The 197,482-nt window shown below is 34.6% G+C and carries 179 protein-coding genes, 2 tRNA genes and 1 pseudogene; 98 read left to right on the top strand and 84 right to left on the bottom strand.

What is annotated here, in order from left to right; translation table 11 throughout:
• The 26 genes and pseudogenes from ACFFGL_RS00995 to ACFFGL_RS00870 all read right to left on the bottom strand — a co-directional run.
• On the bottom strand, positions 1-623 hold a 623-nt coding region (locus tag ACFFGL_RS00995; protein ID WP_378927811.1), incomplete at its 3' end, for a hypothetical protein.
• 41 nt (positions 624-664) lie between these two features.
• Positions 665-856, bottom strand: coding sequence for a hypothetical protein (locus ACFFGL_RS00990; RefSeq protein ID WP_309729451.1), 192 nt, complete (start codon positions 854-856; stop codon positions 665-667).
• 348 nt (positions 857-1,204) lie between these two features.
• Entirely contained in the window at positions 1,205-3,412 is a 2,208-nt protein-coding gene (locus ACFFGL_RS00985; RefSeq protein ID WP_309729448.1) for a S41 family peptidase, read from the bottom strand.
• 169 nt (positions 3,413-3,581) lie between these two features.
• A pseudogene (locus tag ACFFGL_RS00980) lies at positions 3,582-4,250 on the bottom strand (alpha/beta fold hydrolase); the annotation flags it as partial.
• Positions 4,251-4,569: 319 nt separating this feature from the next.
• Complete coding sequence (locus ACFFGL_RS00975; RefSeq protein ID WP_309729446.1) at positions 4,570-6,396, bottom strand: tetratricopeptide repeat protein; 1,827 nt, start codon at positions 6,394-6,396, stop codon at positions 4,570-4,572.
• Positions 6,397-6,894: 498 nt separating this feature from the next.
• Complete coding sequence (locus ACFFGL_RS00970; RefSeq protein WP_309729443.1) at positions 6,895-7,092, bottom strand: PID-CTERM protein-sorting domain-containing protein; 198 nt, start codon at positions 7,090-7,092, stop codon at positions 6,895-6,897.
• 12 nt (positions 7,093-7,104) lie between these two features.
• Positions 7,105-11,679, bottom strand: a complete 4,575-nt coding sequence (locus ACFFGL_RS00965; RefSeq protein WP_309729440.1) for an FG-GAP-like repeat-containing protein — start codon at positions 11,677-11,679, stop codon at positions 7,105-7,107.
• 1,642 nt (positions 11,680-13,321) lie between these two features.
• Positions 13,322-13,534: a heavy-metal-associated domain-containing protein gene (locus ACFFGL_RS00960; protein ID WP_309729437.1), complete on the bottom strand. Its 213-nt coding sequence runs from the start codon at positions 13,532-13,534 to the stop codon at positions 13,322-13,324.
• Positions 13,535-13,557: 23 nt separating this feature from the next.
• Positions 13,558-15,819, bottom strand: coding sequence for a heavy metal translocating P-type ATPase (locus ACFFGL_RS00955; protein WP_309729434.1), 2,262 nt, complete (start codon positions 15,817-15,819; stop codon positions 13,558-13,560).
• A 104-nt stretch (positions 15,820-15,923) separates the two neighbouring features.
• On the bottom strand, positions 15,924-16,490 hold the full coding sequence (locus tag ACFFGL_RS00950) for a helix-turn-helix domain-containing protein (protein WP_309729431.1): 567 nt from the start codon (positions 16,488-16,490) through the stop codon (positions 15,924-15,926).
• A 37-nt stretch (positions 16,491-16,527) separates the two neighbouring features.
• Positions 16,528-16,686, bottom strand: coding sequence for a hypothetical protein (locus ACFFGL_RS00945; RefSeq protein WP_309729429.1), 159 nt, complete (start codon positions 16,684-16,686; stop codon positions 16,528-16,530).
• Between the two features lie 62 nt (positions 16,687-16,748).
• Positions 16,749-18,563: an efflux RND transporter periplasmic adaptor subunit gene (locus ACFFGL_RS00940; protein WP_309729426.1), complete on the bottom strand. Its 1,815-nt coding sequence runs from the start codon at positions 18,561-18,563 to the stop codon at positions 16,749-16,751.
• 25 nt (positions 18,564-18,588) lie between these two features.
• The gene (locus tag ACFFGL_RS00935) at positions 18,589-19,080 is read right to left on the bottom strand and encodes a DUF305 domain-containing protein (protein WP_309729425.1); all 492 of its coding nucleotides are present in this window, start codon (positions 19,078-19,080) and stop codon (positions 18,589-18,591) included.
• 116 nt (positions 19,081-19,196) lie between these two features.
• Positions 19,197-20,426, bottom strand: a complete 1,230-nt coding sequence (locus tag ACFFGL_RS00930) for a permease (RefSeq protein WP_309729423.1) — start codon at positions 20,424-20,426, stop codon at positions 19,197-19,199.
• Positions 20,427-20,433: 7 nt separating this feature from the next.
• Positions 20,434-20,991 (bottom strand): potassium channel family protein, encoded by a 558-nt coding sequence (locus ACFFGL_RS00925; protein ID WP_309729421.1) that lies wholly within the window; start codon positions 20,989-20,991, stop codon positions 20,434-20,436.
• Between the two features lie 11 nt (positions 20,992-21,002).
• Positions 21,003-21,668 (bottom strand): DUF2231 domain-containing protein, encoded by a 666-nt coding sequence (locus ACFFGL_RS00920; RefSeq protein WP_309729419.1) that lies wholly within the window; start codon positions 21,666-21,668, stop codon positions 21,003-21,005.
• 17 nt (positions 21,669-21,685) lie between these two features.
• A complete protein-coding gene (locus tag ACFFGL_RS00915) occupies positions 21,686-21,823 on the bottom strand; it encodes a hypothetical protein (protein WP_309729417.1) in 138 nt (45 codons plus the stop codon).
• Between the two features lie 193 nt (positions 21,824-22,016).
• Positions 22,017-22,469: a heme-binding domain-containing protein gene (locus tag ACFFGL_RS00910; protein ID WP_309729414.1), complete on the bottom strand. Its 453-nt coding sequence runs from the start codon at positions 22,467-22,469 to the stop codon at positions 22,017-22,019.
• A complete protein-coding gene (locus ACFFGL_RS00905) occupies positions 22,469-23,068 on the bottom strand; it encodes a DUF3347 domain-containing protein (protein ID WP_309729412.1) in 600 nt (199 codons plus the stop codon). Before ACFFGL_RS00905 ends, ACFFGL_RS00910 begins: the two co-directional genes overlap by 1 nt.
• Positions 23,069-23,194: 126 nt before the next feature.
• Entirely contained in the window at positions 23,195-23,515 is a 321-nt protein-coding gene (locus tag ACFFGL_RS00900) for a four-helix bundle copper-binding protein (protein ID WP_150543732.1), read from the bottom strand.
• 62 nt (positions 23,516-23,577) lie between these two features.
• Entirely contained in the window at positions 23,578-23,790 is a 213-nt protein-coding gene (locus tag ACFFGL_RS00895) for an SHOCT domain-containing protein (RefSeq protein WP_150543733.1), read from the bottom strand.
• Between the two features lie 12 nt (positions 23,791-23,802).
• The gene (locus ACFFGL_RS00890; RefSeq protein WP_374708759.1) at positions 23,803-26,094 is read right to left on the bottom strand and encodes a multicopper oxidase domain-containing protein; all 2,292 of its coding nucleotides are present in this window, start codon (positions 26,092-26,094) and stop codon (positions 23,803-23,805) included.
• Positions 26,095-26,161: 67 nt separating this feature from the next.
• Entirely contained in the window at positions 26,162-26,725 is a 564-nt protein-coding gene (locus tag ACFFGL_RS00885; protein WP_309729409.1) for an AraC family transcriptional regulator, read from the bottom strand.
• A gap of 2 nt (positions 26,726-26,727) precedes the next feature.
• The gene (locus ACFFGL_RS00880; protein WP_309729408.1) at positions 26,728-27,945 is read right to left on the bottom strand and encodes a TolC family protein; all 1,218 of its coding nucleotides are present in this window, start codon (positions 27,943-27,945) and stop codon (positions 26,728-26,730) included.
• Positions 27,942-31,727 (bottom strand): efflux RND transporter permease subunit, encoded by a 3,786-nt coding sequence (locus tag ACFFGL_RS00875; RefSeq protein WP_309729406.1) that lies wholly within the window; start codon positions 31,725-31,727, stop codon positions 27,942-27,944. The genes ACFFGL_RS00880 and ACFFGL_RS00875 overlap by 4 nt, the downstream gene beginning before the upstream one ends.
• 135 nt (positions 31,728-31,862) lie before the next feature.
• On the bottom strand, positions 31,863-32,279 hold the full coding sequence (locus ACFFGL_RS00870) for an HYC_CC_PP family protein (RefSeq protein ID WP_150543738.1): 417 nt from the start codon (positions 32,277-32,279) through the stop codon (positions 31,863-31,865).
• Positions 32,280-32,557: 278 nt separating this feature from the next.
• On the opposite strand from ACFFGL_RS00870, the gene ACFFGL_RS00865 reads away from it, so the two are divergent.
• The 26 genes from ACFFGL_RS00865 (at position 32,558) to ACFFGL_RS00740 (ending at position 55,576) form a co-directional block, all read left to right on the top strand.
• Entirely contained in the window at positions 32,558-32,974 is a 417-nt protein-coding gene (locus tag ACFFGL_RS00865) for an HYC_CC_PP family protein (protein ID WP_150543739.1), read from the top strand.
• A gap of 179 nt (positions 32,975-33,153) precedes the next feature.
• Positions 33,154-33,735, top strand: coding sequence for a helix-turn-helix domain-containing protein (locus ACFFGL_RS00860; protein WP_309729399.1), 582 nt, complete (start codon positions 33,154-33,156; stop codon positions 33,733-33,735).
• Between the two features lie 407 nt (positions 33,736-34,142).
• Positions 34,143-34,361, top strand: a complete 219-nt coding sequence (locus ACFFGL_RS00855; protein WP_309729397.1) for a heavy-metal-associated domain-containing protein — start codon at positions 34,143-34,145, stop codon at positions 34,359-34,361.
• 17 nt (positions 34,362-34,378) lie between these two features.
• Complete coding sequence (locus ACFFGL_RS00850; RefSeq protein WP_150543743.1) at positions 34,379-34,597, top strand: SHOCT domain-containing protein; 219 nt, start codon at positions 34,379-34,381, stop codon at positions 34,595-34,597.
• Positions 34,598-34,615: 18 nt separating this feature from the next.
• On the top strand, positions 34,616-34,891 hold the full coding sequence (locus ACFFGL_RS00845) for a DUF5676 family membrane protein (RefSeq protein ID WP_150543744.1): 276 nt from the start codon (positions 34,616-34,618) through the stop codon (positions 34,889-34,891).
• 23 nt (positions 34,892-34,914) lie between these two features.
• Positions 34,915-35,697 (top strand): AlbA family DNA-binding domain-containing protein, encoded by a 783-nt coding sequence (locus ACFFGL_RS00840; RefSeq protein WP_309729393.1) that lies wholly within the window; start codon positions 34,915-34,917, stop codon positions 35,695-35,697.
• 49 nt (positions 35,698-35,746) lie between these two features.
• Positions 35,747-36,208, top strand: a complete 462-nt coding sequence (locus ACFFGL_RS00835) for a universal stress protein (RefSeq protein ID WP_309729391.1) — start codon at positions 35,747-35,749, stop codon at positions 36,206-36,208.
• Between the two features lie 34 nt (positions 36,209-36,242).
• The gene (locus tag ACFFGL_RS00830; protein ID WP_309729389.1) at positions 36,243-37,598 is read left to right on the top strand and encodes an NAD(P)/FAD-dependent oxidoreductase; all 1,356 of its coding nucleotides are present in this window, start codon (positions 36,243-36,245) and stop codon (positions 37,596-37,598) included.
• Positions 37,599-37,605: 7 nt separating this feature from the next.
• On the top strand, positions 37,606-38,961 hold the full coding sequence (locus ACFFGL_RS00825; protein ID WP_309729387.1) for an APC family permease: 1,356 nt from the start codon (positions 37,606-37,608) through the stop codon (positions 38,959-38,961).
• Positions 38,962-38,982: 21 nt separating this feature from the next.
• The gene (locus ACFFGL_RS00820; RefSeq protein WP_150543749.1) at positions 38,983-39,996 is read left to right on the top strand and encodes a type II glyceraldehyde-3-phosphate dehydrogenase; all 1,014 of its coding nucleotides are present in this window, start codon (positions 38,983-38,985) and stop codon (positions 39,994-39,996) included.
• Positions 39,997-40,007: 11 nt separating this feature from the next.
• Positions 40,008-41,069, top strand: a complete 1,062-nt coding sequence (locus ACFFGL_RS00815) for a class I fructose-bisphosphate aldolase (RefSeq protein WP_309729385.1) — start codon at positions 40,008-40,010, stop codon at positions 41,067-41,069.
• A gap of 24 nt (positions 41,070-41,093) precedes the next feature.
• Positions 41,094-42,065, top strand: coding sequence for an ATP-dependent 6-phosphofructokinase (locus tag ACFFGL_RS00810; RefSeq protein ID WP_309729384.1), 972 nt, complete (start codon positions 41,094-41,096; stop codon positions 42,063-42,065).
• A gap of 37 nt (positions 42,066-42,102) precedes the next feature.
• Positions 42,103-42,876, top strand: coding sequence for an SDR family oxidoreductase (locus ACFFGL_RS00805; protein WP_150543752.1), 774 nt, complete (start codon positions 42,103-42,105; stop codon positions 42,874-42,876).
• 27 nt (positions 42,877-42,903) lie between these two features.
• Positions 42,904-43,734 (top strand): universal stress protein, encoded by an 831-nt coding sequence (locus ACFFGL_RS00800; RefSeq protein WP_309729379.1) that lies wholly within the window; start codon positions 42,904-42,906, stop codon positions 43,732-43,734.
• A 2-nt stretch (positions 43,735-43,736) separates the two neighbouring features.
• The gene (locus tag ACFFGL_RS00795; RefSeq protein ID WP_309729377.1) at positions 43,737-44,579 is read left to right on the top strand and encodes an ATP cone domain-containing protein; all 843 of its coding nucleotides are present in this window, start codon (positions 43,737-43,739) and stop codon (positions 44,577-44,579) included.
• Positions 44,580-44,589: 10 nt separating this feature from the next.
• Complete coding sequence (locus tag ACFFGL_RS00790; protein ID WP_309729375.1) at positions 44,590-45,966, top strand: MBL fold metallo-hydrolase; 1,377 nt, start codon at positions 44,590-44,592, stop codon at positions 45,964-45,966.
• A 26-nt stretch (positions 45,967-45,992) separates the two neighbouring features.
• Positions 45,993-47,495, top strand: coding sequence for a thymidine phosphorylase family protein (locus ACFFGL_RS00785; RefSeq protein ID WP_309729373.1), 1,503 nt, complete (start codon positions 45,993-45,995; stop codon positions 47,493-47,495).
• 6 nt (positions 47,496-47,501) lie between these two features.
• The gene (locus ACFFGL_RS00780) at positions 47,502-48,395 is read left to right on the top strand and encodes a ribose-phosphate pyrophosphokinase (RefSeq protein ID WP_309729371.1); all 894 of its coding nucleotides are present in this window, start codon (positions 47,502-47,504) and stop codon (positions 48,393-48,395) included.
• Positions 48,392-49,036 (top strand): hypothetical protein, encoded by a 645-nt coding sequence (locus ACFFGL_RS00775; RefSeq protein WP_309729369.1) that lies wholly within the window; start codon positions 48,392-48,394, stop codon positions 49,034-49,036. The genes ACFFGL_RS00780 and ACFFGL_RS00775 overlap by 4 nt, the downstream gene beginning before the upstream one ends.
• 10 nt (positions 49,037-49,046) lie before the next feature.
• The gene (locus tag ACFFGL_RS00770; RefSeq protein ID WP_150543759.1) at positions 49,047-49,340 is read left to right on the top strand and encodes a phosphoribosylpyrophosphate synthetase; all 294 of its coding nucleotides are present in this window, start codon (positions 49,047-49,049) and stop codon (positions 49,338-49,340) included.
• 18 nt (positions 49,341-49,358) lie between these two features.
• Positions 49,359-51,461, top strand: a complete 2,103-nt coding sequence (locus ACFFGL_RS00765) for a copper-translocating P-type ATPase (RefSeq protein ID WP_309729367.1) — start codon at positions 49,359-49,361, stop codon at positions 51,459-51,461.
• Positions 51,461-52,717, top strand: a complete 1,257-nt coding sequence (locus tag ACFFGL_RS00760) for an MFS transporter (protein WP_309729365.1) — start codon at positions 51,461-51,463, stop codon at positions 52,715-52,717. The genes ACFFGL_RS00765 and ACFFGL_RS00760 overlap by 1 nt, the downstream gene beginning before the upstream one ends.
• A gap of 26 nt (positions 52,718-52,743) precedes the next feature.
• Complete coding sequence (locus ACFFGL_RS00755) at positions 52,744-53,595, top strand: RteC domain-containing protein (RefSeq protein WP_309729363.1); 852 nt, start codon at positions 52,744-52,746, stop codon at positions 53,593-53,595.
• Between the two features lie 294 nt (positions 53,596-53,889).
• Positions 53,890-54,174: a helix-turn-helix domain-containing protein gene (locus ACFFGL_RS00750; RefSeq protein ID WP_031428464.1), complete on the top strand. Its 285-nt coding sequence runs from the start codon at positions 53,890-53,892 to the stop codon at positions 54,172-54,174.
• A gap of 3 nt (positions 54,175-54,177) precedes the next feature.
• Complete coding sequence (locus ACFFGL_RS00745) at positions 54,178-54,930, top strand: hypothetical protein (protein WP_309729360.1); 753 nt, start codon at positions 54,178-54,180, stop codon at positions 54,928-54,930.
• Positions 54,914-55,576, top strand: coding sequence for a P-loop NTPase family protein (locus ACFFGL_RS00740; protein ID WP_309729358.1), 663 nt, complete (start codon positions 54,914-54,916; stop codon positions 55,574-55,576). The genes ACFFGL_RS00745 and ACFFGL_RS00740 overlap by 17 nt, the downstream gene beginning before the upstream one ends.
• A gap of 96 nt (positions 55,577-55,672) precedes the next feature.
• Here ACFFGL_RS00740 and ACFFGL_RS00735 read toward each other — a convergent pair whose 3' ends face one another.
• Complete coding sequence (locus tag ACFFGL_RS00735; RefSeq protein ID WP_150543882.1) at positions 55,673-56,320, bottom strand: N-acetylmuramoyl-L-alanine amidase family protein; 648 nt, start codon at positions 56,318-56,320, stop codon at positions 55,673-55,675.
• Between the two features lie 189 nt (positions 56,321-56,509).
• Between ACFFGL_RS00735 and ACFFGL_RS00730 the strand changes: the two genes are divergently transcribed.
• Genes ACFFGL_RS00730 through ACFFGL_RS00690 form a run of 9 tightly spaced genes read left to right on the top strand, consistent with a single transcriptional unit; the run spans position 56,510 to position 63,717 of the window.
• Entirely contained in the window at positions 56,510-56,797 is a 288-nt protein-coding gene (locus ACFFGL_RS00730; RefSeq protein WP_031428457.1) for a hypothetical protein, read from the top strand.
• A gap of 36 nt (positions 56,798-56,833) precedes the next feature.
• Positions 56,834-57,118, top strand: coding sequence for a hypothetical protein (locus ACFFGL_RS00725; RefSeq protein WP_150543765.1), 285 nt, complete (start codon positions 56,834-56,836; stop codon positions 57,116-57,118).
• Entirely contained in the window at positions 57,105-59,507 is a 2,403-nt protein-coding gene (locus ACFFGL_RS00720) for a TraG family conjugative transposon ATPase (RefSeq protein WP_309729354.1), read from the top strand. Before ACFFGL_RS00725 ends, ACFFGL_RS00720 begins: the two co-directional genes overlap by 14 nt.
• A 4-nt stretch (positions 59,508-59,511) precedes the next feature.
• The gene (locus tag ACFFGL_RS00715; RefSeq protein WP_309729352.1) at positions 59,512-60,093 is read left to right on the top strand and encodes a conjugal transfer protein; all 582 of its coding nucleotides are present in this window, start codon (positions 59,512-59,514) and stop codon (positions 60,091-60,093) included.
• Between the two features lie 2 nt (positions 60,094-60,095).
• Complete coding sequence (locus tag ACFFGL_RS00710; RefSeq protein ID WP_309729350.1) at positions 60,096-60,938, top strand: hypothetical protein; 843 nt, start codon at positions 60,096-60,098, stop codon at positions 60,936-60,938.
• A 12-nt stretch (positions 60,939-60,950) separates the two neighbouring features.
• Positions 60,951-61,565, top strand: coding sequence for a conjugal transfer protein TraK (locus ACFFGL_RS00705; RefSeq protein ID WP_309729348.1), 615 nt, complete (start codon positions 60,951-60,953; stop codon positions 61,563-61,565).
• Positions 61,555-62,484 carry a conjugative transposon protein TraM gene (gene traM / locus ACFFGL_RS00700; protein WP_150543770.1) on the top strand — a complete coding sequence of 310 codons (930 nt, stop codon included), beginning with the start codon at positions 61,555-61,557 and terminating at the stop codon, positions 62,482-62,484. Before ACFFGL_RS00705 ends, traM begins: the two co-directional genes overlap by 11 nt.
• Complete coding sequence (locus tag ACFFGL_RS00695) at positions 62,481-63,338, top strand: DUF4138 domain-containing protein (RefSeq protein ID WP_150543771.1); 858 nt, start codon at positions 62,481-62,483, stop codon at positions 63,336-63,338. Before traM ends, ACFFGL_RS00695 begins: the two co-directional genes overlap by 4 nt.
• 7 nt (positions 63,339-63,345) lie before the next feature.
• Complete coding sequence (locus ACFFGL_RS00690; protein WP_309729342.1) at positions 63,346-63,717, top strand: hypothetical protein; 372 nt, start codon at positions 63,346-63,348, stop codon at positions 63,715-63,717.
• A gap of 5 nt (positions 63,718-63,722) precedes the next feature.
• Here the strand turns inward: ACFFGL_RS00690 and ACFFGL_RS00685 are convergent, their stop codons facing one another.
• Together ACFFGL_RS00685 and ACFFGL_RS00680 are read right to left on the bottom strand one after the other, a co-directional pair.
• A complete protein-coding gene (locus tag ACFFGL_RS00685; RefSeq protein ID WP_309729341.1) occupies positions 63,723-64,511 on the bottom strand; it encodes a nucleotidyl transferase AbiEii/AbiGii toxin family protein in 789 nt (262 codons plus the stop codon).
• Complete coding sequence (locus tag ACFFGL_RS00680; RefSeq protein ID WP_309729339.1) at positions 64,508-65,263, bottom strand: type IV toxin-antitoxin system AbiEi family antitoxin domain-containing protein; 756 nt, start codon at positions 65,261-65,263, stop codon at positions 64,508-64,510. Before ACFFGL_RS00680 ends, ACFFGL_RS00685 begins: the two co-directional genes overlap by 4 nt.
• A gap of 210 nt (positions 65,264-65,473) precedes the next feature.
• Between ACFFGL_RS00680 and ACFFGL_RS00675 the strand changes: the two genes are divergently transcribed.
• From ACFFGL_RS00675 to ACFFGL_RS00660, 4 genes are read left to right on the top strand one after another with little or no spacing between them, the layout of a single operon-like run.
• Positions 65,474-66,697 carry an SIR2 family protein gene (locus ACFFGL_RS00675; RefSeq protein WP_309729338.1) on the top strand — a complete coding sequence of 408 codons (1,224 nt, stop codon included), beginning with the start codon at positions 65,474-65,476 and terminating at the stop codon, positions 66,695-66,697.
• On the top strand, positions 66,687-68,552 hold the full coding sequence (locus ACFFGL_RS00670; protein WP_236979786.1) for an ATP-binding protein: 1,866 nt from the start codon (positions 66,687-66,689) through the stop codon (positions 68,550-68,552). Before ACFFGL_RS00675 ends, ACFFGL_RS00670 begins: the two co-directional genes overlap by 11 nt.
• A 6-nt stretch (positions 68,553-68,558) precedes the next feature.
• On the top strand, positions 68,559-68,768 hold the full coding sequence (locus ACFFGL_RS00665; RefSeq protein WP_309729334.1) for a KTSC domain-containing protein: 210 nt from the start codon (positions 68,559-68,561) through the stop codon (positions 68,766-68,768).
• Positions 68,769-68,773: 5 nt separating this feature from the next.
• Positions 68,774-69,811: a hypothetical protein gene (locus tag ACFFGL_RS00660; protein WP_309729332.1), complete on the top strand. Its 1,038-nt coding sequence runs from the start codon at positions 68,774-68,776 to the stop codon at positions 69,809-69,811.
• Here the strand turns inward: ACFFGL_RS00660 and ACFFGL_RS00655 are convergent, their stop codons facing one another.
• The 7 genes from ACFFGL_RS00655 to ACFFGL_RS00625 form a co-directional block, all read right to left on the bottom strand.
• Positions 69,812-71,392: a type IV secretory system conjugative DNA transfer family protein gene (locus ACFFGL_RS00655; RefSeq protein ID WP_309729330.1), complete on the bottom strand. Its 1,581-nt coding sequence runs from the start codon at positions 71,390-71,392 to the stop codon at positions 69,812-69,814.
• Positions 71,393-71,401: 9 nt separating this feature from the next.
• Positions 71,402-72,454, bottom strand: coding sequence for a MobB family relaxase (gene mobB / locus ACFFGL_RS00650; RefSeq protein ID WP_309729328.1), 1,053 nt, complete (start codon positions 72,452-72,454; stop codon positions 71,402-71,404).
• A gap of 11 nt (positions 72,455-72,465) precedes the next feature.
• The gene (locus tag ACFFGL_RS00645; RefSeq protein ID WP_309729326.1) at positions 72,466-72,846 is read right to left on the bottom strand and encodes a BfmA/BtgA family mobilization protein; all 381 of its coding nucleotides are present in this window, start codon (positions 72,844-72,846) and stop codon (positions 72,466-72,468) included.
• Positions 72,847-73,278: 432 nt separating this feature from the next.
• Positions 73,279-73,476, bottom strand: coding sequence for a hypothetical protein (locus ACFFGL_RS00640; protein WP_309729324.1), 198 nt, complete (start codon positions 73,474-73,476; stop codon positions 73,279-73,281).
• Between the two features lie 22 nt (positions 73,477-73,498).
• Positions 73,499-73,879 carry a DUF6876 family protein gene (locus ACFFGL_RS00635; protein WP_309729321.1) on the bottom strand — a complete coding sequence of 127 codons (381 nt, stop codon included), beginning with the start codon at positions 73,877-73,879 and terminating at the stop codon, positions 73,499-73,501.
• A 76-nt stretch (positions 73,880-73,955) separates the two neighbouring features.
• Positions 73,956-74,312, bottom strand: coding sequence for a single-stranded DNA-binding protein (locus tag ACFFGL_RS00630; protein WP_309729319.1), 357 nt, complete (start codon positions 74,310-74,312; stop codon positions 73,956-73,958).
• Between the two features lie 10 nt (positions 74,313-74,322).
• Positions 74,323-74,535, bottom strand: coding sequence for a hypothetical protein (locus ACFFGL_RS00625; RefSeq protein WP_309729318.1), 213 nt, complete (start codon positions 74,533-74,535; stop codon positions 74,323-74,325).
• A 690-nt stretch (positions 74,536-75,225) separates the two neighbouring features.
• Between ACFFGL_RS00625 and ACFFGL_RS00620 the strand changes: the two genes are divergently transcribed.
• On the top strand, positions 75,226-76,287 hold the full coding sequence (locus ACFFGL_RS00620; RefSeq protein ID WP_309729316.1) for a DUF4238 domain-containing protein: 1,062 nt from the start codon (positions 75,226-75,228) through the stop codon (positions 76,285-76,287).
• A 270-nt stretch (positions 76,288-76,557) separates the two neighbouring features.
• Here ACFFGL_RS00620 and ACFFGL_RS00615 read toward each other — a convergent pair whose 3' ends face one another.
• From ACFFGL_RS00615 to ACFFGL_RS00585, 7 genes are all read right to left on the bottom strand, one after another.
• Positions 76,558-79,434 (bottom strand): DNA methyltransferase, encoded by a 2,877-nt coding sequence (locus tag ACFFGL_RS00615; protein ID WP_309729313.1) that lies wholly within the window; start codon positions 79,432-79,434, stop codon positions 76,558-76,560.
• A 437-nt stretch (positions 79,435-79,871) separates the two neighbouring features.
• Positions 79,872-80,708 (bottom strand): DUF932 domain-containing protein, encoded by an 837-nt coding sequence (locus tag ACFFGL_RS00610; RefSeq protein ID WP_309729311.1) that lies wholly within the window; start codon positions 80,706-80,708, stop codon positions 79,872-79,874.
• 247 nt (positions 80,709-80,955) lie between these two features.
• The gene (locus ACFFGL_RS00605; protein ID WP_309729309.1) at positions 80,956-81,363 is read right to left on the bottom strand and encodes a hypothetical protein; all 408 of its coding nucleotides are present in this window, start codon (positions 81,361-81,363) and stop codon (positions 80,956-80,958) included.
• 351 nt (positions 81,364-81,714) lie between these two features.
• Positions 81,715-82,968: a site-specific integrase gene (locus ACFFGL_RS00600; protein ID WP_309729307.1), complete on the bottom strand. Its 1,254-nt coding sequence runs from the start codon at positions 82,966-82,968 to the stop codon at positions 81,715-81,717.
• 227 nt (positions 82,969-83,195) lie between these two features.
• Positions 83,196-83,270, bottom strand: a tRNA-Pro gene (locus ACFFGL_RS00595).
• 66 nt (positions 83,271-83,336) lie between these two features.
• A tRNA-Ser gene (locus tag ACFFGL_RS00590) sits at positions 83,337-83,422 on the bottom strand.
• A gap of 117 nt (positions 83,423-83,539) precedes the next feature.
• On the bottom strand, positions 83,540-84,784 hold the full coding sequence (locus tag ACFFGL_RS00585; RefSeq protein ID WP_309729306.1) for an NAD(P)/FAD-dependent oxidoreductase: 1,245 nt from the start codon (positions 84,782-84,784) through the stop codon (positions 83,540-83,542).
• Positions 84,785-84,856: 72 nt separating this feature from the next.
• Here ACFFGL_RS00585 and ACFFGL_RS00580 point away from each other — a divergent pair, with 72 nt between their 5' ends.
• The 17 genes from ACFFGL_RS00580 to ACFFGL_RS00500 are packed head-to-tail and all read left to right on the top strand — an operon-like array spanning position 84,857 to position 101,477.
• The gene (locus tag ACFFGL_RS00580) at positions 84,857-86,395 is read left to right on the top strand and encodes an HAL/PAL/TAL family ammonia-lyase (RefSeq protein ID WP_309729304.1); all 1,539 of its coding nucleotides are present in this window, start codon (positions 84,857-84,859) and stop codon (positions 86,393-86,395) included.
• 2 nt (positions 86,396-86,397) lie between these two features.
• The gene (fabG, locus tag ACFFGL_RS00575) at positions 86,398-87,129 is read left to right on the top strand and encodes a 3-oxoacyl-ACP reductase FabG (RefSeq protein ID WP_309729302.1); all 732 of its coding nucleotides are present in this window, start codon (positions 86,398-86,400) and stop codon (positions 87,127-87,129) included.
• Positions 87,130-87,133: 4 nt separating this feature from the next.
• Positions 87,134-88,027 carry an LpxL/LpxP family acyltransferase gene (locus tag ACFFGL_RS00570; RefSeq protein WP_309729301.1) on the top strand — a complete coding sequence of 298 codons (894 nt, stop codon included), beginning with the start codon at positions 87,134-87,136 and terminating at the stop codon, positions 88,025-88,027.
• Position 88,028: 1 nt separating this feature from the next.
• Positions 88,029-88,472 (top strand): hypothetical protein, encoded by a 444-nt coding sequence (locus tag ACFFGL_RS00565; protein WP_309729299.1) that lies wholly within the window; start codon positions 88,029-88,031, stop codon positions 88,470-88,472.
• Complete coding sequence (locus ACFFGL_RS00560; protein ID WP_309729298.1) at positions 88,462-88,890, top strand: acyl-CoA thioesterase; 429 nt, start codon at positions 88,462-88,464, stop codon at positions 88,888-88,890. The genes ACFFGL_RS00565 and ACFFGL_RS00560 overlap by 11 nt, the downstream gene beginning before the upstream one ends.
• A gap of 2 nt (positions 88,891-88,892) precedes the next feature.
• The gene (locus tag ACFFGL_RS00555; protein ID WP_309729296.1) at positions 88,893-90,035 is read left to right on the top strand and encodes a beta-ketoacyl synthase N-terminal-like domain-containing protein; all 1,143 of its coding nucleotides are present in this window, start codon (positions 88,893-88,895) and stop codon (positions 90,033-90,035) included.
• Entirely contained in the window at positions 90,032-90,640 is a 609-nt protein-coding gene (locus tag ACFFGL_RS00550) for a hypothetical protein (protein ID WP_309729294.1), read from the top strand. Before ACFFGL_RS00555 ends, ACFFGL_RS00550 begins: the two co-directional genes overlap by 4 nt.
• Positions 90,637-90,888: a phosphopantetheine-binding protein gene (locus ACFFGL_RS00545; RefSeq protein ID WP_309729292.1), complete on the top strand. Its 252-nt coding sequence runs from the start codon at positions 90,637-90,639 to the stop codon at positions 90,886-90,888. The genes ACFFGL_RS00550 and ACFFGL_RS00545 overlap by 4 nt, the downstream gene beginning before the upstream one ends.
• 2 nt (positions 90,889-90,890) lie before the next feature.
• A complete protein-coding gene (locus tag ACFFGL_RS00540; RefSeq protein WP_309729290.1) occupies positions 90,891-92,084 on the top strand; it encodes a beta-ketoacyl-[acyl-carrier-protein] synthase family protein in 1,194 nt (397 codons plus the stop codon).
• Entirely contained in the window at positions 92,081-93,160 is a 1,080-nt protein-coding gene (locus ACFFGL_RS00535; protein ID WP_309729288.1) for a beta-ketoacyl synthase chain length factor, read from the top strand. Before ACFFGL_RS00540 ends, ACFFGL_RS00535 begins: the two co-directional genes overlap by 4 nt.
• Entirely contained in the window at positions 93,154-93,927 is a 774-nt protein-coding gene (locus ACFFGL_RS00530; protein WP_309729286.1) for a polysaccharide deacetylase family protein, read from the top strand. Before ACFFGL_RS00535 ends, ACFFGL_RS00530 begins: the two co-directional genes overlap by 7 nt.
• Positions 93,920-94,543: a LolA family protein gene (locus tag ACFFGL_RS00525; RefSeq protein ID WP_309729285.1), complete on the top strand. Its 624-nt coding sequence runs from the start codon at positions 93,920-93,922 to the stop codon at positions 94,541-94,543. The genes ACFFGL_RS00530 and ACFFGL_RS00525 overlap by 8 nt, the downstream gene beginning before the upstream one ends.
• A gap of 2 nt (positions 94,544-94,545) precedes the next feature.
• Positions 94,546-94,908 carry a hypothetical protein gene (locus ACFFGL_RS00520; RefSeq protein ID WP_309729283.1) on the top strand — a complete coding sequence of 121 codons (363 nt, stop codon included), beginning with the start codon at positions 94,546-94,548 and terminating at the stop codon, positions 94,906-94,908.
• Positions 94,909-94,931: 23 nt separating this feature from the next.
• Positions 94,932-96,116: a DUF2062 domain-containing protein gene (locus tag ACFFGL_RS00515; RefSeq protein ID WP_309729281.1), complete on the top strand. Its 1,185-nt coding sequence runs from the start codon at positions 94,932-94,934 to the stop codon at positions 96,114-96,116.
• Entirely contained in the window at positions 96,116-98,539 is a 2,424-nt protein-coding gene (locus tag ACFFGL_RS00510; protein WP_309729279.1) for an MMPL family transporter, read from the top strand. The genes ACFFGL_RS00515 and ACFFGL_RS00510 overlap by 1 nt, the downstream gene beginning before the upstream one ends.
• Complete coding sequence (locus ACFFGL_RS00505) at positions 98,532-100,202, top strand: C45 family autoproteolytic acyltransferase/hydolase (RefSeq protein WP_309729277.1); 1,671 nt, start codon at positions 98,532-98,534, stop codon at positions 100,200-100,202. Before ACFFGL_RS00510 ends, ACFFGL_RS00505 begins: the two co-directional genes overlap by 8 nt.
• Positions 100,203-101,477, top strand: coding sequence for a phenylacetate--CoA ligase family protein (locus ACFFGL_RS00500; RefSeq protein ID WP_309729275.1), 1,275 nt, complete (start codon positions 100,203-100,205; stop codon positions 101,475-101,477).
• On the opposite strand, the gene ACFFGL_RS00495 is transcribed toward ACFFGL_RS00500, so the two are convergent.
• Genes ACFFGL_RS00495 through ACFFGL_RS00480 form a run of 4 tightly spaced genes read right to left on the bottom strand, consistent with a single transcriptional unit; the run spans position 101,474 to position 104,940 of the window.
• Complete coding sequence (locus ACFFGL_RS00495; RefSeq protein WP_309729273.1) at positions 101,474-102,661, bottom strand: THUMP-like domain-containing protein; 1,188 nt, start codon at positions 102,659-102,661, stop codon at positions 101,474-101,476. The genes ACFFGL_RS00500 and ACFFGL_RS00495 overlap by 4 nt on opposite strands.
• A 1-nt stretch (position 102,662) precedes the next feature.
• Positions 102,663-103,754 carry an AI-2E family transporter gene (locus ACFFGL_RS00490; protein WP_309729271.1) on the bottom strand — a complete coding sequence of 364 codons (1,092 nt, stop codon included), beginning with the start codon at positions 103,752-103,754 and terminating at the stop codon, positions 102,663-102,665.
• A 13-nt stretch (positions 103,755-103,767) separates the two neighbouring features.
• Positions 103,768-104,292 (bottom strand): TrmH family RNA methyltransferase, encoded by a 525-nt coding sequence (locus tag ACFFGL_RS00485; protein WP_309729269.1) that lies wholly within the window; start codon positions 104,290-104,292, stop codon positions 103,768-103,770.
• 3 nt (positions 104,293-104,295) lie between these two features.
• On the bottom strand, positions 104,296-104,940 hold the full coding sequence (locus ACFFGL_RS00480; RefSeq protein ID WP_309729267.1) for a DUF4159 domain-containing protein: 645 nt from the start codon (positions 104,938-104,940) through the stop codon (positions 104,296-104,298).
• 137 nt (positions 104,941-105,077) lie between these two features.
• Between ACFFGL_RS00480 and ACFFGL_RS00475 the strand changes: the two genes are divergently transcribed.
• The gene (locus tag ACFFGL_RS00475) at positions 105,078-105,305 is read left to right on the top strand and encodes a putative signal transducing protein (RefSeq protein ID WP_309729265.1); all 228 of its coding nucleotides are present in this window, start codon (positions 105,078-105,080) and stop codon (positions 105,303-105,305) included.
• A gap of 48 nt (positions 105,306-105,353) precedes the next feature.
• On the opposite strand, the gene ACFFGL_RS00470 is transcribed toward ACFFGL_RS00475, so the two are convergent.
• The 7 genes from ACFFGL_RS00470 to tsaD all read right to left on the bottom strand — a co-directional run bounded on the left by ACFFGL_RS00470 (position 105,354) and on the right by tsaD (position 111,616).
• The gene (locus ACFFGL_RS00470; protein WP_309729263.1) at positions 105,354-106,283 is read right to left on the bottom strand and encodes a hypothetical protein; all 930 of its coding nucleotides are present in this window, start codon (positions 106,281-106,283) and stop codon (positions 105,354-105,356) included.
• 11 nt (positions 106,284-106,294) lie between these two features.
• The gene (locus tag ACFFGL_RS00465) at positions 106,295-106,909 is read right to left on the bottom strand and encodes a CRISPR-associated endonuclease Cas2 (RefSeq protein WP_309729262.1); all 615 of its coding nucleotides are present in this window, start codon (positions 106,907-106,909) and stop codon (positions 106,295-106,297) included.
• Positions 106,910-106,911: 2 nt separating this feature from the next.
• Positions 106,912-107,556, bottom strand: a complete 645-nt coding sequence (locus ACFFGL_RS00460) for a hypothetical protein (protein ID WP_309729261.1) — start codon at positions 107,554-107,556, stop codon at positions 106,912-106,914.
• A gap of 41 nt (positions 107,557-107,597) precedes the next feature.
• Positions 107,598-108,761, bottom strand: a complete 1,164-nt coding sequence (locus ACFFGL_RS00455) for a hypothetical protein (protein ID WP_309729259.1) — start codon at positions 108,759-108,761, stop codon at positions 107,598-107,600.
• Positions 108,762-108,888: 127 nt separating this feature from the next.
• Positions 108,889-109,815 carry a hypothetical protein gene (locus ACFFGL_RS00450; RefSeq protein ID WP_309729257.1) on the bottom strand — a complete coding sequence of 309 codons (927 nt, stop codon included), beginning with the start codon at positions 109,813-109,815 and terminating at the stop codon, positions 108,889-108,891.
• Between the two features lie 59 nt (positions 109,816-109,874).
• Complete coding sequence (locus tag ACFFGL_RS00445; protein ID WP_309729255.1) at positions 109,875-110,582, bottom strand: 16S rRNA (uracil(1498)-N(3))-methyltransferase; 708 nt, start codon at positions 110,580-110,582, stop codon at positions 109,875-109,877.
• A gap of 11 nt (positions 110,583-110,593) precedes the next feature.
• Positions 110,594-111,616: a tRNA (adenosine(37)-N6)-threonylcarbamoyltransferase complex transferase subunit TsaD gene (gene tsaD / locus ACFFGL_RS00440; RefSeq protein ID WP_309729253.1), complete on the bottom strand. Its 1,023-nt coding sequence runs from the start codon at positions 111,614-111,616 to the stop codon at positions 110,594-110,596.
• Positions 111,617-111,786: 170 nt separating this feature from the next.
• Here tsaD and ACFFGL_RS00435 point away from each other — a divergent pair, with 170 nt between their 5' ends.
• The 3 genes from ACFFGL_RS00435 to ACFFGL_RS00425 are packed head-to-tail and all read left to right on the top strand — an operon-like array spanning position 111,787 to position 118,497.
• Positions 111,787-116,220: a translocation/assembly module TamB domain-containing protein gene (locus ACFFGL_RS00435; RefSeq protein WP_309729251.1), complete on the top strand. Its 4,434-nt coding sequence runs from the start codon at positions 111,787-111,789 to the stop codon at positions 116,218-116,220.
• Between the two features lie 20 nt (positions 116,221-116,240).
• A complete protein-coding gene (locus ACFFGL_RS00430) occupies positions 116,241-116,882 on the top strand; it encodes a hypothetical protein (protein WP_309729249.1) in 642 nt (213 codons plus the stop codon).
• A 58-nt stretch (positions 116,883-116,940) separates the two neighbouring features.
• A complete protein-coding gene (locus ACFFGL_RS00425; protein WP_309729247.1) occupies positions 116,941-118,497 on the top strand; it encodes a carboxypeptidase-like regulatory domain-containing protein in 1,557 nt (518 codons plus the stop codon).
• Here the strand turns inward: ACFFGL_RS00425 and ACFFGL_RS00420 are convergent.
• Genes ACFFGL_RS00420 through ACFFGL_RS00410 form a run of 3 tightly spaced genes read right to left on the bottom strand, consistent with a single transcriptional unit; the run spans position 118,494 to position 123,332 of the window.
• Entirely contained in the window at positions 118,494-120,221 is a 1,728-nt protein-coding gene (locus ACFFGL_RS00420) for a sodium:solute symporter family protein (protein ID WP_309729246.1), read from the bottom strand. The two genes, ACFFGL_RS00425 and ACFFGL_RS00420, sit on opposite strands and share 4 nt — an antisense overlap.
• A 14-nt stretch (positions 120,222-120,235) precedes the next feature.
• Complete coding sequence (locus ACFFGL_RS00415) at positions 120,236-120,616, bottom strand: RidA family protein (RefSeq protein ID WP_309729244.1); 381 nt, start codon at positions 120,614-120,616, stop codon at positions 120,236-120,238.
• Between the two features lie 10 nt (positions 120,617-120,626).
• The gene (locus tag ACFFGL_RS00410; RefSeq protein ID WP_309729242.1) at positions 120,627-123,332 is read right to left on the bottom strand and encodes a putative LPS assembly protein LptD; all 2,706 of its coding nucleotides are present in this window, start codon (positions 123,330-123,332) and stop codon (positions 120,627-120,629) included.
• 134 nt (positions 123,333-123,466) lie between these two features.
• Here ACFFGL_RS00410 and ACFFGL_RS00405 point away from each other — a divergent pair, with 134 nt between their 5' ends.
• The 8 genes from ACFFGL_RS00405 (at position 123,467) to bshA (ending at position 132,898) form a co-directional block, all read left to right on the top strand.
• A complete protein-coding gene (locus tag ACFFGL_RS00405; protein ID WP_309729240.1) occupies positions 123,467-124,564 on the top strand; it encodes an N-acetylmuramoyl-L-alanine amidase family protein in 1,098 nt (365 codons plus the stop codon).
• A 54-nt stretch (positions 124,565-124,618) separates the two neighbouring features.
• The gene (locus ACFFGL_RS00400) at positions 124,619-125,566 is read left to right on the top strand and encodes an MlaD family protein (protein ID WP_309729238.1); all 948 of its coding nucleotides are present in this window, start codon (positions 124,619-124,621) and stop codon (positions 125,564-125,566) included.
• A 9-nt stretch (positions 125,567-125,575) separates the two neighbouring features.
• The gene (locus ACFFGL_RS00395) at positions 125,576-126,916 is read left to right on the top strand and encodes a (Fe-S)-binding protein (protein WP_309729236.1); all 1,341 of its coding nucleotides are present in this window, start codon (positions 125,576-125,578) and stop codon (positions 126,914-126,916) included.
• Positions 126,917-126,921: 5 nt separating this feature from the next.
• Complete coding sequence (locus tag ACFFGL_RS00390; RefSeq protein WP_309729234.1) at positions 126,922-127,362, top strand: LNS2 domain-containing protein; 441 nt, start codon at positions 126,922-126,924, stop codon at positions 127,360-127,362.
• Between the two features lie 13 nt (positions 127,363-127,375).
• Complete coding sequence (locus ACFFGL_RS00385; RefSeq protein ID WP_309729232.1) at positions 127,376-128,173, top strand: (Fe-S)-binding protein; 798 nt, start codon at positions 127,376-127,378, stop codon at positions 128,171-128,173.
• Positions 128,174-128,206: 33 nt separating this feature from the next.
• Positions 128,207-128,689, top strand: coding sequence for an ABC transporter ATPase (locus ACFFGL_RS00380; RefSeq protein ID WP_309729230.1), 483 nt, complete (start codon positions 128,207-128,209; stop codon positions 128,687-128,689).
• A gap of 66 nt (positions 128,690-128,755) precedes the next feature.
• Positions 128,756-131,671 (top strand): glycoside hydrolase family 3 N-terminal domain-containing protein, encoded by a 2,916-nt coding sequence (locus ACFFGL_RS00375; RefSeq protein ID WP_309729228.1) that lies wholly within the window; start codon positions 128,756-128,758, stop codon positions 131,669-131,671.
• 99 nt (positions 131,672-131,770) lie between these two features.
• A complete protein-coding gene (gene bshA / locus ACFFGL_RS00370; RefSeq protein ID WP_309729227.1) occupies positions 131,771-132,898 on the top strand; it encodes an N-acetyl-alpha-D-glucosaminyl L-malate synthase BshA in 1,128 nt (375 codons plus the stop codon).
• 574 nt (positions 132,899-133,472) lie between these two features.
• On the opposite strand, the gene ACFFGL_RS00365 is transcribed toward bshA, so the two are convergent.
• From ACFFGL_RS00365 to ACFFGL_RS00335, 7 genes are all read right to left on the bottom strand, one after another.
• Positions 133,473-134,765 (bottom strand): hypothetical protein, encoded by a 1,293-nt coding sequence (locus ACFFGL_RS00365; protein ID WP_309729225.1) that lies wholly within the window; start codon positions 134,763-134,765, stop codon positions 133,473-133,475.
• Between the two features lie 242 nt (positions 134,766-135,007).
• A complete protein-coding gene (locus tag ACFFGL_RS00360) occupies positions 135,008-135,859 on the bottom strand; it encodes a CPBP family intramembrane glutamic endopeptidase (RefSeq protein WP_378927772.1) in 852 nt (283 codons plus the stop codon).
• 94 nt (positions 135,860-135,953) lie between these two features.
• Positions 135,954-137,654, bottom strand: coding sequence for a S41 family peptidase (locus ACFFGL_RS00355; RefSeq protein ID WP_309729220.1), 1,701 nt, complete (start codon positions 137,652-137,654; stop codon positions 135,954-135,956).
• 228 nt (positions 137,655-137,882) lie between these two features.
• Positions 137,883-138,347, bottom strand: a complete 465-nt coding sequence (locus ACFFGL_RS00350) for a DUF1572 domain-containing protein (protein ID WP_309729218.1) — start codon at positions 138,345-138,347, stop codon at positions 137,883-137,885.
• Positions 138,348-138,521: 174 nt separating this feature from the next.
• Entirely contained in the window at positions 138,522-139,793 is a 1,272-nt protein-coding gene (locus ACFFGL_RS00345) for an amidohydrolase family protein (RefSeq protein ID WP_309729216.1), read from the bottom strand.
• 163 nt (positions 139,794-139,956) lie between these two features.
• A complete protein-coding gene (locus ACFFGL_RS00340) occupies positions 139,957-140,469 on the bottom strand; it encodes a hypothetical protein (protein ID WP_309729214.1) in 513 nt (170 codons plus the stop codon).
• A 927-nt stretch (positions 140,470-141,396) separates the two neighbouring features.
• Positions 141,397-141,900, bottom strand: coding sequence for a hypothetical protein (locus tag ACFFGL_RS00335; protein WP_309729212.1), 504 nt, complete (start codon positions 141,898-141,900; stop codon positions 141,397-141,399).
• A 143-nt stretch (positions 141,901-142,043) separates the two neighbouring features.
• On the opposite strand from ACFFGL_RS00335, the gene ACFFGL_RS00330 reads away from it, so the two are divergent.
• On the top strand, positions 142,044-144,917 hold the full coding sequence (locus ACFFGL_RS00330) for an FAD-binding and (Fe-S)-binding domain-containing protein (RefSeq protein ID WP_309729210.1): 2,874 nt from the start codon (positions 142,044-142,046) through the stop codon (positions 144,915-144,917).
• A 3-nt stretch (positions 144,918-144,920) separates the two neighbouring features.
• On the opposite strand, the gene ACFFGL_RS00325 is transcribed toward ACFFGL_RS00330, so the two are convergent.
• On the bottom strand, positions 144,921-145,763 hold the full coding sequence (locus tag ACFFGL_RS00325; protein ID WP_309729208.1) for a hypothetical protein: 843 nt from the start codon (positions 145,761-145,763) through the stop codon (positions 144,921-144,923).
• Positions 145,764-145,819: 56 nt separating this feature from the next.
• Entirely contained in the window at positions 145,820-146,641 is an 822-nt protein-coding gene (locus tag ACFFGL_RS00320) for a UDP-2,3-diacylglucosamine diphosphatase (protein WP_309729206.1), read from the bottom strand.
• Between the two features lie 165 nt (positions 146,642-146,806).
• On the opposite strand from ACFFGL_RS00320, the gene aroC reads away from it, so the two are divergent.
• Together aroC and ACFFGL_RS00310 are read left to right on the top strand one after the other, a co-directional pair.
• Positions 146,807-147,877, top strand: a complete 1,071-nt coding sequence (gene aroC / locus ACFFGL_RS00315; protein ID WP_309729205.1) for a chorismate synthase — start codon at positions 146,807-146,809, stop codon at positions 147,875-147,877.
• Between the two features lie 9 nt (positions 147,878-147,886).
• Positions 147,887-149,191: a dicarboxylate/amino acid:cation symporter gene (locus tag ACFFGL_RS00310; RefSeq protein WP_309729203.1), complete on the top strand. Its 1,305-nt coding sequence runs from the start codon at positions 147,887-147,889 to the stop codon at positions 149,189-149,191.
• Between the two features lie 9 nt (positions 149,192-149,200).
• On the opposite strand, the gene ACFFGL_RS00305 is transcribed toward ACFFGL_RS00310, so the two are convergent.
• Positions 149,201-149,620, bottom strand: a complete 420-nt coding sequence (locus ACFFGL_RS00305; RefSeq protein ID WP_309729201.1) for a thiol-disulfide oxidoreductase DCC family protein — start codon at positions 149,618-149,620, stop codon at positions 149,201-149,203.
• On the bottom strand, positions 149,607-151,799 hold the full coding sequence (locus tag ACFFGL_RS00300) for an endonuclease MutS2 (RefSeq protein ID WP_309729199.1): 2,193 nt from the start codon (positions 151,797-151,799) through the stop codon (positions 149,607-149,609). The genes ACFFGL_RS00305 and ACFFGL_RS00300 overlap by 14 nt, the downstream gene beginning before the upstream one ends.
• Before the next feature lie 46 nt (positions 151,800-151,845).
• On the opposite strand from ACFFGL_RS00300, the gene ACFFGL_RS00295 reads away from it, so the two are divergent.
• Positions 151,846-152,511, top strand: a complete 666-nt coding sequence (locus ACFFGL_RS00295; RefSeq protein WP_309729197.1) for a uracil-DNA glycosylase — start codon at positions 151,846-151,848, stop codon at positions 152,509-152,511.
• Between the two features lie 293 nt (positions 152,512-152,804).
• Here the strand turns inward: ACFFGL_RS00295 and ppk1 are convergent, their stop codons facing one another.
• The 5 genes from ppk1 to ACFFGL_RS00270 all read right to left on the bottom strand — a co-directional run bounded on the left by ppk1 (position 152,805) and on the right by ACFFGL_RS00270 (position 158,013).
• On the bottom strand, positions 152,805-154,859 hold the full coding sequence (gene ppk1, locus ACFFGL_RS00290) for a polyphosphate kinase 1 (RefSeq protein ID WP_309729195.1): 2,055 nt from the start codon (positions 154,857-154,859) through the stop codon (positions 152,805-152,807).
• A gap of 71 nt (positions 154,860-154,930) precedes the next feature.
• Positions 154,931-155,797, bottom strand: coding sequence for a nucleoside phosphorylase (locus ACFFGL_RS00285; RefSeq protein ID WP_309729193.1), 867 nt, complete (start codon positions 155,795-155,797; stop codon positions 154,931-154,933).
• Between the two features lies 1 nt (position 155,798).
• Positions 155,799-156,722 (bottom strand): DUF1835 domain-containing protein, encoded by a 924-nt coding sequence (locus tag ACFFGL_RS00280; protein ID WP_309729191.1) that lies wholly within the window; start codon positions 156,720-156,722, stop codon positions 155,799-155,801.
• Positions 156,723-156,727: 5 nt separating this feature from the next.
• Positions 156,728-157,060, bottom strand: a complete 333-nt coding sequence (locus ACFFGL_RS00275; protein WP_309729190.1) for a translation initiation factor — start codon at positions 157,058-157,060, stop codon at positions 156,728-156,730.
• Between the two features lie 2 nt (positions 157,061-157,062).
• Positions 157,063-158,013 carry an isopenicillin N synthase family dioxygenase gene (locus ACFFGL_RS00270; protein ID WP_309729457.1) on the bottom strand — a complete coding sequence of 317 codons (951 nt, stop codon included), beginning with the start codon at positions 158,011-158,013 and terminating at the stop codon, positions 157,063-157,065.
• Positions 158,014-158,274: 261 nt separating this feature from the next.
• On the opposite strand from ACFFGL_RS00270, the gene ACFFGL_RS00265 reads away from it, so the two are divergent.
• The 12 genes from ACFFGL_RS00265 (at position 158,275) to ACFFGL_RS00210 (ending at position 168,123) form a co-directional block, all read left to right on the top strand.
• Complete coding sequence (locus tag ACFFGL_RS00265) at positions 158,275-160,281, top strand: alpha-ketoacid dehydrogenase subunit alpha/beta (RefSeq protein ID WP_309729188.1); 2,007 nt, start codon at positions 158,275-158,277, stop codon at positions 160,279-160,281.
• Between the two features lie 115 nt (positions 160,282-160,396).
• Positions 160,397-160,558: a DUF1328 domain-containing protein gene (locus tag ACFFGL_RS00260; RefSeq protein WP_309729186.1), complete on the top strand. Its 162-nt coding sequence runs from the start codon at positions 160,397-160,399 to the stop codon at positions 160,556-160,558.
• A 29-nt stretch (positions 160,559-160,587) separates the two neighbouring features.
• Positions 160,588-161,067 carry a lipocalin family protein gene (locus ACFFGL_RS00255; protein ID WP_309729184.1) on the top strand — a complete coding sequence of 160 codons (480 nt, stop codon included), beginning with the start codon at positions 160,588-160,590 and terminating at the stop codon, positions 161,065-161,067.
• A 25-nt stretch (positions 161,068-161,092) separates the two neighbouring features.
• Positions 161,093-161,791, top strand: coding sequence for an OmpA family protein (locus ACFFGL_RS00250; RefSeq protein ID WP_309729182.1), 699 nt, complete (start codon positions 161,093-161,095; stop codon positions 161,789-161,791).
• Between the two features lie 76 nt (positions 161,792-161,867).
• Positions 161,868-162,992, top strand: coding sequence for an NAD(P)/FAD-dependent oxidoreductase (locus ACFFGL_RS00245; protein ID WP_309729180.1), 1,125 nt, complete (start codon positions 161,868-161,870; stop codon positions 162,990-162,992).
• Positions 162,989-163,699, top strand: a complete 711-nt coding sequence (locus ACFFGL_RS00240) for a methyltransferase domain-containing protein (protein WP_309729178.1) — start codon at positions 162,989-162,991, stop codon at positions 163,697-163,699. The genes ACFFGL_RS00245 and ACFFGL_RS00240 overlap by 4 nt, the downstream gene beginning before the upstream one ends.
• Entirely contained in the window at positions 163,700-164,752 is a 1,053-nt protein-coding gene (locus tag ACFFGL_RS00235; protein ID WP_309729176.1) for a type III polyketide synthase, read from the top strand.
• The gene (locus ACFFGL_RS00230; protein WP_309729175.1) at positions 164,746-165,540 is read left to right on the top strand and encodes an enoyl-ACP reductase FabI; all 795 of its coding nucleotides are present in this window, start codon (positions 164,746-164,748) and stop codon (positions 165,538-165,540) included. The genes ACFFGL_RS00235 and ACFFGL_RS00230 overlap by 7 nt, the downstream gene beginning before the upstream one ends.
• 18 nt (positions 165,541-165,558) lie before the next feature.
• Entirely contained in the window at positions 165,559-166,011 is a 453-nt protein-coding gene (locus ACFFGL_RS00225) for a 3-hydroxyacyl-ACP dehydratase FabZ family protein (protein WP_309729173.1), read from the top strand.
• Positions 166,008-167,291 (top strand): beta-ketoacyl-[acyl-carrier-protein] synthase family protein, encoded by a 1,284-nt coding sequence (locus ACFFGL_RS00220; RefSeq protein ID WP_309729171.1) that lies wholly within the window; start codon positions 166,008-166,010, stop codon positions 167,289-167,291. The genes ACFFGL_RS00225 and ACFFGL_RS00220 overlap by 4 nt, the downstream gene beginning before the upstream one ends.
• 14 nt (positions 167,292-167,305) lie before the next feature.
• On the top strand, positions 167,306-167,560 hold the full coding sequence (locus ACFFGL_RS00215; RefSeq protein WP_309729169.1) for an acyl carrier protein: 255 nt from the start codon (positions 167,306-167,308) through the stop codon (positions 167,558-167,560).
• A complete protein-coding gene (locus ACFFGL_RS00210; protein WP_309729167.1) occupies positions 167,557-168,123 on the top strand; it encodes a 4'-phosphopantetheinyl transferase family protein in 567 nt (188 codons plus the stop codon). The genes ACFFGL_RS00215 and ACFFGL_RS00210 overlap by 4 nt, the downstream gene beginning before the upstream one ends.
• 49 nt (positions 168,124-168,172) lie before the next feature.
• On the opposite strand, the gene hpf is transcribed toward ACFFGL_RS00210, so the two are convergent.
• Positions 168,173-168,478 carry a ribosome hibernation-promoting factor, HPF/YfiA family gene (gene hpf, locus ACFFGL_RS00205; protein ID WP_309729165.1) on the bottom strand — a complete coding sequence of 102 codons (306 nt, stop codon included), beginning with the start codon at positions 168,476-168,478 and terminating at the stop codon, positions 168,173-168,175.
• Between the two features lie 181 nt (positions 168,479-168,659).
• On the opposite strand from hpf, the gene ACFFGL_RS00200 reads away from it, so the two are divergent.
• The gene (locus tag ACFFGL_RS00200) at positions 168,660-170,630 is read left to right on the top strand and encodes an aconitate hydratase (RefSeq protein ID WP_309729163.1); all 1,971 of its coding nucleotides are present in this window, start codon (positions 168,660-168,662) and stop codon (positions 170,628-170,630) included.
• 80 nt (positions 170,631-170,710) lie between these two features.
• Here the strand turns inward: ACFFGL_RS00200 and ACFFGL_RS00195 are convergent, their stop codons facing one another.
• From ACFFGL_RS00195 to pelF, 7 genes are all read right to left on the bottom strand, one after another.
• Positions 170,711-171,115 (bottom strand): thioredoxin domain-containing protein, encoded by a 405-nt coding sequence (locus ACFFGL_RS00195; RefSeq protein ID WP_309729161.1) that lies wholly within the window; start codon positions 171,113-171,115, stop codon positions 170,711-170,713.
• 87 nt (positions 171,116-171,202) lie between these two features.
• A complete protein-coding gene (locus ACFFGL_RS00190; RefSeq protein ID WP_309729160.1) occupies positions 171,203-172,393 on the bottom strand; it encodes a hypothetical protein in 1,191 nt (396 codons plus the stop codon).
• 393 nt (positions 172,394-172,786) lie between these two features.
• Positions 172,787-175,231, bottom strand: coding sequence for a DUF2194 domain-containing protein (locus ACFFGL_RS00185; protein ID WP_309729158.1), 2,445 nt, complete (start codon positions 175,229-175,231; stop codon positions 172,787-172,789).
• Positions 175,231-177,219, bottom strand: a complete 1,989-nt coding sequence (locus ACFFGL_RS00180; RefSeq protein WP_309729156.1) for a hypothetical protein — start codon at positions 177,217-177,219, stop codon at positions 175,231-175,233. The genes ACFFGL_RS00185 and ACFFGL_RS00180 overlap by 1 nt, the downstream gene beginning before the upstream one ends.
• A 3-nt stretch (positions 177,220-177,222) precedes the next feature.
• Positions 177,223-177,996: an endo alpha-1,4 polygalactosaminidase gene (locus ACFFGL_RS00175; RefSeq protein ID WP_309729154.1), complete on the bottom strand. Its 774-nt coding sequence runs from the start codon at positions 177,994-177,996 to the stop codon at positions 177,223-177,225.
• A 16-nt stretch (positions 177,997-178,012) separates the two neighbouring features.
• Positions 178,013-179,623 carry an exopolysaccharide Pel transporter PelG gene (gene pelG / locus ACFFGL_RS00170; RefSeq protein ID WP_309729152.1) on the bottom strand — a complete coding sequence of 537 codons (1,611 nt, stop codon included), beginning with the start codon at positions 179,621-179,623 and terminating at the stop codon, positions 178,013-178,015.
• Entirely contained in the window at positions 179,616-181,139 is a 1,524-nt protein-coding gene (pelF, locus tag ACFFGL_RS00165; RefSeq protein WP_309729150.1) for a GT4 family glycosyltransferase PelF, read from the bottom strand. The genes pelG and pelF overlap by 8 nt, the downstream gene beginning before the upstream one ends.
• Positions 181,140-181,273: 134 nt before the next feature.
• Between pelF and ACFFGL_RS00160 the strand changes: the two genes are divergently transcribed.
• Positions 181,274-182,389, top strand: coding sequence for a DEAD/DEAH box helicase (locus ACFFGL_RS00160; RefSeq protein ID WP_309729148.1), 1,116 nt, complete (start codon positions 181,274-181,276; stop codon positions 182,387-182,389).
• Between the two features lie 198 nt (positions 182,390-182,587).
• On the opposite strand, the gene recQ is transcribed toward ACFFGL_RS00160, so the two are convergent.
• A complete protein-coding gene (gene recQ, locus ACFFGL_RS00155) occupies positions 182,588-184,699 on the bottom strand; it encodes a DNA helicase RecQ (RefSeq protein ID WP_309729146.1) in 2,112 nt (703 codons plus the stop codon).
• Between the two features lie 104 nt (positions 184,700-184,803).
• A complete protein-coding gene (locus tag ACFFGL_RS00150) occupies positions 184,804-185,085 on the bottom strand; it encodes a hypothetical protein (protein ID WP_309729144.1) in 282 nt (93 codons plus the stop codon).
• Positions 185,086-185,246: 161 nt separating this feature from the next.
• Between ACFFGL_RS00150 and ACFFGL_RS00145 the strand changes: the two genes are divergently transcribed.
• The 11 genes from ACFFGL_RS00145 to ACFFGL_RS00095 all read left to right on the top strand — a co-directional run bounded on the left by ACFFGL_RS00145 (position 185,247) and on the right by ACFFGL_RS00095 (position 196,646).
• Positions 185,247-186,518, top strand: coding sequence for an MFS transporter (locus ACFFGL_RS00145; RefSeq protein ID WP_309729143.1), 1,272 nt, complete (start codon positions 185,247-185,249; stop codon positions 186,516-186,518).
• A 2-nt stretch (positions 186,519-186,520) separates the two neighbouring features.
• Positions 186,521-186,838, top strand: a complete 318-nt coding sequence (locus tag ACFFGL_RS00140; protein ID WP_309729141.1) for a Crp/Fnr family transcriptional regulator — start codon at positions 186,521-186,523, stop codon at positions 186,836-186,838.
• Between the two features lie 354 nt (positions 186,839-187,192).
• The gene (locus ACFFGL_RS00135) at positions 187,193-188,308 is read left to right on the top strand and encodes an alkene reductase (RefSeq protein ID WP_309729139.1); all 1,116 of its coding nucleotides are present in this window, start codon (positions 187,193-187,195) and stop codon (positions 188,306-188,308) included.
• 290 nt (positions 188,309-188,598) lie between these two features.
• Complete coding sequence (locus tag ACFFGL_RS00130) at positions 188,599-189,051, top strand: cold-shock protein (RefSeq protein WP_309729137.1); 453 nt, start codon at positions 188,599-188,601, stop codon at positions 189,049-189,051.
• A 150-nt stretch (positions 189,052-189,201) separates the two neighbouring features.
• Entirely contained in the window at positions 189,202-189,909 is a 708-nt protein-coding gene (locus tag ACFFGL_RS00125) for a sulfite exporter TauE/SafE family protein (RefSeq protein WP_309729135.1), read from the top strand.
• Positions 189,910-190,019: 110 nt separating this feature from the next.
• Positions 190,020-191,021: a 2,3-diaminopropionate biosynthesis protein SbnA gene (gene sbnA, locus ACFFGL_RS00120; RefSeq protein WP_309729133.1), complete on the top strand. Its 1,002-nt coding sequence runs from the start codon at positions 190,020-190,022 to the stop codon at positions 191,019-191,021.
• A 10-nt stretch (positions 191,022-191,031) separates the two neighbouring features.
• The gene (locus ACFFGL_RS00115) at positions 191,032-192,762 is read left to right on the top strand and encodes an FAD/NAD(P)-binding protein (protein WP_309729130.1); all 1,731 of its coding nucleotides are present in this window, start codon (positions 191,032-191,034) and stop codon (positions 192,760-192,762) included.
• Entirely contained in the window at positions 192,755-194,176 is a 1,422-nt protein-coding gene (locus ACFFGL_RS00110; protein ID WP_309729128.1) for a type III PLP-dependent enzyme domain-containing protein, read from the top strand. The genes ACFFGL_RS00115 and ACFFGL_RS00110 overlap by 8 nt, the downstream gene beginning before the upstream one ends.
• 96 nt (positions 194,177-194,272) lie before the next feature.
• A complete protein-coding gene (locus ACFFGL_RS00105; protein WP_309729125.1) occupies positions 194,273-195,322 on the top strand; it encodes an NAD(P)-dependent alcohol dehydrogenase in 1,050 nt (349 codons plus the stop codon).
• Positions 195,323-195,435: 113 nt separating this feature from the next.
• Positions 195,436-196,092, top strand: a complete 657-nt coding sequence (upp, locus tag ACFFGL_RS00100) for a uracil phosphoribosyltransferase (RefSeq protein WP_309729123.1) — start codon at positions 195,436-195,438, stop codon at positions 196,090-196,092.
• A gap of 98 nt (positions 196,093-196,190) precedes the next feature.
• On the top strand, positions 196,191-196,646 hold the full coding sequence (locus ACFFGL_RS00095) for a hypothetical protein (protein ID WP_309729122.1): 456 nt from the start codon (positions 196,191-196,193) through the stop codon (positions 196,644-196,646).
• A gap of 62 nt (positions 196,647-196,708) precedes the next feature.
• Here the strand turns inward: ACFFGL_RS00095 and ACFFGL_RS00090 are convergent, their stop codons facing one another.
• Positions 196,709-197,263, bottom strand: a complete 555-nt coding sequence (locus tag ACFFGL_RS00090) for a hypothetical protein (protein WP_309729120.1) — start codon at positions 197,261-197,263, stop codon at positions 196,709-196,711.
• Positions 197,264-197,482 lie beyond the last annotated feature (219 nt).

Raw genomic sequence — 197,482 nt, 5'->3', positions numbered from 1 at the left:
ACTGTTGAAGCATTGCAATTATTTGTGCTTCTGTAAATCTGCTTTTCTTCATAACTTAAAAATAGTTGATTTTTAAACTGTATGAAAAACAGGGAAGCCTTCAGCGTAATGTTCTCAATTTTGGTTATCCAATAGTAAAACTCATAATTTTTTTTACCATAAAACCTTATTACTGAAACATTGGAAGAGTTAGATTTTTTTATTTCTATATTTTTAAAACTTCTGTTATTTTCACGAATGGTAATTTCGATTTTATCATTTATAATTTTTTTAGATTCAATTTTATATGTTGTTTGCTCATGAACCCCATCAAATATAAGTTTTTTGTTATTCAATTGAATAATAGGATCCATCCCATCTGATCTATCGTATATTACAAATTGATTATCAGCTAATTTTCGAATAACTGTCCAGGTTTCATATTTTTGAGTTTTCCTGTTGCTTAATACCTTGTGATAGTTAGAATTTGCAGTAGTATCAATAAATAACTGATGTTTTTCTAAGTCAAGGTTAGTAGGCGAATTTTTTTCTAGTATTGTATCGACTTCAATTGTTTGATATGGTTTATTTTGTCCATTACAAATGGAGCTAACAAGCAGCGTTAATACTAAAATTAATCTCATATAATAATTTTTTAATGTGACCATTTTATGAGTTGTTGGTCTTAGTTATTTGTCCGTATTGTTTCGAGCAAAGTTCCTTTTTTCTTTTTTCCGTATTCATTTTCAACATTCATATCAATTCTAATAATATTATCTTTTTCTGTCAACCTCGTTTTGTATTTAAATCCTCCGTTACGCTGTTTTAGAGTATCTGGATTTATTTTTTTTCTGTCAACAATACTATCATACTTCACAAAATAACTCTTATTTGGATTGTATCCTACAACAAGTAACTCTACGCTAAATTCCGCATTCCGTTCGTAGGTATTCTCTTTTCCATAAATTTCTCTAAACGAGATGCTATCAAAAACATATTTAGTTTGAATATCTGTAACAATTTTACGTAAACTATCATTTTCAGCGCGTAGAATTTATAATTTGGCAATTTTATCTTCGCTTTGATTTATTTCTGAACAACTAAATTTCAGAAAGGTTAAAAAAAGAATTATTATTATCGACTTCGTCATTTTCTTAGAATTAATGGCAATAGTTACGATTACACTTTATCACTTTCGCCCAATGCATAATGCTTATACAGGTTTTTATTTATTTAATATTACTTCTATCGCTTTTTCAAGCAGTTCATCTTTTCCATTTCTTATGCTCTCAATGGTTGGTTGAACCTCTATATCGGGTATTATGCCAACTCGTTGAGTTTCGTCTCCATTCGGGTAATTTACTCCAATACCAGAAATCATGGTCCTTAGCCCACCGGGAAGTAAAATAGCTGAAACATTCCCATCTGCTCCCGCGGTTGTACTTCCGATGATGGTAGTATGATCACCTGCTCTAAATGCCATTGAAGTATATTCTGCTTGACTTTGGGATAATTCGTTGACCAGAACAATCAGTTTTCCTTTATAAGTTCTACCTCGACTTGGAATCTTTAAACTTTTGGTAAATGTAAATTCGCCTGGGTTATCAATATTTCCGTTTGTAAACTTTACAAATGGGGTGGATGAGGAAACAAAATAAGAACCTAAACTAAAAGGAACAAAAGTTGACGGATAATTACGAATGTCGATGATGATTCCCTCTGTGTCTTTAAATTCATTCTTTATTTTTGAAATATCTTCCTTTTTAATATTTTGAAGCGTAACATAGCCTATATTATCGGCTAACATTTCAAAAGATTTTTCATCACTTTTTCTGTACCAGCGATAAATGTCAAGACTATCTTTGGGGTATAGTTTTAGGGTCTTTGTTTGTGGGGTAGAATTTGCTGAAACAAACTCAATTTTAATATTATCTGAATTTGAACGTAAAATGTCTTCGGAAATATTCCGCAGTCTTGTCGGTTTATTTGAAGCCGGATAATAGCGAGAATTTTCTTTTATGATTTTATCAATAGCATTGCCGTTTATTTTAGTAATTACATCACCAATTTCTAATCCAATTTCGTTTTTTAGTTCTTGGTTATAATAATCTGTGACAACCAATTGATTTTCGATAAAACGAACGTGAATTGGTGGATAGTTTGAGCCTTTCCATTCATCAATTTTATCTGCTCCTCCCCATAGATTTGCGTGTGTGTCTTGAATATCACTAATCATTTGAATTGTTGCCAATTCGTATTCCAATTCGTTTTTTGCATTGATGAATACCGGAATGTATTCTTTTAATTTTTTATTCCAATCTTCATCCATTAAGTGTTTGTATGGGAAAAAGTAGTTTATCATATTCCAATACCGATAAAGTGATAATAGTCTAAAGCCATCATCTGGGTAAGGCATATTTGAATAGGGATTTTCATTTTTAAATTCGGGGTTGCCAACATTCGCAGTCATTTCAATATAATAGTGTTTGCCTTGTGAACGGTTATTGTAAATGTAGAGCAGTTTGGTTTTCAATTCTGCACTTTGATTGTTAATCCATTCCAAATCAGGTTTTAGAAAAGCATTTTCATCTGTTGGCTTACATTTTGTACATTTTTTTACTTCTCCTAATGTGTCAATCCATTCAACGAGTAACCTATCTCGTTCTATAGCGTTTTCTGCCTTAATGTATTTTGGTAAAAACCGAAAGAGCTCGTAATCCCAATTGTAGTTCCCTTTCGCAATTTTAGGGTGATGATATTTAAGAAAACCCCAAATTCTGCCTAATAATTCAAGTTGTTCTATTTTTTTATTGGTCAAATTTGAAAGCTCAATTAAAGATCCATTATCAAATTCTTTATCGAGATGTACTTTAGATAACTTTTTCTCTACTTCTTTTAGTGTTTGAATATTTTTACCATCAATTGATAAAGTAAAATCGTCAAACCAAGCTTCGCCTTTTCCCGATAAAATCCCCGCTATGTAAATATTCTGCGCATTTTCGGGATAGTCAAGTGTTATCGTGTATTTCTGCCAATCTTTTGTTCCTGTAATATTTCTATTTTGCATATTATCAAATACCAACGTACCTCCATTACCGTCAATTCGCAACAACAAACCTGCAAATCCATCTTCCACATTTTTAATTTTCATAAAACCCTCAAGTCTTATTTTTTTTCCTTGATAGTTTGCTGGAATTTTATATGCTATACTTCCAAAAGAACTCCCTGCTTTATCTGAAGTGATTTTGCCAGATTTTTCCCCTAAGTGAGCAACTGAATCTATTGCTAGTTTATAATTGCCCCATTTGAACCATCCATCGGAAAGTGATTCTTGGTCTGTTTGTTTTTCAAATCCGAGGTTGAATTTTTCGTTTTTTTGTCCTTGACAGCTTAAAGAAACAATTATCAGTAATGTAATTAGGGTTTTATTCATCGGTTTTGTTTTTATAAATTGAAATAATGGTTAGAAAAGTAGAGTTGAATAATGAAGGTTCAAATATAGGCTTACCGGTTAATTTATCCACTTTTTTATTAAATCTAAAAATTCATTTTGGCGATCTATAAAAGCATTATGAGAACAATTTTCTAAATATTGCACGTGCTCATAACCTAAAAATATTTTTTAAACCATCTACTTGTTCTTTTGAGTATAATCCATCTTCTTTACCGTATATCCCAAACACGGAAACCTTTTTGTTTTTTAAACTTTGCAAATCATCTTTTATGGAGATAGAAGTATAGCCCTCATTCTCCCAAAATTTTTGTGGTGCTAAGTATTCATGCTTAGAAGCATATTTTTTAAGTAACGTGTCTGTTCTAAATTTTTGATAAAGTTTTACAGCGTTTTGAGTTGGATTTTTCGTGGAATAAGACCCATTAGACATCGCGTGCATAAAACTATAGGTGGCATATTCTAAACTTGTACTATCCATATTTTCTAAGCTATTTATATAGTTTAAATTTACATTGTCCTCTTTTTTGGTATATATCTCTTTTGATGATGCAATGATGTTTTTAAATGTTTCTTGCATGGAAATAGGAGTACTCACTAAAATTAGCGTATTGATTTTATCTGAATATTTATTAGCAAACCGGGTTGCGATGATACCTCCGAAACTATGTCCTATAAACATTGCTCTTTTTAATTGATTTTTTTTGAAGATTTGATTTAAATCTTCAAATGTTTGTGTAAAAGTATATGCTGCATTTAAATTTTTATTTCTACCTTCTCCACGTCTATCGTATGAAATAACAAAATACCCTTTATTTGCTAGCGCTTCGGCCTTAAGTTTTCAGGAACAAATTGTCTATTCTCTAGGGAATTTATCGTTTAATTCATTTTTTTGAACTAATAATAATTGTTCTTTACTAATCATAACTTGTAGTTTCTTGGTTTTATAACGTGATTGCTTATAAATTAATTTATTATTTCCTGTCCTAAATTAAAATCAAAAAATTAACAAAATATAAATTTCAAGCAGACAAACTATGGAAGTAAAGAAATATGGAAAATATAAATTTAATATGCTATATAAGTAATTGATTATTTTTATTTTAAGTCAAAAAAACTGGGCAAAATAGAGTTTTTAATTATAAACTTAAAATCAATTTTTCGAACTCTTCTTCATCTTTAATCTGTATTTTTTTCTTTAATCTGTATTTTTTCTTTATAACCGCATCATGCGAAATGTTTAAAAGTGAAGCTATTTCTTTGTTGGTCAGGTGAAGTTTAAGTAATATACAAAATTCTAACTCTCCTTTTGTAAGGTTAGGAAAATGTTTTTTTAAATTTATTACAAAATTTGGATGTATGCTGTTAAAACGTTTTTCGAATTGATTCCAATAATCGTTATATTTAATGATATTTTTTAATTCCCTTTTAATGTCATTTACGGATAGCTCTTTTTTATTTTCACATTTATTTATAACGTTTGTTAATAAATTATTCCAATGAGACATTTTTACAGCCGTTGAAGTCATTTCCCTCTTTTTTTCTTCAAGTACTTTTTCTCTGGTATTTAAAATTTCTTTATTATATAAGTATTTTTGCTCTATTAAATTTTTTTCAGATTGAATTTTTAAAATTTTTTCTTTAGAAAGTTTCTTTTTTATTTTATTGTACCGAATAAAATATATAATTATAATTATAATTAAAATAGATAATACTACTATGAAAACTATTACCATAGTATTTTTTCTGCTTAACTCTTTGTTTTTATTTTCTAAGGATATATTTTCTAATCGTTGAATTTTATTTTGGTAACGTGCCTCTAATTCTAATAATTTTTCTTTTTCCTTTTCATTAAAAATTGAATCTTTTAGAGCTAGCGCTTTATGATAGTATAGCGAAGCATTTTTATATCTTTTAGCTTTGTGGTAAGTAGAAGCAGCAATTTCCAAGATATTATATTGGTTCGATTTATCTATATATGATGACTTTTGGTTAAATTCTTCTAATACTTCCAAAGATCTATCGAATAATTTGTTCTCATTCAAGCATAATACATAATTATATACTATTCTACTTAAATTAGGGGAATTGGTATTTCTTAAATAATTAAATGCATTTTCATAAGCTTTTATAGCTTTTGTATTTTTTTCTTGTTTACTATAAGTTTTCCCAAGCGTTCCATAACCTACCCCAATTGTCTGGAAATCTTTAAATTTAATTAATCCCTCTATGCCTATTTTACTTGCTTTTTCTGATTTGTCAAGTTTATCTAATGAATAATAAATTTCCCCAAGATTAATTTGTGTATAATAATAGTTTTTATCTTGTTTATATTTTTTAAATCCTGCTAGTGCTTCTTTATAAAAGGATAAAGCAAAATCGTAGTTGCCATCCATCATATACAATTTAGCTAGTTTTTGCTGGAGTATATAAATGGAAGGATTTTCTCCCAATGACTTTAAATCTTCAATCCCTTTTAAAAGATATTCTATTGCTATATTATTTTCAGAAAGATACATATAGTTTGAAGCAAGTTCTCCATATACCATCGATTTATACTGTATGGGAATGCTTTTTAATTTTAAAATATTCTTGAGTTTTTTTAAAGCTATTTTATATTGCCCGTTAATTTTATAAGATATCGCAGTATTGAGTAAAGGCTTTATTTTTTTTATTGGAAAATCTTGGGCATAGTCTAGGGATCTTTGAAAATAAAAAACTGCCGAATCGTGTTTGGATAACACTACATAATAAGTCCCGTATAAATTGTATAAGTCACTATAAATAGAATCATTAACTTTTTTAATTTTCGCTTCAGCTAAGCCTTTCTTAATGAATATAAGTGCACTATCGGGGTCTGACAATGCTAATTGTTTACCTTTAGTATTAATTTCATTAAAATTGAATTCTTGACAAAAACTAAGTTGTACAAGCAGGAAGTGAAATAATAAAAAAATCTTTTTCATTAGAAGTTTTCTAGTTTAGACATATCAATCTCGTTCGATTTAATATTGATAAATCTGAATATTTTAAATTTTTAATAAGTAAAGTAGGGAGTAGATAAAAACCTTTTTATTGTAAAAACATTGGGAGTTTATAATTATAAAGAAAAAATTAATTTGATAAAACTATTTTTATATTTAAAAATGTATTATTTAACTGTGGTTTAGTATAAAACGTAACATTATTTTTAAATCCAATGATTAATTTTTTAGAGATTTATAAGGTATGACAATAATAATTCAAATTTATAAAATATTATTTTTAAATAATAATATTTCATTGCCCCAGTTATCTCATCTAAAGTCTATGAAAATTTTATAATATTAATCTCCTAACCAAATATTTACCTGTTCTATTGTTACTAAATAATAAAATACCACAAGATTCTTTTTCCGTAAACAAGAAAAAGCCCCTCTAAAATTTAAATTTTAAAGGGGCTTTTGTGTTTCTGTGAATGCTGTTTATTTAGATTTGGAACTCCTTATTTTTTTAATTCCAAATACTGTTCCGGCTAGTAAAGCGATCCCTACAAACCCGTCAATAGGGGCTGCAGGAGTTTCATCATCTACATTATCACCTCCCGGTAACGTGATTTGGGCACTAGCGGTTAATCCAACTAAGAGGCATATTGCGATGAGATAAAACTTAATATTATGCATATTCTTTATTTTTTAATTTTTTATGATTTGATACGTTTTTTGCGTGTCTCCTTCTTGAATGGTTACCAAATAAACACCACTGGCCATAGTTGCAGGCGTTTTAACGTTTAGAACCCCACCGTTAGCGGTAAGTTTACTGGTAAAGAGTTGACGCCCCTGTAGATCTGTAATCACTACAGAAACTAACTTACCGGTAAAATGGGTACCGGTAATTGTAAAACCATTCTCACCAATCGGGTTAGGGTAGAGTTTATAGCTAACTTCTTCTTTTTGTGAAACTGAAAGTGCCTGCTGGAAATGAATACTAAAACGGTTAGTATCTATACTTTCAGCATTATTGGGATCTACTGTAAAATCTACCTCATTGTATCCATTAACGAGTTCTTTAGTATTTCCGGTAAAATCATCACGTAAATACATCTCTTTATCAATGTCCGAAATTTTAAGTATCAGGGTATAGGTTGTTGCACGGTACTGACTTGTATGAAGATTTATCGCTTCCCCTGTTTGCGGCATAGCTCTACGCTCAATACTTAATACACGATCTGCTGTTTGAATCCCTACATTCTCATCCATATTAAATGGTTTAGTAGCATCTTGAGCATCCAGTGAATTGTTAAATGTGTTAGAGAAAAGGATACCGAAACTATCGTGTTCATTTTTACCATCCATATAATTTTCAGTAGTGTATAACAATCCTAAAATCTGCGCATTTTCTACCAACGGATCATTCCCGGTGCTAAACGGTGCGTTTGTAAAATTATCCGTGGCTTTGGCGGTCTCTTTAAAAAGAAGACTTGCTGAACCATTGTTTATGGTTGCTATTTGTGCACCTGCTCCGGGTTGTAAATATTGATTGGCGGTACTGCTTCCGGTTGTTGATCCAGAAGGTAAAAGCACTGTTACGTATGCTCCGTGGTCTCCTAAGCTAGGGTCAAATACATAGTACTGGTTAGCATTAATATTAGTGGACTCACTAATTACCTCATTTAAATCTACTGTAGCCTGGTATGGGTTACCAAACATAATAAAGTCATTCGCGTTGGTGGTCGAAAAGGTTTGGGTAACATCACCTGTTAATAGTTGACCGGTAGCTCTTAAGACAGTACTTGTAGGGGTAGCCTCATTACTGGTTACATCTATGCTTCTGTCTCCTCGAGAGAACAATAAAAATGGACTTCCCGCATTAAGGGTAGTCTGGTCTGTGTTCGCTACCACGGCAAAAGATTGGTTGGCTACATCTAAGGTAAATAAAGAAGGGTTCCCTGAAGGAGTCGCATCAAACCCATCGGTTTGATCTATCGTGGTCCCCGTAATATGTGTACCATAACCGGGCACGGGGTTATCTACATTAGAATTGGCATTCTCTTGCCAGTTTTGGTGAATCGTTCCCGTGGTGTTCACCGCACTGCTCACCATTCTATAGGCTCTATGGCCTGTTAAGTAACGTTCTACCGTGAAGTCTCCAATAATACTCGCTCCCGGCTGAACAGGACCTAATTCGCCATTGCCGGTAGCTGTACTTTTAAAAGTGACATCTCCATTATTTATAAGATCCCCATTTACTTTTAACACATCTTCAATAGCGAGTGTTGCCCCGGCATTTACCTCTAAGTTTAATATCTCCAAATTAGTATCGAAAACCGTAGCACCTGATCTAACTTCTACATCATCTTCAGGGTTTGCATTACCCATAGGAGTAGCAGGAGTCCACGTATCATTATCATAAATATAAATACCATCGAATCTGTATGAGACTAAAGCTTTCTCATCTAACGTAACCACATCTATATCGCCATCCTTATCAATATCTCTTCCTAAAATAGTTTGAGGACGATCATTTGGATTAGCGATAAAATGATTTGTGAAACTACCTGAGCCATCATTCTCATACCACGCAAAAGTAGTGTCCATCTGTGAAGTTACCATCATATCGATATCACCGTCGCCATCTACATCTACCGGGAAAACCTGATAAGCTCCAACTGCCTGGTCGGTAATGATATTGGTTGTTGGGAAATTATTTTGCCCGTCATTTTTATACCATTCCACCGTATCATTATAATACGATGCGCTTACGATATCCAGATATCCATCGCCATCCATATCGATTACTTCAATATCCTGTACACCGCTAGCGGTATTGCTTATCACATTAGCTGTGCTGAACACTTGATTCCCCGTGTTTTCATACCAAGCCACAGTATCATCTGCCGCACTTACAATATCAATATCGCCATCTTCATCTAAATCTATCGCATATACATCCCAAGCTCCGGTGACGTTATTATCTATTACGTTTGGATTAGCGTTAAACGCTAGGCTTCCTGTATTTTCAAACCAAGCCACAGTATTGTCAAAGCTAAATGCCGTAAGAATATCTACATCACCATCGGCGTCCATATCGATAAGGTATACCGATCTTGGCTCTCTTAATTGATTGCTTATAAGCTGCTCGGTAAAGGTATTGGAAGATGCATCATAATCATACAAGATAACAGCATTATTATTGGCAGAAGTCGCTACAAATTCAAAGGTACCATCGCCGTTTATATCTGCCGCTTTTAGCTCATTAATTGAGGAATAGCTGGTCGAAAATACGGTTAAAGAAGTAAAATTTTGGCTCCCATCGTTTTCTAACAATTCGATTTGTGCATTTGTAGTTTCCAAAAAGTCATTTATAACTACTGCTATATCTAGGTCTCCATCACCATCAAAATCGATCATTTCCATATCCGCAAAATTATTATCACCATTTTGTATTTGGTCTATAATAGTTACGGGATAAAATGGTTTAGGTAGATTGGCATCGGTTTGCACACGATATTCTAAAAACCGCTCTGGCTTTAATGTAGAGCCCTCTGTTGGCGCTAAATCTTCCTTTAAAGTTACATAAATACTTTCTCCAGGCATAAAAGGGAGAGTAGGTACAAATGATACCGTAGTACTTCCTCCACCGGTAAAACTTCCGTTAATTATACCCGATTGCGAACCTCTTATAACAATATTGTTGGCATTTATGGTCGCACCTGCTACCGGAATATTAAAATTAAGTGCTAGCGGGCCATTTTGGGCAAGTGAGTTGCTATTTACCGCCGGGTTTGAATTTTTAAACTCCAACACCGGTATTAGCTTGTACCAAGCTACGGTATCATCAAGCTGAGAGGCATTTAATAAATCTAGGGCGCCATCACCATCCATATCTGCAGCATATACTAATCTTGCTCCGTCGGCGGTAGTAGTAATGGTATGTTTTGTGAAATTTTGGGTGCCATCGTTTTGGTACCAAGCAACAGTATCATCATAATAAGAACAATTTAGAACATCTATATCTCCGTCCCCATCCATATCTGCTGCATATATTGAGTTAGCACCGTTGGCCGTAGTGGTAATTATATTTGCTGTAAAGTTTTGGTTTCCATCGTTTTCATACCAAGCTACCGTATCGGCATTACCGGCAGCACTCACTATATCCATATCTCCATCGTTATCCATATCGATAGCAAATACTGACTCAGCACCGTCTACATTGATAATGATGTTTTTTGTGAAGTTCTGATTCCCATCATTTTCATACCAGGCTATTTGATCACCTGTAAAGGAGGCACTTAATACATCAATGTCGCCATCACCATCCATATCGGCCGCATAGACTGATCGTGCTCCATTTGCAGTAAGGTCAATGGTATTTTTTGTGAAGTTTTGATTGCCGTCATTTTCATACCAAGCCACCCCATTATCAATATAAGAGGCACTTAATACATCTAGATCACCATCACCATCCATATCTAGCGCGTATACCGCATACGCTCCATCTGCAGTAGTGCTAATGGTATATTTAGTGAAATTTTGATTTCCATCGTTTTCATACCAAGCTATGGTATCATCATTATAAGAAGCACTTAGCACATCCATGTCGCCATCGCCATCTACATCTGCGGCATATACTGAATATGCACGATCTAAGTTCGTTGTTATAATGTGCTTTACAGGGGGTTGATTCCCAATGTTTTCGTACCAAGCAATTGTATTATCATCACTAGAGGCACTTAACATATCTAAGTCTCCATCTCCATCTACGTCAGCCGCGTAAACTGATCGAGCTCCATCTACCGTTGTCACCGCATTTTCTTGGTATACAAAATCATTGCTAGGAAAGCTTACCGTAGCCGCTGAAGTGTATTGTAATGCATAACTTTGAGCTAAGGAAACACCACTAGTAGTAGTAATGCCGGTAGTAAGTGTAATTCTAATTATTTCACCCGGTTTAAAATTATTAAGTGGATTAAATATAATCATAGAGCCGGATACTGTTAATGAGCCGTTAATACTACCTGACTGGGAACCCGTGACGATTACGGTAGTATTGTTTACGGTATTTGCATCTATAATATCTGAAAATTGCATCATAATATCAGCATCTACACTTATATTATTTGCATTGGGAAAAGGAGTGGTCGTGTTTAAAGTTAACGGCAAAGGTGTGGTAGAGTTTACACTTATTATTTGCCCAAAGGAAACTTGACCCATAGCCATTAATAAAAGTATAAGTATAGGCTTATACAGATTGGTAATTGGTTTTTGCATTGACTTAAAATTTAAATTGAATTATAGTTATAAAATTGATTCTATTCCTTAATTTTTAGTTTTAAAAAGCCCATCCCATGGGGAGAAGATTTTGAGTTAGTGCTGACTTATTTGTATGTCATCTATAATTTCCAACATAGTTTGTTTGCAAGCTTTTAGTTCAAGCTGCAAATAAAGGTTCAATACCTTAAATAGCAGGTAAAATGCACCGGACAAATAATGGACGATTAAATTTTTTTATACCATTTATTAAGGACAATAAAAAAAATTTAATCTGTAAATCAAGTATTTAAACGGATATATTTATGGACAATTAGCTATTATGTTAACTATTTTAGCTATCGCTTACCTTTTAAAAGAATGAAAGGATATAAAACTGAAAATGATGGTATTTTAAGACAAGTACACAAAAGTTATAAAATGTATTTTATCTTTTTTGATTTCTCTTTTTTTAACGTGCTACAAGTTGTTCCCATTAAGTTTTTCCGTTAGTTTATAAATAATGATATTATATCCGCTATTCTTATCAATTTTATTATCCTAAACCTATTGTTTTAAGAGGTATTTAATTAGGGGATGCTTCCTAGATACTTCCTATCTAATCCAGTTAGAGTCCACACTGCGCTTAGGACGTAGCTACAGTTCACCACGATATCGTGTTTACATAGTGGACTCACTATGTGTTAGGTTTAACTTAACTGTTCTTTTAGACTATGGTTAAGGAAAATAAATGGTATTAAGTAGATACGTTTAATTGGAGAGTTGAATAAAGCTTTTGCACCCATTTTATTGCAAGTAATCTATGGATGTCTTCTGGTTTGCTTCTATTTTGGTAGTAGTAGTGCCACCTTTTTTACTTGAGGTTTAATGCTTGTTTGTAGGATTTTTATTACGCCTATACTAGTTGCCTCTGCTTTACCTAATATTTTTGTATAATGATGATAGTGATGTATCTCTTCATCAGGCACTCAGGCAATATGGTCGCAAATACCGTCGAGGGTCCTATTTAAAGCGCCCATTATTTTTCTTATCTACTTATCGTAGGAGTAGTCCCGTCTTTTCGAATAACACTTTTCTTAAGCCAAAAGTGAACATTAAAAGTTTGATGATAGGTCATTACTTTCGTTTTAATTAAAAAAATTATTTTAACGAAAGTCAAATCGTTAGGTCAGTTTAATACTGAGATGAAGCCTAAATTTAAGAATTTTTCACTTAAAAAGTAGGACACAAATTAGGACATATTTTATATGCAATTATTTAAGCATAAAAAAACCAGTAAAATATATTTTTACTGGTTTTCATTTAGTTAAGTATTATTTAATTCTCAATAATACCCTTGGTGTCGGGGTGGCAGAACTAAATTGCTACCCAACAATATTTTGATTACCAGACACTTGGTCTATTTCAATAAATCGAGGTAACCGAATAGGTAACCTTTGCTACGATTTTTTCCGTGGGCACAAAGATATAGGAATATTTGAATATAAACACGAACAAATCCTATCATATTTAATTTCAATAAGCTCTTTTTACAAAAAACTGATTTTCAATATAATAAAAAAATAGTTAATTTTGTTTCTTGATCTTCCAAGGTAAAAGAGCCTATCAAAATTTTCCAGACAGCCACAAACCCTTTGAATTTTTAAGCAATTTTCTCAGCTTTAAATCCAATCTTCTTTAAAGTGGTTTCTATATCTTCATCGGTAGCACCTTTACTTTCCACAGTTAAGATTTTATCGGGGTTACCGGTATCCACTTCCCATCTTTCAACACCGTCTTGTTTGTTTAAAAAAGGGGTTACTTTTGATACACAACCACCACAATTGATATTTGTTTTAAATTTTAAAGTTTTCATTGTTTTTGAATTTATAATTAATATTAAAGTTTTACTCGTTTCAGTCTTAAGCTATTTGCAACTACAGATACGCTGCTAAATGCCATTGCTGCACCTGCAATCATAGGGTCTAATAAAAACCCATTTACGGGATAAAGTACTCCTGCCGCTATTGGAATACCAATGATGTTGTAAATAAATGCCCAGAACAAGTTCTGACGTATGCCCAAAACGGTTCTTTTTGACAGTTCCAATGCTTTGGGTATGGATTGCAAATCTGACGTTATCAATGTCATTTTTGCCACGTCCATAGCTATATCCGAACCTTTACCCATAGCGATACTCACATTGGCCTGTGCCAAAGCGTGGGAATCATTGATACCATCGCCAACCATAGCTACTATCTTTCCGTCGGCTTGTAACTTTTCAACGAAACCTGCTTTCTCTGAGGGCATTACTTCTCCTTGATAATTTGTTATTCTTACTTCTTTTGCGACAGCTGATGCGGTTTTATTATTATCTCCAGTAAGCATATAGACCTGGATGCCTCGTTCTTGAAGCGTTGTTATGGCCTTTTTCGAAGTTTCCTTAATCTTGTCTGCAATAGCGAGTATCGCCAGAACTTGTTTTTCATTACTAAAGAAAATGACTGTTTTTGCTTGCTCTTCAAGACTTTCTGCTGTTTGCCTTAAGGAAGCGCTGATTTGAATATTTTTATCGACCATTAGCTTATGGTTGCCCACATAATATTTTGAACCATTTTCTGTTTGAGCTTTTACGCCTTTTCCTGTAATACTTTCAAAAGAAGCAATTTCAGTTTTTTCAATCTTTTCATCTTTAAAGTGGTTCACTACTGCTTCTGCCAAAGGATGTTCCGATTGTGATTCAATAGCCAAAAGAATTTCCTTGTATTCATTTTGATTTTCAAGCTTATCCTTCCAATGTACGTTTGTTACTACTGGTTTTCCTTCGGTAATCGTACCGGTTTTATCAAGAATGACGGCATTCACTTTATGACCCAGTTCTAAACTTTCAGCATCTTTTATAAGAATATTATTTTCAGCTCCTTTGCCAATACCGACCATTATAGCGGTAGGTGTTGCCAAGCCCAAGGCACAAGGACAAGCGATAACCAATACTGCTACAGAAGTTAATAAGGCTTGTGAAAATGCATTATCGCCTCCAACCGACATCCAAACAATGAATGTAATGATAGATATACCCAGCACTACAGGAACAAATATTCCAGCAATTTTATCAACCAGTTTTTGAACTGGTGCTTTGCTGCCTTGCGCTTGCTGAACCATTTTAATGATTTGTGACAGCAAGGTTTCTCCACCTACTTTTTCGGCTGTAAATTGAAAACTCCCTTTTTGGTTTACCGTGCCCGCAAATACCTTTTCATCCTTTATTTTTTCAACTGGAACAGGTTCTCCCGTAATCATACTTTCATCTACGTAAGAATTTCCTTTGGAAACTTCGCCGTCCACAGGAATCTTTTCTCCCGGACGAACCAATATCGTCTGACCGACTTGCACAGACGAAATAGGAATTTCTTTTTCTTCCCCATTCTCAATAATTTTTAGCGTTTTGGGTTGTAATCCCATAAGCTTTTTAATGGCCGAAGAGGTGTTTGATTTTGCCTTTTCCTCCAATAGTTTTCCTAAAGAAATAAAGGTAATAATTACAGTAGCAGCTTCGTAATACACGTGAGGCTCAATACCACGGCTCAACCAAAATTCAGGAAAAAAAGTATTGAATACACTAAAGAGAAAAGCGATTCCGGTACTCAAAGCTACCAAGGTGTCCATATTCGCCTTACCGTGTTTAGCCTGCTTGAAAGCATTGATGAAAAAGCTACGACCGAACCAAAAAAGAATTGGAAAGGTCAGTACCAAAGAAATCCATTTACCTGGTTCCCATTGCATATAGAACATACCCAATACAAAAATGGGTAGCGTAAGAATAGCCGACCAAATAGTACGGCTTTTTATATCTTGATAATGTTTTTGCTGTAGTTCTTGTTGAACTTCCGAAGGATTCTCCGCATCAATGATAATGTCATAACCCACTTCGCGAAGTGCGTTTTGAAGTTGATTAGGGCTCAACCCCTTTTCATATTCTACGAGAACAGAACTGCTGGCAAAATTCACACTCGCCCTGTTCACCCCTTCCGTATGTAAAAGAATAGACTCTACGCTAGAGGCACAAGCTGCACAGGTCATTCCCGTTACCGGAAAGGAGTTTTTTATGCCTGGGTTCGTTTTCTCTTTTTTTTGGTGTTCAAATACATTTACTGCTTCCATAGACTGTTTGATCTTGTTTGATACAAATTTCGAAAAATAACAGGCTTGAAGTATTATGGAATGGGCTGAATGATTTGTAATATTTTCAGATTAATGGAATAATTCTACACCTCATCCAAATTCTTTCGGTTTTTGTTAGTAGAATTTTTGAAATGTGTAGGTGTCATCCCCGTAATTTTTTTAAATTGATTGCTTAAATAAGCAACGCTGCTATAGCTCATTTGAAATGCAATTTTGCTTAAACTCAATTCATTATATACAATAAGTTCCTTTACGCGTTCGATCTTTTGGTTGATGATATACTGCTCAAACGTAATACTCTCTACAGCAGAAAATAAGGAGCTAAGATATTTATAATCCAGATACAATTTCCCACTAATATACTCTGGCCATTTTATATCGAGTGCCTCGTTAGAGTGATGGATTTTATCCACCACCAAACTTTTCATTTGTTCAATGAGTTGACTTTTTCTATCATTAACCAAACTGAACCCTTCATTTTGAAATTCCACGGACAATAAACTTTTATTTTTAGGGCTCAGTTCATTTGTCAAAGCTACTTCACCCAACTCTATAGTTTTGTATTCAATATTCAATTTGTTCAAAATACGGGATACAGAACTTATACATCTGGGGCACACCATATTTTTTATATAAAGGATATTGGGCATATTGTGGATTTCATATATTAGAATGGATTCTCACGCCTTAAAAACTCACAAAGATGGCAGCAATCAAGGCCGTTATAAAAATAATAACCATAGCAATAATACCATAAATTTTATCCTTTTCCGTAATGGTGTTATTGCTGGTTTTTATGTCTTTTCTGCTTTTATTTTTTCTTCTATTTCTCCTTTTTTCACTCATATTCTTTCTTCAATTTTCAAGTAGAAAATGGCTTTATTTTTGAAAACTTACTGTGGAGATAACTACTCAAAGGTCTCCCTAACCTCGCCACAGGTCAACATAGCTTGTCCATAATATGGATTTTGGATTTCTTTTTCTAAACTTAACCAATAAGCTCCCTTGTTACTATTGGCCATAGGACAAAATTGGCTGTAGGCTTTTTGGTTTACCCCAAAGAGTTGGACACTGCTTATCATATGGGCAGATAAATGTTTAAAGTGGTCCCTTTGTTTTTTAATATCTGAAGAAAGGGAAATAGCATTTGACGATGACTTTAATTCCTTTTGAATGGTCATCCAGTGCTTGTGCGTTTTTTCATTTTCCAATAATTTCATATCCACCTTGCTCAGACTTTTTTCTACCCGTTCAGCAGCTTGCTGTGCGTTTTTCGCATTATCATTTACTAAGGCATTTTTCAAATCAATATAGCCATCAAAAACCTGCTCTACCTGTTTTTGAAACTTGGCAGGAACATCTATTCTTTCGTTCATTTTCGTATGGTCAATGCTATTACCAATGGCTTCGGTGTTTGCTTGCTGCATCCCAGTATGTCCTTCGTGCCCTGTCATTGTCTTGCCACCTTCTTGATTCATCATTGATTTTTTACCACTTAACTGTGCAGCGGCATCCACGGTAAACGTTCCATTGGTCACGATTACATCTCCATCTTCCAATCCGCTTGTTATAGAATAGGTTTCCCCGTTTCTGTTACCTATCGTCACTTCACGCATTTCAAAGACAGGTTCGTCGGGATCTGTTTTTACATACACCAATGAACGTTCCCCTGTCCACATTACCGCGCTTGCCGGAACAAGAAGCTGTTCTTCACCAGAAGGCTCAATACCTTCAAATTTACCTGTAACGAACATTCCTGGCTTCAAGAAGTTGTTTTTATTTTGTATAGTAGCCCTTACCGTTACTATTCTGGTTTGGGTGTTTAATACCGGGTCAATAAAAGATATTTTCGCATCAAATTCTTTATTGGGATAGGCATTGGTGGTCATTTTTATTTCCTGCCCTTTTTCAAATTGTGAAATTTGATTTTCGTAGGCATCAAACTCTGCCCAGACCGTATTTAGGTTGTTCAATTTTAAAATGGGCTGCCCCTGTTTTACGTAATCGCCCTCTTCCGCCATTTTTTCGGAAACTGTTCCGGAAACCGTGGCATAAATGGGAAAATTTTCACGAACTTCTCCAGATTCTTCGATGCTGTTGATCTGGCTTTCTGAAAGTTTCCAGAGCTTCAATTTATTCCGTACGGATTTATAAAGTGCGGGCTGGCTTTCTTTAAGGGAAGCCGTGGTAATGAGTTCTTGTTGGGCAGCAACAAGATTAGGCGAGTAGATTGTTGCCAAAAGCTGCCTTTTGCGAACTTCTTGTCCTTCATAATTTACATTTAGGCGTTCAATCCTCCCATCAAAATAACTGGCCTGTACTGCACTCGCTTCTTCGTTTTCCACGATTTTACCGGATAAAGACGTAACATTTCCATTTTCGCCTACAGCATTACCAACTACATTGGTTTGAATATTGGCCAGTGCCATTGCGTTTTTGGTCATTTTAATTTCATTTGCAGATAGGCCATCAGCTCCAGATTCGGCCGGGATAAGTTCCATTCCACAAATAGGGCAATCTCCCGGTTCCGGTTGCATAATCTGTGGGTGCATTGAACACGTCCACATTTGATTGGCGGTTTCGCCAGAATGATCGTGAGTATTGGACACCTCGGATACATCCTTACTAGCCGTAGATTCATCCACCGGCTTCCCGAAAATTAGGTATCCTGCCAATAGGCCCACAATACCTGCGATACTTATGTATAAAAATTTCTTGTTCATAACATATAAAATTAAATCTGTTTATTTACTTCTTGTTTTCTAATCGTTTGATATACTGTTTCATTTCAGCAATTTCCTTTTCCTGAGCCTTAATGATTTCATCCGCCAATTTTCGTACTTCCGGATCTTTTATATCGGCTCGCTTGCTGGTCAAAATGGCTATGGAATGATGCGGGATCATTGCCTTCATATATAAAACGTCTCCAATGATGGGGGCCTGGGCTCTTACCAAGCCAAAAGCACCCGCAAACAGAATCGCGCTTCCCGCAAGTATCGCGATGTTCTTTTTCTTGTTTTGATACATTTTTCGCATAAAGAACCACATAATGACCGCCATACAGGCTATTCCCAAACAGGTCATATAAAATCTGGTAAGACTAAAATACACGTGGTCTATTTCGTATGTATTGAGATACATTGTGACGTACATAGCGATAAAGGAAAGACCAAGCATAGCTAAAAACCTGCTATAATTACTTTTTTTTATTCCATCTTGTTTTTTTTCTGTTGACTTCATTTTTTTATTTTTTTTGATTGATAATTGTTAAGTCTTTTTACTTAGGGTCTATTTAAATTGATAATCTTTTTCTTTTGACTACCATTTTGTTAATGATTACTCCTTTAATTTAAATCTTAATTCATAAAAAATTTTACAATCAGCCCGCCCACAATCCAGATATAACTGATAAAAGCGGAATATTTTAAGATGTTTTCGAGCAATTGACTTTTAGGGGCCATTTCGCCCATTTTGCTGTCCACATCCTTCTTTTTGAAAAACCCCAGATAAATTAAATACCCTGATATTGCTAAAAATGCAAGATTTAGGTAAAGGGTATAGTTGATCTTAAAATATTCGCTATCCTGAACCTGTACCTGTGATGGATCTGGTAACAGGCTCATCAGGTCAAAAGAATAGTGCAAAATGAGTGAGGCTCCAATTAACGAGGTAAATAGTAAGAAGAGAATAAATAATGACATTTTCCAACCGTAGTACTTCGCATTGATTCTTAAAATTGGAAAAACGACCAGATCACTGAAAATAAAAGCCATTACCCCCGCAAAACTGACCCCTTTTCCGAATAGCAAAGCGGCCAAGGGGATGTTGCCCATAGACCCTATAAACGTTACAAACGCTGCAACGGGGCCCACTATAATGTGTTCCAGGATTTCAAAAAAAGAAAAGTCCGTATTTCCCTGACCGCTTCCAATAAAGAGGGTCTGAAACCACGCATCAGGTACAAAGGCTGCAACAATGCCGGCAATGGTAAACCCCACGGTTACATCTTTCCAGACCATTTGCCATTCCATCTTATATTTTTTGCCCACTTTCGCCCAGCTATCTTCTTTTTGAATCTGCTTTTTCCAATTTTTGGAATCGTCCATTCCTGAACCTTCATCTTCCTTTTCAAGATTTTCCCTTGCCTTATCAATGAGCTTTTTGGGATTGATGAGCCGTATTAAAACCCAGCTGATACCTATCAATAAAATTCCTCCGGCATACTCGCCCACCACAAACTGCCATCCCAAAAATATTGAGATGATAATCCCCAGTTCGATGACGAGATTTGTCGAAGCCAACAAAAATGCGATGGATGATATAAAACTTGCTCCTTTTTTAAAAAGTGACTTTGTGCTTGCCAAGGCCGCAAAGCTGCACGAACTGCTTATAAACCCGAAAAATGTGCCCAACAAGACACCTTTAGATTCTTCACCGCCCATAGTTTTCTGCATTCGTTTTTCGGTCACGAAAATCTGGATCATACTACTGATGACATACCCCAACACGAATGCCCACAACGCCATCCAGAAAAATCCGGTGGTGGTATAAGCAGCTTCGCCCCATTGTTTTAGAAAGTCGTTCATAATTATCTTATTTATTTTCGTTTATACGTATTTGATTAATATTGGCGATCCCGAATACAAGTACAAAAAACCTCAGTCCAACCTCTAACATCACCAAAGCTTTGGAAAGAACAGAAGTAGGCACAATATCTCCATAGCCAATCGAAGAAAAAGTTATAGTGCTAAAATAGAGGTGTTCATAAAAAATTTTAAAACCACTCATTCCTTCTTCCGAACTAACTTTGAAATTTTTTGTATCAAAAAATTGAAGCGAAGTAAAATCCAGGGCGAATGAAAAGATAATAAGGGTTATAAGTAGCCCGAATAAAATAAGAATATGGCTCAATAAATGACTTTGACCGATAATTTTCATTAGTTGATCAAAGGAAAGCCTTACAATAAAATATGTCTTTATCACTGCAAATAAGAGAATTGACCACGACAGCCATAATGCATCTCTAAATCGCGGTGTAACCCAAAGGCTCAAAATCGCAAGCCCCGCAATAATTGCAATGGTTGGCAGGGCTTTTGACAAAAGCTGGATGTAAAAAGTATTTTTATATTCTATGTCTTTAGGCTCGTTCATATATTTTTAATTTAATGGGAATGACCTTCGTGACTTTCTTCGGCCTCGTCGCCTAAAAACTGCCCCTGTGGACCAACACCTTCTATATATACCAATTGAGAACCATAATGTCCAGCCCATCCCACGGAATATCCGGAAAAGGCAAGTACCGCGAATACCAAAACCTCAAACCATCTTTTTTGCTTAAACCAGAAAAGGCTTACAAGTTTGAGTACAGCGGCTGCAGCACTGGACCACATCGCCCACATTGCATACTTATCGTGCTGTTCCAATACCTTTTTTGCGGTTTGGGTAAGACCTTCGGTATGGGGGTGTACAAAGTTACCCGCCACATAAGCTCCTATAAATCCTGCTCCTACTGTTAGCAGGACGACCCAATCCATTGTCCGGTTCATTATAAAAAGTTGTATTAATTGCAATACAACGGCCAATAGCAATAATGCTATGGGAAAATGCACCACCAAGGGGTGCAGGTTTGGAAACTCATCTAAATCGGCTTTAGGATCGGTTTGTAAATTTGGTACTGAACTACTCTTTTCATAGGCTGCAACAGATTTTTCATTTGAGATTTCAGTTGTGCCACTATATATAAGTGAATTATTTGCTGCAAAGGCGGTTGAAAAATTTCCTGAAAAGGCCAACATCAATACGGTAAAAAATAGTTGTTTAATTTTCATTTCTATGGTTTCTTAAATTAGTTTCCAGTTAATTGGAGCAATAAAGCCCCGATAATTATAATGGCCATTATCCCATAAATGATATAGTTGAACCATTTTCTAAAGCCACTTTTCTTTTGTTCTTTTTCATTTCCTGTGTTGCAGCAATCTTTCATCGGCTTTCTTTTTTGTGCCTGACAAGGAAAGGGGCTTTTTAAACTAATTAAATTAAGAATACCCTTCCCTTACAGGACTTTAGGAATGAACATTAAAAAAGAAGGAATTCACTAACCAACCAATTATGAAAAAAGTTCCTCTCTTTTTTAAGCACATTCTTTACTTTTATTCTAAGAAACACGCGTAAACAATTTATAAATCGTTTTTAAGCTGGGTCATAAACGCTATGATTTCTGTTCTCCCATCTTCGGAAAGTTTTGCATCCGTATGAATCAAGGTATAAGAGTCCAGCGGCATTTCGTCATCTTCAATTTGACTAATAATTGATCGCAACTTGCTATTTTTTCTACGGTCGGAATATTCACCCCATTCATTAAAATTCAATTCGGCTTTTCCTTCTTTTATGTGATCTTCTAAAAACCAAGCGGCTGGTTGTATTTTATTGTACCAAGGATATCCTGTATTGTTGCTATGACAATCATAACAGGATATCTGTAATTTGTTTTGTATGGTAGTAGGTACTTTGTTAACCAGCATAAAATCGGTTTTAGGTACAGTGCTACTTAGATTGCGACTTGTGGATATAAATTGAATACCCACAAACGCAACTAACAAAACCAGTACAATGATTTTGATGATTTTCATTAATTAATTTCCTTTTGTACTTCCCCACAACCCATCATTTTACTTCCATAATATGGGTTTTTGATCTCTTTGGAAGCACTTAACCACTGCGCTCCTTTATTGTCATTGTACATCGGGCAAAAATCCTGATATAGTTTTTTATCGGTTCCCGTTATAGCGATCATATCAATAATATCTTTGCTCAAAATGTCAAAATGCTCCCTTTGGTGTTCCATAGGACTTTCTGAAATATGCTCCGCGTGTTCCTTTGCATCTTCAATAATATCGGTTAATTCCTGCTGTTCTTCGGAAGAATAACTGGCCTTATCAAAATCATCAAAATCAGCTACCAAATTCCCCCCGGCTTCGGCGGCTTTTTCCTGGTTATCTGCCACTAAGGCATTTTTTATTTTAAGGTAGTTATCGATGATTGCATCTGAAGCATTACTACCGGCATTAGCCATTTGTTTTGAGCCATCTTGATTATTACCATCTTCCTGGTGCATTTCGTTGGACATTGGTTCCGCAGCCCCTTCTTTTTTTCCGTCCTTGCAGGACATTGCTGTTAGGGTTACTAAGGTCATTGTTAGGATACCTATTGTCTTTTTTAGTTTTCTCATTTTGATTTTAATTTTAATTGTTGTTTAAAAATTTAATTTCTGTCATACCCATATTTTAGGGTCTATTCTATATTGGATTTTTGATTAATCCTCCCCCTTTAAATAGGGGAAGATTACTAATTATTACTAGCTTAAATAAGCTTCACAGGCCTCTGCGCATTTTTTACACGCTTCTGCACAATCCTTACAATGCTGGGCATCGTGTTTTGCACATTCCTCTGCACATTTTTTACAGGTTTTATGGCAGTATTCTACCATTCCCTTGGCATCTGAATAATTTGCGGCGAGCAACTTTGCGGTTGCGCTGCAAACTTCTGCGCAAGCTCTATCCGTCCTGATACAATCCACCATCATTTTGATGTCATCTGCATCCAGACAAGCATCTGCACAATAATTGCAATGAGCAACACAGTTGTTCAATGCTTCAATCAATTTTGAATTTTTCATAGGTTCTATATTTAAATTAATAATCGGTTACTTTGTTGAAAATCACATTCCCAAATTTGTTATTATTTCTTGGGGTTTCTATTATTGGTAGGATTAATCGTTTCTTTACGTTCGATATATTCTTCTTTTGTAATTTCGCCTTTGGCATAGCGTTCATCCAATATTTTCAGGGCATCCTTTCTTTTTTTCTTCTTTTGCTGTTTTCTGCCAGAGTAGATAACAATACATAGTATTATAACTCCCAGTAAAATCAGCCAATCCCATTCGTACATCATAACAGTTGGTTTTTAAAATCTTGCGGAAAGCCCACCACCCGCACCGAAGCGGTTGTCGTAACTTGCCATCAAGGAAAAGTTTCGTGATAAATAATATTCTACTCCAGCATTCCAGGTCACTTCTTTGGCGAAATTATCGCCTGCGGGAAGGGCGTCAACCCATCCAAAATCGGCTTGATATTCATACTCTCCAAATATTGCAGTTCTTGGAAATATGAGGATTTCCCGGCTTAAACTTATTTGGGGTCTTAATTTATTGTCAATACGCACATCTAAATTAAAGAGATAAGGTGTCAAATACCGAATCCCGGCAATTGCGGTGGTTGAAATTTCGTCTAAATTATCTTCCATTTCGTTTTCGACGTTCACCCCGCCAAAGACACGCAAATAATCGTGCAGATAACGTTCATAGGTTACTTCGGCTTCCAAGTTCTGGTTCCAGCCATATTCTGCCGAAACATTAAATTGATTACGAATATTGGAAGCGACAAAATCAAAAGAAGCCATATGTGAAGCTGCTTCTGCTAATGACCAAGTGTAAAATGGATCTGTTTCTTTGATTAATTTGGAAACAGGATATTCTTCCATCCTTGGATCGCGTGGGGTGTCGTAGCTTATTATTCTGTCCATTCCAGCATTCATATGATAGAGGATATGGCAATGTAAAAACCAGTCCCCGTACTCATCCCCATTATTCCCATAAAACTCTATGGTAACTTTCTGCATTGGGGGGACGTTTACCGTATGCTTTAAGGGGGAATATTCTCCATTTTCATTAATAACCCTAAAAAAGTGACCGTGCAAGTGCATAGGGTGGTGCATCATCGTAAGGTTATTGTAGGTAATTCTGGTTACTTCATCGCCATTTATCTTTATCTTATCGGTTTCACTCAACGGAACGCCATTCATACTCCAAATGTAACGGTTCATATTCCCTGTAAGGTTTAGCAGGATTTCCCTTACAGGAAGATTTTGATCATATGAAGTTTTTTCGGGTGCTTTAAGATAATCGTAATTATACTCTGAAAACATATCCATTCCATTCATCTCCATATCATCCATCTTACCTTGGGAATGTTTCATCTTTTCGTACTTCATTGAATCTTTCGGCATATTCATCTTGTCATCGTCCATCTTCATTTTCGACTTGTCCATATCCATTTGCATCCCATACTCTTCTTTCATTTCATACCGCTCATCTTTCTTTGGCTTGAATTTTAGGGCGTGTGCCCCCATTTTCATATCCATTTTTGCCATTTGCTGCATCATCTTGATTTTATCGGGTTTCGGGACAACTTCCGCTGGAAGTGTTTTGCCCTTACCAATATAAGCTGTGGTCGTCCCAGAACCGTCCTGTGCCATTACACGCAACTCAATTTTTCCATTTTGTGGAACGGTAACAATAAAATCATAAGTTTCAGCAGTGGCTATAAAAGTCTTATTATGGGCAATGGGAACTACATTTTGACCATCAGCCGAGACCAACATTGGCGTTTCGCCACCGAAGGTCATCCAAAACTGGGAGGAGGCGGAACCATTTATGATACGCAACCGAACCTTTTCTCCTGGTTTAAATTGCGGATACTCAACCGATTCTTCGCCATTGATCAAGAATGCAGGGTAATAGACGTCTGCAATGTCTGCACCTTCCATCCGTTGTCGCCAAAAATCGAGTTGCGCGCCAAATGCTCCCCGCCCAATAACTTGATTCAAAGGTGTGGAAGTACCTTTCTTCATTTGATACCATTCATTACCACGTTTAAGGTTACGCATCACATTTTTAGGTTTTTCATTTGTCCAATCAGATAGCATCAAGACCAAATCTTTGTCATAATCCAGTGTTTTTTCTTTTGGATTGATTAATAAAGACCCAAAAACGCCACTTTGTTCCTGAAACATTGTGTGGGAATGATACCAGTACGTTCCGGATTGTTTGATGGGGAATTCATATTTAAAGGTGGTGCCGGGCTTTATTGGTGGAGTTGTTAAATAGGGTACACCATCCATAAAATTGGGTAACAGCATTCCGTGCCAATGAATTGAGGTTTCTACGCTCATTTCGTTTTTTACATAAATAACCGCATATTCGCCTTCTGTAAATTCTAACGTTGGCCCAGGAATACTGCCATTGATGGTCATACCTTTTACCTGTTTTCCTGCTTTATTGACCATTTCTTCCTTGAGGGTCAAAGTGTATTCGTGTACCGGCAAATTATTCACATTGCCTTCTTCTGGACGAGCGGTTTGTGCCTTTACATTGAAAAGCGCAAACATTGCTAAAAATGTCAATAATACTTTATTCATCGATTTGATTTTTAACATAAAAATATTGATTTTTCTAAAAATAATGTTTAATAATTATGGTTTATACTTATATAATTCGGTCTAAAGGGTTTCTAAAGTTTTTTTCTAAAGTTTTGTATTCTGTTAGGCTCATCCCTGTTTCGGTTTTGAATTGATTGCTCAAATGTGTTAAGTTGCTATAATTTAACAATTGACTTATTTCGGTAAAATTCAACTCTTTATTATGTATCAATTCCTTGGCCTTTTCAACCTTTAGTTTTATAAAGTATTTTTCAAGTGTTACTTTCTCATTATAGGAGAATATTTTACTGATTCTGGAATATTCTTGGTTCAACTCCTTTGAGAGTATATCCGAAAGCCTTTCATTATTGAGAGGTAAGGTTTTTAACAAACTGATTAAGGTTAACTTGACTTGTTCTACCATTTTAAAGTTCTCACTATTGATGATGAAAAATCCATTGGATTCGATTATTTTCTGAAGGGCAGGGATTTCATCTTTCGAATCAATATTTACCGTAATTTCTCCCAATTTCACATTCAATACGTTGATGTCTTCATCTTTTAGCTCATTTTTTAATACTTTGATGCATCGGTCACAAACCATATTTTTTATATATAAGGTCTTTTCCATTCTTAGTTGGTTAAATAATTAATGGTTGCCGATTGCGTATAATACGCTTGAATGGCCTCTATTTGGTTAATCCCAAATTTTAACTGCAACTCTTGGATATCCAATACATCATTAAAGTTAATCGTGCCCGTTTCATAATTCCTAATTAAGATTTCTTCGGCATTTTTGGCTTGTTTTAGGTTTTTCTCCTGAATGTTATATTTTATCCTGGCCTCGTTCCGTTCTGAAATTGCCCTGGCAAACTTCGATTTTAACGTGTTTAAACGGTCATTCTTTTGCGATTGAATTTCCTGTTGTTTTAATTCATTCTGTTTGGTTATCGATTTATATTTATTGTTAAAAATGGGAATGGAAACCGAAACCATCGGCATCAAAATATCTTTACCATTATCACTAAAATTCATCTCTGGGCGTTCTTCGATAGGGATAAAATCCAATCCGACCCCTAAACTTGGTAAGCTTTCTTTTTGATTGAGTTTTTCTGATTGGACAACCGATTCATATAACTTATCGAATTTAAGCAACTCCGGATTTAAAGAAAGTGCTTCAAAACCAGGGACGGGATCATCTTCTGGAATCCCTAAATTAGTGACTACCTCTGTAGGTTCGTCATATTTACGATCTAACAAACTATTCAAGGCCGCCTGAATTCCTTTGGCTTTTTGCAACAAAACTTCTTTCTGTTGTAATATCTCGTTTTGGCGTATTTGTAACCGCAATACATCTACCGCACTGGCATTGCCAACTTCTGTGGCAGTTAAAGCCAATTGCTCGTAGGTTTTCAGCAGCTGGATATTGTCGTCCAAGACTTTTTGCTTGGCCCTAATTCCATATAATAAATAATAGAATTCTGATACCGATAATGCAAGTTTTCGTTTGGCGATACTAACCTCCACATACTCGGCTTCTGCCATAGCGGAAGCATAATTTTCCCTTGCGGTAATTGTCCCAAACCAGGGCAGCATCTGTTTGACAGAAAAACGTGCACGCTGCGCCCCAGTCCGTGTTTCGGGTTCACTAGCAAAATATCCTGCACCAAACTCGGTATCTGGCAAGGTGTTCACTTCATTTATCTTTTCCTCAGCGATATTGTACCGCAGCTCGAAAGCCTGAATCTCCGGATTGTTTGCCTCCGCTTCCTGAATATAGGATTGCAGTTGTTGCCCATTCATTTGAGTTAGGGTCGATAAAACAATTCCTATGATTAAAAAATATCTCATTTGCTCGCTCTTTTAAGTTGCAATTCCTTTTTCATACTGAACAATACCGGAACTACAAATAGCGTAATGAGGGCTATGAGCATTCCGCCAAAGCTGGGTATGGCCATCGGTATCATTATATCGCTTCCCCTGCCTGTAGAGGTCAGGATTGGCAGCAAGGCCAGGATAGTGGTAGCCGTGGTCATCAAACACGGACGGATACGTTTCTGCCCTGCCTCTACAATAGAATCCCGTATTTCTTTTTTATTTTCGGGATTATTGCGATCAAAAGTTTGGGTAAGATAGGTAGCCATTACCACGCCATCATCGGTAGCGATCCCAAACAGGGCAATAAAACCTACCCAAACAGCCACACTTAAATTGATGGTGTGCATCTGGAAAAGATCCCGTAAGTTTTCTCCAAAAAAATTGAAGTTTAAAAACCAATCCTGCCCGTAAAACCAGATCATTAGGAAACCACCGGCAAAAGCAACGGCGATACCCGTAAAGACCATTAGGGAAGTGGACACGGAGCGGAATTGAAAATAGAGTATTAAGAAAATAATTGCCAAGGCTAAGGGCACTACGACAGATAAGGTTTTTTCTGCTCTTATTTGATTTTCGTAGGTACCTGTAAATTGGTAGTTGATCCCTTTGGGAACGGTAAGCTCACCGCTATCGATTTTTTCCTGAATCAGTGCCTGGGCATTTTCCACCACATCGACTTCCGCAAAGCCGTCGAGTTTGTCAAACAGCACATATCCCACTAAAAAGGTGTCCTCACTTTTGATAACCTGTGGCCCTTGCTCGTAGCGAATTTCCACAAGTTCCCCCAATGGCACGGGGCTTCCTTTTTCTACAGGTACATAAATATCCTTAATGTCGTCTGGGTTTGCCCTTAGCTCCCGTGGATAACGTACCCGCACTCCATAACGCTCCCGACCTTCCACGGTTTGCGTCAGAGGCATACCACCTACGGCAACTTGAAGTACCTGCTGAACATCTTCAATGGTTATTCCGTAACGGGCAAGCCGTTCTCTTTTAATATCAATGAGGAGATAGGGCTTTCCAACAATACGATCGGCAAAAACAGCCTCTTTTTTTACACCTTCCGCTTGTTTTAGAATATCTTCAAGTTGTAATCCAAAAGCTTCTATTTCCCGAAGATCCTGCCCTTTCACCTTAATACCCATTGGTGCGCGCATTCCTGTTTGCAACATCACCAGACGGGTTTCAATGGGTTGTAATTTAGGGGCGGAGGTTACACCAGGTTGTTTGGTCACCCTTACAATCTCATTCCAGATATCATCGGGGGATTGTATTTCGGGACGCCAGTTCCGGTAAAACTCGCCATCTTCATCAGCAATGAGGTTTTGGTTTTCCACAAGAAAAGGATCTTCAATTTCTGAATCCTTATAATTTTCATCTTGATCCACTTCACTATTGGGGTTTACCACGAGGTTCCCGTTCTTAAGGACAAATAAACCATCCTCATTTACTTTATATCTTTGACGCTTGCCGTTTTCATTCAGCATATATTCCGATTTATACTGAATGATATTTTCATACATTGATAGGGGTGCCGGGTCAAGGGCGGATTCTGTCCGTCCGGATTTTCCAACGACCGTTTCTATCTCTGGAATACTCGCAACTGCCATATCCAATTGCTGTAGTACCCGTTTATTCTCTTCCACACCTGCGTGAGGTAAAGAGGTGGGCATTAGAAGAAAAGAACCTTCATTTAAGGAAGGCATAAATTCCTTACCCGTATTCTGCATAATTAGGACTCCAAAAATCACAATGACAGTCGGAACTGAAAGGAATAAAATTTTATTACGGAGTGCCCAACGTAGAATTCGCGTATAGTAACTTTGAAACAACCAGAATACCGCCAATAAACCGAAACAGATAAACCCTACAAATAGCAAATTCCAAAATATACTTTCATCTACGCCAAGTGGCCGCCAGTATTCTGCAAGTAGAAAGACAATCGCTAAGGCAGAAATAAAAATATTTATAGTGTTGGCCCGCTTATCTGAAAGTGTAAGTTTATCGGAAATATTAGAAGCAATATTTTCATCTTTTAAAAGTGCTGTAATTCCAAAGCCAATTAATAATAGTCCTAACCAATATCCAGAAACTATTGCCGTGATCCCTAAAAGGATCAATAACCCATTGAGGATATATCCGCTAGTTCTCCTGATGCTTTTTCTACGAAACAAAAAAGATGCGAAAGGTGGAATTAAGAATAAAGCCACGACAAGAGATGCTATTAATGCCATTGTTTTGGTAAAGGCCAAGGGTCGAAATAATTTTCCTTCTGCGCCAATCATTGTAAATACCGGTATAAAACTGATAATAGTGGTCAATACCGCGGTAAGAATGGCTCCCGACACTTCGGCAGTGGCATTATAGACCACAGTATTAATAGGCTCCCTAGTTCCGCTTTCGCGAAAGCGTTCATCTTCTTCATCCAGGTGCCTGATGATATTTTCACAGAGTATGACCCCAACATCTACCATTGTACCAATAGCAATGGCGATACCCGACAATGCTACAATATTGGCATCAACATTAAAAAACTTCATCGAAATAAAGACCATCAATACCGCAACTGGCAATAGTCCAGAGATAAGTAAGGAAGCCCGTAAGTTGAATACCATCACAACAATCACAAATATGGTAATGAGTATTTCCAGTGTTAATGCTTCATCAAGGGTACCCAGGGTTTCCTGAATAAGCTCCGTCCGATCGTAAAAGGGGACGATGGTAAGTTGCGAAGTACGACCGTCTGACAGTTCTTTGGAAGGCAGACCAGCCTTAAGTTCATCTATCTTTTCTTTTACATTATTGATCACTTCCATCGGATTGGCACCGTATCGAGCCACGACAACCCCGCCTACCACTTCAGCCCCTTCCTTGTCCAAAATTCCACGACGCGGTGCGGGCCCCAAGCTTACGTTTGCTATATCTTTAATTCTTATTGAAGTATAATCTTCAGAAGTAACAACAGCATTTTCTATATCGGCGATAGACTTTACATACCCCAGACCACGCACCAAGTATTCTGCCTGGTTGATTTCCAAAGTTTGCGCCCCGATATCCTTATTGCTTTCCTTGACTGCTGTAACAATATCTCCTAACCCGATATTATACTGGCGCATCTTTTCGGGGTCAACATCCACCTGATATTCCTGAACATAGCCTCCTATGGAAGCTACTTCCGAAACACCACTTGCCGAAGAAAGGGCATATTTCACATAATAATCCTGAATACTGCGTAGTTCGTTTAAATCCCAACCTCCGGTTACATTGCCATCTTTATCGCGCCCTTCTAAGGTGTACCAATAAATTTGCCCCAAGCCGGTTGCATCTGGGCCTAAAGAAGGGTTCACGCCATCGGGCAATAACCCGCTTGGTAAGGAATTCAATTTTTCGAGAATACGGCTTCGGCTCCAGTAGAATTCCACATCCTCTTCAAAAATGATATAGATACTTGAAAAACCGAACATAGAAGAACTTCGGATGGTTTTCACCCCGGGAATACCTAATAAAGTAGTGGTAAGGGGGTAGCTTATCTGGTCTTCTATATCTTGTGGGGATCGGCCTTCCCATTTTGTGAATACAATTTGCTGGTTCTCGCCAATATCTGGGATGGCATCTACGGCTACAGGATCGGTAGGAAGAAAACCGGTATCCCAGTTAAATGGCGCATTAACTACGCCCAAACCTACAAAGAGTGCGAGCATCAAGACCGCTACGAGTTTGTTCTCTATGAGAAATTTTATGCCTTTATTTAGCATATTTATTGATATTTAAACAGTTATACATCGAATAAAATCCTGATAGTATCAGAAAATTAAACACAACAAAATGAGCCCAAAATGGAGGTAACCATAGGGCAAATCTTTCCGATAATTATCGGAAACTGTTTAAAATCAAATTAAATACGTTTCGTGTAGCTTCTGTACGTCCCTTATGAGGTTGGGAGGTGTATAATCTCTAAATGGAACAATATTCTTATCCAGTCCATCAAAAAGATTAAAATAGGTATAAAAGAAAGTAGCAACAAAGGCTTGTTGCTCAAAAGATAATTTTGTGAAAGATGAGTTTAAATCATCTTGACCTTCAACCACTATTTGAGTATCTGAACAACAAGGTTTTTCCGAGAAACCTTCCTCACAACTTTTTTGGGATGGCTGATTCTCCATTCCGCAGGTCTGCGCATTATGAAATAAAGCAAAGTCAACCAAAGAATCTCCACAATAATGAATATCCACCGTGAACGACATAGTGGTAAAAAACACTAAGCTCGCCAAGGCAATAGATAATATTTTATGGAAAAATGATTTCATAATTCTGCAAAGATATAAAAAACAATAATATATAAAGATATTACTAATTTTTTATTTCGGTTAAAATAAACTTTTAAAGAGTTTTATTTCCTTTTTTATTTTCGACAAAAATAAAAGGATTAGACTTTTTAAATTATGACAAATATCATATTTCAGTTGTCTTTTTTCCATTACGTTTGGAAAAAATAAGGTTTAAAAAATTTTTATAATAATCTTCTACTAAGAAAAATAGACCAAAAAAATAGTTAACATTTGTTAATTTTTTTTATATTCGTATTGTGCAAAGTTTTAATAAAATAATAGCTATCTCTTTAGTATTTGCAGTAATGTTCGCTTCGTCGTCCTTTACTGTGAATATGCATTTCTGCTGTAATAAGCTTGTGGATATGGCTGTTTTTGCTAAAGCTCAGGTTTGTGATAACGCGATTAAGGGTCAAACCAATTCTTTGAAAGAATGTTCTTTTGAAAAAAAAGGTTGTTGTGATAATAAATCTTTTGTAAAAGAAGGTAGCGATAACTTTCAAAAAACTTCATTTGAAATGGAAAATCAAAATCTGGTTTTCCTGCACACATTTTTTTACGCTTACGTAAATCTATTCGAGGGACTTGAGCAAAATATCGTCCCTTTTTTAAATTATGATCCACCCCTCATACCAAAAGACTTTCAGGTACTCCACGAGGTATATTTAATTTGATTTCTTTCTAAGTGGGTTCTTTTTCAAATAACCTACATTTCCCGTATTAGCCGGTACTAAGAACAGGCTAACAATTGGTGCGCTCATTCCTGAGCACGCCACACTCTCAACTATTTGCAAAAGAGCAAATTATAAACCTTTGTTAGATAAAAATTTTCTAACAGTAAATAAATAATACTATGGATTTACAGAAAGAATTCTGGATAAAGAATATGGTATGTAGCCGCTGCCTAAAAGTTATAAAACAAGAACTTGAAGAGCTTGGGGTAATTGTGCTCTCTTTGGAATTGGGCAAATTATTAGTGGAAGCTTCCAGCAAAACGGATACGGATATTACTGATGCTGTGACTAAAGTGCTCCATTCCAATGATTTTGAAATAGTACAAAGTGAAGAGGAAATGTTGGTTGAAAAAGTAAAAATTATCCTAATCGAACTGCTTACTCAGCTACCACTTCATTTAAAAATGAATACTTCAGAACACTTGTCTTCTATTCTTCACAGGGATTATAAAATATTGAGTAAGCTATTTTCTAAAAATGAAAATACAACAATTGAAAAATACTTTATAAAACTGAAAATAGAAAAGGTAAAGGAACTCATTCAGTTAAAACGACATTCTTTTTCAGACATAGGTCACTTGTTAGATTATAGTAGTGTTAACCACTTGTCAAGACAGTTTAAAGAAGTAGTGGGTATGAGTATGACAGACTACAAAAACACGGAAAATTGGAAGCGTAATTTTTACGACGAAATTTTATAGATAACAACGAAAGTTATGCAGATGAAATACTTTAAAAGCAGGTAGATTCACATTCATTTTAAGCCTGGACATCTCCTCACGGCTTGTTGATAACCCCCCAATTATCTCATAAGCCTGTTCAGGTCTTGTAAGTAAGGGGCAATAAATATTAATTCAAAAAAAACAAAACAATGAAAAATCACTGGTTATGGATGGTCCTCGGTTGCGGACTCCCACTTTTATTCATTTTTTTAGCACCCTCTATTGGAATTGGTGGCGGCACTTGGCTATTTACATTTATCATAATAATGTTCGCCATACACTTGCTAATGCCAATGCGGCACGGGAACCATACTCACGGGTTATCCGATGAGAGATTAAAAAAGAAAAACAAAAAAGAAAATCAACATCACTAGAAACTAAACCTAATGAAACAAAAATTTCAAATAAACGGAATCAGTTGTGCTGGATGTGTGGCAAGGGTCAAAAAGACCTTGGAAGAGCATCCCGCCATCGAAAAAGCAGAGATTTTTTTGGCACCAAAAGGAGCTACACTTATAACAATGAAAGAAGCTCTTTCGGTGGATGAACTACAAAAGCAACTCAATACTATTGAGGGCTATACAATTGAGGAAATAGAAAAGTAACCTTAAAATTAAAAATTATGCACTTTTATGACGGAAGTTTCGGAGGTATGCACCTCATTTGGTGGTTTATCTGGTTGGCCTTAATCATTTGGATTTTCTTTATCCCAACCGATATTCCATACCAAAGAACAAAAGAAGAAAAGCCTTTGGACATCCTAAAGAAGAGGTTTGCCAAGGGCGAAATTTCAAAGGAAGAATTTGAAGAATCCAAGAATTTACTAAACTCAGATAACTAATCTTAAAACACACAAATTATGTATCGATTAAACGTAAAAAAATTCGGTTTTGCTCTTGGTCTAACAGGAGCCTTGATATATCTGGGCTGTATGATCGTGATGGCTACAGCGGGACAGGAAGGATCCATAACATTTTTTAATAGCCTTGCGCACGGATTGGATGTTACCACTATTATTAGGATGGACGTACCCTTATCGGAAGCACTTATTGGTATCATACAGATTTTTATTTTAGGATGGCTTATTGGCGCGTGCATCGCTGCTTTTTACAATGCTCAAATTAAAAACAAATAAAATTGTGAAAGTTGAAAAAAGTTATGGCGAAAATTAAGATCATTTTAATTCATTTTCTATTGGGTGCAGGCATTTTTTATTTCCTGGTACACCCCTTTACAATGGTGCTTTATTGGTTTGAATTTAGCGAGACAGCTTTTTCATTTTCCTTGTTCCAAGAAGTTTTAAAACAACGTTTTTTAGAGTCCTTTACTTTCGATATGCGGGGAATGGGCGGCCTATTAACTTTATTGGGAGGTTTCTTGGGAATAGTTTCTGGTTTGTTCTGGATAAACCTTAAAAAGAAAAATGAGCTTATAGGCACGCAACAGCGGCTGCTTGTTCGTGACATTGAAGAATTAATTCAAGCTGGCGAAAATGAACGGGTAGAATTTAAGTCTTCCATACGTTATGATTATTACCGCAAAACAACCAATCGCGACTTAGAAGTTATCATAGCCAAAACCATCACAGGGTTTATGAACGCAAAAGGTGGAAAATTAATAATTGGTGTTGATGACGACGGAAATGTTTTGGGGTTGGAAAAAGATTATAAAACCCTAAAGCACAAAAACAGGGATGGGTATGAACGTGAGGTGTTCAGGATTATTTCTACGCAATTGAGTCACGAGGCTTGTTTCAGCAACCATATTTCATTCTACAGTATTAATGAAAAAGATGTGTGCGTAGTGAATATCGAACCTTCCAACGAACCGGTTTATGTGAATGATGAAGGAAACACCACTTTTTATGTACGCACAGGAAATGCTACGTATCCATTATCGGTAAAGGAAACAGTGGATTATTTAAAAACTCAAAAAGCATAAGTATATGCAATAAGGCATAGGACATCTCAATTAATAACAAATTCAAATTATGAAAATTATATTGGCCATAGACGGTTCAGATTTTAGTAAAGTAGCCATTCACGAACTTATAAAAATGACCCCATCCTCAAAAAGTGAAATTCATATTATAAATGTTTATGAAGTTCCTAAAACAACCGGTCTGGGATTGCATACTATGGGCGGCAGGATAGGTAATTACATAGAAGAAATTAGAAGTAACGCTAAAAAATTGGGAAACAAAATCGTTTCAGAAGCTTTCGATAAAATCAAGACCGAAAACAAGGCACTTACTATAACCACAAGTGTTGTTAATGGCCTTCCTAAAAAAGAAATTTTAGAAAAAGCGGAATCTTTTGATACCGATTTAATTGTAGTGGGTTCGCAAGGGCAAGGAGCATTTTCACGTCTTTTATTGGGTTCTGTTTCACAATATTTAGCAACGCACGCCAAATGTTCAGTAATGATTGTAAAAGACAAAGACGCAAAATAAACTATGGCTAATTCCAATGATATAAAAATTAAATATGAATGTCAACCACTCAAATAATAAAATAACAGAAACTGCTTGCAAGGTAACAGATGAAATCTGCCTTCCAGATTCCAACTTACCTCGTGTTGTAATTATAGGTGGTGGGTTTGCAGGTTTAGCAATGGTTGAAAAACTGAAACACAAAGAGGTGCAGGTGGTACTGTTCGATAAAAACAACTTTCATCAATTTCAACCATTGTTTTATCAGGTGGCCACCAGTGCCCTGGAACCCGATAGTATTGTATTTCCCTTCAGGAAACAAATCAATGGATATAAAAATGTATTGTTTCGCTTGGCTGAAGTCGAGGAAATTCAACCCTCTTCAAATAGCCTAATAACTTCCAAAGGAAATGTTAATTATGATTACCTAATCCTGGCAACGGGCACCAATACCAATTTTTTTGGGATGGATTCAGTAGAATCCCACAGTCTTGGGATGAAAGACATTCGCGATTCCCTTAACATTCGCCATATGATGCTGCAAAATTTGGAACAGGCAGCTATTACCTGTGATAATAAAGAACGTGATGCACTCACCAACTTTGTAATTGTTGGTGGTGGTCCTGCTGGCGTAGAGATGGCAGGAGCTTTGGCTGAATTTTGTAAATTCATTCTTCCCAAGGATTATCCGGAATACCCTTCTTCCATTATGAATATTTACTTAATAGAGGCCGTTGATGAATTGTTAAGTACAATGTCTGAGAAAGCATCTTCGAAAACCCTAAAATATTTGAAGGATTTGAATGTAAAGGTACTGCTGAATGAAGCTGTAAGCAATTATGATGGGAATGAAGTCACTACCAAAAGTGGCAAGACCATTTTAGCCAAAAACCTAATCTGGACGGCGGGTGTTAAAGGACAATTTCCAAATGGTATTGATGAAGAACACATAGTCAGGGGAAATCGTATTAAAACCGATGCCAATTTAAAAGTAGAAGGTTACGAAAATATTTTTGCCATAGGCGATATCGCAGCCCTTATTTCTAAAGATACCCCAAAAGGACATCCACAAGTAGCACAAACCGCTATTCAACAAGGCAAATACCTGGGGGATTCGATATTGAATATCATAAATAACAATCCCATAAAACCCTTTGAATATAAAGACAAAGGTTCCTTGGCCACAGTAGGTAAACGTAAAGCAGTAGCCGATTTGGGCAAATTCAAATTTTCTGGCTATTTCGCCTGGTTGCTATGGTCTATCGTACACCTTATGTCCATAAGCGGTTTTAGAAATAAATTAATGGTTGGTTTTAATTGGGTGGTAAGCTACTTTTCTTATGAAAAGAGCAACCGCCTGATTATTAGAAACTTTAAACCGAAATCTTCGGTAAATAACACGAAAAAATAATTTGAAAATGGAAAATACCACAGAAAAAAAAGATAAGCTTTCCCTAATAGGTTCTATATCCCTTGGTACCGGCGTGATGATCGGTGCCGGTATATTTGTCCTTATGGGACAGATAGCCGAACTGGTAGGTGATTTATTCCCCATAGCATTTATAGCGGGAGCCATTGTGGTAGGTTTTAGTTCGTACTCTTATGTAAAGTTTTCAAACGCATTTCCTTCGTCTGGAGGAGTAGTCAAGTTTTTGGATAAGTCCTATGGCCCGGGAACCACCACCGGTGTCTTTTCTTTGCTGATGTATGTTTCTATGGTAATTTCAGAAAGCCTTGTTGCAGGTACCTTTGGAGCTTATACCCTTCGGTTGTTCCCCGAAGATTTTGCCGGTTATGCGTCAATACTGGGTATAGTATTGCTAGTAACGGCTTATATAGTGAATGTTTTGGGCAACAAAGTTATAGGTGCAACTGCAACCTTCACGGCGATAATTAAGGTTGTGGGAATTGCATTATTGGCTATTGCCGGACTTATAGTTTCAGGTTTTTCAGATATTACCGGAAACTATATCCCTCAAAATACCGAAACATTACCGCAAGGATTCGCCTTTGTGGCTGCTTTGGCCTTATCTATTCTCGCTTACAAAGGGTTTACTACTATCACCAACCAAGGTGGAGATATTAAAAACCCACATAAAAATCTAGGACGATCCATTATTATTTCTATTCTTATCTGTACCCTCATCTATGTAGCACTCGCTTTGGCAGTTGCCGGAGGTTTAAGCATTCCTGAGGTTATTGCGGCAAAAGATTATGCCCTTGCGGCCGCAGCAAGACCTGTCTTTGGCGAATGGGGATCCTGGATTACCATTGGCATTGCCATAATTGCCACAGTATCTGGGGTCATTGCTAGTGTTTTCTCATCATCACGCTTGTTAGCGATGCTCAGCAATATGAAACAGGTACCGTCTTTAAAAAGGATGGGGAACTTTAAAAATCCTGCGCTTATATTCACGGTTTCACTCGCTATTTTACTAACTGTCCTATTTGATTTAACAAGAATCGCTTCTATCGGCGCTATTTTCTACCTCATTATGGATATTGCTATTCATTGGGGGCTTGTAAGGCACCTTAAAAAAGAAGTTGATTTTAAACCAATTATCCCCTTGGTTGCCATTATACTGGATGTCGCAGTACTCACGGCCTTTCTTTATATAAAATACCTGAATGATCCATTGGTGCTTATCGTGGCAGCGATTGGGATTATTCTAATCATTGTTGCGGAACGCCTTTTTATGATTTCGCATACAGACGATGAAGGAAATATGCATATGGGAATGGAAACTACAAGTAATAAACACAATAAATCATAATTAAATAAAAAAGAAAATTATATGAAAAACATAGCAGTTATAGGATACGGAGTCATTGGAAAAAGAGTGGCCGATGCCATCAATTTACAAGAAGATTTGAATCTTGCGGGAGTATGCGATGTCATCAGCGATTGGCGTTTACAAAACGCCGTGAGAAAAGAGTATGATATCTATGCCGCAACCGCCGAAGCCGAAGATGAAATGAATGCTTCTGGCATTTCGGTAAAGGGCAACTTGCAGGATTTATTGGAAAAAGTTGACCTCGTAGTGGATTGTACCCCGAAAGCAATTTCAGCATTAAATGTGCCTCATTATAAAAAGAAGGGCGTCAAGTTTATTGTGCAAGGTGGTGACAAGCACGAAACCACAGGTCATTCCTTTAGTGCTGAAAATAATTATGAATCGGCATTAAATTTGGATGCCACACGGGTTGTTTCCTGCAACACCACTTCTATTTTAAGAACATTGACCGCTTTAAAAAGAGCCGATTTATTGGATTATGCCAGAGGAACACTTTTAAGAAGAGCTACAGATCCTTGGGAAAGTCATCTAGGTGGTATAATGAACACAATGGTTCCCGAAAGAGATATCCCAAGCCATCAAGGTCCTGACGCTAAAAGTGTCGATCCTGATTTGGATGTTATTACTTCCGCGGTAAAAGTACCGGAAACATTAAGCCATATGCATTATTGGAACGTGAAGTTAAAAAAACAAGCCTCAAAAGAAGAAGTGCTTGATGCTTTTAAAACCTCTAGTCGTATCAAGCTAATTCAATATGATCAAGGTCTGGTTTCAAACAATACCATTAAGGAAATGTTCTTGGATATGGGAAGACCTTGGGGCGATATGTACGAAGTAGCCCTTTGGGAAGATATGCTGAAGGTACAGGGCGATGAACTTTTTTATGCCTACGTGGTCGATAACCAAGCCATTGTCATCCCTGAAACGATTGATGCTATTAGAGCATTAACTGGAATTGAAACAGATGGAGCAAAATCCATCGCCAAAACAAATGAAAGTTTAGGAATTCATTAAACACTATCGAGATGAAAACAAACAAAAACATAATAGAACTTTTAGGAGAAAAAGCAGACTTCTATTTAGAACACGTTTGTGAAAAAATAACCAAGGATGAACTGCAAACCCCAAGTAGAACAAACCTAGATAAGGTATTTACCCAAAGTAATAGAAATCCACAGGTACTGCGAAGCCTTTCGCAATTGTATAATCACGGAAATCTTGGTGGCACAGGCTACCTGAGCATCCTTCCTGTAGACCAAGGCATTGAGCATAGCGCAGCCTTTTCATTCTATAAAAATCCTGATTATTTTGACCCAGAGAATATTATAAAACTTGCGATGGAAGCCGGCTGTAATGGTGTGGCTTCCACCTTTGGGGTTTTGGGATTGAATGCCCGAAAATACGCCCATAAAATCCCCTTTATCGTAAAGATCAACCACAACGAGTTGCTCACTTATCCCAATAAATATGACCAAACGTTCTTTGGTAAGGTAAAAACAGCTTGGGATATGGGAGCAATTGCCGTAGGAGCTACGATTTATTTTGGTTCAGCGGAAAGCAACCGGCAGCTTAAGGAAATAGCCGAAGCTTTTGAAGAAGCCCATAACCTGGGAATGGCCACTATCTTATGGTGCTATACACGTAACGAGGAATTTAAAACCAAAAAAGAAGATTATCACGCAGCTGCCGATGTAACTGGACAGGCCAATCACTTGGGTGTTACTATCCAGGCAGATGTCATTAAACAAAAATTGCCAACCAATAATTTCGCGTTTAAAGAAATAGGATTTGGAAAATATGATGATGAAATGTATAAAACGTTGACGACAGACCATCCCATTGACCTTTGTCGATTACAGGTAGCAAATTGTTATATGGGTAAAATAGGACTGATAAATTCTGGCGGTGGTTCTAAAGGGAAGTCAGATTTAGTTGATGCTATAACTACTGCGGTAATCAATAAAAGAGCTGGTGGCTCTGGATTGATAATGGGAAGAAAAGCATTTCAAAAGCCTTTTGGCGAAGGAGTGGAAATATTACAATCCGTTCAGAAAGTATATCTGAATGATGAAATTACAATAGCGTAAACTATTGCACATAGAAATATAAAAATGAATCAATCCATAAAACATATTGGAGTATTTACATCTGGAGGCGATAGCCCGGGAATGAATGCTGTATTATACGCAATTGCAAAAGCAGCAGAAGCAAATGGCATAAAAGCTACCGGAATTAGAAAAGGTTACGAAGGATTGATTGATGGTGATTTTATGTCCTTAGAAACACATCAATTACAGAAATTGGTACACAAAGGCGGCACCATCCTTAAAACTGCCCGGAGCAAACGTTTTATGGAACTGGAAGGCAGAAAAAAGGCACTACAAACCTTAAAAATAAATAATATAGATGCTTTGATCGCCATAGGTGGCGATGGTACTTTTAGGGGGCTATTGGCTTTTTCAGAAATATGTGACATCCCATTTATAGGTATTCCTGGAACAATAGATAACGATATTTCTGGGACTGATTATACCCTTGGTTTTGATTCCGCAGTAAATACCGCTATTGAAAATATAGATAAGATACGAGATACCGCCGAATCGCATAATCGGGTGTTCGTTATAGAATTGATGGGGAGGGATTCCGGCTACATCGCTATTCATTCAGGATTGGTCGTTGGTGCTGATGCTATTTTAATTCCCGAAAGCGGCAGGGACTTTATTTATCTTTTGGATAAGGTTAAAAGTTACGATAGCGAAGATGCTTTTCTTATCGTGGTCTCAGAAGGGGATGAAATAGGAGCTGAACTTCTCGCATCTAAAATTAATGAAGTCAATTCAAGTGTCGATTTACGCATTACTAGATTAGGACACGTTCAACGTGGTGGTAATCCGTCTGCTTTAGATAGAATGCTTGGTATTAGGTTTGGAGTAGCAGCAGTAGAGCAACTATTAAACGGAAATAAAAACAAAATGGTCGGATTGTTAAATAATGAATTATACCTAACACCTTTTGAAGAGGTAGTTAAGCAACATCAAGTAAATGATGAATTACAGAAACTTTTAGAATTATTTGGTAAGTAAAAAACAAAACTCTTATAAACACTTAAATCTTAAAATTATGGATCGAGTAAAAAATAAAATAGCCATTGTCACGGGAGGTGCCTCTGGCCTCGGAAAATCAAGTGCTATTTTGTTAGCACGTGAAGGAGCAAAAATAGTGATAACAGATTTGGACGAAGAAAACGGAAATGTAGTAGTTCAACAAATTAAAGATAATGGCGGTAAAGCCATATTCATAAAACAGGACGTGTCGGAAGAAGATCAGTGGGAAATGGTTATGGATACTACACTCAAAACATTTGGGAAACTCCATATTCTGGCAAATTCAGCCGGTATAGGAGTTGGAGGAACTGTGGAAGAGGTCACCCTTGCAGATTGGAAAAATCTTCTAAATATCAACCTAGATGGCAGTTTCCTAGGCACCCAATACGGCATTAAGGCTATGAAAGAGACCGGGGAAGGTGGTTCAATCATTAACTTTTCTTCTATTGAAGGCCTTATTGGCGACCCCAATTTAGCTGCATATAACGCAAGTAAGGGTGGTATAACTTTATTTACCAAGTCTGCTGCACTTCATTGCGCGAAACAGGGTTATGGCATCCGTGTCAATTCCATTCATCCAGCTTATATATGGACACCAATGGTAGAAAATTTCCTTAAAGCCCAAGGTAATTTAGAAGAAGGAAAAAAGCAATTGGAAAGTTTGCACCCTGTTGGACATATGGGAGAGCCAGATGATATAGGTTATGGAGTGGTGTATCTGGCTTCGGATGAATCTAAATTTATGACAGGTTCTGAATTGGTAATCGACGGCGGTTATACCGCACAATAAAATACAAACTAAAAAAATCAATAAACTATGAAAAACATACTCGTACCAACAGACTTTTCAAAAAATTGCAATAAAGCAGAAGAACTCGGAATTGAAATGGCAAAGCTTTACAATTCCGAAATCCATTTTTTTCATTTGATAAAAACTCCCGTGGAATGGGTAAAGTTAGATAAACAAAAGGAAAAGCAGTATCCGGAAACAGTAAAACAAATAGGCAGTGCAAAAGCTAACCTGAGAGAATTGGAGAAAAAAGCAGAACAACAAAACCTTGAATGCAGGACCTTTCTGGAATTTGATGGCGGTCAGGCCAACATTCTAAGACATTCCGGCCATTTCCATCACGATTTTATAGTTACTGGAAGCAGTGGTACCCGGGGCAGCGTTCGTGAATTATTGGGAAGCAACGTTGAGAAGATTGTGAGAAAAGCAGATGTACCGGTAATTGTGGTCAAGAACGAAGAAATATCCTTTCCTTTTAAAGATGTCGTTTTTGTTTCAGATTTTTCGGAAGATGTGAGTGAAGCCTTTAAGCAGGTTATTTCGATTGCTGAAAAATGCGGTGCACATATCCATTTATTGAGGATCAATACTCAGACTGATTTTAATAGTATTGAGCAGGGGTTAAATCCCATTAAGGAATTCCTGAAAAAATTCCCCCATTTAGAAAAGTATTCAATGAATGTATATAACGAACCTGACGTAGAAACAGGTATAAATAATTTTTTAAAGTATAGAGATGCAGATTTGATTGCAATGTGTACCCACGGCCGTACAGGTTTTTTAAGCCTGTTCTCTAAGAGTATCGCGGAGGGTGTAACCAATCATTCCGAATTGCCGGTAATGACTATTAAGGTATAACGATGAATAAACCACTCTTAATAAAAAAATATTCCGGTGAGTACGAAGCTTTTGATATAAACAAACTCATCAACTCCCTGCGGCGTTCACGGGCAGATGAGGATATCATTCAGGATATAGCCCGGAAGGTGCAAGAGCAGATTGAAGAAGGAATGACCACCAAAAGGATCTATCAAATGGCCTTTAAAATGCTAAAGGCTAAATCCAGGGTAAGTGCTTCAAAGTACAAGCTCAAAAAAGCTTTGATGGAACTGGGTCCAACCGGTTTTCCATTTGAAAGATTCGTAAGCAAACTATTAACGCACGAAGGGTTTTCAACACAAGTTGGTGTGATTGTGCAGGGCAATTGTGTGCAGCACGAAATAGATGTGATAGCCCAAAAAGAAAATAAGCACTATATGATTGAATGTAAATACCATAGCGACCAAGGGCGGGTTTGTAATGTAAAGATTCCGCTATATATCCAATCGAGGTTTTTGGATGTAAAGAGACAATGGGAACATCAAAAAGATCACGATACAAAATCCTATCGGGGAGGACTTTATACCAATACCCGTTTTACTACAGATGCCATTCAATATGGAAATTGCGTTGGTCTAATGCAGGTGAGTTGGGATTATCCGCAACAAAATGGTTTAAAAGACAGGATAGATAAAGCTGGTTTGCATCCTCTAACAGCCCTGACGACCTTAACCAAAGCAGAAAAGACCAAATTACTGGATAAAGGCATCGTGCTCTGCAAAGAGCTACACGAAAATCCAACCTTTTTGGAACAAATCGGTATCGATAAGCCAAGACATAAAAAAATCCTCGAAGATTCACAGGAGTTATGCAGAACGAATTAAAGCAATAAAAATGAAAAACAATAAAATAAACGTCCATTTTTTGGGAGCGGCAGGCACGGTAACCGGCTCAAAATATTTAGTGGACACAGGAGATAAAAAGATACTGATAGACTGTGGACTTTTTCAAGGATTAAAGGAATTACGCCTTAAAAACTGGGAATATCTACCTGTAAAGGTTTCAGAAATTGATATGGTATTGCTTACCCACGGCCATTTAGACCATACAGGTTATCTACCCCGATTGGTGAAGCAAGGGTTTAATGGTCCTATCTACGGTACGAATCCTACTTTGGACATTGCAAAAATCATTTTGAACGATAGTGCAAAAATTCAAGAACAGGAAGCCGAACGTGCCAATAAAGAAGGCTATTCCAAACACAATCCTGCTGAACCATTGTACGATTTAAAGGATGTAGAAAAAACCATCCCACATTTTAAGGGCGTTCCTCAAGCACAATGGATTCCCTTATTTGACGGTATCAGGGCTCGCTTCCAATACAACGGACATATTCTGGGTGCAACTTACATCGAATTGGATGTAAATGGAAAACGTTTTGTCTTTTCAGGAGACGTTGGTAGAACCAATGATTTATTACTCTATCCACCACTAAAACCAAAAAAAGCGGATGTGCTTTTTATAGAATCCACTTATGGAGGAAGGTTTCATCCAGATGAAGTGGAAGCACTTCCGCAGATTGAAAAATTGGTCAACGACACCATTAATAAAGGGGGAAGCTTATTTGTTCCTAGTTTCTCCGTAGAACGTGCCCAGTTGATGATGCTGATTTTTTGGAAATTACTCAAGGAAAAGAAAATCCCAAAAGTACAAATGATAATGGATAGCCCAATGGGTGCAAGTGTATTGGAATTGTTTCATCGCACGAGGGATTGGCACAGATTGGAAGGCAATGAATGTGACGAAATGTGCTCACACTTTACGGTCGTAAGCAGTTATCGGGAGACGATGGAATTACGAACAGATAAGAAACCAAAAATCGTGATTGCAGGAAGTGGAATGCTCACAGGTGGAAGAATGCTCAACTACCTTGAAACTCAAGCACAAAACCCCATTAACACCTTGCTTTTTGTGGGTTATCAAGCTGAAGGAACGCGAGGCAGAAAATTATTGGAAGGCGATAAAAAACTAAAAGTGTATGGGAAATGGGTGCCCTTTGATATGGAAATAGCCGAAATTCAAGGCCTCTCGGCACACGCTGACCACACAGAACTTATGGATTGGATGAGCAAAATAAAAAATAAGCCAGAGCGGATTTTCATTGTACACGGTGAAAAAGAAAGTGCAGAAGCATTACAAAAGGGTATCAAGGAAACCTATGATTGGGATGCTGAAATCCCACAGCTTTACAGCATTGAAGAAATAAAATAGGTTGTAAAAAGCACAAAAATGAAATTATGGAACAACACTCAAATATCCTAAAATATAAACATCTGGGTATTTATACCCAGAATGAAAACGTGGTCTATATGCGCGAAGATTGCCACGTCTGTATTTCTGAAGGTTTTGAAGCGCTTACCCGAATTAGGATATCCAATAAAAACACATCAATTGTAGCAAGTCTTAATGTTTTAAATTCAGATATGTTGTTACCCAATGAAATCGGACTATCAGATGCTGCCGCGAAAAAACTGAATGCTTCTCAAAATGACACGCTGTATGTTTCCCATTTGGAACCTATTGAATCCTTAAGTCACCTTAGGGCTAAAATCTACAATCAAAAACTGGATTATTCAGCCTTTAATGAAATCATTACCGATATTGTGGAAGGCGATTATTCTAATATTCACCTTTCGGCATTTATTACGGCCTGTGCAGGTGACCGATTGGATATTGATGAGATATCCGACCTTACTAAAGCTATGATAACTTCTGGAAAGCAGTTGGATTGGAACAAAGAAATCGTAGTCGATAAGCATTGCATTGGCGGATTACCTGGCAATAGAACAACACCATTAGTGGTTGCCATTGTGGCTGCTTACGGTCTTACGATGCCAAAAACATCGTCGCGATCTATCACTTCACCAGCAGGCACAGCAGATACTATGGAAGTAATGACCAATGTTACCCTTTCATTAGAAGAAATAAAAACCGTAGTTGAAAAAGAAGGAGGCTGCATTGTTTGGGGCGGTACAGCGCAATTGAGTCCTGCGGACGATGTGCTTATAAAAATTGAAAAAGCTTTGGATATTGATAGCGAAGGGCAGCTCATAGCTTCGGTACTTTCAAAAAAAGCTGCGGCAGGCTCCACGCACGTTATCATTGATATTCCCGTGGGAGAAACCGCCAAGGTTCGTAGTTCAGAAATGGCACAAAAACTAAAGAATCATATTGAAACCGTTGGAACGGCTGTTGGGTTGAATGTGAAAGTTATTATTACAGATGGCTCACAACCTGTCGGAAGAGGTATTGGTCCTGCTTTAGAAGCCATCGATATATTAAAAGTTTTAAAAAATGAAGCAGATGCACCCAAAGACCTAACAGAAAGAGCATTGCTTTTAGCCGCTGAACTAATAGAGCTTTCTGGCAAAGTAGAAAAAGGGAAGGGATTAGAAACCGCACATCAAATTCTCACATCTGGTCAGGCTCATAAAAAATTCCTTGCTATTTGTAATGCGCAAGGTCGCTTTTCAAAACCTGTTTTAGCACCCTATAAAATCGAAATTAGAGCAGAAACCTCTGGGAATCTAAAGCGAATAGATAATAGGAAGATTGCTAAACTCGCCAAGCTTTCCGGCGCACCTCAATCTAAATCGGCAGGGATTCTTCTAAATGTTCATTTGGGAGAACAAATCGAAGAGAACCAACTGCTTTATACCATATATGCTGAATCCAAAGGCGAACTCAACTATGCTCTGGAATATAAAAACAACCATAATGACATCATAACTATAATTTAAAAAACTATGAAAACAATATTATTCAGTCTTCCCGGAAATGAAGAACTAACAGAACTAATGGCCACAAAAATGAATGCTGAAGTGGGCAAAGCCACTTTGCGGGAATTCCCTGATGGAGAATCCTACACGCGCATATTGTCTGATGTTAAAGATAAATGTGTGGTACTGGTATGCACCTTGCACGAACCAGATGCAAAACTGTTGCCACTTTATTTTCTAAGCCACACAGCCAAATCATTAGGAGCTATGTGCACCTGTTTGGTAGCACCCTATTTGGCGTATATGCGACAAGACAAAGTTTTTAACGAAGGTGAAGGGGTAACTTCTGGTTTCTTCGGAAAATTGATTTCAGGTTTTGCCGATAGCATTACCACTGTTGACCCACATTTACATAGAATTAGCTCTTTGGGGGAAGTGTATCAAATTCCGAATAAAGTGATTCACGCTGCCGATGCTATTTCAGATTGGATAAAGGAAAACATCAAAAACCCAGTACTTATCGGTCCCGATTCTGAGAGTGAGCAATGGGTTTCTGAAGTTGCTAAAAATGCAGGAGCCCCATTTACGGTATTGCAAAAAGTACGTCACGGCGATCGTGATGTGGAAGTCTCTGTACCAGATGTGGATACATACAAAAATGCCACACCTATTTTAGTGGATGATATTATTTCCACCGCACGTACAATGATTGAAACCGTAGAACATTTAAAAAAAGCAGAAATGAAACCCCCGGTATGTGTTGGTATTCACGCAGTTTTTTCGGGTAAAGCCTATCAGGATTTGTTGGATTCCGGCGTGGAAAAAATAGTGACCTGTAATACCATTCCACACCCTTCAAATACTATTGATTTGAGCGATGTACTGGCAAAAGAAGTAAAGAAATTAATGCACCATATATGATAAAGCGAAGCTTCATACTCATTATTATATTATTCAGCATCTCAATGAATGGACAAACTGAAATGCTCATTGGGCAGATTTCAGGCAGGGATGTAATTCGGGAGAATTTCAATGAAGAAGGTGCTTTTTTAAACAAGCAAACTTTTGAATCTGAAAAAGTTATTCATAAAAATGGATATTATGAAATTAAGGTGGTTACGGAATTATTTGACAAGAACAAAAAATCTACTGACAAATACACCACGACCTATCGCTGTAAGCCTGATGAAGCCAGTATAATGGTAATGGCATTTCCGTTTTCCAACCCAAAATCAAAAGAAACCGAAATTAATACTACTTCTGAAAATTTTAAAGAGCTCTACGATTTACAAAACTTGAAAGATATTGAATTGAAAATGAGTTTTGACTCGGGCTTGTTGAACTTTTTTGGTTCAAAAAGCATCATAAAAATTTACGACCGAAAATTAGAAGCTGGCAAAAACAATATTAAATCAAAAATCAATATTAAGGCTTATGCCTGGGGAATTCGCATCAAGCAACTCAACTATACCGTTATCGAAAAATTAAATGAAAAAGGTTTATTGACCTTTCAGAAATTTACAGAAGAAGATAAGAGTTATTTTACAATAAACTATAAATAAATAAAGACAAATGAAAAATTACGATACACTATCAGAAGCTATAAATGATTTACAGGCTAACGATTATCCCTATGATTTCAACTTAAAGCCTGAATGCTTGGAATGTCCTTCCTTGAAAATTGAGATCCGGCCAGAAGATTTTAAAGTAGATAAAACCTTTCGCTTTGAAGGAATGAGCAGTACCGATGATAATAGTGTTTTATATGCTATATCTTCCAAAGATGGAATTAAAGGACTTCTGGTAGATGCCTACGGTGTCTATTCTGAGAATATTTCAGAAAAAATGCGAAAAAAATTAAGATAACACTTAAACAATACTATAATGGAAAATCACGAACACCACAAACACGAAGAAATGGATCATTCTAAAATGGACCATTCTAAAATGGACCACAAAAAAGAAGATCATTCAAAAATGAATCACGGCGATGGAGACCATTCCGGCCATAATCCAGGTCACGGAGAACACGGACACGACCATCATAAAATGATGATTGCCGACTTTAGAAAACGCTTTTGGGTAACCTTAATCTTGACCATTCCCATCCTTATCATCTCCCCGATGATCCAGGGGTTTATTGGCTATGAGTTCCTGCTTCCCGGAAACCAATATATTTTATTTGCCCTTTCTTCAGTAGTGTATTTCTATGGCGGCTGGCCATTTATTACCGGATTTTGGTCCGAAGTTAAAAAAGGTGCACCGGGGATGATGACTCTTATTTCTATGGCCATTACTGTGGCTTACTTTTATAGTTCGGCAACGGTGTTCGGTTTAGAAGGAGTTGATTTTTTCTGGGAACTGGCTACTCTTATCGCAATTATGTTAGTAGGACACTGGATAGAGATGAAAAGCGTCTTGGGAGCTTCAAAAGCCCTACAGCTTTTGGTAAGTATGATGCCAGCCGAAGCACATCGTGTAAAAGGTGATACCGTTGAAGATATTCAATTGGAAGATTTATTAAAAGACGATATAATTTTGGTTAAGCCTGGTGAAAAAGTTCCTGCTGATGGTATCATCACAGAAGGTTCCAGTTATCTAAATGAATCTATGCTTACCGGAGAATCTAAACCAGTAAAAAAAGAAGAAAAAGATAAAGTAATTGGAGGTTCGGTAAATGGTAATGGCAGTTTAAAGGTAAAAGTAGAGCATACAGGAAAGGACAGCTATCTCAACAAGGTCATCACAATGGTTGAAGAAGCACAAAAGTCCAAATCAAAAATGCAAAACCTCTCGGATAGGGCTGCAAAATGGCTTACCTATATCGCATTGGGAATTGGATTTGGTACATTGGCGGTTTGGCTGATTTTAGGCTTCCCTTTTGTGTATGCTTTGGAGCGTATGGTAACGGTAATGATTATCGCCTGTCCCCACGCCTTAGGCCTTGCCATCCCATTAGTAGTCGCTATTTCTACTGCTGTATCTGCACAGAACGGATTGTTGATTCGTAATAGGACAGCCTTTGAAGAATCCCGCAAAATTTCAGTTCTGCTTTTTGATAAAACGGGAACGCTTACAAAAGGGGACTTTGGGGTTACCCGCATTGAATCTGTAGATGAAAAATTTTCGAAAGAGGAAATATTACGATTTGCGAGTGCTTTGGAGCAAAGCTCGGAACACCCTATTGCCGTTGGAATAATTAAAAAAGTAAAAGAAGGCAAAGTTGCTATTCCAAATCCAGAAAACTTCAACGCAATTACCGGTAAAGGGGTTGAAGCCAACGTAGAGGGGAAACAAATAAAAGTTGTAAGTCCGGGCTATTTAAGAGATGAAAAAATAATTATTCCCGAGGATGCTTATAGCGATGCCGCAGAAACTGTTGTTTTTGTCTTGATTGATGGAGAATTGGCTGGATATATTGCGCTTGCCGATGAGATCAGACCAGAATCTGCCGAAGCTATAAAGGTCTTTAAAAAGAATAATATTAAAGTTTTAATGGCTACTGGTGATAATGAAAGAACTGCCAAAGCTGTTAGTGATAAACTCGGATTGGATGGATACTACGCCGAAGTTTTACCACATCAAAAAGTGGAAATAGTAAAAGAGTTGGAAAGTAAAGGAGAGTTTGTTGCAATGACCGGCGACGGAGTGAACGATGCCCCAGCTTTGGCCCAGGCGAATGTGGGTATTGCGGTAGGTTCTGGCACGGACGTAGCCGCCGAAACCGCCGATATTATTTTGGTAAATAGCAATCCACAAGATATTGCTAACTTGATTCTGTTTGGCAAGGCTACCTACAATAAAATGATCCAGAATCTTGTTTGGGCGACGGGGTACAACGTTATTGCCATTCCGTTAGCTGCTGGGGTGCTTTATTCTACCGGTTTTGTTTTAGGCCCAGCCGTTGGAGCCGTACTTATGAGTTTGAGTACAATTATTGTGGCCATTAATGCTCAATTATTGAAAAAGAAAATTGGAAAGAAATAATGAGCAAAAAAAGAAAGCTCGGCAGGATTATTTTGATCCTGCTGAGTTTATTTATGGTAATGCTTGGGTATGGCATTTTATTACCAATCCTTCCATACTATACCGAAAGGCTTGCTTTAGGAGATAACCTGGATACTGATTCGATTAACTTTCATATTGGTTTATTGACCAGTATTTATCCGCTCTTTCAGCTTCTTTTCGCTATACTCTGGGGTAGGTTATCCGATAAATATGGACGTAAGCCCATAATCATTGTTGGATTAATTGGATTTATAGTAATGCAACTGCTTACTGGACTGGCAACATCTCTTACAATGCTCTATATAGCGCGTATCCTTGGAGGTATATTCACATCGGCTGTTATTCCTGTCAGTAATGCATACCTTAGTGATATCACTTCTAGAAAGCATAGGACCAAGATTATGGCTTGGTCTGGTGTGGCTATAAGTTCCGGGGTTATTTTTGGACCCGTTTTAGGCAGCTTCCTATCCCAAACCAACCTACATTTTAAATATTCATTAGGGATATTACATCTGGATCGCTTTTCAATCCCATTTCTTCTGATAGCTCTTTTGGGTTTTATTGTAATGATGATACTTATTAAATGGCTTAAAAATACAGCACCAGTAATCAATTTTGCTTCAGGAAAACAAAAATTAAATTTTAGCTTTAGTAGGTTCTTTATCGTCCTTTTACTGCTTTCTTTTGTAATGCAGTTCGTAGTCACCCTCTTTGAAACGGTTTTTTCAATTTATGGAAAAGACGAGTTGTCATTTACCAGTATTCAAATAGGCATTGGTTTTATGCTTTGTGGGGTGGTAATGGCGGTATTACAACCTGTATTTGCGACCTACGGTAAAAAATTGATAACGGCAAAGCAACAAATCGGGGCCGGATTATTGATTTCGGGAATTTCAATGATCGCATTCCCTTTTTTCAACAACGAATTTTATGTCTATGTGTTAATCATCACATTTGCCACAGGAGGTGCTCTGGTAACCCCGAACCTACTTTCGGCCGTTTCCTTACTTTCAAAAGAAAATGCGGGCAGCAATATTTCTATCCAAACATCGGCAAATAGTGTGGGACAGATTTTAGGCCCGGTTATAGGGACTTGGCTTATTGCAGGTGGGTTTTATTACCCATTTATTATTGCCGGCATCATCATACTGACCGCTATTGGATTACTGTATTTTTATAGAAGCTTTTACAAACCTACCAACGAAAATACCCAAAGATCACTTACTGATAATTAACCGAATTCTAAAGCCCCATATATGTTTTGCTTAAATTAATACATAAAATATTAGATGATTACAAAGAGGATATGAAGGCGGTTGTAGAATCCAATCTTAACGATTTTAACAACGTTGAGCAAGGAATTTCCGTTTCCAGGCAGTATTTACAAAAATTAAGAATATGTGTAAGGCAAAATGAGTTCAGTAATCAACAGGACGAAATAACATTCTTTAAAGAACATAAACCTTACATATACAGTCGGTTAAAATTTTATGCTAAACTCTATAATTTCTTGATAAATAGGCCTGCGGGAACAATAAAATCCCAACAGGAATTTATAGACGCAGAAATAAAAAAACTTCAAGAAAGTAACCGGCGTAATATAGATTTCATAAAGTATTATAGGGAGCAATCTACGGTTCTCGATGAATTTTATTTTTTGCGCGGAAAGGATAAAATCAGTTTGGTTTCCAATACCTCCCATTTTTATACCGATGCCGAATTCTCTACAAGCCACGATAACGCCGTCGCTAAAATTATGGCTTATGATCTTTTAGTTAACCATTATGTTCAAGAACTGAGCTATTTAAGAGATATATCTTATGGGAAATCACGAGAATTAAATACCTTGGCCAACGGGGATCGGCTAAGCTGGACTGCTTCAAAAACAGATTTGATAGAATTGATATATGCTTTACAAGCCTCTGGGGCCATAAAAAGTGGAACGGCCGGGATTAAAGAAATGGCTTCGGCTTGCGAAAGTATTTTTGACCTAAATCTTGGTAACGTGTACAGGACTTTTTTAGAAATCAGGGAAAGGAAGATAGACCTGACCAAATTTATCGATAGGCTAAAATCTGCGCTTTTACAAAGGATGGAAGAAACCGACGGTTAATTTATTCAACCCTGAAAATGTTAAATTTTCTCCCAAGTTGGGTACGACTTGGGAAAAAATAAAATTAATTTTTTTTATGGCTGTTTAGTGTTGACCTTCCAATGAACAACAAACAAATAAAACCATTTTAACTCATTGAAAATGAGAAAATAAAAACACCCAACTTGGGTATACCTTGGGAATAAAACCCATTAAACTATCCCAAATTTGTAGAACGAAAGTCAAATCCTGCGAGGGGCTATCAAATTAGTTTAGACTGAGGCGGTAGCCCTTTTCATTTAAAACCGTTCTATTATGCCAACAAGTATCATTACCACAGACGATCTTCGGGAATTCAAAATGGAATTGCTCGATGATATTAAAAAGCTCCTATCCCGACAAGCAACCGGTAAACTCAAAAAATACCTGAAATCTTCCGAAGTAATGGAACTGCTTCAGGTCAGTCCGGGAACACTTCAAAATCTTCGCGTCAATGGCACACTGCCCTACACCAAGGTGGGAGGTATCATTTACTACGATGCCGAGGAAATCCAGAATGTAATGACCGCAAACCGTGTGCAGCACGGATTAAACTCTTAGGCGATGAATTATATAAAGCTACTCAATGCGGCTTTTGAAAAATTCTTCTTCGATGACCGCTTGAACCCAACCCATATCAGCCTGTATATGGCGTTGTTCCAAGAATGGAACAGCAGCCGTTTTGCAGATGAATTTTTTGTGAACCGTCGCGAATTGATGCGCGTGGCCAAAATAGGTTCTAAATCTACCTATCATCGCTGTGTTACCGACCTAAACTCGTGGGAATACCTATCCTATTTCCCATCGAACAATCCATACAAAGGCAGTAAAATCAAGATGGCCATTATCGGGACAAGTGATGAACCGGATACGGGACGGTACAATCCCGAATTGGAACAGCTTGCGGAACGGTACCATCCCATACGTGAACCAGTAGTGAACCAGCACCGTCCCACCAATGGACAAGCTGTGTACCAGCACCGTCCCGTGAGTGGACAAGCATTGGTATCTAATATAAACAATACCAAACAAGTAAACATTAATAAACAGCCAAAGGGCAGGCAGGCCGTTTTAGATTTTTTTATTGAAAAAGATTTTAATGCTGATGAAGGAAAAAAATTCTTCGCGCATTATGAAGCCAACAATTGGCAAACGAGCGATGGGAAGTTGATAAGGGATTGGCGGGCTCTGGCCAAAAACTGGATGGATAGAACCGAATTATTTACCGAAGAAAACAAACCAAACAAAAAGGGAGCGTCCCAAAATCGGGACAACCTCAAAACCACTAAAACCAAGGATTATGGACAACCCCTCTAAAATTACCGAAGGCGGCGTGGAATATTCGCTAGGCAAATTTGATGGGAAATGCGTGCTTTACGATTTCCCGAAAATCCTAATTTACTTGAATGCCAAGGGAAAGCTACTCTTTGGAAAGAAATTTAAAATTTATGAAGAGGACAAGGATATTTTGCTGAAACTCTGTTCCTACTTCATCAAGGACAAGGAAAACTGCCAAAAATTTGACATCGATATTGAAAAAGGCATTTTACTATCGGGCCCGGTAGGGTGCGGTAAAACCAGTTTATTGAAACTTTTACGGCATTTAGTGCCGTTGCAACGTCCGTATGAAATGATCCCCTGTCGCAATGTTGCATTCAGTTTTAACCATCTTGGTTTTAAGACCATCGAGGATTATGGAAATACGAAATTTTTCTGCTTCGATGATCTGGGCGTAGAACCTGCCGGAAGGTTTTACGGCAAGGATCTGAACGTGATGGGCGAAGTCCTGCTATCGAGATATGAACTATACCTACAGACCAAACGAAAAATCAAGACGCACGCGACTACGAACCTCAATGCCGAGGAACTGGAAGAACGCTATGGAAACCGTGTCCGTAGCCGGATGCGGGAACTGTTTAATTTGATTGCTTTTGATGAAGGGGCTGGGGATAAGAGGAAATAGATTAAGCCCGCCAAGACTTGAATATTATAAACAACTCAATAAAAAATTGCTTGCCTAATTCCCGAATGTTTTTTATCACTTCTAAAAATGCCTCTTTCATAATTTGGTTTTTAAATAGTTATCTATTCCCATCAAAATAGCCAATGCCATTGCCTTAATTTTTTCAGGTATCAAAAAATAATTTCCCTCATCTTCATTGGTAAGAAATCCAGCTTCCACAAGTATGGCCGGGCAATACCCAATCATTTCCCTCAGAACTTGAAAGTTGGCAAACTTCACACCTCTACTTTCATAACCTATTACTTCACAAAGTGCCCTTTCAATTTTATAGCCTGCAAATACCGATTCCATCGAGAATTTTTCTTGTTTTCTTAAAGCATAAACCTCAATCCCTCTCGCATCCGGATTATCAGAATGATTGCAATGCAAGGACACAAATAAATCCGCTTTTAATGCTTTGGCCAGCTTAGTTCTGTCAGATAAAGAAATTAGTGTATCACTATACCTGGTTAAATAAATATCCAAAGGCTCTTCCAATACATTATTCAGCTTCAAAATGGCATTTGCAATATCCAAAACCACATCCTTTTCTTGGATTCCATTTACACCAATTGCACCAGCATCTTTTCCTCCGTGTCCAACGTCAATTATTATTCGTTTTTGAACACTCGTTTCTTGTCCAAAAATGACACACATTTTTAGAAGCAAAATCACAAAACTGACGTTTTTGAGCACTTTTTTCATTTTCACTTTTCGGGTTATTAACAACTTACCTTCCAAAATCCATAAAATTTGATGTCAAATAATGGCAACGGAATTCAATTAATACCAAATAATATTTTATTCACAAATATTTGATTTACAAGTATTTGAATACAAATATATGTACTTTTCCCTTAACGAAAACGAATCAAAAATTTAAACTGTTCCGTTATGAAAAAATCAATCTACTTGGCAACTTTTCTTTCGTTGCTCTCAACATCACTTTTTGCACAAATCGGCGGAATCGAAGATTCAGTTGACGATGTTTCAAACACCATCAGAACCATTTTTCCGATAATCCTCGGGGTGATTTTCCTTATCGGTTTCCTGTTCAACGCAGGACATTTCTTTGGGGAAAATGCAGACCTTAAAAAAGGAATTACCCGTGTACTCGTATTTGTGCTAATAGCGGGAGCTGTGGTTGGAATCTTTACTTACCTAATAGGAATCGTAGTATAAATGAACCCTCATCGAGGGCTTTAATAGAAGAGCTTTATGAAGAAATTCGAGGTCTATAAAAACATCAGGAAGCGGGCGGTCATTTTCGGACTGCCCATATCCTTGTTTGCCATAATGATGGTTTCCATTCTCGCTTCGCTACTGGTCATCATCTTCTCGTTCAGCTTCGGAATAATCATTGGCGTATTGCTGCTCAATTCAGCCTTGTATATCGCTTTGACCCGGATAACCGGCAATCCACAGCTTTTCCAAATGGCAAAAGCCTTCCCACAAATCATCAGTAACAAAAGAAACTCCGGCATCGATTATGAACAAGATTAACCTTTCGGCATACCGACCCATAGCGGATATTCAGGACAATATCATTTTTGCCAATAATGGCAATGTGGTCTTGTGCTATGAAGGCAATTTGCCCGAAATCTATTCCTTGTCCGAAAAGGATTTTGAGGATATGCACGGGGCTTGGTTTCAGGCTTTGAAGTCGTTGCCGGTGGGAACTGTAGTTCATAAGCAGGATATTTATTTGAAAAAATCCTATTCTTCGCAACAACTGCCCAATAAAACCTTTTTGGAAAAAGCGACCCACGATCATTTTAAAGGGCGTGAATATATGGAGCACCGCTGTTTCCTGTTCTTTATCCTGACCAAGAACAAAGCACTTAACAGTCCCAAATATGTCAACCCCTTCCGAAAGGTTTCCAAGAGCATTATCCGGGAACTTGATGATACCGTGCAACGCTTTATCGGCTCGGTAAGTGATTCGGTTTCCTTTATCAACAATAGCCGTAAAATGGAATTTTTTCCGCTTGAAGCGAAAGGGATTGAGCAACTGACCAATGGGTACTTTAATGGCTTCAATGAAGGTTTTGATACGGATATTTTACTTGAGAAAAAGAACGTCAATATCGGCGAAAATTATTTTGATGCCCTGGCCATCAACAGCGAACTGTGCTTTGGCGAAAGTGTACAAAGTAGCAAGACCAATGAGAAATTCACTTCTGACGATTTTGTGTTTCATCAAGGGTTTATTGATGGTTTAGGGCTTACGCTTAACGAAAACCACATTGTCAACCAAATTCTTTATCTGGACGATAAACAGAAGTGGCGCAAGCTGCTCGATAAGAAAGTCGAGGAACTAAACAAAAGTTCCAACTTTGGTTCGCAAAACAAAGTGGTATTAGGAAAAATCCAGCACATCCTTGACCAGATCAATGCCGATGACAATGCGCGGATTATCCGTGGTCATCTGAACATCGTCTATTGGGATAAAAATGCCGCCAACCTAAGCCGCATCGGCTCTAAAATCAAGACCGAATTTAAGGAACTGGATATTATTCCTTACTATCCCCGCGGTGAGGAACGGAAGAACTATATGTTGAACAGCTACTGTTGCTTTTCCTCCAATTTCTCTAATAACGATTTGTATGTAACCGATCTAAAGCACGCCCTTTGCCTGTTCATCAATAACACCAATTACAAATCTGATGATACCGGTATTATCTTTAATGATCGGGAGCATAACATCCCAGTTCTAAAGGATGTTTGGGATGAGCGCAAAAAGCGCATTAAAGCTCGGAACTTTGCCATCTTCGCACCAACGGGCGAAGGTAAATCCTTTTTGGCAAACAACATTCTGCGACAGTATTTTGAAAGTGGTGTTCGCCTTGTCATTATCGATCTGGGTGGTTCTTATACCAAGTTTGCCAAACTCTATCCAGAGCAGTACACCGTACTTCGTTATGAAAGTGGAAAGAATCTGGGCATTAACCCATTTTACATCAGCGATACAAATGATCTGACACCAGAACGGCTCGAAGATTTATCAATCTTTCTATTTGAACTTTTTGCTTCGGATCTGAAAGTAACCAAGGCACAATCCGTCTCGGTCAAGAAAATACTGCGCCATTATTATGATAGCACTTCAGAAAATCATTCGTTGGATGGCTTCTATCATTTTATTGAGCGCAACCAAAAAGACCTTTTGGGTAAACTCAAAATCCATCCCGACTACTTCAATGTTACAAGCTTTTTGCACGTAATGTCAGAATATGTCGGCGATGGTCTATATAGTTTTCTGTTTGAAGTGAGCGAAGATCAAACCTATAAAATAGAAGATAAACGCCTAATCGTTTTTGAACTGGACGAAGTGAAGGACAATAAAGAAATCCTTTCCGTAATGCTCAAGCTCATCAAGTCCGCTATCCAAAGAACCATTTGGAAAAACAGAGCAGAAAAAGGCATCATCCTGTTCGATGAGTTTGCCAAGCAGTTGAAATTTGAAAACGTACTGGAAAGTGTGGAATTCTATTATCAGGCCATCCGGAAACAGAACGGTGCGATTGGAATTATTTTGCAATCCATCAATCAACTACCAAACAATTCAACTTCCGCCAGCATATTGGAAAACACACAGGTTATTTACAGTTTGAACAATGAAAAAGGCTATGGCGAACTAGTTAAAAGACTCAACCTTTCAACCCACGACCTGAACCAATTAAAGTCTATTAAAAACAATCTTTCTGGATCACGCAAGTACACCGAAATGTTCATCAAAATTGGTAGGGAAAGCAACATCTTCAGGCTCGAAGTTCCGAAGGAAGTATATGCAGCTTATCTAACGGATGGACAGGAAAATGAAGAAATAATGAAGCTCTACGAAGAGCATCACGATATGAAAAAAGCTATAATTCAATTTACATCTAAAACATAATATTATGAAGACAAAAATTAAAATTTTAGTAATGACAGTAGCCCTGACTTTGTTTATGTCGGGTAATGCGACTGCCCAAGGAATGCCCACTTATGATAATACCAATTTTATCAGCTTGGTAAAACAACTCATAGAATCTGGAAAGCAGACAGCCCAGATGATTAAGTCTGTAAAATTCCTGAAAGATGCAAAAGAGGCAATAGAAAAAGTATCAAGCGTTGTCCAGCAACTGAGGGCAGTTGAGGAAATTGGACAGAACAATCAACGCCTTATCAACGTAATGCAAAACGATGTACAGGATATTCTCAACTCGCCTTACATTAAGCCAGATGAAGTTTCAAAGGTTGTGGAATCTTTTGATGCCATAGTTCAAAACTCATTGGACACGGTGGATTTTATCGACGAAGTCCTATCCAACGATTACCTTAAAATGAGTGATGCCGAACGTGCTGAAATTCTAAAAACAAAAGAACTGGAATCAAAGCAAATGGTTTCCACCATCACGACCAAAACAAAACGCTATCGTGACATTATTTCCTTCAGAAAAATGCAGGATAAAGTCAATAACCGAGAAACCGAATATTAAAAATGACCGCAACCATACTTTTAGGAATCGGACTGGAATATATAGACACGGTTTTCCAGACTATACAGGCCAGCGACTTTTCGCAATACACCATTGCCGGAATGAAAACGCTTGCTGTCTTGTTCTTTCTGGTTAACATCCTTAAAAAGTATAACGAAGGCATTGCAGATAAGGATGGCTACACTTGGGGATTGAGCCCTGGCGAATTGGCCAAAAATTTTGCTATCGTCATTTTGGTCATTTTCTCAACACAGGTCTTAAGCTTTTTCGATGGCATCTTAGTCGCTATTGAAGGGCAATATCGAGGGACAGCACCAGCATTATTGCCTTTACAGATGCAAGACATTCCTTTAGAGGAAGACGTAAGTTTGTTTGATGCCGCAAGTTCGGCAATGACGCTTTTATACGAAGCATTGGTCACGCCATTGTACGGTTTTAAGATATTGTCTTTCATAATGAGCACCATACTTTGGATATTGGATTTGTTCATCTATCCGTTATTCTTGGCAGAACGCTTCTTCCTTTTAGGAATAATGCAAGCCTTCTTTCCTCTGGTCATTAGCCTGGCAGTTTTTGAAAAATTTCGTTCGCTCGCTTATACGTTCTTTAAACTATATGCAGCGGTATATATGCTCGTGCCAGCATTCTTTCTTGTCAATGTATTTATCAATGCCATTTATACTGAAATCAATACCAATTTTTGGGTCAATCTATTCGGAACCGATACAGGTCAAGGATTTTTTGCACCTGTGGTTCAATTGGGTTCAGTAGGATTTATTGTGTTCCTGAAATTCAAACTGTATAAACGTGCCACGTCCTTTACACTCAGATTATTTACTGCCTAAATCAGATTAAATATGAAAACACCATATAAGAATATTTACAACGTCCTAAAGCTGAATCGGTTTATCGTTCTGACAGTCATTGTTTGTGCCTTGCTGTCCAGCACATTTTCAGTTTGGATGGTATTCAACATCAATCAAAAAGCACTCAATAGCGCCTTTGCCATCAATACCGATGGCAGTATCATTCCGCTGAAGCTCGTGACCCAAAAAGAGAATTTCAGAGTAGAAGCTTTGGCACATTTAGATCTGTTCCACAACTATTTCTATAACATCGATGCCAGTAATTACGAGCGCAACTTGGAAAAGGCACTTTGGTTGGGTAATAGTTCCGTGGACAATCTCTACCGCCAGAAAAAAGCCGATGGTGTTTACAATAGATTACTTCAGTATTCATTGGTTCAAAAAGTGCTGAGCATCGATTCACGGATAACCGAAAATGATGGTGCGTATAGTTTTACCACGACGACCATTTTTGAAATCAATAGAGGTTCAATAATCGATACCTATGAATTGATTTCAACAGGAAACCTAATGACGGTTGACCGGAACTTTCCCAACAATCCCCACGGTTTACTGATTACAAATTACTTCGAAAACACCTTAAAAAAACTAAATAATGAAAATTGAAAAGAATAAAATAGTATTTGCTGCGGTGTTGGCCGTGATTTTCATATTCCTCATTTCATATTCCGTGATGGTAATGGGCGATGATGAAAGTGAAACTGAAAACCTTAAACAGACCTTAGTTCCTGATTTGGAAGAAGACCAAAAAGAGTATGATTCCAAACTGGATGCGATTAACGACTTGAAAAAAGTACGTGAAAACAATGCACCCAGTATCTACGATGAAAAATTGATTGATTCATTGGGATTTTACGATCCAGACCTTCCAGAACGTGAAAAAGAACGTATCGTAGATAGCATCTATGAGGCTGGTAAGATTCAATATTCAGAGAAACGATACCAAAACTTTGGACAGAAAAGAACTGTTCACAAAGTGGTGTCAAGAATTGATTCCGCTGAAGTAAAGAAGAAACAAAAAATTGAAGCAAAGGAATTGGGCTTGGAACATCAATTATTCTTCGCAGCTTCGCCAAAACCCAATGAAGTTTCAATCATAGGCAATACAGATGAAACTATTTACGTGGTGGTAGATGGCGACCAAGTCGTAAAAGCGAATACCAGATTGCGAATGCGCCTGACAAAAGCTGCTACCATCAATGGTAAGCTAATGCTAAAGAATACGCTTGTATTTGGGTTTATCAGTTTTCAACCAAACCGAGCTTTGATTGAAATTGAAAACATAAAGCACCATCCCACTAAGCTCAAAGCTTTCGATTTGTCAGATGGTAGCGAAGGTATCTATGTACAGAACAATTTTAGGGCAGAAGCCACCACCGAAGTTCTCGACGATATTATTGGCGATATCAATATACCAACAGTTCCGCAAGTAGGTGGCGTAACAAAGGTGCTAAGGCGAAGCAACCGCAATGTAAAAGTTACGGTGCTGAACAATTACAAACTCATTTTAAAACCCAAGTTATGAAAACATTTATCTCAATTTTAATACTGGTGTTGATTTCCGCTTTCGCACCTCGACTTTGCTCGGCACAGGCTACAGCACAAACAACAAAAGTCCTCGATACCATTTATGCCAATGATACCAAAAATGTTGCGCTGTTTTTTCCAGAACCCATACGGCAAGGTATAACCGGTTCAGACAATTTTGTATTTACCTACAATCGAGAAAAAGAACAATATTTCGGACTTCTTCAAGCAAAGCCCGGAAAAGAAAGTAACCTTTTAGTAGTCAATAGAAATGGTTCAATTTTTTCGTATATTGTAAGATATAAGAAACAGCTCTCTAAGCTCAATTATTTCATTCCGTTATCAAATAGTATCGGTAATGAAAAACCGATTGTAACTGATTCGGTTCTTGTTGAATCTTCTGAAGAACTTGTAGATAATAGAACCTATTATTACCAAAAATTCTGCTCGTATCTTCTCAATAGAAAACAGCGCATAGGTCGAATTAAGAAACGAAACGAAAGTATTGTTTTGAGTGTTGAGAATATTGTTTTTGATAAGGAAGAGCTCTACTTCGTTATCCAGATTGAAAATAATTCTGCTTTGGATTACGATTTGAATTTCTTGAACCTGTCGATTGAAACTCGGCAAAAAGGAAAAAGAAAATCGTTACAACGCCTCTATCAAGAACCTATTTACATAAATAATCTGCCTTCAAAAATTACAGAAAGTGAAACGGTTCGCTTCGTTTATGTGTTGCCCAAGTTTTCATTATCCAATGACCGTAGGGCAGTTTTGGAATTGAATGAAAAGGATGGCGAACGAAATATTGAAATGAAACTATCACATAGATATATTAATAACCCAAATTAATACTGTTATGAAAAAAAATGTCGTTTTTTCGCTCACATTACTGTTCCTTTCTTGTGCTGATTCTGAAACTAAAATTTCAGGACCAAGTGCTACAGCCCAAATCGTCATTGAAAGCTTTTATGAAAAAGATGAGGAAACCTTAAAAGCACATTCCACACCACAGGCGTATTCCAACTATATGAATACCATAAATATGTTCAACGCTACACCAAAGGATGATTCTAACTTTACTGTTTTGCAGGATACGATTATGGGCGATGTGGCTTGGGTAAAATATACCACAGCATACGATAAAACGCCTGGTATTTTTAAACTGATCAAGCAGGACGGCAAGTGGTTGGCTACTGCAAGAGGTTCAAAGGATAAATCGCCTTTTTAAAATAATCACATTCTTGGAATAACCGTTTCTTTCAACCAATGGAAAGCAGCTTTTTGATCGTATAGGATTTCCGGCCGTAACAAACCTTCCATATCGCCTTCAAAAGCTGCATCGTTTTTCTTGGCTTCCATATTTTGTAGGAACTCTTTTTGGGAAGGGACTTTGCCAACGGAAGATTCCATATAAACCTTAAAGCACTTGATAATCTCATCAATATCGAGTTTCATATATTGTCTGGAATAATCCAGATCAAACAAATCCCTTCCTTTACTTCGTTGATAAAGCGCCCTCAACTTCGTGCCCAAAAGTTCATTGATTTTATATGTTTTAATATCAGCTCTCCCCGAAAACCAAGGGTTCGCCATTTCAAAAGGGAAATCTACCCAATCGAGTACGTTGAAGTGTTCTTTACAATTAATCTCTAATTTTAGCCGGCGACGCTCATTTTCATATTCGGATGTAAACCTGTACAGCGCTTTTGCTCCGTGCCCTCTTACCTGTGTACGCCTGTCTTCCTCAAAAAAAGTAATGACCTCGCCAATGCGCTTCATAATGGGTTTGATAGGGCCTTCCCGAACCTGTACAAGGTCAATATCCTCGGAATATCTCGGTGCCGGGTTCAGATATAATTTATGTAGAGCGGTGCCGCCCCGGAAAGCAAGGTTTTCCCTTAGAAAATCATCGGCAAAAATTGCTACCAACGCCCGACTAATAATCAAATCCTGCTCAATTTGTGCAAATTCTTTCCACGGTGCATATTCCCGCCATTGGGCAATATAGGGTCTTGAAATCATAAGTCGCCTTCTAATTTTAGATTGATGTCCACTTTCCATTTATTATCCACCGAACCAGGTCGTTGTTGGTTGGTCGGCTTCAATAAAACCGGATGTATTTTTTGATTTTCCAAATGTTGAAAAATTAAAGTAGATAAACCATTCTTTTGATTTATTTCATCCAATAAAAACCCCAATCGTTGAAGCGTGGCTTTATTGCTGTACCAACTCAATAAATTTTCAAGGTCCTTTTGTGTGCTTTCTTCCATTAACTCTTCAATAGTCGATAGCATTCGGTTCAGCCCCCCCAATTTATTCTGATAATGCACTAAGTCGGCAAGCGTCAGGGCAGGACTCGAAATTTGATAAGTTCCGGCATCTGATTTTTTTGAAAGTATATTTTGTTCCGGCCAAGCGGAAGTGGTCAAAAAACGGATATCAATGGCCGATTTCTGAATATCCAACAGTTTCGGGGAGGATGTCATTACATAATCGCGCTGAGATTGTTGATGGCTTGCTCCATAGGCTTTTGCAGCACTATAAAAACCCAAATAATAATTACGGTCTAAATAATCAAAAAGTTTATTGATATACAGGTTTATGGGAAGTTTTCGAAAACTGGAATACCTTGGGGTCAGTATAAGGTAGAAGCCCTTTCTTAGATTGAGGACTTTGTTCTTTTCGATCAGATGAGCCAATTCCTGCCAAATTGCGTTTTTGCTCTTCTGGGTTCGGCTCATCAATTCTTCCAGGGAAAAAGAATATTCTTCCACAGACAGCAATTTGTCGATATATTCCGCCACCATAACTTTAGTAATTATTAGAGCAATATATGTATTTTAGACGTAAAACTAAAATAAATACTATAAAATTTATATTTATTTAAAATCCAAGATTGGCTTTATTTCAAACAAACTTGAAAATTTGAAAGCGAATTCTAAAAGTTTGTTAAATTTACTCCAAAACAGAAATCAATCAACAATATGGATAATTATCACGATCCTATTAAACATATTAAGTTTTTACGTCAAACTTTATCCCAAGACAAAAAACCAATAGGCTACTTTATATCTGCTGGCTGTCCCTTATCCGTAAATATGCCGAAGGAGCAATGGCCTCTGATTCCTGATGTAGCCGGATTGACCCAATTTCTAAGTTCGGAACTATCATCAAAAACAGATGTCAAAAATGATTATGATAAACTTTTAGATGAAATAAGTTTAGCTCAAAAAAGTATTAAAAACATTGAAGATATTTTGAGTTTTATAAGAGGTTTGAAAGATGTTTCGGTTGGTAACAGCGTTAGAGGCTTTAGCAATGAAGAGCTTATCAAACTGGAAAGCGAAATATGCACGAAAATCGTAAGTAAATTGGATGTGGAATTACCAAATAAAGAATCCCCATATCATAAACTTGCAAAATGGATATCAATAGATCGTGAGAAACCTGTCGAAGTATTTACAACGAATTATGATTTGCTAATGGAACAAACCTTTGAGGACTTATCCATACCCTACTTTGATGGTTTTGTCGGTTCAAGACAGTCATTTTTTGATTTGAGATCAGTTGAAGACGATTTAATACCAAATCATTGGACACGTCTTTGGAAAATCCACGGCTCTATTAATTGGTTTCAAAAGAAAAATCATCAGGTATTCAGATCAAGCAGAACTAAAGAAATAGACGCTTCACAGCTAATTTACCCATCTCATCTCAAATATGACCAAAGTAGAAAAATGCCTTTTTTGGCTTTGATGGATCAACTTTCTCGCTTTTTGAGAAAACCTAACGCATTACTTATTATCTCAGGTTATTCTTTTAACGACGAGCATATAAATGATTGCATTTTAGGTTCACTAAGAGCGAACCCAAATAGTATGGTAATTTCGATGTTATTCGGCTCTTTAACTGAGAAAAATAAAGAAAATGATTCAACGACTGAAAAGTACCCTAAAGGTGTGGATGCTGCATTAAACAGAGGCAATCTTGCTATATGGGCTAAAGACGAAGCGATAATTGGTACGGTTAGAGGCAAGTGGAAATTAGGAGCCTTATTGGAAGATGAGGATAATTTAGCTAATTGTCTGTCTAAAAGGGATGACGAAGAAGCAGCTCTTTGCGATTTAGATCTTGGTGATTTTTCAAAAATGGGGGATTTCCTTCAAGCTTTAATCGGATATAATCAAACTCTTTTGGATGAAAAATAACTCTACTTATCTTGGTTCCGTACAAGACGTTAGTGGCACTACCATTAGAATAGCAATGGTCAACGATTCACTATCTGGTTTGACATATGTAAATGGTGAAGGTTACAAAATTGGACAAATTGGAAGTTTTGTTAAAATTCCAATTGGATACAATTTTTTGTTTGGAATTATTACTCAGGTCGGCGCAAGCGCAGCACCAGAAAACGACCAACCTTATGGAAATAGATGGATAACTGTACAACTGGTTGGGGAAGGACATCGATCTGGTGAATTTCAAAGAGGGATTTCTCAATATCCAACAATTAGTGATGAAGTGCATTTAGTATCTGAAGTAGACCTAAAACGAATCTATGGACAACCAGACAAACCATACTTTGTAAATATTGGACATATTGCGGGAGCCGAATCTATTCCTGCTTTGGTGGATGTAAATAGGTTAATTACGAGACATTCAGCAGTAGTTGGAACAACTGGTTCAGGAAAGTCAACGACAGTTGCAAGTCTGTTAAATGCGCTATCCGATTCTGAGAAATATCCATCATCACGAATTTTGGTGTTTGACATACACGGAGAGTATGGACAAGCTCTAAAAGATCGAGCGAATATTTTTAAAATTAACGCTGACAAAAGCGAAGGAAGTCAAGAAAAAGAATTGGTTATTCCCTTTTGGGCCTTAAATTTTGAAGAATTATGTGATATCAGTTTTGGAAAATTTGCTGCCGAAAAAGATCAAAATGTAATTCTAGAAAGAATTCAGCAAGCTAAGTTGAAAAGTTTGGAAAAACATCCTAAAACCGGAATCGACATAGATAACCTTAGTATTGATTCTCCCATACCATTTAGCTTGAATCATCTCTGGTATGACCTTTATACCGAAACGCTAGGAAAGTTCTATCCGGACAAGGATGGGACGATTATGGAAAATCTTGCTTTTGAAACTGATGAAAATGGAGATAAGATATTAGGTGATCCAGTTCGGGGTATTCCTCCTATTTTTAAAAAAATAAATACCTCCAAAGCAAATGGTGATCGAGTTCAATACTTGCCTGAAACCCCTTTAAATAATAGCCAACAGTTACATTCATTGGGTTCAAAGTTGAGAATTCCAAGGTATGATTTTATTTTCAAACCTGGGGATTGGACTCCAAAAAAGGATGGATTTATAGAAAAAGATTTAGATTCCCTGATAAAAGGTTGGATAGGAAGCGACAAGCCAATTACTATTTTGGATTTATCAGGTGTTCCAATAACTATTTTAAATACAATTATCGGAGTTTTACTGCGTATAGTTTATGAAGGCTTATTCTGGGCAAGAAACCTCTCGCAAGGAGGCAAGGAACGTCCATTGCTTTTGGTAATGGAAGAAGCTCACAATTATTTAAACTTTGAAGGTAGCGCGTTATCGATTGTTCAAAAAATTGTGAAGGAGGGTAGGAAATATGGGATAGGCTCAATGATAGTTAGTCAAAGACCGTCAGAAATAAATTCTACAATTCTTTCACAATGTGGTACATTCTTTGCTCTCCGATTGGCGAACTCTACTGATCGCGCCCACATAACAAGTGCTGTCACAGATAATCTGGAAGGTCTTACAAGTATGCTCCCAATATTAAAAACGGGAGAGGCTATAATCTTAGGAGAATCGGTAAAGCTTCCTATGAGATCGCTTATCAAAGCTCCACCGAAGGATAAAAGACCTGATAGTCAAGATCCTATCGTATTCGATATTGTTGATACAGAAGAATCTTTAATGCCTGGGGGTTGGGGCAACAAAATGGAAGAAAGCCCTAACTACGAAGAATTTATTGAGGCCTGGAGGTCTCAAAATCCTAAAATTAGTAAAATTATCAAATAAAGTATTATGAATAGAAAACCAGTAAAATCATCGAACATAGCATCTATTGGCTATGACAACAATTCATCCACATTAGAAATAGAATTTAAAAACGGCACGGTCTATCAATATTTTGACCTTCCAGAAAGAGAATATAAAGGGCTTATTGGTGCTGAATCCCACGGAACATATTTAGCCCAAAGTATCAAAGGAAGGTACAGGTACTCTAAAGTTTAAGCAAAATGATAAGACTCAATCAACAACTGAAACGAGTTGAAGTAAAGGAGTTTGAAATTGAGAATCAAATAGTCTTTAATTATTTTGATAATCTTCCCGTGTCTGATCGTGATGAAAAATTATTAAAAGCTATTTATATTGGTGTCCTCGCACTTATGGAAGATCGACTATCCGCATTTTTATCGAAAACATCAAATGAACTGGGTACTGAACTGGAAAGTTTGAAGATAATTTTTGAAATGAAAAAGGAACTTTTCTATAAATCTGCAATAAAAGGAAACTTGGCTGAGGATGAAGTCGCGGAATTTCTAAATCAGTACTTTAAGGATAAGCGGTTAAAAGACAAAGCCTACTTAACTGGAAATGTACAAGGTAAAATTAACCGAAATAAAACTGGTGATATAGTCTGCGAAATAGAAGGGAATGAAGACTTAAAGATTGTTATTGAGTGCAAGTTTGATAAGAGTATCAAATTTGGAGATATAGAATCAAAAGAAATTTTTACTCGTAGAACCGATACAGCCTGGAGTCAATTAATAGAAGCTCAAGCAAATAGGGATTCAAAGGTTAGCCTTATCGTATTTGATATTTCTCTCGTGGATAACTCAATTCTTAAAGCATTTGAAAATGTGGGCTACATTCCTTCTATTGGTTTTATCGCTATAATCGATTCCCAGAAAGGGAATTATTCTAATTTGTCAATAGCTTATATGTTGGCAAGGGATATAGCTTTAAATGCTAAGAGTGTTAAAGTCGATAATAATATTTTGGCTATTCTGGTAAATCGTATCATTAAGGATATAAATGAAATATCCCTGATTAAAAATCTAGTTGAGAATAATATTGAGAATAATAAAACAATTTTAAAACAAATTAAGAAATCTATGTTGTTATTAGACTTCAACCAACAGTATCTGAATAAGTTTTTAGAAGATGGAACTTTGGATAAAAATGATCTGTTAGATTTTTATATGGGTGAAGATGTGAAGGATAAATATAAGATTATTGAAAAGGAAATTAATGAAAATTTTAGCATATCCTAATTATCCAAATATCGACCGCGCCTCCTCATAAACCCGTTCAAAGTTAGCCTCCAAATCTGCCTGTGAATACTGTTTAGATTCTTCGGGAAGTTCCCTGTTAATTTGCTGTAATTTAAACTGCACCTTTTTATCCTTCCCGTCCGCATAGGTAATAAACTCTCCCTGATTCAGCCGAAAGAAAACATCTGCCCTTATTTTCGGGATTTCTTTTTCCCCAGTTGTTACTCGTGTATCAAAATCCAAGTTATGGCCACGGCTCACGCTTTTGGTCGGGTCTTTAATAATTTCAAAAAAGCGTTCGTAGTATTTGGCGGTGTCCGGGTCGTTTACCTTGCCGAAAAATTGATAGGAAAGGTTACTCAAAATTGCCTTGCTCGCTTTGTCGCCGTACATCATATCATTTTGTATCTTGTCCTGCATCACATAAATTGTGGCAATATCATAACTCCGCAGCGTAGCCGGAATACGGTGCATATTCAATAGCCGAATGGTCGGGGCTTCTTCCATCAACAGGAAAGAAGGTTTGGAATTCCGCACGCTCATTTGCTTGGTAATAGTATGGATTATTGTTGCAATGACAGGGGAATAAGAAGTTTCAAATTTCGGATTATTCACAATTGAAATTACACAAGGATTTTCTGGACTATTTATATTAAGTGGCACTTCGTCTGCGGACAATGCCATAAATATTCGCTGTGTACTGATTCGTTTTAGCGCATTGGCCAAGGTGCTTTTTACACCTGCTGTCTGTCGCTCTGAATCTTTACCGCTAATAAAGGCATCTGCCATCGCTCTGGATGTTGTATTGGATTCCAAAAACTGGATAAGGCTGTCTGTATCCAGATATTGGTAAACCGCTATTAAATGGGGCAATGTGCAGAATTGGGAATAGTCGGTTTTCAGTTTCCAAATCAATCCACCAATCAAGCCTTCGGCAGCATCATTGAAAAATTTGGTAGTGCCGCTCGTACCGGATTCCCTTTGCTCCAAAAGATTTTCGATCAGCACCCTTGAAACTTCGTTTACGCTTTCCTCGTTCTCTAAATAGCGAGGTGCAATAGGATTGACCCTATGGATGATTTTATCAAAGGAAATGACCTTAAACGGGATTTGACCATCCTTGAAAAGTGGATAGGCCATTTCAGTCAGCTCAAAATCTTTGTAGTCGTGAATGATCCCGCAAAAGGCTTCTTTCTGAAAATGCCTCAAAAATCCATAAACCACGCTTTCGGTCTTGCCACTTCCGGCAGATCCTATGATGGATGCCCCTCTTTTTACGTTTTCGAGTTTGAAGTTTCCCTTGCTCGTTGCAAAGCTTACACGATACTTGCTATCGGCATTTTTCGGTTCCTCCGTTTTGTGCAAAAAAACGTACAGTCCTGTATTAATTAGCATCAACGGACAACCTAAATAAAGTAGGGTCAATATCAACCGATTCTCTTCGGAAATATAATAAAAGATAGCTGCGATTAGCAGCATATTCAGCGCGAACGCATACCGACTGATCTTGAAAAACGAATAAAATAATAAACTGGTCAAGCTAATAACCGAGAGTACCGTAAAAAGACTTTCTATTTCCATCGTCTTGAATTAAATACCGATTGAACTTGATTTGATGGCCACATCCAAACCCTTGCGCAGCTTATTGAAAACCTTTAGGGCAAGCTGTGCTTGATTGGTCGGGATACTTGGCATTATCGGGATACCCGTTTCCCGCATCAACTTAAAAGCAATCGCTTTTTCATTGGTGGGCAGTTTCATCAACGAGGCAAAATAGATTTTTGGGTTTTTAATAAAATCCTTCCTCGCCTTGTAGGTTTCTGCGAAGTTTCTTTGGTAGCCAAACGTCCTGTCAAAGGTCTTTTCGGCATTTTCAAAAAACTTGTCCCGGTCGAAACCCCGTTTGACTTTCTTACCGTTCATCTCGACATCGGAGGCTTTGTATTTGCTCCCGGGCGAAAGACTGAACGAATTGGAAGCGTCTTTCCGGCTCACGACGATGTGGATATGACTTTGGTTTCCGGCCTTGGGCATTCCCTGGACGATCCGTTTGCCATCCTGTTGGTGTGGCGCTTGGCGTTCCAGTTTTGCGATTTCTTTTTCTCGTTTCCTAACACTTCCTTCCATCGAGCCGCTTTCAATACTTCGGATCTCGTTTTTCAGCTGAAGTATTTTGGTGGCAAAGGGTTGGTTTTCCTTGATCTGTTTGTCGGTTCCCTTAAACGTTCGCTGGTGCTCTATTTTTGCATAATATTTAATATCCTCAATAGTTACCGGCCGCCCATTGATTTCCCGGTTGAACGATGCCACATAATCCTTCATCAGCTCACGGGTGTACTTTTTTAAATCTTCACTGCTATTCTGTAATTTGTTCAATTCATACTTCGAAGGACTGACCGTAATTGAATAAAATTTAGGTTCTTTCTTTTTTAATTTTGCACCATTTCCATCAATATCCTTTACCACTTCTTCCGCTGAAAACTCATCGCCATATTGATTGAAAAAGTGTTCCATTCCCGCCTGCCCGGCCGGCAGGTCTTCCTGTTCCAGACCTTGATTTTCCTTTTCCAAGTAGCCCACGAAATCGCCTGAACTTTGTGAATAATTTCCTCCTAATTTTTGGGGTGTGATCGTGATATACATCGCTCAAAAATTTACAGTTCGTTCTTTAGATTTCGCTTTTCGCGGAAGCGTACTTCCTTCTTTTCCTCCACAAATTTCTTCTCTAAGATCAAGGGTTTCTTTTTGGGTACTTCGGTCTGAAAAAGGGATTCGATCATCGCCACGGTGGGTTTGGTCTGGGTCTTTTCCATATCCCTCATTATGGCGATTACCGCATTGATCCGTTTCTTTAAATTGGCCTCGATCGTCCTTCCGGTCGGGCCCAGTTTTTCCCGTGGCGAGATTTCGTTGTAGAAGAAAAAATCGAGCATCGTGGCCATTGCCTCGGTGTGTGATTTGAAGTGTGCTCTTGAAAATTGCTGGAAACGCTTGGCGGTTTCCTTTTTAAACCTAATGCCGATAAATGAGTCCATAATTCGCCGATTTGTCGCAAATCCTTCCCTAAAAATAGGCGCTCACAGGGCATTTGTCGCAAATTGTAGAAATCTAAATAATCGGCTGATTTTTAAGTGTTTAAAAATCAGGTGATTAACAAGGAGTAGGAGTGCTTAACATCGCATCGCGTGTTACCCTCTTGCTACTCCTTTTCGTTCGCCACAGGCGGACAAAAATTTCGTACAATTTGGCTAAAAAGCCAATTGCCAATTTCAGGGAAAAGATTTCCCGTTATGTAATTTTTCGATGGGCAGGGTTATCGGCGAAAGTCAAAAATGGGATAACCCTACGTAAAATTGAATGCTGAATTTCAGCGAAATAAAGATAAGGATTTTTATTGAACTGGATATGTTTTAGCAAAAAAAGACCTCTGAAAATTCAAAGGTCTTTCCGTTCCTATTTGGACAATTTCAGATATTAAACACATAGGTATAACTGTATAAATTCCGTAGTGCTTCCTCTTCGATCATCACATCAAAATTGGTGCAATGCTTTTTTGAATACTTCCGAATATCATCGCCAAATTTTTGCTCAACGTCCTTTTTGGAACTTTCCAAAAGACGTTCTTGCGCTTCCCCGTTCAGGTCTGAAAAATTTAGATAGATCATAATTTTTAAGTTTTTGAATGGGTTAATATTCGCTCGGTAACATCAGCGTATTATTTACAAAAAATAATCGCAGTTCATCGAGTGGAAAATCAGTCGCCCGATACCCGTGTTTTTCCAAAATATTATCGTTACCATCCGTGTAGATTATCTCTGCCTCGTAGCCCGTAAAATCCTGTTTTTCCTCGGGCAATCTCTTGAAGTCGATGGTAATAAATTCGCTTCGGTTCATCAGGCTTTTGGCAATTACGGAAGTGTCCGTAATGAGCCAAAAACATTCCGCAGCTTCCGCCAAATATTTCATTCCGTTGGTGTATCGGGTTCTTAATAATGGGATTTGAAATATGGTTTCCGAACCGTGAAAATGTTGCAATCCCTCTTTGATTTCGTTAACTTGTGCTTTCATTTTGATTTCTATTTATGGAGTTAATAATGAAAAAGAGGGCGCACTTTTCGAGAGGAACGCCCTCTTTAATTTTAGATTACTCGGCTGAATTGTTGCCGTTCTTAGTTCCCAACAAAAGGATTTCGTTGGCTTCCACTTCGGTAACATATCTTTTGATACCGTCCTTGTCCTCGTAGCTTCGGGATTTCAGTTTTCCCGTTACCCCGATTTCCTTGCCCTTTCCGGCATATTTCTCGATGATCTCGGCAGTTTTGCCCCAAGCTACTACGGTGTGCCATTCGGTATTTTGAACTTTTTCGCCCTTGGCATCTTTGTAATACTCGTTTGTGGCGAGTGAAAAACGGGCTACTTTCTTACCGCTTTCAAGATTAGTAATTTGTGGCTCCCCGCCAACATTTCCGATCAACTGTACGTGATTTTTTAAAGTACTCATAATAAAATATTTAAAGATTAATTAAAATGCTACCCGAACCATTCAGGCAGTTTGCGTTTATATTTTTTTGAAGTGATTTACTTATTATATCCAGAGCGTTTTCCTTTTTTTGTTTTTTTAGTCCCGCTTCCTTTTTGATGTTTTTGTAAGATTTCATACTATTCAGTTTAGATTTACTTCCCATAGAGCCGTCCGCTGTTACCTTTTTTTGTTGCTGATACATTTTCAATATTTGGAATTAATAAGGAGTTATAAAAGGGAGGCACGACCGGTTATGCACTCCGTTTAACTTCCGAATGTTGGTATTTTGCTTACAAAAAATAGGTAGGGACAGCGGCGGTGCGGGAGTAGGTCTAAATGCCTTTTGTGAAGTATGAAAACATAGGAAGCGGGACTAAATCATAAATGGAATTCAGATGAAAAGCGGACTCCGTTCACGATTTCGTATTGGAATGGAGTGCGCTTCCCGGCAGCGCGGGAAGGGCAAACGGAATGGAAAGTAGCAATCGGGGATGGTGTCCAAGACCTATGTAGGAAAGCTCTTTGCCCGGAATGGAGCGATTCCTGTCTTTTCGGCAGGCGGGCGCGGAATGGAGCGGCAATGTGCTAATCGGCTTATGAAAACGAATTATCCTCTTGAAGTAGGATTTAAAGCGGACTTGACTTCAAAGCTGTAGATGGGAATGGAGTTTGGCCGCTTCCCGGTTTTTCTCGGGAATGGGCGGGCAAGTGGAATGGGAATCGGAAGCTTTGGAGTTGTGTCCAAGACTTTTTTAATGAAGCGCTTTTTCCGGAATGGAGCTTTTTCTGCGGAATGTAGGGGAATGTGCTGAGTGGGATGTAATCTGAAATATTCTGTTTGAGAAAATTAAAAGAATAAGAATATTTAAATTAGTAATCAATTAAGATTTTTATGGCAGAAAAGAAGAAACAACATTACGTTCCAAAATTCTATCTGAAATTTTTCAGTATTAAGCATAATAGAAAACACATAAAATTATGTTTAAAAAAATCAGGTGAAATTATTCAGCAAGCAGATTTAGCGGGCCAAGCACAAGAATCTTATTTTTATGGTAAGGATTTAGAAAGAGAGAAATGGTTTGGGAACATTGAGGATACCACTTCCATTATTCTAAAGGAAGTAGTTAAGACGAAAACTTTACCTAAAAATAGGTCTGATGACTATTATTGGATTTGGCTGTTTATTTTACTTCAAGCCTATCGTACGCGAGCAAATGCAGATGAGTTCAATGATATGATTGATAAAACAATGAAAACTGCAATGAAATTTGAATCTCAATTCAAAGATTTTGAATATGACAAATATTTTTTTGCGTATGATGACGCGATTGAAAAAACATTGGACATTTTACTTAAGAGCCTACCAATGATGATGGATATGCAAATTAAGCTACTCATTAATAAGACCTCCAAAAAAATTATAACTAGCGATAATCCGGTATCAAAATACAATCAATTTTTAGAATCACGCAAATTTCCTTACGGACACAATGGTATGGCAAGTAAAGGTTTACAGATTTTTTATCCATTAGCTCCAGATTTAATGTTATTAATGTACGACCCCAAAGTATATAAAGTAGGAAACAGAAAACAATTCAGTCAAATAGCAATAAATGAAAAAGATGTAGAAGTACTGAATGTTTTAACCTGTTTATATGCAAATAAGGCTTTTTACTCCACCAATAATGTAACCGACTTTGAATTTGAACAATTGCTGGTAAAATCCAACAAATTCAAAAACCAAAAGAAGTTGGAATTGAAGTATTTTGATCCAGTTACAAATGATGATGATACTGAATCGGTAATAGTGCAACAGCATAAAACGCCGTATATGCTCAGCCTTGACTTATCTTTTGTTAAACAAACACAACACGCCAAATCCTATAAACTATCGGGTTATTATGCTGAAATCAGAGATGAACATTATCGAAATAGAAATAATAGACCCTACTAGTTAAAAAACGAATTTATTAATTATTTGAGAACCTTAACGGTCTTGACTTCAACGGTGTAGATGGGAATGGAGTTTGGTCGCCTCCCGATTTTTTTCGGGTATAAGCAGACTAGTGCAATGGAAATTGGAAGCTTTGGAGTTATGTCCAAAACCTTTGTAATAAAGCGCTTTTCCCGGAATGAAGCTTTTTCTGCGGAATGCAGGGGAATGTGTTGAATGGATTATAACATCGGATTTTTCTATAAAAATTTTTTTATTTGAAAAACTGCTTTAGGTGTAAGCACTACTTGAAGTTGAAATTTGAATGCAGTCATTCGTTTTAAACTCATCAGAATTTGTAATAAAAGACGGTAATCCGGGCGATTCTATCGGAACGCCTTTTGTTTCATTTGAATAAATCTCAAGATTCAATTCTAAGATTTGGGTTAGAATATCCTTCCGTTTATCAAAATCATAAGCATCTAACACAGCGTCGTCTAATCTTTTATGAAGTATTTTCATAGGATTGCTTCCCGGTTCCTCTAAAATTTTATATAGGTCTCTCAATGTAAATTGATGTTTCTTCATCAATTCATTTCTTTTATTACGGAGTTCTACAGCTGCATTAGCTACCTTTTTCACTTTGTTTAGATTTGGTTTTTGTGGGAAAGGAAAAGTATCCCATATAGTATTAGGAGTATATCTTGGATCTCCCTTCATTGTGGAGCATTTTTCTTGGTACCAAAGTATGTGCGCTTTCGATTGAATAATGCCAAAGCTATAATCATCTTCAAAATTAAAAACCATTAATGCATCATTGGGGTTTATTTTACTGGAAACGAACTCAAATATCGGTCTTGATGAAACTCTTGAGCAAACAATATATCTTTCAGTATTTGAAATTGCTTTCAATAAATCTTCTCTACCATAGGATAGTAACCACCATTTGTTATAAAAATTGATATGATGTCTGTTTGTTTTTGCTTTTTTATTTTTTTCAAGAGCAGCTTGATTTTTGTCCTCTTGTTCCTTAGCTTTTTTTTCTCTTTCTGGCTGAACCTTCTGTTTTACTATTTCAAATAAATTTTTAAAAGTTGCAGCCTCAATAACATTTCTACCAGTAAAATCTATAACAAAACGGTTTGGTTGACTACCTATTGAAGCAACTAACTCGCGACCGATTAAAAATGGCTTTAGTACATTGGAGCTATTAGGATTTTCCAATAAAATTTCCATCCCTTTCTTCTTACTTAATAAAAATCCGGAGTTACCGTGAGTTTGACCTTGAAAAACCATCTTAGGATTTTTATTGCATTTTAGTGTTTTGGCCGAAGTAACATCAATCTCCAAAGAGAGGCTACTATTTATAACATCAACTATAAATTCTACCTGCTCATCTTTTTCATTCTCAACATATAGATGTTTTTTCCCAATATATTTACCTTTTTTCCAGTTCACGATTGAAACAAACACTACTGCATCCCCTGACCAGGGTTGTGATGAAATAGCATTAAATATTTGACCATCATTTTTTACGATATAATCTAAGCTGCCTTCCCTGCTATAATTTTGAGTTACGGTATTTGTGCCAACAAGACCTGCATACCCACCATAATCAAGGTTCAAATGAGCTTTGTAAAACCAGTAAACGCAATAATCCGCGTTGCCGGAAATATTTGGATAGGCATCCCAAACTTTGTTTAAATACTCAATCCCGTACTCCTTTTGCATTTTATTTTTACTTTGATAAGGTGGATTTCCAATTATTACATCAGCTCTTGGCCATTCTGTAAACAGAGCATCTGCAAAAACGATATTTGCATCCATATTATCAAGTGGCAAAGTACTTTCCATTTGAAATGGAAGTCCCGTTTGTATTGTATTAATCCATTCCTGCGTTTCCTTAATGGAAATTTCTTTAGCAAGCATTAAGGTCACTTTAGCCAATTCCACAGCGAATTCGTTAAAATCGATACCGTGAAACTGCTTTATACTGACAATACTTTGTGTGCCAATTTCGGAAGCACTTTTTGGGAATTCTATGTGGATTTTGTCCAATAATTCCAATTCAATCCTTTTGAGTTCCCGATAAGCAATATATAGGAAATTCCCACTACCGCAAGCTGGATCTAAAACTTCATAGGAAGAAAGCTCTCGTCTTAAGGCTTTCATCTCCGTAAGAGTTTTTGTTTTAGAAATCTTTTTTCTCCAAGGCTTTATAAGAGTGGGTTGTACAATTTTCAAAATGTCCAGTTCTGATGTAAAATGGGCGCCAAATGCGTGTCTGGCATCTTTCCCCATACTACTTTGAAAAATTGTTCCGAATATTGCTGGGTTTACTTTATTCCATTTGCGTGTGGCTGCTTGGTGTAGCTTATCTAATTCATCCTCCGTCAGCTCAATAGCTTCAGGTTTAGTAAACAATCCACCGTTGAAATAAGGCACCTCAATAAATCGACCGCCTCGTGCTCTTTTTCTGGTATCCATTTGTTGAAATAAACCATAAATTAAGTCATAACTGTTACCCGAACCGTTCAAGCAATCTATTAGTATTTGAGTAAAAATGTCCTTAGGCAGTAGATTATAATCTTCAGCAAACATTGTAAATATTGCTTGAAGTATAAATTTCTGTGCTCTTCCTCTATCTTCACCTCGCTCCACGAGGGAATTGAAAACTGCCGCAACAAGACTTGCCGTTTTTCTGGTAGCTTCTTCGAGATTATTCCTAAATATTGGTGTTTCCGGTTTAGGAAACATAAAATTAAAGGATGTATATCTATCGGATAGTTCTTCAATTTTAATTCTGTCCAAAGGCTCATCTTGGAGCGAAAAATCATAAATAATAAATTCCTGAAAATTACAAAGAATGGAATATTTAGGTTGGTTAGGCCTAAGCTTCCACCAATAATCAAAAATTTGGGTTCGATGACTTTGCAGTTTTGAACTCTTTTTCTTCATTTCGATTAGGACTCGATTATCCCAGAGCAAATCAGCAAAATTTGTCGATTTTTTAGATTTTACCCGAAATTCTAAGATGGCACCAGCTTCCTTATAGCCCTGATGTCCAAAAGCCTGAAAAAATCTATCACAGAATACTTGAGCTTCGCCTTTTTCGTCGCCATCCAATGTGGCAGTATAGTCTACTAATTTTTGGATATTTTCTCTCATTCAGTCACGAAAATTAAATTCTAGCACAATATAATTGAATTATAATCCTAATAAAAAGACTAACAGCAAATAGTATTTTTAAATTAATGTGCAATAGTAGTAGTCGTGGCTAAAACTAGGTGATTCTTAAAGAAGTGGTATTTCGAGGAAAGATGAGGTTAAGATTTAAGACGGGCTTAATTTAAAAAAGGTAATTGGGGAATGAAATGTTCGTACCCTTCCTCCGCAGGGTTTAACGCAATGGAAATCGGAAGCTTTGATTTTGAGTTCAAGACCTTTGATAATGAAGCGCTTTTCCCAGTGGAGCTTTTTCTGCGGAATGTAGGGGAATGTGCTGAGTGGGATAGTGTCGATTGCAAAGCTAACTTTCCAAATAAACTCTTTTGCTCAGAATAAAAAAAATCCAGTTTAAGGTACTGGATAAACCTATTAGGACATTAAGCCATTTCATAAACGGCATCGAACAGTTTTTTATCCAATCGTTCCTGTTGGGAAAAGCTTTTCTTCAATGTATTGTGAAGCATTTGATTGAAAGCATTATAGCCTATCCATAAATTAGGTTTTTCATCAAGTAACAACGCTTCGTTATCTAGAATTTCAAGGACTTCCCGGGATTTCTTTGAAGGATCATTGTTCTTATCACTACATTCATACCGGAACAAATTCGTTCTGTCCAAGATAGCCTTCACAAATTCCTTGGTGTCGATGATTTCAAATTCCCTCATTCTGTCGAACTTCTTGGTAATGCTATAAAATTCATTATCCACGAACTTATCGAACAAATTGTTCAACCTTGGCATTATCAGGTCGGTATTGTTCTTACTGTGCTTGATGGAAAACTCAATTTCAGCTTGTGAAACGTGTAAACCATTGGAACATACTTGCCGATAAAAGCCAAAATGCCCGGAAGTTTTTTCGCTCCCATCATAGGAATTCTTAAACCGCAGCATCGGCAGTATCAGGTCTTTTTCATTCTTTACCGAAAACTGGCTTTTATCGTCGATGATAAAGTCGGTAATGAAAGACCTATCATTCCTGTTGATCGTCCGTTTCTGATAATTCAGTTTTGCATCAGTCAACATTTCCTCTGCTTTCTTAAAGAATAGTTCGTTCGGTACGTGGCCGTAGCTGTTCGATACCACGTTGACAATTTTGCCATTCGAAATTATGGCATTTTCAAGTCCCCTTCGGGATTCCATCTGGGTCAGGCTTTTCAGGGATTTCATTTCTGATGGAACGAAGATTTCATCCTGCTGTAAATTTGATAAATACATAACATTTGATTTTAGTTAAACAATTAATATTTAAGCTAGAACCAAACGGAAGATAAAATCTCGGCTCAAAAGGAAACGGAATAAATAGCGAGTGCGGGAGCGGCTTTATGCCGTAAGCTTTTGATGGGAGTATTTTACGAGTTTACCTTTGCGCACATATTGATTGAATACTATACCTCACTTTTTTAAGGAAAAAAGAAAACCTACTCTTGGGAGTAGGCTTCCTGCTTTAAGGATTTGATTTACCTTAGAGTTCAAACTTTACAATCTGTTCCTCAATCTCGGACTTTCGTTCCTCCAAAGTAGATTGTAAGTGAGTTGTGACCAATTTGATAAGGTTCGTATTGGTCGTTTTAAATTCCAAATTGTGGGAATCCCGGATGTAAAATGAAGCTGAATCCCCTTGATTGTAGTTGAACTTTGTCAACTCGTTCAAGGTTTGGTTCAACCGTTCCCGTTGGGTGGCCAATCCTCTCAGTTTTTCAAAATTCTGGATCCGGTCATCCAAACTGATGGTAGCTTTTTTCGATGCTATCGCTTTTTCTGTTGAAGCAGCTTTTCCGATGGCTTCATCGGTCAGCTTTTTCTGTACTTCCTTTTTAACGGATGCATTTTCCTTTTTTGCAGTTCCGTTTTGTTTTACTGTTGTTGCCATAATTAAAATTTTTAAGTTAAACATTATTTTAAATCGTTTTGGCAGCTTGTAAGGCAACGAGCAATACCAAAACAGGGCATTAACAGCCACAAGGAGGAAGGGGCAAGGTATGAGCGGTTATTTTTCGCAGAAAAATGTTCGGCATCCCAGAGGGCTTGACCTTGACCAAGCGGTGGGATGTGGCTACATTTGCCCCCGGTTTGGTTTTGGTTGCCTCAGCTGACCGAAACAAAAAATGACTTAACGCAGAAATTTATGGCTCAATACAAAACCCAAATCTGCAAGGGAATAGACGAAAAAAAATAAGAGTGCCGACTGGATTAGAACCTAAAAGGTGTTTTCCAAATCGAATTATTGATAGTGCACCCTTGTTTCGGCCTTGTCCGTAGTGTTTAATTTATTGCGCAACGAACGCATATCCGATGACACTTTTTGTTCGATGACCCTAGCGTAGATTTGCGTTGTGGAAAGCTTCGTATGACCGAGTAATTTTGAAACGGTCTCAATGGGCACGCCATTGGAAAGCGTAACAGTAGTGGCAAACGTATGTCTTGCCGCGTGGAACGTAAGCTTCTTATTTATTTTTAGGATAGCAGCTACTTCCTTCAAATATTTATTTATTTTCTGATTGGAAAATACCGGCAGCAATTTTTCACTTTTGTTTTCAGTTCTCTGGTCATACTTTTTCAGGATGTCAAGGGCTTTATCCAAAAGCGGGATTTTTACTACTTCATCGTTCTTTTCCCTTTTTGTGAATATCCAATAATCCCCATCGATGCCACGTACAATATGGTCATCGCTGAGCAACTTTACATCGATATAGGATAATCCCGTATAACAGGCAAAAACAAAAACGTCCCTCGTTTTTTGGTGCATCCCTTTTGAAAGCTGACCGGATTCCAAAACTTCAAGTTCAGATTGCGATAGAAATGCCCGTTGGTGTTTTGTGAACTTTAGCGAGAACCTCACAAAAGGGTCTTTCTCGATCCATTCCAACCGAAGGGCAAGGTTCATCATCTTTTTCAATCTTTCCAAATGCTTCATAACCCCATTATTTTTAAGGGGCTGGAAACGGTTTATGGATTTTCCGTTACGTAGAAACTGTTCAAAGTCAATGATGAATTTGTAGGACAGTTGTTTCAGGAAAACATCATTGGTCTTTAGTTTGTGCTTCAAATACCGTTTGATATAGCGTTCCGTAGTGAAGTAATTTTTCAAGGTGCCGGGTTTGAGTACCGATACCATATTCTTGTTATGGTAAGAAACCAGTTGAAGCAGCGTTTTGTGCTGTTCATCTTCCCCGAGGTAACGGGCTTTGATCGCCTGGGCGGTAACGTACTTGGATTCGCCCAGAAGCTGTTTGTGGCAAGCCAACAAATCAGAATACACTTGGTCAAGATAAACATTGAGTGCCTTTCCGTCGGAAGTCCTTAGTGTTGACCTTTTGGAACGGGTATCCCAATAGGTAACCGATGTGGATCGTTTTAAACTGATCTCGGCACGTTTTCCATCGACCGTGATACGGGCATAAATAGGTGCAAAATCATCTTTTGCTTTGGCCATACTCAGCCAAAAATGAATGGTAAAAGTCTTTGAAGTCTGCATAAACTCTCGCTTTAAGTGAATAATCGATTTGTTTACGAAAGTCAAATCGCTGCGAAAGTCAAGTCTATTGAATTACCAATGTAGTGAAAATTCTGGTAACAATTTAGGTAACCGAATAGGTAACCTTTGAATTGATATTAAAGCCAATCTTATGATTTCAAGAAAAATGAAAACCCTTGATTTTCATAAGATTAGCTATATTTTGGTGTCTGTTGACACCGTAATTGTCGGGGTGGCAGGATTCGAACCTGCGACCTCCTGCTCCCAAAGCAGGCGCGATAACCGGGCTACGCTACACCCCGATAATGGTTATCTGTTTGCGAGTGCAAATATAAAACTAATTTTTACTTCTGCAAACTCTTTTTTAGTGGCGGAGAGACCGGGATTCGAACCCGGGCATCCAAGAAGGATGACAGCTTAGCAGGCTGCTGCATTACCACTCTGCCACCTCTCCGTTAAATTATGAACGTATGCAAATGTTTTTGCGGTTGCAAACTTAAAACATACTTAGCTTCTAACCAAAGTATTTTTAGCTTTTTTTTTAACGAAATTCTACATTTCTAACTTGCAATTACTTAGCTTCAATAGAATTTTCTGCTTCAATTATTTTTACGACTAACGGAATCATTTTTTGATGATTTCTTACAAAAGGATTGTTCTTATTCCATACATAGCCAGCTAACACAGCACAAATTTGTCTTTTTATTTCTTGGGTAGGGTTTTGATGTAGAATTAATTTTTGCAAATTACCTGTGTACCATTCTTTTACATAGGTAGAAAATACTTCTACGCCTTTTTGCATGTAATCTACATATTCTTTTTGCCAATCTACTTTTTCGCCGTTTAATTGTTTTGCACATAATTTTGCGGCTAATAAACCGGATTCAGTAGCAAAAGAAACCCCTGAAGAAAAAACAGGATCTAAAAATTCTGCACTGTTTCCGGTTAACACGAAGTTATCTCCGTAAAATTTGGTCACATTTTTAGCGATATTATTTATTTTGATCGGTTTAAAATTAAAATCGAGATTTTTAAATTGATGGTAATATTTTTTAGTTTCGGGAAGCATTTGTGTTAATGCTTCAGAAGGGTTAATAGAAAATTTTTGAAACCACTCTTTTTTTCCCACAAAGCCAATACTGGTATTTCCATTGGAAAAGGGGATGTACCAAAACCAAACTTCTTTTTCAATAATATCAAACGTGATGAGTTCTCCTTCTTTTCCTTGTGGTCGGTTAATATCGTTTACTTGGGTAAAAATGGAAGAATGTATTGCAGTTTTCGGCTCAGCTTCCAAGTTTAATTGTTTGGCTAAAACCCTTCCGGGTCCGCTGGCATCGATAATAAATCTCACTTGGTATTTTTCGATGGTGCTATTTTTTGATGTAGTGACCATCACTTTTTCAGAAGCTAAAAAATCAACATGTTCTACGTTGGTTTCAAATTCAATAGAAACACCTTTTTTTAGGCATTCTTCAGCTAAGACATTATCAAAATGATCGCGCGGTACTTGCCACGTCCAGTCCCAACCTTCGCCAAATTTTTCAGAAAAATCAAAATTTCCTTCGACTCCATTTCTAATAAATCGGGCGCCTCTTTTTACTTGGTAATGCTGTTTTTTAAGACATTCTAATAATCCGGCTTCTTCAAAATTATCCATACAACGCGGAATTAAACTTTCGCCAATGGTGTATCTTGGAAATTTCTCTTTCTCAATTATTTTTACGGAAAAGCCTTTTTTACGTAAGAAAGATGCGGCTACCGTTCCAGAAGGTCCGGCGCCAATAATAAGAACATCTACACACTCTTTTATCATCCTAGATTTTCTTTATGCGGTAAATATACTACATTTGCGCTAGCTACTAGCGCTCATAATTTATCTGATTTTATGCTAAAAGTAACTCAATCTATACAACTTCAAGATTTTTATTCGGTTTTATTTGAAAACGAAAAAGTGGAACTTTCTACGAAACAATTTACTAGAATAGAAAAAAGCTATAAATTTCTTCAAGAGTTTTCTAAAGATAAAGTTATTTACGGTGTAAACACCGGTTTTGGACCGATGGCGCAGTATAAAATAGATGAAGACGATCAGCATTCACTTCAATATAATTTAATTAGAAGTCACGCTTCAGGGACCGGTAAAATTTTAGCGCCAGTTTATGTAAAAGCTTTAATGCTAGCGCGTTTAAACACCTTAAGTTTAGGGAAGTCTGGCGTTCATAAAAGTGTTGTTGAAGTAATGACGCAACTTATTAATAAAAATATTACCCCACTTATTTTTGAACATGGCGGAGTAGGAGCGAGTGGAGATTTAGTGCAATTAGCGCATTTGGCCTTAGTCTTAATTGGTGAGGGTGAAGTGTTCTATAAAGGAAAACGCGTAGCGACAGAAATTGCGTTTAAAGCTGAAAAAATTAAACCGATTCAAATAAAATGCAGGGAAGGTTTGGCTTTAATGAACGGTACTTCGGTGATGACTGGAATTGGCATTGTAAATACCATTTACGCCGAACGCCTGTTGAATTGGGCTGTGTTTTGTAGTTCGTTAATTAATGAAGTGGTAAAAGCCTATGAAGATCATTTTTCGGCTCCTTTAAATGAAGCAAAACTTCATGAGGGGCAAAAAAATATTGCTGAAAAGATGCGTAATCATTTAGCCGATAGCAGCCGAATAAAAAAACGCGATCAGCATCTTTTCAAACCAACGAAAGAAAAAGTTTTTAAAGAAAAAGTTCAAGAATACTATAGTTTGCGTTGTGTACCGCAAATTTTAGGTCCGGTGGAAGACACCCTAAAACAAGTGAAGAAAATTTTAGTGGAAGAAGTAAATTCTGCTAACGACAATCCTATAATTGATGTTGCTTCCAAAAATGTTTATCATGGCGGAAATTTTCATGGTGATTATGTTGCTTTAGAAATGGATAAACTAAAACTAGTCATCACCAAATTATCGATGTTAGCCGAACGCCAGCTTAATTATTTATTAAATTCGAACCTCAATAACTTTTTAACGCCTTTTGTAAATTCAGGAAAATTAGGACTTAATTTTGGGATGCAAGGCACGCAATTTACCGCGGTTTCTACCACGGCAGAAAATCAGGCGCTTTCTAATTCTATGTATATTCACAGTATTCCTAATAACAACGACAATCAGGATATTGTAAGTATGGGAACTAACGCCGCGAATATGACAAAAAATGTAATTGAAAATTCTTTTGAAGTCGTTGCTATCGAATTAATCACGTTAGTTCAAGCCGTTTATCAATTAGATATTTTAGACGAATTATCGTCAACTTCTCGAAAAGAACTTCAAAAAATACAAGAATTTATTCCGAAGTTTTCCGAAGATCAAATAATGTATCCTTTTGTTCAAGAGATGAAATCTTATTTACTTGAACACGAAGTTTATTCAGAAAAAAAATAAGTATGAAATATGCTTTAATTACTGGCGGTTCAAGAGGAATTGGAAAAGCAATTGCAATTTCATTGGCTTCAGAATTAAACTATAATATTCTTCTAACTTATAAAAATAATACGGAAGCCGCAGAAAATACACAGCAAGAAATCGAACGTTTCAAGGTAAAATGTGATCTTTTAAAATTTGATGTCGCTAACGCGGAAGAAACTACAGAAGTATTAAAAAAATGGGAAGAAAAAAATCCGGATGCAAAAATAGAAGTCATTGTTAATAATGCCGGAATTACTGCCGACGGTTTATTTATGTGGAATTCTACCGAAGATTGGAACAAGGTTTTGCAAACCACGCTAAACGGTTTTTATAATGTCACGCATTATTTTATTCAACAAATGCTTAGAAATCGCTACGGAAGAATTATTAATATTTCTTCGGTTTCCGGTGTAATTGGTACAGCAGGACAAACCAATTATTCTGCGGCAAAAGCAGGTTTAATTGGTGCCACAAAAGCTTTGGCGCAAGAAGTTGCCAAACGAAAAGTTACCGTAAATGCAGTTGCCCCTGGTTTTATAAGTTCCGATATGACCAAAGATTTAGACGAAAAGGAACTGAAAAAGCAAATCCCGATAAATCGCTTTGGAAAACCGGAAGAAGTAGCCGATTTGGTTTGTTTTTTAGCTTCCAAAAAGGCAGCTTATATTACCGGAGAAGTCATTAATATTAACGGCGGAATTCCTACCTAAATCTATGGCTGAGTGGAAAGGAAAATCCAGAGGAACCGTTTCCGGACTCAAAGTTTTTGTGTTTTTTATTAAACATTTTGGCTTACGTGCCGCTTATATTTTATTGTGCTTGCCGGTTCCTTATTTTGTATTTTCTGCTCCAAAAGCTTCTAAAAGTATTTTTGTTTTTTTCCATAGACGTTTGGGCTATTCTAAAGTAAGTTCTTTTTTCCAAATTTTTAAAAGTTATTACGTTTTTGGGCAAACCTTAATCGATAGAATTGCGGTTACCGTAGGGCATCGAGATAAATTCACCTATGAATTTGATGGCGTGCATCACATCGAAAATTTATTAAAAAAAGGCGAAGGCGGAATTTTATTTACAGCGCATATCGGTAACTTTAATATTTCAAGAACATTTTTTGAAACCCTTGAAAATCCTGCGAAAATAAATATGGTGGTCACCGATTTGGAGCATGAAAATATCAAGGAATATTTAGAATCGGTTACCGGAAAAACCAATTTAAATTTAATTGTGGTTGAAGAAGATTTATCGCATATTTTTAAAATAAATGAAGCCTTAAAAAATAATGAGTTATTGGTGTTTGCAGCAGATAGAAGCGGAGAAGGAAAATCTCTAACCCAAGAATTTTTAGGAAAGAGAACAGATTTTTTTAGCGGTCCGTTTAAATTAGTAGCTAAAAAAAAGCGTCCGGTTTTATTTGTTCATATTATGCGTGAAAAAGGATTTCATTATCATTTATATGCCAGACCTTGCGAAACGGAAATAAATTCAGAGAAAGAAATTTTAAAATTGTATACTGATAATTTAACTGAAATGGTGAAAAAATATCCCAACCAGTGGTTTAATTTTTACGATTATTGGGCAGATTTTAAAAAAGAAAAACTGAAGAATTAAGATGAAACTTCCTATTCATACGCTAGAAGAAATTAAAAAATTAATTCCGCAGAAAGAACCCTTTATTATGGTGAGTTCTCTATTGTCCTGTTCTTCAGAAGAAGGGATTACCGCTTTAAAAATTGAACCAAATAATATTTTAGTAGAAGAAAATAAATTTTCGGAAGCCGGTTTGTTAGAATATATGGCGCAAAGTATAGCCTTGCAAAGTGGTTTTTTAGCGAAGCAACTTACTAACGGAAAACCACAAATCGGTTACATTGTTTCCATAAAATCTGCTGAAATAAATAAACTTCCGCGTGTAAATTCTACCATAACATCTACCATTAAAAATTTGCATGAAATTGCGGGAATAAGAGATTCGGTAGTTACGATAAAAAATGAAAAGGAAGAAATTATCGCACGCGCTGAAATAAAAACATATCTTGTTGACCATGAAGGCTAATTCTACAAACAATTTATCACATATTCATCACACAAAAGTTCGTTTTAGCGATTGCGATCCCTTTCAGATCGTGTGGCACGGAAATTACTTATTGTATTTTGAAGATGCGCGCGAAGCTTTTTGCAGTCAACATAAGTTCTCTTATCTCGATGTAAAGAAAATGGGGTTTGGCACGCCTATTGTTTCTTTTGAATGTAAACACAAACACCCTTTAAAATATGGTGATACCGCAATTATCGAAACCACTTTTGTGAACTCATTAGCGGCAAAATTAATTTTCTCTTATGTGATTAGAAATCAGGATGACCAATTAATTTGCACGGGTAAAACCACTCAGGTTTTTGTAGATGAAAACAGAGAACTCGTTTTAAACACACCAGATTTTTTTAAAAAGTGGAAAGAAAAGCATAAGTTGTAAGTATGGATCCGGTTTTTATTACAGACGATGAAATTATTAGTCCCTTAGGTTTTTCTTCGGAAGAGAATATTGAAAACCTACGGAAAGGTATTTCCGGGATTCGACCTATAAACGATGAAAATTTAGCACCTTTTCCTTTTTACGGCGCAAAAATATCTTCTGAAAAATTAGCTGAACGTTTCAGTTCTATTGCCAACATTAAGGAGTTTACCAAATTGGAACAAATGATGATTTTGGCTATCCATAAATTAGTAGCCAAGCATCCAGAAACCGATTTTTCACAAACGCTACTTGTAGTTTCCACAACCAAAGGAAATATTGATTTGTTGAAAAATGAATCTGGTTTTCCGAAAAAACGTGTAAAATTATTTGAATTAGCACGAGTAATTAAAGAGTATTTTCAGTTTAAAAATGAACCGATTGTAGTTTCAAATGCGTGTGTTTCCGGTGCGCTTTCTATTGGAGTTGCAAAAAAAATGCTACAAAGCAAAAAATATAAAAATGCTATTGTAGTTGCCGGCGATATTTTATCTGAATTTGTGTTATCGGGTTTCAATTCCTTTCAAGCTTTAGACAATAAAATTTGCGAACCCTATTCAAAAAATAGAAACGGAATCAATCTTGGGGAAGCAGCGGCAGCTGTTTTACTTGAAAAAAAAGCTACTTCTACAAACGCTATAAAAATTTTAGGAGAAGCTTCAGTAAACGATGCCAATCATATTTCGGGTCCTTCCAGAACCGGCGAAGGTTTGCAAAAAAGTGTAAAAAATGCACTTCTTGAAGCCAATATTTCAACTGAAAAAATTGATTTTATTTCAGCTCATGGAACAGCGACTTTATTTAATGATGAAATGGAAGCAATTGCTTTTCATCAGTTAAATTTAGCCGAAAAACCCTTATATAGCTTAAAAGCCTATTACGGTCATACTTTGGGTGCTTCGGCTTTAATTGAATCGATTATCGTAAAACATGCCTTACAACATAATGAACTTTATAAAAGTTTGGGGTATTACGAAAATGGCGTAACGAAACCGCTAACTATTACCGAAAAATATGAGCAAAAACCACTGAAGATTGCTTTAAAAACCGCTTCAGGATTTGGTGGTTGTAATTATGCCATTATTTTTGAAAAAAATCACGCTTGAAGGAAAACTATTACATAACCGATTTTGTAAAAATTACTGATCAACAACTTTATCATCGTGATAAAAAAGTTGTCGAAGAGGTAAACGGAACGCTTAAAAGTTTACTCAAAAAATCTTATAAAAGTCTGGAAATTAGCTATCCGAAATTTCATAAAATGGATTCCCTTTCAAAATTGGGTTTTATCGCGGTTGAATTTTTAAAGCTCGAACAAGAATTTCCATCAGATACTGCGTTGGTTTTTCAAAATAGTGAATCCAGTTTGCATACCGATTATCAACATCAGCAAACTATTCAGAATAAAGAGGCATATTTTCCATCTCCGGCTGTTTTTGTCTACACCTTGCCCAATATTGTAATGGGAGAACTCGCAATCCGGCATCAATTACAGAGTGAAAACACGTTTTTCATTCAAGAAAAATTTAATGCTGAATATTTAACCGATTATGTACAAGAACTTTTCAATTCAAAAAAAGCTTCCGCAGCCATTTCTGGTTGGATTGATTTGAATAACGAAGGATATAATGTATTTTTGGCTTTTGTTTCAAAAAATGGAACATTACCTTTTACTAAAGAAAATTTGGAAAATATATTTTATAATAAATGAGCAATTTAAGGGAAGAGCTGAAAGTAAAAATTATTGAGCAACTTAATTTAGAAGATATTTCTGCGGAAGAAATCGATAATAATGACGAACTTTTTGGAGATGAAATCGGTTTAGATTCGATAGACGCTTTAGAGTTAATTGTTCTTCTGGAAAAAGACTACGGCATAAAATTAACCGATCCTAAAAAAGGAAAAGAAGTGTTTTACAGCGTAGAAACCCTTGCTACATTTATTGAAAATAACCAGTAAAGATGCAAAACCGTGTTGCAATTACAGGAATTGGGGCAATTTCCGCGATCGGAAATTCTGCTGAAGAAAATTTCAATTCCTTGCGACAAGGAAATTCCGGTATCGGGAAATTACATCAACTTCAAACGCGACATAAAGATCATTTTCCTTGTGGAGAAATTAAAAAAAGTAATGAAACGTTGGCTGATTTACTTCATATTTCTTCCGATAAGGTTTTTACACGTGCAGCTTTATTAGCTTGTATTGCAGCAAAGGAAGCCTTGCAACAAGCCGATATAAATTTGCCCGACAACAAACTTGCCTTTGTAAACGGAACGAGCGTTGGCGGAATGGATTTTACCGAAAAATTCTATTCCAGTTTTTCTGAAAAGAAAACAGCAACAAAATATATAGAAGCGCAACATCCGGGTTTTACAACCGATTCGATTGCTGAATATTTAAAAATTCATAAACTGGCGACTACAATAAGTACGGCGTGTTCTTCGGGAGCGAATGCAATTTTAACAGGTGCAAAAATTATTCAAAATAAAACTGCAAACTATGTGTTGGTTGGCGGCACCGATTGTCTTTCAAAATTTACCTTAAACGGATTTAATAGCTTAAAAATTCTTTCTGAAGAATTATGCAAACCTTTCGATGAACACCGAAATGGTTTAAATTTAGGCGAAGCTGCAGCATATTTGGTTTTAGAATCCGAAAACCAGGCAAAAAAACAAAATAAAAAAATTTTAGCTTACGTTAGTGGTTTTGGAAATGCGAACGATGCGCACCATCAAACTGCTTCTTCAGAAACAGGCGAAGGTTCTTTTTTAGCGATGAAAAAAGCTTTGGAAAGTGCAAATTTAGCTCCTGACAAAATTGATTATATAAACGCCCACGGAACCGCTACGTTAAATAACGATTTAAGTGAAGGAATCGCCTTAAAACGAATTTTCAATAATATTCCTGCTTTAAGTTCCACGAAATCGTTTACCGGTCATACGTTAGCCGCTGCGGGAGCTCTAGAAGCGGTTTTTTCAGTTTTAGCATTGCAAAATCAGTGTGTTTTTCCGAATTTAAATTTTAAAACGCCTATTGAAAGCTTAAATTTCTCTCCGGAAAGTCAATTTTATTCCAAAGAAATTAACCACGTTTTATCGAATTCTTTTGGTTTTGGAGGAAATTGTTCGAGTTTAGTATTTTCAAAAGCGGTATGAAGACAAAATGCTATATTAACGGTATAGGAATGCTCGGAGCGCAATATTATTCTCCAAGAGAAAATTCGTTGGTTTCAACAGTAAGTGAATTTAATACGCCTGTTTTACGCTGCCAGTTTTCAGAATACGAAAAATACATTAAAAAAGGAACCATGCGACGCATGTCTTCTTCCGTAAAAATGGGAAGTGTAGCGGCAAAAAAAGCCTTAGAAGATGCAAAAATAACAGAACCTGATGCTATTATTACCGGAACGGGAATGGGTTGTAAACAGGATTCTGATATTTTTTTAGAAAATTTACTCGAGCAAAATGAAGAATTATTAACGCCTACAAAATTTATTCAATCAACTCATAATACAGTTGGCGGTCAACTTGCGTTACAATTGCAATCAAAAGTTTATAATTCTACCTTTGTACAAGGTTCCATCTCGTTTGAAAGCGCTTTATTTGACGCGCAATTATCGATGAATAGTGCTGAAGATCATCAGCATTTTTTGGTCGGAGGAATAGATGAGATTTCGCTAAATACCATTGGTTTACAGCAATTAAACGGACAAGTAAAAAAAGAGTCGGAAATTAAGAATATAAATTTACTCAATTATAAAACTACCGGAAGTATCGCTGGAGAAGGAGCCAGTTTTTTTGTGATTTCTACTGAAAAAAAGGCAGCATCTTATGCAGAATTAACCGCTTTAACTACATTTAATTTTTTAAAGTTAACTAGTCTAAAAGAGGAAATTCATTTATTTTTAAGTGAAAATAAGTTGACAGAGAATGATATTGATGCCGTAATTCTAGGAAAAAATGGCGATGTAACTGATGATGAATTTTACAAAGAAATGGAACAAAAAATTTTTCCTGAAATGCCGCAACTTTATTACAAACACTTGACAGGTGAATTTTATACAGCTTCTTCCGTGGGCTTTGGGCTTGGCGCTCATATTTTAAAACATGATTCGATTCCAGAAAATTGTAGATTAAATAAAATAGAAGCAAGGAAACCGATTCAGCACATATTATTATACAACCAATATCACGGTAGAAATCATAGTTTTATAGTACTTGAAAAATGCTAAAATTTAAAGTAGTAAATAGTTTTTTTTTACTGCTTTTGGCAGGAAATATTTATTTAATTGTCCTGTTTTCCTGGCCAATTTTTACGCCATTACTACTTTTATTATTTTGGTTTCTTATTACGTTAATCGGTGCCACAAATGTGCGATTGAATTATTTTTTTAAGGCTTTACATCTAAAAAAAAATCATCCTAAAAATGAAATAGCACTAACCTTTGATGATGGACCAGCGCCACAAACGCTAGAAATTCTAAATATTTTAAAAAAGTATAACGCAAAAGCTACTTTTTTCTGTATCGGCCATAAAATTGATGAAAATCCTGAAATTTTTAGAAGAATAATTGCTGAAGGTCACACGGTTGGAAATCATTCTTATTCACACGCAAAAAATATTGGATTTTTTAGTTCAAAATATATACAACGTGAATTAGAAAGTTGTAATCAAGCCGCCAAAAGTATTGCCAAAATTAATATGAAATTATTTCGGATGCCGTTCGGAATTTGCAATCCAAATATAAAAAAGGCTTTACGTAAAACAGAACTTCAACCGGTAGGTTGGAGTATTCGTTCGTTTGATGCGCTTTTTTCTTCCCCAGATTTTATTTTTAAAAACATTCAGAAAAAAATACGACCGGGCGATGTTATTTTATTGCACGACACACAACAACACACGCCGGAAATTTTGGAGCGATTATTGATTTTACTGCAAGAAAAATCTTTACAATCGGTAACTGTAAATCACTTATTTAAAATTTCAGCTTATGCTTAAAAAACTGTTATTACTTTCCTTTTTCTGTTCATTCTTCAGTTTCGGACAAAAATCGCTTTCTACTGAAGAAACACAGCAATTGAAGTCCAATATTCAAGCTGTAGTTCAGAAAACACATTCACTAAAGGGAAATTTCAGTCAGTTAAAATCGATGGAAGTAATGGAAGATGATGTGGAAAGTTCAGGTAATTTTTTCTACAAAAAACCTTCCCAAATTAAATGGGAGTATAAAAGTCCGTTTGAATATAGCATTCGCTTTTTAAGCGGAAAAATTTTAATTTCAGAAAACGGAAAAACAAAAGAAATCGATGCGAATTCCAATAAATTATTAAAGCAACTTAGCGAATTATTATCGAATAGTATTACCGGAAAATTATTAGAAAGCGATAGTTTTAAGGTAAATTATTATCAAAATCAACAACATTATTTTGCAATTTTAATTCCGAAAGAAAAAGAGCTGAAAGATATTTTTACCGAAATAAAAATGCATTTTGATGAGCGTTATTTAATAAGTAAAATTCAACTTACCGAATCTGGCGGAGATGAAACGATTATTAGCTTCAGTGAAGTTAAAATGAATCCTGAAATGAATTCTTCTATTTTTGAAACTCCTTAAAAATGTTAAGCGATTTATACGTAATAAAATCTCGAAATTATTCTGAAGATAGAGGAGAAGCCATTCTTAAATTAACCGCTAAACATCAAATTTTTGACGGTCATTTTCCAGAAAAACCCATTCTTCCCGGCGTTATTTTAGTACATTTTTTTAAAAAAGAAGCCGAACATTTTTTTCAAGAAAAACTTCAAATTAGTAAGCTAAGCCACGTAAAATTTTTAAAGACCATTGAGCCAACGCTTGTAAGTGAACTTCAACTTGATTCAACATTTCGAAAAATTGACCAAACTTATGAAATTACAGGAAAAGTAGTTTCCCAAAAAGAGGTTTATGCAAAAGTTAAACTTGTATGTAAAAAAGTGTAGTTTTGCCGCAACGAGCTAAAACTATGAAATTGCAAGAAAAATTTGACACGTTTAAGTGTTGTGTGTTAATCCCGACTTACAACAACGAAAAAACTTTAGCTCGTGTTATTCGTGATGTTCAGCGGTTTACTTCAAATATTATTGTAGTAAACGATGGTTCTACAGATGCTACGGTTAAAATACTTGAAGATTTTAAAGAAATTCCACAATTTCACTTTCAAGAAAATAAAGGAAAAGGTCGCGCTTTAAAATTTGGTTTTCAACAAGCCGGAAGATTAGGTTATGATTTTGCCATTACTATAGATTCTGACGGCCAACATTTTGCTGAAGATTTATCCGTTTTTTTAAATGAATTGGAGCGCCAAAACGGAAAAGAAATTTTGCTGATTGGTTCTCGAAAAATGGACGGACCGAATGTGCCAAAACAGAACAGTTTTGGGAACCGATTTTCCAGTTGGTGGGTTTATATTGAAACTGGCGTAAACTTAGAAGATTCGCAATGTGGTTACCGATTATATCCGCTTCAAGTGGTAAATAATATGCAACTTTTTACACCAAAATTCGAGTTTGAAATAGAAGTCATAGTAAAAGCTTCTTGGCGTAAAATTGAAGTGAAAAATATTCCCGTTCAGGTTTTGTATGATCCAGATGAACGCGTAAGTCATTTTCGCCCATTTATAGACATTGTAAGAATTACGTTGCTGAATATTTGGTTTGTGTTTGTTGCCTTTATTTTCATTATTCCACAGAAAAGATTTAAGGAATTAAAGCAAAAAAAGCGAAAGCAAATTTGGCGAGAAGACATTTTAAAAATAGAAGAACCGCCACATAAAAAAGCCTTGGCAATATCATTAGGAATTTTCATAGGGATTTCACCATTTTGGGGTTTACAGACGTTATTGGTTTTCTTTTTAGCACAACTTTTTAAGTTGAATAAAGTTGTGGCATTTTTATTCTCCAATGTAAGTATTCCGCCATTTATTCCGTTTATTGTGTATGCGAGTTATAAGTTGGGCGGATTTATGTTGGGAAACAATTCAGCATTTCATTTTTCGTTTACCAATATTGAAAATGCATTGGCAAGTTTACTGGAGATGAAACAATATTTGCTAGGGAGTTTTGCGCTCGCAATTATAGCCGCGTTAGTAATTGGTTTTATTTTTTACCTTGTTTTTTTAGTGAGCGATAAATCGAAAAAACCTTCTTGATGAGTCGATTTTTCATTAAGTTATATCACGTTATTCAGCAGCGAAAAATGGCAAGTTTAGTCGTTTTTCTGTTGTTAATTATTGTATTTGGTTTTTCAGCTTCTAAACTTCATTTTAAAGAAGATATTACCGCATTAATTCCTGACAATGAACAAGCTGAAGAAATGCAGGAAATCTTGAAAACCGTAAGTTTTTCAGATAAAATTATTGTAAATATTTCTTCGGAAGAAAAAAATAAAGATTCGCTGGTTTCTGTAGCGGAAGAATTTCTTACAAACCTTGCGAATGATTCGTTAATCAAGAAAATTCAAGGAAAAGTTTCTTCTACACAAATGAATGAAACGTACAATTTTGTGCAGCAAAATTTACCTTTCTTTTTAAATGAAAACGATTATAAAATAATTGAGCAGCGTTTAGCAAAAGATAGTGTAGAAAATCGTTTACAAGGAATTTATAAAAGTTTACTTTCTCCGGCCGGATCTTTTACAAAAAAATACGCGTTGAATGATCCGTTACAAATCACTTCTTTAGGATTGAATAAATTTAAACAATTGCGCGTTGGTGAAGAATACGAGCTTTATCAAAATTTTTTATTCGCCAATAATTGTAAAAATCTTTTGCTTTTTCTCACCCCAAATTTCGAAAATACGAATGCTGAAAAAGCTGAATTATTAGTAGAAAAATTAACCGAAATTTCATCGAATATAGCGAAAAAGCATACTTCGGTTAAAATTTCACTTTTCGGTTCGGTTTTTTATAGCGTAGCAAATGCCAAACAAATAAAGGCCGATATTCAGTTTACGGTTGGAATCGCTTTTTTTATTCTACTACTAATTTTAATTTTTTTCTATCGAAAAATTTATATTCCATTTGTTTTATTTCTCCCGAGTTTGTTGGGTGCTTTAACCGCGTTGGCATTTATTTATTTTTTTCAACAGGAAATTTCATTAATTTCTTTAGGAATTGGCGCGGTTTTAATAGGAATTTCTATTGATTATGGTTTGCATGTGTTAACCCATTATCGCAATCATCAAAATATAAAGAAACTTTATAAAGAAGTTAGTATTGCAATAATAATGAGTAGTTTAACTACGGCAACAGCGTTTATTTGTTTATTGTTTTTAAAAAGCAAAGCTTTAAACGACTTGGGAATTTTCGCCGCAATTAGTGTAGTTTTTGCCGCATTTTTTTCTTTGGTAATTATTCCGCAGTTGTACAAAAAATCGGCTGTAAAAAAAGTTGCTTCTAAAACGATATTCGATCGCTTGGCGAGTTATCCTTTTGAGCGTTCTAAAATCATAATCGGTTTGTTAGTTGCGGCTTTTATATTTGGTTTATTTGTATTTCAAAAAGTGAAATTCAACGAAGATCTTTCCACGTTAAATTATGAACCTGAAGAATTAGCAGCAGCTAAAAATCAACTTTCAGACATTACATTTCAAGATAAAAAAACTTTGTATGTAATTGCATATGGAAACAGTTTTAATGAAAGTTTAGAAGCAAATAAAACGCTTGCCAACCGTTTAGAAAAGTTAAAAAATAAGGAAACAATTCTTTCCTATAGTGGAATAGGAGAGGTGGTTTTGCCAGAAAACATTCAAGACAAAAAAATTAAACGTTGGAATTCTTTTTGGAATGAAAACCATACACAAAATTTAATTGAAGAAATTAATAAAACCGGTAAAAATTTAGGGTTAAACGCCAAAGCTTTTTCAGGTTTTCAAGAACTTATCGGGAAAAATTATGCACCGATTTCTTTAGAAGAATTTCGAAAGGTTGAAACACTTTCTATTGATGAATTTATTTCCACAAATAAAGCCCAAGATTTTTACACCATAATTTCTTCGGTGAAATTAGAGGAAGAAAAAATAAATGATTTTAAAGCTGAATTTAAGAACGACAAAGCACTAAAAATAATTGATCGTCAAGGTTTTAATCAAGATTTGTTAAGCGGATTAAAAGAGCATTTTAATTCCCTTTTAGGGTATTCATTTGCCGCAGTATTTTTAATTTTGTTGCTCTTCTATAGAAATTTTAAACTGAGTATTATTACCTTATTTCCTATCGGAATTACGTGGATTATCGCTTTAGGAATGATGTATTTACTGGAAATTCAATTTAATATTTTTAATATCATCATTTCAACGTTTATTTTTGGTTTAGGAGTCGATTATAGTATTTTTATGACCAATGGTTTGCGTCAACAATTAAAAAATAAAGAATGCGCGTTAACCACGCATAAAACTTCAATTATTTTATCGGTAATTACTACGTTGTTGGGAATGGGCGCGTTAATTTTTGCTAAGCATCCAGCATTACATTCCATCGCGTTAATTTCTATTATTGGTATTTTAACCGCAGTTTTGGTTTCCTTTGCATTGCAACCTTTTATTTTCAAAATTTTAATGAAAAAGCATGCGTAAATTTTTACTCCATCATAAAGTTTTTTACCTCCTTTTTTTAGGATTGCTTTTACAAGCTTGTGGTGTAAAAAAATCGCTAAACGATTTACCCCATAAAACCGAACTACAAAAACCGCTTCCTAAGAGAATTAAAATTGCTGCAAATCACTTTCAAATCGGAAATAACAGCTTAAAAAAAAATGATTCAGGTTTGTGGGAATTATATGTTGAAGGAAATCCGTTGGAACGCGGTTATGCGATTGGAAGTTTAAGCGAAGAGCTTATCCAGAAGCAGGAACGCGTGTTTATGGATAAAATTTTTGAACACGTAAATTCAGGTTCTTATCAAAAATTTTTAAGTAAAATAATCGCTTGGTATAACCGAAAATTATATTTGCACGTAAATGAAGAATTTAAAGAAGAAATCTACGGAATTTCACGTTACAATCTTCATACGTATGATGAATTTGCGAAGCCTTACGTGCGTTCTTTGTATTTACACGGCGCGCACGATATTGGTCACGCGTTACAAGATTTAATGTTAGTGGGTTGCACTTCTTTCGCCGCTTGGGATGAAAAAACGAGCGATGGACAATTATTGGTGGGAAGAAATTTCGATTTTTACGCGGGAGATCAATTTTCAGAAGAAAAAATAATCGCTTTTATCAATCCAACCGAAGGTCATAAATTTATGATGTACACGTGGCCAGGATTTATTGGCGCGGTTAGCGGAATGAACGAATACGGATTAACCGTAACCATAAATGCGGGAAAGTCTCAAATTCCGCTCTTGGCGAAAACGCCAATTTCTTTAGTAACGCGTGAGATTTTACAATACGCAAAAACAATAGATGAAGCTATTGAAATTGCAAAACGAAAAGAAGTTTTTGTTTCAGAATCGATTATGGTTTCCAGTGCGAGCGACAAAAAAGCGATTTTAATTGAAGTTTCTCCCAATAATTTCGGAATTTATGAAGTTGAAAATAGCAATCATTTAAGTTGCTCAAACCACTTTCAAAGTGAAGCATTTGCTGATGATAAACGGAATTTAAAAACCATAGCAAACAGTCATACAACGGCGCGTTTTAACCGAATGGAAAAATTAATTCGGCAAGAAAATAAATTAACACCAACAAAAGCTGTAGAAATTTTACGCGATAAAAAAGGCGTTGATGGTGAAAAATTAGGCTACGGAAATGAATTAGCGATTAACCAACTCTTAGCGCATCACAGCATCATTTTTAAACCCGAAGAAAAACAAGTTTGGGTTTCTACAAATCCGTATCAACTTGGGAAATATATTGCCTATGATTTAGACGAAGTATTTTCAGAAACTAATAATGAAAACAAAATTTGGACGATCGATTCGTTAACAATTCAAGAAGATCCGTTTTTGAATACTGAAGCTTATAAAAAGTATGAAGAATTTAGAAGCTTAAAACCTGAAATAGAGAAAGCGATTCAGCAGAAAAAAGACATTTCTACAGAAAAATTAGCGCATTTTATTCAGTTAAATCCTGAATTTTGGGAAACTCATTTTTTAGTCGGTAAATATTATTACGAACAAAAAAATTATAAAAAAGCGATCATTAATTTTAAACAAGCTTTGCGACGTGAAGTTACCACTGTTCCCGATAGAAAAATGCTAAAAAAATACGTGAAAAAAAGTTACCGAAAACTCTAAATGAATAACATAACTAAACATAACGATTGGGAGAAAAAGCAGCAAATTTTGCTAAAAAAGCAGTTGAAATATATTGCTGAAAATTCACCTTATTATCAACGCATTTTTCAAGAAAAAGGAATTGAAATAGAGAATTTCGATTTAAAAAATTTTCAGGAATTACCGGTAACTTCAAAAAATGATTTAGCGAACCATAATTCAGATTTTATATGTGTTCCCAATAGTGAAATCATCGATTATGTAACTACTTCGGGAACCTTAGGAAAACCGGTTACTTTCGCTTTAAATGAAAACGATTTACAACGTTTAGCGAAAAACGAAGAAAATTCATTTCAGCAAATAGGAATTACAAAAAATGACATCGTTCAACTCACCACAACGCTCGATCGGCAATTTATCGCGGGACTTGCGTATTTTTTAGGGCTTCGAAAAATTGGCGTGGGAATTATCCGTTTAGGTTCCGGCGTTCCTGAATTGCAGTGGAATTCTATTTTAGAATTTCAACCTACGTATTTAGTCGCGGTTCCTTCTTTTTTATTAAAATTGATTGATTTCGCCGAAAAAAATAATATCGATTGTAATAAAACTGCCATAAAAGCCGCAATTTGTATTGGTGAACCCATTCGTGATAAAAATTTTCAACTGAATACCTTAGGGAAAAAAATTACAGAAAAGTGGAATATTGAACTTTTTTCAACCTATGCTTCAACCGAAATGTGTACCGCGTTTACTGAATGTTCATTTCATCAAGGAAATCATATTCAGGAAGAATTAATTTATACTGAAATTCTCGATGAAAATGATAATCCTGTTGAGAATGAAGAAATTGGCGAACTTACCATAACCACATTAGGAATTGAAACGATGCCCTTATTGCGATACAAAACTGGCGATATGGTTCGAAAAATTACTGAAAAATGTAAATGCGGAAAAAATGGAAACCGAATTAGTACGTTGTTAGGACGAAAAAAACAATTGATAAAATTTAAAGGAACCAGTTTATATCCGCAACAGATTATTAATGCGTTAACCGATTTTGAAAAATTACAGCTATTTTTAGTGCAAGTTTCTACTAACGAATTAAATACCGATAGTTTAGAAATTATTATTCCGCAGGAAACTGCTCAAGAAATTCAAAAAGAAATACAACTACATTTACGTGCAAAATTGCGGGTTTTACCGAACATTATTTTAGAGGAAGAAGAAAAAATTCAGCAACAAATTTTTAATCCGCTTTCTAGAAAACCGATTCGATTTATCGATAAACGAAGCTAAATTTTTTCGCAAACCAGTAAGACTTTTTTATCATTTGCTAAGGTTGTAAAAAATAAATAGGTATTTCCGCCGTCTTTTATTCCGAATTTTTTTCTGATTTTTTCTACCGATAGTGGGAAATTTCGTGTGGTAATATTCGCTTTTGAAAGTTGAAGCGATTTTATATTTTTTTTATTAAAATCGACAGTTTCTAAGATTTTAAAACTTCTTCCCGGAAATTTTATTTTTTCTTCGGAAGTATATAAATGACTGTTTTTTGCAAGTTTAAAAACTTCTAATTTTTCTGAAATAGAATTGAATAAACCGCTTTTCATTATAGCGGAATTTGGTTCAAATAAATAAGTTAACGGATTGCAATATTCGATTGCTAATTTTTTTTCTTCTTGAAAAATACCTTCAAAATCTGCGGTGTTTTTCCCATCTAAATTTATAGTCTTCAGCTTAATTTCTTCAGTTGAAATATTTTCATCTAGAATCCATAAAATTTCTTTTACTTCATTTTTAACTGCGACAAGATGAATTTCTTTTACAACATTGAGTTGTTGAATTCCTAAACTAAGATCGAGTAGTGGAGAAGTTTTTACGAGAATTTGCTTCGCTTTTTTTAATAATAACGGAAGATTTTTAAGCAAATCGGGTTCGCAATCTTCTAAACGAAAAACCTTTCCTTTTACTGAAGACCTACGAGAAGGATCGATGTAAATCCAATCAAAATCAGTATCTGTTTTTTGTAAATATTCTATTCCGTTTCCCGCATAAAACGTACAATTTTTTGTAGCAGAAAGTTTATGGAAGTTGTGTTTTGCAAGTTCAGAAAGTTCTGTATTTAATTCACAATGGATAACGTGTTCTACTTTTTTTGAAAAATAAAACGAATCGATTCCGAAACCACCCGTAAGATCGATTAATGTTTTTCCTGAAACAAGTTCACTTTTATAAGCCGCTGTTTTTTCAGAAGAAGTTTGTTCTAAATTTAAAAGTTTAGGATATAAAATTTGATCGGTTTTATACCAAGTTTTAAGTTTGGTTTTAGCTTTTTTTCGAGCGCTAATTTGTTGAGCGATTAATTGGATGGAAATTTCAGGAAACGGACTTCCTTTTAAAACCAAGGTAGAAATATCTTCGTTTTCATTCTCTTTAATAAACGCTTGAACTTCTGGTTTTAATAATTCCAACGGAAGCATTTTACAAATCTTTTGTCAGTTTTTTTACGATTTTATACTCGCTAAAAGCTTCTTTTGCAATTACTTTTAAAGCGGTATAAACCGGAATTGCGACAATCATCCCGACAACGTTAAACATTAATCCAGCGATTAAAATAATTAGAAATATTTCCAGCGGATGCGATTTTACACTTTTACCAAAAATTAGCGGTTGGTTAATGAAATTGTCTATAAGTTGCGCAATAGAATATCCTGCCAAAACATATAGTAAACGCGGTAAAATTATTGTTGAAAAATCTGCGCCAAGATTACTTGAAATCACAAAAAGCATCATTAATATTCCGGCGAAAAGTGGTCCTAAATACGGAACAATATTTAAAAATGCGCAAATAAACGCAATCGCGATAGGATTATCGACTTTAAAAATGATGAGCAAAATGGTATATAACACAAAAAGCACAAAAATTTGAAGCGTTAAACCCACAAAATAACGGGAAAGTAAAATTTTAATTTTATTGAAAACTCGCTTGAAACGTTCTTCTTCTCCCACATTTGAAAAAACCAACACGCTATTCAGCATTAATTTACTGTCTTTCAGTAGAAAAAAGGAAATAAAAAGTACCGAAAAAAGGGCGATAAAAGTAGCTCCTAATCCGCCAAAAACCATATTCAGAAAATTCGGGATTAACTTTAAATCGAAGTTTTTAATGAAACTTGTACGCTGTAAACCTTCAACAATATTTATTTGTTCTTCCAAGCCAAGATATTCTCGAACTTGAACATTTAAGACATTTAAATCGTTTTTAAAAGCTTCAATATCGATCTGACTTAAATTCCTACTTTGTTCAACAATTATAGGAATGAATAAGCCTATAAGACCTACAAAAACTGCTAAAACTAAAATTAAAACAGCAATAACCGCAAGCTGATTGGGAAATCGAAGTCGATCTTTTAGAAAAATAACAACAGGTCTTCCAATTAAAGCGATTACACTAGCAATACCAATGTAAACAAGCACCGATTGAATTTCCCATAAGAAATACAACAGGAGCAAAATACCGGCTAAAATACCGATTGCTTTTAAAATTCCGGATGCTAAGGTTTTTGAATTCACGCGGATAAAGGTATTATTTCTTTTGGAAAGCGAGTAATTTTTTTGTGATTTCGTAAAGCGCAATTCCGCCGGCTTGAGCCACATTCATGCTGCTGTTTTTTCCGAACATATTTATATGAACCGTTGCGTTTGCTTGGTCTAAAATTTCTTTATTTACCCCAAAATTTTCTTCGCCTAAAACCAATATTATTTTTTCATTTTCAGCTAATTCAATAGTTTCCAGCGGAATACTTTTATCGGTAATTTCCAAGCAATACAGTTTATAATTTTGCGCTACATAATGCTGAATGGTTTGTTGAAGATTCTCTGTAATTTCATGCGGAACAAAATTTACCGTAGAACGCGCTGTTCTTCGCAATCGGTTGCTGGACAAATCGACATTATTTCCGAAGAGAATTAATTTTTCAATTTGAAAAGCGTCTGCTAAACGAAAAAGACTTCCAATATTTGCAGGACTTTGTAAATTTTCTGCGACTAAAATAATCGGAAATTTTTTTTCTGAAAACGGTGAAGAATCGTGCGTACGTTGGGTACTCATAACTTAATTTTCGAAAGCGTATTTTATAATATTCGCGCCCATTTTTAAAGCTTTTAAGCGAATTTCTTCGGGATCATGATGTACTTCTTCATTTTCCCAGCCATCGCCAAGATCACTTTCAAAAGTAAATAAAAGTACTAATCGGTTGTTATACGTTATTCCAAAGGCTTGCGGTTTTTTACCGTCGTGTTCGTGAATTTTGGGTAAACCTTTTGGAAACTCATAAGCTGTTGAAAATATAGGATGATTTGCGCCGAGTTCTTTTAAATCTAAATTCGGGAATATTTTCTCGATTTCTTTCTTTACATAATCGCTCATTCCGTAATTATCATCGATATGCAAAAAACCGCCACTTATTAAATAATTACGCAATTGTGAAGCTTCTTCTTCAGTAAAAAAAACATTTCCATGTCCAGTCATATGAATAAATGGATAGGAAAATAAATTAGTATCGTCGGGTTCTACTGTTGCCGGTTCGGTTTTTATATTGGTTTTAATGTTTTGGTTACAAAATTTAATTAAATTCGGTAAAGCGGTAGGATTGCTATACCAATCGCCGCCACCGCCATATTTTAAAACCGCAATTTCTTGTGCTTGAATACAGCAGGAAAAAATGCAGCAAAGCAAAAGAATGAAAGCTTGTTTCATAGTCAAAATTTTTTGGAAATATACGGAATTAATCGTGTTCTAAAAGCTGATAGCAAATTACTCATAATTATTATAAATTTTTTCTATATATTTAAATGTTGTTTAACGGGATGTTTTTGATTTAAAACTGAAAATATATGGAGGATTATGTGAGAATTTTGACGGATACTTCTATTATTGTGAATAGAATCGCTTCTTTTTTAGAGGAAAATAATATTTCAATACGTATTCGAGATAATGTGGAATCTGCACGTTTAGCTGGTTTTGGTGTTCCACAAAATGATGTTGAGTTATACGTTCATAAAAATTCGAGTGAAAAGGCGCACCAACTTATTGAAAGTTTTATGAAAGGTGAGGAATTGTAGAAGTTAATTTTTTTAATTCAACTCGTTAAAATTCGGTAATCGCTTTAACTAATCTTGTTGCATTTTATGGTTGTTCCAGCCTAATTCTTCTTGAATTCTTTTTTTATAGTTTTCATCTTCAATAGGAATGGAGTCTATTTTTTTATCTAGAAAATTTTCCAATTCCGGGGAAGGTTCTAGAAGTCCAAAAACCTGTGTTCCGTTTTTTACGTAATGGAATAAATCATAATTTTTAAAAATCATGTAATCCATTTCATTTTTTAGATAAGCTTTTTTATAATAGTTAAAAAAAGTGTTCCAATATTCAGTTAGTATTTCATTTGAAGATTGTAGTAAATGCAATTCTGCAGTTGCTAAACCATTTTGGACTATCGCAAAGTTTTTAGCTGTTGGGTACGTATCAATTTTTTCTGAAAGTATTTTTAAATTTTCAACATTAGAAAGAAAAAAATCACCTAAAAGTTTATCTAGTTTTGATTTTTGTAAAGAGTCGAGCGAAAGGTGTTGATCTATTTTGGCATATTGACCATTAACCAATTGATCTTTAGTGTATATTTCATTTATTTTTTTTAGATCGCGTTGTTTGTCAAAATTATTTTTCATCCAAATAAAATGGTTTTTCAGGTACATTTTTTTAAACCAAATGGATAATTCACCTTTTGTAATGGCATGAAAATAATGTTCATTTTCAGAGAAATAATTAATATTTACACCATAATTTTTCACTAAATCTGTTAGATTACTTTTGAAAAAAGGTATATCATTATTAACGTAACTCTGATTTAATAATTTATACCGAAAACTGGGTTCTTTGCCAAATTCTTTTTCTAACGATAATACTAATCGCTTTACTTCTTTATACTTATTAAAATTGTAAAGAATCGGTTGAATAGAGTCGTGAATAAGAATATCTCGTCGGTTTTGAGAACATAAGGTTGTAGTAAATAGTAGGGTAAAAAGAAAAAATAAATATCTCATAGGGTTATTTCTTATTTCCGAAAGTACTCTATGATAGCTTCATCGGTTCTAAAATTTATAGGTTCTGGAACTCTAGGTGGCATATTAACTCTTCCATTAAGATGCCAAAAAATATATTCTTTTTCGTAGTTAGAAATTCTTTTGGCTTTAAACTCTTTTTCAATCAATTTTTTAATTATAGGAAAATATTTTTGATCAGCATGAACAAATACCATATGTACGGGAAAATCGTGATTTAATCGCCACATTCCTGGAAAGCCATATTTTTTAGTAATTTTAATGAGTTCTTTAGTATTTTTTTCATCAGAAGGATTTATCACTTTTTCAAATAAAACAAATTCGGCTCTTCTCACATTTCGAGGTATATTGTATGCATATTTAGCACCTTTCTGATCATTTTTTAAATCTTCATTCTCACAACTTCTCTCGAATATTGACAGCATGCTTCTATATAATTGATCTTTAAAATAAAGTTTTTCTACTTTGGTTAATATAGCTTTTTTCTGTTTCTCTTTCAGTTCATATTTATTTGAAATAGATTGTTTACAGGAAAGTTGAACAAAGCAAAATAGCAAGATGTAACCACTATAATTGAATAATTTCTGAGGTGAAAATTCAGCTAACATGGTTATAAATATTTTGAAATTTCAGTTTCATAATCTAATCCATGGTCTTCAAGATAAGTTTCCAGACTTTCATCAAATTCCATTTTTTCTCTTCTTTTCTCTACATTTTCGGGATCATAAAGTTTATATAATTTGCCATTCTGGAGTTGAGTTCCATAAATCTGTGGTTTGTTATGAAGCAATAAAAAACGATCTTTTAGATAGGCTAAGTACTTTTTCTCAATCGCGCCCGATTGTGTCGCTTTTTTAAAATCTTTAAAATAATATGCAATCCACTCGCGTTGTGTATGTTGAAGAACCACAAAAACAGCATATTTACTTTTATAGTTCGTGAAATCTTTTTTGGTAGGAAATCCGCATTTTTCTACTAAAGAAACAAAAGTTTGTAAATTTATAAAATCTATTTGTTCTCTATCTTTTGTTCCGGTATTTCTAACATCTTGATCTTCATTAAAAATTTCGACTAATAATTCACTTGTATTTTCACAATTTACATCAATATATTTAAAATTTTTAAGCGGGATAGAAGTTTTTTCAATCAATCTTTCAATTAACTCGTCTTGATGATTATCTTCTTCTTTACAAGCTGTAATTGCAATTAAAAAGAAGAGTAGTATACAAATTTTATAATTATTTAAATAGCGCATAAGTTGAAACTTGTTTAATTTTTTTAAATTCTTCTGTTAAATTAATATTCAATTAAAAAATCCATTTTATTGGCTTCTGATATTTCACTAAACCTTTTTTTAAGTGCATCATTTAGTTCTTTTTCAGATAAATTTAGGCAGGTTTCAAAAAACTGGAAAAGCTGCTCATCTTTATTTCCAGCTTTGAGTGCTTCTTTTAAAAGTTCAATTCCGCCTTGTTGAAGAATAAGATCACACATAATTGCACCAATAAAATAGATTGGTTCCGTAACAGAATCATTACTTTTTATAGAATTAAAATCAGTAAGATTTAAATTAGAGTTCTTTTTTATGCGCTCATTTATTTTTTTAATATGGTATAAAAAAGGTTTTCCTAAAGAGCTATTTTGGCTTTTGGTATAAACGCTTAAACCACTTAATAAAAGGTAATGTGCTTCAGGAAATTTTGAGTTTATTAGGTGAATTAATTCGTGCTTATGATTTGCACCGGAATCTTCAATAGTATAAACAATATTATTTATTTTGTCGAAAAATGCACATTTATTGGGTATTGCACCGAGTGAAATTATAAATTCAAAACCTGTTGAATTAAAAAGGGTATCACAATCTTTAAAAAGATAATACGAAATTTCATCTACATTTAAATCAAATATTTCTGAAAGCTTATTTACAAAATTATTAGCTTGTCTTGCTTCAGTAATATTTAGTTTATACGATTTAGGATATTTGTAAGTAATTATGCCTACTTTTTTAGAAATCCAACTTTCTGTATAAATTGGTAACCAATTATATAATTTAAAAGTTCCTAAAGTATCTTTTTTTGCAACCACTTTTGTAATAGCGAGTGGCGTCATTTGGTTATTAGTTAACCAATAAAACATAGAATTAATAATATAATAATCCTTTTCTTTTTTAAAATATAAGACTACGTTTTCTGTATTTAGTCCATATAAAGAAGGAGTTAAAAAGCCTTGAGTTTTTAATAAATCGTAACTTTTATAATGATTTTTTTCTGAAGCATTCCAATAAGGACTGTCATATATTTTATCGGGATCATCAGCTAAATAAGATTTCCATAGCTCGAAAATCTCCATAAATTCTTCATTATTTTCATCTATCCCGGGAGCCAATTTTGTATTTATTTGTGCTGAAAGTTGAATAGAATTTATCAATATGAAGGTGAAGCTAATTAGAAAGATTTTCATTTTACTCATATTACTTAGGCTATATTATAAATCTAATTCATTTTTTTAGATAATTTTTATCCTGATAGTTGAAAACGTTTTCTTCGAGAAAAACTGCATGTTTTCTATGTATTTCTTGATTTAAAGATCACTTAAACCGCTTGTACCAAAATTCTTCTTGTTTTAACGTTGGTAAACCCGCATTTTTTCGGAGGCTATCAATTTTTTTTGCCTTGGAAGGATTATTTTCAAAATAAGTATTAAAAAATAAATAATAAACCGGATCTTTTCCTAGAATTTGATTTCTTCTGTCAATCATATGGCCAAGTAAGACAGGATCACATTTTCCTTCTTTAACATACTTAGTTAACTTTTCTCGATGATATTTGTAATCTCCGTGATAACTCATATGATTATAAATAAGTAATAGATCTATTTTATCGTATGTTTTACAATCGATAGAAGCAGCTCCAATAAGTTCCTTAGTAGGAAAACCATAATTTTTATAAATTTTCTTTAGTAAAGAATCATTTTTTTTATCGACTTTCGCTACCTGCTTTTCTTTATTCTCAATATTTGAAAGTCTAACCGCTTGGTCTCGCTCATTCATTTCAATAATAATCTTTCGCAAATCTTTATTTAATGAATTTAAATACTCCTTTCTTAACTTTTTAAAATCAGAACTATCAATTTTAGCTATTTTTAAACCTCTCAAAAAAATTGAATCACTTACTAAATCGTTATAGCAATAACCATAACGTGAAATTAAATTTTTCATCAATTTTTTATAATTTTTGCTAGCATTTACTTTTATAGCAGAATAAACAAAGAGTTTATAAGGTTTGTATCTTATAAGTTCTACCGGTTCATACTCTTTAAATAAACTATTAAGAATCTTGTAAGAAGAATTAAAATTTCCAGTATAGAATAAACTATCTGCTTTATATACTTGCAAATAATAATTGGTATAATCTTTATTTTTAGAAGATTTTTCTTGTGCTAAAGCACAAGAAAAAAAGCTAACAACAAATATAAAAGAAAGTAAAATTCTCAAAAATAATTTAAATATATTCATTTTTAAAGTTACAATTCACGTGTAACTTTATCAAATATAAAATAATTGTTTTTTACAAGCTATTCGTGCGCCAAATTTATGGTATGACAAGCAACAATAGCAGCAGTTTCTGTACGCAAACGGTTTTTTCCTAAACTTACCGGTTTATAATTTTTATGGATTGCGGTTTTTATTTCTTCGGAAGAAAAATCGCCCTCAGGACCAATTAAGATCGTGTAATTTTGATGAAGTTCAATATTATTTTTTAACGGGTTTTTCTCTTCATCTTCTTCACAATGTGCTATAAAACAAGAATCGGTAGTTTTTTTATTTATAAATTCCTGAAAACTTAGGGGTTCTTCAATTGTAGGAATAGTATATTGAAGCGATTGTTTTAACGCACTTTGCAAAACACGCTCAAATCGATCGAGTTTTACAACTTTTCGTTCGCTGTGATCGCAAATGATTGGCGTAATTTTATCGATACCAATTTCAGTAGCTTTTTCTAAAAACCATTCAAAGCGGTCATTTTTTTTGGTAGGCGCAATGGCAATATGAATTGAAAAAGATTTTTTTTCATCCGTTTTAACTGAATTAACTTTCGCAATACATTTACTATTACTAATCTCGGTAATGGTAGCCGAAAATAAATTTCCTTTTCCGTTTGTAACCAATAGTTCATCGCCGGTTTTTTTGCGAAGAACTTTTAAAATATGCCTGCTTTCAGCTTTTGGAAAGCTAATAAACGCATCATTTTCATCAACAGAAGGATTATAAAATAATTGCATGTTTTTAAAAATTAAAAACGATAACGCGATTTCGCACTTACCGAGGTATCTGTAAAATCCTGATTTAAATATTTGTAATGGCCAACAATTGCGATCATTGCAGCATTGTCGGTTGTATATTCAAATTTAGGAATGTAGGTTTTCCATCCCAAATTCTTTTCGGTTTTTTGTAAGGCTTCTCGAATTCCAGAATTTGCTGAAACGCCACCACCAATTGCTACGCGGTTAATGTGCGTTTGTTTTACAGCTTTTTTCAGCTTGCTTAAAATGATATTTACAATGGTATATTGAAATGAAGCACAAATATCAATAAGATTTTCTTCAATAAAATTGGGGTTTTTTTCGGTTTCGCGTTGTAAGAAATACAACATTGAAGTTTTTAATCCACTAAAACTAAAATCGAGATCTTTTACATTCGGTTTCGGAAATTGAAAAGCTTTCGGGTTTCCTTCTTTCGCATATTTATCGATTATCGGTCCGGCAGGATAGGGGAGTTCTAGCATTTTTCCACACTTGTCAAAGGCTTCGCCAACCGCATCGTCTAAAGTTTCACCGATAACTTCCATTTTAAAATAATCGTTAACTTTTACAATTTGCGTATGTCCGCCACTAATGGTCATTCCTAAAAAAGGAAAAGTAGGTTTTTCAAATCCGTCTTCTTCAATAAAATGCGCTAATAAATGCGCTTGCATATGATTGACTTCAATTAGCGGAATTTCCAGCGCCATTGCCATTGATTTTGCAAACGAAGTTCCTACAAGCAAAGAGCCCATTAAACCCGGACCGCGAGTAAAAGCTATTGCACTTAAATCTTCTTTTTTAATTCCTGCTTTTTCAATCGCTTGGTGAATTACTGGCACAATATTTTGTTGGTGCGCTCTGGAAGCGAGTTCCGGTACAACGCCGCCATATTCTTCATGAATTTTTTGGGTAGCAATTTCATTGCTAAGAATTTTTCCGTTATGTAAAACTGACGCGGCGGTATCGTCGCAAGAAGATTCAATTCCTAAAATGTAAATATTTTGTGAACTCATTAAGATTTTTTGGGCATAGAAATTGTTAATATTGATATAATCCTACTTAAATTTGCAATTTAATGGAAAGTTGAGTTTTTGCTGCTTTTCTAAGACAAAATTAATATTATTCTTTGCAATTAGAAATGTATTGTAGAAGATAATTTAAAGTTAATTACATCAAAAAATTTTTGAAAATACTCGGTAGAATAGTGATAGCAATTTTGCTGTTGTTTCTCATTTTAATTTTAGTGTTTTCAATTCCTTCGGTACAAACTTCTGTAGCTGAAAAAATTACCACGCGACTTAACAAAGATTATAATGTTGATATTAATGTAAAAAATGTAAGCATTTCCTATAACGGAAAAATTGTGTTAGATGAAGTTTACATTGCAGATCACCATCAAGATACGTTAATTTCAGCCGAAAATTTAAAAACTTCAATTATGAATATTCCCGGTTTACTATCGGGAACACGCTTAGATTTTAGTAACGTAACCGCCGATAAATTAAAAGTTCGCGTACATCGTTATAAAGGTGAAGAGCAAGATAACCTCTCCATTTTTGGCGATAAATTTGATGATGGAACAACTTCTCAAAACAAGTTTGTGCTTACCATCGACCATATTATTGCTACCGATAGTGAGTTTAGTTATGTTGATGAAAATAACGAATTCTCGAACATCATCGGACTCAAAAACTTAAACATCGACGCTTCTAATCTACTGGTCGAAGGGAAAGATTTTTCGATTGATGTAGAAAGTTTAAACGCGATAGAGCAAAAAGGTTTAAAAATTGAAAATCTGCAAACCAATTTTTCGTATACCACTCAACAAATGGCGCTGGAAGATTTGCGTCTGGAAACCTCAAATTCAACTTTAAAAGGCGATTTAATTTTTTCTTATGAAAGCCCAGAATCAATGTCAGATTTTGAAAATCAGGTTCAATTAAGCGGAAATATTGAAGAAGCCACTATTTCAGCAAAAGATTTAAATTATTATTACGATGAATTCGGTGAAAACGAAAATCTTAATTTTAATACTTCAATTGCCGGAACGCTCAATAACTTATCGCTAAATGAACTCTCGCTTCGTGGAATGGATAGAACTGTGATTGATGGCGATTTAAATTTAAAGAACCTCTTTAATTCTAATTCTTCAGAAAATAATGGATTTGTAGTAAGCGGAAATTTTAAAGAATTATCTAGCAATTATTACGATCTCACCAATTTATTACCCAATGTTTTAGGAGAAAATCTGCCCACTGAATTAAAAGAAATCGGCAGTATTTCACTCAACGGTTATTTAGAAGCAACACCAACGCGTGTGGTTACAAAGTCTACTACTAAAACTCAATTAGGAAACGCTAATTTAGATATTGTTTTAGGCGATTTAAACGATCCTGATTTTGCAACTTACGAAGGAAATATAACCTTAGAGCAATTTAATTTAGGAAGATTATTTGGCATTCCATCGTTAGGAAAAGCAACTTTTAATATAAACGTAGACGGAAGCGGTTTTACTGAAAAAACTTTAAATACGCAATTAGACGGAACAATAGAACGCTTCCGATTTAATGGATACACTTACAAAAATACAAGTGTTTTGGGTGTGTTCGACAATCGAATTTTTAATGGAAAATTAGAAATTAACGACCCGAATTTAAAATTCGTTTTTAATGGTGTTGCCGATGCTTCTAAAAAAGAAAATATATATGATTTTGAAGCCCAAATTGAATATGCCGATTTATACGCGCTAAATTTTATTGAACGCGATTCTACCGCAATTTTTAAAGGCGATTTAAAAATGAACATGCGCGGAACTAATCTCGATAACGCCAAAGGAAGTATTTATTTAGAAAACGCTTCGTATAAAAATCAGAAAAGTACTTACACTTTCGAAGAACTTACGGTAACTTCCACCTTTACCGGAAATGAGCGTAAAATCACCGTAAATTCGCCGGATATTATTGATGGTGAAATTGTTGGGGAATTTAACCTGAAAGATATTCCTTCACTTTTTAAAAATGCAATCGGAAGTTTATACGCTAATTATAAACCCATTCCTATAGAATCGTATCAATATCTAGATTTTAATTTCAACATTTATAACAAAATTGTAGAAGTAGTTTTACCTCAAGTTCAACTCGCTCCAGATACGTTTATAAAAGGAAGTGTAGAATCGCAAGAATCAGATTTTAAACTCACTTTTCGCTCTCCTAAAATCACCGCTTTCGAAAATGTTTTAAGTAATGTAAACCTTCAAGTAGATAATGATAACCCGTTATTTAACACCTATTTAGAAATTGACAGTGTGAATACCGGTGTTTATAATTTTTCAAAATTTAATTTGATAAATGTTACCTTAAACGATACGCTTTTTATGCGATCAGAATTAGTAGGCGGCGCTTCGAATAACGATGAATTTAACCTGAGTTTTTACCATACGATAAATGAAGAAAACAAATCGGTTTTCGGAATTAGAAAATCTGACATAAAGTTTAAAGAGAGCAAATGGTATTTAAACGAACAAAATAAAAACGACAGCAAAATTGTTTTCGATAATGATTTGCGTGATTTTAAATTAGATACACTTATTTTAAGCCATAAAGATGAAGCAATTCGCTTTAGTGGAGAAATGCGAGACAGTACGTATAAAAATTTCAATTTAGATTTTCTGAAAGTAGATTTAGCTAAAATTACGCCTTCTATTGACAGTTTAAATTTAGAAGGAACCGTAAACGGAAAACTCAATTTCCTGCAAGAAAAAGGCGTCTATAGACCAACTTCTTCCTTAAAAATTGAAGATATCGCTATAAATGATGTGGCTTACGGCGATTTAAATTTAAATATTAAAGGAAATGAATCGCTCACTAAATATAAAGTAAAAGCTTTATTAGGGAATAAAATCTATGATTTTCTAGAAGCAAACGGAGAAATTGACTTTAATGATTCCGGTTCCACAATTGATCTCGATGTTAGTTTAGAAAATTTTAAACTCGATGCGTTCAGTGCATTAGGAGCCGAAGTAATTACAAATATTCGCGGTAAAGCTTCGGGCAAAGCAAAAGTCCGCGGAAATTACCAAAACCCCGAAATTTCAGGTCAATTAAAACTAGAAAACGCGGGTCTTAAAGTACCATATCTAAATGTTGATTTAGATTTTGAAAATAACGCGATTGTAGATCTTACTAAACAGAAATTTGTTTTTAATGAAATTGATATTGTAGATACCAAATACAAAACCGAAGGAATTTTAAACGGAACAATTTCCCATAATAATTTTTCAGAATGGCGCTTAGATTTAAATCTCGAAGCACCAGATCGATTACTGGTTTTAGATACCAAAGCCGAAGAAAACTCATTGTATTACGGAACTGCATTTATTAGCGGTGACGCAGAAATTACCGGACCTACCGATGAATTGGTAATTAACGTAAACGCAACTACAGAAGAAGGAACTATTTTTAAAATTCCGTTAAGCGATACCGAAACCATTGGTGATAATTCTTTTATTTATTTTATAACTCCAGAGGAAAAGAAAGCTTTACAAGCCGGGAAGAAAATTAAAATCAAGGAAGTAAAAGGGCTCGAATTATTTTTCGAATTAGACGTGACCAGCGATGCTGAAGTAGAAGTGGTAGTCGATCAAAATAGTGGAAGTACGCTACGCGGAAGTGGAGCGGGAACTTTGTTAATTGAAATAAACACCAACGGAAAATTCAATATGTGGGGAGATTTCGTGGTTTATGAAGGAATTTACAACTTTAAATATGCAGGTTTGGTTCAAAAAGAATTTGAAGTAATTTCTGGAGGAAACATCACTTGGGATGGAAGCCCAACACGCGCAAATTTAAACGTTAGCGCACTTTATAGAACTGAAGCTAATCCCGCTATTTTACTGGAAAACCCAACAATTAATAGAAATATTCCGGTAGAAGTTTATATAGATTTAACAGGCGAATTAACCTCGACCGACTTAGAGTTTGATATTGAATATCCAAACTTAAGTTCTGTGGTAAAATCAGAATTAGAATACCGAATATCCGATCGTCAAAATACAGAATTACAAGCGTTATCATTAATTACCCAAGGAAGTTTTTACAGCCAATATACAGTTGGGCAAAACGCGGGAAGTTTACTTTTTGAAAGAGCTTCAGGATTATTCGATGATATTTTTTCAGATGAAGACGGAAAATTTAAAGTCGGCATAAATTACGTGCAAGGCGATCGAACGCCCGATCAAGATACCGCCGATAGATTTGGTGTCACGCTTTCAACGCAAATAAGCAATAGAATTCTTATAAACGGTCGAGTAGGGGTTCCTATGGGAGGTGTTACAGAATCGGTTGTGGTAGGAAATGTGGAAGTAGAATTATTGCTGAATAAAGAAGGAACCTTGCGTGCGAAACTTTTTAACCGTGAAAATAACATTCAGTATATAGGGGAAGAATTGGGTTACACGCAAGGTGTTGGTTTATCCTATTCAGTAGATTTTGATACGTTTAGAGAATTGATTCGAAAAATTTTAAATCAAGAAATGAAAGTAGAAGACGTTCCGAAAAAGGTTGAAGAATCAGATGAAAAATCATTAGCTCCAGATTATATCACTTTTCCGGGAAAATAATATTTTTATACATTTGAAATATGCAACAAGATTTCTGTGAAAAATATAAAGTTTATACGTGGAAAAACGGGATGTATCTTCATTGGATCCTTAATCCGGGTTTAGTTATTAATGAATTAATTTTAGGGCAACGCGTTCCCAAAATTACTTTACAAGACAAAACTTCAGATTTACCAAGATTTGAACGAAATTTTATTCCGTGTCCACATTGTGAGAAAATTCACGATAGCAGAACGTGGTCACCTCAATTAGGAACCGGGTTTAAAAACTGGTTTGGTTTATATTGTCCTAATTGTGGTGAGGTAATTCCTTGCTTATTGAATATTTTTTCTTTTATACTCCTTGCTATAACTTTTCCGATTTGGGGCTGGTTTAAGAAAAACTTAAAAAGTGCTTGGTTAAAAAAGCAACCGCAACGATTTGAAAATTCAGATTTCAAAACTATTAAAAATCCTTTTAGAAATAAAGGCTGGATTAAGTTAGGCTTAGGTTGGGGATCATTTATGTTTATTTTCATGACTTTTATATTTCCTTTAATTTCCGGCTCTAAAATAACAATGCTAAGTGTTATTGTCGCAATTCCTATTTGGATTATCGCAGGACTTCTATTTGGTTATGCGATGAAAAAAATTCTGAATAAAAAGTTGAGCAAAAGTTCATAGCTAGCCTCATTTTCTATCTGTAAATTTTCTATATTTAGCATCTAATCCAGTTGTTATTATGAGAAAAAATACTTTTTCATCAGTTCTTGCTATACTATTTATTCTTTTTTCTTCAATTTCACTTTTTGCTCAAACTGTTTCAGGTAGGGTAATCGACAAAAAAACAAATGAAACTATTCCTTTTGTAAATGTTCAAATAGGGGAGAATTACGGTGTAATTACCAACCAAGAAGGAAAATTCAGTATTAATGTTAGCCAATTTGCAGAAACCGATTCGTTAACCTTTTCAATGGTGGGTTATCAGAAAAAAAGTATTGCTTTAAAAGATTACCAAGAAGAAAAAGTTTTATTACAAGAAGCCGTTGATGAGCTTGATGAAGTTTTGTTGATGGATAGAAAACTTACTGCGGAAGAAGTTATGCAACGCGTGAATGAAAACATTAAAGAAAACTACAATAATTCATCCATGAAGTTCAGTATTTTTCATCGTGCGAAAAATAGTACAACACCGGGAAGATTAAAATTCGATATAAAAAAGGCAGATTTTATTCCGAAGAAAACCTTACGCGAGTTTAATGAAAATATGGAAAAGTTTGCCGCAAAAGCAAAAGGTACTACCACAAGTTTTTTTGATGCAGACTTAACGGAAGTTGCCATAAACGAAAAAGATTCGCTAAAAATAGCTGTTAAAAAAGCCACTACGCTCGTAAACGAAAAAAAGAATAACTCGATGAGTTCGCTCTTAGGTGATGTGGTAGAGCAAATAGGAAAAAAAATAAAAAGTTCGAACACTTTTAAAGTAAGAACAGGAATTATTCCAATTGGTGATTCTGTAGATCTTTCAAGCAGTTTTATGAATGCAGAAAAAGACAGTATTGATTCTCTCTCAACAAATTCGTTGCGTTATAAATACGATAATCTTCTAGCAAACGATATTTTCCATAATGCTGACGAAGGAGTTCAACTCGCCATTGGCGGAACCGGAAATGGCGGCGGTCCCATTTTTAATTATATTACTGAAATTGATGATTATGAATATACTATCGATAATGTTTCTACCTATAACGGCGAATTTATTTATGTAATTTCTTTTAAACCCGATAGCGGCTTTTTTGGCGGCGGCGGAAAATACATCGGTAAAATTTATGTTTCAACCGAAACTTTTGCCGTAGTAAAAGCCGATTATCAATTAGATGAAGGGGAACACGGCAAAAAATTTAATTGGAAACTTTTATTGGGAATTAAATTTGTAGAACGAGAAAAAGGAGGAACGGTAATATTTCAGAAAAACGAGAACGAAAAATATTCTCCTAAATACATTCGAACTACTGGAAAAATGTACGCTTATGCAGATCGGTCATTTGTTTTCAAAGAAAATGATGATAACAAAGACGACAGAATTAAGTTGAAATTTAAATTCACTATGGAATTTGATAACGCTTATACAAATGAATATTTAGTTATTGATTCTAAAACAATTACTACAAGTGAATTTGCGTCATTTAAAGAAAATTTAGGCATTCCTGTTGAAAAAACATCAACTTATAACCCTGAAACTTGGAAAGATTATAACATCATCGCACCAACTGAAGATATCGAAGAATACGAATATTAAATAATTTTCTTCCAGTTTTTAAGCAATAAAACCCAGCAAATTAAACTGGTTAAAAACGCGATTCCGGCAAACAGAAAATCGTTATAAATTACATAACCGGTACCAAATAAAATACTGTAAACAGCAATTGTACCTAAGAAAAAAGCAGCGATTTTAAATTTAAAATTATTGAATCTTCCTTCTTTATCGAAAACTTGGTTTTCAAAAGAACGAATTTTTTCTGCGGAAGTAGGCCGGGTTAAAAAACTCACGCTTACCCAAGCCAGGGTAGTTATACAAACCCCAAAAACCAATTGCCAATGCGAAGCGATTTCAATAAAAGGATTTTCCATTTTATCATTTATAAAAAAGAATACCGCAACTAAAAATGAAACACCCATCGCCGTAATTTCACTAAACGGATTAATTCTATACCAAAACCAACGTAAAATAAATAACAAACCGGTTCCCGCCCCAATTTGAAGTAATAAATTAAAGGCTTCTTGCGCTTCTTCTAAAAATAAAGAAAGTAAACCCGCCAAAATCATCATCACGAAAGTTGAAATTCTTCCGACTAAAACCTTTTCTTTTTCTGAAGATTTTGGTTTTACAAATCGCGCGTAAAAATCATTTACCACATAACTGCTTCCCCAATTTAAATGTGTAGAAATTGTACTCATAAAAGCCGCGATAAGCGAAGTAATTACAATTCCTAATAATCCGGCAGGAAGAAAAGCCAACATTGCCGAATACGAAAGATCATCTTTAATAAAGGTCGCGCTTAAATCTGGAAATGCTTTTTGTAAACTCGCTAAATCAGGATAAATTATAACCGAAGCTAAACCAATAAGAATCCACGGCCAAGGACGTAAAGCGTAATGTGCGATATTAAAAAACAAGGTGGCTAAAATAGCATGTTTTTCATTTTTTGCGGCCAACATTCGTTGGGCAATATAACCGCCTCCGCCAGGTTCAGACCCGGGATACCAAACGCTCCACCATTGTACCGCAAGCGGAATTATTAACAACGGAATAAATATTTCAGGTTTGGTAAAATCAGGAAAAAATTGAGTTTTTTCAGCAATAGCAGGATTTGCTAACAATTTTTCAACGCCGCCAATTTCAGGAAGATCTAAAATGTAAACCGTCGCCCAAACGCTTCCGACCATCGCGATAATAAATTGAATAAAATCAGTAATTAAAACCCCTTGTAAACCCCCAAGCATCGAATAAATTACCGTTACCAATGAGGCGATTACAAGCGTTTGAACTTCAGAAAAACCGAACATTACGTGACCGATTTTTATGGCTGCCAAACAAACACCCGCCATAATCACAATGTTGAAAAATACCCCTAAGTATATTGCTCGGAAACCTCGCAAAATCGCGGCGCTTTTTCCGCTATAGCGAAGCTCATAAAATTCTAAATCTGTGGTAATGTTACTTTTTCGCCATAATTTTGCGTAAAAGAAAACTGTGAGCATTCCAGTGAGTAAAAAACTCCACCAAATCCAATTTCCGTAAACTCCATTTTTTCTTACAATTCCGGCGACTAACCCTGGTGTATCTGCTGCAAACGTAGTTGCAACCATAGAAACGCCTAAAAGCCACCACGGCATATTTCTATTCGAAAGGAAAAAGCTATTAACGTCTTTTCCACTTTTTCTGGCTATTACAACTCCAATAAGTAAACTTATGGCAAAAAAGGAAATAATAAGAATCCAATCTATACGAGCTAATTCCATGGAGTTGAATGAATTTATTTTACAGCAATAGCGCTAATCTCAACATTTACAAATTTTGGTAAGTTAGCCACTTCTACAGTTTCTCTTGCAGGAGCGGTTTCTTCATTAAAATAAGTAGCGTAAATTTTATTTATTTTAGCGAAATTATTCATATCACTAATAAAAATAGAGGTCTTTACTACATTTTCTAAAGTCATTTCAGCTTCAGCTAAAATCGCTTTTAAATTTTCCATAACCAAACGCGTTTCCTTTTCTAAAGAATCGGTTACCAATTCATTTGTTTTTGGATCAATTGCAATTTGCCCAGAAGTGTATAGAAAACCATTCACTAAAATTGCTTGATTATAAGGCCCAATTGGAGCCGGAGCGTTTTGGGTAGTAATTATTTTTTTCATAGTTATAAGTTTATAAGCTTCGGTCGCGTTCTCTGTTTTTATCGTATTTTATGTCGCTTAATACGCTTGCTTTAATTCCGATGAAGAAATACCACGAAGCCCGATTTCCGAAGGGAGTCCAGTTAAAAGTCATTCGCCAGCTTTCTAAATCACGGGCAAATCGTAATTGAGTATAGGTAAAACCTTTATTTTTTAAATCGTAGCCTGAAGAAGCACCGACAGACCAACGTGGTGAAAGTTCTACATTTCCTGAAAACATGATGGAATGAGAAGAAATTTCACTATTTCGGGTTGCGTTATCATAAGTCATCGTGTAAGACAGACGTAAATCCCACGGAATTTTATAATTATAGCGTTCGGTATCGTTTTCTACAATTTCTTCTTCCTCTTCTTCTTCGTATTCGTCGTAAAATTGGCCATCTTGGTCCATTGATTTTCCGAATAAATCATCAGGTCTTCCACCATTTCTAAACGTTTCATTTTCTAATTCATCGGGGTTTTTCTCACCTCCGGTAAAATCTGAACTTGAAAAAGAATAGCCAAAACTAACATTCGCACGCGTTAACCTGAATAAACTTCCGCCATTATTAATGTTGAGTTTATCAATTCGTTGATTTTTATTATTTAGCGCATACGGGTCGAGCGCACCATTAAAATTAATATCGAATTTATCTTGAACTACCGGAAGCGTTCCGCGAATAGTCACCGGTGTTAGTTTTAACGAATCGGCAGCAAGATCATAAGAGGTTGAAAATTGCAAGTTTTTCAGCAGACTTATTTTTCTCGGTTCTTCCGCTAACGAATCTTTGGCTTCTATTTTTGCTTCAAAATCATTTGTGACCGAAAGTCCGACAGAACTGGAATACCTTCTACTAGGAGCTCCAAAAAGTGTATTTTCAAAACGAGAGTATTTAACTGTTTTTTCATCTAATCCTGAGGTTGCGGGAATTAAATATGAATCGTAAAATTGGTCGAATTTCGGATTAATATTATAACTCAACGAAGGTCGAATTACATGGCGAATCGCTTTTATTTTACTATCGGGATTAAATTTGAATAATCCGTAAATTGTAGTACCAATACTCGAATTGAAATTATAAGTTCGGTAAGCATCGAAACCATTTACCGTGTCGATTACTTCTTCTTGCCGTTGCGCATCGTACGATTTTTCATAGGTTTTAAAAACCCAATTTTCTTGCAAATTCGTTCCGGCACTTACACTAAAATAATTGAGTACTTTAAAGTTTGTATTTATAGGAATGGTATGTTGCACACCGGAAATCATATTTTCAAACATTTCAGGTTTAAAAAATAAAGAATCGGTGGTTCTAAATCTGTTTTCACCTCTAATGTTGTATTGAAGGTTGATGTTTTCAATAATTCCTTTTTTAGTTCCTGAACCGGAAGCAAACGGATAAATTCTAGAAACGCTACCTTGTAAAGTAGGCAAGGTCATATTAATTTCTTGTGTTCGTGTATTTTGATTATGCGTAGCATTTAAACTAACGTTTACCTGCGGATCACCTTCAAAAGTTTTAGAATAACTTACGGAAGAATTCATACTATTGTTCAAGAAATTCCCCGTATTGGTTTGGTTAATGGTTTGTTGGTAATAGGTACTACTTCCTAAGTTAACCGAAGCTTGAAAACGGGAAGAAGGATTCGCTTTTTGATCTTGCGTATGCGTCCACCGGAGGTTATAAATAGATTGTTCAGAAAAATTTGGAAAACCACGTTCTTCATTTAGTAATTTCTCATATCGAAAACTTGCATTTCCGCGATACTGATAACGATTAGCGTAATTCGATTCGAACCGCAAACCGTAACTTCCATTGGTGTAATAATCGCCTAAAACCGTTAAATCTACAAAATCGCTAAGCGCAAAATAATAGCCTCCATTTTGTAAGAAATAACCACGATTTTGGTTATCTCCAAACGATGGAATGATAAAACCTGAAGCGCGTTCATCAGTTAACGGAAAATAACCAAATGGTAAACCAAGTGGCGTGGGTACATCTGCAATCCATAAATTTACCAAGCCTGTTACAATTTTTTTATCGGGTACCATTTTTATTTTTCTAGCGAAAAAATAATAATCAGGATTTTCGATATCTGGAGCGGTCGTGAATTTTACATTTTTCATGTAATAGACCGAATCGTTTTCGCGCTTGGTCACTTCACCTTTTACTTTGAATTCTCCTTGTTCGGTTCTAGAATTATAAACCAGCGCTTTTTCAGTATCGAAATTAAAACGAATGCTATCAGGTTCAACGGTATTTTGCAATTGTGTAAAAACCGGACGTTGCGTGTACGCGTCAGCAGAATCTTTTATTCCGAAGGCGTAAACTTCATTTTTAGTGTTATCGAGAATAATTATTCCGGCTTTAATAGTCATATCGCCGTAAACAATTTCAGCTTCATTATATAAATATACACGATTGTTTTTTCGGTCGAAACGAATATAATCTTTCGCGGAATAGTTAACATCGCTTGATAAAAAACTTTGTTTTGGCTTAACCGAATCTAGTTGCATGCTATCTGTTTCGCGGAGATTATCTTTTTCAGTAAGCTGAATAGAGTCGATAGGTTGTGGTTCGTTTTCTTCTACAGCCGGAATTCTTGGTCGCGTAATGGTGTCAATTTCTTGAGCATGAGCGCTATTACCAAAAAATATTACTAATAATATAAAAAGTATGTAAGGTAAGTTTGTCCGCAATGCTTATAGTACTATTTTTGTAATGTTTGGCTTGCTTTTTGAATGCCCAAAATTACATATATTTTTGAAAGCTCGCCTGAGAAATTTACAAAATAAAATCTATAGTGATCAACAAGCTTAATCTATCGTCTTTTATGAAAACGAATATATTTCAAATTTTCGTATTAATTATCTGTTTTACTCAATTCAATTTTACGGGTTTTGCAGCAGAAAAACCCAATAGAGAATTTGTTGTGGTACTCGACGCAGGGCACGGTGGAAAAGATCCCGGAAAGTCTACAAATGGCTATTTAGAAAAAGATATTGCCCTAAGTATTATTTTAAAAGTAGGTAAACAACTGGAAAATATGGAAGGGATAAAAGTTATCTATACAAGAAAAACAGATGTTTTTATTCCACTTCATAAACGAGCAGATATTGCAAATAATGAAAATGCAGATTTATTTGTTTCTGTTCATTGCAATGCTGCAAGTTCTTCACAAGCCTATGGTAGTGAAACTTTTGTGTTAGGGCTACATAGAAGTAAAGATAATTTAGAAATAGCAATGAAAGAGAACTCCGTAATTTATTTAGAGGAAGATTATGAAGTTAAATATAATGGTTTTGACCCTAAAGATCCTTCATCATATATAGGAATGACGTTAATGCAAGAAGAGTTTTTAGACCAAAGTATTTTATTGGCAGATTTTGTACAAAAACAATTTACGAATGTTTTAAAACGAAGAGATAGAGGTGTAAAGCAAGCAGGTTTTTTAGTATTACGAGAAACCTATATGCCAAGTGTATTGATAGAGACAGGATTCTTAACTAATAATTCCGAAGGAAAATATTTGAATTCCCAAAGTGGCCAGGATAAAATGGCTGAAGCTATTTTAGAAGGCATAATAAATTATAAAAAAAGTTTAAATCTGAATGCATTTGAAAATATATCATCAGAACCAACTTCTAAAAAAACGGAAGTTTATGAGAATATTATCTTTAAAGTTCAAATTGCTGCTGGCTCTACAGCATTAGAAACCGCGCCCTATAATTTTAAAGGACTAGAAAATGTAGAGCGCGAAAAAGAAGGGAAGTTGTATAAATATTACTATGGAAATACCTCCGATTATCTTTTAATTCAAGAAAAACAAAATAAAGCGAAAACTGCCGGCTATAAAGGAAGTTATATTGTCGCTTTTAGAAATGGAAAGAAGATCAGCGTTAATGAGGCGTTAAAAACTAAAGCTAAATAGTTCAACTTTTCTATATTTAATCCTTAAATTTGTCATTAACTAAATTCTATTCATTTGAAACTAACCAGAGAAGTTAAAACTGCTTTACTCGTAATTGTCGCAATTATTTTATTGGTGTTCGGGTACAGTTTTCTTAAAGGGAATAACCTGCTTGAGTCTAACAGAACCTTTTATGCCGTTTACGATAATGTTGAAGGCTTAGCAAAATCATCGAAAGTAACCATTAACGGGTTACAAGTAGGTACTGTAACCGATATTAAATTTTTAAATGAAAAAGGAAAATTATTAGTCAGTATGACGGTACAAAATGATTTTGCTTTTTCAGAAAATAGCATAGCTCAAGTTTACGGCGGTGGAATTATCGGCGGAAAATCTATGGCGATTATTCCTAAGTATGGCGGAGAACTCGCTAAAAGCGGCGATACTTTACAAGGCGAAATAGATGAAGGTTTACTAGAATTGGTAAATAATCGGTTAACGCCGCTTCAGAAAAAACTAGAAAACACAGTAACCAGTGCAGATTCGTTACTTACCGGCTTTAATCAAGTTTTAGATAAAGATACGCGAGAAAATTTAAAAGGTTCCATTAAACAATTAAATGAAACGATGACTTCTTTTAAAGGAGTCGCCGCTTCAATGGATAATCTTTTAGCCGAAAATAGTAATAAATTAGACCGAACGTTTACAAATCTTGATAAAACCTCTCAAAATTTCAGTAAATTTTCAGATACATTGGCGCAAGTCAATATGAATAAACTTGTAAAAGATTTTGAACATGTAATTGCAGATTTTCAGCAAATTTCCACTGATTTAAATAATGGGAAAGGAACGGCAGGAAAACTGTTAAATGATGAAAGTGTATATAATAATTTAGATAACGCAACCCGACAATTAGAAGAATTGTTACAAGACATAAAGTTAAATCCAAAACGCTATGTACATTTTTCAGTTTTCGGAAAAAACAACACCAAATATAAAAAGCCAAAAGATTCATTAAAGTAAGAAAACCCTATGCAGTTTATTTCCCAACTTATTTTCGTTATCGCCTTTGTTTTTGGAATAGGATTTTTTATTAGAAACGTTCGTAAACTAATAAGAAATATAAAATTAGGAAAAGACATCGACAGAACCGATAACCCAAAAGAGCGCTTCGGAAATATGGCGAGAGTGGCCTTAGGTCAATCTAAAATGGTTAGAAGACCAATCGCAGGCATCATGCATATTTTCGTCTATGTTGGTTTTGTTATTATAAATATTGAAGTTTTAGAAATTATTATCGATGGTATTTTCGGAACACATCGAATTTTTTCATTTTTAGGTACTTTTTACGATGTCTTAATCGCTTCTTTTGAAGTATTGGCTTTACTTGTATTAATTGGCGTAATTGTATTTTGGTTAAGAAGAAATGTTCAAAAAATAAGACGTTTTTGGGCAAATGAAATGAAAGGTTGGCCAAAAGATGATGCCAATTATATCCTTTATTTTGAAATGGTTTTAATGGCCCTTTTTTTAATTATGAATGCTACCGATTACCAACTTCAACTTAATGGCGCCGAACATTATGCAAACCAAGCAGGTATTATGGGTTCATTTCCCATAAGCCAATATTTACTACCTTTATTTGATGGGTTCAGCAATGCTACACTAATTATTGTTGAACGTGCGGCCTGGTGGCTTCATATTCTAGGAATATTATTTTTCTTAAACTATCTCTACTATTCTAAACATTTACACATTTTACTTGCCTTTCCTAATACGTATTATGCGAATTTAAAACCAAAAGGTAAATTCGATAATTTAGAATCGGTTACCCAAGAAGTAAAATTAATGATGGATCCGTCAGCAGATCCTTTTGCAGCGCCCGATCCTGAAGAAGAGGAACAAGTACCAGAAAAATTTGGTGCAAGTGATGCAACCGATTTAAATTGGGTTCAGCTTTTAAACGCCTATACATGTACCGAATGCGGAAGATGTACTTCTGAATGTCCTGCAAACCAAACCGGTAAAAAATTATCTCCACGAAAAATAATGATGGATACGCGCGATAGAGTAGAAGAAATCGGCGCTAACATTAGTAAAAACGGAGAGTTTAAAGAAGATGGTAAACAACTTCTTGATGATTATATTACTAAAGAAGAATTATGGGCGTGTACCACGTGTAACGCTTGTGTAGAAGCTTGTCCTATTGGTATCGATCCATTATCTATAATTATGGATATGCGACGTTACTTAGTTATGGAACAAAGTGCCGCGCCAAACGAACTAAATATTGCGATGAGCAATATTGAAAATAATGGAGCACCTTGGCCTTACAATCAAATGGATAGGTTAAATTGGGCAAAAGAAGATTAATTTAAATGGAAAAAAGGGCTTGTAAACTTAATTTAACAAAGAAGAAATCGAAAGATGGCTCTCACGTTAGTCCTATACTTTCCGCTGAAATAAAAAATTTTTTAATTGATATTGATGGTACAATAACCGATGATATTCCTAATGAAGAACCCGAACGAATGGAAACCTGCGAACCTTATCTGGATGCTTTGCAAACCGTAAACAAATGGTATGAAGAAGGTCACCAAATTTGTTTTTTTACTTCAAGAACAGAAGAACATCGGGACGTAACCGAAAATTGGTTAGAAAAGCATAACTTTAAGTACCACACCTTATTAATGGGAAAACCCAGAGGTGGAAATTATCATTGGATAGATAATCATATGGTAAAAGCAACCCGCTATAAAGGGAAATTTACCGATTTAATTGAAAAAGAATATAAAATACAAGTCTTTAAAGACGAATAAAGCATAAAAATATATGGCTGAAGCAGAAGCAATAAAAGTTCCAACAATGGCAGAATACATGGCAGAAGGCAAAAAACCCGAAGTGTTGTTTTGGGTAGGTTGCGCCGGAAGTTTTGATGATAGAGCCAAAAAAATTACCAAAGCTTTTGTAAAATTACTTACGAAAGCCGGAGTAGATTTCGCCGTTTTAGGAACCGAAGAAAGTTGTACGGGAGATCCGGCAAAACGTTCTGGAAACGAATTTTTATTTCAAATGCAAGCCGTGACCAATATTGAAGTTTTAAACGGTTATGAAATTGAAAAAATAGTAACCGCGTGTCCGCATTGTTTCAACACCATAAAAAACGAATATCCAGAATTAGGTGGGAATTATGAAGTTCTTCACCATACACAATTTTTGAAATCCCTTTTAGAAGAAGGAAAACTAAAAGTTGAGGGTGGAAAATTTAAAGGAAAACGAATTACATTCCACGATCCTTGTTATTTGGGAAGAGCCAATAACGAATATGAAGCTCCGCGTGATTTATTGCGAAAATTAGAAGTGGAACTTGTTGAAATGCGCAAGTGCAAAAAAAACGGCCTTTGTTGTGGTGCCGGTGGCGGACAAATGTTTAAAGAGCCCGAACCGGGAAATAAAGACGTAAATATAGAACGTACCGAGCAAGCTATCGAAACCAATCCAGAAGTTATTGCCGCAGGTTGTCCTTTTTGCAATACCATGATGACCGACGGTGTGAAAGGAAAAGATAAAGAAGGAAAAATTGAGGTGAAAGATGTAGCCGAAATGATTGCCGAAGCAGATGAACTTTAATTAATTTTCTAACTCCAGAAGCCCTAAATTTATATGCTCGTTCCTTTTGACAGTTTACCCGATGAAGCCAGAATATGGATTTATCAATCCAATCGCCCTTTTACCGAAGAAGAATTAACTAAGCTAAAACCGGAAGTTGACCAATTTCTCGAAAAATGGACAGCACACGGCGCCAATTTAAAAGCCGGGGTAACTTTTCCTTATAATCGATTTATTATTATTGGTTTAGATCAAGAAGTAAATGCTGCAAGCGGTTGTTCAATCGATGCGTCCGTTCATTTTATTCAATCCTTAGAGAAAGAATATAATATAGATTTACTCGATAAAATGAATGTTACTTTTAAGCAAGGTGAATTTATTGCTTATAAACCTTTAATCGACTTCAAAAAATTAGTGAAAAATCGCTCGGTTTCTCCTAAAACTATTGTTTTCAATAATTTAGTAAACACAAAAGAGGAATTCGAATCAGATTGGGAAATTCCTTTAGCAGAAAGTTGGCATAATCGCTTCCTATAAAATTCCTTTAACTTAATAATTGGTGCTATTCTTGATTCGTTATCATATCGATAAAGCGGTTAGTTTATGAATAAAAAAATCAGTTTACTTTTTTTCCTTTTAAGTTATTTTTTTGTCAGTAGTCAAGAAAAAAATCCCTTAGCAACCGAAGATTTCTTAATGCAAGAAATTTGGGTGGATAGTTTGTATAATTCTCTTTCTACGGAAGAAAAAATCGGTCAACTTTTTATGGTCGATATCTTTTCAAATAAAAGTAAAGCTGAAACCGATAAAATTAAAGCCTTAGTTGAAGAATATCATATCGGCGGAATTATTTTTTCAAAAGGCGGACCAATTCAGCAGGCAAAACTTACCAACGAATACCAAGAAGCCGCGAAAATTCCTTTATTAATAGGAATGGATGCCGAATGGGGTTTAGCCATGCGGTTAGATTCTACCTACGCTTTTCCTTGGAATATGACCTTAGGCGCTGTGGAAGATAATTTGTTAATAGAACAAGTAGGCGCTCAAATCGCCAAACACTGCAAACGCTTAGGCGTTCATATTAATTTTGCTCCCGTTGCCGATATTAACGTAAACCCAGAAAACCCTATTATTGGTAATCGCTCTTTTGGGGAGAATAGAGAAGAAGTCACCGAAAAAGCTATTGCTTTTATGCAAGGAATGCATAGCGAAGGAGTTTTATCGAGTGCGAAACATTTTCCCGGTCACGGCGATACCGATACCGATTCGCATAAAGCTTTACCGACCTTAGATTTTAGCATCCATCGTTTACGAAAAACAGAACTTTATCCGTTTAGAGAACTTATAGATGCAGGGGTTTCCAGTATTATGGTAGGTCATTTAAATGTCCCTGCCTTAGATAATCGCTTAAATTATCCTTCTTCCATTTCAAAACCCATAATTACCGATTTATTAAAAGAAAAATATAATTACAAAGGCTTAATTTTTACGGATGCTTTAAATATGAAAGGCATCGCCAATTATGATGAACCCGGGCGTGTAGATTTAGAAGCATTTCTGGCGGGAAATGATATTCTTTTAATTCCTGAAGATGTTCCTAAAGCCACAGATATTCTCATAAAAGCCTATCAAGATAGCGTCATTACAGAAAATAGATTGCAACATTCAGTTAAAAAAATTCTTGCCGCGAAATATAAAGTTGGCTTGAACAATTACAAAGCAATAGATACAACCTATTTAATAAACGATTTAAATTCTATCAGAAATGATTTAATTTATAGTGAAGTCATGGAAAAAGCCGTGACGGTTATAAAAAACAATCGTGGTATTTTACCGATAGAAGACCTTCAAAATTCAAAAATCGCTTATGTTTCAATGGGCGATGATAACGGAGATGCTTTTTTAAAGCAACTAAAAGCCTATACCAAAATCGATAAAATAGAAGCAGCTCATCTCGATGAATTGCTAACAAAGTTAAATGAATACGATATTGTAATTGCGGGTTTCCATAAATCTAATGAAAGCCCTTGGAAAGATTATAAGTTCACCGATCAAGAATTGGTTTGGCTTCACGAAATCGCGCGTAAAAACAAACTGATTTTAAGTGTTTTCGCTAGACCTTACGCTTTACTCGACATCAATAGTTTTACCAATATCGACGGGATAATTTTAGGCTATCAAAATAGTGAAATCGCGCAACAAAAAACCGCACAAGCAATTTTTGGAGCAATCGAAGCAAAAGGGAAATTACCGGTAAGTATCCACAAAAATTTTCCTGCGGGAACCCAATTTAAAACCGCTGCGTTAAAACGCTTGTCTTATGGAATTCCTGAAAGTGTCGGAATGAATTCAGCTAAACTTTCTAAAATTGATTCTATTGCACAATTAGCGGTTGATAAAGAAATGACACCGGGTTTACAAATGCTAATCGCGAGAAAAGGAAAAGTAATTTATCGTAAAAATTTCGGTTACCATACCTATGATAAAGAAATTCCCGTAAATCATGACGATGTGTATGATTTAGCTTCGCTGACAAAAATTTTAGCTACGCTTCCTTTATTAATGGAATTACAAGAAGAAGGAGAAATAGATGTTGATACGAAACTGAAAGAAATTTTACCCGAAACAAAAAATTCAAATAAGGCGAATATTACGCTTAAAGAAATGCTAAGTCATTATGCACGCTTAAAACCATGGATTCCCTTTTATATAGGAACGCTAGACAAGAAAACAAATAAAGCTTCCTCTATTTATTTCAGAAATCAAGAAAATTTAATTTTCAACACTAAAGTTGCTGAAGATTTTTATATGCGTGGCGATTTAAAAGATTCGGTTTATCAAGAAATTATAGAAAGTGATTTGCTTCGAAAAAAAGAATACAAATACAGCGATTTGCCGTATTATTTAATGAAAAAATATTTAGAACATCATTATACTTCTTCTTTAGCAGCACTTACCGAAGAGCATTTTTATGAAGCGTTGGGTGCAAATAGAACCGGTTATTTGCCGCTAAATAGATTTGAAAAAGATGAAATAATCCCTACGGAAGAAGATGATTATTGGCGTGAACAGCGAATTCAAGGGTATGTTCATGATCAAGGCGCTGCAATGTTTGGTGGAGTAGGAGGTCACGCGGGACTATTTAGCAATGCAAACGATGTCGCTAAAATTATGCAGATGTATTTAAACGGTGGTTTTTACGGCGGAAAGCGTTTCTTTAAACAAGAAACCATCGATGCTTTTAATACGTGTTACTATTGCGATGAAGATGTTCGCCGCGGAATAGGTTTCGATAAACCACAATTACATCAAGTTGGTCCAACTTGTGGTTGCGTATCCATGACAAGTTTTGGGCATACCGGTTTTACAGGAACGTACGCTTGGGCAGATCCTGAAGAAGAAATTGTCTATATTTTCCTCTCTAATAGAACTTTCCCCGATGCTTCCAATAGAAAACTCATTTCTGAAGATATTAGAACAAAAATTCAGCGTTTAATTTACGAAGCCATTTCATTTTAATTAACGTTAAACTTCGTTTATTTCTTCTTTCACTTCCTCGGAAAGGCTTATTTTTGAGCTATATTAAAAATTTCTATTGGTAATAAAATTAACTAACGAATGAAAATAGGTATTGTTTGCTATCCTACTTTTGGTGGAAGCGGAGTTGTGGCTACAGAATTAGGAATGGCACTTTCAAAAAGAGGACACGAAATACATTTTATTACCTATAAACAACCGGTTCGTTTAGAATACCTTTCTAATCACATTCATTATCATCAAGTAAACGTTCCCGAATATCCACTTTTTCATTATCAACCTTATGAACTCGCTTTATCAAGTAAATTAGTAGATATGGTTAAGCTTCATCAATTAGATGTTTTGCACGTACATTATGCAATTCCGCACGCGTACGCAGGTTATATGGCAAAGAAAATGCTAAAGGAAGAAGGAATTCATATTCCTATGGTAACAACGTTACACGGGACTGATATTACCTTGGTTGGGAATCATCCTTTTTATAAACCCGCCGTAACCTTTAGTATAAATAAAAGTGATGTGGTCACTTCAGTTTCGCAAAGCTTAAAAGACGATACCTTAAAATATTTTGATGTTAAAACTGAAATTCAAGTAGTCCATAATTTTATCGATTCATCGAAAAGAAAAACAACTTTTGAAGATTGTCAACGCGGAATTATGGCTGAAGAAGATGAAAGAATAATTACGCATGTTAGTAATTTTCGGAAAGTAAAACGAGTTGACGATGTAATTCGGATTTTTCAAAAAGTAACTGAAAAATTGAAAGCCAAACTTATTATGGTTGGTGAAGGACCCGAAATTGAAAACGCGAAAAATTTAGCAAGAGAATTAGGCGTTTTCGAAAAAGTTATTTTTATGGGAGAAAGCAATGAAGTCAATAAAATTTTATGTTTTTCAGATTTATTTCTACTCCCATCTGAAAACGAAAGTTTCGGTTTGGCCGCTTTGGAAGCAATGGTGAATGGAGTTCCTGTAATTTCTACAAATACTGGAGGTTTACCGGAAGTAAATAAGCACGGTTTTTCAGGATTTTTAGCAGACGTAGGAGATACTGAAAAAATGGCGCATTACGCCTTAGAAATTCTAACTGAAGATGTTGAATTGAAAAAGTTTAAGGAAAACGCAAAAAAAATGGCTTCAAAATTTGATATTGAGACGATTGTACCCCTTTATGAAGAAGTGTATGCAAAAGCACTACAAAAATCTTGAAGACAGGTTTAATTTAAAAGGGACGTTTTCCTAATTTTTAGAGTAATGAATACAAAGGTGAGTATTAACGGTGCCCATTTTCTCTAGTACGCTTATTTTTTTGAGTTCCTAATTAATGAGCCCTTTTTCGGTTATTACTTTCGGTTTTATAAACCGGTATTTCGTACTTTCAGAGATATTTACCTATGGGGACGCTTCCTAGAACTTCCTATTTAGTCCACACTGCTCATAGGGCGTCACTACGATTATATGGAAATTTTTATTGTAAACCTGATTGAATAAGTTAATCCAAAAACTACCCATTGGTAGAATCCTTTTAAATGGATTTACACGAATTTTTTCATATAAATCAGATTCTTTTTCAAAATGAAATCTTCAATTATTTTATTCAGAATTTGGTTCATTAAATTTAAAATTGGAGTATCTGTATTGGCTACAACGTGATTGTATATGATTATTGGCGTATTTAAGTACCTAATTTAGCAAACAAAAGCGGAATAGAAAATCCGCGAGGATTTTCAGAAGTAGGCGAGAATAAGCAATTACTTGTAGTCATTGTTGTGCGTTCGTTTTTTTAGTGTCTGTTATCACAAAGTATTTGTATTTCTGGTTCTGTTTCATCTAAAATTGTGATTGATGGGCATCCAAAACTATGACCTACGAATCCAAATACAACGGTAGCTTTATTTTTTATTATTTCTCCAGTCCATTGAGATTGGCGTATGTCTCTTTCATTTTCACTTTCCGCAATTTTTAGTCGTGTTAGGTATGTCGATTCCCCATCGTAATAGTTTGTATTTAATATTTCGGATTTAGTAATTTTATCTAAAATTACTAAATGGTAACTGCTTATATTTTCTGTGGGCTTTTGTAAATAATAATCATATTTTTCTGTCGCAAAAAAATAGGTGCTCAAGTCAATTTTGTTCTTTAAATCTTTAGCGATTGGAAATTGATTATCTTCAATTTTTGTCCAAATTATCGGTTTTATTTTTCCTGTTTGAAAAGGATTTTCTTTACCTACATATACTAAATTCTCATCCCAGTTTGAAATGCTTTTCCCCAAATCAAATCCGAGCATATAATCCAATTCATCATTTCTATAATCGTTTGAAGGTCCATAAGGGTTCATACAAGCTATTACAGGCAAGTCATTGACATTGTAAGTTTGTATTTGATCACTTGATATTAAATAGACAAATACTTTATCTGATTCTGATATATCTGAATACTTAAGAAATTTATCCCTTTGACTTTTATTAAGTCTTATTGTGTCTTTTTCTAAATCACTTTCGGTAAAAATTGAATTTCTATTTTTATTACCGGTTTCGTTATAAGCATCTTCAAAGTAAGTTTGAGATAGGTTTAAAAACGCAGTTCTCGTTTTTCCGTCTTTTTCTTTATAGAAGGAAGAAGCGTAATATAATTTAATATCTGATTGAACAAAGGAATTTGATAAAAAGCCATTAAATACATATACTGTATCCATTTTTTTGTCAGGAAGCATCCAGTTTTGAACTCCAACCCATTTATCAACAATTAATTTACCAGCGTCATTTATTGTGTCAGAGATTTTTGTGTACTCTACTAATCTTAAAGATGTGTTTAATGGAAATTTACCCAGAACTTTTCCATCTGGGGAATCTCTATAATTTAAACCTGACCTTGCAATTACGTATTTATGTTCATAGTGCGTTGGTTGTACTTTCTTCTTTTTTTCTTCTATCGCATCTTTTTGTTGTTCAAACGATTTTTGTTGTTCAATTTGTTTCTCGCTTTCCTTCTTTTTTTGTCCGCTTGTTTTTTCTTTACAACCAAAAGTCAAAAGTAAAATTGATAGAAAAATTAGTTGTAAATAAGTTTTCATACTTGTTTCGTTCGGTTTTTAAAATAATGCATAACGGTTTTGTATATAGCAATTAGCGTGCAGATATGATTTAATTTTCAATCTCCCCACAAGCCAAAACTTTTGTATTTTGTTTTATCTTTTCTGTTTAAAATGTCTACCGAAGGACTACAACCAACAACTATAAAATAAAAAAGAGTTGTAAATCAAAAGATTTTGCGGCTATCAAATATACCAATTTTTCTGATTTATAAAAGACGCAACTATTTGTGATATGCATTGTTGGCTGTAGTTATTTTATATATTCCAAATGAACCTAAAATTATTCCAACTAAAGGCAAAGACCAATAAATAAAATTAAAATTTAATTGGTAAATCCAATTAAAATAATTTTCTCCATAGAGTAATAAAGCTAACCAAAAACTGTTCATGAAAAAATGTAATAAAATACTATAGATTATTTTCTTTGTTTCAATAAATATGAAACCGCTAATAATTCCGAATATAAAAGTTGGCAATAGATTATTTGGAGTTTCTATATGAATTAATGAAAAGCATAAAGAAGAAGTTATCAATGCTATTATTTTGCTATTTCTTAATAATAGTTTTCCAAGAATATACTTTCTAAAAAAGAGCTCTTCAAATATTGGAGCTATTAAAATAGCAGAAACTGCTTGATAAATATTTGAAATATTAATTGCATAATAGTCTGGAAAATCAATCAGACTTTCTTCATTAAAGTAGAAATCTTTAAGCTTATCTAAATCAAATAATACTCTGTCAAAAAGTTCCAATCCGAATGCAATAAAGAATAAATAAATGAAATTAATAGGCTTTAAATATTTTAAAGTTTCTTCTTTAAAATCAAATAGTTTTGGCTTCCAAAAAAAATAAAAAATTATAGAATAACTTATTAGAAATCCCAAGATAGTAATGATCCCAAATAAGTGTTCAGCTAAGTCGGGATTTGAAGAGAGAAAATCTTTAAATGGTAATAAAGTTATTATTTGAAAGGTAGAAAATATTAGAATAAATAGGAAAGTTAATAATATTGCTTTAAATATGCTCATTTTTTTAATTATTTCTAGCGGTAACGTAAAAATATCAGCATGCAAAAAAGCGCCAATTTTTCTGCTAAAATTACTGTTTTTAAAATATAAAAAACTTTGCTGTTTGACAATATTGAAGAGTTGTTAGCTGTAGTGATTTTTATTCATCTGTTTCTGCAAATTTTATAGCTCTTTCTAAAATAGGGTCTTTTTTATTTACAAAATCTTCAATTTCATAGTTAACTTTAATATCAATTGGAATCCCAACTCGTTGAGTTTCGCTTCCATCAGCTTCATATATTCCCATTCCTGAGAATGATATGTTATGACCACCCAAAAAAGTCATTCTTGTTACATTTCCGTCAGCACCTGCAGTTTGAGTTCCAATAATAGTTGTATTGTTGTAAGTTTTTAGGATTAAGCAATCAAATTCAGGTAAACTTTGTGTTCTATAATCTACAAGTAAAATTAGTTTTCCTGAATACGGATTGGGATTCTTCTTTCCAACAGTTCTAGCAGAAGGATATTGGGAATTGAGGTCTCGATAATAGAGAAGTCCAGGATAATTAAAATTAATCATTGTTTCTTTTCCATATGTTGTAGGTTCTTTCAAAAAATAATTTGCAATTTTATAGGAAGGCATTGAGCTAGGATAGTTTCTTAAATCCAATATGATTGCTTTGGTATCCATTAAAGGTAGTATAATACTATCCATATTTTTCGAAGTAATATTGGCCGCATAAACGTAAGCAATATCATTGGTAATCTTTTTTGAGGTTATAGGACTTTTCATTTCAAAAAATTCTAAATATTCTTTCAGAAAATTACGTTCAGAAAGTACTATTTTAGAATTGAAGGTTGAACCATCTGGATTATATCCTGAATAAATTGACGAAGGTTTTTTACTATTTAAGATAAGCCGATGCAATCCCTTGTATTTTCCTCCCACATTCGAAGCTGGAACATAATCCCATAATTTTTTAATTCTCGATGTAAGGGAAGTTCCATCTATTTTCTCAATTACACTTCCTTGCTGCACATTTGCTTTTTTCGCTTTTTCTTGATCAAGAATTTTAGTGATTACCGCTTTATTGTCTACCAATCGAAAAAAGAAAAGTGGACTGTATTTTCCAGCGACACTTTGATACAAAAATGGATATATACCTCCGTGTCCGTCATCAATAGAAGCAGCCATTTTTAATACAGCTTTATGATACGAAATAGTATCATTGGCATTTATAAATTCAGGAATCAAATTAATGAGTACTTTATCCCAATTTTTTTCTGTAGCATATTTATATGGGTAATAGTAGTTAATCACATTCCAAAAACGAAATAATCCTAGTAATCTATAGTTACGATTGGGCATTTTCATTTTAGAATATGGTTTTTCATTGGGTGTTATGATATTGCCATCATCGTCGGGATTATTTTGAGCATAATAATTACCTCCTTGATTTGGATGAGAATAATTATACTTTAAAATATTCTTCTGACTTTCAGTGAGGTTTTTGCTTTTATTCACCCAAGAATGATTGATATTCCGGTAAGTATAAGGATGTGCTGACTTGTCGATTATAAATAAAGGGGCATCATTCTTACCTGCAATTTGAAACATTTTATCCAATTCCTTTTGAAAAGTGATTTTTTTATTTGAATCCAGAATTCTATCCAAGGAAGCCACCAAAACACTATCCCAATCGTGATTTCCCGATGCAATTTCAGGATGAAAATATTTCAATGTACCCCAAACCTTACATAAATCGGACAATTCTGAAATTTGTTTTTTTGATTGAGCATTCGCAGTATTTAACGTAACTGCACTAAAAAGCAAGATTAGTAGTTTAATTGAAACTTTCATTTTTTATTTTTATAATTTATAATAAAAAACTTAAAAAGATTACTATTATTATAGATGAAATTTTAAATTCGGATAAGTTTTCCATCATTACAGCTAACGTCTCGGCTATGAGTAGTTTCGTGGGTTAGCACTTAACTTTGCAAGTACACACCAAGTTGGAAATTCCTGCGGAATTTCAGAAGTAGGCACGAACAAGCAATTACTCATAGCCATTGTTGTAAGCAGTTTTTATTTAATTCGTTTTTTAATGAGTATTATTTGTCCGAGATGATAATATGAGTGTTCAATCATGGCGTCAATATTCCGGCAATAAGTCCCATATTGTTTATCTACAAAGTCGGACAATATTTTTTCTTCTGACATATTTTCAACGAGTTCGATAAATTCATCTGCGTCAAGACAAAACTTACTCACTAAATTTTGCCAATCTTGTTCAGATTTTATGGGTGGATAATCAAAACTATATTTGTCTCGTATATCGAGTGTTCCGCCTTTTAGAACTTTTTTTACGCCTGCTATGTAGTAATCAATGTGAAAAATCAAATCAGCAATAGTGTTAAAGTCATCTATTTTTTGAGTTGCTTGTTTCCAATCAAGGTCAATTATTTGTTCTTTGAAATTTGTACCTAAAACCCATTTTCCTTCAGTAAAAATTTCCTTTAGTCGGTTAGCTAAGTATTCGTTTAATTTCATTTTATTTCAACATCTTTAAATTTTTGGCGGTTTTCTCAAATTCCTTGCAACGGTCTCGTATAACCGAAGTTACGGGTTAATATGCGTTAATTTTCGGTTTAGCACAGACCTTAGTAATTCCGCGTGGATTCGGACGTAGTCGAATCCGCCGTAATTGCGGTTATACATTGTTAGCTATCGTTTTTTTGCGTTCAGTTTATCCTCTAATTCACTTTTTAGGTAAAACTTACCTTTGAATATAATTCCGTTTATAGTTTCCGTATTTTCAATATTTTCTAACGGATTTTCATTTAATAACACCATATCTGACTTAGCACCGACTTTAATAGTTCCCCATTCATTTTGTGAGGATAGCATTTTTGATAAGTTGTAGGATGTAGCTTTTAGAATTTCAAAATTTGAAATCCCTGCATTTTTATAGTGTTTCATTTCGCTATGAATTCCATAACCAGGAATACTGTAAATTCCCGAAGCGTCTGGACTTAGCAATAACATTCCGCCTTGTCTATAAATATATTTCAGGTAATTTAATCTTGCTTGAAATTTATCTTTGCTTTCTTTTCGCTCAACTTCTCTTTCGCTTTCGGTCGTTTTCTGATAATGTGCGGAAATTTTACTTTCCCAACTTTCTACCAATTCCGTTGGCAAAAATTCTACTCCATTTCGTTTTCTAAGCTCGTCTTCTGGAATTTGTCCAGTAAAATACCAATCTAAAGTTGGGCAATGATAAATGTTGTTTGTAATTGAAAGGTTTATTGCTGAATTTATATCATCTAAGCTTCTAAGACGAAAAAAACCTCCCAAGTGTTCGATGCTCTGAAAAACACTGCTTTGACAGACTTCTAAAAGACCTACGTTTGAAGGACAATGGCCAGCTAAATGAAAATCCTCAGATTTGGCGGATGCTACTAAATAATCAAATGTTTGTTCATCTTTTATTGACAAAACTTTTGCAAAATCGAACCCAGACTTTTTATAATTTGAAATCATTTTATTCGCTTCTGTTTCAGATATGGTGTCTCTTCTTGAAATTGGCGGTGAAGAAAGAATTAATTTAGGTGTAAACTCGTCCTTTTTGTCGATTTCCAAGTGCCACATTTCTCCTCGCATAGAACGTAAAGTTGTCACACCATTAATTAAATTCATTAGGAAATAACTCTTTAGATTTTCCTTTTTTGGAAGATGAGAGTGTGCATCCGAAAATGCTGGGATAAGATATTTACCACTACCATCTATTACACCTAGATCGTATTTGATTGTGTCATTTTCAATCTGTTCTCTTATTTCACGAATTATACCGTCTTCAATTATGACATCTTTGTTATTCAATTCTTGGTTAATATGAAGTGGAATGACGTTTACATTTTTAATCAGTAATTTTTTATTCTGACTAAAAACTTGAAAAACTGCTAAAAGTAGAATTGTAATGCTAAGTGTTTTTTTCATAGTTGAATTTTTTTTTAAATGATAGCTAACGGTCTCGGCTACGAGTAGTTGCGTGGGTTAGCACTTAACTTTGCAAGTATACACCAAACTGAAAATCCGCTAAGGATTTTCAGAAGTAGGCGAGAACAAGCAATTACTTATAGCCATTGTTGTAAAACGTTTTTTATTCAATTCCAATTACTATCGGAATTTGTAATTTAACTTCTTTTTCATTTACACAAGCTGGATACCAATCAGTAAATTCAATTAGCAATTCCTTAACTTGTTTTTGTGTTTCTTCATTCAAATTTCCGTAATCTCCAAAAAATCTAAATGGTTTATTTTCGATTTTCCCTTTTTCATTTATGATTACGAAAGCTCTTATTTTATTAGGCTTATAACCGTTAATCTTTTTTATTTTTTCAGTCAAAACTTTATGGTCAGATTTTAGTGAAGGCATTTTATCAGTTCGCAAGTAAACTCCGTTTTCATTAGTTATTCCATAAAAGATTTTATTCTGCTCTAATGCCCATAGATATTCAGCAGATGATTTTTCAATTCCTTTGAATGATTTGAATTTTCCTTTAAATGTTATCTTCTTTAATGATTCTCCATTTTCATTAACCTTTTCAACTTTCATTTCATATTGTCCACGTAATCCATCTGTTTTTTTAAATGGATTTTGATTTAATTTCAAGTCAATGTCAAGTACTTTGTATTTAGTTCCGATTTCGGGAACGTCTGTCCAATACTCATAGTTTGATTATATGATGTTGAGATTGTTGTCAATTTCAAAGGATATAGTGTGTCCAGTAAATACAGTACTGTATTGATTTAGAATCTTAATATTTGAATTTTCTTTGACTTCTAAATTGAAGTTTTTGTATTTTTTTAATTCATTCGCTATGTTGTCAAATCGGTTGAATTCGTCTTTCATCTCATACTTCACAACGTTTTGGTCAATCGTAACCTTTTCTTGTCCGAAAGCAAATTTTGTAATTAAAATCAGTATGATAATTAGAATTCTCAATGTTCGTCTTAAATGTTTTACAACTGGTTATATACTTACAAATATATGTATTAACAATAAACTGTTACGGGATAACATAAGTAAATATTTATATAGCTGCTAATTTTGCCAAAAATAGGTGGTACTAGTAATTGTAACACTTCAGTTCGTCAATCATTTATCTGTCATTCCTAAACTATTTTTTGAATTATGTAAGAATATGATTAGGAGGGAAACGTCCTATCGAGAAAATTATTAAAAATCAAGGTGGCAGCGAAGTGAAAAAGATAAAAAGCTATTTGACTGTAGGGAATTTTTTTATCTGTGGTGGAGGTCACCGTAGTATTTTCTTATATTTTACTCGTCAGCCTAGACTTTTTCTTCTTTTCGGATGGAAAAGAAGGGGTAATCCTAATTAAAATCTTTTGGATTCGAACTGCTAACTAAAAGATGGAGTACTGGAAATATTACCTATAAAATGGTCAATAAATATGTGGAACATAAAGGTCGAGATTCGGGTGACAATTCCGATTTCATATTAAAATAGTAAAGGGGGACTTTAAGTCCCCCAGTATTAATAAACCGTTGCCCTTTCAGTGCAGAATTGTTTAATTTTTAGAATTGGTAACGTACACCTAAAGCGATATCCGGTACAAATTCATTTAAAACATCATAATCGCTAAAACCAAATTCTGGTCTAAAATCTAATGAAAGCATTAATGGAATATCAAAATTATATTCAATTCCAATATTTCCGGCTATAAAAACAAACGCTCCATCATCACCATCTCTATCAAATCTGTCATCAAAGCGTTTATCATCAACACTTCCAATTCCTCCACCAATACCGGCATACCAGTTAAATCCGCCTTCAATATTCCAAACCCACTGGTAAAGCGCGGCTAATTTAAAAGCGTCAAAATCATTGTCATTTCGCCAACCTAAATCTAGTTCTAAACGGTTATTGTTACTTCCAATTGCTCGTTGATAAGAAACTTCTGCTCCAAAGCCATCGCCTCCACCTAAACGAAGACCTATTGCGTTGTCAGAAATTTCTTGTGCTTGTGAAGTCATGATACTTCCCAATGCTACTGCTACGATTAAAAATATTTTTTTCATATCTAAATTTATTTTGGGTCAAAGATATTTTTAAAAACAATTTTTAATTCGTGTTCATTTCTAATTTTTTGTTAATCTTGTTTAAAGTCTGTTAAACAATATGCAATTTCAAAACTAACTTGCAGCTAAAACCTTTAAAGAGAATGCTCGAACCTTTAGAAAAGTTAAAATTGAACTTAACGGGAGAATTTTTTACCGACGAGTTGGTAAAAGCCATTTATGCTACTGATGCTTCAGTTTACCGTAAATTACCACTAGCTGTTTCCTATCCGGCAAACATTCAAGACATTCAAAAAATAATTCAGTTCTGTATTCAGCATAAATTATCTATTATTCCACGTGCTGCCGGAACTTCGTTAGCAGGACAATGTGTTGGCGAAGGAATTGTGGTAGATATTTCTAAAAACTTCACTAAAATTTTAGACTTTAATAAAGAAGCAAAAACTGTAACCGTTGAACCGGGAATTATACGAGATGATCTCAATCGTTTTTTAGAACCGTATGGTCTATTTTTCGGTCCGAATACTTCAACATCTAATAGATGTACCATTGGCGGAATGGTCGGTAATAATTCTAGCGGAACAACTTCCATAAAATATGGTGTCACGCGTGATAAAGTTTTAGGCTTAGAATGCATTTTATCAGATGCTTCTCAAGTTCATTTTTCAGCTGAAAAAAATCAGGATAAAAATTCAATCGGTAAAAAAATTGAACAGGAAATTCGAGGACTTCTCGGGAATTCAAATTTACAAACTGCAATTCAAGAAAATTTTCCGAAACCTGAAATACATCGAAGAAATACAGGCTACGCGTTAGATCAATTGTTGAATAGAACTGAATTTAATATCGCGAAACTTCTCTGCGGAAGCGAAGGAACGCTGGCCTTTACTACTGCAATTACACTTCAGTTAGACAATTTGCCACCGGAGAATTCTGCGATGGTAGCTGCGCATTTCTCATCGATTTCAGATTGTTTAAATGCGGTAAAAATAGCGATGAGTCAAGATTTATTTTCTTGTGAAATGATGGATAAAACCATTCTCGATTGCACCAAAGAAAACTTAAAATATAAGGAAAACCGATTTTTTATTGAAGATGATCCCGAAGCTATTTTAATGCTTGAAATTAGAGCCGATGTTCAAGCCGATTTAAGCATTCAGTTGGAAGAACTTTTAGCAAAATTAAAACAAACAAAAGCTTATGCCACACCAATTTTATATGGCGAGAACATCAATTTTGCGGTAGAATTACGAAAAGCCGGTTTAGGTTTATTGGCAAATTTAAAAGGCGATAAAAAAGCTGTGGCTTGTATTGAAGATACAGCGGTTGCGCTAGATGATTTATCGAATTATATAGCTGAATTTACCCAGCTGATGAAAAATTACAACCAAAAAGCGGTTTATTATGCGCACGCCGGGGCCGGAGAATTACATTTAAGACCAATTTTAAATTTAAAAAAATCGGGGGATGTTCAACTTTTTAAACAAATTACCGCTGATGTCGCGAAGCTTGTAAAGAAATATCAAGGCGCATTTAGTGGAGAACACGGTGATGGTCGCGTGCGCGGGGCATTTTTAAAAGATTTAGTAGGGGACGAAGTTTATACTGCCTTTAAAGAAGTGAAAACTATTTTCGATCCGAATAATATATTTAATCCGGGTAAAATTGTAGATGCTTTACCAATGGAAACCGATTTGCGCTACGAACCTGATCGGAAAGAGCCTGAGATTCCGACTGTAATGAATTTTTCCGATTCTAATGGGATTTTAAGAGCGGTCGAACGTTGTAATGGTAGTGGAGATTGCAGAAAAAGTGTAGAAGCCGGCGGAGCGATGTGCCCGAGTTATCGTGCGACAAAAATTGAAAAAGATACTACCCGAGCTCGCGCGAATGCGCTTCGAGAATTTTTAACAACAAGTGAGAAAAAAAATCCTTACAATCATTCTGAATTAAAAGAAGTTTTAGATTTATGCATTAGTTGTAAAGCTTGTAAAAACGAGTGTCCTTCAAATGTAGATATGGCAACGTATAAAGCTGAATTTGAATATCAATACGCGAAAGAAAACGGGACTTCGCTTCGAACACAACTTTTCGCTCACAATCAGCAATTAAATGAATTCAATAGTCTTTTTCCTGAAATTTATAATTTTTTAATCAGCAATAATTTTTTCTCAGGTTTATTAAAATCTTGGCTTGAAATCGCGCCGAAACGAAGTTTACCTGAACTTTCTACTTCAACACTTCGAAAGAAGATTAAAAGCAAGAAAATAAATTTAAAACCTGAAAAAGCAAGAAAATCAGTTTATTTATTTATTGATGAATTCACGAATTATTCAGAGACTGAAATTGGCGAAGATGCAATTCAATTGTTAGTGAAATTAGGCTACGAAGTTAAAATTGTAAAACATCCCGAAAGTGGAAGAAGTTATATTTCTAAAGGTTTTTTAAAGCAAGCGAAAAAATATGCGAATGAGAATGTTGAACTATTTTATCCTTTAATTTCTGAAGAAACTCCATTAATAGGAATTGAACCTTCAGCCATTTTATCATTTAAAGATGAATATTTACGTTTAGCTAATTCTCCCGAAAAAGCTCAGCAACTTGCTAAAAACACGTATTTAATTGAAGAATTTATAGCGCGTGAAATTGGAAATGGAAATATCTCTTCAGCAGATTTTAAGGCGGAAAAAACGAAAATTAAAATTCACGCGCATTGTCATCAAAAAGCACTTTCCAACACAACATTCACCTTTGATATGCTGAATGTTGTCAAAAATTTTCAAGTAACAATTATTCCTTCGGGTTGTTGTGGAATGGCTGGTTCTTTCGGTTACGAAAAAGAGCATTATGAAATTAGTATGAAGATCGGTAATCAAACCCTTTTTCCTGCAATTAAAAAATCAGAATCGAATACAATTATCGCTGCAAATGGAACGAGTTGTCGCCATCAAATAAAAGACGGAACAAATCGCGAAGCAATTCATCCCGTCTCAATATTATTAAGTGCTGTAAAATAATTTTTATTCTACCTCATAAACGTCTATCGTTTGTGAAAAAGTTGAGTGTAATTCTGTACTTGGTGAATAAAATGTCGGAAAATCAATTTCTGAAAAAATAAAATCATAGGTATTTTTACTATAAATCATTCCCACATCTTTAGCGAAATAATTTTTTGAAAATAATACTTCTTGTTCTTCTAAAAGTGGAATAGGAAATCCAATAGATGCGTCTATTTGCATAGTAACGCTAATGGTTGATGTTAACACATCTTCAAAATTTTCCCCGTTAGCTTCATAACTTTCTAGAAATGAATCTTGATTTGTCTCTATGGTATAGGTAAAGGTTAACGGAATATCAAACCCTTTATATTCTATGTTTTGTTGAATCTCATCGGTTACTGAAAATAAATTGTCTCCTGCGGTCGCGTTCGCATCAAATACAATAGCATTTTGAATAGGAAGATTAATGGATTCTAACGGTATTTCAGTAAACCCTAAATCATTAAAATCAACTGACAAATTTCCACTATAAAATAACTTACCGTTTACTTTATTAACTGCACCCCGACTTAAAATTGCTGTAAATGAGCCTAAATATGGGGAAATGCTTGTGTTAAAAGTATAATTTTTATTCCCCGAAACTTCTGAAGACCCTGCGACAGTTAAGGTTTCGATATCTTCTTCTGGATTTTGACCTTCCATTTGATAACGATCATTATAAGTCCAAGAATTTCCTGTGGTTAACGGATAATAATTACTTGCTGAAGGATCTGGCTCATTATCACTTCCACTATCATCATCACTAGAACAAGCTGCAAAAATCACTACCGATAATACTAATAAACTGAATTTAATTTTTTTCATCATTATAAATTTATCCTCCTAAAGTAAAAATTTATAATAAGAAAAGCGAATATTTATTATTTTTTAGAAGTAATGGTAATCGCTGCCAGTAAATCTTGCATGCCTTTATCCTGATTTTTTTTGGGTGTTTCGTATTCATCTTCATTAAACGTAATAAGTTTCCAACGTTTATCATTATATTCTAATGAAGTTAAATTTTCGACCCAATCACCAGAATTTAAATAAAGACAAGTTCCAAATTTATTGACTTTTCGTACAATTTGAGGCTGATGAATATGACCACAAATCACGTATTTATATCCTTTTTCTATTGCTAAATCTGAAGCGACTTGCTCAAAATCTTGAATATATTTAATCGCTTTTTTTACACTGTTTTTTATTTTCTTGGAAAGAGAAAATTTCTCTTTTTTGAATAAAAGTAGCCACCAATTTAAAAATTGATTAATTAAAATAAGTAAATCATAACCCCAACCGCCAAGTTTTGCAATCCATTTTGCATTTTGAATAGAAGCATCAAAAACATCCCCATGAAAAAACCATGCTTTTTTTCCGTCAAGTTTCAATACCAATTTATCGACCACGGCAATTTTTCCCATCGAAATATCACTGAATTTTCGTAACATTTCATCGTGATTTCCAGTTATATAGATAACTTCAGTTCCTTTAGCTGAAAGATCAATAATTTTTTTAATAACTTCTAAATGCGCCTTTGGGAAATAACGTTTTCGAAACTGCCAAATATCTACAATATCGCCGTTTAAAATTAATTTTTCAGGCTTAATGCTATTCAAATACAGCAATAATTCTTTGGCGTGGCAACCAAAAGTTCCTAAATGAACATCAGAAATTACCGCTATTTCAACTTTTCTCTTTTTCAATGGCTAGCATTGTTTAGGTTTGTACAAAAAACGGAAAGCTTTATCAAATTCATATTATCCTGTGTTTAAACTAATTTGAAGTTTATGTTACCAGATTAAAAGCTATTCCGTAAATTCCATTTTTAAATATTAGCTTAAAAAATTACATTTGTTCAAAACAGGTTTATGGCAGGAAATTCCTTTGGCAACATTTTTAAATTAACCACCTATGGCGAATCACACGGAAATTCTATTGGTGGAATTCTCGAAGGTTGTCCTGCAAATCTCAATTTAAACCTAGAAGCCATTCAAAAAGAGCTAGATAGAAGAAAACCAGGTCAATCTTCCATTGTAACACAACGTAAGGAAAGTGATACGGTAGAATTTTTATCAGGCATTTTTGAAGGAAAAACTACCGGAACTCCCATTGCTTTTCAAATTAAAAATAAAGATCAAAAGTCCAAAGATTACAGCCATATAAAAGAAATTTACCGTCCGAGTCATGCCGATTTTACCTACGATAAAAAATACGGTCATCGTGATTATCGCGGCGGTGGGAGATCCAGCGCCAGAGAAACTGCTTGTAGAGTTGTTGCGGGAGCAATCGCAAAACAATTACTTCAAGATATTCAGATTATCGGTTTTGTTTCTTCTGTAGGAGAAATTTCGCTTGAACAATCTTTCGAAAAACTTGACTTTAAGTCTATTGAAGAAAATATTGTACGTTGTCCAGATCCTGAAATGGCCACAACAATGGAAAATTATATTAAATCGATTCGGAAAGAAGGCGATACCGTTGGCGGAACGGTAACGTGTATTATCAAAAATGTTCCAATGGGTTTAGGCGAACCGGTTTTCGATAAATTACACGCGCAATTAGGAAAAGCGATGTTATCGATAAATGCGGTAAAAGGTTTTGAATATGGAAGTGGTTTTGAAGGAACAAAAATGAGAGGAAGCGAGCATAACGATCGTTTTTTGGAAAATGAGCAAACACAAACAAATTTTAGTGGCGGAATTCAAGGTGGAATTTCCAACGGAATGGATATTTATTTTAAGGTTGCTTTTAAACCCGTCGCAACCTTAATGCAAAAACAAACGACTATAAATAAAGATGCTGAAAAAGTTGAAATGCAAGGAAAAGGACGTCACGATCCTTGTGTTGTTCCGCGTGCGGTTCCTATTGTAGAAGCAATGGCAGCTTTGGTTTTAGCCGACTTTTATTTACTTCAAAAAATTAATTCAGAAAAAATATAAAATAGAAATATGAAAAAATTAGCATTGCATTGGCAAATATTATTAGGAATGGCGCTTGGAATGATTTTCGCCTTAATCTTAAGTAATTTTGCGTGGGGAAGCGATTTTATTTCTGATTGGATAAAACCTTTCGGAACTATTTTTATCAATGCATTAAAACTAATTGCAGTTCCTTTAATTTTAGCCTCGCTTATTAAAGGAATTTCAGATTTAAAAGACATTTCGCAGCTTTCAAAAATGGGTTTCCGCACCATTTCTATTTATATAATGACCACAGTTATTGCCGTTTCAGTTGGTTTGGTAATTGTAAATTTAGTAGAACCCGGAAATACAATTTCTGAAGACACTAGAACTGAACTCGTAGAAAGTTATGGAGGTGATGCAGACCTTACTCGGCAAAACGCGCAAAAACAAAAAGAAGCAGGTCCGTTGCAAGCTTTAGTCGATTTAGTTCCTGAAAATATTATTGGTGCGGCAGGAAAAAACTCCAATATGTTGCAAGTTATTTTCTTCGCTATTTTCTTTGGAATAGGACTTATTCTCATTCCTGAAAAAACCTCAAAACCGGTTAAAGATTTTTTCGATGGCTTTAATGAAGTTATTCTAAAAATGATTGATATTATTATGCTTACCGCTCCATACGGCGTGTTTGCACTTTTAGCGGCTTTAGTAGTTGAAGCTCCCAGCGCCGATTTGTTCGCTGCTTTAGGAATGTACGCATTGTGTGTTGTTGGCGGACTTTTAATAATGATTTTAATTTACACCTTAATCGTTTGGGTTTTTACAAAAAAATCACCAAGCTTTTTTATTAATGGTATTTCTCCAGCGCAATTATTAGCTTTTTCCACCAGTTCAAGTGCTGCAACTTTACCGGTTACAATGGAACGTGTAGAAGAGCATTTAGGCGTTGGCAAAGAAGTAAGCAGTTTTGTATTACCGATTGGCGCAACCATAAATATGGACGGAACAAGTTTGTATCAAGCAGTTGCGGCAGTTTTTATTGCACAAGCCTTTGGGATGGAATTATCATTAGCAACTCAATTAGGAATTATCGCCACCGCTACGTTGGCTTCTATTGGTTCTGCAGCGGTTCCAGGCGCAGGAATGGTAATGTTGGTAATTGTACTTGCGCAAGCCGGAATTCCGGAAGCTGGTTTGGCTTTAATTTTCGCTATCGATAGACCATTAGATATGTGTAGAACTACCGTAAATGTTACCGGTGATGCTTCGGTTTCGATGTTAGTGGCAAAATCGGTGAATAAATTACGCGATAAACCTCTTGTGAAAAATTGGGACGATAATTATAAAAAGTAAATGGATTTTTCAGTCTAAAAACTTTGCCTGTATCTCCGGTGTTGGAATCATACAGGCATTTTTTTTGCCAAACCATTTATAGCGATTCTTGGCAATAAAATCGTAAACCAAATTTCTAAAACCTTCGGGAAGTCCTAAAAATAATCCTAGAATAGGGTAGAAACCATTCATTTTTTTTGCGATTTTTAAAGCTGCTGTAGATTTTACATCATAAGAAATACCCGGTTCAATTAAAATAATTGAATCTACTTTTTCAGTATCTATTCCGCGTTCTTGGGTTAATTTTTGACCGATTTCACTTTGTAAAGAAGCAAACCGAAAAACATCTTTTTTATCGTGTTTAATGATAAGTTGAATGGCATTATTACACAAATTGCAAACGCCATCGAATAAAATAATTTGCTTTTCTTCTAGATTATCTTTCATCATTTTTTGCTCGCTGAACGAGTTCTAATTTATCTAAAGCGACTTCAGTAGTAAACATTCCGTAGTTTACAATGGCTTTCCCTTTTTCAATTTTATCAATCGAACCTACAGATCGACTATCTTGTAAGCGAACGCGATCGTTTACTTTAAACGAAACAATTTTTTTCTCAGCTTCCTTTTTTGCAGTTTCTTCTTGCTGCTTTTTCTCTTCTTTCTTCTTTTGTCGAATGACGTTTATTTTCTTTTCAGCTTCTTTTTTTATTTTTTGTTCTTGGTCTTTTTTCTCTTTTTGTTGTTTTTTGGTTTCTTTTTTTCGCTTAGAATTTTCAATGGCTACTACTTTTAAAAATTCACCAATCAATAGTTTTTTGTTATTGTTGTTGAAGAATTTCTCACTTAACGAATCAATTTTTTGACCTAAATGAATTAAACGTTGGTTGCTATCATACAATTCTTGAAAACCTTCTAATTTCTGCTGAACTCGAGAATTTATTTCATCTAAGCGCTCTTTTTCTTCCGTAGCTTTTAATTCTTTTTCCTTTAAACTTGAAGTTGTTTTTTGAAGCTTTGAGCGTTCTTGTTGAAGTTTGGCTATACTTTTATCGAACCTGATTTTTCCGCGTTCTACTTTCTTTTTTGAGCGGTTAATTAAACTATACGGAATACCATTTTTTTGTGCTACTTCAAACGTGAACGAGCTTCCTGCTTCACCTAAATGCAATTTAAATTTCGGTTCAAGTGTTTTGGAATCAAAAAGCATATTCGCATTGCTAATCGCTTCGGTTTCATTTGCCATTTTCTTTAAATTAGCGTAATGCGTCGTGATAATTCCGTATGAATTTTTCTCGTAAAAAACTTCCAAAAACGTTTCCGCTAAGGCGCCACCGAGTTCAGGATCGCTTCCAGTACCAAATTCATCAATTAAAAAAAGCGTTTTATCATCACATTTCCGAAGAAAATATTTCATATTCTTTAAACGATACGAATAGGTGCTTAGATGATTTTCAATACTTTGGTTATCACCAATATCAGTCAAAATTTTATTGAACAAACACATTCTACTGTATTCGTGAACGGGAATCAGCATTCCACTTTGCAACATAACTTGCAGTAACCCAACGGTTTTTAATGTAATACTTTTTCCTCCCGCATTGGGTCCTGAAATCACGATAATTCTATTATCGGGTTGTAAACTAATATCTTGCGGAAAAGTTTTTTTATTATTTTTTTTATTGTTTAAAAATAATAACGGATGATAAGCTTCTTGAAGTTGAAGTTCTCTTGTTTTAGTGATTTTTGGTAAAACCGCATTTAATTCTTCAGCATATTTAGTTTTTGCCGCGATTACATCAATATCACTTAAATATTCCTGATAATCGATTATTAATTCGCGATAAGGACGAATTTGATTGGTTAAGGCTTTTAAAATCCGCTTTATTTCTTCGCGCTCTTCATATTCAAGATTATTAAGTTCGCGTGCGTGTTGTAAAGTAGCTTCCGGCTGAATAAAAACGATGCTTCCGGTTTTAGAATTTCCTAAAATGGCTCCTTTTACTTTTCGTCGATGCATTGCTGAAACCGCCAACACACGAACATTATCGACCACCGATTCTTTTATTTCATCTAAATAACCATAACTATGGTAACGTGATAAATCGCTTGAAAAACTCGAATTAATTTTACCGCGAACCTGATTTATCGAGCGTCGTATATTTTGAAGTAGAGGAGAAGCATCATCTTTTAATTCGCCAAACCGATCGATTACTTTGTTAATCGCTTCAATTAAATCGGTTGTAAACTCGAGTTCTTGAGAAGTTTGAAATAATGACGGGTAAATTTCTTGATACTTCTTAAAATATAAAATATGCGTATTTACCGTTTGCGAAATATTGGCGATTCTTCGAAAACCGATCACTTCTAAAATACTATCTTCAATTCCTAAAAATTTAATTTCTTGTTGAATAGGATCGAATCCGTGATTAGGAATACGTGTTTCCTGAAGCGCAGAAGATTTATACTCATTGGTTTGATGCAACCCAAAAAGCGCCTCTTTATACGATGAGAAAGGTTTTATATTCAACGATTTTTCTTTTCCCAGATCGGTGATGCATAACTTTTGAATTTGTTTACAAACTGTGGGAAATTCTAAATCGGTAAGTGTCTTGTCTGTTATTTTTATCATAGCAATTTTTCCTACTTTCGTAGCTGGGCAAATTTAATCAATAATTATGAAGGTAAACATAGATGAAAGCTGGAAAAAAGAACTCCATTCAGAATTTGAAAAAGAGTATTTCAAAAAATTGGTCAATTTTGTAAAACAAGAATATCAGCAATATACTTGCTATCCGAAAGGAAAAGATATTTTTTCAGCTTTTGATTATTGTTCTTTTGATGATTTAAAAGTGGTGATTCTTGGGCAAGATCCTTATCACGGCGTAGATCAAGCCAACGGTTTATGCTTTTCAGTAAAAGATCATATTGCGATGCCACCTTCATTAATCAATATTTTTAAGGAAATTGAAAATGATGTGGAAAAACCTTTTCCTAAAACGGGAAATTTAGAACGTTGGGCAAAACAAGGTGTTTTATTACTGAATGCAACGTTAACAGTTCGCGCGCATCAAGCCGGGAGTCACCAAAATAAAGGTTGGGAAAAATTTACCGATACCGTAATTTCTAAAATCTCTGAAGATAAAGAAAATGTGGTTTTTTTACTTTGGGGTGGTTTCGCAAAAAAGAAAAAAGCTAAAATCGATGCGTCGAAACATCATATTTTAACTTCTGGACATCCCTCGCCGTTAAGTGCGAATCGAGGTTATTGGTTTGGAAACAAACATTTTAGCAAAACAAACGCTTTTCTAAAAGAAAAAGGATTACAACCTATAGAATGGTAAAATTTTATTGGGACCGCCAAAGTATTTTATTAACCCAAGGTTCGTGTTGAAATTGAGAATTTATTTCTAAGAGTGCCTAATGGGTTTACACTCGATAGCTTACTTTTTTGCTGAAGAAACGCGCGGATCGCTGCTGTCTTCATGATTTCTACTGAATAAAAATAGAAGGGTATTTACCACTAAAAGAAGCGCTAAAATTCCAAAAAAATATAACATAGCTAATTTCGTTTAAAACTGATTTCACTATGTAGATGGAGATGTTAAGAAAAGGTTGCGTAAATTTTATAAAAATTTTATAATTCGTTCTTTGTCTTTAAATAATTATAAATTTCATACTGCGAACGAATTTTATCTTCTCCTTTTTTAGGCTGAATATAATTGTTCGATTCTTCTTCATCTTGAATTCGCGCTTTCATATTATCTTTCAATTGAATATTCAAAATATCTTTGAATTCTTGTGCAATTTCAGGATCGTAAACCGGCGCTAAAACCTCAATTCTTCGATCTAAATTTCGGTTCATCCAATCGGCACTTCCAAAAAATAATTCTTCATCACCATCATTATGAAACATATAAATTCTACCGTGCTCCAAGAAACGATCAATTATACTTGTCATATAAATATTTTCGCTTAAGCCTTCAACACCTGGAATTAAACACGTAAAGCCACGAACAATTAATCTAATTTGAACTCCACACGAACTTGCCCGATAAAGTAAATCGATAATTTCTTTATCTTCTAAACTGTTCATCTTAGCGGTAATTTTGGCTTCTTTTCCCGCTTCGGCGTGATCTATTTCGCGCAAAATCATATTGGTAAACGCTTGGCGTGTATTAAAAGGCGAAACCAATAGATTCTTAGTTCGCGGAATAATTAAATCGCCTTGTAAAACTTTAAAAACACGATTTAATTCTTTGGTTAATTTTTTGTGGGCTGTAAAAAGCGCGTGATCGCAATAAATTTTACTGGTTTCACTGTTGAAATTTCCCGTTCCGATATAAGCGTAATGAACAGATTCTTCATTTTCTTGTCGTGTGATAAGTAGAATTTTAGAATGCACCTTAATTTTAGGATAACTATAAATTACTTTTGCTCCTTTTTCTTCAAATTTCTTTCCCCAATGTATGTTATTTTCTTCATCAAAACGTGCTTTGGCTTCCACAAAAACCGTCACATTTTTATTGTTTTTTAAAGCTTTTAAAATAGAAGAAGTCAATTTAGACTCATCTGCTACACGATAAAGTGAAATTTTTATATCGGTAACTTTTTCATCGGTAGCGGCTTGTTCTACAAATTTTTCTACATAAGAAAAAGACATATACGGGTAATGAACTAATTGATCTTTTTCTTTAATCGTTTCGAAATAATTTGTAGATTTTTCTAAACCAGAATGGGAGAGTGGTGGTAATTTTTCGTAAAATAAATCTGCATTTTTAGTAGGATCTGGGAAACTGAAAAAATCACTAAAATTATGATATTTTCCGCCCGGCATCATATCGATTTTTCCTAAGCCTAAATGTTTCCGTAATTTCTTTTGAAGCGGTTTCGGCATTTCTGAATCGTATAATAAACGTGTAGGTTGCCCATCGGTTCGTTGTTGTAAAGATTCATAAATTTTTTCAGCTAAAACGCCTTCAAACTGGTCGTCGATGTATAATTCGGCATCGCGTGACATTTTTACTTCGTAAACGCCTTCAATTTCTTTATTCGGAAAAATTTGGTGTATTTGCGTTCGAATAACATCATCTAAAAAGCTAATAAAATGTTTTTCACCTTGTGTTTTATAGGTAACAAATCTTCCGTTTTGTTTCACCGGAATATTTACTAAACCGGCCAATTCTGTATTTTTAAAACTAACGAAAAGGTAAATAGTATTATTCTTTAGAAAAGCTTTTTTACCATTTTCAAAATCAATTACTTGGGGTTTTAAATTTTGGACTACTTCAGCATTAAAATAATTTTTTGCTTCTTCTTTTTGTGAAGTTGTAAAATCTTCTTCTTCAATTAAATAAATTGAATTCTGTTTTAGCTCAGGAACAATTTGTTCGTGAAAAATCTCACCGAATTTGTGCTGATGTTTTTTAACTTCAGCAATTATTTCTTTTACTTTTTTTGAAGGTTTTAAGGCTAATTTTTTCCGAAGACTTTTCTTTATCTTTTTTATTTGTCGAAGTTGCGAAACGCGAACTCGATAATATTCGTCTAAATTGGATGAAAATATCGCTAGAAATTTTAAGCGTTCATAAACCGGATTTCGTTTGTCTTCAGCTTCTTGCAACACGCGTTTATTAAAGCTGAGCCAGTTTAGATCGCGGTGTTTGAATTTATTTTCTAGCGGTTTCATCATAAAATTAACATTTCGTCAAAACTACAAATAAGCGAATGCGAAGCACTTTAAATTTGTGTTAAATAAAAAGCTTACACGAGTTTATTTAGCGTTAATTCGATTAATTCTTCAATTAATTCTTTTCCTTTTTTACTGAATTCTCCTGTGGCTCTATTTGCAATAATCGCATTTAGTGAAAGTGCACGATGACCAAAGATTTTTGATAATCCGTAAATTCCGCTGGTTTCCATTTCCAGATTGGTAATTTGCTGATTTTGGTAGTTGAAACTTTGTAATTTATCTACAAATTTTTCATCACTTAGTTTTACTCTTAAAACTCGACCTTGTGGTGCATAAAACCCAACATTTGTAGCGGTAATTCCTGCGTGAATTTTCTCATTATTGGAAAATAAATCAAACAAATTATCATCAGAATTAATCACATAAGGTTTTGCTAGACGTTCGTTTGAAAGATGGTTGTGAATTGCTGAAGAAAATTCGTTATCCTGAAATTTTTCACTTTTATAATAATGAAGAAGCGAATCGAAACCTACCGCTTTTTTTGAAGCTACAAACGAATCTACAGGAATATTTTCTTGTAAAGAACCGGAAGTTCCTATGCGAATAATATCAAGCGAACTTAGTTCATTTTTTACGGTTCTGGTTTTTAAATCTATATTGGCTAACGCGTCTAATTCATTTAAAACAATATCGATATTATCGGTTCCAATTCCGGTGGAAATAACGGTAATTCTTTTGTTTTTATAATAGCCGGTTTGGGTATGAAATTCTCTTTTTTGTGTAGAAAATTCAATAGATTCGAAAAAATTGGTAACGGTACTTACACGATCTGGATCGCCAACAGTTATAATAGTTTCAGCAATATTTTCCGGGTGAAGTTGAAGATGATAAACACTACCATCTGGATTAAGAATTAATTCAGATTCTTTTATTTTCATATTATAATTTTAGTAACGAAAGGTTATCTGGATTATAAAGAAAGTCATATTTAGATACGCCGCCAAAACGCGTATCGTCTTGCAAATCACGATAAAAGTTTTGTTTTTCGTGTAAGGCTAATTCTCCGTTTTCATTCAGTTTAAAAACACTACCTTTTTCGTGATAAAAAGGTTTTAATTTTTTAATTAACCGCATCCATTGGTGCGATTCGTATCCATAATAACCTTGATATTGAAGCGTATAACCCAATAATTGTTTTTGAGAGGTAATTTGATTGTTTGCAATTAATTTTAAAACATTTAATTCCAAAGCGTTAAACCCATTATTCATATTAGGAAAACGTTGCAAATGTGCACGAATACAACTCGCTAAATAGGGAAAGGTAGAATTTTTACTGGCTTCAGGTTTTAGTTTTAGTGGATTATTTCCGCAGTAATATTGCCACATCGATTCAGCAAAATCAATATCGTCAGCAGTTAAGGTGATTTTAAGATCTAATAATTGCTTTAATTCTTTATCATTTAAAGAAGAAATAGCTTGGTGTTTGGTTTCGCTAAGACTTGAAATGCTAGTGAAAGAAATAGTAATATTTTTTTCTTGCTGCTTTATAAATTGAATGGCAGCGAGCATATTTATATGACAAAACAGATCGAAATCTAGCCAAATTAAAACTTCGTCATCATTAGTTAATGCTGAGAGTTTTTCAAGCTCTGGTAAAAAATTTTCTTCGTAATTTTTAAAGGTTATCTGGTAAACTTCTTTTAAAAATTTCTTTCGAAGAGTATTAAAGTCAGTCGAACCAACTTCAGAAATGGTTGGACCTTCGCACATCATTTCTCGCCAAGTTACAATATTGCTTAATCCGAAAGCCTTGAGTTTTTCGGTACAACTATCTCCACAAGTAATGTGTACTGTTTTTTTCATAATTTTTATCCACCTACGCGTTTTACATTAAATCCTTTTTCTTTCAACATTTTCATAATTTCAGGTCGATAATCACCTTGAATAATTATTTTGTCATTTTTAGTAGTTCCGCCAACGCTAAGTTTTGTCTTTAGTTCTTTAGCGAGCTTTTTAAAATCTTCATCGGCTCCGGTATAACCTTCTATAATGGTCGTTGGTTTTCCTTTTCGCTTTTCATATTTACAAAGTAGCGGATCGTCTTGTAACCAAAGTTTATTCTCATTATTAGCTGAAGTTTCTTCATTTTCTTCAGGAACGTGGTCTGGAAATAAATCTTTTAATTGATCTTTTAAGTCCATAATTATTCTTTTATCAATCCTATTTCAACTAAACGCTGATGCAAGAAATCTCCCGCTGTAATATCTTCATATTGTTTAGGATGATCTTCATCTATACATTCTTCTAAGCAATTTAAAGGCATATCGCTTCGTGGATGCATAAAAAATGGAATGGAGTAACGCGGTTCGTGCCAACGTTCTTTTGGCGGATTGGTAACTCTATGAATTGTAGAACGTAATTTATTATTGGTATGACGCTCTAACATATCGCCAACATTTATGACTAATTCGTCTTCTTTCGGGATTGCATCTATCCATTCGCCATCTTTTCGTAAAACTTGTAAACCGCCGGTTGAAGCTCCCATTAATAACGTAATTAAATTAATATCGCCATGCGCGCCGGCGCGAACTGCTCCTTTTGGTTCTTCTTGAATTGGTGGATAATGAATAGGACGCAAAATGCTATTTCCGTTACTCGCCCAATGATCAAAATAATGTTCATCTAAACCAATATATAAAGCTAATGCGCGAAGAACATAAATTCCTGTTTTTTCAAGCATTCTGTAGGCTTCCATTCCCGTGTGATTAAAATCTTTTAATTCTTTTACGTGAACGTTTTCAGGATATTCTTCAGTTAAATTTGCATCTTCATCTGGTTCTTGACCAAAATGCCAAAATTCTTTTAAATCGCCTTCTTTTTTTCCTTTAGCGTGTTCTTTTCCGAAGGAAATATAACCACGTTGGCCGCCTAACCCTTCAATTTCATATTTCTTTTTGGTTTCTAACGGAAGATCGAAAAAGTTTTTAACTTCTTTGTAAAGTTCTTCAACCAAATCGTCACTTAAAAAGTGATTTTTCAACGATACAAAACCAATTTCTTCGTAGGCTTTACCAATTTCATTTACAAACTTTTGTTTTCTTTTCGGATCTTCTGAAAGAAAATCTGCCAAATTTACACTTGGAATATTATTCATCGCCATAATAGAATGCTTAATCTAATTAGATGTTGAAGATACAAAGTTACACAATTTAACAGACTAAAATTAAAAGGATTTTAACTGAAATTATTGAATAATAAAATATTTTCACTACAATTTTATAAGCTAATTTTTATAGCTTTGGTATTGATAATTTATAATGTAATAAATACTGAACTGAAATTTTAATAGAAAGAATATTTCATTAAAAATTATCACCATCACTAACTTTAACTACTGCGTAAATTTCATTTTATAATGAGCAATATCAATACTCTTGACTACTCAAAATCTTTAGAAAACACAGATTTATCTTCAGAAACATTAAAAGATCTTTATTACAAAATGCTTAAACCACGAATGATTGAAGAGAAAATGCTTATTCTTCTTCGACAAGGAAAAATCTCTAAGTGGTTTAGCGGAATTGGTCAAGAGGCGATTTCAGTAGGCGTTACAAGCGTATTAGAAGATGACGAATATGTTTTACCAATGCATAGAAATTTGGGGGTTTTTACAACAAGAAATATTCCTTTATATCGATTATTTTCTCAATGGCAAGGAAAAGCGAACGGTTTTACCAAAGGTCGCGACAGAAGTTTTCACTTTGGAACGCAAGAATTTAAAATTGTGGGAATGATCTCGCATTTAGGTCCGCAGCTTGGCGTGGCAGACGGGATTGCATTAGCGCACAAATTAAAAAAAGAAGCTAAAATCACCGCTGTTTTTACCGGCGAAGGTGGAACGAGTGAAGGCGATTTTCATGAAGCCTTAAATATTGCTTCCGTTTGGGATTTACCCGTACTTTTTTGTATTGAAAATAATGGTTATGGTTTATCAACGCCAACCGAAGAACAATACAAATGTGAAAATTTAGCCGATCGTGGAAAAGGATACGGAATGGAAGCTCACATTATTGACGGAAATAATATTGTTGAAGTGTACAGCAAAATAAAAGAAATTGCTGAAAGCATGCGCAAAAATCCAAGACCGGTTTTAGTTGAATTTAAAACATTTAGAATGCGCGGTCACGAAGAAGCAAGCGGTACAAAATACGTTCCTGAAGAATTAATGGATTTTTGGTCAGCGAAAGATCCAATCGATAATTTCTTGGAATATTTACACGAGAATGAAATTTTATCTGAAGAAGAAAATATCAACTATAAAAAAGAAATTTTAAAGGAAATTAATCTTCATTTGAAGAAAGCAAATAATGAACCTGAAATCTCATCAACTGAAAGTGAAGAATTAAGTGATGTCTTTAAATATTATAATAATCAAATAGTTGCTTCAGAAAAAAATACAAAGGAGATTCGTTTTGTCGATGCCATTTCTGAAGGTTTATCGCAAGCTATGGAACAGCACGATGATCTTATTATTATGGGGCAAGATGTCGCAGATTATGGCGGAGTTTTTAAAATTACCGATGGTTTTGTAGAAAAATTCGGTAAAGATCGTGTAAGAAATACTCCAATTTGTGAATCAGGAATTGTAGCTGCCGCAATGGGACTTTCGATTAAAGGAATGAAATCTGTCGTAGAAATGCAGTTCGGCGATTTTGTTTCTTCAGGTTTTAACCCTATTGTAAATTATTTAGCAAAAGTAAATTATCGTTGGAACCAAAATGCAGATGTTGTTGTAAGAATGCCTTGCGGCGCTGGCGTAGGAGCAGGACCATTTCACAGTCAAACCAATGAAGCGTGGTTTTTAAAAACACCGGGCTTAAAAGTAGTTTATCCCGCTTTTCCAGCAGATGCAAAAGGTTTATTAACCGCTGCAATTGCAGACCCAAACCCAGTAATTTTTTTTGAACATAAAGCACTTTACCGCAGCGTCAAGCAAGAAGTTCCCGAAAATTACTACACATTACCCTTAGGAAAAGCGGCGAAATTAAAAGAAGGAAATGATATTTCTATCATCACTTATGGTGCAGGAGTTCATTGGGCGCTAGATTATTTAAATGAAAACCAAAACATTTCTGCTGATTTATTGGATTTACGAACACTTCAACCACTTGATATTTCCGCTATTTTCCAAAGCGTAAAAAAAACAGGTAAAGTTTTAATTCTCCAGGAAGATTCTTCATTTTGTGGGTTAGCTTCAGAAATTTCAGCTCAAATTGCAGAACATTGTTTTGAGTATTTAGATGGACCCATAAAAAAATTAGGAAGTTTAGAAAGTCCTGTTCCTTTTGCGGCGGCTTTAGAGAAAAAATACCTGGCAAAATCGAAACTAGAAGAAACAATTCAAGAATTACTCGAGTATTAAATCACTAAAAAATTAGCGTTGCCTTAACATATTATCGTTAAACATTCTTAATTATTTTAGAGAAATTAGGCGTAGTCATAAATTTGACACGAACTAACCAACCTTTTATCTAAGTATGTTACGATGGATTGTTATTTTTTTAGTAATCGCAATTATATCAGCGATTTTCGGATTTGGCGGAATTGCCGCTGGAGCAGAACAAATTGCTAAAATTCTATTCTTCATATTCATCGTTTTGTTTGTAATCTCATTATTGAGTAAACTTTTTAGAAAATAAATTAACTAATATTAACCAAATCATTACCTATGAAAAAGATCCTTTTTTTATGTTTTACAGTAGTTTTAATAAGTGCTTGCGGTACTACCAAAATTGAGCGACAAGCAGAACGAACATTTAAAGGAAATTGGACTTTGAATTCAATTACCTATCCTAACAGCAATGGGTTTGTAGATGTAACGCTTTTCGACCACGCAAAAGCAAATTGTTTCAGAAATTCAGATTGGAATTTTGTTTCCAACAACAATCAAGGTCAATATAATTTAACAGGAGCCGATTGTCCAAGCGGAACGCAAAATTTCACGTGGGCGGTTCAAGAAGTAAATGCTGAAACCGGTTTATATGATTTTACGCTAAAACCTGTAGATGAAGGTGAAAACGCAAGAAAATTAAGAACTGGCTATCGTTTAAGTTTAAAAAGTTTAACTGAAAATAATATGGTTTGGGAACAAACCGTTTCGTTTGAAGGAAATCCTTTTATCATCAGAATGTCATTTACAAAAAAATAATAATCAACTTTAAAAATTATAATTTATGAAATCAATAATGAAAAAATCAGTCGCAGGCGTAATAGCTATAGGTCTATTATTTACTAGTTGCGATGCCATTAAAAATGCAAACAACACACAAAAAGGTGGTGCAATTGGTGCAACCGGTGGAGCAGTAGTTGGTGGTGTGATAGGAAATAATGTAGGTGATGGAGATAATACCGCACTAGGAGCAATTATAGGCGGAGTTGTTGGTGGAGCAGCGGGAGCTTACATTGGTAACCGAATGGATAAACAAGCTAAACAAATTGAAAACGAAGTTCCTGGAGCTGAAGTTACTCGAGTTGGAGAAGGTATTAACGTGACTTTCGATGAAAATAGCGGGGTTTATTTTGCAACTGAAAAATACAACATCAATGAAAAGTCTAAAGCTACTTTAGACAAATTGATCAATATTTTTAAAGAATACCCAAACACAAATGTTTTAGTTGAAGGTCATACCGACAATACTGGAAGCGAAAGTTACAACATGACGCTTTCTAAAAACAGAGCGGAAGCAGTGACTAATTATTTGACTTCTCACAATCTTGCTCCGGGAAGATTTACCACAAAATGGTATGGAGAAACTCAACCAAAATATGATAATTCTACTGTAGAAGGAAGATCTAAAAACCGTCGAGTAGAACTTGCTATTGTTGCAAATGAAGAATTAAAAGAAGAAGCTAAAAAACAATCTCAAAACTAAAATTTAGAATATTAAATCTTTATTATTCAAGCAAATCCACTCAATTTTTGAGTGGATTTTTTAGTATATTTAAAAAGTGAGAAAACCTGAAATAATTATAATTGGCGGCGGATTAGCAGGTTTAACTGCTGCAATTCATCTTGCGCGAGAAAATTTTAAGGTTACACTTTTTGAAAAAGAAACTTACCCGAAACATAAAGTTTGTGGCGAATATATTTCCAATGAAATTCAGCCATATTTTGAATCTTTAGAATTCGATATTTTTGAGTTACAACCTAAAAAAATTAACCGATTTTTATTTTCCACGCAAAGCGGTAAAACTGTAGAAGCAACTTTACCACTCGGCGGATTAGGAATCAGTCGGTTTTCGTTAGATTATTTTTTATTTCAAAAAGCGCTGGAAAATAACGTAACTATTCTCCAAGAAAATGTAATAAACCTAACGTTTGTAAATAATTTTTTTCAAATTGAAACCCATACCGGAAATAAATATGAAGCTCCAATTGTTTTAGGCGCTTTCGGAAAACGATCGAATCTAGATAAAGAATTCAAAAGAGATTTTATTCAGCAAAAATCTTCGTGGTTGGCGGTTAAAGCACATTATCAGCATTCAGAATTTCCGGCTAATCGTGTAGAATTACATAATTTTAAAGGTGGTTATTGCGGTTTATCAAAAACTGAAAATGAAGCGGTAAATGTTTGCTATCTCACCACGTATAGTAGTTTCAAAAATTATAAAAATACTACTGAATTCAAAGAAAACGTGTTAATGAAAAACCCGCATTTATATTCGTTTTTTAAAAACAGTAAATGTCTTTTTGAAAAAGAACTCACCATCGCACAAATTTCTTTTGATTCTAAAACACAAGTCGAAAATCATGTGCTTATGCTAGGCGATGCTGCTGGTTTAATTCATCCGCTTTGCGGTAACGGAATGGCAATGGCTATTCATAGCGCAAAATTAGCGGTAGAATCTATTTTATTATCTACAGAAAATAATCAATTCAATAGAAAGAGTTTAGAAAAATCATATCAAAAAAAATGGCAAAAGCAATTTAAAAAGCGAATGCAAACCGGTAATATTTTACAAAAAGTTTTGTTAAGACCTACTTTAGCTGAAGTTTCTCAAAATTTAATGCATAATTTCCCATCGCTGCTTTCAAAAATTATAAAGCAAACCCACGGAAAGCCTATTCAATGAAGTCAATCTCTACAAAAAAGCGTTCTACCGAAGCCGAAATTATGGATGATTTCGAACTGAAAGGTGAAGAATTAAAGAAAACGCTAAACGATCTAGAAAATATAAATGCTTGGCTCGGCGGAAATAAAATTACAATTAATGGAATCGATTTTTTACTAAAAAAGACCGATAAAAAAACAATTACAGTCGCCGATGTCGGTTGTGGAAACGGCGGAATGTTGCGTAAAATAGCACGTTGGGCTCGAAAAAAAAATTATAAACTCAATTTAATTGGTATTGATGCAAATACACATGCTATTGAAATTGCCAAAAAACTAGCGCACGATTTTCCAGAAATTCATTTTTCCACTTTAAATATTTTTAGTGAAGACTTTAAAAAAGAAGAATTCGATATAATTCTTTGTACCTTAACCTTGCATCATTTTAAAGATGAAGAAGTAAAAAAAATTAGTCAACTTTTTACAACACAAGCAAATTTAGGCGTGGTTATTAACGATTTAGAACGAAGCAAAACCGCTTATCGCTTATTTCAAGCCTTTTGCAAGGTTTTTATCAATAACGAAATTGCTCGAAAAGACGGATTAATTTCAATTTTAAGAGGATTTAAAAAAGAAGAATTACTTCAGTTTTCATCAGAAATTCCTGCAAAAAAACATCATATTAGCTGGAAATGGGCTTTCCGCTACCAATGGATAATTCAAAAATAAATGAGTGTAAAAATCACGACAGTTCAAAAACAACTTCCTAAATTTTCCAGAGAAACTACGGAAATTTTGCCTTTAGTTGAAACTTGGCTCGCAAATCAAGACCAACGCTTTCAACGAAAAATTTTAAAGATTTTTGAAGGCGCTGGTGTCGATAAACGCTTTTCTATTATGGCTCCTGAAGAAGTTTTTACCGCAACTTCTTTTGAAGATAAAAACAATATTTACATTCGTGAAGTCAAAAAATTAGGTTCTTCAGTTTTAAAAAAAAGTTTAGAAAAATCGGGTTGGAAAGCTGATTCGTTAGATTTTATTATTACCGTAAGTTGCACTGGAATTATGATTCCATCGTTAGACGCCTATTTAATTAACGAATTGAATTTACGCCAAGACATTGTGCGACTTCCGGTTACAGAAATGGGTTGCGCGGCAGGAATTTCAGGAATTATTTATGCTAAAAATTTTCTACAAGCCAATCCCGGAAAACGAGCGGCGGTTATCGCGGTAGAAAGTCCTACAGCGACATTTCAATTAGACGATTTTAGTATGGCGAATATGGTAAGTGCCGCAATTTTTGGTGACGGAGCCGCTTGCGTTTTACTTTCTTCTGAAGAAAATGCGATTGGACCAAAAATCATCGGCGAAGAAATGTATCATTTTTACAATGCTACTCAAATGATGGGTTTCGATCTTACAAATAACGGACTCAAAATGATTTTAGATCCGGCTGTTCCTGAAACTATTTCAGCGCATTTCCCTAATATTATTCATCCTTTTTTAGAAAAGCACAATTCTTCCATAGAAAAGGTGAATCATCTTATTTTTCATCCCGGCGGAAAAAAAATTGTACAAACCGTAGAAGAACTTTTCAGTGATTTAGGAAAAAATATAAACGATACCAAAGAAGTTTTACGTCAATTCGGAAATATGAGTAGCGCTACCGTTTTATATGTCTTAGAACGCTTTATGGAAAAAGAAATAAAAGAAGGAGAACAAGGGATTTTATTGAGTTTTGGTCCCGGTTTTTCTGCACAACGAATTTTGATAGAATGGTAAAAGAGTTTAAAAATAAAAATGAATGGGCACTAATTCTAGGCGGAAGTAGTGGTTTAGGTTTAGCTAGTGCAAAAAAATTAGCCAAACACGGGCTAAATATTATTATTCTTCATCGAAACCGAAAAGCAGATTTGCCAAACATTCAACAAGAATTTGAAGAAATAAAAAATGAAGATATTCAATTAAAAACGTTTAATATCGATGCTACAAATCCCGAAAAAATAAAAGAAATCCTAATTGAATTAAAAAATGTTTTAGCTGAAAAAGGAAAAATAAAAACCCTTATTCATAGCATTGCGAAAGGAAATTTAAAAACAATGACCGGTGAAAAAAATTCACTTTCCGCTACCGATTTTCAACTTACCATTCAAGCAATGGCGGTAAGTTTATTCGATTGGGTTCAAGCAATTCATCAAGAAAATTTGTTTGCTGAAGATGCGCGCGTTATTTCATTTACCAGTGAAGGAAACACGAAAGCGTGGAAAAATTACGCGGCAGTTTCCGCGGCAAAAGTTACTTTAGAAGCCATTACCAGAAATATTGCGTTAGAATTCGCTCCTTTCGGAATAAAAGCAAATTGTATTCAAGCGGGAATGACCGATACATTTTCCTTTCAGCAAATTCCCGGAAGTGAGCAATTAAAAAAAGTTGCGTTAAATCGAAATCCAAATAAACGCTTAACGCTTCCAAAAGACGTCGCCAATGTAGTTTATTTATTATGCAAAGATGAAGCAAAATGGATAAATGGAACAATTATTCCCGTTGATGGCGGTGAACATTTATCATAAAAAGTAAAATTTTGAACTATGCTAACTTCCGAAGAAATATTAAAACAGCTTCCATATTCAAAACCTTTTCTTTTTGTAGATGAAATTACTTCCGTAAATTTTGAGGAAATTAAAGGAAATTATCACTTTTCTAAAGACGAATATTTTTATAAAGGACATTTTAAAAATTCACCCGTAACACCCGGCGTTATTTTAACGGAATGCGCTGCGCAAATTGGTGTGGTTTCCTTCGGAATTTATTTGCTAGCGGAAGAAAATCCTCACTTCAGCAAAGAGAATTTTCAAATAGCATTAAGTTCTTCTGAAATGGAATTTTACCTTCCCGTTTACCCTGAAGAAAACGTTTTTGTTTCAGCTAAAAAAATCTACTTTAGATTCAATAAATTAAAATGCGAAGTGAAAATGTATAATTCCGAAGAAAAATTAGTGTGTAAAGGAACTATTTCCGGAATGCTAAAAATAAACCGATGAAAAAAAGAGTAGTTATTACGGGAATGGGCGTAGTTTCCCCTAATGCGATTGGTTTAACCGCTTTTGAAAAAGCAATAAAAACCGGTAAAAGTGGAATCCGTTTTTTTCAAGAATTAGCAGATTTAAATTTTAGCTGTCAAATAGGAGGGAAGCCCGAAATTTCAGAAGAATTATTAAAAGAATATTTTACTGAATTACAATTACGCGGTTTAAACGCAAGTGGAATAAAATATGGCGTCATTGCTGGAATAGACGCGTGGAAAGATGCTAATTTAAAAATAAATGAAAATGAAGCGCCCGATTATGATAGCGGAATTATTTTTGGAACCGGTATTTTAGGCGTCGATAAATTTCGCGAAGCGATTCATTTAATCGATGAAGGAAAAACACGCCGCTTAGGAAGTACAAGCGTAATTCAAACAATGGCTAGCGGAATTAGCGCATATTTAGGCGGAATGTTAGGTTGTGGAAATCAAGTCACCACAAACTCATCAGCTTGTTCAACCGGAACCGAAGCATTAATAATGGGAGCGGAACGAATTCAAAACGGAAAAGCAAACCGAATGTTAGTCGGCAGTTGCAGCGATCACGGTCCGTATGTTTGGGGCGGTTTTGATGCCATGCGAATTTTACCGAGCAAATTTAACGACAATCCAGAAAAAGCTTCGCAACCGATGAGCGCAAACGCAACAGGTTTTGTTCCGGGAAGTGGAGCAGGAGCTTTGGTTTTAGAGGAATATGAAACTGCAAAAAAAAGAGGTGCAAAAATTTATGCTGAAGTTTTGGGAAGTTCGGTAAATAGTGGCGGTCAACGTTTAGGTGGAAGTATGACAGCGACAAATAATCAAGCAGTTCAACGTTGTATAACTGAAGCGATGAAAGATGCTAAAATTCAAGCAAATGAAATTGATGCAATTAATGGTCATTTAACGGCAACCACTAAAGATTCTGTAGAAATTGAAAATTGGACGAAAGCCTTACAACGAAAAGTAGAAAATTTCCCGATAATTAATTCGTTAAAAGGTATGACCGGACATTGTTTAAGTGCTTCGGGAAGTATAGAATTGGTAGCGAGCGTTCTTCAGTTAAAACATCAATTTATTTTCGGAAATGTGAATTGTGAGGAAATTCACCCGGAAATAACAGAACTTATTTCAGAAAATAAAATTCCGAAGAAAACAATCTCAGAAAATATCAATATTTTGGCTAAAGCAAGTTTTGGTTTCGGCGATGTAAACGCAGTAGTTATTTTAAAAAAATATGACGAAAACCAAGCTTGATAAATTTGAAATGTATGAATGAAAAAGAAATAATAAATTCAATAAAAAAAATTGTAAAACCCTACGTGCAAAGAGAAGAAGGTTTACAAAATTTTACTGAAGAAACTAGGTTTATTAATGATTTAGAAATTAATTCTGCCAATTTAGTCGATGTGATTTTAGATGTTGAAGACGAATTTGATATTGAAATTGATAACGATTCAATGGAAGGAATGTTAAGCGTTGGCGATGCAAAACAAATTATTGAGAAAAAATTAGCTGAAAAGTGATAGGGAATGATGTGGTTAATTTAAGTTTAGCCAAACAAGAAAGCAATTGGCAACGACCGCGTTTTCTTCAAAAAATTTTTACTAAACGCGAACAGCAACAAATTAATAAATCTTCTGAACCTGAAAAATTAGTTTGGCTGTTTTGGAGTATGAAAGAAGCTGCGTACAAAGCTTCTCAACGTTTGCAAAATTCTTCCCCAACATTTAATCCGTCACAATTTGAATGCAAAATAGATGTAGAAAAACACAATTTTTTTCGAGGAAAAGTTTCGTATAAAAACGAAACTTTTTTTTCAACTTCTCTAATTATAGAGAATACTATTTTCAGCTATTGTAAAAAAAATAATTCAGTTGAAATATTTCATAAAATTGTTGAAGCAGAAAAATTAAAATCGGAAATAATTAAATCTTTTTCTCGACTTAAAAATCTACCAGAGGAAAATATTAGCATTCAAAAAAATGAAAATCAAATTCCTTATTTCTTTTATGAAAAGGAAATGTTATCGAATTCTTTTTCTTTATCACATCACGGGAAATTTGCAGCTTTTATAATCGCTTCATAAAAAAAGCCGTCTATTTTTAGACGGCTTTTTAAATCTTTTAAAAAATGATTTACAAATGCGTACTCATTTTTTCTTTTTTCTTTTGTAATTGAGTTTTCAATTCATTAATTGTTTTGCTTACGGCCATATCAAAATTTTCTTCATTAGCAGAAGCAAATAGGCGAGGTCCCGGTAAACTTAATTGTATTTCGCAAACTCTGCCTTTTTCGTTGGTCGATGATTTTTCTGTTTTAAAATAAACTTCAGCACTTACTAAGAATTCATAGCGTTCTTTCAATTTATTTAATTTCTCGTTGGTTAAGTTTTCTAAGCGTTCACTCGCTTTTACGTGTACATAATTAAAATTAGTATCCATAGTTTATTTTTTAGTTGTTTAAAGATAAAACTATGTTGGCAGCTTTCCTAAAACTTTAATAGACTTTTAGGATTGTTTTTTTAGCATTCATTAAAGCCCTAAAATGTTGTTAAACCTACGGTTGAATTCTGCTTAAATATGTAAATTATTAGCTCTTAATTACAACTAAAAAAACTAGCAAATGGCTGCACTAAACGTTACTCAAAAACTTATTAATGAACATTTAATTGAAGGTGAACTTATACCAGGAAAAGAAATTGGCTTAAAAATAGATCAAGCACTTTTACAAGATGCGACCGGAACCTTGGTTCAACTTGAATTGGAAGCGATGGGATTGGACAAAGCGAAAACAGAAGTTGCGGTACAATATGTAGATCATAACCTATTGCAAACCGATTTTAAAAACGCAGATGATCATTTATTTCTGAAAACCGCGGCCCAACGCTTCGGACTTTGGTATAGTCGCCCTGGAAATGGGGTTAGTCATCCCGTTCATATGGAACGTTTCGGGAAACCAGGAAAAACATTAGTCGGTTCAGATAGTCACTCGTGTGCTGCCGGATCTTTAGGAATGTTGGCCATCGGGACTGGAGGTTTAGATGTAGCTTCTGCAATTGCCGGGCAACCTTATTACGTAAAAATGCCAAAAGTAATGGGTGTAAAACTTACCGGAAAATTACCAGATTGGGTAAGTGCAAAAGATATTATTTTAGAAATGTTACGCCGTCATGACGTGAAAGGAGGAGTGGGAAAAATAATTGAATATTATGGCGATGGACTAAAACATTTAAGCGCAATGGATCGTCATGTTATTGCAAATATGGGCGCAGAATTGGGAGCGACAACAACTGTTTTTCCGAGTGATGAAGAAACCAAACGCTTTTTAAAATCACAAACACGAGAAGAAGATTGGCGTGAAATGATTGCTGATGAAGGTTGTGAATACGATTTACATGATGAAATAATTTTAGACGATTTAGTGCCGTTAATCGCGTTGCCAACAAGTCCGGGAAATGTGGTACCAGTAAGTGAAGTTGCTGGTAAAAAAATTAGCCAATGTGTAATTGGTTCTTCAGCAAACCCAGGCTTACGTGATTTTTGGATTGCCGGAGCGATTTTAAAAGGACAAGCGGTTCATCCTGAAGTAAGTTTAGATATTAATCCGACTTCTCGTCAGATTATTCAAAATATGATTGAAAATAAAACCTTTGCAAATTTAATTACTGCCGGTGCCCGTTTCCACCAAAGTGGCTGTATGGGTTGTATTGGGATGGGACAAGCTCCTGCCAGTGGAACAATCAGTTTACGAACAATGCCTAGAAATTTCCCTGATAGAAGTGGAACAAAAGACGATCAAGTTCACTTATGTAGTCCAGAAACTGCGGCAGCTTCAGCAATTACAGGAGAAATTACCGATCCGCGTGATTTGGAGAAAAAAATGAATATGAAGTATCCAAAGTATAAAAGTCCCGAAATGCATATTATTAAAACCGATATGTTACTTGCGCCACCGGAAGATGGAACAAAAGTAGAACTGAAAAAAGGACCAAATATTAAATCGTTACCCCATATTGAAGAATTAAAAGATACCGCTGAAGTTCCTGTTTTACTGAAAATGGGCGATAATATTTCAACCGATGAAATTTTAAAAGCCGGTGCTGAAGTTTTACCGTTTAGAAGTAATTTACCTGAAATTAGTAAATATGCGTTTACTGTTATAGATGAAACTTTTTATGACAGAGCAATGGAAAGTAAACAACAATATGGCGGACATATTGTAGTAGCTGCAGATAATTACGCACAAGGTTCGAGTAGAGAACACGCTGCGATCGCGCCAAAATATTTAGGTCAAATTGCAGTGTTAGCAAAAAGCTATGCGAGAATTGCGTGGCAGAATTTGGTGAATTTTGGAATTCTTCCGTTGGAATTTGAAAATAATGAGGATTACGAAAAAATTGATCAAGCGGATATGGTTAAGTTTAAAAATTTACGAGAAGATGTTAAACAGCGTAATCCAATTACCGTAATTTTCAAGAAAAAAAATGGAGAAGAAGTTGCTATAAAAACTAAACATTCAATGAGTGATCGCCAAATTAGAGTATTGCTTAAAGGTGGAATTATTAATGATTTCAAAGAAAAATTAACCGATTAAGATAATTCAACTATAATATTGAAAACAAAAAAACCTGCTTTCTTAAAGCAGGTTTTTTTTATAAAATAATTAAATGAAATTTAGGGTTGCGGAATTTCTCCCGTATCCGTATCAAATAATTTTTTTAAATCATTAGATTGTTTTACTTGCACGGCTTTATTTCCTCTTACTCCGATTGGAAAAACTAAGGTTTGCGGATTATTCGCTAAAACTTTCATCGCGTCATTTTCATCTAATTCTACGTGATCATCGCCGTATAATTCTTTAAAAATAGGGTGATCTTGATCTATTAACTTATCTACGGTTACGCCCAACATTTCAGCAATTTCTGCCCATTCTGTTCCTGTTAAATTAGATTCTAATAAATCTACCGGTAAAACTTTTAAATCTGAAGATTCTGCATGCGCTCTTACTTTTTTACCCAATTCACTTTTAGAATCGTAATAAACAATTAATTGACGGTCACTTTTTGCTATCGTACTCATATAGTTTTTTTAGTTTCTTGTTAAAGTAAAGATTTAATCTCTAATTTACCAAGAATATTAGGGCTTTGTTAGGGAAGGTTTAAGATTCTATTTAGAATTTAGATAATAGCGTAAACCAAGTTGAAAATTATTTGAATAGAAATTCTTCAACGTATAAAATTCTGCATTTCCTGTTAGGTAGAAATAAGGCAAAACAGGATAATTTATTTCGCCTTGATAACGCTGAAAACTATCGGAAAACGTATCTAAAAATGTTGCTGCGCCTAAGCTAAATTTCAATTCAGATTTTGGGTCTATGTAGGCATATTCAATTCCTAAACCACCGTAAAGTCGCTCATTAATTGTCCAATACGGATAGCCATTTTCTCGATTTGTATTTCCCAACATTCCAGAAATTTCTGTGTAAGGAAGTAGACTCGATTTTTCTCTGATTTTTATTTTATAACCAAGATTGGTAAGCAATAATCCATCTAAAACATCATCACTGTAATAATTACTTTCCAAACTTAAAATTCCTCGCCAATGCTTATTCAACTGTAATTCTTCATAAATCGTGAGTTGCGTTTGATAAATACCTAAACTATATGCCGGACCGGTAATTGCGGGTCTAAATAAAAGTTGCGCAGAACTAAATAAACTATCTTTTGCAAACGAAATATTAGCTTGCGCGTGGTAAAATGCTTTTGAAGCTTCATTAAATTCAATTCTTGTGGAGGCTGAATAATTTAATTTTTGATTCCGCTCTTTGCGTTTAAAAGAATATTCTATTCCGTATAAATTCTGATCGGTATTATCTGGGAAATTTTCATTTAATTGTAATGAAAAAGCTTTGTACTGCGTAAGACCGAAGGTATGTGTATTTAAATTTTTATCTCGAATTCCGTAAGCAATTTTATTACCGAGTGAAGTTGCTCTTAAACGATCGGCAACCATATTGCTGTTACTTTCAATAAAATCATTTTCATCAACTCGTAATTTTCTCTGAAGTTTTTCTGAAATTTCTTCATCTATTAATTCAGGGAAATCTTCTATTATTTTCTGCTGTACATCACTTTCAGCATATATAATTTCTTTGTTGATTTTTTCTTTTAAATCAGTTTGTGCTTTTCCCGAAGGAAGGGAAGCCGTAAGTTTAGCTGAATTGTATAATTTATTAGAATACAAATAAATTTCGGCTAAAGTTGCAGTTAATTCATCAGGATTTTCAGCGGTCGTAATACTTTCATTATAGACTTTTTCTACATTTTCAAGATCTTGCAATTCATAATACCACAACATTTTATCTTTTACCGGAAAGTTTTTAGCGCAATTTGCCCAAGCGATCGCTTTTCGATAACTTCCTTTATCGCCATACGCGTAAGCAATTCCGTAGGCTTGATTGTGAAGTTTAGCGTTTTCACAGGGATTTTCGTTAATTAATTCTTCGGTAACTTGAGTTGGGTTGTCGGCTAATAAATATTCAATATAGCGCGGATAATTCTGTTCTTTTAAAAATTGAAATTCTCCGGTTTTAATTCGCCATTCTTCGATTGTTTCTTGGGAAATCGAAGTTTCACAAGAAGTCCACGCAAGTGCTTTTTTGTAATTTTCTTTTTCAGCATAAAGCCAAGCAATATCGGTTCGTAAAGCTGGAGTTAAAAATGTTGTACAAGGTTCTATTGTATTGATTAACTAAATTGCTTTTTCTTTATCTGAATATAAAATATCGGCAAAATAATTCGCTTTTAAAGTTGAATCTTCTGAATTTTTAAATAGGCTGATTTTTTCTGAAGTAGTTAATTTAGTTTCTTTACTTCCGACAAAAAGTTGATTGTATTCTTGCTTTAGTGCTACATTATTAGGGTCGAATTCAAGTTGTCTTTTTAACCATTTTTGTTGAAGGTTTTCTGTGGAATAGCCATTTTGTTTTGCTATAGTTTTTGAGGTTTTTACTATTTTTTTAGAAGGATTTTGCAGGTATTTTTTTTCTAAAATCGGCCAAATTTCATCGGTTCTTTCTTCCCAACCTAAATATTTATTCAGTTCAAAAATTTCTTCAGGATTTAAGTCTTTTTCAGTTTTAATTTTTTCCTTTAAAATAGTAATGGCTTTATTAACTTTTCCTTCGGCAATGAAATATGTAATTTCTTCTCGTTTATCGTCAAAACTTACGCTATCACTTAAATAATTGTTATACGCTTGAAGTGTTTTTTTAATTTCTGGGCTTGATTTTTCAGAAGAAAATTTTGGAAGTTTTATTTCTGCTTCTTCTTCAGTTATAATGGTGTATAAAAATCCTTTTAAAAATTCAATTTTCGAGAAATTCAATTTTTCTTGCTGAAGATATTCTTCGAATTCGGACTCATTTTTTGAAGAAATATAAGTAAACCAGGTTTGTTTTTCAGTTTTAAGCTTTTTTTCTGCACTTACTTTATAAAAATCTTTTTCAGCAGTGTGTTTGTATTTTGTTTTTCGCCATTGTTCAGTACGTTTTGCACCTTCTTTAACCGAATAAAAATTCATTAACGGAAACTCTTTTTTTGTCTGCTGAATGTGTTCTTTAAATCTGGGAAATAATCCCGGAGAACCATCTTTTGAAATTCGCCAACCTAAATCGAGTTTATTTCTATATTCATAATTCCCGGCAACGGCTTTATTTTTATCTTCTGCAACTTGATAAACATCGTCTGGATGAACAAAATGCGTCCAAATTCCGGTATAGAGGTAAAGCGATTGTTGGTTAAATTCTTCAGCTTCATCTAAAACATAACCACTCGTAATTCGGGGGAAATTAAAGAAATTATTATTGTACGGTTCCAGATCGAATTCTCTTGATCCGCCATCTTCAAAATCGCCCATATAAATACTACAAGTGTATTTTATACTTGGCATTCCGCGTTCTAAAGCAGCAAATCCCAAACTATCGATCACGTTGCTTGGTGGCACATAAGTTACCGGTAATTTTCCATATCTGCCGGCTTTCCATTTTTTTTGAGCCGAATGTAAAGAAGCGACCATAAAATCTTTATTTGGCCATTCTTCTTCCACTAAAGAAACGTGATTATAACCGTGAAAGGCTAATTCGTGTTTACTTTTTCTGATTTGCCTTGAAATGTAACCGGGTTGTGATTGTTGTTTTCCATCTATTAAAAAGGAGGAAGCTTCCCATTCTTTAAATAAAAATGGTGGTTCGGTTAAATTTCTATAATCGAAACAGAGATAGGCTGAATAAATAAGGTTTTCTTCTTCGGCAAGTTTTGCCATATCCGGCCACCAGACTTCGCGGTAAAACTCACTTTGGGTAATGTCCATTTCAGATTTAATATTTTCCTTTTTAATATCATAAACCGGTGAAGGAAAATCATCTAAAAAAATAGTACTCACATTAGCCACAGGATATGGAACTCCTTCTAGACCCGCTAAAATTGCTGAAAAAAATAATCCGCGATCTTCTTTTTCGGCATATTGAGTGGTGTTGAAAGCGATAACTTTTCCTTTTCCTATTGAATTTTTGATAATGGTCGGGAAATTTTCATCGGTAAAACTATTTGCCCAAACTTCAATTTTATTGTTGAAATTTTCGCGAACTAATCCAAAATGAGGAACTCGGTTTTGATAGGATCTATTCTTAAAATTTGGCAAATAGGGAATTTTAAAACTATAGCCTTGTGGTTTATCGGTAACATCATATTCTGCGGTTTGTTTTATTCCGCATAAAAAACCAAATCTCTTATTTTCTGTGGTATTGGGTAAAAATAGGGTTCCGCCAGCAGCAACAAATTTCACAACGTTATCCATCGCGCAATCGCTTAGCGGTTTTAAATCGTAAATAACTAGAACTTTACAAGTTGGAGCGATGAGAGCATTTTTATTAAATTCTTCTAAGGTAATTTTTCCGTAAGGAATTTTTGCATAATCTAAACTTTTACGAATTTGTTTATTACATGTCACACTTTGCGCATTTTTTGTATTTACCAAATACGTAACAAGCGGTTTTTCGCTTTCAGGATCGAAAACAATTCGGTCTATAGTTTCAGCTTCAATATTTATATTTTCATCTTCTTGACAAGAAAATAAAATGCATAATAAAAAACTGAAAACTAATAACTTAATAATTTTTTTGGGGGAAATTATCATTAATAGAGTAATTCTTTAATATTACTTTGCCTAGGCAAATTTACTATTTCATATACTTTTACTAAGCTGCCATCATAAAATACGTAAATTTCCCGACCTTTTGCTTTTAATCTTTCAATATTATTTTTAACCTGATTTTGTAAGGCTTGGTTTTTAATTAATTTAGATTTTTCATCATATACAAAAACAAAGGTGCTCGCGGGTAAAACTGATTCTGGATTTTGCTTAAAATAATCGGGACTCTCTTTATGAATGGCGTAAATAGAATCTTTTTTTAAGTAACTGTTATTGAAATAATCATAACTTATAAAATAATGGCTGTCTTCACTAATTACTGAATTATTCTGAGTATTTACCACGCCGTAAGAATAGGGAAGGTGTTTACTATCGATTTCATTATAAGCTTCAATAATTTGTTCTTTGGTGAGGTTTTTTCTAAACGGGATTTTATCGATCGTATTTCTCGCAAAACTTATAAATAATGCTGAAATCACGATGGTACTGATAATGGCTTTCAGGTTAAAATTCCAGCGAACGTAGAATGAAAAAACTTCAAAAACACTAAATAGCAGAAACAAGCTTAACCCAAATAATAAGGGAATAAAAACTGCTGAAGTTTCATTTAATAAATCAATATCAACTATTAAATCTTTAATGCGGTAACTATTTAGAAATATATTTAAAAATACCGCCAACGCTAGTGAACCGCTAAAACGATTGGGCGATTTTATATACAATAAAATAGAAATCAATAAACACGCTAAACTTGCCACTTGGTAATAAATTACCAATTCTTCCCATGGTAAAATTAATTGTGGCGTATAGGTATAAGAAGTGTAAGAATATAAATTGGAATTAATAAACTGAATTAAATCGTAATTCAACACGTAAGCTGCTGCCAGATGAATTAAAAACACAACCAAAAGTGCTGCAAAATAAGCACCTAACGCACGAGTTAAATATGCTTTATCTCTTCTGAAGTTTAAAATACTAATAATAAGTACAAAGGGAAAAACGATAAAAATAGCGACAAAAAGATCGATTAAAAATATGGCGGAAAATAAATAAAACATCCAGCGCATATAAACTTTTAGGTCTTTTCTTAAACTCGTGGGGTTTAAGGTATACATTATAGCGGGAATTCCTAAAACCAACGCGAGAAATATAGATTTATGTTGTGAGATTAAATTAATATTTAAGGGCAATAACGGATAAAGTAAAGTAAAGGATAATGAAGTTACCAATGCCGGAATTAATTTTTTAGACGTTAATTTATAGGTAAACCAAAATAAAATCACCGCTAATAAAGAAGATTCTATTAAACCGAAAGATTTTAAAGCAATGGTATTGGTTATACCGGTTAGACCGGCGTAAACATTCATGACTAAATATTCACCCATCATTGTTCCTTCATGAAAAAACCAATTCTGTTGCGTTAAATCGGTAATATTTTCAATTTTTTGATACCAAAGATCTGAAAGTGTAAAAGTATCGAAATTAAAAAAGTAAAAACGGGAGAAAAATGTGAGCAAGGCAATAAATACGGCTAAAATATTTTGCCACATATAATCTATTGCTGTGGTTCTATCTTCTTTAGTTTTTGTAATATCTATTTTTTTCTCTAAGTTTTGAAGGCGTACTAATTTTTGATGTTTTTCAAAATTACGAACCGTATAAATCAATAAGCGTTTTCGCATTTTTAAAAACTGAAATCGTAACGGTATTTTAGAATTTAGGTTTAGAAATACCAAAATCATAAACCCAAATAAAATACTTAAACAAACCAATAAATCGAATGCATTAAATTGGGTAAGTCCCATACTTACAATTATAATGACCGATAGAAACATTACAATTCTAGTAATAAAATAATCTAATCCACGTTGATTTGAACGTCTAAAAGAAATTAGCTGTTTAATTATATAGATGAAGAGTACGAAAAATACCAATCGTAACGGACCTATAAACATGGAAGAAATATAAAGCATAGTTTACTTAAATCTTGGCAGGTTCTGTAAATCTATTTGACCAATAAAATAAGACCAATTTGTTTTTTCTATTCGTTTTAAAACCTCTTTTCGCATTTTATTAGTTTGGGCGTATTCCACAAATATTATTGGAATATGGTAATTTGCATGAATTTTTTCCAGCTGATTTAATTGCTCTTTAAATTCATTTTTATTCCGAAGTTTATACGCTTTTTTTTCGAAATCATAATTGGTAGCTACAGATTCTATAGCAATTGCATCGATGCAAGAACGCGTATCTTTTGCGATTAATAATCCTGCATTTTGCATAAGAAAGATATTTGGAAATTTTTCTTTTACCTTTTCTAAAAAATTGATTAAATAAATTTTATTTTCAGGCGTAGGACCGTATTTTGTATAATTATCAATGTTATCGAGAAACATTCCGTCGAGACCTTTATGCGCTATATTCGTCTGAAAAATATCTAATAAGGCTTCTTGTGTAGTTTCATCTCTCATATTTAAAATATGACTATTCCATAATTTATTTTCGCCTAAGGTTTTATCTTTAAGCTTTTCATAATGATTTGCAGCTTCGTTTACTTCACCTAAACTAATGTAACCCAAAACGTATTTATTATTATTTTTTAAGGTTTCAATATCACTTTCAGAAAAATGTACGCTTTCTAAAATTACGTATTCATAACCTTTTACCGATTCCGGATAAAAATCTCCATAACAAAAAAGGACATCTTGTTTAGTAGATTGACTGAATAGATTCAAACTAAAAAAACACATACAGAAAACTGAAAATTTAATAAGCTGCATAATAAAAATAGTCTAATCGTTTAAAAAAACGAATGGTTAAACGTGTGGTAAATACCATAAAAAATAATGAACCTACTAACATTCCTATCGCGCTGTATTCATAAGAAATAATTCTACTGCAAAGAATACCAACACCTATATTTACAAAACAAGCGAGAATTATTGCTGTTAGTGATTTTTTATGCTGATTTAACGTATAAAGATATAAAACATTCAACATTCCTAAGGTGAGGAATAAATAACCAAAACCGCCAATAAGACAAACTTTTATGCTTAACTCTGAAAGCGATTCATCGAAACCGGCTTGGTAACCCCAAGGTTTTGTAATCACTGCGTAAAGTAAAATTCCGATTAAAATGGCACTTCCTGCAAAAAGGCGCAAATGTTTGTAATACATTTTTAGCATTTTTGTATTGAATTCCTCTAAGTCATAATACGCAATCTTTCGTTGATAATAGTCCATATACCGGCAAAAAGAAGCGATACTATACTCTAAAACGCCGGCTAATAAAAAGAAAACAAGAATGGCTAAATCCATTCCTATTTCGTAATCTTTTTCGAAGTACACAATGTAAGGTAAATTTCTTTCTAAGGTCGATGACCATGCTAAAATTCTATCGGTAAAAACAAAGAGGAAAATTAAGATTCCGTAAAAAAAATAATCGAAATTCCGATAAATAGACAACATCATTTTAGGCGTTGCATTATTTCTTCCTTTATCTTTTTTAATAGTTTTTTTGAAGAAAAAATATAAATAACTTAAGGCTAAAACGCTTGCGAAAATAATTCCGCCCCAGTGAATAAAATAAACTCTTATTTCAGTTAATAAATTAACTATAAGCGCAGAACTTGTCGCAATAAATATAACTGCTGAAATTACCCAGCGCTGTTTTATTGTATAAAGAGAAGATAAGGAAAGTAATAAAATACCAATAAGAAGTGCGTAAACAAACACAATACCGACAAATAAAAAAGGGTATAAGTGAAGAAATAAATTTACTACTGAAATAAGTAAAAATATTAGAAAAATTATTTTAACCCCGGTTTTAAAAATTCGAATAACCGATTTTCTGGTCATTTGGTAATCTTTATTATACCAATAATAAGAAACCTGTTTCCCCATTACTTGTACAAAACCGCCGGTTGTAACCAAACCAATAATTACGCCTAAAACGACTGCGGTAGATTGTAAGCCATTAAAATCTGAAAAAGTCCACAATGAGAAACCGAAAAGAACAATACACGCAATTTGAATAAAAACAGGAATTGTATGAAAAATTCCTGTACTATATTCTTTTACAAATAACACATTACGCGCTACCATATAATCATTTACAGCTATTTTTGCGTATTCTTTACGTTCTGCAGCAAGTTGTTTTTTATTTTTTAATTCAGGAATTTCTGAATTTCCTATCGTTGAAAAAATATGCTCTGCCAACGTTTCAATTGAAGAAAAACCGTAATCTTCAGAAATATCGATATCGCGTATTCCTAACGATTCTATTGTAGCCATTACCACTTGAACATTTACTGGTTTTCCATTTCGTTCTTTAATGGTTTCAATTAATTCAACTAAGTTTTTTTCCTGTTTATTCATAGTTGATCATTGTTTGGGCGGCTTTTAATTTTTTCCCTATTTCATTCACATTTATATAAGCTTCTTCATAATCGCCTATGAATTTAGCTAAGGTGAAATTTTCTAAAACGCGTTCTCTGGCGTGTTTTCCCATTTTTTTCCGTAGTTCTTCATCTTTTAATAATGTAATTATACATTTTCCAATTTCCTTAGCGTCTTTTGGTTTACAGGTAAAACCAGAGTTTTCATCTAAAGCTTCTTTTACACCGCCAACATCGGTGGCAACAACGGGAATACCGCAACCCATAGATTCTAAAACAGTATATGGAAACCCTTCAGAAATAGAGGTTAAAATAGAAACATCTCCTTCAGGAAAAATTAAATGCGGATTTGGTCGTGGTCCCAATAATTTAAAATTTTCTTCAAGATTTAATTCTTTAATCAGCGCTAAACATTCGGCTGTATATTCCGGTACAGCTTTATCATCGCCATAAATTAAATATTGCACATTCGGAATCTCATCTTTTACCACCGCGCACGATTTTATCATGGTAAGAATATCTTTCAATTCAAAAATTCTAGCGGCAGCTACTACAGTTGGTATATTTTTTAAATGGTCGGGCTTTTCTCTGGGTTTAAATAAGTGATGATCAATTCCGTTATAAATAATTTGTAATTTATCGGGATCTGCACCGTACATTTTTTCCCACTTTTTATTGAATTCATTTACAGAAATAATAGTTTCAGCTTTAAAATAAGTAAGTCTTGCTACCGCTTCAGAAAAACGAATTAATAAATCTTTTAAAAAGAAAGGATATTCAGAATTATTAATTGCCAGCAGACGTTCTCTAATAAATACGCCATGTTCGGTTAGCATAATTGCAGCACCATATTTGTAATGCGCTATTAAAGCGGGAATTAATGGAAAACCACTGAGCGTTAAATGAGCGATATCTACTTTAGGTACCTCTACAATCGCCAGTGGAATTAAAAATCGATATAACCAACGCAACCCAATGGTTAAATCTAAAATGGTAGCGGTTGGATTGTGTTTTTCTTCAGTATAATCTGATACAATTTTTACATACGAATCCCAAACGACTTTTTTTCGCATCGTTTCTTTGTAATCGTAATCTTCAAAATAAAGCCAGAGATTGTAAAAAACCTGATCTAAGGCTTCTATATTCTTTTCATCGTTATAAACAATGTGAAGTAAACGTTCAAAAAGCGGAACAAATTTATTTGTTACTACTGACGAAGTTGTAAATTCTTTTCTACCTACAGTTTTGTAATATTCAGCGCCATAACTTGTATAATCGTAAGGTTCATCGGGAGTCCAAAGCGGCACTTGAAGAACTTTTTTAATATTCTCTCCAAGTTCATAGCGCGATTCCAGTTCAAAAGTAGCATTTATCGAGTAAAGGGTGTAATGAACGTTATTTACGCGGTTACATAAAATATCTGCCCAAGTCGAAACTCCACCACCATTAAACGGATAAGTTCCTTCTGAAATAAGCATTACGTCAATTTTCTCCATAAATTGAAATAGAAATTACTTCTTTTAAATCACTAAATATAAAATACTTTACGAGAAAATAGATTGAATAGTTTTATTTTTTAAATGCTTCTACTGAATACATTTCACGTAAATTTGCAAAAAATTAAAAAGCGATGAGTACATTTTTAGAATTAGGTGTAGATAAAAATCTTGTAAAAGGCCTAAACGAATTAAATATAAAAAAGCCTACCGAAATTCAAGAAGAAGCAATTCCGCTTTTATTAAGTGAAAATACCGATTTCATTGGCTTGGCACAAACCGGAACCGGAAAAACCGCGGCTTACGGATTACCAATTTTGCAGAAAATCGATCACACCAAACTAGAAATTCAAGCGTTAATTTTATCGCCAACACGAGAATTAGTCCTTCAGATAAAAAAGCAACTTTTTAAGTTTACAAAATATTGCGATCATAAAATATTTGCTGAAGGTGTTTACGGTGGCGAAAAAATTGACAAGCAAATAAAAGCTTTAAAAAGACCCACACACATTGTTATTGCAACTCCAGGAAGATTAGTAGATTTAATGGATCGTGGCGATATTAAATTAACGAACGTGAAAACGCTAATTTTAGATGAAGCCGATGAAATGCTTAGCATGGGTTTTAAAGATGATTTAACTAAAATTTTAGCCCAAACGGCAAGACAAAAAAATACCTGGTTATTTTCTGCTACAATGCCGGAAGAAATTCAGCGGATTGTAAAAAAATATATGTCGCCAAAAGCACCACAAGTTGCAACGAATAAAAAATCGATTATCAACGATAATATTATGCATCAATTTGTAAGGGTTACACGAGAAAATAAAGATGCCGCTTTAATTGGTTTACTGGATTCTAGAAAAAATGAACGCGGAATTATTTTTACTCGAACAAAAGCGCACGCGCAACAAGTGACCAAAATGTTGAAAGAAGAAGGTTTTTCTGTTGATGCTTTAGAAGGAAATATGCAGCAAAAAGAACGAGAAAAAGCAATGCGCGCTTTTAAAAAGGAAAATTTACAATTTTTGGTTTCTACCGATGTTTCAGCCAGAGGAATTGATGTACAAGATTTAGGTTTTGTTATTCATTATCAATTACCAGATCAATTAGAATATTATACGCACCGAAGTGGAAGAACAGCACGTGCAGGAAACACTGGTTTTTCAATCGCATTAGTTTTACCACATGAAATGGAATTAATGAAAAGCATTAGTAAAAAATTAAATATTCAGTTTAAAGAGAAAAAATAAGTTGATTTTTTAGTTGAAACTTATCGTTTTAAATTGTTGTAAAATTGATTATCCGTAATTTGTTATAATTGGGGTTTTCATCATTCCAGACTTGATCCGGAATCTCATATTATATTGAAAAAACAAAACCTTCAGGATGAGAACTTGAATCAAGTTCAAGTTGACGACAAAATGGAATTCATTGCTGACATTCAATAATTATTTATTGATGATTTCTAAACTTAATCTGATGGTGTGATAAGGCATTTTCTCTTCAAAAAATTCATAATAAGGTTTTAATCCTTCCGGGGAATTTAATTCAGTTTTTGCCTTTTTTACTTTTTCCACTTCAGCTTTAGAAACATAATTATAGATATTAATTTTTTTGCCTTCAGCATATAATTTAGCGAGATGCGAATAAATAGTTGTTTCACTTAAATCGCGTTCTGCGGCAATTGCTTCAATAGGTTTTTCTTGTTGAAGTAATTCTAGCGTTTTTAAATAAGTTGCTCCTTTTTTCTTTTTCTTGGTTTTCTTTTTCGATTTTAAAAACTCCCTAATTTCAGCTATAAATTCATCGCCATAAACTTCAAGTTTTCGTTGTCCAACACCATTAATTTTTATAAAATCATCATCGCTTAACGGCCGTTCTCGTTCAATTTCTTTTAGCGTAGCATCGTTAAAAACTAAGTAGGCAGGAATATCTTCTTCTTTGGCAATTTTGTAACGTAATTGTCGTAAACGTTCAAATAAGGTATCTTTTTTACGTGTTAACTTTGTTGAAGTTTGCTGTGCTTGTTGTTCTTTAACAGCTTGAGGTTTGGTTAAAAATACCTGTTGATTTTCAAACAAAACCTTTTTAGAAAATTCAGTTAATTGTAAAGCGTTTTTTCTGTGAAAAGCAATTTCACAATATCCCTGATTTATCAATTGCGTTAAATAGTGTTGCCAATCGCGCCAAGAAACATCGCTACCAATTCCGTAGGTTTTCAATTCTGCATAACCGTTTTCTAAAACCGCTTGATTCTGTGCGCCACGTAAAATATCGATAATTATGCCCGCGGGTTCACTTTCTTTAGCGCGCGCAATGCAAGAAAGTATTTTTTGTGCCAAAACGGTTCCTTCAAAAAATTCCGGAGGATTTTTACAAACATCACAATTCCCACAATTTTCAGCTAAAAGTTCCCCAAAATAACCCAGCAAAATTTTTCGCCTGCAATCGGTTGCTTCAGCAAATTGCTTCATACGTTCTAATTTCGCATTTTGCAATTGTTCATTTGCAGCACCTTCTGTAAATCTTCTCAACTGAATTACATCAGCATAGGTATGAAAAAGTAACGCATAGGAGGGAAGTCCGTCACGACCCGCACGACCAATTTCTTGATAATAGGCTTCAATATTTTTAGGCATGTTATAATGAATTACAAAGCGAACATTAGATTTATCGATTCCCATTCCAAACGCGACTGTAGCGCAAACAATTTTGGTTTTATCGAAAATAAAATCTTCCTGAACTTGGCTTCGATCGTCAAAACTTAAACCCGCATGATAAGCGGTTGCTTCAATTCCTTTTTTCTGAAGTTTTTCAGCTAAATTTTCAGTTCCTTTCCGGCTTAAACAATAAATAATACCCGATTCATCTGGACGTTTTTCAATAAATCGAATAATTTGTGCTACGCGATCTGTTGCCGGACGAACATCTAATTCAATATTTTTTCGATCAAAAGAACTGATAAATTCTGAAGCATGTGAAATATTTAACTGCTGTAAAATATCTTTACGCGTCGCTTTATCTGCTGTTGCGGTTAAGGCAATTATAGGTATTTCTGGCAATGATTTTTTTAAAAAACCAAGTTGTTGATAGGAAGGTCTAAAATCGTGACCCCAAGAAGAAATACAATGCGCTTCATCTATAGCAATGCAACTAATGTAAGTTGGTTTTAAAATATCGTTTAAGGCTGAAAGACTTTCTGGAGCTACGTAGAGTAATTTTAATTTTTGCTGACTTACTTTTTCAAAAATTTCTTGTTGTTCGGCTGCTTCTTGACTGCTATTAAAAAAAGCAGCTTCAATTCCATTTGCGCGCAAGCCATCAACTTGATCTTTCATAAGCGCAATTAACGGAGAAATTACAATAGTAACGCCTTCAAAAAGTAAAGCTGGAAGTTGAAAACAAATAGATTTTCCGCCGCCGGTTGGCATAATAACCAACGCATCTTCTTTGTTTAAAACGGTAGTAATTATTTTTTCTTGTTGTGGCCGAAATTTCTCATATCCAAAATATTTTTTTAATGTAGGATAAAGTTGTTCTTGTAGTTCGTTAACAGCCATAGAATCTCTTTTTGAAGAATTCAAAAGTAAGGAAAAGGAGGGAAGCTCACTAAAAAAAGCGACCTAAATAGATCGCTTTTGGTTTCACTTTAAAAATTATTAGCTTAATTTTTAGTGCTATGATCTTCTTCTAAATCATTGTGAGTTCCACCTTGACTGTAGATATCGTTTTCTTCATCTTTTAAGCCACGCTCTCCTTTATTTTTCTTGGCTTTCTCACTTCCGGTAACATCCATATCTTTACCTTCAAAGTCCGGTTTACGTTTGCGGTCTCTTAAAAAATCGTCATCACCACCGTCGGTATGAACATTTTCGTTTTCTAGCCGCTCACGTTCTTGGGGCGTAATTTCTGAATTATACTTTTCGTCTTTCTTTTTAGTATTCATAATTTTTATTTTTAAGATAACAACTTCTACTGAAAATGACTGATGTTTTAACGTGATTTAACAACAGAATGCAAAAATTGAAACCTGTATTTTAGCTATTAATTATCATTTAATCTTTAAAAAAACCTGTAGTTTTGCGCTACAATTTCTGAATAATTTTCATGGCAAAAAATGATCCTTACGCGGCGTTGCGTTACAAAGAGTTCAATATATTTTTATTAGTTCGTTTTGCCATGGTTTTTGCATGGTCTATGCAATTTATCGTCATAGAATGGGAAGTTTACAGTTTAACTAAAAACCCACTTTCTTTAGGAATAATTGGTCTTATGGAAGTGATTCCGGCAGTTTCTTTAGCTTTATTTGCGGGTCATATTGTAGATCAAAAAGAGAAAAAAAGCTTATTGTTAAAATGTTTGTTGGGGTTTTCTGTCATTAGTATTGGATTATTTTTATTGACTTGGCCCAGAATTGTAGCCGATTTTAATCAGCAAAAAATATTGTACGCCATTTATTTTCTGGTTTTTCTTGGCGGAATTGTTCGCGCTTTTATGGGCCCGACGATTTTCTCCTTATTTTCTTTAATTGTACCGAAAAAAGTTTATCCAAATGCCGCGACTTGGAGTAGTTCAGTTTGGCAAATGGGAGCTGTTTTAGGACCGGCTTTGGCTGGTTTTTCCATTCATTGGATCGGCGTTCATTGGTCGATGTGTTTAATTTTCTTCTTTTCTTTAATGGCTTTAATGGGGTTAAGTCAAATAAAAACGAAGCCTATTTTAAATCCGAAAATTGGTGAAAATGTCTTTAAAAGTTTACGGGAAGGTGTTCGGTTTGTATTCACTAAAAAAGTAATTTTAGGCGCGTTAACACTAGATATGATTGCCGTTTTATTTGGTGGCGCAGTAGCTTTATTACCGGTTTTCGCACAAGATATTTTAAAAGTCGGGCCCGAAGGTTTTGGAATTTTACGAGCCGCTCCGGCAGTTGGCGCGTTAATTACGATGTTTACCTCGGCTTATTTTCCGTTGAATAAAAATGCGGGCTTAAAATTATTAGGTGCTGTTTTCTTATTTGGAGTCTGCATCATTATTTTCGGACTCTCTTCTTGGTTTTGGATTTCAGTAGTAGCTTTATTTTTTAGTGGTGTAACCGATGGAATTTCAATGATTATTCGGCAAACTATTCTTCAATTAAAAACGCCCGATGAAATGCGCGGTCGAGTAGCTTCAGTAAACTCGATGTTTGTAGGTTCTTCTAACGAATTGGGGGCTTTTGAAAGCGGATTAACTGCAAAATTAATGGGCACGGTAACCGCAGTAATTTTTGGTGGAAGTATGACCGTAGCGACCGTAATTGCAACAGGAACTTTCTTTCCAAAATTGCGTAAATTAGACCTTCAAAAAGATTTGGAAGAACATGAAAAAGCTACTGCTTAATAATGCATAATTCTCAACAAAAAATTTTGACGCACGTCCAAAAAGATATTCAACTTTCAGATGAAGAAGCAGCTGAGTTTTTAAGTATTTTAAGCGAAGTGAAATTGCGGAAAAAACAACAACTTATTCAACTTAATGAAGAAGTTTCTTCAGAATATTTTGTAGTAGAAGGTTGTTTGCAAGCGTATTATGTAGATGAAAATGGCGACAACCATATTATTCAATTTGCTATAGAAGATTGGTGGATTAGTGATTTTGAAGCCTTTTTCAGTAATAAACCTGCAAAATTATTTGTTGAAGCCATTGAAGATTCAGTTTAATTAGCATTAAATAAATCTTCTTTAGAAACCCTCTATAAACGTATTCCAAAATTTGAACGCTTTTTTAGAATAAAAACTACCAACGCATTTGTAAGTTTACGTAAACGAATTTTATCATCGCTTCAGAAAAATAGTAAAGAACGCTATCTTGAGTTTTGCGAAGATTATCCTATGATGGAAAAGCGAATTCCGAATTACCAAATCGCAAATTATTTAGGTATTAAAGCTGAAACTTTAAGTAGAATTCGAAAGGAATTGACCTAGATTAACATTTTTTAACGCGTTTACCTAACTTACATCAAGCTTTTTGTTGAGAAAGTATTTTACTTTTGAATTCCACAAAAAATAAACCCAATGGCAAATAAAAATCAACCTCTTTTACAGGAATATAATTTAAACGGATTAAAACTTCCTAATCGAGTGGTAATGGCGCCTATGACGAGAAGTAGAGCCGATAATCCTTATAACGTACCCACTGAAGAATTACAAGGCGAATATTACAAACAACGCGCTTCAGCTGGATTAATAATTTCAGAAGGATCGCAAGTTTCGAAAGAAGCGGTAGGTTACGTAAATACCCCCGGAATTTATTCAGAAAAGCAAACCGAAGGCTGGAAAAAAGTCACCAAAATGGTACACGAAGCCAATGGTAGAATATTTATTCAACTTTGGCACGTAGGCAGAATGTCGCATCCCGATTTTCATAATGGAGAAAAACCCTTGGCACCTTCAGCCATAAATCCGAATGCGAAATCTTTTACACCGGAAGGTTTTAAAGATACCGTAACGCCAAAAGAAATGACTGTTGAAGATATTAAACGAACTGTTCAGGATTTTGCAAATGCAGCTAAAAATGCGATGGAAGCCGGTTTCGATGGCGTTGAAATTCATTCTTCAAATGGATATTTATTTCATCAGTTTTTTAACGGAACTTCTAATCACCGAAAAGATGAATACGGCGGAAGCATTGAAAATAGAGCACGGTTTTTATTTGAAGTGCTAGATGCGGTTAAAGAAGTGATGCCGGAGCAAAAAATTGGTTTGCGCTTAAATCCTTCGCTTGATGGAATTTTCGGGATGAAAATGGACGAAGAAACCATTCCTACATTTGATTATATCGTGAATAAATTAAACGATTACGATTTAGCGTATTTACATTTATCTGAACCTTTTAACGATGTTTCTGATGTTCCTTACGCGGTAAAAGAAATTGCAAAACATTATCGCCCGATTTATAAAGGAACTCTAATGATTAACACTGCTTTTGATCAGGAAAAAGGAAATAAAGTAATCGAAAATGGGGATGCAGATTTGGTAGCTTATGGAAAACCTTACATTTCAAATCCAGATTTAGTAGAACGTTTTGAAAAAAATATTCCGCTAACCGATTGGGATGAAGATACTTTTTACGTTCCCGGTAAAAAAGGCTATTTAGATTATGAAGCTAAAGCTCGAAAACAAGAAGCATAATAGTATATTTTTATTTCATAAAAGCCTGTTTCTCTTTAAAACAGGCTTTTTTTAATTTAAATGAATTTAGTTCGAAAATATTACCACTCTTATTTAAAATAAAGCTGTAGTATTTTTATTATCGTAAACCTATGCTTATCTTTACCAAAATTTTGAAATAGGCTTATCGCTTTACGCTCTCTGGATTACTTTTTAGAAAATTCCTTTTTAATTATACTTTCCCTTGAATCTGTTCCGCGATTTAGAATCCTTCTCAATTTTATAACGGAATAGTAATTTAAAAATATTGAATGGCAAGATCTGGACAAACTCAAAACAAACGCGAAAAAGAAAAGAAAAAGCTTAAAAAGCGTAAGGAAAAAGAATTAAAAAAGCAGGAACGTAAAGAAAACTCTAACAAAGGAGCTTCTTTTGAAGATATGCTGGTTTATGTAGATGAAAATGGAAACCTTACAGACACGCCGCCAGATCCCGATAAGAAAGTAGAAGTTGAAGCAGATGAAATCGAGATAGCGGTTCCTAAAAAAGAAGATCGCCCTTCTGAAGATCCAATTAGAATAGGAAAAGTTTCTTATTTTGATCATTCAAAAGGTTACGGTTTTATTTTCGATAAAGAAAATGGTGAAAAATATTTCGTTCATGTTAGCGGACTTATAGATGAAATAGAAGAAAACGACAAAGTAACTTTTGAGCTTGAAAGAGGACTAAAAGGAATGAATGCCGTAAATGTAAAAAAGAGCTAAAGCTCAAATTGCATTTTCAAATAAACATTCAGCCTTATCTTTTAGATAAGGCTTTTTTATTGTAATCAATAAGTTTTTTTCAAATTAAGATGTAAATTTCGAGTAGCTAACTTATAAACACTCGTGAAATCAAATCTTAATATATTTTTTTTGGTATTAGCGTTAGTTGCCGAAATTGTTGGTACAATTGGTGGCTTCGGCTCTTCGGTATTTTTTGTACCTATCGCCAATATTTATTTAGATTTTTATTCAGTATTAGGCTTAACCGCTTTATTTCATCTTTCCAGTAATTTGAGTAAAATATTTCTTTTTAAAAAAGGAATTGATAAATTCTTATTGCTCTATATCGGCTTACCGGCAGTAGTTTTTGTAATATTAGGAGGTTACCTTTCCAATTTATTTAAGGGAAAATATTTAGAAATTTTATTAGGTATTTTCTTAATCCTATTAAGTTTTCTCTTTTTAATAAAAAAGAAACTCGTTATTAAAGCTGGAAAAAAAGAAACTTTAATCGGTGGAAGTCTTTCTGGTTTTACCGCAGGTTTATTAGGAACCGGCGGTGCTATTAGAGGATTAACAATGGCTGCTTTTAACCTGGAAAAAAGTGTATTTATTGCCACTTCTGCATTTATCGATTTTATGGTAGATTTTTCACGCACTTTTGTGTATTACCAAAATGGTTATATACATAATCACGATCTAAAATATGTCCCTTTTCTATTTGCAATCGGCCTTGTAGGGACAATTATTGGGAAGCGGATTTTAAAATATATTCCTCAAAATAAATTTAAACAAATTTCACTCCTTCTAATTTTAATAATTGGTATCGTGACACTCTTAAATAGCTTTTTAAGCTAATAAAATTCAGCCCAATCGAAGAATCATAAAGTTCTTCTAAATATTTTAGCACTTCGTTTTAATTCCCGTAATTTCCATTAAATAATTTATTTTAGAGAGAGGTTTGAGCTATGAAAACGAGCATTCACAAATATGCTTCAGCATTAGAAATAAAAAGTAATATTTTAGATAATATTGGTAAAACGCCTTTAATAAGTCTTGGCAGGCTTTTTAAAGATTTACCTTTTTCTGTCTTCGGGAAATTAGAAAGTGAAAATCCCGGCGGAAGCATTAAAGACAGAACTGCATTAAATATGCTAACAAAAGCGTTAGATACCGGTTTAGTAAAACCGGGCGACACTATAATTGAATCAAGTTCTGGAAATATGGCGATTGGTTTAGCCCAAATTTGTAAGTTTTATAACCTTCATTTAATTACGGTGGTTGATCCTCACATTAATTCTCATACAGAAAAATTATTGCATGTTTACGGCGCCAAGTTAATAAAAGTTACTACCACAAAAGACAATGAAAGTTTTTTAGAAAGTCGTTTGCGAAAAGTAGAAGAACTCTTAGAAGAAATCCCAAATAGTTATTGGCCAAACCAATATGAAAACCAGGCTAATCCCCAAACGCATTTCCAAACCATGGGAGAAATTGCCGAAGTTTTAAACGAAAAAGTAGATTATCTCTTTGTCGCCACAAGTACCTGCGGAACCTTAATGGGTTGCGCTGAATATATAAAAGCCCATAATTTACCCACAAAATTAATAGCAGTTGATGCCGTAGGAAGCGTAATTTTTGGCGATGAAAAAAGAGAACGGCTTATTCCCGGTCACGGTTCAGGAAGAAAATCTAATTTTTTGAAAAAGGAATTCATTTACGATGTAATTCATATAAACGATGAAAACTGTATTCGCGGTTGCTGGCAATTGCTACAAAACGAAAGTATTTTATGCGGTGGTTCCTCTGGAGCGGTAATTTCAGCTATAGAATTTTATCAAGATAAAATTGAAAAAAAAGCAAATTGCGTGGCTATTTTGTGCGATCGCGGCGATCGATATCTCGATACGGTTTACAACAAAAAATGGATTGCTGAAAATTTCTCTAACCTTGATGTAAAATCTCTTTAAATTACAAAAAGTGAAGACTTTTTCTGTTGCAATAATTGGTTTTGGACCCAAAGGATTATACGCGTTAGAACGTTTATTGGCTTTTATAAAGGCTGAAAAAACACATCAAATTTCAATTTATGTGTTTAATAAAACTTCTTTTTTTGGTTCCGGTGATATTTACCGAAGCGATCAACCGCATTATTTGTTGATGAATTACGCCAATGAAAATATAAATAGCTGGTATAAAAACGAACCTGAACCTATTGTAAAAAATGCTGAAAGTTATGTGGAATGGAAAGCGAGAAAGGAAAAAATTCAACAAGAAGAACTGTTGGAAAAATTTTCTGCACGCGCCGAAGTTGGTGAATATTTAGAATGGAGTTTTCAGCAACTCTTGGAAAATTTACCTAAAAATTGTTCCATTCATCAAGAAGTTATTGAAATTGGAGATTTGCAAAAAGAGAATGAAAAAATTCAACTTTTTTCAACTTCAACTGAAAAATATCATGTAAAATTTGATCAAGTGATGATTACTACCGGTCACCAACGTCATAAAATAGAAAAAAATCATTCTCAAGTAATTCCATTTATTTATCCGGTTGAAAAAAAATTAGAGGAAATTCTGCCAAACAAAACCATCGCTATAAAAGGTTTGGGATTAACTTTTATTGATGCTGTTTTAGCCTTAACCGAAGGAAAAGGAGGGAAGTTCACTAAAATTAAAAATGGATTTTCTTATCAATTTTCAGGAAGCGAGCCTAAAAAAATAATTCCATTTTCAAGAACCGGTTTACCGATGTTTCCGAAGTTGAATTTAAAAGATGAAAATTTACCTTCGTATCTTTCTCAAGCAACATCTAAATTCTCACGACCTTACGATTTTGAAAAGGAACTTTTTCCGTTAATTCTTCAAGATATTTTGTTTGCTTATTACAAAAGCTTTTTTCAGCAAAAAAATGAAAAATTAAGTTATGCTGAAGATTTTAAAAAAGTTGAGCAACAGATAGAAAAATTTCATCAAAAATATCCTAAAATAGAAAAATTTTCTTGGAAAAAACTGACTAATCCTCACTTTTCAACAGAAAATCTTCACGATGCGACTGCAAAATATTTATCGTTTTTAATTTCAGAAAAAGAAAAACCGCGTGAAAGTCCGTATTTAATGGCGGCAAGCGCTTGGAAAAAAATTAGTGCTGAATTTAACGAATTGTATAGTTTTAACGGATTAACACCAAAATCGCAAGAACTTTTCGACAAAACCTACTTCGGCTTATTTAACCGAATCGCTTTTGGACCACCGGTAAAAAATCTTCAAAAAATTCAAGCTTTAGTAGAATGCGGAATTATAGATTTCAGTTTTGTTAAAAATCCGATAGTTGATTTAAATTCAGAAAAAGTTCAATTGAAAAAATCTCATGAAATTGTAGATTGTGATTATTTAATTGATGCGCGCATTCCTAAAAACGATATGGAGAAGGAGCAAAGCGGCTTATTTAAAAATATTATTCAGCACAAATTCGGAAGACTAAATAAAAATAAAAGTGATGATTTTACTTACATTCCCGGCAATTTAGCGATTAGCAAAAAAGGAGATTTACTAGAGCCTTCTGGAAAACCTGATGCTCAAATTTCGTTGTATGGAACGCCCACCGAAGGTTCTGTTTACGATAATGATACGCTTTCCCGAGAACGAAATAATTTTGCAGATTGCTGGGCGCAAAAAGCAATACAAGCTATAAAAAACAAAACACATGCATAATTTACCCAAATTAACGCCAATAACATCAAAATGGATGCATGAAATTTTAGCTAAGAAAGGAAGGCTAGAAAATTTATTTAACGAGTTTGGATCTCCTCTAAACTTGCATTTTTTACCTGAATTTGATAGAAATATTTCAGCGTTTAAAAAGACGTTAGATAACTTCGGAATTAAAAATCAGCTATTTTACGCGCGAAAAGCCAATAAAAGTAAAAGTCTTGTCGATCGTGCTCATAAAAATGGAATTGGCGTCGACACCGCGAGTTTTCGCGAATTACAGCAATGTTTAGGATTAGGTTTGCCACCAAAAAATTTAGTGCTTACGGCGGCCATAAAAAATGAAAAATTACTTCGATTTGCTGCTAAAAATAACGTGCTCATTATTTTAGATAATGAAGATGAATGTAAATTGCTTCAACAAATTGCTGAAAAACTGAAAATATCCGTAAATGTTGGATTTCGAATTAGCGGATTTATATATAAAAATGAAAAATTATACAGCCGTTTTGGGTTTGATATTTCAGAAATTGAAACTTTTTTGAATCAACATCTTGGAAAAGAAAAAACGTTTAAAAATTTACACTTCACAGGATTTCATTTTCATCTTGATGGGTATTCTACCGAGCAACGTGGCGAGGCGTTGCTGCAAACTTTAGCGATTTCAGAACGAATTCAGGAAAACGGATTTACCACAGAATTTATAGATATTGGTGGCGGAATTTTAATGAATTATTTACAATCAGAAAGCGAATGGAATAATTTTCAGGAAGAATTAAAAAAAGCGGTAAAAAATGAACGCGAAGAAATCACTTTTAACAATAACGGATTAGGTTTTGAAATTGTTGAAAAAAAACTTCAAGGTAAATTAGCTACTTATCCTTATTTCAACACATTAAATAAAGAAAATTTCTTAGAAAAAATTCTTCAACATACAAATGAAAATGATTCAACGGTAGCTGAAATTTTAAAAGAAAAAAATATAGAATTGCGTTTAGAACCCGGAAGATCGTTGCTCGATCAAGTTGGATTAACGCTGGCTAAAGTCGCTTTCAGAAAAAAAGATTCCAAAGGACGAAATTTAATAGGCTTAGAAATGAATATGAGTCAGTTACAAAGTTCAAGCGCAGACTTTTTACTCGATCCAATTGTTGTAAATTTTGAAGAAAAACCGGAAGATAAAACCGAAGTTTATTTTGTAAGCGGCTATTGTTTAGAACGCGATGTGGTGCTAAAACGTAAAATAGAAGTCAACCAATTACCCGAAATTGGCGATGTAGTCGCTTTTATAAACACCGCGGGTTATATGATGCATTTTTTTGAAACGCAAGCGCATTTATTTGAACTTTCAACTAATCTAGCAATTGATAGAAATTCAGAAAATAATTTTAAAATTAAAGCTGATGAAGAATTTTAAATGCTTCAACCAGCTTAATCGATCGTTAAACTTAATGTAAAGTCTTATTTTTTTATCGTTAAACTTTCAATATCTCGTACTTTAAAAGAAAAAACCATGAGTGAAATAAAAGCATACGGTGCAAAAGAATCTAAAGCCGATTTAAAACAAATGACTATTGAACGTCGTGAAGTAAAAGACAACGATGTAAAAATTAAAATTACCTACTGCGGAGTTTGCCACAGCGATATTCACCAAGTTAGAAACGATTGGGGAAATTCAAAATATCCTGTTGTTCCTGGTCACGAAATTATTGGTAGAGTAGTAGAAGTAGGAAAAAATGTAACCAATTTCAAAAAAGATCAATTAGTTGGCGTGGGTTGTATGGTAGATTCTTGCCAAGAATGCAGCGCTTGTAAAGATGATCTTGAACAATTTTGCGAAAACGGAATGGTCGCAACCTATAACGGAAAAGATGAACATCTTGGCGGTCACACTTTTGGCGGTTATTCTGAAACCATTGTAGTAAAAAAAGATTTTGTTTTAACTATTCCTGAAAATTTAGACGAAAAAGCTGTCGCTCCTTTACTATGCGCGGGAATTACAACTTATTCACCGATTAGACATTGGAATGTAAAAAAAGGAGATAAAGTAGGGGTTATCGGTTTAGGCGGTTTGGGCCATATGGGAATTAAATTTGCCGACGCTTTAGGATCTCACGTAGTAATGATTACGACATCTCCTGAAAAAGCCGAAGACGCTAAACGTTTAGGAGCCGATGAAGTATTAATTTCAAAAGATGAAGAAGCGATGAAAAAACACGCCAATTCTTTTGATTTTCTATTGAATACCGTTCCGGTAAAACACGACATTAATCCGTATTTAACGTTGTTAAAGCGAGATTCTACAATGGTACTTGTAGGCGCAATTGAACCTTTAGAGCCAATGCACGGCGGAAATTTAATTATGGGAAGAAAACGTGTCGCCGGTTCATTAATTGGTGGGATTAAAGAAACACAAGAAATGTTAGATTTCTGCGGAAAACATAACGTAGTAAGCGATGTTGAAATGATTGATATTCAACATATAAACGAAGCTTATGATCGCGTAACGAATTCTGATGTAAAATATCGTTTTGTGATTGATATGGAATCGCTTAGAAAATAAATGAATCTTAATTATAAAATAAAAAAGCTGTCGAAAATTTTGACAGCTTTTTTTATATCTAAATTTATAGAACAATTGTAAATACTTATTTTTGTTATAAAACTATTCCTGCTATGAAAATTCATCATCTATTAGAAAATAATTCTGTTGCCAATACTTTTATTGCTGAATTACGTTCTGCTGACATACAACAAGATCGTATGCGTTTCAGAAAAAATATTGAGCGAATCGGAGAAATTTTGGGATATGAATTAAGTAAAAAACTGAATTACGAAGCTGAAGAAATTAAAACACCGTTAGGTAAAATTTCTCAACCCTTACCTTCAGATGAATTAGTTATTTGTTCCATTTTACGAGCAGGTTTACCATTACATAACGGACTTTTAAATTATTTTGATAAAGCTGATAATTCCTTTATTTCAGCTTATAGACACCATATTAATGAGAGAGATTTTGAAATTATGGTGGAATATTTAGCATCACCATCATTAGAAGGAAAAACCTTGATTTTAGCCGACCCAATGTTAGCCACAGGAAGATCTTTTGTAAATGTGTTAGAAGCGCTTAAAAAATTAGGAACGCCAAAGAAAATTCACATCGTTGCGGTAATAGGAGCGAAGGAAGGTATAAAATTTATAGAAGAACACTTTCCAGAAAATACAAGCTTATGGATTGCCACAATTGACGAAAAATTAAATGATAAAGGATATATTATACCGGGTTTAGGTGATGCAGGAGATTTGTGTTTTGGAACAAAAATTCAACATTAAATTTCAACTAAAAGAATAGTTTTAATTATAGTTTTATTTTAAAACCTTTTACTAAATTTGCCCACAAACATATAACGTTTTTATACAAATAATTTAGCATGAAAATTGTAGTTAGGAATATTTTGGCAGTATTAATTGGTTTAATTATTGGCAGTTTGGTAAATATTGGAATTATTTCCGTAAGTCATTACATTATTCCTCCACCAAACGACGCTGACGTTACTACATTTGAAGGTTTAGCAGAAACCATCCATTTATTTAGTCCAAAACATTTTATATTTCCGTTTTTAGCACACGCTTTAGGAACCTTAATAGGATCAATTTTAACTGCAGGAATTGCTAAATCTTACAAAATAAAACTTGCGCTTATCATCGGCTTCTTTTTTCTAATTGGCGGAATAGCGAACGCGTTTATGTTACCGGCACCAAGTTGGTTTATTGTTACTGATTTACTTTTGGCGTATATCCCGATGAGTTTTATTGGGGCAAAGGTAATGACTAAAAAACCTTCAATACCTTTTTTTTCTGAAGAAGGTAAGGATTGTATTTCTTAGCTTTTTAAAGATATACTGAAGATCTCAGGGAAAGAAAGAGAAAGTTTTTTAGCTTTCCAAAATTATTTATTAGTCACAAAAAGATCTTGCTCTTTTAATTCTTTGATTAATTCTTTAGAAAAAAGACGTAAACCTTCCTTTACTAAATAATCAGAATCAAAAGCTTGCTTAATATCAACATTTAATTTCCATATTAAGTCTTCTTCTTGATTCTGTTCGCAAATACAGTATAAATTAGAAGCCACTCGATGTACATAGTAATCTTTAAAACCTTCATCTTCAGAATATAAATCTTTATTCTTCATGATATCTTCTTTAAAACTACCAAAAAATTCATTGTAATACCTCACTATTGCATTTTTAGCATCTTTTCCTTCTTGTCCAACAATCTTAGTAATTAACACAGAATCAAAATTTTCTTGTTTTAATTGTTGAATATACGGAAGCCAGTCATCCATTGTTTTTGGTAAAGTTTCCATTTCTTTACCAAAAAAAGCTAAACTACCATTTGCCGAAATCCCATTTTCTTGTAAAGTTTTGGTAAGTTTATTTTCGACTTGTTCTCTTAAATCTGTTTTCTGGCTCATAGCTAAAACCAGTACCTTATGAAATTTCATTTGTTTAGAATCTGGTTTTCTCCAGTCACTAACTACTTTAGTCGTTGAACATGAAAATGTTATAAGTAATAATAAAGTTATGCTACTTATAAAAGAAAGTTTATGATGAGCTCGCATTGAAGGCTTCCCTGTTTTTCATACAGTTTAAAAATCAACTATTTTTAAGTTATGAAGAAAAGCAGATTTACAGAAGCACAAATAATTGCAATGCTTCAACAG

Origin of the sequence: Mesonia maritima (assembly GCF_042433895.1) — a bacterium.
GTDB classification, from domain to species: domain Bacteria; phylum Bacteroidota; class Bacteroidia; order Flavobacteriales; family Flavobacteriaceae; genus Mesonia; species Mesonia maritima.
This window is presented reverse-complemented; position numbering and strand designations above follow the sequence as displayed.

Bases quoted from the DNA above. Each gene is read 5' to 3' on its own strand.
- ACFFGL_RS00470 (WP_309729263.1), bottom strand. From the start codon at position 106,283: ATGAGATATTTATTTTTTCTTTTTACCCTACTATTTACTACAACCTTA.
- ACFFGL_RS00335 (WP_309729212.1), bottom strand. From the start codon at position 141,900: ATGAAAAAAATATTTTTAATCGTAGCAGTAGCATTGGGAAGTATCATG.
- ACFFGL_RS00280 (WP_309729191.1), bottom strand. From the start codon at position 156,722: ATGAAAAAAACAGTACACATTACTTGTGGAGATAGTTGTACCGAAAAA.
- ACFFGL_RS00960 (WP_309729437.1), bottom strand. From the start codon at position 13,534: ATGAAAACTTTAAAATTTAAAACAAATATCAATTGTGGTGGTTGTGTA.
- fabG (WP_309729302.1), top strand. From the start codon at position 86,398: ATGAAATATGCTTTAATTACTGGCGGTTCAAGAGGAATTGGAAAAGCA.
- ACFFGL_RS00175 (WP_309729154.1), bottom strand. From the start codon at position 177,996: ATGTGTTTTTTTAGTTTGAATCTATTCAGTCAATCTACTAAACAAGAT.
- ACFFGL_RS00530 (WP_309729286.1), top strand. From the start codon at position 93,154: ATGCTAAAATTTAAAGTAGTAAATAGTTTTTTTTTACTGCTTTTGGCA.
- ACFFGL_RS00820 (WP_150543749.1), top strand. From the start codon at position 38,983: ATGAAAAACATAGCAGTTATAGGATACGGAGTCATTGGAAAAAGAGTG.
- tsaD (WP_309729253.1), bottom strand. From the start codon at position 111,616: ATGAGTTCACAAAATATTTACATTTTAGGAATTGAATCTTCTTGCGAC.
- ACFFGL_RS00945 (WP_309729429.1), bottom strand. From the start codon at position 16,686: ATGAGTGAAAAAAGGAGAAATAGAAGAAAAAATAAAAGCAGAAAAGAC.
- pelG (WP_309729152.1), bottom strand. From the start codon at position 179,623: ATGAATAAACAGGAAAAAAACTTAGTTGAATTAATTGAAACCATTAAA.
- ACFFGL_RS00810 (WP_309729384.1), top strand. From the start codon at position 41,094: ATGAATCAATCCATAAAACATATTGGAGTATTTACATCTGGAGGCGAT.
- ACFFGL_RS00885 (WP_309729409.1), bottom strand. From the start codon at position 26,725: ATGGAAAAGACCTTATATATAAAAAATATGGTTTGTGACCGATGCATC.
- ACFFGL_RS00785 (WP_309729373.1), top strand. From the start codon at position 45,993: ATGGAACAACACTCAAATATCCTAAAATATAAACATCTGGGTATTTAT.
- ACFFGL_RS00445 (WP_309729255.1), bottom strand. From the start codon at position 110,582: ATGCAATTATTTTATAATCCTTCTGTTGATGAAAATGATGCGTTTATT.
- ACFFGL_RS00845 (WP_150543744.1), top strand. From the start codon at position 34,616: ATGTATCGATTAAACGTAAAAAAATTCGGTTTTGCTCTTGGTCTAACA.
- ACFFGL_RS00260 (WP_309729186.1), top strand. From the start codon at position 160,397: ATGTTACGATGGATTGTTATTTTTTTAGTAATCGCAATTATATCAGCG.
- ACFFGL_RS00545 (WP_309729292.1), top strand. From the start codon at position 90,637: ATGAGCAATTTAAGGGAAGAGCTGAAAGTAAAAATTATTGAGCAACTT.
- ACFFGL_RS00140 (WP_309729141.1), top strand. From the start codon at position 186,521: ATGCATAATTCTCAACAAAAAATTTTGACGCACGTCCAAAAAGATATT.
- ACFFGL_RS00800 (WP_309729379.1), top strand. From the start codon at position 42,904: ATGAAAAACATACTCGTACCAACAGACTTTTCAAAAAATTGCAATAAA.
- ACFFGL_RS00130 (WP_309729137.1), top strand. From the start codon at position 188,599: ATGGCAAGATCTGGACAAACTCAAAACAAACGCGAAAAAGAAAAGAAA.
- ACFFGL_RS00790 (WP_309729375.1), top strand. From the start codon at position 44,590: ATGAAAAACAATAAAATAAACGTCCATTTTTTGGGAGCGGCAGGCACG.
- ACFFGL_RS00520 (WP_309729283.1), top strand. From the start codon at position 94,546: ATGTTAAGCGATTTATACGTAATAAAATCTCGAAATTATTCTGAAGAT.
- ACFFGL_RS00730 (WP_031428457.1), top strand. From the start codon at position 56,510: ATGAAAAAATCAATCTACTTGGCAACTTTTCTTTCGTTGCTCTCAACA.
- ACFFGL_RS00265 (WP_309729188.1), top strand. From the start codon at position 158,275: ATGAGCAATATCAATACTCTTGACTACTCAAAATCTTTAGAAAACACA.
- ACFFGL_RS00465 (WP_309729262.1), bottom strand. From the start codon at position 106,909: ATGTTAGCTGAATTTTCACCTCAGAAATTATTCAATTATAGTGGTTAC.
- ACFFGL_RS00935 (WP_309729425.1), bottom strand. From the start codon at position 19,080: ATGAAGTCAACAGAAAAAAAACAAGATGGAATAAAAAAAAGTAATTAT.
- ACFFGL_RS00535 (WP_309729288.1), top strand. From the start codon at position 92,081: ATGAAGACAAAATGCTATATTAACGGTATAGGAATGCTCGGAGCGCAA.
- ACFFGL_RS00930 (WP_309729423.1), bottom strand. From the start codon at position 20,426: ATGAACGACTTTCTAAAACAATGGGGCGAAGCTGCTTATACCACCACC.
- ACFFGL_RS00190 (WP_309729160.1), bottom strand. From the start codon at position 172,393: ATGTTGTGGTATTATGAATTGCAAGATCTTGAAAATGTAGAAAAAGTC.
- ACFFGL_RS00365 (WP_309729225.1), bottom strand. From the start codon at position 134,765: ATGAAAACTTATTTACAACTAATTTTTCTATCAATTTTACTTTTGACT.
- ACFFGL_RS00715 (WP_309729352.1), top strand. From the start codon at position 59,512: ATGAAGACAAAAATTAAAATTTTAGTAATGACAGTAGCCCTGACTTTG.
- ACFFGL_RS00585 (WP_309729306.1), bottom strand. From the start codon at position 84,784: ATGATAAAAGAGTGTGTAGATGTTCTTATTATTGGCGCCGGACCTTCT.
- ACFFGL_RS00750 (WP_031428464.1), top strand. From the start codon at position 53,890: ATGCCAACAAGTATCATTACCACAGACGATCTTCGGGAATTCAAAATG.
- ACFFGL_RS00765 (WP_309729367.1), top strand. From the start codon at position 49,359: ATGGAAAATCACGAACACCACAAACACGAAGAAATGGATCATTCTAAA.
- ACFFGL_RS00570 (WP_309729301.1), top strand. From the start codon at position 87,134: ATGGCTGAGTGGAAAGGAAAATCCAGAGGAACCGTTTCCGGACTCAAA.
- ACFFGL_RS00710 (WP_309729350.1), top strand. From the start codon at position 60,096: ATGACCGCAACCATACTTTTAGGAATCGGACTGGAATATATAGACACG.
- ACFFGL_RS00775 (WP_309729369.1), top strand. From the start codon at position 48,392: ATGATAAAGCGAAGCTTCATACTCATTATTATATTATTCAGCATCTCA.
- ACFFGL_RS00970 (WP_309729443.1), bottom strand. From the start codon at position 7,092: ATGCATAATATTAAGTTTTATCTCATCGCAATATGCCTCTTAGTTGGA.
- ACFFGL_RS00875 (WP_309729406.1), bottom strand. From the start codon at position 31,727: ATGCTAAATAAAGGCATAAAATTTCTCATAGAGAACAAACTCGTAGCG.
- ACFFGL_RS00230 (WP_309729175.1), top strand. From the start codon at position 164,746: ATGGTAAAAGAGTTTAAAAATAAAAATGAATGGGCACTAATTCTAGGC.
- ACFFGL_RS00460 (WP_309729261.1), bottom strand. From the start codon at position 107,556: ATGCGCTATTTAAATAATTATAAAATTTGTATACTACTCTTCTTTTTA.
- ACFFGL_RS00330 (WP_309729210.1), top strand. From the start codon at position 142,044: ATGCTCGAACCTTTAGAAAAGTTAAAATTGAACTTAACGGGAGAATTT.
- ACFFGL_RS00795 (WP_309729377.1), top strand. From the start codon at position 43,737: ATGAATAAACCACTCTTAATAAAAAAATATTCCGGTGAGTACGAAGCT.
- ACFFGL_RS00890 (WP_374708759.1), bottom strand. From the start codon at position 26,094: ATGAATAAAGTATTATTGACATTTTTAGCAATGTTTGCGCTTTTCAAT.
- ACFFGL_RS00350 (WP_309729218.1), bottom strand. From the start codon at position 138,347: ATGAAATTAAACGAATACTTAGCTAACCGACTAAAGGAAATTTTTACT.
- ACFFGL_RS00270 (WP_309729457.1), bottom strand. From the start codon at position 158,013: ATGAATAATATTCCAAGTGTAAATTTGGCAGATTTTCTTTCAGAAGAT.
- ACFFGL_RS00830 (WP_309729389.1), top strand. From the start codon at position 36,243: ATGAATGTCAACCACTCAAATAATAAAATAACAGAAACTGCTTGCAAG.
- ACFFGL_RS00220 (WP_309729171.1), top strand. From the start codon at position 166,008: ATGAAAAAAAGAGTAGTTATTACGGGAATGGGCGTAGTTTCCCCTAAT.
- ACFFGL_RS00665 (WP_309729334.1), top strand. From the start codon at position 68,559: ATGAATAGAAAACCAGTAAAATCATCGAACATAGCATCTATTGGCTAT.
- ACFFGL_RS00950 (WP_309729431.1), bottom strand. From the start codon at position 16,490: ATGCCCAATATCCTTTATATAAAAAATATGGTGTGCCCCAGATGTATA.
- ACFFGL_RS00500 (WP_309729275.1), top strand. From the start codon at position 100,203: ATGAATAACATAACTAAACATAACGATTGGGAGAAAAAGCAGCAAATT.
- ppk1 (WP_309729195.1), bottom strand. From the start codon at position 154,859: ATGATGAAACCGCTAGAAAATAAATTCAAACACCGCGATCTAAACTGG.
- ACFFGL_RS00660 (WP_309729332.1), top strand. From the start codon at position 68,774: ATGATAAGACTCAATCAACAACTGAAACGAGTTGAAGTAAAGGAGTTT.
- aroC (WP_309729205.1), top strand. From the start codon at position 146,807: ATGGCAGGAAATTCCTTTGGCAACATTTTTAAATTAACCACCTATGGC.
- ACFFGL_RS00455 (WP_309729259.1), bottom strand. From the start codon at position 108,761: ATGAAAATCTTTCTAATTAGCTTCACCTTCATATTGATAAATTCTATT.
- ACFFGL_RS00940 (WP_309729426.1), bottom strand. From the start codon at position 18,563: ATGAACAAGAAATTTTTATACATAAGTATCGCAGGTATTGTGGGCCTA.
- recQ (WP_309729146.1), bottom strand. From the start codon at position 184,699: ATGGCTGTTAACGAACTACAAGAACAACTTTATCCTACATTAAAAAAA.
- ACFFGL_RS00475 (WP_309729265.1), top strand. From the start codon at position 105,078: ATGGAGGATTATGTGAGAATTTTGACGGATACTTCTATTATTGTGAAT.
- ACFFGL_RS00805 (WP_150543752.1), top strand. From the start codon at position 42,103: ATGGATCGAGTAAAAAATAAAATAGCCATTGTCACGGGAGGTGCCTCT.
- ACFFGL_RS00870 (WP_150543738.1), bottom strand. From the start codon at position 32,279: ATGAAATCATTTTTCCATAAAATATTATCTATTGCCTTGGCGAGCTTA.
- ACFFGL_RS00090 (WP_309729120.1), bottom strand. From the start codon at position 197,263: ATGAAATTTCATAAGGTACTGGTTTTAGCTATGAGCCAGAAAACAGAT.
- ACFFGL_RS00215 (WP_309729169.1), top strand. From the start codon at position 167,306: ATGAATGAAAAAGAAATAATAAATTCAATAAAAAAAATTGTAAAACCC.
- ACFFGL_RS00540 (WP_309729290.1), top strand. From the start codon at position 90,891: ATGCAAAACCGTGTTGCAATTACAGGAATTGGGGCAATTTCCGCGATC.
- ACFFGL_RS00430 (WP_309729249.1), top strand. From the start codon at position 116,241: ATGCAACAAGATTTCTGTGAAAAATATAAAGTTTATACGTGGAAAAAC.
- ACFFGL_RS00725 (WP_150543765.1), top strand. From the start codon at position 56,834: ATGAAGAAATTCGAGGTCTATAAAAACATCAGGAAGCGGGCGGTCATT.
- ACFFGL_RS00480 (WP_309729267.1), bottom strand. From the start codon at position 104,940: ATGAAACAAGCTTTCATTCTTTTGCTTTGCTGCATTTTTTCCTGCTGT.
- ACFFGL_RS00905 (WP_309729412.1), bottom strand. From the start codon at position 23,068: ATGAGAAAACTAAAAAAGACAATAGGTATCCTAACAATGACCTTAGTA.
- ACFFGL_RS00150 (WP_309729144.1), bottom strand. From the start codon at position 185,085: ATGAATACTAAAAAGAAAGACGAAAAGTATAATTCAGAAATTACGCCC.
- ACFFGL_RS00145 (WP_309729143.1), top strand. From the start codon at position 185,247: ATGGCAAAAAATGATCCTTACGCGGCGTTGCGTTACAAAGAGTTCAAT.
- ACFFGL_RS00240 (WP_309729178.1), top strand. From the start codon at position 162,989: ATGAAGTCAATCTCTACAAAAAAGCGTTCTACCGAAGCCGAAATTATG.
- ACFFGL_RS00110 (WP_309729128.1), top strand. From the start codon at position 192,755: ATGCATAATTTACCCAAATTAACGCCAATAACATCAAAATGGATGCAT.
- ACFFGL_RS00600 (WP_309729307.1), bottom strand. From the start codon at position 82,968: ATGCAGACTTCAAAGACTTTTACCATTCATTTTTGGCTGAGTATGGCC.
- ACFFGL_RS00745 (WP_309729360.1), top strand. From the start codon at position 54,178: ATGAATTATATAAAGCTACTCAATGCGGCTTTTGAAAAATTCTTCTTC.
- ACFFGL_RS00275 (WP_309729190.1), bottom strand. From the start codon at position 157,060: ATGGACTTAAAAGATCAATTAAAAGATTTATTTCCAGACCACGTTCCT.
- ACFFGL_RS00610 (WP_309729311.1), bottom strand. From the start codon at position 80,708: ATGTATTTATCAAATTTACAGCAGGATGAAATCTTCGTTCCATCAGAA.
- ACFFGL_RS00985 (WP_309729448.1), bottom strand. From the start codon at position 3,412: ATGAATAAAACCCTAATTACATTACTGATAATTGTTTCTTTAAGCTGT.
- ACFFGL_RS00255 (WP_309729184.1), top strand. From the start codon at position 160,588: ATGAAAAAGATCCTTTTTTTATGTTTTACAGTAGTTTTAATAAGTGCT.
- ACFFGL_RS00965 (WP_309729440.1), bottom strand. From the start codon at position 11,679: ATGCAAAAACCAATTACCAATCTGTATAAGCCTATACTTATACTTTTA.
- ACFFGL_RS00345 (WP_309729216.1), bottom strand. From the start codon at position 139,793: ATGAAAAAAACACTTAGCATTACAATTCTACTTTTAGCAGTTTTTCAA.
- ACFFGL_RS00925 (WP_309729421.1), bottom strand. From the start codon at position 20,991: ATGAACGAGCCTAAAGACATAGAATATAAAAATACTTTTTACATCCAG.
- ACFFGL_RS00640 (WP_309729324.1), bottom strand. From the start codon at position 73,476: ATGATCTATCTAAATTTTTCAGACCTGAACGGGGAAGCGCAAGAACGT.
- ACFFGL_RS00670 (WP_236979786.1), top strand. From the start codon at position 66,687: ATGAAAAATAACTCTACTTATCTTGGTTCCGTACAAGACGTTAGTGGC.
- ACFFGL_RS00840 (WP_309729393.1), top strand. From the start codon at position 34,915: ATGGCGAAAATTAAGATCATTTTAATTCATTTTCTATTGGGTGCAGGC.
- ACFFGL_RS00160 (WP_309729148.1), top strand. From the start codon at position 181,274: ATGAGTACATTTTTAGAATTAGGTGTAGATAAAAATCTTGTAAAAGGC.
- ACFFGL_RS00310 (WP_309729203.1), top strand. From the start codon at position 147,887: ATGAAAAAATTAGCATTGCATTGGCAAATATTATTAGGAATGGCGCTT.
- ACFFGL_RS00635 (WP_309729321.1), bottom strand. From the start codon at position 73,879: ATGAAAGCACAAGTTAACGAAATCAAAGAGGGATTGCAACATTTTCAC.
- ACFFGL_RS00525 (WP_309729285.1), top strand. From the start codon at position 93,920: ATGCTTAAAAAACTGTTATTACTTTCCTTTTTCTGTTCATTCTTCAGT.
- ACFFGL_RS00615 (WP_309729313.1), bottom strand. From the start codon at position 79,434: ATGAGAGAAAATATCCAAAAATTAGTAGACTATACTGCCACATTGGAT.
- ACFFGL_RS00250 (WP_309729182.1), top strand. From the start codon at position 161,093: ATGAAATCAATAATGAAAAAATCAGTCGCAGGCGTAATAGCTATAGGT.
- ACFFGL_RS00740 (WP_309729358.1), top strand. From the start codon at position 54,914: ATGGACAACCCCTCTAAAATTACCGAAGGCGGCGTGGAATATTCGCTA.
- ACFFGL_RS00675 (WP_309729338.1), top strand. From the start codon at position 65,474: ATGGATAATTATCACGATCCTATTAAACATATTAAGTTTTTACGTCAA.
- ACFFGL_RS00910 (WP_309729414.1), bottom strand. From the start codon at position 22,469: ATGAAAATCATCAAAATCATTGTACTGGTTTTGTTAGTTGCGTTTGTG.
- ACFFGL_RS00605 (WP_309729309.1), bottom strand. From the start codon at position 81,363: ATGGCAACAACAGTAAAACAAAACGGAACTGCAAAAAAGGAAAATGCA.
- ACFFGL_RS00235 (WP_309729176.1), top strand. From the start codon at position 163,700: ATGAGTGTAAAAATCACGACAGTTCAAAAACAACTTCCTAAATTTTCC.
- ACFFGL_RS00880 (WP_309729408.1), bottom strand. From the start codon at position 27,945: ATGAGATATTTTTTAATCATAGGAATTGTTTTATCGACCCTAACTCAA.
- traM (WP_150543770.1), top strand. From the start codon at position 61,555: ATGAAAATTGAAAAGAATAAAATAGTATTTGCTGCGGTGTTGGCCGTG.
- ACFFGL_RS00300 (WP_309729199.1), bottom strand. From the start codon at position 151,799: ATGATAAAAATAACAGACAAGACACTTACCGATTTAGAATTTCCCACA.
- ACFFGL_RS00560 (WP_309729298.1), top strand. From the start codon at position 88,462: ATGAAGGCTAATTCTACAAACAATTTATCACATATTCATCACACAAAA.
- mobB (WP_309729328.1), bottom strand. From the start codon at position 72,454: ATGTATATCACGATCACACCCCAAAAATTAGGAGGAAATTATTCACAA.
- ACFFGL_RS00185 (WP_309729158.1), bottom strand. From the start codon at position 175,231: ATGATAATTTCCCCCAAAAAAATTATTAAGTTATTAGTTTTCAGTTTT.
- ACFFGL_RS00555 (WP_309729296.1), top strand. From the start codon at position 88,893: ATGGATCCGGTTTTTATTACAGACGATGAAATTATTAGTCCCTTAGGT.
- bshA (WP_309729227.1), top strand. From the start codon at position 131,771: ATGAAAATAGGTATTGTTTGCTATCCTACTTTTGGTGGAAGCGGAGTT.
- ACFFGL_RS00855 (WP_309729397.1), top strand. From the start codon at position 34,143: ATGAAACAAAAATTTCAAATAAACGGAATCAGTTGTGCTGGATGTGTG.
- ACFFGL_RS00705 (WP_309729348.1), top strand. From the start codon at position 60,951: ATGAAAACACCATATAAGAATATTTACAACGTCCTAAAGCTGAATCGG.
- ACFFGL_RS00780 (WP_309729371.1), top strand. From the start codon at position 47,502: ATGAAAACAATATTATTCAGTCTTCCCGGAAATGAAGAACTAACAGAA.
- ACFFGL_RS00685 (WP_309729341.1), bottom strand. From the start codon at position 64,511: ATGATTTCAAGACCCTATATTGCCCAATGGCGGGAATATGCACCGTGG.
- ACFFGL_RS00380 (WP_309729230.1), top strand. From the start codon at position 128,207: ATGCTCGTTCCTTTTGACAGTTTACCCGATGAAGCCAGAATATGGATT.
- ACFFGL_RS00620 (WP_309729316.1), top strand. From the start codon at position 75,226: ATGGCAGAAAAGAAGAAACAACATTACGTTCCAAAATTCTATCTGAAA.
- ACFFGL_RS00385 (WP_309729232.1), top strand. From the start codon at position 127,376: ATGGCTGAAGCAGAAGCAATAAAAGTTCCAACAATGGCAGAATACATG.
- ACFFGL_RS00485 (WP_309729269.1), bottom strand. From the start codon at position 104,292: ATGAGTACCCAACGTACGCACGATTCTTCACCGTTTTCAGAAAAAAAA.
- ACFFGL_RS00955 (WP_309729434.1), bottom strand. From the start codon at position 15,819: ATGGAAGCAGTAAATGTATTTGAACACCAAAAAAAAGAGAAAACGAAC.
- ACFFGL_RS00695 (WP_150543771.1), top strand. From the start codon at position 62,481: ATGAAAACATTTATCTCAATTTTAATACTGGTGTTGATTTCCGCTTTC.
- ACFFGL_RS00920 (WP_309729419.1), bottom strand. From the start codon at position 21,668: ATGAAAATTAAACAACTATTTTTTACCGTATTGATGTTGGCCTTTTCA.
- ACFFGL_RS00420 (WP_309729246.1), bottom strand. From the start codon at position 120,221: ATGGAATTAGCTCGTATAGATTGGATTCTTATTATTTCCTTTTTTGCC.
- sbnA (WP_309729133.1), top strand. From the start codon at position 190,020: ATGAAAACGAGCATTCACAAATATGCTTCAGCATTAGAAATAAAAAGT.
- ACFFGL_RS00975 (WP_309729446.1), bottom strand. From the start codon at position 6,396: ATGAAAAAGATTTTTTTATTATTTCACTTCCTGCTTGTACAACTTAGT.
- ACFFGL_RS00305 (WP_309729201.1), bottom strand. From the start codon at position 149,620: ATGATGAAAGATAATCTAGAAGAAAAGCAAATTATTTTATTCGATGGC.
- ACFFGL_RS00580 (WP_309729304.1), top strand. From the start codon at position 84,857: ATGCTAAAAGTAACTCAATCTATACAACTTCAAGATTTTTATTCGGTT.
- ACFFGL_RS00915 (WP_309729417.1), bottom strand. From the start codon at position 21,823: ATGAAAGATTGCTGCAACACAGGAAATGAAAAAGAACAAAAGAAAAGT.
- ACFFGL_RS00825 (WP_309729387.1), top strand. From the start codon at position 37,606: ATGGAAAATACCACAGAAAAAAAAGATAAGCTTTCCCTAATAGGTTCT.
- ACFFGL_RS00835 (WP_309729391.1), top strand. From the start codon at position 35,747: ATGAAAATTATATTGGCCATAGACGGTTCAGATTTTAGTAAAGTAGCC.
- ACFFGL_RS00395 (WP_309729236.1), top strand. From the start codon at position 125,576: ATGCAGTTTATTTCCCAACTTATTTTCGTTATCGCCTTTGTTTTTGGA.
- ACFFGL_RS00565 (WP_309729299.1), top strand. From the start codon at position 88,029: ATGAAACTTCCTATTCATACGCTAGAAGAAATTAAAAAATTAATTCCG.
- ACFFGL_RS00295 (WP_309729197.1), top strand. From the start codon at position 151,846: ATGAAGGTAAACATAGATGAAAGCTGGAAAAAAGAACTCCATTCAGAA.
- ACFFGL_RS00495 (WP_309729273.1), bottom strand. From the start codon at position 102,661: ATGCTTCCGTTGGAATTATTAAAACCAGAAGTTCAAGCGTTTATTAAA.
- ACFFGL_RS00735 (WP_150543882.1), bottom strand. From the start codon at position 56,320: ATGAAAAAAGTGCTCAAAAACGTCAGTTTTGTGATTTTGCTTCTAAAA.
- hpf (WP_309729165.1), bottom strand. From the start codon at position 168,478: ATGGATACTAATTTTAATTATGTACACGTAAAAGCGAGTGAACGCTTA.
- ACFFGL_RS00900 (WP_150543732.1), bottom strand. From the start codon at position 23,515: ATGAAAAATTCAAAATTGATTGAAGCATTGAACAACTGTGTTGCTCAT.
- ACFFGL_RS00425 (WP_309729247.1), top strand. From the start codon at position 116,941: ATGAGAAAAAATACTTTTTCATCAGTTCTTGCTATACTATTTATTCTT.
- ACFFGL_RS00375 (WP_309729228.1), top strand. From the start codon at position 128,756: ATGAATAAAAAAATCAGTTTACTTTTTTTCCTTTTAAGTTATTTTTTT.
- ACFFGL_RS00895 (WP_150543733.1), bottom strand. From the start codon at position 23,790: ATGATGTACGAATGGGATTGGCTGATTTTACTGGGAGTTATAATACTA.
- ACFFGL_RS00415 (WP_309729244.1), bottom strand. From the start codon at position 120,616: ATGAAAAAAATAATTACTACCCAAAACGCTCCGGCTCCAATTGGGCCT.
- ACFFGL_RS00655 (WP_309729330.1), bottom strand. From the start codon at position 71,392: ATGGAAATAGAAAGTCTTTTTACGGTACTCTCGGTTATTAGCTTGACC.
- ACFFGL_RS00095 (WP_309729122.1), top strand. From the start codon at position 196,191: ATGAAAATTGTAGTTAGGAATATTTTGGCAGTATTAATTGGTTTAATT.
- ACFFGL_RS00195 (WP_309729161.1), bottom strand. From the start codon at position 171,115: ATGAGTACGATAGCAAAAAGTGACCGTCAATTAATTGTTTATTACGAT.
- ACFFGL_RS00770 (WP_150543759.1), top strand. From the start codon at position 49,047: ATGAAAAATTACGATACACTATCAGAAGCTATAAATGATTTACAGGCT.
- ACFFGL_RS00390 (WP_309729234.1), top strand. From the start codon at position 126,922: ATGGAAAAAAGGGCTTGTAAACTTAATTTAACAAAGAAGAAATCGAAA.
- ACFFGL_RS00505 (WP_309729277.1), top strand. From the start codon at position 98,532: ATGCGTAAATTTTTACTCCATCATAAAGTTTTTTACCTCCTTTTTTTA.
- ACFFGL_RS00760 (WP_309729365.1), top strand. From the start codon at position 51,461: ATGAGCAAAAAAAGAAAGCTCGGCAGGATTATTTTGATCCTGCTGAGT.
- ACFFGL_RS00720 (WP_309729354.1), top strand. From the start codon at position 57,105: ATGAACAAGATTAACCTTTCGGCATACCGACCCATAGCGGATATTCAG.
- ACFFGL_RS00405 (WP_309729240.1), top strand. From the start codon at position 123,467: ATGAAAACGAATATATTTCAAATTTTCGTATTAATTATCTGTTTTACT.
- ACFFGL_RS00355 (WP_309729220.1), bottom strand. From the start codon at position 137,654: ATGAAAGTTTCAATTAAACTACTAATCTTGCTTTTTAGTGCAGTTACG.
- ACFFGL_RS00625 (WP_309729318.1), bottom strand. From the start codon at position 74,535: ATGTATCAGCAACAAAAAAAGGTAACAGCGGACGGCTCTATGGGAAGT.
- ACFFGL_RS00860 (WP_309729399.1), top strand. From the start codon at position 33,154: ATGGATTTACAGAAAGAATTCTGGATAAAGAATATGGTATGTAGCCGC.
- ACFFGL_RS00225 (WP_309729173.1), top strand. From the start codon at position 165,559: ATGCTAACTTCCGAAGAAATATTAAAACAGCTTCCATATTCAAAACCT.
- ACFFGL_RS00515 (WP_309729281.1), top strand. From the start codon at position 94,932: ATGAAATTGCAAGAAAAATTTGACACGTTTAAGTGTTGTGTGTTAATC.
- ACFFGL_RS00690 (WP_309729342.1), top strand. From the start codon at position 63,346: ATGAAAAAAAATGTCGTTTTTTCGCTCACATTACTGTTCCTTTCTTGT.
- pelF (WP_309729150.1), bottom strand. From the start codon at position 181,139: ATGGAGAAAATTGACGTAATGCTTATTTCAGAAGGAACTTATCCGTTT.
- ACFFGL_RS00135 (WP_309729139.1), top strand. From the start codon at position 187,193: ATGGCAAATAAAAATCAACCTCTTTTACAGGAATATAATTTAAACGGA.
- ACFFGL_RS00285 (WP_309729193.1), bottom strand. From the start codon at position 155,797: ATGAAAATAAAAGAATCTGAATTAATTCTTAATCCAGATGGTAGTGTT.
- ACFFGL_RS00510 (WP_309729279.1), top strand. From the start codon at position 96,116: ATGAGTCGATTTTTCATTAAGTTATATCACGTTATTCAGCAGCGAAAA.
- ACFFGL_RS00325 (WP_309729208.1), bottom strand. From the start codon at position 145,763: ATGAAAAAAATTAAATTCAGTTTATTAGTATTATCGGTAGTGATTTTT.
- ACFFGL_RS00105 (WP_309729125.1), top strand. From the start codon at position 194,273: ATGAGTGAAATAAAAGCATACGGTGCAAAAGAATCTAAAGCCGATTTA.
- upp (WP_309729123.1), top strand. From the start codon at position 195,436: ATGAAAATTCATCATCTATTAGAAAATAATTCTGTTGCCAATACTTTT.
- ACFFGL_RS00450 (WP_309729257.1), bottom strand. From the start codon at position 109,815: ATGAATATATTTAAATTATTTTTGAGAATTTTACTTTCTTTTATATTT.
- ACFFGL_RS00815 (WP_309729385.1), top strand. From the start codon at position 40,008: ATGAAAACAAACAAAAACATAATAGAACTTTTAGGAGAAAAAGCAGAC.
- ACFFGL_RS00850 (WP_150543743.1), top strand. From the start codon at position 34,379: ATGCACTTTTATGACGGAAGTTTCGGAGGTATGCACCTCATTTGGTGG.
- ACFFGL_RS00180 (WP_309729156.1), bottom strand. From the start codon at position 177,219: ATGCTTTATATTTCTTCCATGTTTATAGGTCCGTTACGATTGGTATTT.
- ACFFGL_RS00200 (WP_309729163.1), top strand. From the start codon at position 168,660: ATGGCTGCACTAAACGTTACTCAAAAACTTATTAATGAACATTTAATT.
- ACFFGL_RS00645 (WP_309729326.1), bottom strand. From the start codon at position 72,846: ATGGACTCATTTATCGGCATTAGGTTTAAAAAGGAAACCGCCAAGCGT.
- ACFFGL_RS00630 (WP_309729319.1), bottom strand. From the start codon at position 74,312: ATGAGTACTTTAAAAAATCACGTACAGTTGATCGGAAATGTTGGCGGG.